General features: G+C 42.5%; 203 protein-coding genes, 4 tRNA genes, 7 pseudogenes, 2 riboswitches and 2 other annotated features (2 of these 218 running past the window's edge). Of the genes and pseudogenes, 170 read left to right on the top strand and 44 right to left on the bottom strand.

From position 1 onward, the window contains the following. On the bottom strand, positions 1-608 hold the 5' portion of the coding sequence (locus BN3282_RS14320) for a phosphate propanoyltransferase (protein ID WP_059070217.1). The gene continues 34 nt to the left of window position 1, outside the view; the window shows 608 of its 642 coding nt (coding positions 1-608); it begins with the start codon at positions 606-608; the stop codon falls past the left edge of the window. A gap of 247 nt (positions 609-855) precedes the next feature. On the opposite strand from BN3282_RS14320, the gene BN3282_RS14315 reads away from it, so the two are divergent. From BN3282_RS14315 to BN3282_RS14255, 13 genes are all read left to right on the top strand, one after another. Beyond that, positions 856-2,487 (top strand): Na/Pi cotransporter family protein, encoded by a 1,632-nt coding sequence (locus tag BN3282_RS14315; protein WP_059070215.1) that lies wholly within the window; start codon positions 856-858, stop codon positions 2,485-2,487. Between the two features lie 106 nt (positions 2,488-2,593). Next, positions 2,594-3,139 carry a stage V sporulation protein T gene (gene spoVT, locus BN3282_RS14310; protein WP_059070213.1) on the top strand — a complete coding sequence of 182 codons (546 nt, stop codon included), beginning with the start codon at positions 2,594-2,596 and terminating at the stop codon, positions 3,137-3,139. 82 nt (positions 3,140-3,221) lie between these two features. Beyond that, complete coding sequence (locus BN3282_RS14305; RefSeq protein ID WP_059070211.1) at positions 3,222-3,608, top strand: TIGR04086 family membrane protein; 387 nt, start codon at positions 3,222-3,224, stop codon at positions 3,606-3,608. Positions 3,609-3,700: 92 nt separating this feature from the next. Continuing rightward, entirely contained in the window at positions 3,701-3,844 is a 144-nt protein-coding gene (gene scfA / locus BN3282_RS14300) for a six-cysteine ranthipeptide SCIFF (protein ID WP_059070209.1), read from the top strand. Positions 3,845-4,003: 159 nt separating this feature from the next. Then, positions 4,004-5,428, top strand: coding sequence for a thioether cross-link-forming SCIFF peptide maturase (gene scfB / locus BN3282_RS14295; protein WP_059070207.1), 1,425 nt, complete (start codon positions 4,004-4,006; stop codon positions 5,426-5,428). Then, a complete protein-coding gene (locus tag BN3282_RS14290) occupies positions 5,415-7,682 on the top strand; it encodes a protein translocase subunit SecDF (RefSeq protein WP_059070553.1) in 2,268 nt (755 codons plus the stop codon). The genes scfB and BN3282_RS14290 overlap by 14 nt, the downstream gene beginning before the upstream one ends. 103 nt (positions 7,683-7,785) lie before the next feature. Beyond that, positions 7,786-9,498: a single-stranded-DNA-specific exonuclease RecJ gene (gene recJ, locus BN3282_RS14285; protein ID WP_059070206.1), complete on the top strand. Its 1,713-nt coding sequence runs from the start codon at positions 7,786-7,788 to the stop codon at positions 9,496-9,498. Between the two features lie 104 nt (positions 9,499-9,602). After that, a complete protein-coding gene (locus BN3282_RS14280; RefSeq protein WP_059070204.1) occupies positions 9,603-11,909 on the top strand; it encodes a RelA/SpoT family protein in 2,307 nt (768 codons plus the stop codon). Positions 11,910-11,923: 14 nt separating this feature from the next. Next, positions 11,924-12,547 (top strand): MBL fold metallo-hydrolase, encoded by a 624-nt coding sequence (locus BN3282_RS14275; protein WP_059070551.1) that lies wholly within the window; start codon positions 11,924-11,926, stop codon positions 12,545-12,547. Positions 12,548-12,567: 20 nt separating this feature from the next. Beyond that, the gene (gene hemZ, locus BN3282_RS14270; protein ID WP_059070202.1) at positions 12,568-13,962 is read left to right on the top strand and encodes a coproporphyrinogen dehydrogenase HemZ; all 1,395 of its coding nucleotides are present in this window, start codon (positions 12,568-12,570) and stop codon (positions 13,960-13,962) included. After that, positions 13,959-15,209, top strand: coding sequence for a histidine--tRNA ligase (gene hisS, locus BN3282_RS14265; RefSeq protein WP_059070200.1), 1,251 nt, complete (start codon positions 13,959-13,961; stop codon positions 15,207-15,209). The genes hemZ and hisS overlap by 4 nt, the downstream gene beginning before the upstream one ends. Positions 15,210-15,232: 23 nt before the next feature. Continuing rightward, positions 15,233-17,020 (top strand): aspartate--tRNA ligase, encoded by a 1,788-nt coding sequence (gene aspS / locus BN3282_RS14260; protein ID WP_059070198.1) that lies wholly within the window; start codon positions 15,233-15,235, stop codon positions 17,018-17,020. A 3-nt stretch (positions 17,021-17,023) separates the two neighbouring features. Further along, the gene (locus tag BN3282_RS14255) at positions 17,024-17,977 is read left to right on the top strand and encodes a DNA/RNA non-specific endonuclease (protein WP_059070196.1); all 954 of its coding nucleotides are present in this window, start codon (positions 17,024-17,026) and stop codon (positions 17,975-17,977) included. Between the two features lie 64 nt (positions 17,978-18,041). Here the strand turns inward: BN3282_RS14255 and BN3282_RS14250 are convergent. Beyond that, positions 18,042-18,114: transfer RNA gene (locus BN3282_RS14250), tRNA-Gly, on the bottom strand. A gap of 171 nt (positions 18,115-18,285) precedes the next feature. Between BN3282_RS14250 and BN3282_RS14245 the strand changes: the two genes are divergently transcribed. The 10 genes from BN3282_RS14245 to BN3282_RS14200 all read left to right on the top strand — a co-directional run bounded on the left by BN3282_RS14245 (position 18,286) and on the right by BN3282_RS14200 (position 27,775). Next, on the top strand, positions 18,286-19,572 hold the full coding sequence (locus tag BN3282_RS14245; RefSeq protein WP_059070194.1) for a homoserine dehydrogenase: 1,287 nt from the start codon (positions 18,286-18,288) through the stop codon (positions 19,570-19,572). 62 nt (positions 19,573-19,634) lie between these two features. Further along, positions 19,635-20,069 carry a MarR family winged helix-turn-helix transcriptional regulator gene (locus BN3282_RS14240; RefSeq protein ID WP_059070191.1) on the top strand — a complete coding sequence of 145 codons (435 nt, stop codon included), beginning with the start codon at positions 19,635-19,637 and terminating at the stop codon, positions 20,067-20,069. An 18-nt stretch (positions 20,070-20,087) separates the two neighbouring features. Then, positions 20,088-20,936, top strand: a complete 849-nt coding sequence (gene thyA / locus BN3282_RS14235) for a thymidylate synthase (protein ID WP_059070189.1) — start codon at positions 20,088-20,090, stop codon at positions 20,934-20,936. Positions 20,937-20,954: 18 nt separating this feature from the next. Beyond that, entirely contained in the window at positions 20,955-21,443 is a 489-nt protein-coding gene (locus tag BN3282_RS14230; protein WP_059070187.1) for a dihydrofolate reductase, read from the top strand. Continuing rightward, on the top strand, positions 21,427-22,464 hold the full coding sequence (locus BN3282_RS14225) for a metal ABC transporter substrate-binding protein (RefSeq protein WP_059070549.1): 1,038 nt from the start codon (positions 21,427-21,429) through the stop codon (positions 22,462-22,464). The genes BN3282_RS14230 and BN3282_RS14225 overlap by 17 nt, the downstream gene beginning before the upstream one ends. 18 nt (positions 22,465-22,482) lie before the next feature. After that, entirely contained in the window at positions 22,483-23,223 is a 741-nt protein-coding gene (locus BN3282_RS14220; protein WP_059070186.1) for a metal ABC transporter ATP-binding protein, read from the top strand. Then, positions 23,216-24,043: a metal ABC transporter permease gene (locus BN3282_RS14215; protein ID WP_059070183.1), complete on the top strand. Its 828-nt coding sequence runs from the start codon at positions 23,216-23,218 to the stop codon at positions 24,041-24,043. The genes BN3282_RS14220 and BN3282_RS14215 overlap by 8 nt, the downstream gene beginning before the upstream one ends. Before the next feature lie 344 nt (positions 24,044-24,387). Next, positions 24,388-26,106 carry a biosynthetic-type acetolactate synthase large subunit gene (ilvB, locus tag BN3282_RS14210; RefSeq protein ID WP_059070181.1) on the top strand — a complete coding sequence of 573 codons (1,719 nt, stop codon included), beginning with the start codon at positions 24,388-24,390 and terminating at the stop codon, positions 26,104-26,106. Between the two features lie 11 nt (positions 26,107-26,117). After that, positions 26,118-26,624 (top strand): acetolactate synthase small subunit, encoded by a 507-nt coding sequence (gene ilvN / locus BN3282_RS14205; protein ID WP_059070178.1) that lies wholly within the window; start codon positions 26,118-26,120, stop codon positions 26,622-26,624. 125 nt (positions 26,625-26,749) lie between these two features. Further along, a complete protein-coding gene (locus BN3282_RS14200; protein ID WP_059070176.1) occupies positions 26,750-27,775 on the top strand; it encodes a branched-chain amino acid aminotransferase in 1,026 nt (341 codons plus the stop codon). Positions 27,776-27,881: 106 nt separating this feature from the next. Here the strand turns inward: BN3282_RS14200 and mgtE are convergent, their stop codons facing one another. Continuing rightward, the gene (gene mgtE, locus BN3282_RS14195) at positions 27,882-29,213 is read right to left on the bottom strand and encodes a magnesium transporter (protein ID WP_059070174.1); all 1,332 of its coding nucleotides are present in this window, start codon (positions 29,211-29,213) and stop codon (positions 27,882-27,884) included. 160 nt (positions 29,214-29,373) lie between these two features. Next, positions 29,374-29,544, bottom strand: a riboswitch (M-box (ykoK) riboswitch). A 166-nt stretch (positions 29,545-29,710) separates the two neighbouring features. On the opposite strand from mgtE, the gene BN3282_RS14190 reads away from it, so the two are divergent. The 18 genes from BN3282_RS14190 (at position 29,711) to BN3282_RS14105 (ending at position 51,581) form a co-directional block, all read left to right on the top strand. Next, positions 29,711-30,484 carry a class I SAM-dependent DNA methyltransferase gene (locus BN3282_RS14190; protein ID WP_059070171.1) on the top strand — a complete coding sequence of 258 codons (774 nt, stop codon included), beginning with the start codon at positions 29,711-29,713 and terminating at the stop codon, positions 30,482-30,484. 4 nt (positions 30,485-30,488) lie between these two features. Then, complete coding sequence (hslO, locus tag BN3282_RS14185; RefSeq protein WP_059070547.1) at positions 30,489-31,364, top strand: Hsp33 family molecular chaperone HslO; 876 nt, start codon at positions 30,489-30,491, stop codon at positions 31,362-31,364. Positions 31,365-31,375: 11 nt separating this feature from the next. Beyond that, on the top strand, positions 31,376-33,298 hold the full coding sequence (locus BN3282_RS14180) for an NAD(+) synthase (protein WP_059070170.1): 1,923 nt from the start codon (positions 31,376-31,378) through the stop codon (positions 33,296-33,298). Between the two features lie 49 nt (positions 33,299-33,347). Continuing rightward, on the top strand, positions 33,348-34,370 hold the full coding sequence (locus tag BN3282_RS14175) for a molybdopterin-binding protein (protein ID WP_059070168.1): 1,023 nt from the start codon (positions 33,348-33,350) through the stop codon (positions 34,368-34,370). A gap of 6 nt (positions 34,371-34,376) precedes the next feature. After that, the gene (locus tag BN3282_RS14170; RefSeq protein WP_059070166.1) at positions 34,377-35,399 is read left to right on the top strand and encodes an XdhC family protein; all 1,023 of its coding nucleotides are present in this window, start codon (positions 34,377-34,379) and stop codon (positions 35,397-35,399) included. A gap of 4 nt (positions 35,400-35,403) precedes the next feature. Beyond that, positions 35,404-35,499: riboswitch (purine riboswitch) on the top strand. Positions 35,500-35,547: 48 nt separating this feature from the next. After that, complete coding sequence (locus BN3282_RS14165) at positions 35,548-36,825, top strand: amidohydrolase family protein (protein WP_059070164.1); 1,278 nt, start codon at positions 35,548-35,550, stop codon at positions 36,823-36,825. Positions 36,826-36,899: 74 nt separating this feature from the next. Further along, the gene (gene xdhA, locus BN3282_RS14160; RefSeq protein ID WP_059070162.1) at positions 36,900-39,197 is read left to right on the top strand and encodes a xanthine dehydrogenase subunit XdhA; all 2,298 of its coding nucleotides are present in this window, start codon (positions 36,900-36,902) and stop codon (positions 39,195-39,197) included. Between the two features lie 15 nt (positions 39,198-39,212). After that, positions 39,213-40,118: a xanthine dehydrogenase subunit XdhB gene (gene xdhB / locus BN3282_RS14155; protein WP_059070160.1), complete on the top strand. Its 906-nt coding sequence runs from the start codon at positions 39,213-39,215 to the stop codon at positions 40,116-40,118. Continuing rightward, positions 40,115-40,618 carry a xanthine dehydrogenase subunit XdhC gene (gene xdhC, locus BN3282_RS14150; RefSeq protein ID WP_059070157.1) on the top strand — a complete coding sequence of 168 codons (504 nt, stop codon included), beginning with the start codon at positions 40,115-40,117 and terminating at the stop codon, positions 40,616-40,618. The genes xdhB and xdhC overlap by 4 nt, the downstream gene beginning before the upstream one ends. A 560-nt stretch (positions 40,619-41,178) precedes the next feature. Then, positions 41,179-42,069 (top strand): MurR/RpiR family transcriptional regulator, encoded by an 891-nt coding sequence (locus BN3282_RS14145; protein ID WP_059070155.1) that lies wholly within the window; start codon positions 41,179-41,181, stop codon positions 42,067-42,069. Between the two features lie 22 nt (positions 42,070-42,091). Then, on the top strand, positions 42,092-42,979 hold the full coding sequence (locus BN3282_RS14140; protein ID WP_059070153.1) for a class II fructose-bisphosphate aldolase: 888 nt from the start codon (positions 42,092-42,094) through the stop codon (positions 42,977-42,979). A gap of 20 nt (positions 42,980-42,999) precedes the next feature. Beyond that, positions 43,000-44,010: a dihydroxyacetone kinase subunit DhaK gene (locus BN3282_RS15255; protein ID WP_059070152.1), complete on the top strand. Its 1,011-nt coding sequence runs from the start codon at positions 43,000-43,002 to the stop codon at positions 44,008-44,010. Then, entirely contained in the window at positions 44,007-44,639 is a 633-nt protein-coding gene (gene dhaL, locus BN3282_RS15250) for a dihydroxyacetone kinase subunit DhaL (protein WP_242866646.1), read from the top strand. Before BN3282_RS15255 ends, dhaL begins: the two co-directional genes overlap by 4 nt. Beyond that, positions 44,632-45,591, top strand: a complete 960-nt coding sequence (pfkB, locus tag BN3282_RS14125; RefSeq protein ID WP_059070543.1) for a 1-phosphofructokinase — start codon at positions 44,632-44,634, stop codon at positions 45,589-45,591. Before dhaL ends, pfkB begins: the two co-directional genes overlap by 8 nt. Beyond that, positions 45,592-46,554, top strand: a complete 963-nt coding sequence (locus BN3282_RS14120; protein ID WP_059070150.1) for a substrate-binding domain-containing protein — start codon at positions 45,592-45,594, stop codon at positions 46,552-46,554. A gap of 78 nt (positions 46,555-46,632) precedes the next feature. Further along, a complete protein-coding gene (locus tag BN3282_RS14115; RefSeq protein ID WP_118977236.1) occupies positions 46,633-48,132 on the top strand; it encodes a sugar ABC transporter ATP-binding protein in 1,500 nt (499 codons plus the stop codon). A 14-nt stretch (positions 48,133-48,146) separates the two neighbouring features. Then, positions 48,147-49,109 (top strand): ABC transporter permease, encoded by a 963-nt coding sequence (locus BN3282_RS14110; protein WP_059070148.1) that lies wholly within the window; start codon positions 48,147-48,149, stop codon positions 49,107-49,109. A 345-nt stretch (positions 49,110-49,454) separates the two neighbouring features. Continuing rightward, complete coding sequence (locus tag BN3282_RS14105; RefSeq protein WP_059070147.1) at positions 49,455-51,581, top strand: hypothetical protein; 2,127 nt, start codon at positions 49,455-49,457, stop codon at positions 51,579-51,581. Positions 51,582-52,087: 506 nt separating this feature from the next. Here BN3282_RS14105 and arcC read toward each other — a convergent pair. The 6 genes from arcC to BN3282_RS14075 all read right to left on the bottom strand — a co-directional run bounded on the left by arcC (position 52,088) and on the right by BN3282_RS14075 (position 58,066). After that, on the bottom strand, positions 52,088-53,032 hold the full coding sequence (arcC, locus tag BN3282_RS14100; RefSeq protein WP_059070144.1) for a carbamate kinase: 945 nt from the start codon (positions 53,030-53,032) through the stop codon (positions 52,088-52,090). A gap of 16 nt (positions 53,033-53,048) precedes the next feature. Then, a complete protein-coding gene (locus BN3282_RS14095) occupies positions 53,049-53,432 on the bottom strand; it encodes a RidA family protein (RefSeq protein WP_059070141.1) in 384 nt (127 codons plus the stop codon). 30 nt (positions 53,433-53,462) lie between these two features. Further along, the gene (ygeW, locus tag BN3282_RS14090; protein ID WP_059070539.1) at positions 53,463-54,656 is read right to left on the bottom strand and encodes a knotted carbamoyltransferase YgeW; all 1,194 of its coding nucleotides are present in this window, start codon (positions 54,654-54,656) and stop codon (positions 53,463-53,465) included. A gap of 135 nt (positions 54,657-54,791) precedes the next feature. Next, the gene (locus BN3282_RS14085) at positions 54,792-56,105 is read right to left on the bottom strand and encodes a YgeY family selenium metabolism-linked hydrolase (RefSeq protein WP_059070139.1); all 1,314 of its coding nucleotides are present in this window, start codon (positions 56,103-56,105) and stop codon (positions 54,792-54,794) included. Between the two features lie 38 nt (positions 56,106-56,143). After that, positions 56,144-57,349, bottom strand: a complete 1,206-nt coding sequence (dpaL, locus tag BN3282_RS14080; protein WP_059070137.1) for a diaminopropionate ammonia-lyase — start codon at positions 57,347-57,349, stop codon at positions 56,144-56,146. A 66-nt stretch (positions 57,350-57,415) separates the two neighbouring features. Next, on the bottom strand, positions 57,416-58,066 hold the full coding sequence (locus BN3282_RS14075; RefSeq protein WP_059070136.1) for a helix-turn-helix transcriptional regulator: 651 nt from the start codon (positions 58,064-58,066) through the stop codon (positions 57,416-57,418). A 252-nt stretch (positions 58,067-58,318) separates the two neighbouring features. Here BN3282_RS14075 and ssnA point away from each other — a divergent pair, with 252 nt between their 5' ends. The 10 genes from ssnA (at position 58,319) to BN3282_RS14025 (ending at position 72,302) form a co-directional block, all read left to right on the top strand. Further along, a complete protein-coding gene (gene ssnA / locus BN3282_RS14070; RefSeq protein WP_059070134.1) occupies positions 58,319-59,653 on the top strand; it encodes a putative aminohydrolase SsnA in 1,335 nt (444 codons plus the stop codon). A 49-nt stretch (positions 59,654-59,702) separates the two neighbouring features. Beyond that, positions 59,703-61,139, top strand: coding sequence for a uracil-xanthine permease family protein (locus BN3282_RS14065; protein WP_059070132.1), 1,437 nt, complete (start codon positions 59,703-59,705; stop codon positions 61,137-61,139). A gap of 36 nt (positions 61,140-61,175) precedes the next feature. Further along, the gene (ygfK, locus tag BN3282_RS14060) at positions 61,176-64,169 is read left to right on the top strand and encodes a putative selenate reductase subunit YgfK (protein ID WP_059070130.1); all 2,994 of its coding nucleotides are present in this window, start codon (positions 61,176-61,178) and stop codon (positions 64,167-64,169) included. A gap of 66 nt (positions 64,170-64,235) precedes the next feature. After that, on the top strand, positions 64,236-64,994 hold the full coding sequence (yqeC, locus tag BN3282_RS14055; RefSeq protein WP_205408552.1) for a selenium cofactor biosynthesis protein YqeC: 759 nt from the start codon (positions 64,236-64,238) through the stop codon (positions 64,992-64,994). After that, entirely contained in the window at positions 64,991-66,370 is a 1,380-nt protein-coding gene (gene yqeB / locus BN3282_RS14050) for a selenium-dependent molybdenum cofactor biosynthesis protein YqeB (protein WP_059070128.1), read from the top strand. The genes yqeC and yqeB overlap by 4 nt, the downstream gene beginning before the upstream one ends. Beyond that, on the top strand, positions 66,367-68,928 hold the full coding sequence (gene xdh, locus BN3282_RS14045) for a selenium-dependent xanthine dehydrogenase (protein WP_059070127.1): 2,562 nt from the start codon (positions 66,367-66,369) through the stop codon (positions 68,926-68,928). Before yqeB ends, xdh begins: the two co-directional genes overlap by 4 nt. Before the next feature lie 437 nt (positions 68,929-69,365). Continuing rightward, complete coding sequence (gene modA / locus BN3282_RS14040) at positions 69,366-70,205, top strand: molybdate ABC transporter substrate-binding protein (RefSeq protein ID WP_059070125.1); 840 nt, start codon at positions 69,366-69,368, stop codon at positions 70,203-70,205. A 32-nt stretch (positions 70,206-70,237) separates the two neighbouring features. After that, positions 70,238-70,912 (top strand): molybdate ABC transporter permease subunit, encoded by a 675-nt coding sequence (gene modB, locus BN3282_RS14035; RefSeq protein WP_059070123.1) that lies wholly within the window; start codon positions 70,238-70,240, stop codon positions 70,910-70,912. Between the two features lie 3 nt (positions 70,913-70,915). Next, entirely contained in the window at positions 70,916-71,956 is a 1,041-nt protein-coding gene (locus BN3282_RS14030) for a sulfate/molybdate ABC transporter ATP-binding protein (protein ID WP_118977235.1), read from the top strand. 4 nt (positions 71,957-71,960) lie between these two features. Then, a complete protein-coding gene (locus BN3282_RS14025) occupies positions 71,961-72,302 on the top strand; it encodes a winged helix-turn-helix domain-containing protein (protein WP_059070121.1) in 342 nt (113 codons plus the stop codon). Positions 72,303-72,471: 169 nt separating this feature from the next. Here BN3282_RS14025 and BN3282_RS14020 read toward each other — a convergent pair whose 3' ends face one another. Next, positions 72,472-72,774, bottom strand: coding sequence for a hypothetical protein (locus tag BN3282_RS14020; protein WP_059070119.1), 303 nt, complete (start codon positions 72,772-72,774; stop codon positions 72,472-72,474). Then, the gene (locus BN3282_RS14015) at positions 72,764-73,882 is read right to left on the bottom strand and encodes a CdaR family transcriptional regulator (protein WP_059070117.1); all 1,119 of its coding nucleotides are present in this window, start codon (positions 73,880-73,882) and stop codon (positions 72,764-72,766) included. Before BN3282_RS14015 ends, BN3282_RS14020 begins: the two co-directional genes overlap by 11 nt. A 133-nt stretch (positions 73,883-74,015) precedes the next feature. Between BN3282_RS14015 and BN3282_RS14010 the strand changes: the two genes are divergently transcribed. Both BN3282_RS14010 and BN3282_RS14000 read left to right on the top strand, forming a co-directional pair. Next, on the top strand, positions 74,016-74,420 hold the full coding sequence (locus BN3282_RS14010) for a NifB/NifX family molybdenum-iron cluster-binding protein (protein ID WP_059070115.1): 405 nt from the start codon (positions 74,016-74,018) through the stop codon (positions 74,418-74,420). Positions 74,421-74,651: 231 nt separating this feature from the next. Next, positions 74,652-75,134 (top strand): annotated as a pseudogene (locus BN3282_RS14000) (ABC transporter substrate-binding protein); the annotation flags it as partial. A 125-nt stretch (positions 75,135-75,259) separates the two neighbouring features. Here BN3282_RS14000 and BN3282_RS13995 read toward each other — a convergent pair. Together BN3282_RS13995 and BN3282_RS13990 are read right to left on the bottom strand one after the other, a co-directional pair. Next, positions 75,260-75,487 (bottom strand): type II toxin-antitoxin system MqsA family antitoxin, encoded by a 228-nt coding sequence (locus tag BN3282_RS13995; protein ID WP_059070111.1) that lies wholly within the window; start codon positions 75,485-75,487, stop codon positions 75,260-75,262. A gap of 64 nt (positions 75,488-75,551) precedes the next feature. Next, a complete protein-coding gene (locus BN3282_RS13990) occupies positions 75,552-76,445 on the bottom strand; it encodes a LysR family transcriptional regulator (protein WP_059070109.1) in 894 nt (297 codons plus the stop codon). Positions 76,446-76,606: 161 nt separating this feature from the next. Here BN3282_RS13990 and BN3282_RS13985 point away from each other — a divergent pair, with 161 nt between their 5' ends. From BN3282_RS13985 to BN3282_RS13925, 15 genes and pseudogenes are all read left to right on the top strand, one after another. After that, positions 76,607-76,879 carry a hypothetical protein gene (locus BN3282_RS13985; protein WP_059070108.1) on the top strand — a complete coding sequence of 91 codons (273 nt, stop codon included), beginning with the start codon at positions 76,607-76,609 and terminating at the stop codon, positions 76,877-76,879. An 18-nt stretch (positions 76,880-76,897) separates the two neighbouring features. Then, entirely contained in the window at positions 76,898-77,770 is an 873-nt protein-coding gene (locus tag BN3282_RS13980) for a DUF3737 family protein (RefSeq protein WP_059070106.1), read from the top strand. A gap of 23 nt (positions 77,771-77,793) precedes the next feature. After that, on the top strand, positions 77,794-78,381 hold the full coding sequence (locus BN3282_RS13975; RefSeq protein ID WP_330382231.1) for a flavodoxin family protein: 588 nt from the start codon (positions 77,794-77,796) through the stop codon (positions 78,379-78,381). A gap of 146 nt (positions 78,382-78,527) precedes the next feature. Further along, the gene (locus BN3282_RS13970; protein ID WP_059070532.1) at positions 78,528-78,881 is read left to right on the top strand and encodes a cyclophilin-like fold protein; all 354 of its coding nucleotides are present in this window, start codon (positions 78,528-78,530) and stop codon (positions 78,879-78,881) included. Positions 78,882-78,895: 14 nt separating this feature from the next. Then, entirely contained in the window at positions 78,896-79,417 is a 522-nt protein-coding gene (locus BN3282_RS13965; protein ID WP_059070104.1) for a flavodoxin family protein, read from the top strand. 14 nt (positions 79,418-79,431) lie between these two features. Further along, positions 79,432-80,190 carry a carboxymuconolactone decarboxylase family protein gene (locus BN3282_RS13960; protein WP_059070102.1) on the top strand — a complete coding sequence of 253 codons (759 nt, stop codon included), beginning with the start codon at positions 79,432-79,434 and terminating at the stop codon, positions 80,188-80,190. A gap of 18 nt (positions 80,191-80,208) precedes the next feature. Further along, positions 80,209-81,183, top strand: coding sequence for an alpha/beta hydrolase (locus BN3282_RS13955; RefSeq protein ID WP_059070100.1), 975 nt, complete (start codon positions 80,209-80,211; stop codon positions 81,181-81,183). A 482-nt stretch (positions 81,184-81,665) separates the two neighbouring features. Then, a pseudogene (locus BN3282_RS14805) lies at positions 81,666-81,803 on the top strand (ATP-binding protein); the annotation flags it as partial. Between the two features lie 140 nt (positions 81,804-81,943). Next, a complete protein-coding gene (locus BN3282_RS15245; RefSeq protein ID WP_059070097.1) occupies positions 81,944-82,141 on the top strand; it encodes a hypothetical protein in 198 nt (65 codons plus the stop codon). A gap of 79 nt (positions 82,142-82,220) precedes the next feature. After that, positions 82,221-84,170: a recombinase family protein gene (locus BN3282_RS13945; protein ID WP_059070095.1), complete on the top strand. Its 1,950-nt coding sequence runs from the start codon at positions 82,221-82,223 to the stop codon at positions 84,168-84,170. Then, positions 84,160-84,726: an ABC transporter substrate-binding protein gene (locus tag BN3282_RS13940; protein ID WP_242866645.1), complete on the top strand. Its 567-nt coding sequence runs from the start codon at positions 84,160-84,162 to the stop codon at positions 84,724-84,726. Before BN3282_RS13945 ends, BN3282_RS13940 begins: the two co-directional genes overlap by 11 nt. Before the next feature lie 407 nt (positions 84,727-85,133). After that, positions 85,134-85,742: a recombinase family protein gene (locus tag BN3282_RS13935; RefSeq protein ID WP_059070093.1), complete on the top strand. Its 609-nt coding sequence runs from the start codon at positions 85,134-85,136 to the stop codon at positions 85,740-85,742. Between the two features lie 208 nt (positions 85,743-85,950). Further along, positions 85,951-88,920: a leucine-rich repeat protein gene (locus tag BN3282_RS13930; RefSeq protein ID WP_059070090.1), complete on the top strand. Its 2,970-nt coding sequence runs from the start codon at positions 85,951-85,953 to the stop codon at positions 88,918-88,920. 168 nt (positions 88,921-89,088) lie between these two features. Then, a pseudogene (locus tag BN3282_RS14800) lies at positions 89,089-89,330 on the top strand (helix-turn-helix domain-containing protein); the annotation flags it as partial. Between the two features lie 250 nt (positions 89,331-89,580). Beyond that, positions 89,581-89,835: a hypothetical protein gene (locus tag BN3282_RS13925; protein WP_154821490.1), complete on the top strand. Its 255-nt coding sequence runs from the start codon at positions 89,581-89,583 to the stop codon at positions 89,833-89,835. A 52-nt stretch (positions 89,836-89,887) separates the two neighbouring features. Here the strand turns inward: BN3282_RS13925 and BN3282_RS13920 are convergent, their stop codons facing one another. Together BN3282_RS13920 and BN3282_RS14795 are read right to left on the bottom strand one after the other, a co-directional pair. Continuing rightward, entirely contained in the window at positions 89,888-91,051 is a 1,164-nt protein-coding gene (locus BN3282_RS13920; RefSeq protein ID WP_059070087.1) for a hypothetical protein, read from the bottom strand. Between the two features lie 227 nt (positions 91,052-91,278). After that, entirely contained in the window at positions 91,279-91,470 is a 192-nt protein-coding gene (locus BN3282_RS14795) for a hypothetical protein (RefSeq protein WP_082667553.1), read from the bottom strand. 130 nt (positions 91,471-91,600) lie between these two features. Here BN3282_RS14795 and BN3282_RS13910 point away from each other — a divergent pair, with 130 nt between their 5' ends. After that, positions 91,601-92,314, top strand: coding sequence for a phosphatase (locus tag BN3282_RS13910; protein WP_059070083.1), 714 nt, complete (start codon positions 91,601-91,603; stop codon positions 92,312-92,314). A gap of 104 nt (positions 92,315-92,418) precedes the next feature. Continuing rightward, positions 92,419-92,706, top strand: coding sequence for a YerC/YecD family TrpR-related protein (locus tag BN3282_RS13905; RefSeq protein WP_059070081.1), 288 nt, complete (start codon positions 92,419-92,421; stop codon positions 92,704-92,706). A gap of 82 nt (positions 92,707-92,788) precedes the next feature. On the opposite strand, the gene BN3282_RS13900 is transcribed toward BN3282_RS13905, so the two are convergent. Together BN3282_RS13900 and BN3282_RS13895 are read right to left on the bottom strand one after the other, a co-directional pair. Then, complete coding sequence (locus BN3282_RS13900) at positions 92,789-93,391, bottom strand: DUF1836 domain-containing protein (protein ID WP_059070079.1); 603 nt, start codon at positions 93,389-93,391, stop codon at positions 92,789-92,791. Between the two features lie 53 nt (positions 93,392-93,444). Continuing rightward, complete coding sequence (locus tag BN3282_RS13895) at positions 93,445-94,809, bottom strand: MATE family efflux transporter (RefSeq protein WP_059070077.1); 1,365 nt, start codon at positions 94,807-94,809, stop codon at positions 93,445-93,447. A gap of 133 nt (positions 94,810-94,942) precedes the next feature. On the opposite strand from BN3282_RS13895, the gene pcrA reads away from it, so the two are divergent. After that, a complete protein-coding gene (gene pcrA, locus BN3282_RS13890; RefSeq protein WP_059070075.1) occupies positions 94,943-97,201 on the top strand; it encodes a DNA helicase PcrA in 2,259 nt (752 codons plus the stop codon). Positions 97,202-97,365: 164 nt separating this feature from the next. Here the strand turns inward: pcrA and BN3282_RS13885 are convergent, their stop codons facing one another. Further along, positions 97,366-99,102, bottom strand: coding sequence for an IS1634 family transposase (locus BN3282_RS13885; protein ID WP_059067773.1), 1,737 nt, complete (start codon positions 99,100-99,102; stop codon positions 97,366-97,368). A 157-nt stretch (positions 99,103-99,259) separates the two neighbouring features. Here BN3282_RS13885 and BN3282_RS13880 point away from each other — a divergent pair. The 3 genes and pseudogenes from BN3282_RS13880 to rlmD all read left to right on the top strand — a co-directional run. Next, a pseudogene (locus BN3282_RS13880) lies at positions 99,260-99,646 on the top strand (ATP-dependent DNA helicase PcrA); the annotation flags it as partial. Positions 99,647-99,754: 108 nt separating this feature from the next. Then, a complete protein-coding gene (locus BN3282_RS13875; RefSeq protein ID WP_059070071.1) occupies positions 99,755-99,994 on the top strand; it encodes a hypothetical protein in 240 nt (79 codons plus the stop codon). Positions 99,995-100,129: 135 nt separating this feature from the next. Then, positions 100,130-101,497 carry a 23S rRNA (uracil(1939)-C(5))-methyltransferase RlmD gene (gene rlmD / locus BN3282_RS13870; RefSeq protein ID WP_059070069.1) on the top strand — a complete coding sequence of 456 codons (1,368 nt, stop codon included), beginning with the start codon at positions 100,130-100,132 and terminating at the stop codon, positions 101,495-101,497. A 227-nt stretch (positions 101,498-101,724) separates the two neighbouring features. On the opposite strand, the gene BN3282_RS13865 is transcribed toward rlmD, so the two are convergent. Both BN3282_RS13865 and BN3282_RS13860 read right to left on the bottom strand, forming a co-directional pair. Then, entirely contained in the window at positions 101,725-103,884 is a 2,160-nt protein-coding gene (locus BN3282_RS13865; protein ID WP_059070068.1) for a hypothetical protein, read from the bottom strand. Between the two features lie 267 nt (positions 103,885-104,151). After that, positions 104,152-106,005, bottom strand: a complete 1,854-nt coding sequence (locus BN3282_RS13860; protein WP_059070066.1) for a right-handed parallel beta-helix repeat-containing protein — start codon at positions 106,003-106,005, stop codon at positions 104,152-104,154. Positions 106,006-106,152: 147 nt separating this feature from the next. Between BN3282_RS13860 and BN3282_RS13855 the strand changes: the two genes are divergently transcribed. The 3 genes from BN3282_RS13855 to BN3282_RS13845 all read left to right on the top strand — a co-directional run bounded on the left by BN3282_RS13855 (position 106,153) and on the right by BN3282_RS13845 (position 108,505). After that, positions 106,153-106,683: a methylated-DNA--[protein]-cysteine S-methyltransferase gene (locus BN3282_RS13855; RefSeq protein ID WP_059070064.1), complete on the top strand. Its 531-nt coding sequence runs from the start codon at positions 106,153-106,155 to the stop codon at positions 106,681-106,683. Positions 106,684-106,708: 25 nt separating this feature from the next. Then, on the top strand, positions 106,709-107,293 hold the full coding sequence (locus tag BN3282_RS13850) for a DNA-3-methyladenine glycosylase I (protein WP_059070062.1): 585 nt from the start codon (positions 106,709-106,711) through the stop codon (positions 107,291-107,293). A gap of 81 nt (positions 107,294-107,374) precedes the next feature. Beyond that, positions 107,375-108,505 carry an aldo/keto reductase gene (locus tag BN3282_RS13845; RefSeq protein WP_059070531.1) on the top strand — a complete coding sequence of 377 codons (1,131 nt, stop codon included), beginning with the start codon at positions 107,375-107,377 and terminating at the stop codon, positions 108,503-108,505. 97 nt (positions 108,506-108,602) lie between these two features. Here BN3282_RS13845 and BN3282_RS13840 read toward each other — a convergent pair whose 3' ends face one another. Beyond that, positions 108,603-110,324, bottom strand: coding sequence for an ABC transporter ATP-binding protein (locus BN3282_RS13840; RefSeq protein ID WP_059070529.1), 1,722 nt, complete (start codon positions 110,322-110,324; stop codon positions 108,603-108,605). Positions 110,325-110,548: 224 nt separating this feature from the next. Between BN3282_RS13840 and BN3282_RS13835 the strand changes: the two genes are divergently transcribed. From BN3282_RS13835 to BN3282_RS13825, 3 genes are read left to right on the top strand one after another with little or no spacing between them, the layout of a single operon-like run. Next, complete coding sequence (locus BN3282_RS13835) at positions 110,549-111,928, top strand: MATE family efflux transporter (RefSeq protein ID WP_059070060.1); 1,380 nt, start codon at positions 110,549-110,551, stop codon at positions 111,926-111,928. A gap of 1 nt (position 111,929) precedes the next feature. Continuing rightward, entirely contained in the window at positions 111,930-112,871 is a 942-nt protein-coding gene (locus BN3282_RS13830; protein ID WP_059070527.1) for a tRNA dihydrouridine synthase, read from the top strand. Beyond that, positions 112,859-113,413 carry a phosphatase PAP2 family protein gene (locus BN3282_RS13825; protein ID WP_059070059.1) on the top strand — a complete coding sequence of 185 codons (555 nt, stop codon included), beginning with the start codon at positions 112,859-112,861 and terminating at the stop codon, positions 113,411-113,413. Before BN3282_RS13830 ends, BN3282_RS13825 begins: the two co-directional genes overlap by 13 nt. A 59-nt stretch (positions 113,414-113,472) precedes the next feature. Here BN3282_RS13825 and BN3282_RS13820 read toward each other — a convergent pair whose 3' ends face one another. After that, positions 113,473-114,951, bottom strand: a complete 1,479-nt coding sequence (locus BN3282_RS13820) for a DUF1846 domain-containing protein (RefSeq protein ID WP_059070525.1) — start codon at positions 114,949-114,951, stop codon at positions 113,473-113,475. A 183-nt stretch (positions 114,952-115,134) separates the two neighbouring features. On the opposite strand from BN3282_RS13820, the gene ftsH reads away from it, so the two are divergent. The 4 genes from ftsH (at position 115,135) to BN3282_RS13800 (ending at position 121,101) form a co-directional block, all read left to right on the top strand. Beyond that, on the top strand, positions 115,135-117,147 hold the full coding sequence (ftsH, locus tag BN3282_RS13815; protein ID WP_059070057.1) for an ATP-dependent zinc metalloprotease FtsH: 2,013 nt from the start codon (positions 115,135-115,137) through the stop codon (positions 117,145-117,147). Positions 117,148-117,302: 155 nt separating this feature from the next. After that, positions 117,303-119,156: an excinuclease ABC subunit UvrC gene (gene uvrC, locus BN3282_RS13810; RefSeq protein ID WP_059070523.1), complete on the top strand. Its 1,854-nt coding sequence runs from the start codon at positions 117,303-117,305 to the stop codon at positions 119,154-119,156. A 53-nt stretch (positions 119,157-119,209) separates the two neighbouring features. Next, positions 119,210-120,139, top strand: coding sequence for an HPr(Ser) kinase/phosphatase (gene hprK / locus BN3282_RS13805; protein WP_059070054.1), 930 nt, complete (start codon positions 119,210-119,212; stop codon positions 120,137-120,139). 20 nt (positions 120,140-120,159) lie between these two features. Next, complete coding sequence (locus tag BN3282_RS13800) at positions 120,160-121,101, top strand: ROK family glucokinase (RefSeq protein ID WP_059070052.1); 942 nt, start codon at positions 120,160-120,162, stop codon at positions 121,099-121,101. Between the two features lie 83 nt (positions 121,102-121,184). On the opposite strand, the gene BN3282_RS13795 is transcribed toward BN3282_RS13800, so the two are convergent. After that, positions 121,185-123,911, bottom strand: a complete 2,727-nt coding sequence (locus BN3282_RS13795) for a transglycosylase domain-containing protein (RefSeq protein ID WP_082667552.1) — start codon at positions 123,909-123,911, stop codon at positions 121,185-121,187. Between the two features lie 246 nt (positions 123,912-124,157). Between BN3282_RS13795 and BN3282_RS13790 the strand changes: the two genes are divergently transcribed. Next, on the top strand, positions 124,158-124,814 hold the full coding sequence (locus tag BN3282_RS13790; protein WP_059070050.1) for a YigZ family protein: 657 nt from the start codon (positions 124,158-124,160) through the stop codon (positions 124,812-124,814). 101 nt (positions 124,815-124,915) lie between these two features. Here BN3282_RS13790 and hpf read toward each other — a convergent pair whose 3' ends face one another. The 3 genes from hpf to typA form a co-directional block, all read right to left on the bottom strand. Further along, positions 124,916-125,473 (bottom strand): ribosome hibernation-promoting factor, HPF/YfiA family, encoded by a 558-nt coding sequence (hpf, locus tag BN3282_RS13785; protein ID WP_059070048.1) that lies wholly within the window; start codon positions 125,471-125,473, stop codon positions 124,916-124,918. Positions 125,474-125,558: 85 nt separating this feature from the next. Then, positions 125,559-126,170, bottom strand: coding sequence for a hypothetical protein (locus BN3282_RS13780; RefSeq protein WP_059070046.1), 612 nt, complete (start codon positions 126,168-126,170; stop codon positions 125,559-125,561). Between the two features lie 24 nt (positions 126,171-126,194). Beyond that, the gene (gene typA, locus BN3282_RS13775; protein ID WP_059070044.1) at positions 126,195-128,021 is read right to left on the bottom strand and encodes a translational GTPase TypA; all 1,827 of its coding nucleotides are present in this window, start codon (positions 128,019-128,021) and stop codon (positions 126,195-126,197) included. Positions 128,022-128,228: 207 nt separating this feature from the next. Between typA and BN3282_RS13770 the strand changes: the two genes are divergently transcribed. The 5 genes from BN3282_RS13770 to BN3282_RS13750 all read left to right on the top strand — a co-directional run bounded on the left by BN3282_RS13770 (position 128,229) and on the right by BN3282_RS13750 (position 132,982). Continuing rightward, on the top strand, positions 128,229-128,864 hold the full coding sequence (locus BN3282_RS13770) for a single-stranded DNA-binding protein (RefSeq protein ID WP_059070041.1): 636 nt from the start codon (positions 128,229-128,231) through the stop codon (positions 128,862-128,864). A 115-nt stretch (positions 128,865-128,979) separates the two neighbouring features. Beyond that, positions 128,980-129,738, top strand: coding sequence for a 4-hydroxy-tetrahydrodipicolinate reductase (dapB, locus tag BN3282_RS13765; protein ID WP_059070039.1), 759 nt, complete (start codon positions 128,980-128,982; stop codon positions 129,736-129,738). 30 nt (positions 129,739-129,768) lie between these two features. After that, entirely contained in the window at positions 129,769-131,721 is a 1,953-nt protein-coding gene (locus tag BN3282_RS13760) for a fructose-bisphosphatase class III (RefSeq protein ID WP_059070036.1), read from the top strand. Between the two features lie 14 nt (positions 131,722-131,735). Next, positions 131,736-132,584, top strand: a complete 849-nt coding sequence (locus BN3282_RS13755) for a sigma-70 family RNA polymerase sigma factor (protein ID WP_059070034.1) — start codon at positions 131,736-131,738, stop codon at positions 132,582-132,584. An 86-nt stretch (positions 132,585-132,670) separates the two neighbouring features. Then, complete coding sequence (locus BN3282_RS13750) at positions 132,671-132,982, top strand: hypothetical protein (RefSeq protein WP_059070032.1); 312 nt, start codon at positions 132,671-132,673, stop codon at positions 132,980-132,982. A gap of 238 nt (positions 132,983-133,220) precedes the next feature. Here the strand turns inward: BN3282_RS13750 and BN3282_RS13745 are convergent. Then, positions 133,221-134,595, bottom strand: a pseudogene (locus tag BN3282_RS13745) (transposase). Between the two features lie 248 nt (positions 134,596-134,843). Between BN3282_RS13745 and hisA the strand changes: the two are divergent. The 6 genes from hisA (at position 134,844) to BN3282_RS13715 (ending at position 142,010) form a co-directional block, all read left to right on the top strand. After that, positions 134,844-135,611: a phosphoribosylformimino-5-aminoimidazole carboxamide ribotide isomerase gene (gene hisA, locus BN3282_RS13740; protein ID WP_059070028.1), complete on the top strand. Its 768-nt coding sequence runs from the start codon at positions 134,844-134,846 to the stop codon at positions 135,609-135,611. Positions 135,612-135,708: 97 nt separating this feature from the next. Further along, positions 135,709-138,279: a preprotein translocase subunit SecA gene (gene secA / locus BN3282_RS13735; RefSeq protein WP_059070026.1), complete on the top strand. Its 2,571-nt coding sequence runs from the start codon at positions 135,709-135,711 to the stop codon at positions 138,277-138,279. Positions 138,280-138,296: 17 nt separating this feature from the next. Further along, positions 138,297-138,494, top strand: a complete 198-nt coding sequence (locus tag BN3282_RS15240) for a hypothetical protein (protein ID WP_205408565.1) — start codon at positions 138,297-138,299, stop codon at positions 138,492-138,494. Beyond that, positions 138,417-139,521, top strand: a protein-coding gene (gene prfB / locus BN3282_RS13725; RefSeq protein WP_117975574.1) for a peptide chain release factor 2 whose coding sequence is annotated in 2 segments (ribosomal slippage) — positions 138,417-138,491 and positions 138,493-139,521 — 1,104 coding nt in all. Because the reading frame shifts where the segments join, the coding sequence is not laid out codon by codon here. Before BN3282_RS15240 ends, prfB begins: the two co-directional genes overlap by 78 nt. A gap of 46 nt (positions 139,522-139,567) precedes the next feature. Beyond that, positions 139,568-140,785, top strand: coding sequence for a homoserine dehydrogenase (locus BN3282_RS13720; RefSeq protein ID WP_059070020.1), 1,218 nt, complete (start codon positions 139,568-139,570; stop codon positions 140,783-140,785). Positions 140,786-140,801: 16 nt separating this feature from the next. After that, positions 140,802-142,010: a cofactor-independent phosphoglycerate mutase gene (locus BN3282_RS13715; protein ID WP_059070018.1), complete on the top strand. Its 1,209-nt coding sequence runs from the start codon at positions 140,802-140,804 to the stop codon at positions 142,008-142,010. Positions 142,011-142,125: 115 nt separating this feature from the next. Here BN3282_RS13715 and BN3282_RS13710 read toward each other — a convergent pair whose 3' ends face one another. Continuing rightward, positions 142,126-142,638: a ferritin gene (locus tag BN3282_RS13710; protein ID WP_059070016.1), complete on the bottom strand. Its 513-nt coding sequence runs from the start codon at positions 142,636-142,638 to the stop codon at positions 142,126-142,128. 233 nt (positions 142,639-142,871) lie between these two features. Between BN3282_RS13710 and eno the strand changes: the two genes are divergently transcribed. The 15 genes and pseudogenes from eno to BN3282_RS15630 form a co-directional block, all read left to right on the top strand. Continuing rightward, entirely contained in the window at positions 142,872-144,173 is a 1,302-nt protein-coding gene (eno, locus tag BN3282_RS13705; protein ID WP_059070521.1) for a phosphopyruvate hydratase, read from the top strand. 179 nt (positions 144,174-144,352) lie between these two features. Beyond that, positions 144,353-144,661 carry a metal-sensing transcriptional repressor gene (locus BN3282_RS13700; RefSeq protein WP_059070013.1) on the top strand — a complete coding sequence of 103 codons (309 nt, stop codon included), beginning with the start codon at positions 144,353-144,355 and terminating at the stop codon, positions 144,659-144,661. Positions 144,662-144,675: 14 nt separating this feature from the next. After that, positions 144,676-147,210 (top strand): heavy metal translocating P-type ATPase, encoded by a 2,535-nt coding sequence (locus tag BN3282_RS13695; protein ID WP_059070011.1) that lies wholly within the window; start codon positions 144,676-144,678, stop codon positions 147,208-147,210. A 191-nt stretch (positions 147,211-147,401) separates the two neighbouring features. Beyond that, on the top strand, positions 147,402-148,070 hold the full coding sequence (sdaAB, locus tag BN3282_RS13690) for an L-serine ammonia-lyase, iron-sulfur-dependent subunit beta (protein WP_059070009.1): 669 nt from the start codon (positions 147,402-147,404) through the stop codon (positions 148,068-148,070). Between the two features lie 12 nt (positions 148,071-148,082). Next, positions 148,083-148,979: an L-serine ammonia-lyase, iron-sulfur-dependent, subunit alpha gene (gene sdaAA / locus BN3282_RS13685; RefSeq protein ID WP_059070007.1), complete on the top strand. Its 897-nt coding sequence runs from the start codon at positions 148,083-148,085 to the stop codon at positions 148,977-148,979. A 77-nt stretch (positions 148,980-149,056) separates the two neighbouring features. Continuing rightward, a complete protein-coding gene (locus tag BN3282_RS13680) occupies positions 149,057-150,040 on the top strand; it encodes a LacI family DNA-binding transcriptional regulator (RefSeq protein WP_059070006.1) in 984 nt (327 codons plus the stop codon). Positions 150,041-150,277: 237 nt separating this feature from the next. Then, positions 150,278-152,743 carry a GH116 family glycosyl-hydrolase gene (locus BN3282_RS13670; protein ID WP_059070002.1) on the top strand — a complete coding sequence of 822 codons (2,466 nt, stop codon included), beginning with the start codon at positions 150,278-150,280 and terminating at the stop codon, positions 152,741-152,743. A 12-nt stretch (positions 152,744-152,755) separates the two neighbouring features. Further along, complete coding sequence (locus BN3282_RS13665) at positions 152,756-154,066, top strand: ABC transporter substrate-binding protein (RefSeq protein WP_059070000.1); 1,311 nt, start codon at positions 152,756-152,758, stop codon at positions 154,064-154,066. A gap of 42 nt (positions 154,067-154,108) precedes the next feature. Further along, positions 154,109-154,990, top strand: a complete 882-nt coding sequence (locus BN3282_RS13660) for a carbohydrate ABC transporter permease (RefSeq protein WP_059069998.1) — start codon at positions 154,109-154,111, stop codon at positions 154,988-154,990. Beyond that, complete coding sequence (locus BN3282_RS13655; RefSeq protein ID WP_059069996.1) at positions 154,987-155,829, top strand: carbohydrate ABC transporter permease; 843 nt, start codon at positions 154,987-154,989, stop codon at positions 155,827-155,829. The genes BN3282_RS13660 and BN3282_RS13655 overlap by 4 nt, the downstream gene beginning before the upstream one ends. A 43-nt stretch (positions 155,830-155,872) precedes the next feature. After that, positions 155,873-157,354 (top strand): glycoside hydrolase family 32 protein, encoded by a 1,482-nt coding sequence (locus BN3282_RS13650; protein WP_059069995.1) that lies wholly within the window; start codon positions 155,873-155,875, stop codon positions 157,352-157,354. Positions 157,355-157,426: 72 nt separating this feature from the next. Beyond that, positions 157,427-158,212: an AIM24 family protein gene (locus BN3282_RS13645; protein ID WP_059069992.1), complete on the top strand. Its 786-nt coding sequence runs from the start codon at positions 157,427-157,429 to the stop codon at positions 158,210-158,212. A gap of 130 nt (positions 158,213-158,342) precedes the next feature. Further along, on the top strand, positions 158,343-158,813 hold the full coding sequence (locus tag BN3282_RS13640; RefSeq protein ID WP_059069991.1) for a hypothetical protein: 471 nt from the start codon (positions 158,343-158,345) through the stop codon (positions 158,811-158,813). Beyond that, entirely contained in the window at positions 158,789-161,602 is a 2,814-nt protein-coding gene (locus BN3282_RS15155) for an InlB B-repeat-containing protein (RefSeq protein ID WP_162858253.1), read from the top strand. The genes BN3282_RS13640 and BN3282_RS15155 overlap by 25 nt, the downstream gene beginning before the upstream one ends. 18 nt (positions 161,603-161,620) lie before the next feature. Then, positions 161,621-161,716 (top strand): annotated as a pseudogene (locus BN3282_RS15630) (reverse transcriptase); the annotation flags it as partial. A gap of 142 nt (positions 161,717-161,858) precedes the next feature. Here BN3282_RS15630 and BN3282_RS13630 read toward each other — a convergent pair. Next, entirely contained in the window at positions 161,859-162,386 is a 528-nt protein-coding gene (locus BN3282_RS13630) for a hypothetical protein (protein ID WP_059069987.1), read from the bottom strand. A gap of 330 nt (positions 162,387-162,716) precedes the next feature. On the opposite strand from BN3282_RS13630, the gene rhaD reads away from it, so the two are divergent. Both rhaD and BN3282_RS13620 read left to right on the top strand, forming a co-directional pair. Beyond that, positions 162,717-163,559: a rhamnulose-1-phosphate aldolase gene (gene rhaD / locus BN3282_RS13625; RefSeq protein WP_059069985.1), complete on the top strand. Its 843-nt coding sequence runs from the start codon at positions 162,717-162,719 to the stop codon at positions 163,557-163,559. A 247-nt stretch (positions 163,560-163,806) separates the two neighbouring features. Then, positions 163,807-164,748 carry an L-lactate dehydrogenase gene (locus BN3282_RS13620; protein ID WP_059069983.1) on the top strand — a complete coding sequence of 314 codons (942 nt, stop codon included), beginning with the start codon at positions 163,807-163,809 and terminating at the stop codon, positions 164,746-164,748. 41 nt (positions 164,749-164,789) lie between these two features. On the opposite strand, the gene BN3282_RS13615 is transcribed toward BN3282_RS13620, so the two are convergent. After that, entirely contained in the window at positions 164,790-165,164 is a 375-nt protein-coding gene (locus BN3282_RS13615; RefSeq protein WP_059070519.1) for a metal-dependent transcriptional regulator, read from the bottom strand. 294 nt (positions 165,165-165,458) lie between these two features. Between BN3282_RS13615 and BN3282_RS13610 the strand changes: the two genes are divergently transcribed. From BN3282_RS13610 to BN3282_RS13580, 8 genes are all read left to right on the top strand, one after another. Beyond that, the gene (locus BN3282_RS13610) at positions 165,459-165,668 is read left to right on the top strand and encodes a FeoA family protein (RefSeq protein WP_059069981.1); all 210 of its coding nucleotides are present in this window, start codon (positions 165,459-165,461) and stop codon (positions 165,666-165,668) included. Between the two features lie 60 nt (positions 165,669-165,728). Further along, on the top strand, positions 165,729-165,947 hold the full coding sequence (locus BN3282_RS13605) for a FeoA family protein (RefSeq protein WP_059069980.1): 219 nt from the start codon (positions 165,729-165,731) through the stop codon (positions 165,945-165,947). A gap of 46 nt (positions 165,948-165,993) precedes the next feature. Further along, entirely contained in the window at positions 165,994-168,177 is a 2,184-nt protein-coding gene (gene feoB, locus BN3282_RS13600; protein ID WP_059069978.1) for a ferrous iron transport protein B, read from the top strand. A gap of 71 nt (positions 168,178-168,248) precedes the next feature. Further along, positions 168,249-168,437 carry a FeoB-associated Cys-rich membrane protein gene (locus BN3282_RS13595; RefSeq protein ID WP_059069976.1) on the top strand — a complete coding sequence of 63 codons (189 nt, stop codon included), beginning with the start codon at positions 168,249-168,251 and terminating at the stop codon, positions 168,435-168,437. Position 168,438: 1 nt separating this feature from the next. Next, positions 168,439-168,576: a hypothetical protein gene (locus tag BN3282_RS15150; protein ID WP_162858252.1), complete on the top strand. Its 138-nt coding sequence runs from the start codon at positions 168,439-168,441 to the stop codon at positions 168,574-168,576. An 11-nt stretch (positions 168,577-168,587) separates the two neighbouring features. Next, positions 168,588-168,950, top strand: coding sequence for a heavy-metal-associated domain-containing protein (locus BN3282_RS13590; RefSeq protein WP_059069974.1), 363 nt, complete (start codon positions 168,588-168,590; stop codon positions 168,948-168,950). Between the two features lie 29 nt (positions 168,951-168,979). Continuing rightward, entirely contained in the window at positions 168,980-169,375 is a 396-nt protein-coding gene (locus BN3282_RS13585) for a Fur family transcriptional regulator (RefSeq protein WP_059069972.1), read from the top strand. A 139-nt stretch (positions 169,376-169,514) separates the two neighbouring features. Then, a complete protein-coding gene (locus tag BN3282_RS13580; protein ID WP_059069970.1) occupies positions 169,515-169,796 on the top strand; it encodes a DUF2325 domain-containing protein in 282 nt (93 codons plus the stop codon). 60 nt (positions 169,797-169,856) lie between these two features. Here the strand turns inward: BN3282_RS13580 and BN3282_RS13575 are convergent, their stop codons facing one another. Continuing rightward, positions 169,857-170,549 carry a S1 RNA-binding domain-containing protein gene (locus tag BN3282_RS13575; protein WP_059069968.1) on the bottom strand — a complete coding sequence of 231 codons (693 nt, stop codon included), beginning with the start codon at positions 170,547-170,549 and terminating at the stop codon, positions 169,857-169,859. A gap of 331 nt (positions 170,550-170,880) precedes the next feature. On the opposite strand from BN3282_RS13575, the gene BN3282_RS13570 reads away from it, so the two are divergent. Together BN3282_RS13570 and BN3282_RS13565 are read left to right on the top strand one after the other, a co-directional pair. Next, positions 170,881-172,533: a putative manganese-dependent inorganic diphosphatase gene (locus BN3282_RS13570; protein ID WP_059069966.1), complete on the top strand. Its 1,653-nt coding sequence runs from the start codon at positions 170,881-170,883 to the stop codon at positions 172,531-172,533. 17 nt (positions 172,534-172,550) lie between these two features. Then, positions 172,551-173,123 (top strand): flavin reductase family protein, encoded by a 573-nt coding sequence (locus tag BN3282_RS13565; RefSeq protein WP_059069964.1) that lies wholly within the window; start codon positions 172,551-172,553, stop codon positions 173,121-173,123. A 676-nt stretch (positions 173,124-173,799) separates the two neighbouring features. Here BN3282_RS13565 and BN3282_RS13560 read toward each other — a convergent pair. Beyond that, positions 173,800-175,170, bottom strand: coding sequence for an MATE family efflux transporter (locus BN3282_RS13560; protein ID WP_059069963.1), 1,371 nt, complete (start codon positions 175,168-175,170; stop codon positions 173,800-173,802). Positions 175,171-175,300: 130 nt separating this feature from the next. On the opposite strand from BN3282_RS13560, the gene BN3282_RS13555 reads away from it, so the two are divergent. The 3 genes from BN3282_RS13555 to BN3282_RS13545 are packed head-to-tail and all read left to right on the top strand — an operon-like array spanning position 175,301 to position 178,145. Continuing rightward, positions 175,301-176,071 (top strand): polysaccharide deacetylase family protein, encoded by a 771-nt coding sequence (locus BN3282_RS13555; protein WP_242866644.1) that lies wholly within the window; start codon positions 175,301-175,303, stop codon positions 176,069-176,071. A gap of 17 nt (positions 176,072-176,088) precedes the next feature. Next, entirely contained in the window at positions 176,089-176,826 is a 738-nt protein-coding gene (locus tag BN3282_RS13550; RefSeq protein ID WP_059069960.1) for a tRNA threonylcarbamoyladenosine dehydratase, read from the top strand. Positions 176,827-176,828: 2 nt separating this feature from the next. Continuing rightward, positions 176,829-178,145 (top strand): replication-associated recombination protein A, encoded by a 1,317-nt coding sequence (locus tag BN3282_RS13545; RefSeq protein WP_059069959.1) that lies wholly within the window; start codon positions 176,829-176,831, stop codon positions 178,143-178,145. Here BN3282_RS13545 and BN3282_RS13540 read toward each other — a convergent pair. Genes BN3282_RS13540 through BN3282_RS13530 form a run of 3 tightly spaced genes read right to left on the bottom strand, consistent with a single transcriptional unit; the run spans position 178,122 to position 180,701 of the window. Further along, positions 178,122-178,634 (bottom strand): DUF4364 family protein, encoded by a 513-nt coding sequence (locus BN3282_RS13540; protein WP_059069957.1) that lies wholly within the window; start codon positions 178,632-178,634, stop codon positions 178,122-178,124. The genes BN3282_RS13545 and BN3282_RS13540 overlap by 24 nt on opposite strands. Further along, the gene (locus BN3282_RS13535; RefSeq protein ID WP_059069955.1) at positions 178,627-179,553 is read right to left on the bottom strand and encodes a tRNA modification radical SAM protein MnmL/YtqA; all 927 of its coding nucleotides are present in this window, start codon (positions 179,551-179,553) and stop codon (positions 178,627-178,629) included. Before BN3282_RS13535 ends, BN3282_RS13540 begins: the two co-directional genes overlap by 8 nt. Then, the gene (locus BN3282_RS13530; protein WP_059069953.1) at positions 179,553-180,701 is read right to left on the bottom strand and encodes an NAD(P)-dependent malic enzyme; all 1,149 of its coding nucleotides are present in this window, start codon (positions 180,699-180,701) and stop codon (positions 179,553-179,555) included. The genes BN3282_RS13535 and BN3282_RS13530 overlap by 1 nt, the downstream gene beginning before the upstream one ends. A gap of 333 nt (positions 180,702-181,034) precedes the next feature. Between BN3282_RS13530 and rho the strand changes: the two genes are divergently transcribed. Further along, positions 181,035-182,384, top strand: a complete 1,350-nt coding sequence (gene rho / locus BN3282_RS13525; protein WP_059069951.1) for a transcription termination factor Rho — start codon at positions 181,035-181,037, stop codon at positions 182,382-182,384. 100 nt (positions 182,385-182,484) lie between these two features. Here rho and BN3282_RS13520 read toward each other — a convergent pair whose 3' ends face one another. Beyond that, positions 182,485-183,246, bottom strand: coding sequence for a TSUP family transporter (locus BN3282_RS13520; RefSeq protein ID WP_059069949.1), 762 nt, complete (start codon positions 183,244-183,246; stop codon positions 182,485-182,487). 191 nt (positions 183,247-183,437) lie between these two features. On the opposite strand from BN3282_RS13520, the gene cysK reads away from it, so the two are divergent. Then, positions 183,438-184,367: a cysteine synthase A gene (cysK, locus tag BN3282_RS13515; RefSeq protein WP_059069947.1), complete on the top strand. Its 930-nt coding sequence runs from the start codon at positions 183,438-183,440 to the stop codon at positions 184,365-184,367. Between the two features lie 54 nt (positions 184,368-184,421). Next, a complete protein-coding gene (locus BN3282_RS13510; RefSeq protein WP_059069945.1) occupies positions 184,422-184,865 on the top strand; it encodes an RrF2 family transcriptional regulator in 444 nt (147 codons plus the stop codon). A 12-nt stretch (positions 184,866-184,877) separates the two neighbouring features. Here BN3282_RS13510 and BN3282_RS13505 read toward each other — a convergent pair whose 3' ends face one another. Next, on the bottom strand, positions 184,878-185,306 hold the full coding sequence (locus BN3282_RS13505; RefSeq protein ID WP_059069943.1) for an RrF2 family transcriptional regulator: 429 nt from the start codon (positions 185,304-185,306) through the stop codon (positions 184,878-184,880). A 219-nt stretch (positions 185,307-185,525) separates the two neighbouring features. Between BN3282_RS13505 and rpmE the strand changes: the two genes are divergently transcribed. The 17 genes from rpmE (at position 185,526) to udp (ending at position 197,622) form a co-directional block, all read left to right on the top strand. Then, positions 185,526-185,726 carry a 50S ribosomal protein L31 gene (rpmE, locus tag BN3282_RS13500; RefSeq protein ID WP_059069942.1) on the top strand — a complete coding sequence of 67 codons (201 nt, stop codon included), beginning with the start codon at positions 185,526-185,528 and terminating at the stop codon, positions 185,724-185,726. Positions 185,727-185,926: 200 nt separating this feature from the next. Further along, positions 185,927-186,844, top strand: coding sequence for a DUF1385 domain-containing protein (locus BN3282_RS13495; protein WP_059069941.1), 918 nt, complete (start codon positions 185,927-185,929; stop codon positions 186,842-186,844). Beyond that, positions 186,841-187,743 (top strand): peptide chain release factor N(5)-glutamine methyltransferase, encoded by a 903-nt coding sequence (gene prmC / locus BN3282_RS13490; RefSeq protein WP_059070515.1) that lies wholly within the window; start codon positions 186,841-186,843, stop codon positions 187,741-187,743. Before BN3282_RS13495 ends, prmC begins: the two co-directional genes overlap by 4 nt. A gap of 30 nt (positions 187,744-187,773) precedes the next feature. Further along, complete coding sequence (gene prfA / locus BN3282_RS13485) at positions 187,774-188,847, top strand: peptide chain release factor 1 (protein WP_059069939.1); 1,074 nt, start codon at positions 187,774-187,776, stop codon at positions 188,845-188,847. A 154-nt stretch (positions 188,848-189,001) separates the two neighbouring features. Then, positions 189,002-189,074 (top strand) — tRNA-Val (locus BN3282_RS13480). Between the two features lie 16 nt (positions 189,075-189,090). Then, positions 189,091-189,164 (top strand) — tRNA-Met (locus tag BN3282_RS13475). A 140-nt stretch (positions 189,165-189,304) separates the two neighbouring features. Next, positions 189,305-189,733 carry a CvpA family protein gene (locus BN3282_RS13470; protein WP_059069937.1) on the top strand — a complete coding sequence of 143 codons (429 nt, stop codon included), beginning with the start codon at positions 189,305-189,307 and terminating at the stop codon, positions 189,731-189,733. A 3-nt stretch (positions 189,734-189,736) separates the two neighbouring features. After that, positions 189,737-190,288: a 2-C-methyl-D-erythritol 2,4-cyclodiphosphate synthase gene (gene ispF, locus BN3282_RS13465; RefSeq protein WP_059069935.1), complete on the top strand. Its 552-nt coding sequence runs from the start codon at positions 189,737-189,739 to the stop codon at positions 190,286-190,288. A gap of 10 nt (positions 190,289-190,298) precedes the next feature. Beyond that, complete coding sequence (locus BN3282_RS13460; RefSeq protein WP_317246561.1) at positions 190,299-191,429, top strand: GNAT family N-acetyltransferase; 1,131 nt, start codon at positions 190,299-190,301, stop codon at positions 191,427-191,429. Between the two features lie 128 nt (positions 191,430-191,557). Next, positions 191,558-191,783: a binding site (T-box leader), on the top strand. 105 nt (positions 191,784-191,888) lie between these two features. After that, positions 191,889-192,617 (top strand): serine O-acetyltransferase EpsC, encoded by a 729-nt coding sequence (gene epsC, locus BN3282_RS13450; protein ID WP_059069931.1) that lies wholly within the window; start codon positions 191,889-191,891, stop codon positions 192,615-192,617. A 1-nt stretch (position 192,618) separates the two neighbouring features. Then, a complete protein-coding gene (gene cysS / locus BN3282_RS13445) occupies positions 192,619-194,025 on the top strand; it encodes a cysteine--tRNA ligase (protein ID WP_059069928.1) in 1,407 nt (468 codons plus the stop codon). After that, positions 194,010-194,462, top strand: coding sequence for a Mini-ribonuclease 3 (locus tag BN3282_RS13440; protein ID WP_059069926.1), 453 nt, complete (start codon positions 194,010-194,012; stop codon positions 194,460-194,462). Before cysS ends, BN3282_RS13440 begins: the two co-directional genes overlap by 16 nt. A 1-nt stretch (position 194,463) precedes the next feature. Further along, positions 194,464-195,216 (top strand): 23S rRNA (guanosine(2251)-2'-O)-methyltransferase RlmB, encoded by a 753-nt coding sequence (gene rlmB, locus BN3282_RS13435; protein WP_059069924.1) that lies wholly within the window; start codon positions 194,464-194,466, stop codon positions 195,214-195,216. A gap of 21 nt (positions 195,217-195,237) precedes the next feature. Further along, positions 195,238-195,861, top strand: coding sequence for a sigma-70 family RNA polymerase sigma factor (locus BN3282_RS13430; RefSeq protein ID WP_059070512.1), 624 nt, complete (start codon positions 195,238-195,240; stop codon positions 195,859-195,861). Then, entirely contained in the window at positions 195,858-196,304 is a 447-nt protein-coding gene (gene dtd / locus BN3282_RS13425) for a D-aminoacyl-tRNA deacylase (protein ID WP_059069921.1), read from the top strand. The genes BN3282_RS13430 and dtd overlap by 4 nt, the downstream gene beginning before the upstream one ends. Positions 196,305-196,410: 106 nt before the next feature. Further along, positions 196,411-196,821 carry a cytidine deaminase gene (cdd, locus tag BN3282_RS13420; protein ID WP_059069918.1) on the top strand — a complete coding sequence of 137 codons (411 nt, stop codon included), beginning with the start codon at positions 196,411-196,413 and terminating at the stop codon, positions 196,819-196,821. Positions 196,822-196,842: 21 nt separating this feature from the next. Further along, positions 196,843-197,622 (top strand): uridine phosphorylase, encoded by a 780-nt coding sequence (udp, locus tag BN3282_RS13415; protein ID WP_059069917.1) that lies wholly within the window; start codon positions 196,843-196,845, stop codon positions 197,620-197,622. Between the two features lie 91 nt (positions 197,623-197,713). On the opposite strand, the gene BN3282_RS13410 is transcribed toward udp, so the two are convergent. After that, positions 197,714-197,786 (bottom strand) — tRNA-Thr (locus tag BN3282_RS13410). Between the two features lie 195 nt (positions 197,787-197,981). Between BN3282_RS13410 and BN3282_RS13405 the strand changes: the two genes are divergently transcribed. After that, a complete protein-coding gene (locus BN3282_RS13405; protein WP_059069915.1) occupies positions 197,982-198,311 on the top strand; it encodes a hypothetical protein in 330 nt (109 codons plus the stop codon). A 28-nt stretch (positions 198,312-198,339) separates the two neighbouring features. Further along, positions 198,340-199,038: an NUDIX domain-containing protein gene (locus BN3282_RS13400; RefSeq protein ID WP_059069913.1), complete on the top strand. Its 699-nt coding sequence runs from the start codon at positions 198,340-198,342 to the stop codon at positions 199,036-199,038. A 180-nt stretch (positions 199,039-199,218) separates the two neighbouring features. On the opposite strand, the gene BN3282_RS13395 is transcribed toward BN3282_RS13400, so the two are convergent. Next, on the bottom strand, positions 199,219-200,679 hold the full coding sequence (locus BN3282_RS13395; protein WP_059069912.1) for a sodium-dependent transporter: 1,461 nt from the start codon (positions 200,677-200,679) through the stop codon (positions 199,219-199,221). 175 nt (positions 200,680-200,854) lie between these two features. On the opposite strand from BN3282_RS13395, the gene BN3282_RS13390 reads away from it, so the two are divergent. Together BN3282_RS13390 and pdxR are read left to right on the top strand one after the other, a co-directional pair. Further along, positions 200,855-202,522, top strand: a complete 1,668-nt coding sequence (locus BN3282_RS13390) for a glutamine--tRNA ligase/YqeY domain fusion protein (protein ID WP_059070510.1) — start codon at positions 200,855-200,857, stop codon at positions 202,520-202,522. A 109-nt stretch (positions 202,523-202,631) separates the two neighbouring features. Beyond that, a complete protein-coding gene (gene pdxR, locus BN3282_RS13385) occupies positions 202,632-204,035 on the top strand; it encodes a MocR-like pyridoxine biosynthesis transcription factor PdxR (RefSeq protein ID WP_059069910.1) in 1,404 nt (467 codons plus the stop codon). 165 nt (positions 204,036-204,200) lie between these two features. Here pdxR and BN3282_RS13380 read toward each other — a convergent pair whose 3' ends face one another. Further along, complete coding sequence (locus BN3282_RS13380; protein WP_059069908.1) at positions 204,201-204,467, bottom strand: hypothetical protein; 267 nt, start codon at positions 204,465-204,467, stop codon at positions 204,201-204,203. A gap of 172 nt (positions 204,468-204,639) precedes the next feature. On the opposite strand from BN3282_RS13380, the gene cls reads away from it, so the two are divergent. Beyond that, the gene (cls, locus tag BN3282_RS13375; RefSeq protein ID WP_059069906.1) at positions 204,640-206,199 is read left to right on the top strand and encodes a cardiolipin synthase; all 1,560 of its coding nucleotides are present in this window, start codon (positions 204,640-204,642) and stop codon (positions 206,197-206,199) included. A 127-nt stretch (positions 206,200-206,326) separates the two neighbouring features. On the opposite strand, the gene BN3282_RS13370 is transcribed toward cls, so the two are convergent. After that, positions 206,327-207,319, bottom strand: coding sequence for a serine/threonine protein kinase (locus BN3282_RS13370; protein ID WP_059069904.1), 993 nt, complete (start codon positions 207,317-207,319; stop codon positions 206,327-206,329). 75 nt (positions 207,320-207,394) lie between these two features. Between BN3282_RS13370 and BN3282_RS13365 the strand changes: the two genes are divergently transcribed. From BN3282_RS13365 to BN3282_RS15145, 4 genes are all read left to right on the top strand, one after another. After that, entirely contained in the window at positions 207,395-207,841 is a 447-nt protein-coding gene (locus BN3282_RS13365; RefSeq protein WP_059069903.1) for a transcriptional regulator, read from the top strand. A gap of 122 nt (positions 207,842-207,963) precedes the next feature. Then, positions 207,964-209,244, top strand: coding sequence for an adenylosuccinate synthase (locus BN3282_RS13360; protein ID WP_059069901.1), 1,281 nt, complete (start codon positions 207,964-207,966; stop codon positions 209,242-209,244). A gap of 448 nt (positions 209,245-209,692) precedes the next feature. Then, entirely contained in the window at positions 209,693-211,105 is a 1,413-nt protein-coding gene (gene ltrA, locus BN3282_RS13355) for a group II intron reverse transcriptase/maturase (RefSeq protein ID WP_059066294.1), read from the top strand. 308 nt (positions 211,106-211,413) lie between these two features. Further along, a complete protein-coding gene (locus tag BN3282_RS15145; protein WP_162858251.1) occupies positions 211,414-211,581 on the top strand; it encodes a hypothetical protein in 168 nt (55 codons plus the stop codon). On the opposite strand, the gene BN3282_RS14780 is transcribed toward BN3282_RS15145, so the two are convergent. Continuing rightward, positions 211,567-211,809, bottom strand: coding sequence for a hypothetical protein (locus tag BN3282_RS14780; protein WP_082667548.1), 243 nt, complete (start codon positions 211,807-211,809; stop codon positions 211,567-211,569). The genes BN3282_RS15145 and BN3282_RS14780 overlap by 15 nt on opposite strands. Before the next feature lie 160 nt (positions 211,810-211,969). On the opposite strand from BN3282_RS14780, the gene BN3282_RS13345 reads away from it, so the two are divergent. The 10 genes from BN3282_RS13345 (at position 211,970) to feoB (BN3282_RS13300) (ending at position 224,223) form a co-directional block, all read left to right on the top strand. Continuing rightward, the gene (locus BN3282_RS13345; protein ID WP_059069897.1) at positions 211,970-212,485 is read left to right on the top strand and encodes an SEC-C metal-binding domain-containing protein; all 516 of its coding nucleotides are present in this window, start codon (positions 211,970-211,972) and stop codon (positions 212,483-212,485) included. Then, positions 212,486-213,211 carry a YdcF family protein gene (locus BN3282_RS13340; protein WP_059069895.1) on the top strand — a complete coding sequence of 242 codons (726 nt, stop codon included), beginning with the start codon at positions 212,486-212,488 and terminating at the stop codon, positions 213,209-213,211. Between the two features lie 41 nt (positions 213,212-213,252). After that, positions 213,253-213,460: a binding site (T-box leader), on the top strand. Positions 213,461-213,591: 131 nt separating this feature from the next. Beyond that, positions 213,592-214,458, top strand: a complete 867-nt coding sequence (locus tag BN3282_RS13335; protein ID WP_059070508.1) for an aldo/keto reductase — start codon at positions 213,592-213,594, stop codon at positions 214,456-214,458. 38 nt (positions 214,459-214,496) lie between these two features. Further along, complete coding sequence (thrS, locus tag BN3282_RS13330; protein ID WP_059069893.1) at positions 214,497-216,431, top strand: threonine--tRNA ligase; 1,935 nt, start codon at positions 214,497-214,499, stop codon at positions 216,429-216,431. A gap of 51 nt (positions 216,432-216,482) precedes the next feature. Next, positions 216,483-216,806 (top strand): DUF1540 domain-containing protein, encoded by a 324-nt coding sequence (locus tag BN3282_RS13325; protein ID WP_059069891.1) that lies wholly within the window; start codon positions 216,483-216,485, stop codon positions 216,804-216,806. A gap of 170 nt (positions 216,807-216,976) precedes the next feature. Then, entirely contained in the window at positions 216,977-218,356 is a 1,380-nt protein-coding gene (locus tag BN3282_RS13320) for an AI-2E family transporter (RefSeq protein WP_059069889.1), read from the top strand. Further along, positions 218,334-219,257 carry a homoserine O-acetyltransferase MetA gene (gene metA / locus BN3282_RS13315; protein WP_059069887.1) on the top strand — a complete coding sequence of 308 codons (924 nt, stop codon included), beginning with the start codon at positions 218,334-218,336 and terminating at the stop codon, positions 219,255-219,257. Before BN3282_RS13320 ends, metA begins: the two co-directional genes overlap by 23 nt. Before the next feature lie 333 nt (positions 219,258-219,590). After that, on the top strand, positions 219,591-219,809 hold the full coding sequence (locus tag BN3282_RS13310) for a cation transporter (RefSeq protein ID WP_059069885.1): 219 nt from the start codon (positions 219,591-219,593) through the stop codon (positions 219,807-219,809). 96 nt (positions 219,810-219,905) lie between these two features. Continuing rightward, positions 219,906-221,792 (top strand): heavy metal translocating P-type ATPase, encoded by a 1,887-nt coding sequence (locus tag BN3282_RS13305; RefSeq protein ID WP_059069883.1) that lies wholly within the window; start codon positions 219,906-219,908, stop codon positions 221,790-221,792. Between the two features lie 100 nt (positions 221,793-221,892). Beyond that, positions 221,893-224,223, top strand: coding sequence for a ferrous iron transport protein B (gene feoB, locus BN3282_RS13300; protein ID WP_059069880.1), 2,331 nt, complete (start codon positions 221,893-221,895; stop codon positions 224,221-224,223). 58 nt (positions 224,224-224,281) lie between these two features. Here feoB (BN3282_RS13300) and BN3282_RS13295 read toward each other — a convergent pair whose 3' ends face one another. Next, the gene (locus tag BN3282_RS13295; protein ID WP_059069879.1) at positions 224,282-224,650 is read right to left on the bottom strand and encodes an ArsR/SmtB family transcription factor; all 369 of its coding nucleotides are present in this window, start codon (positions 224,648-224,650) and stop codon (positions 224,282-224,284) included. Between the two features lie 235 nt (positions 224,651-224,885). Here BN3282_RS13295 and BN3282_RS13290 point away from each other — a divergent pair, with 235 nt between their 5' ends. From BN3282_RS13290 to BN3282_RS13280, 3 genes and pseudogenes are all read left to right on the top strand, one after another. Further along, positions 224,886-225,107 (top strand): transposase, encoded by a 222-nt coding sequence (locus BN3282_RS13290; RefSeq protein WP_059069878.1) that lies wholly within the window; start codon positions 224,886-224,888, stop codon positions 225,105-225,107. Positions 225,108-225,125: 18 nt separating this feature from the next. Then, a pseudogene (gene tnpB / locus BN3282_RS13285) lies at positions 225,126-226,229 on the top strand (IS200/IS605 family element RNA-guided endonuclease TnpB). 130 nt (positions 226,230-226,359) lie between these two features. Next, entirely contained in the window at positions 226,360-226,887 is a 528-nt protein-coding gene (locus tag BN3282_RS13280; RefSeq protein WP_059069876.1) for a cob(I)yrinic acid a,c-diamide adenosyltransferase, read from the top strand. A 61-nt stretch (positions 226,888-226,948) separates the two neighbouring features. Here the strand turns inward: BN3282_RS13280 and BN3282_RS13275 are convergent, their stop codons facing one another. Beyond that, positions 226,949-228,301: a dicarboxylate/amino acid:cation symporter gene (locus tag BN3282_RS13275; protein WP_059069874.1), complete on the bottom strand. Its 1,353-nt coding sequence runs from the start codon at positions 228,299-228,301 to the stop codon at positions 226,949-226,951. Between the two features lie 345 nt (positions 228,302-228,646). Here BN3282_RS13275 and BN3282_RS15365 point away from each other — a divergent pair, with 345 nt between their 5' ends. After that, entirely contained in the window at positions 228,647-230,161 is a 1,515-nt protein-coding gene (locus tag BN3282_RS15365) for a YjjG family noncanonical pyrimidine nucleotidase (protein WP_242866642.1), read from the top strand. 19 nt (positions 230,162-230,180) lie between these two features. Further along, a protein-coding gene (locus BN3282_RS13265; RefSeq protein WP_059069872.1) for a PucR family transcriptional regulator crosses the window boundary here: on the top strand, positions 230,181-230,686 show its start. 673 nt of this gene lie beyond the right edge of the window; only the first 506 of its 1,179 coding nucleotides appear in the window; the start codon lies at positions 230,181-230,183; the stop codon falls past the right edge of the window.

Here is a 230,686-nt window from a genome sequence, read left to right as displayed (position 1 = left end):
CAGGTCTGGAGACTATAAGTATGTCCGTTGAATAGTTTTAAAATAACCCCTGTAGGATGGTCCTCATTCGCGAATGCGTTTGCCTCGTCTGTATCTACATGCATGGCAAGGGAAAAAGAAGGATCGACCCGGACGACCACATCGGAAAAGATGAGGGAACGTTCATAGCTGGTCGTAATGACAAAGACAATATCATTATCTTTGACATGTGCGCGTATTGCATCTACAGGAGTCATATGGATATGTCGTTTTGCGACAATCACTCCTTTTTCAAGCTGTACTTTGCCGCTGGGTCCGATGAGGAGGCAGCCTGGCGTATCATCCAGGTCTCCAGACTGGCGTATGACGCTGGGAATGCCTAAACGCCGTGCGTCAGTAACCGAGATCTCCACCTGCGTATGAGAACGACAGGGACCAAGAACGATGACTTTTTCAAAACGTCCTTTCGGCCCGACGACAGTAAGACGTTCTTTGCAGGCATATTGCCCCGGCTGACTCAATTCCCTGAAAAAGGTAGGGCGGGAACCAGGACCGAATAAGATTTCAAAGTCCTGCTGTGACAGATGGATATGTCTTGCAGATGTCTCGATTGGAATTTTTAAGTTCATATTTCCTCCTGCTGGTAAAAAATCTTTACTATGCCGGTATGCGTTTGCATACTGGATAACTCTTTCAATTCTAGCAGAATCATACTATGTTTTCAAGTAAGAGAAGAATACGGGGTGACTTTTGTGCAAAAAATATGTTAAGATTTTGCTAAGAAAAGATAAAGTCAGATTGTCGGGGAGATTATGGCATGTTATTTTTGAGATACGTGTGTAAAAACACGAAAGGAAAGACAAAGGAGAAAATGAAATGGGAATAAAAGATATACTCTCCCTGTTGGGAGGTCTTGCTTTATTTCTGTATGGCATGCAGATGATGAGCAATGGGCTGGAGTCGGCGGCAGGAAATAAGATGAAATCAATCCTTGAAAGACTGACTTCCAACAGGATCAAAGGGGTACTTGTAGGTGCCGCTATCACGGCGGTGATCCAATCCTCCTCAGCCACGACAGTAATGGTCGTGGGCTTTGTGAATTCTGGTCTGATGACGCTGAATCAGGCTGTCTGGGTCATTATGGGAGCCAACATTGGTACTACGATCACAGGACAGCTTATTGCGCTGGATATAGGAGCGATTGCTCCGCTTTTCGCAATCGGCGGTGTAGCTTCTATTATGTTTATCAAAAGTGAAAAGGTGCATCATATCAGCGGCATTTTTGCAGGGCTGGGGATTTTATTCATGGGAATGGATATGATGGGAGCGGCTATGGAACCGCTTCAGAATTCGGAGACGTTCCTACAGTTTATGACGAATTTTAAGAATCCGCTGGTGGGCATTTTGATCGGGGCTGTGTTTACAGCGATCATTCAGTCTTCATCTGCCTCTGTGGGTATTTTGCAGGCACTTGCAGGTACGGGGATGATCCCTCTTTCCAGTGCGGTATATGTACTGTTCGGGCAGAATATAGGTACGTGTATCACAGCTGTGCTGGCTTCCATTGGTACGAAAGTCAATGCCAGAAGAACGACGGTCATCCATTTGATGTTTAATATTTTTGGGTCCGTTTTATTTACTGTCATCTGTCTGGCAACGCCTTTTGTCTCCTGGATGGAAGCCATGACTCCAGGGAATCCTGTGTCGCAGATCGCAAATGTACATACTGCATTCAATATTGTGACAACGCTGCTCCTTCTTCCGTTTGGGACATATATGGCAAAAATCGCAGTCAGAGTCCTCCCGGACAGCAAAAAGGAGGAAGATGAGGAGTACTGTTTAAAATATATCCGTCCGTTTGATTCCACTTATGCGATCGGTCAGGGAGCGGTAGCAATCTCACAGGTGCATGATGAGGTCAGCCGAATGAGAGATATGGTTGCAAAAAATATCAACGACGCTTACGATATACTTATCCGATACGATAACAAAGCACGGAAAAAGGTAACGGAAAGAGAAGAATATATTGATTATTTAAACAGAGGTATTTCAGAATATATTGTTTCTATGATGGGAAATGAAAAATCGTTTTCAGATTCAAAACAGATGAATGGTTTTTATGTGATCATCAGTAATCTGGAACGAATGGGAGATCATGCGGTGAACCTTGCTGAATATGCGGATGATCTGAAAAAGTGGGAACTGAAGTTTTCCGAGAATGTACTAGAAGAACTAGATGACATGAAAAAACAATGTCTTGCGGCATTAGATATCATAAAAGATGTCCGGCTAGAGCAAGCTGGCTATGTGCTGAATAAAGCGTCTGCGATCGAACAAAAAATCGATGATACAAGAGACAAATATTTTAAAAAGCAGATGCAGAGGCTTAAAAAAGGTAAATGTAAGCCGCAGACGGGGATTATCTTTACAGAGATTTTAACGGATTTTGAGAGACTGGGAGATCATGTGAAAAATATTGCCCAGCAGTACGATGAAATGGGAAGCTAAATGCGTATATTTTCCTCTGATTTACAGATACTACTTGTATCTGCAAAAGTTACCAGATGCGGTGTAGTCAGGATAAAATGTAAGAATGTAAAATGGAGGGAATTTTATGAAGGCAACAGGAATCGTAAGACGGATCGACGATCTGGGAAGGGTGGTCATTCCGAAAGAAATAAGAAGAACCTTAAGGATCAGAGAAGGAGATCCACTGGAGATTTTTACAGATAGGGAAGGCGAAATCATCCTAAAAAAATACTCTCCTATCGGAGAACTGGGGACATTAGCCAGGCTGTATTCAGAAAGTCTGGCGCAGACGATGGGCTGTACTGTCTGTATCACAGATATGGATCAGATCGTAGCTGTCTCAGGAAATGGGAAGAAAGAACTGAAAGAAGCCTATATTACCAAGGAATTGGAACACGTACTGCAGCAGCGTGTCCAGGTTACGGAAAAGGCGGGCAGTACAAAATTTGCGGCGATTGCGGCAGGAACACAAGAATATATAGAGGAGATCATCAGTCCGATCTTATGTGAGGGAGATGTGATAGGCTCCGTCGTATTTCTCAGAAAAGAAGAAAAGAAAAAATTCGGGGAAGTGGAATGTAAGGTGGCGCAGAGTGCGGCAGAATTCCTGGGGAGGCAGATGGAGCAATAGCATAAAACTCCTTGAACAGGCATAGGATGTAGAAACAGACAGAAGGTCTGGGCAAAACTATGCAGATTCTAGGAGGAAAGAGATGGAAAAGAATACAAAAAACAGCCGAAGCGTGGAGACAAAATTACTCTGGCTGCTGAAATCCCTTTTATGCGCGTATGTTGTAACAGGTATTTTACTGTTTATTCTGACGCTGCTTTTATACAAGCTGGATCTTGATGAGGGAAAAGTGACGGCAGGGATCGTGGGTATTTATATATTGTCCACTTTTGCAGGCGGTTTTATGATCGGGAAGCTTGCAGGTGTCCGCAAATTTATTTGGGGGATGCTTGCAGGTGTTTTCTATTTTGTGCTTTTGCTTTTGATCTCCCTTGGCGTTTACCACACATTGCAGTCAGAGTGGCAGAATATGCTGACAACCTGCCTTCTGTGTGCGGGAGGCGGCATGCTTGGCGGAATGCTTTCCTGAGAGAAAAAAGGGGTTTAAAAACTAAAAACAGTATGGTATAATAACGAAATAACAGGTGCAGACAGACACCATATGAACTAGGAGGAGAGAAAATGAAACACATTAAGACACTGAATACACAGACTTTGAATCATACAGTAAAAAAAGGCGGATGTGGTGAGTGCCAGACATCCTGTCAGTCAGCATGCAAGACATCCTGCACAGTAGGAAATCAGACATGTGAGCATAAGAAATAAGTATAACAGCAGCTTTTGCTTTTGGCTGAAGAAAAAGGGGAAAAAAGAGGCAGCGGCGTTTACCGCTGCCTTAGCGTTGTTATTAGGCGAGAGAGAGTTTTGCCTTTAGGCGCATAATAGGAAAATAATGAATTTAGAAATGAAAGAGAGATACATATCGTGATTCATCAGTATCAGAATAATGGATATTATATTGTATTAGATGTCAACAGCGGCTCTGTACATGTAGTAGATAAATCTGCTTATGAAGTGATCGAAATACTAAAAGAAGAAAATCCGGATCATACAGAACAGACATTAAAGCAGCCGCATACACTGTACAATTTAACAAAACATCTGGGGGGAAAGTACCCGGAAAGCGAGATAAAAGAGATTTTAGAGGCAGTGACAGAACTGACAAAAGAGGGAAAGCTCTTTACGCAGGATATTTATGAAGGATATATCGGGGAAGTGAAAAAAAGAAAGACTGTCGTGAAGGCACTTTGCCTGCATATAGCCCATGACTGCAACCTTGCCTGCAGATACTGTTTTGCAGAGGAAGGGGAATACCATGGAAGACGAGCCTTGATGTCCTATGAGGTGGGAAAGAAGGCGCTGGATTTTCTTGTGGAAAATTCAGGAAACCGACGGAATCTGGAGGTGGATTTCTTTGGCGGAGAACCTTTGATGAACTGGACAGTCGTGAAGCAGCTCGTGGCGTATGGGCGTGAACTGGAGAAAAACCATGATAAGCATTTTCGCTTTACATTGACGACAAATGGCGTACTTCTTAACGATGAAGTGCAGGAGTTTGTAAACCGCGAGATGGATAATGTAGTATTAAGTCTGGACGGAAGGAAAGAAGTCAATGACAAAATGCGCCCGTTTAGAAACGGCAAAGGCAGTTATGATCTGATCGTGCCGAAGTTCCAGAAGCTTGCTGCGAGCAGAAATCAGGAGAAATATTACATCCGCGGGACATTTACAAGGGAGAATCTGGATTTCTCTGAAGATGTTCTTCATTTTGCAGATCTTGGATTTGAGCAGATTTCGATCGAACCTGTGGTAGGAGAAGATACGGACGCATATGCGATACAAAAAGAAGATCTGCCCCGGATTTTTGCTGAGTATGATAAACTGGCAAAGATCATGGTGGACAGGGAACGCGAAGGAAGAGGTTTTACCTTTTTCCATTTTATGTTAGATCTAGAGGGCGGTCCCTGTGTGGCAAAACGTCTGTCCGGATGTGGTTCAGGTACGGAGTATCTGGCGGTGACGCCGTGGGGAGATCTGTATCCGTGCCATCAGTTTGTGGGAAATGAAGAGTTCTTGATGGGGAACGTAGAAGAGGGGATCACACATCCCGAGATCGCGGAAGAATTCCGGGGATGCAGCGTGTATTCGAAGGAAAAATGCCGGGACTGTTTTGCCAGATTTTATTGCAGCGGAGGATGCATGGCAAACTCTTATAAATTCCACCATACGATTCATGATACGTATGATGTGAGCTGCGAGATGGAGAGAAAACGTGTGGAATGTGCAATTATGATAAAGGCAGCGCTGGCTGACGAGGAAGAAAGGAATGGAAAGCATGAAGAAAAGTAAAGGCATCGGTACTCTGCTTATCATTGCGGCGTTTATGATTTTTTTGGGATATACGACCATATTTGGACTCGGAAAATTCGGCGGCGCGGCGAAGAACATCAATTTAGGTCTGGATCTGGAAGGCGGCGTGAGCATCACCTATCAGGTGAAGGGCGAGAAACCTTCTGAAGAAGACATGTCAGATACGATCTATAAATTACAAAGACGTGTGGAACAGTACAGCACAGAGGCACAAGTCTATCAAGAGGGAGACGACCGTATCAGCATTGAGATACCGGGAGTTACAGATGCAAATGCAATCTTGGATGAATTGGGGCAGCCGGGCTCCCTGTATTTTATCCGGGAGAAAGATACAGAAGGAACAGCAAACTACGCATTGGATTCTGCAGGCAACTACGTGCTGAATAAATCTATAGAAGAGATAGAAAAAGACGGTTCCATCCTGCTGACAGGATCGGATGTGAAGAGTGCTTCCGCCGGAACACAGCAGGACAATACGACGTCGGAGACGAAAAATGTTGTACAGCTTTCTTTTAATAAAGAAGGAACCAAAAAATTTGCCGATGCGACAAAGACGGCAAAAGAGGCCGGCGAGACGATCGCCATTTACTATGACGGGGAACTGATCAGTGTGCCCAGAGTTAATGCTGTCATTGAGGATGGGCAGGCGATCATTGAAGGAAAAATGACATATGAAGAAGCGGACAATCTGGCATCTACGATTCGTATTGGCGGACTCAATGTGGAACTGGAAGAACTGCGTTCGAAGGTAGTAGGCGCACAGTTGGGAGAAGAGGCGGTAAGCACCAGTCTAAAGGCGGGTGCTATCGGACTGGCAGTTGTATTTATCTTTATGATCATTGTATACCTCCTTCCAGGACTGGCATCCAGTCTGGCGCTTTTGATCTATACAGAACTGATTTTAGTTCTTTTAAATGCGTTTGACATTACGCTGACACTGCCGGGGATTGCAGGAATCATTCTGGGAATCGGAATGGCAGTGGATGCGAACGTGATCATCTTTGCACGTGTCAAAGAGGAACTGACGGCGGGAAAAGCGGTCAAATCTGCGCTTCACGCAGGTTTCCACAAGGCAATGTCTGCCATCCTGGATGGAAATATCACGACGCTTATCGCGGCGGCAGTACTGTGGTTAAAGGGCAGCGGTACAGTCAGGGGATTTGCGCAGACTCTGGCGCTTGGTGTGGTCGTATCTATGTTTACTGCGTTGGTGATCACAAGATTGATCATTTATTCACTGTATGCGGCCGGAATACGCAGCGCCAAAGCATACGGACGCCCAAGACCTGCCAGAAAGCCGATTGATTTTATCGGAAAACGCAAAGTATTTTTTATTATATCGATCATCCTGTGCCTGTCAGGCATCGTATTTATGGGAATACACGCAGGAAAAGGCGAGGGAGCCCTCAATTACAGTATGGAATTTAAAGGCGGTACTGCCACGACAGTGACTTTTGATAAAGAATATACGTTGGAGGAGATCGACAGCCAGATCGTTCCGAAGTTAGAAGACGTGACAGGCGATAAAAATGTGCAGGTACAGAAAGTGGAGGGCACGAACCAGGTGATTTTCAAGACCCAAACATTGTCTCTGGAAAAGCGAGAAGCATTTAATCAGGTAATGACAGAGGATTTTGGCGTCAATGAAGAAAAAGGGATCACATCCGAAAATATCAGTTCTACCGTAAGTTCGGAAATGCGGACAGACGCAGTCATTGCAGTGACTATCGCGACGATCTGTATGCTTTTATATATCTGGTTCCGGTTTAAAGATATCCGGTTTGCGACCAGCGCCGTGCTGGCTCTTCTGCATGATGTACTGGTAGTATTGGCTGTATATGCGATTGCGAGAGTTTCTGTGGGAAATACGTTTATCGCGTGTATGCTGACGATCGTAGGGTATTCGATCAATGCGACGATCGTTATTTTCGACCGTATCCGGGAAGAACTTAGGACAAAAGGAAAAGAAGATCTTGCCCTGCTCGTGAACAGATGTATTACGGCGACATTGACAAGAAGTATTTATACGACTTTTACAACTTTTATCATGGTAGCTATTCTGTATGTTATGGGAGTAAGTTCTATTAAGGAATTTGCGCTTCCGCTTATGGTGGGAATCGGCTGCGGCGCATATACGTCTGTGTGCCTGACAGGATCACTGTGGTATGTGATGAAGACGCGTATCGGAAAGAAAACACAGAATATACCGGCAAAAACAGGGAAAAAGAAATAATCCGGCAGGACTTAAAAAGACTGCAGAAGCGGGATAAAACAGGATGCCGGGGTATGAAGGAGTTTGTCTCCTTATACCCCGGCATTTGTTGAAGGAGGCACTTATGGAGAAATGGTTTATAGCCATGAAAAAGGCGGATTTTCAAAAGAATGCAGACAGGTATCATATCTCCCCGATCGTAGCAAGACTGATACGCAACAGGGAGGTGATCTCTGAACAGGACATCGATCTGTACTTAAATGGGACGATCGCGGATCTATACGACGGCATGCTGATGAAAGACATGGATAAAGCAGTGGAGATCCTTGCGGAGAAGATCAGGGAAAAGTCGGCGGTACGTATTATCGGCGATTATGATATTGACGGAGTCAACGCTACCTATATATTGAAAGAAGGACTGTCAGGCTTAGGAGCCGACGTAGATACCGATATTCCAGATCGGATAAAGGATGGATACGGTTTGAACCGTATGCTGATCGACCGGGCGTTGGAGGACGGGATTGATACGATTATTACATGTGATAATGGGATTGCGGCGAAAGAAGAAATTACCTATGGGAAAGAGAAGGGGCTTACGATACTCGTAACCGATCATCATGAGGTACCCTACGCAGAGCTTGGCGGAGAACGGGAATATATGCTTCCTCCTGCGGATGCGGTGGTGGATCCGCACAGAACGGACTGTCCGTATCCATTTAAAGGCTTGTGTGGGGCAGCAGTTGCGTATAAGTTGGTAGAGGCATTGTATAATGTGATGGGACGGGATGCAGAAGATATGGATTATCTGATGGAAAATGTTGCCGTCGCCACAGTCGGAGATGTGATGGATCTGATTGGAGAGAATCGTATCTTTGTAAAGCAGGGGCTGGAAATGTTAAAAAGAACAAAAAATGAAGGCTTAAAAGCGCTGATCGCTTGTACCGGTATTTCGGCGGAACGTTTAAACGCCTATCATATCGGCTTTGTACTTGGTCCCTGTATGAATGCCAGCGGCAGGTTGGATACGGCGAAGCGTGCGCTGGAACTGCTGGAAGCAAAGACGCACAGAGAGGCGGTCATGCTGGCAGAGGATTTGAAGGCTTTGAATGACAGCCGCAAAGAGATGACAGAAAAAGGAGTAGAACAGGCAATAGTAGAGATAGAGAGCAGCGATCTGAAAGATGATAAAGTGCTGGTGGTCTATCTGCCGGACTGCCATGAAAGTATTGCGGGGATCATTGCCGGACGTATCAAGGAGAAATATTATCGTCCTACATTTATTTTGACCAAGGCAGAAGAGGGGGTAAAAGGTTCTGGCCGTTCGATCGAAAGTTATCATATGTTTGAAGAGATGTGCAAATGCCGTTCCCTTTTTACAAAATTCGGCGGGCATAAGCTGGCGGCCGGTTTATCTTTGCATGAGGAAGATGTGGAGAAATTCAGACAGACGATCAATGCATTGGCAGATTTAAGTGAGGAAGACCTGCAGATGAAGGTGTCTATAGATATGCGGCTGCCTTTTACCTATGTGACAGAACAGCTCATAGAAGAGTTGGAATTATTGGAGCCTTTTGGAAAAGGCAACACGAGACCTCTTTTTGCAGAAAAGGGGCTAAAAGCGTTAAGACCTCGGATTTTTGGGAAAAATCAGAATGTACTCAAATGTATTTTAGAAGATAAAGAAGGGAATCGCTTAGATGCGGTGTATTTCGGAGATGTACAGGCATGTTTAAAGAAAATGCAGGAGAAACAGACTCTTTCTGTGACCTATTATCCTACGATCAATGAATTCAGGGGAGAGCGGACAAAGCAGATCACGATCGTCAATTACCAATAAAATGTTTGAAAATTGTGAGAATAATGCTATACTAAAAAATAACAATGCCCATACATAAGGGCACTGTACCTATCAGATAACTATCAGAGAAAGGGGGCATTGATATGGCAGGTACGCTGGAATATGAGCTGTTGAACAGAAATCTGGAGATTGTAGACGGACACGCGGTAAAAGCGCCTGAAGATTATCAAGACCCTGAACAATTATATCAGGCATTGATCGCAAGAGTACGAAAATACCATCCGTCGGCAGATATTACGATGATAGAAAAGGCATATGCTATCGGGAAAGCGGCGCATAAAGAGCAAGTGCGCAAGTCGGGAGAACCTTATATCATCCATCCATTGTGGGTTGGGATCATTCTTGCAGAATTGGAGATGGACAAAGAGACGATCGTGGCAGGAATGCTCCATGACGCCGTAGAAGATACGGACATGACGCTGGAGGAAGTTGTCGGGGAGTTTGGAGAAGAGGTGGCTCTGCTCGTGGACGGAGTTACGAAGTTGGGACAGTTATCCTATGCAAAAGATAAACTGGAAGTACAGGCAGAAAATCTGCGTAAGATGTTTTTGGCAATGGCAAAGGATATCCGTGTTATTATCATCAAACTGGCAGACCGTCTCCACAACATGCGTACACTGGAATTCATGATACCCGAGAAGCAGAAAGAAAAAGCGAGGGAGACGTTGGATATATATGCGCCGATCGCGCAGCGGCTCGGTATTTCTAAAATCAAGACAGAATTAGATGATTTATCCTTAAAATATTCACAGCCGGAAGTCTATTATAACTTGGTAAAAGAGTTAAACGAACGCAAGACAGAGCGGGAAGAGTTCGTACAGCAGATCGTGGAGGAAGTATCCAGCCATATGACGAATGCGCATATCCAGGCAAAAGTGTATGGCAGAGTCAAACATTTTTTCAGTATATATAAGAAAATGGTCAATCAGAATAAAACACTTGACCAGGTATATGATCTGTTTGCGGTGCGTATTATCGTAGATTCTGTGAAGGACTGTTATGCGGCTCTCGGAGTGATCCATGAGATGTACACGCCGATACCAGGACGGTTTAAAGATTACATTGCCATGCCTAAGGCGAATATGTACCAGTCCCTTCATACGACGCTGATGGGACCGTCGGGACAGCCGTTTGAAATCCAGATACGGACAGAGGAAATGCATAAGACGGCGGAGTATGGTATCGCGGCGCACTGGAAATATAAAGAGGGCGGCGACACAACAAAGAGTATGAAGGCGCAAGAAGAAGAAAAGTTAAGTTGGCTGCGCCAAATACTCGAATGGCAGAGAGATATGTCAGATAATCGGGAGTTTTTAAGTCTGCTTAAAGGCGATTTGGATCTGTTTGCAGAGGATGTCTACTGCTTTACGCCAAACGGTGATGTGAAGAATCTGCCAAACGGGTCTACGACGGTCGATTTTGCCTATTCTATCCACAGTGCGGTAGGAAACAAAATGGTCGGGGCGCGTGTCAACGGAAAACTGGTAAATATAGACTATAAGATACAAAACGGAGACAGGATAGAGATACTGACCTCACAGAATTCCAAAGGCCCAAGCAGAGATTGGTTAAATATCGTTAAGAGCACACAGGCGAAAAACAAGATCAATCAGTGGTTTAAAAGAGAGTTTAAAGAGGAAAATATCATCCGCGGCAAAGAGCAAATCGTCTCCTACTGCAAAGCAAAAGGTTTTAGCAGTGCAGATATCATCAAGCCGCAGTATCAGCAGATCGTACAGAAAAAATACGGTTTTAAAGACTGGGATTCTGTACTGGCAGCGATCGGGCATGGGGGCCTGAAGGAAGGGCAGGTTGTCAATCGTCTGCTGGAAGAATATGAAAAAGACCATAAAAAAGAGATCACAGATGAGACGATACTGGAAAAAATATCCGAGGCCAACAACCAGAAGGTGCATATTGCGAAATCAAAAAGCGGGATCGTCGTCAAAGGGATTGATGATATGGCAGTGCGTTTTTCAAAATGTTGTAATCCGGTGCCGGGTGATGAGATCGTTGGTTTTGTAACACGGGGAAGAGGCATGTCCATTCACCGCACAGACTGCATCAATATGCTCCATCTGACAGATAAAGAAAGGGAGCGCTTGATCGATGCTGAATGGGAAGAAAATGCGGCGGAGGAAAGCGGCGGGCAATATTTGGCGGAACTGAAGATGTACGCGGCTGACCGGCAGGGACTTCTGATGGATATATCCCGCATTTTTACGGAGGCAAAGATCGATGTTAAGTCTATGAATGTCCGTACCAGTAAGAAGGGCACGGCGACGCTGGATGTGGGATTTACTGTACACGGCCGAGAGGAGATGAACCGTGTAACAGAGAAATTGAGGCAGCTTGACGGTGTTATAGATATTGAGCGGACAGCGGGGTAGAAAGAATGAAACATATACAGATAAAGAATTTTGTAACAGGAATCGTAGGGACAAACTGCTATATTGTGAGCAACATTGCAACGAAAGAGGCGTTTGTCGTAGATATAGCAGGAAAATCTACGCCTATGGCAGAGTATATAAAAGAAGAAGGGCTGAGGATAAAAGCGCTTTTTTTGACACATGGTCATTTTGACCATATCATGGGGATTGACTGGTTCACGGCTTTGTTTCCGGTTCCAGTCTATGCCTTTGAGGAAGAGAGAAAACTGCTTGAAGATGCCGGGTTAAACGCGTCTTCTTCCTATGGAAGTGCTTATACATATAAGCAGGCGCAGTATATAAAAGATAACGAAGAACGTAGTGTTGCAGGCGTGAAGATACACGTTTTATATACACCGGGACATACCATTGGCGGATGCTGCTATTATCTTCCGGAGGAAGAAGTACTTTTTTCAGGAGATACGCTGTTTAAAGAATCCATCGGGAGGACAGATCTTCCCACCGGAAGTTCTGGAAAGCTTATCCGTTCCGTGAAAGAAAGGCTGTTTGTGCTGCCGGATGAGACGGCAGTATTCCCGGGACATATGGAAACCACAACGATCGGATATGAAAAAGCATACAATCCGTTTGTGAGATAGATGCGGCAGAGGAAGCACAGATGATTAAAATAAGCAGTCAGAAAAACAAATATACGTATAATGTGTATCATCTTGTAAAGGCATTTTTCCCGCAGGAAGAAATTGTGCAGCAGGTAGATGAGAACCAGGAGCCTCTTGTGAAATTCAGTGCAGATGGAGGCTCTTCTTTTTGTGTCCGCAGGGAAGAAAAAGAAGAGAATGTGATTCGTAGTGTTTACCGGCATTTGTCAGAAATGACAGGCAGAGAGCTTGCCTGGGGAATGCTTACGGGCGTGCGTCCGACGAAGTTGGCTATGCAGGCAATCGAAGCGGGAAATACGCAGGACGAGGCGGTGAGGTATTTGAAAGAGACGTATTTCATCAGTGAAAAAAAGGCTCGTCTGGGAGTGGCGATCGCAAAAAAAGAGAGAGGATTGCTAAGAAAACTAGATACGAAAAAGGGCTTCAGTCTTTATGTAGGGATTCCTTTTTGCCCAAGTATTTGTTCTTATTGTTCTTTTAGTTCTTCTCCTATCGATCAGTGGCGTGAAAGGACAGATGCCTATCTTGCGGCGCTGTGTAAAGAAATACGGGCGTTGGGAAGGATGGCGGCTGATAGAAAACTGGATACCGTCTATATCGGCGGCGGTACACCGACGACACTGTCTGCCTCTCAGCTTGACAGGCTTTTGTCTGTCGTTGCGGAGAGCTTTCCAATGGAAAGCTGCATGGAATATACGGTGGAGGCAGGACGCCCGGACAGTATCACAGAGAAAAAACTGCAGGTATTGCGAAATTATCCGGTGACGCGTATTTCCATCAATCCACAGACGATGCAGACAAAAACGCTTAAGCTGGTAGGAAGGAAGCATACCGCCGAAGACGTGACAGAAAGTTTTTATCTGGCACGTAAGGTGGGATTTGATAATATCAACATGGATCTGATCGCAGGGCTTCCGGGTGAAGATGCCGGCGATATGAAAGATACGCTGCGTCAGATCGAGCGGCTTTCGCCGGACAGCTTGACTGTACATGCACTTGCCATTAAAAGAGCGGCGAAATTTGGACAGGAAGGACGGATCCAGATGCAGGGCAGGGAAATAGAGATTATGGTGGAGGCGGCTGCAGAGGCTGCGAAACGGATGTCTATGGAGCCATATTATCTATATCGACAGAAAAATATCGCGGGGAATTTTGAAAATGTAGGGTACGCAAAGGTTGACAAAGCAGGAATATACAATATACTTATTATGGAAGAAAAACAGACGATCCTTGCGGCAGGCGCAGGAGCGACGACCAAGATCGTACTGCCGGAAAAGAGAAAATTGGAAAATGGGAAAGAAACAAATCTTATCCGTATCGCAAATGTGAAGAATATTACGGAATATATTGAACGTATTGATGAAATGATAGAACGAAAGGGAGAATGGCTATGACATTAAAAAAGAAACCAGTCACAGGTATGAAAGATATGCTGCCTGCAGAAATGGAGATCAGAGATTATGTGATCGGGCTGATTAAAGAAACCTATAAATCTTTTGGTTTTTCTTCTATTGAGACGCCTTGTGTGGAGCATTTGGAAAATCTGTTGAGCAAGCAGGGCGGAGACAACGAAAAGCTGATCTTTAAGATCTTAAAGCGTGGTGAGAAGCTGAAGATCGGGGAAGCGAAAGAAGAAGCCGATCTGGCAGACGGAGGACTTCGATATGATCTGACAGTGCCTCTTTCCAGATATTATGCAAATCATGCGAATGAATTGCCGGCTCCTTTTAAGGCCTTACAGATGGGAAATGTGTGGAGAGCAGATCGTCCACAGAGAGGAAGATTCCGTCAGTTTATGCAGTGCGATATTGATATTTTGGGAGAACCTGGCAGCCTGGCAGAGATAGAACTTATCCTGGCAACGACCTGTCTGCTGGGGAAATTGGAGTTTAAAAACTTTACCATCCGTATCAATGACCGGAGATTTTTAAAGGCAATGGCGGCATACAGCGGTTTTAAAGAGGAAGACTACGAGACGGTCTTTATTATTCTGGACAAAATGGACAAGATCGGGATCGACGGCGTGGCGGCAGAGTTAGAGGAATGTGGATATGCGAAAGAAGCGGTGGATAAGTATTTACAATTATTTAAAGAAATCCGGAACGATGTGGAAGGCGTTCGCTGGTGCAAGGAAAAATTACAGGGCTTTCTTGAGGATGAAGCGGCGGCTTCACTGGAAATGATCATCACAAGCGTAGAAAGTGCCAAAGAGGCGGATTTCAAGATTTGTTTTGATCCTACGCTGGTGCGCGGGATGTCCTACTATACAGGAACGATCTTTGAGATCGCAATGGACGAGTTCGGCGGTTCGGTCGGCGGCGGCGGACGTTATGATAAGATGATCGGAAAATTTACCGGTCAGGATACGCCGGCTGTCGGTTTCTCCATTGGTTTTGAGCGGATCATAATGCTTCTTATGGAACGCGGCTTTTCTATACCATCCGGAAAGGAGAAGAAAGTATTCTTATTGGAGAAAAATCTTTCAAAGGAAGCTACCCTGAAGGTTCTGGAAATGGCAAGAGAAGCGCGGATGAATGGAAAACAGGTCATGCTCGTAAATATGAAGAAAAATAAAAAATTCCAGAAAGAACAGCTGAAAGAACAAGGATACACGGATATTACAGAGATATACAAAGATTAAGCACAGAAAGGAAAAGAAAGATCATGGCAGAATCAATGCAGGGGCTGAAGAGAAGCCACCGCTGCGGGGAACTGTCCGCAGCAGATATAGAAAAGACAGTTACCATTATGGGATGGGTGCAGAAGAACAGAAATAAAGGAGGGCTGGTCTTTGTAGATGTCAGGGATCGTTCTGGCATCATACAGGTTGTATTCGAGGAAGGAAAAGCAGACAAGGCGCTGCTTGATAAGGCAGCAGGCTTACGCGCGGAATACGTGGTAGCGATCGTCGGAACAGTACAGAGACGTTCGGGCGCAGTCAATGAAAATCTCTCTACAGGGGAGATCGAGATCATCCCTCATGAACTACGCATCTTATCAGAGTCTGAGACACCGCCGTTCCCAATTGAAGAAAATGCAAAGACAAGGGAAGAAGTGCGCCTGAAATATCGATATCTGGATCTTAGAAGACCGGATCTGCAGAAGAATCTAATGCTCAGGAGCCAGGTAGCGAACTTAGTGCGTCAGTTTCTTTCTGAAGAAGGCTTTTTAGAGATTGAGACGCCGATGCTTGGAAAGAGTACGCCGGAAGGAGCGAGAGATTATCTGGTGCCGAGCCGTATTCATCCTGGCAGTTTTTATGGTCTGCCGCAGTCGCCGCAGATTTATAAGCAGCTGTTGATGTGTTCGGGGTATGACCGTTATTTCCAGATCGCGAAATGTTTCCGTGATGAGGATCTGCGCGCGGACAGGCAGCCGGAATTCACGCAGATCGATATGGAATTATCGTTTGTAGATGTGGAGGACGTGATCGATGTCAATGAACGTATGCTGGCAAAAGTATTTAAAGAAGTACTGGATGTAGATGTTCCCCTTCCGATCCCGCGGATGACCTGGCAGGAAGCGATGGATCGTTTTGGTTCTGACAAGCCGGACGTTCGTTTTGGAATGGAACTGACAGATGTCACGGATGTTGTGAAAAACTGTGGTTTCGGTGTCTTTACAGGCGCTGTCGAAAACGGCGGAAGCGTGCGCGGGATCAATGCGAAAGGGCAGGGCGCGATGCCAAGAAAGAAGATCGACAAGCTGACGGCCTTTGTGAAGGATTATGGCGCTAAGGGGCTGGCCTATGCAGCGATCCAGGAGGATGGAACTGTGAAATCCTCTTTTGCAAAATTCCTGACAGAGGAAGAAATGGAACAGCTTGTGCAGGCGATGGATGGACAGCCGGGAGATCTGCTTTTATTTGCGGCAGATAAGAATAAGGTCGTGTGGGACAGCCTGGGCGCCCTTCGTCTGGAACTTGCCAAACAGATGGAACTGCTTGACAAAAAGGAATATAAGTTTATCTGGATCACAGAATTCCCACTTTTAGAGTGGAGCGACGAACAGAACAGGTATACAGCAATGCATCATCCATTTACGATGCCGATGGAAGAAGACTTGGCGCTTCTGGATACAGACCCAGGGAAAGTACGCGCGAAAGCGTACGATATCGTACTCAACGGAAATGAGATCGGAGGCGGAAGCGTCCGTATTTTTCAGGATGACGTGCAGGAAAAAATGTTTGAAGTACTAGGGTTTACCAAGGAGCAGGCATACAGTCAGTTTGGATTTTTGCTGGATGCTTTCAAGTATGGTGTTCCGCCGCACGCAGGACTTGCCTATGGTCTGGACCGCCTCGTTATGCTGATGGCTAAAGAGGACAGCATCCGTGATGTGATCGCGTTTCCGAAAGTGAAGGACGCGTCCTGTCTGATGACGGAAGCTCCCAGTATTGTAGATGAAAAACAGCTGATCGAGCTGGGGCTTGAAAGAGTAAAGGCAGAATAAGAGATGAGGCGGATAAAAGAAAAGTGGCTGTTCGTATGCCTTGTCCTTTTTATTTCTGTTGCATTGCCATCTTGCGGACAACTGCCGCAAGATGGCAGGACAGCTTCTTCGCAGTCCCAGACAGGGCAAAAAGCGGCGGAAGAGACAGTAACGCTGGCGGATATCCCAGCCTATACAGATCAGCCTTACGTAGAGATAAATCAAGGAGAACCGGAGTTTACAAAAGAGGAACTTACCACAGAACCTTATGAAGACTATGGAGAACTGGACGATCTCGGACGCTGCCAGACAGTGCAGGCATGTGTAGGAAAAGAGACGATGCCTACAGAGGAACGCGGGGCGATCGGACAAGTAAAGCCGACAGGATGGCATACGGTGAAGTATGCAGGGATAGATGGAAATTATTTGTACAATAGGTGCCATTTGATCGGGTATCAGCTGACGGCGGAAAATGCCAATCCTGAAAACTTGATCACAGGGACGAGATATATGAATACAGAGGGGATGCTGCCCTTTGAAGAACAGGTTGCGGAGTATGTAAAAGAGACAGGCAATCATGTCCTGTATCGTGTGACTCCTGTGTTTGAGGAGGAGAATCTGGTCGCCTCAGGCGTACAAATGGAAGCAGAGTCGGTAGAGGATGAAGGCAAAGGCATCTGTTTCAATGTATATGTCTATAATGTGCAGCCGGATATTGACATAGATTATCAGACGGGAGAGAGCAAAAAAGCGGAAGCAGTCTCTGAAGAAGGGAACAAACAGCCGGATAAAGAAGCGAAGATGGATGGAGCTGACGCAGAAAAAACGTATGTCCTCAATCAGAATACATATAGATTTCACTTGCCGGACTGTGACAGTGTGTCTGCCATAAAAGAGAGGAACAAAAAAGAGTATACTGCGGACAGGGAAACATTGATAGAGCAGGGATATAAACCATGCGGAAGATGTAAACCTTAAGAAATAGAAAGTAATTTCCTATGAAATAAAAAAACTGCTGATTTATCAGCAGTTTTTTTATAAGAGCGACAGACGGGGTTCGAACCCGCGACCCCGACCTTGGCAAGGTCGTACTCTACCAACTGAGCCACTGTCGCATGTTTTGTTTGTTCTTTGTTGACCGGAACAATAAATACTATACTACAAGAAATTTAGAATGTCAACAACTTTTTTAAAATTTTTTCCTAAAAACCGAAGGGGTTCCGAGAATACTTTTTTTATGCTATAATATGACCCAATGAACGCTTGAGAAAGGACAAATACGCAAGATGAAAAGAAAAAAGATAAAAGCAGCGCTGCTTGGACTTGGGACAGTAGGCGGCGGTGTGTACAAATTGATACAGAGAAGAAGAGACGTGATGGAACAGACGATTGGAGCGCAGCTTGAGATCGTAAAAATCCTGGTGCATGATCTGCATAGAAAAAGAGAAGGAGTGGACGTCTCTCTTTTGACAGATAACTGGAAAGAAATTTTAGAAAATGAGGAAATTGAGATCGTCATAGAAGTGATCGGCGGGATAGAACCGGCGAAGACAATGATTTTGCAAGCTTTGCGCGCTGGTAAGCATGTAGTGACGGCAAATAAGGATCTGATCGCCGAGCAGGGCAGGGAACTTTTAAGTGCGGCAGAGGAAAACCATACCGATTTGTTGTTTGAGGCGTCTGTAGCAGGCGGGATCCCCATTATACGTCCTTTGAAACAGTGTTTGGCGGCAAATGAGATCACAGATGTGGTCGGCATTGTAAATGGCACGACGAATTATATTTTGACAAAAATGTTTGAAGAAAACATGAGTTTTGAGAGCGCCCTGGAAAAGGCAAAGGAATTGGGATATGCGGAAGCAGATCCGACAGCGGACATAGAAGGACTGGATGCAGGCAGAAAAGTGGCGATCATGGCATCCATCGCTTTTCATACTCGTGTCGTCTTTGGAAATGTGTATACAGAAGGGATCACAAAGATCACAGAAAAAGATATCGCCTATGCAAAAGAGCTGGACTGTGTGATCAAATTGCTGGGTGTGGCGCATAATACAGCAGACGGAATCGAAGTAGGCGTATATCCGATGCTGTTGAAAAAAGAACACCCGCTTGCATCTGTACGAGATTCATTTAATGCCGTATTTGTGCATGGAGACGCAGTGGACGACGCCATGTTCTATGGAAGAGGCGCAGGGGAATTTCCGACGGCCAGCGCGGTGGCAGGAGATGTTATTGATGTGGCAAGAGATATACAATATGGCTGCACTGGAAGGATCAGCTGTACCTGTTATAAAGAGACACTGATCAAGGAGTTTCAAGAGGTGGAAAATAAATTTTTCCTGCGTATGCAGGTGAAAAATCAGCCAGGCGTACTAGCGTGCATTACCCAGATATTCGGAAACCATAAGGTCAGTATCGTGCGGGTGGTACAGAAGTATGTAGAGGATACGAAGGCAGAGCTTGTCATTGTAACGGACAAAGTAAAGGAAGGTTATATAAAGAATGCTTTAAAAGAACTAGAAGAATTGGAAGATGTCTATGAAATAAGCAGCGTGATACGGGCATACTTATAGGAAGAGGGCTTCCAAAAGAGCATTTTCGTTTTACAGATGTCTGTATAGAGAAAGGAGCACAGATGGAGAGAAGAAATCAGCCTATCGGATTTATGGTAAAGCAGATCAATAATGTGTTTGAAAAAGACTTAAATGAGAAACTGCGCACGATCGGTATCACTTCTTCCCAGTGCGCGGTTTTGGACTACCTGTTCCATACAAGCAAAGACGAGGTGAACCAAAGAGATGTGGAGCGGCATCTGAGCCTGAAAAATCCTACTGTGACAGGAATATTGAAAAGACTGGATGAAAAGGGATTTATCCTCTGTGTGCCGAATGCCGTCGATAAGAGGAGAAAAAATATCTATCTGACAGAGAAGGCATATGATATCCAGAGGAGGATGGAGACAGACAGAAAAAAGATGGACAGAAACCTTACAAGGGGCATGAAAAAGAAAGAAATTGAAGCCCTCGTAAAAGGACTGGAAAAGATGTTGTATAATATTGCAGAACCGTAAAAAGGCAGGGAGGAAAATATGAGTTACGCAGATAAAGTTTTTATACAGATGTGCAGAGATATCATAGATAATGGGACAAGCACGGAAGGGGAGAAAGTAAGACCTGTATGGGAGGATGGAACGCCGGCATATACGGTGAAGAAATTCGGAGTCATCAATCGGTACGACCTTTCAAAAGAATTTCCGGCGCTCACTCTTAGAAGGACAGGAATCAAAAGCTGTACAGACGAGCTGCTCTGGATATGGCAGAAAAAATCGAATAATATCCACGATCTTAACAGCCATATATGGGACAGCTGGGCAGATACAGAAGGATCCATCGGGAAAGCATACGGTTATCAGATGGGCGTAAAGCACGCTTATAAAGAGGGAATGATGGATCAGGTGGACCGGGTCATTTATGATCTGAAGAACAATCCCTACAGCCGTCGTATCATGACAAATCTATATGTACATCAAGATCTTCATGAGATGAACCTCTATCCATGTGCATACAGTATGACATTTAATGTGACAAAGGAAAAAGGCAGTGAAAAACTGACTTTAAATGGAATATTAAACCAGCGTTCCCAGGATGTGCTGACGGCAAATAACTGGAACGTATGTCAGTATGCCGTGCTTTTGCATATGCTGGCGCAGGTGTGTGATATGAAGGTGGGAGAGTTTGTTCATGTCATTGCGGATGCGCATATTTATGACAGACATATTCCGATGATCGAAGAGCTGATCGCAAGAGAACCTCTGCCGGCGCCGGTGTTCTGGCTGAATCCGGAGATTCGAGATTTTTACGCGTTTACGCCGGATGACGTACGTCTGGAGGAGTATCAGACGCATCCCCAAATAAAAAACATACCGGTAGCAGTGTAGCAGGAAAGGAGAATATATATGCAGGCAATTGTAGCAGCAGACAGAAATTGGGGGATAGGAAACAAGAACAGACTTCTTGTAAGCATTCCTTCTGACATGAAGTTTTTCCGTGAAAAAACGACCGGAAAGGTGATCGTGATGGGACGAAAGACATTAGAAAGTTTCCCTGGAGGAAAACCTTTGAAAAACAGAGTGAACATCGTATTGACAGGAAACCGAGAGTATACGGTAAAAGATGCGGTGGTCGTACACACAGAAGAAGAATTAAAAGAAGAACTGAAAAAATATAAAGAAGATATCTTTGTCGTCGGGGGAGAAAGTGTTTACCGTATGCTGCTTCCGCTTTGCAGTACAGTGTATGTAACGAAGATAGACCGGGTGTTTGAGGCAGATACATTTTTCCCGAATCTGGATGAGAAAAAAGAGTGGAAGATGACGGAAGAAGGTGAGGAGCAAACCTGTTTTGATCTGGAATTCAGGTTTACGAAATATGAACAGCAAAAGTAGAAGGAAGAAAGCTACTCTTTCTTCCTGGATTATTTTTTTATGTGCCGCAGCGCTGTTGTGCCAGGGCTGTACTGCAGCTGTTAAACAGACAGACAGACAAACAGGCGCAGCAGAGAAAACGGATGAAAAGCTAAGTGTGGTGACAACGATCTTCCCCCAGTATGATTTTGTGCGGGAGATCGCGGGAGAAGAAGTAGAACTTAAGATGCTGCTGAAACCGGGGGAAGAAACACATTCTTATGAACCGACTCCGCAGGATATGATCGCTATTGAGAACAGTGATATTTTTATCTATGTGGGCGGAGAGAATGATGAATGGGTGGAGGATATGCTGACCTCCATGCCGGATGAAAACAGAGTGACGCTAAGGTTGGTGGACTGTGTAGACACTTATGAAGAAGAACATGTGGAAGGAATGAAAGAAGAAGGGGGACTTTTTCACGAAGAAGAAAACAATGTACAGTCCGATGCTGCAGAAGTACATTCCGTACATGAAATCGACGAACATGTCTGGACTTCTCCTAAGAATGCGGTACAGATTGTGGAGGCGATCAAAGAAATCCTCATAAGAAAGGATCCAAACAGGCGGGATGTATATGAAGAAAATGCGGCTGCCTATACAGATAAGCTTGCAGAGTTGGATATGCGGTTTAAAAAGATCACAGAAGAAACGGACAATCCTTTGCTGCTGTTTGGCGACAGATTCCCTTTCCGGTATTTTACAGAGGAATACGGGATTTCTTATTATGCCGCGTTCCCAGGGTGCGCCTCTGATACAGAGCCGAGTGCGGCGACGATGGCATTTTTGATCGATAAAGCAAAGCAAGAAAAGATACCTGTCATACTGAAAATGGAATTGAGTAATGCAGATATAGCGAATGCGATCGCGGAGGCGACAGGGGCCAAAGTTATGACATTTTACAGCTGCCATAATATTTCGGCGGAAGATTTTGAAAAGGGAGAAACATACTATACGATGATGGAGAAAAATGTAGAAACGCTGAAAGAGGCATTGGACTAAAGGAGGAATCGTTACAAGATGGCACTGATAAAATGCGAGAAGGTGTCAGTCGGCTATGAAGGACGGACTGTACTCAAAGATCTGGATTTTCAGATAGATTCCGGGGACTACCTATGTATCGTAGGAGAAAATGGTTCCGGTAAAAGTACGCTCGTAAAGAGCATTTTAGGGCTGAAGATGATAGAAAAGGGCAGGATCTTATTTGGTGATGGGCTAAAACAAAGGGAAATAGGATATCTGCCTCAGCAGACAGATGCACAGAAAGATTTTCCGGCAAGCGTATATGAAGTCGTACTGTCTGGGAGATTAAACAGCCGGGGGATGTGTCCGTTTTATACAGCCCAGGATAAAAAGCAGGCATATGAGAAGATGGAATTGCTCGGCATACGAGATCTTTCTCACAAGTGCTTTCGGGATCTTTCTGGTGGACAGAAACAGCGTGTCCTGCTCGCGAGGGCTTTGTGCGCGACAAAAAAATTGCTTCTTTTAGACGAACCGGTTACCGGATTAGATCCGATCGTCACAGGGGAGTTCTATAAACTGATCTATGAGATCAACACGAAGCAGAAAATCGCTGTTGTGATGGTCTCACATGATATAGAAAGTGCTGTCGAATATGCAAGCCATATTTTGCACCTGAGTGAAGATACACAGTTTTTCGGAACTGCTGCGGCATACCAGAGAAGCCGTGCCGGGAAGGCATTTCTAGGAGAAACGGCGCCGGATGGAAGAAATGCAGGAGGTGAGGAATATGTTTGAGACAGTCATACAGATGCTGTCCTATCCTTTTATGGTACGGGCATTTCTGGTAGGTTCTCTGGTGGCGCTTTGTTCGGCGCTTTTGGGTGTCAGTCTTGTCCTGAAACGCTATTCTATGATCGGAGACGGACTCTCCCATGTGGGATTTGGCGCTTTGGCGGCAGCCACCGCAATGAACGCAGCGCCTTTGTCCGTGGCGATCCCTGTTGTCATTCTTGCGGCGATTCTGCTTTTGCGCCTGAGTGCAAATACGAGGATCAAAGGAGACGCAGCGATCGCTATGATCTCTACCGGTTCTCTTGCAGTAGGGGTGATGTTGATCTCTGTAACAACGGGAATGAACACAGATGTCTATAACTACATGTTTGGCAGTATCCTCGCTATGAATGATGAGGACGTGAAGCTGGGATTGTTTTTATCTGCGATTGTATTGATGCTATATGTATTTTTTTATCAGAAAATATTCGCAGTAACGTTTGATGAGACATTTGCTCTTGCTACGGGAGTACGTGCAAATTTTTATAATACGATGATCGCGATCCTGACGGCAGTTACGATCGTGCTCGGCATGCGGATGATGGGGGCGCTTCTTGTTTCCAGTTTGATCATCTTTCCTGCGCTGACTTCTATGCGCTTGTGTAAGACATTTAAAAGCGTGATCATAAGCGCAGGGGTCCTTTCAGTCATCTGCCTTATATTAGGGCTTACTTTGTCTTATTTTTGCGCAATGCCTGCAGGAGCCAGCGTGGTACTGTTAAATATAGCTGCATTTTGTATCTACGCAGTGTTAGGCATGATTAAAAATGGCTGGAAAAGATAAAATATATCAATAATATTGTTAAAATGTATCAATAGATGAGCGTTGACAAAGGAAAAGATACAAATTATAATAAAAATACATTGTCGGTAAGATAAAATCGTCTAGGAAGACAGCAAATAGTATTGCCGGCAGAGTATGTATTTTTAAAAGCAGAGAAATGCAGGGATGAGGAGGGATCCTAAGTAGACTCCAACGTTATTCCCACGTTACAGGGAAACAGTATCGGACATTGTTCCTGTGCTGGCAGAGTGCAGAGATTTCTCTGAATTTAGGTGGTAACACGGATGACAGATTCGCCCTGAGCTTATGAAGCTTAGGGTGTTTTTTGTAATTAGGAGGAAGCGATGAGACAGATAACGGGAAATAAATTATTGGTAAAGGCGCTGAAAGAGGAAGGAGTCGATACGATCTTTGGGTATCCGGGCGCCTGTACGATCGACATCAGTGATGAATTGTATAAACAAAGTGATATACGTGTGATCCTGCCCCGACATGAGCAGGCGTTAGTGCATGAGGCAGACGCCTATGCGAGGACGACGGGAAAAGTCGGCGTTTGCCTAGTGACGAGCGGACCGGGAGCCACAAATCTGGTAACGGGACTTGCGACGGCTAATTACGACAGCGTGCCTCTTGTATGTTTTACAGGACAGGTGGCAAGACATCTGATTGGAAACGATGCTTTTCAGGAAGTAGATATTGTAGGGATCACGAGAAGCATTACCAAGTATGGAGTGACGGTACGCAACAGAGAAGATCTTGGAAGAATCATAAAGGAAGCTTTTTATATTGCTGGCACAGGACGTCCGGGACCGGTGCTGATCGATCTGCCCAAAGACCTGATGGCGGAACTGGGAAGCGCGGAGTATCCGTCGGAGGTCAATATCCGAGGATATAAGCCAAACACAAGTGTGCATGTGGGACAGTTAAAACGGGCGATCAAAATGCTGCACAAATCAAAGCGTCCTTTGTTTTTGGCAGGAGGCGGCGTCAATATTGCCCGCGCAAATAAGATCTTTGCGGAAGTGGCAGAGAAAACAAAAGTTCCGGTCGTGACTACGATCATGGGGCGGGGAGCTATTCCTACGGACCATCCTTTATTTGTGGGGAATCTGGGAATGCATGGCGCCTATGCGGCAAATATGGCAGTCAGTGAATGTGACCTTCTTTTTTCCATCGGAACCCGTTTTAATGACCGGATCACAGGAAAACTGCATGCATTTGCGCCTAAGGCACAAATCGTACATATTGATATCGACACGGCTTCTATCTCGCGGAATATCCATGTGGATGTGCCGATCGTGGCAGATGCCAGAGAGGCAGTTATAAAGATGCGGGAGTATGTAGATATGTGCCATACGGAAAGCTGGTTAAAGCAGATCATTGCCTGGAAGGAAGAACATCCGCTGAAGATGAAAAAGCGTGCTGTGATGGGACCGCAGGATATCATAGAAGAAATCAATCAGCAGTTTGATGAGGCGATCATCGTGACAGATGTAGGACAGCATCAGATGTTCGCAAGCCAATATGTAGAGATCACGAAGAAAAAGCAGCTGGTCATGTCCGGTGGGCTTGGAACGATGGGATATGGATTTCCGGGCGCCATAGGAGCGAAGATAGGGAATCCGGATATTCCGGTGATCGCGATCTCCGGAGACGGGGGCATGCAGATGAATATACAGGAATTTGCGACCGCGGTGCTGGAAGAACTGCCGTTGATCCTCTGTGTGTTTAATAATGAGTATCTGGGCATGGTCCGTCAGTGGCAGAAACTGTTTTACGGAAAGCGTTATGGGATGACTAATTTGCGCGCCGGTGCTCTTTATCGCAGAACACAAGGAGAAGAAATGCCAGGGTATACGCCAGATTTTATAAAGCTGGCGCAGAGCTATGGGGCAAAAGGGATCCGGGTGACAAAGAAGGAAGACATAAGAGAAGCGTTCAAGGAGGCTAAGAAAAATACAAAAGTGCCCACATTGATCGAATTTATCATTGACCCGGAGGAAATGGTATATCCGATGATACAGCCGGGCGGAACGCTGGAAGATATGATCATGGACTGTTAGGAGGAAGAACGATGGATGGAATGAAGAAAAGATGGATTTCCTTGTATGTGGAAAATCAGGTAGGTGTACTTTCGAAAATTTCCGGGTTATTTTCAGGCAAGTCTTACAATCTGGATAGTCTGACAGTAGGGACGACCGAGGATCCTACTGTGTCCAGGATGACCATCGCAACAGTCAGTGATGATGAGACGTTTGAACAGATAAAGAAGCAGCTAAACCGGATGATAGAGGTGATCAAAGTCATAGATTTCACAGATATTTTTGTGCGGATGAAGGAAATCCTCTATATAAAAGTGGAGAAATGTTCTCCCCAGGATAAAGTGGAAGTGTTCCAGATCGCAGAGACTTTTAAGGCAAAGGTGATCGACTATGGAAAAGACAGCCTGCTTGTAGAATTTGTCCAGACAGCAACCAAAAATGACGCCGTAGTGAAGTTAATGAAAGAGGAATTTAAAAGCATTGAAGTGGTGCGGGGAGGAAGCGTGGGAATCGAGTCTATCAGCATGATGGAAAGATAAAACAGAGCGCACTCTTGATTTTTAAGATGTAAAGTATTATAATCTAGGGAAAGCAAAGAGCAGATAAGAGCACTGGATGACAGGAGTTCCATATCCGTTCAGTGTAGAGGAATGGAGGAGTCTATATGGAGAAAAAAAAGATTGACTGGGAGAATTTAGGGTTTGGTTATATTCCTACAGAGAAGCGGTATGTTGCGAATTTTAAAGACGGCAAATGGGATGACGGAGCGCTGATAGAAGACGCCAATATTGTGATGAATGAGTGTGCGGGAGTATTACAGTATGCACAGACTGTATTCGAGGGGCTTAAAGCATATACGACAGAGGATGGCCATATTGTGACTTTCCGACCGGATCTGAATGCAAAACGACTGATAGATTCTGCAAAGAGACTGGAAATGCCGCCATTTCCGGCAGAACGGTTTGTAGATGCCGTGGAACAGGTAGTCAGAGCAAACGCGGCGTATGTACCTCCATACGGTTCCGGCGCAACATTATATATAAGGCCGTATATGTTTGGAATCAATCCAGTGATCGGTGTAAAACCGGCGGATGAATATCAATTCCGTGTTTTTACTACACCGGTCGGTCCTTATTTCAAGGGCGGTGTAAAACCGTTGACGATCTGTGTGTCTGATTTTGATCGTGCTGCGCCGCACGGGACGGGGCATATTAAGGCAGGTCTGAACTATGCTATGAGTCTGCATGCGATCGTCACAGCACATGCAAATGGATTTGATGAAAATATGTATCTGGATTCCGCAACTAGGACAAAGGTGGAAGAGACAGGGGGCGCAAACTTTATCTTTATCACAAAGGATCATAAAGTAGTTACCCCTCATTCGGATACGATCCTGCCTTCTATCACAAGACGCTCTCTTTTGTATGTAGCAGAACATTATCTGGGGTTAGAAGTAGAGGAAAGAGACGTATACTTCGAGGAAGTGAAAGAATTTGCAGAGTGCGGTCTGTGCGGAACGGCGGCAGTGATCTCTCCTGTAGGCAAGGTTGTAGACCATGGAAAAGAAATCTGCTTCCCAAGTGGAATGGAGAAAATGGGACCGACGATCCAGAAACTCTATGATACACTGACCGGGATCCAAATGGGACATATCGAGGCACCGGAAGGCTGGATCAAAGTGATCGAATAAGAAACAGGCGTATTAAGAAAAATAAAAACAGAAAATAGAATGAATTGCTCCCTTCTAGGCAGACAAGTGAAATAATAAAAAACTTGTTACTTAGAAGGGAGCATATTTATAGATTGAAAAAATGTGTAGCTATAGTAAAATAGATCAAGATCGAAAACGTATCTACCAATGTCGTGATCAAAGGCGAGGCCATGATCGCCGGATCCAGATGAACTTGCTTGGCGCATAGCGGCAGGAGACAGCCGATGAGTTTTGCTACAACGATTGTAGCAGCAAGTGAAAGTGCGATCACCAGTGCAAGGGTAACATTCTGATACATGATAAAGATTCGGATGCCGTTGGCCGCTGCCAGCACGAGCCCGACGATTAAAGAGATACGAAATTCTTTGAAAAGTACTTTGAACAGGTCGCGAAAATGAATCTCATCCAGTGCAATTCCCCGGATTACAAGGGTAGAACTCTGAGAACCACAGTTGCCTCCGGTATCCATCAGCATGGGAATAAAAGAGACTAAAAGAGGAACTGCGTCAAAGGCATTCTCATAGCGTGTGATAATGGTGCCGGTGACTGTGGCGGAGAACATCAGGACGAGAAGCCAGGGGATGCGATGTTTTGCATGAGCGAATACAGAAGTCGCAAAATAGGGCTTCTCACTGGGGCTCATGGCAGCCATTTTTGTAATATCTTCAGTGGTTTCTTCGACCATGACATCCATCGCGTCGTCAAATGTGACGATCCCTACCATATAGTTTTCCGCATCCAGTACCGGAAGCGCAAGCAGGTTATACTTTCGCAGAAGCTGCGCGACTTCTTCCTGGTCTGTATGTGTGTGGACAGAGATGATCTCTGTCTCCATTAATTCTTCGATCCGCATGTTGTCATCTTCCGTCATTAACTCTTTTGCCGACACGATGCCGATGAGCTGACGGCGTTCTGTGACATAGCAGGTATAGATGGTCTCCTTGTGTATACCTGTTTCTTTGATATGTGCCATAGCCTGCGCGACGGTCATTGTTTTGCGTATGTCTACATATTCTGTAGTCATGATACTTCCGGCGCTGTCATCTGGATAGTTTAACAATTCATTGATCATCAGCCTGTCGGATGGACTGACGGCGTCCAGTATACGGCTGACCAGATTCGCGGGAAGTTCTTCCAGTATGTCTACCGTATCATCCATATATAGATCGTCCAGCAGTTCTTTTAATTCCTTTTCCGTAAACATCTCCACCAGATAAGTCTGCATGGAGCTGCTCATATTGGCAAATACCTCTGCGGCCTTATCTTTCGGGATCAGGCGGAAAGCAAGTACAAGTTCTTTGTCATTGAGAACGGAGAGAAGGGAGGCTATGTCCACTTCGTTCATGACATCCAAAATACTTCTCACAGCCTTGAACTGGCGCTGTTCGAGAAGTTTTACAAAAATATCTTTGTTCATAGTTTATACCTCTTATTTCTGTATGTATTTTTATTGGGTTACACGAGTGATAACTGGCGCCAGAGTCCATAACCTCACCTCCTATCTATAATCGGTTCAGCGGGAGAGTATACAGAAAATAAAAAAGACCATACACTGCCTGAACAATGCAAAGTCTTTCTATGTTCTTCTTACCGTTCAAGCTTTAGTATCACAGGGCATAATAATTGCATTAGGTTATGCCTTCACGACATAGCCTGCTAACCAGCTCATTGTGTCTCCACAATCCTGCGGCAGCAATCTTAAGGAATCAACCCAATCCCTGTGGTAACCTCACCTACCGAAATATCTATTCAATTTCTACCTAATCATTGTAGTGCGAAAGAAGAAAGGTGTCAAGGAAAAAATGATTTTAATTCGTTGTACTGCCGGGAGAGTCTATGTTATAATAGCCAGAAGGCACAATATCCGGCAGAGGATATAAAGCTGGGGAAAGAAAAGATAAAAGAGGGATATAAGTGGAAACATATACAAGTTTTGCATCGGTTTATGATGCTTTTATGGATAACGTACCCTATGAAGAATGGGGCGTGTATCTGCGCGGGCTTTTATCAGAATATGGCGCTGCAGATGGTCTGGTGCTGGACTTAGGATGCGGCACGGGCACCATGACGGAGATCCTCGCCGGATACGGATACGATATGATCGGCGTGGACAACGCAGAGGAAATGTTGGAACTGGCTATGGAAAAGAAAGAAAAGTCCGGACAGGATATTCTTTATCTGCTGCAGGACATGAGAGAATTCGAACTTTATGGAACTGTGCGCGCGGTCGTCAGTATCTGCGATTCCATAAATTATATTACAGAAGCGGAGGATCTTAAACGGGTGTTTTCTCTGGTGAACAATTATTTGGATCCCGGAGGTGTTTTTATCTTTGATCTGAATACAGAGTATAAGTATAAAGAAATCCTAGGAGACAGGACAATTGCAGAGAACCGGGAAGAATGCAGTTTCATATGGGACAATTATTATTATGAGGAAGAGAAGATCAATGAGTATGATCTGAGTCTTTTCATCCGCTGTACAGAGGAAAAAGATTTGTACAGAAAATATAAGGAAATACACTACCAGAAGGCGTATACTTTAGAGGAAATAAAGCATTTCATAGAACGTGCAGGAATGGAGTTTGTGGCGGCGTATGACGCATTTACGAGGAAACCGCCTGCACAGGAGAGTGAACGTCTCTATGTCATTGCCAGAGAGCATGGAAAAGAAAAAGGAAGGATATAGACAGATGAAAGATTATATTGTAAGAGCAACAGCGGCACATACACAGATCCGTGCATTTGCCGCTTCAACCACAGAGATGGTGGAAGAAGCAAGGAGAAGACACGGGACGAGCCCTGTCGCCACAGCCGCTTTGGGCCGCCTGCTGACCGGCGGTGTGATGATGGGAAGTATGATGAAAAATGAGACAGATATGCTGACGCTGCAGATCAAGTGTTCCGGTCCGATCGGAGGAATGACAGTGACGGCGGACAGCCAGGGAAGAGCAAAGGGATATGTAGTCAACCCAGAAGTGCTGCTGCCGCCTAAAAATGGAAAGCTGGATGTGGGCGGAGCCCTTGGTGCAGGCTTCTTAAACGTGATAAAGGATATGGGTTTAAAAGAGCCTTATGCAGGACAGACAATTTTGCAGACCGGGGAGATCGCAGAAGACCTGACCTATTATTTTGCGACTTCCGAACAGGTGCCCTCTTCTGTGGGACTGGGTGTTTTGATGGAGAAGGACAATACGGTGCGGTGCGCAGGAGGATTTATCGTACAGGTCATGCCGTTTATCGAGGATAGCGTGTTGGATAAACTGGAACAGAATATCCAGAAAATTGACTCAGTGACGGCCATGCTTGACAATGGACATACACCGCAGGAAATGTTGGAGCAAGTATTAGACGGACTGGATGTAGAAGTGACAGATACCCTTCCGGCACAGTTTTACTGCAACTGTTCCAAACAGCGCATAGAGAAAGCAATCATCAGTATTGGGCGAAAAGAAATCCAGTCTATGATAGAGGAAGGAAAAGAAATCGAAGTAAAATGTCATTTCTGTAATACAGCATATGCATACACCGTAGAAGAATTGAAAGAGTTGTTAAAGAAAAGCAGATAGGTGGGAAAAAGATGAAAGACGGATTTGTAAAAGCAGCGGCGGCGACACCGGATATCAGAGTAGCAGATGTCGCATACAATACGAAAAAAATATGTGAGGCGATCGAGACAGCGGCGGCAGAACATGCCAAGATCATTGTGTTTCCGGAATTATGCGTAACAGGGTATACATGCGGAGATCTGTTTTCACAGGATATACTTTTAGAAAAGGCGAAGGAAGCCTTGCTTGAGATAGCGGAATTTACAAAAGACAAAGACGGTTTAATCTTTGTTGGTGTGCCGCTCTATGTAGAAGAAAAATTATACAATGTAGCGGCAGCGTTAAACAGAGGAAAGATCCTGGGACTGACGACGAAAACCTTTTTGCCAAATTATGGAGAGTTTTATGAAATGCGTCAGTTTACGCCAGGACCTGAAAGAGCAAGGGAGATTCTGTTTGAGGGACAGCAGATTCCTTTTGGGCCGCAGCTTCTGTTTCAGGCAGATACGGACGAACATCTGCTGGTTTCCGCGGAAATCTGTGAGGATGTCTGGTCTGCAATTCCGCCTAGCATACAGGCGGCGAGAGAAGGCGCTGTGATCCTGGTCAACTGTTCTGCCAGTGATGAGACTGTTGGAAAAGATATGTACAGAAGAGATTTGATCAAAGGACAGTCTGCCCGGCTGCTCGCAGGATATGTGTATGCGAATGCAGGGGAGGGTGAATCTACAACGGATGTGGTATTCGGCGGGCATAATATGATCGCGGAAAATGGTACGGTGCTTGCAGAGGCAAGGCGATTTAAAAATGAAATCATTTATACAGAGATAGACGTAAAAAGGCTGCTTTCAGAACGCAGAAAAAATACGACTTTTCAAGTGGCAGAAGAAAGGCGTCTTATGCGGATACCATTTCATGTAGAAATGGAACGGACCGAACTTACAAGAAAATTTCCTTCTAAGCCATTCGTGCCTTCTGATGAACAGACGCGTCGGATCCGCTGTGAAGAAATCTTGGAGATGCAGGCGTTAGGCCTGAAAAAGCGCCTTGCACATACGAAAGCGAAAGCAGCCGTCGTCGGGATCTCCGGCGGTTTGGATTCTACCCTTGCACTGCTGGTGACAGCCCGTGCGTTTGATATGCTGAACCGGGATAAAAAGGAGATCATTGCCGTGACCATGCCGTGTTTTGGAACGACGGATCGGACGTATCAGAATGCTTGCCATATGGCATGTAAAGTAGGAGCGACACTTCAGGAAGTGCCGATCGCAGAAGCGGTCAGAGTGCATTTTAGAGACATTGGGCAGAGCGAAAACGAGCACAGCGTTACGTACGAAAACGCGCAGGCACGGGAGCGGACTCAGGTGCTGATGGATATTGCCAATCGGATGGGAGGCATGGTCATTGGAACCGGAGATATGTCGGAACTGGCGTTGGGATGGGCAACTTACAACGGAGATCATATGTCTATGTACGGAGTCAATGCCTCTGTTCCGAAAACATTAGTGCGTTATCTTGTGCAGTATGCTGCGGATGAGACAGAAGACAAAGAATTAAAAGATGTGCTCTATGATGTGTTGGATACGCCGGTCAGCCCTGAACTTCTTCCTCCGAAGGAGGGAGACATCGCACAGCGGACAGAGGACTTGGTAGGGCCATATGAACTGCATGATTTCTTTTTGTATTATATGCTCCGTTTTGGCTATAATCCTGCGAAAATATTCCGTCTTGCAGTGTATACGTTTGAAGATATCTATGAGAAAGAAATTATCTTGAAATGGCTGGAGACCTTTGTAAGACGTTTCTTTTCGCAGCAGTTTAAGCGATCTTGCCTGCCGGACGGACCGAAGATCGGAACAGTGGCATTGTCTCCACGGGGAGATTTAAGGATGCCTAGTGATGCCAGTGCAGAAGTCTGGCTGCAGGAGATAAAAGAGCTGTATAAGGGGCTGTAAAGGGCAGATTCCAGACAGAAAGCGATCGTATAGAAAGGGGCGTTTGGAGATGAAATTAATAAAAACACAGAATGCTGTAGGCTGTGTGCTTTGCCATGATATTACGCAGATCATCCCAGGAGTGGTGAAGGAGGCAGTCTTTAGAAAGGGACATGTGGTAACGGAGGAGGATATTCCAGTCTTACTTTCCGTGGGAAAAGAGAATCTCTATGTGTGGGAAAAAGAGGAAGGTATGCTCCATGAAAACGAGGCGGCACAGATCTTATGCGAGATTTGTCAGGGAGAGCATATGCATGCCTCGGAAGTAAAAGAAGGAAAGATCGAATTGTATGCGCAGTGTGACGGACTTCTGAAAATAGACAGGAAGAAATTACAGGCGATCAATGCTATGGGGCAGATCGTCATTGCTTCAAGACACGGAGATTTTCCGGTCAAAAAGGGCGATAAGATAGCAGGCATGCGAGTCGTTCCCCTTGTGATCGAAGAGGAAAAGATGCGGCAGGCAGAGGCGATAGGCGGAGACAGACCGCTGTTTTGTCTGCTTCCTTTTCATAAAATGAAGGCAGGGATTGTTACCACGGGAAGTGAAGTCTACTATGGACGTATCCAAGATAAGTTTACCCCTGTAGTGAAACAAAAATTGGAAGAGATAGGGATGGAAGTCATGGGAGATACACTCTGCAATGACGATGCGCAGATGGTGACAGGGGCGATACGTTCCTTTATAGAACAAGGCGCCCAAATGGTTGTCTGTACAGGCGGCATGAGTGTAGATCCGGACGATAGGACACCGCTTTCTATCCGAAACGCGGCGGACGAGGTGATCACCTATGGCGCGCCTGTACTGCCGGGAGCAATGTTCATGCTTGCCTATGCGGGAGACATCCCGATCGTAGGGCTGCCTGGATGTGTCATGTACGCCAAACGGACGATCTTTGATCTGGTCCTGCCGAGGCTTGCGGCAGGTGAGCGGCTGTGTGCGGAAGATTTTTATAGGTTGGGAGAAGGCGGATTATGCTTAAACTGTCCGACGTGTACCTTTCCCAATTGTGGCTTTGGAAAAGGAGTATAGAGAAACGTGGCTGATTTTTATGGAAAATTGGATGAGATGCTGGCAGATTTTGCCGGTGACATCTGGGTGGAGACGGTATTGGAAGGGCCGGAAGCAGGGGCAAAGTATCTGCTGACAGCAGAAAAAGAATGTGGACAAAGAGCTCCTGCAAAAAGAGCAGAAAAGGTTTTTCAAGAGCGTGTAGGCCGTATGCCCAGGCTGGTCATCTGCGGCGGGGGACATGTATCTATCCCGGTCATACAGATAGGGAAAATGTTGGGATTTACGGTGACAGTTTTAGAAGACCGTCCCCGCTTTGCAGACAATGCAAGACAGGCAGGAGCAGATCAGGTATATTGTGAGGCTTTTGAAGACGGGCTTTCTAAAATTTCCGGCAATGGGGATACCTGGTTTGTGATCGTCACAAGGGGACATCGGTATGATACATTGTGTCTGGAGGCTGTTTTGCAGAAAAAAAGAGCTTATGTCGGGATGATGGGAAGCAAAAGAAGGACAGATATCGTAAAGAAGCAGTTGGAAGCAAAAGGATATAAGAGGAATGTGCTTCAGAACGTGCACACACCGATCGGTTTAGACATCGGCGCGGAGACACCGGAAGAGATCGCTGTCTCCATCTTTGCCGAGATCATCCAGATAAAAAATGAGAAGAAAAGCGGTATGGGTTATTCTAAGGAAATACTGGATAGCCTTTTGGGACGAGACAGACCGGGAAAGGAAATTCCGGGTGAGAAAGGAAAGGAACAGAAAAAAGTACTTGCGACGATCATCTCACGGAAAGGTTCAGCGCCCAGAAGTGTGGGAACAAAAATGCTCATTTATGAGGAGGGCTCGACCGTGGGAACAATCGGCGGAGGTTGTGCGGAGAGTAAGATCATACAGAAAGCACTTTGCATGATGCGCGCTGAAACGGCAGCATTTCAGATCTGCCAGGTGGACATGACGGCAGAAGAAGCAGAGGATGAAGGTATGGTCTGCGGCGGTGTGATCGAGGTGATGTTAGAATTGGTTGACGTCGGGATAAAAAAATGATAGGATAGTAAAAAGAATACGTGCTTATATAGGTTCATAATCGGTTGAACGTCTCTACCAGTTGCCATAACAACTGACTATAAGTAGAAGCAGGAACATTAGATTTGCTGTCTTCTTATAGAATGTATGGAAAAGGAGTGTTTTACAGATGAATGAATCTATTTTTATTTTACAGGGAAATGTGATCTATACAAAGGAGCCGGGAAAATTTGAGATCATAGAAAACGGGTATCTTGTCTGTGAGGATGGAAAAGTCAAAGATGTGTACCGGACGCTTCCGTTTTCGCTGGGAGCCGTTCCTGTTAAAGACTACAGAGGAAAACTTTTGATCCCGGGTCTTGTGGATCTGCACATACACGCGCCCCAGTATACTTTCCGGGGATTGGGGATGGACATGGAACTTTTAGAATGGCTGGAGGTCAATACATTTCCCGAAGAAGCAAAGTATAAAGATCTTACATATGCAGGAAAAGCATATGAGATATTCGTGGAGAATTTAAAAAAGAGTGCTACAACAAGAGCGTGCATTTTTGCTACGGTACATCGGGAAGCCACTCTTCTTTTGATGGATATGCTGGAGGAAGCAGGGCTGGATACGATGGTGGGAAAGGTCAACATGGACAGGAACTGCCCAGATTATCTGCGGGAAGACTCTGCGGATTCTGCCGCTGAGACAATAGAATGGATCAAGGATGCGGCACATAGAAAATATGAGCATACAAAGCCTATCCTGACGCCTAGATTTATCCCAAGCTGCACGGACGGACTGCTGGAAGATCTGAAAAAGATCCAGATGCGGTACGATCTCCCTGTACAGTCCCATTTGTCGGAAAATATAAGTGAAATAGACTGGGTGAAAGACTTGTGTCCGCAGGCAGAATTTTATGGGGATGCATATGACCGTTTCGGTCTGTTTGGAATGGATGCTCCTACAGTAATGGCACACTGTGTATACAGTGATGAAAAAGAGATACAAAGGATGAAGGAAAATGAGGTGTTTATTGCTCATTGTCCGGAATCTAATATGAATGTATCTTCCGGGATTGCCCCTGTGCGAAGATTTATAGAAGCAGGTCTGCACATAGGGCTTGGGAGCGATGTGGCAGGAGGCGCTACAGAAAATCTGTTTATGGCTATGGCGCATGCGATCCAGGCGTCAAAGTTAAGATGGAGGATACAGGATGAAAGGTTACAGCCATTGAAAGCAGAAGAAGTTTTTTATATGGCGACAAAGGGCGGCGGTGCGTTTTTTGGAAAGGTGGGCAGCTTTGAACCGGGATATGCATTTGACGTGGTCGTCTTAGATGACAGCCGGTTAAAACACCCTCAGTATCTGGATATACAAAAACGGCTGGAGCGCATGATCTATCTTGGCGATGATCGGGAGATCGCAGCCAAATATGTAGATGGCAGAAAGATTTTGTAAAGAAAAATATAGATTTATAGAAGGAAGCGATAGAAAAATATAGTATTTATAAAAAATTCTGCGGAGGTGATAAGATGGAGAACGGCGAACATGTAGTTGGGAAAAGTGTAAAAAGAGTAGATGCTTTTGAAAAGGTCACCGGACGTGCCAAGTATACAGACGATCTGTGCGGAAAAGAAGCATATGTGGCGAAAATTTTGCATTCTACAGTGGCGCATGGGATTGTAAAATCGATTGATACAAAAGAAGCGGAGAAAATACCAGGGGTAGTAAAGATCGTTACTTGCTTTGATGTGCCAAAATATTATTTTCCTACAGCGGGACACCCCTGGTCTACGGATCCGGCGCATCAGGATGTGGCGGACCGGCTGCTTTTGACAGAGCACGTACGATTCTATGGAGACGACATAGCAGCGGTGGTCGCGGAAAATGAAGTGGCGGCGGCGCAGGCGGTGCGGGCATTGAAAGTGGAATATGAAACGCTTCCGTTTGTTTTAGATGTGCAGGAAGCTATGAGAGAGGACGCCCCGCAGATACACAAAACATTTCCCCATAATATCCTAAAGCACACGACGATACGGAATGGAAATTATGAGGAGGCAAGCAGAGAGCCGGGGCTTACAAAAGTAGAAGGATGGTATCAGACACCGACTGTACAGCACTGTCATATTGAGAACTTTATCTGTTATGCTTACATGGAACAGGGCCGTGTCGTTGTTGTTTCATCCACCCAGATCCCACATATCTGCCGGCGTGTCGTAGGGCAGGCGCTTGGCATGCCATGGGGAAAGGTGCGGGTCATTAAACCTTATATCGGCGGGGGATTTGGCAATAAGCAGGATATCTTATACGAGCCTCTCTGTGCATATTTAAGTACTGTTGTGGGAGGAAGGCTGGTAAAGCTGGACGTATCCAGGGAGGAAACTTTTGTCTGCAACAGGGTAAGACATGCGATAAGAATACACATCATTTCCTGGGTGCGAAAGGATGGAACATTTGCTGCACGGAAGATTGAATGTTTTTCTGATCAGGGAGCCTATGCATCCCACGGACACAGTATCGGAGCAAAATGTATGAATTGTTTTCCGCAGCTGTATCCCTGCCCGCATATAGAAGGCGACTCGTACACGGTTTTTACGAATAAATCTGTAGCAGGGGCTATGCGGGGATATGGGATTCCGCAGGCTATGTTTGCCATGGAAAGTCACACAGAGGACGTAGCAAAAGCAATGGGCATCCCGTCTTATCAGCTTCGTTTTCAGAACGTTATGCCAAAAGGCTTTCAGGACGGTTTTTCAAAAAATGTAAATTACTATGATACTTTTCGGGAATGTATGGAAAGAGGCAGCAAGAGTTTTCAATATGAGGAAAAGGCAGCGAGATATAGAAATCAGATTGGCGATATACGGCGTGGAGTGGGCATGGCAGTGTTCTGGTATAATACAGGTGTGTGGCCTATCTCACTAGAAACATCTGCATGCAGGATGATCCTGAATCAGGATGGTTCTGTCCAGGTACAGGTTGGAGAGACGGAAATCGGGCAGGGAGCAGATACGGCGTTTGCGCAGATGACGGCAGAGACGCTCGGTGTTCCATTTGAAAATGTGCATGTGATGACAGTGCAGGATACGGACATCACGCCTTTTGGCCTTGGAGCTTATGCGTCCAGACAGACATATATGGCAGGATTTTCCATCCGGCAGACAGCAGAACTTCTGAAAGATAAAATTCTGGATGCAGCCTGTGAGATGACAAGGCAGATCAAAGGGAATATGAATATCGTAAACGGAAATATCATCCGTACGACAGATGGCAGGATGCTTATGACAATGGAAGAACTGGCAATGGAGAAGTTGTACAGTCTGACAAATAACGGACATCTGACGGCAGAAAGCAGCTGCCAGATCAAAAATAATGCGTACTCCTTTGGGTGCACATTTGCGGAAGTAGAGGTAGATATACCAGCCTGCCGAGCGGAGGTTGTGGATATTTTGAATGTACACGACTGTGGAAAATTGATCAACCCCTCTCTTGCAGAGGCACAGGTACATGGCGGGATGAGTATGGGAATCGGTTATGGATTGACAGAACGGCTTCTGTATGATGAGAAAACGGGCAGACCTTTGAATAATAATCTGCTGGATTATAAATTATCTACATTTATGGATCATCCTGATCTGCGGGCAGAATTTATAGAAAATTATGAGCCGACGAGTGCGTATGGAACGAAAGCGCTGGGGGAACCGCCTACCTGTTCTATCGCGCCGGCAATCCGCAACGCAGTGCTCAATGCCACAGGCGTTGCAGTAAATGAGATTCCACTGACACCGCATATTTTGTTTAAGCGGTTTAAAGAGGAAGGACTGATTTAAAGGAGGGGATGTTATATGTATGATATAAAAGCGTTATATGAGGCGGAAAATGTATCCCATGCGATCCAATTGCTTGCAGAACATCCTCAGGCACAGATCATCGCCGGAGGAAGCGACGTACTTGTACAGATCAGAGAAGGAAAAAGGGCAGGCGCAGAACTTGTCAGTATATATGGATTGGATGACTTAAGAGGAATCTGTCTGGAGGAGGACGGCATGCTCCGGATCGGTTCTCTGACCAGTTTTTCTCATATTACAAAAGATCCGCTGATTCAGAAGTACATGCCTGTATTAGGTGAGGCTGTGGACATGGTGGGCGGACCGCAGATACGTAATATTGGAACGATCGGCGGAAATACATGTAATGGAGTGACATCGGCGGATTCGGCTTCTACACTCTTTGCCTGGGATGCGGTGATAGAATTGACCGGCTTAGAAGGTATCCGCAGGATCCCAATTCAGGAATTTTATATCCGGGCGGGCAAAGTAGATCTGCGTCCTGCGGAGATACAGACGGGAATTTTGCTCCGAAGAGAATCCTATGAAGGATATGCAGGGAAATATATCAAATATGCTATGAGAAATGCGATGGATATTGCTACATTAGGATGTTCTGTAAATGTAAAGTTGACAGATGATAAAGAAAGACTCGAGGATGTCCGTATTGCCTATGGAGTGGCAGGCCCTATCCCTCTGCGGGCGCATCATGCGGAGCAGATCGGCAGGGGAAAAGAAGTTACAAAGAAAACGATAGACCGGACCATAGAAACCATATCTGAGGCAGTTCTGGAAGATGTGACTCCGCGGGACAGCTGGAGGGCAAGTAAAGCGTTCCGTGAACATATTTCCAAAGTGCTCTGTAAACGTGCCTTGAAAGAAGCAATCGTGAGGGCAGGCGGTGTCGGAGGTGAGCAGGTATGAGCAAAGAACAAAATATACAATATAAACTGGTCCGCTGTAAGATCAATGGCGTGATGAAGGAGACGATGGTGGATGTACGCGCGTCACTTACAGATATGCTGCGCGGAGAGTATCAGCTAAACAGTGTGAAGAAGGGCTGTGAGGTTGGAGAATGTGGAGCATGCAATGTATTGATCGACGGAGAATGTTATAATTCCTGCATTTATCTTGCCGTCTGGGCAGATGGAAAAGAAATCCGGACAGTGGAAGGACTCATGGGAGAAAACGGAGAACTCTCCGATATACAGCAGGCATTTATCGATGAGGCAGCCGTACAGTGTGGATTTTGTACACCAGGTATTATCATGAGTGCGGTAGAAATCCTCGAATCGGGCAAAGAATACACAAGAGAAGAATTAAGGAAACTTCTTTCTGGCCATCTGTGCAGGTGTACCGGGTATGAGAATATACTCAATGCAGTAGAAAAAACGATGCAGAAAAGGTTAAAGAAAGAATTATAAATTTATTGTAACAAAAATTATCAGAAGACAGATTCCACAATTAAATTTCAGAAAAAGACGACTTCACGCTGCTGCGTATTTCCGACGGAAGGCAAAACTCCTTTCTGTTTGGAAGTTTGTAACAGCGTGAAGTCAATTTTTTTAATCTGAAAGTATGCCCTTTATGGATTCCCCCTTTACGGCTCTATTCTATTCCATGATCTTCTCTACCCGAGCCTGCATATATTTTACTTGATCTTTTAAATTTTTACTTCAGCGATATACATTTTCCTGTATTTGCTGTGGCATGATGCTAAAAATTTCCGACACAGGTATGTGATTTTGTTTCTTTGTACTAATTTACAGTTTTTTATGATAATATAGCAAAAATTGTGGAAAAATACTGAAAAATAATTTGAAAATATAAGTATTGCAGTGATAAATTGTGAGATATACATAAAAAATAAAAATATAATCAGATTATATTGACAAAAATTAATAAAAATATATAATGAAATTAAATTACAGAAAAAAATTAACTGTAAAAATAAATTTCATAAAGTTATTTTTAGGAGAGAGATATGTCACTTGAAATCATCAAAATAAGAAATCAATATCCACAAATGAACACAGCCATGAAACGAATTGCCGATTATATCATCGGTGATCCTCATGAGGCAGTAAAAAAGAGCTCTCATGAATTGGCAGAATTGAGCGGTGTCAGCGATGCGTCAGTTACGCGTTTTGTCCGCTACATGGGATATGAAAATTTTAAGGCATTTCAATTGTCATTAGCCACATCTCTATCGCAGGGAGATGCGATAGAACACAGGGAGCCTATTACAAATAGATTCCAGTACAGCGGAGAGATTGCAAGAAATAATAATGAAACCGTCTGCAGAACGATTTTTCAAAGGAGTATTCAGATGCTGGAAGATACATGGAAAAATCTGGATATGATAACAATAGAGAAAACGGTTGATATGATAAGAACATCTCGTCGGATACTTTTGCTTAGTGTGGGAAGGTCAAAGGTTACTACAGAAGCCCTGTTTTCAAGACTTTACAGGTTGGGATATAACGTACAGGCATACAGCGATCCACATGAGCAGATTATAGTGACATCCATGGCAGAAAAAGAAGATTTTGTCATTGCTGTTAGTAATTTTGGAAAAACGAAATCCGTAGTAGAAGGGGTTATAAGAGCAAGGAAAAAAGGCGCACGTACATTGGGAATCACGAGTGTCATGCAATCGCCTCTTGCAAGAGAAGCAGAATATACGATTTTTAGCGCCTATGACTATGAGGCGGGGGAAATGGGAAAATACTATGAGCCGTCTTGCGAAAATGTGTCACAGGTTACAATTGCAGACTGTATCTATATGCTGTTGGCTATGCAGGAAGAGGATCGTATTTTGCACACATATGAAGCTATTTCAGAAGAACTGGAAAGCGAGCATATAAAAAGTTAACTAAAAAATAAGGAGGTAGGATATGTTAGTATCATTAAAAGAAATTACGGAATATACCCGTAAAAATGGTAATGCAGTGGGTGCATTCAATTGTTGCAATTATGAATCTGTAGCAGCAGTCGTAGGTGCGGCAGAAGAACTGAACTTACCAGTAATCATTAGTTATGCAGAGGTGCATAAAGACATTATATCAATCAAAGATATGGCGCCTGTTATGCTGCACTTTGCAAAAAAATCTTGTGTTCCGGTGTGTGTGCATTTTGATCATGGCGTTTCTTTAGAAAGTTGTGTGGAAGCAATGAAAGAAGGGTTTACATCTGTTATGATCGACGCTTCTGCAAAAAGTTACGAAGAAAATATAGAAGTTACCCGTCAGGTCGTAAAAATTGCCCATAAAATGGGGATTACGGTAGAAGCAGAATTAGGACATATCTTTACTTCAGATATGGGAGTGGGAAAGAAAAAAACATACGATGAAATCGAAGGGATAGATAATTTCCAGAATGTCGATGATGTGTATACAGATCCAGATATTGCAAAAGATTTTGTGGAAAAGACAGAAGTAGATGTATTGGCGATTGCATTTGGAACAAGCCATGGTGTTTATATAAAGAAACCGGTGTTAGATTTAGGAAGGATAATAAAAATAAAGGAAAAAATCGATATTCCGTTTGTAATGCACGGAGGATCGGGTTTATCTGAAGAGGAATACAGGCAGGCAATCAAAAATGGTGTCAAAAAAATCAATTATTATACATATATGGCACTGTCTGGGGGAAAAGCAGTGAAAGAAGCAATGGATAAAAAGGAGAAAAACGAAAATATATTTTTCCATGAAATCCCATTATTGGCAATAAAAGAAATGAAAGAAAATGTAAAAGCAGCAATGAAAATTTTCGCATTACAATAATCAAAAAGCAGGTGTAGTGAATGAAAAGGCTGATAAATAAAGCAGAAACAATCGTTGAGGACATGATAAATGGATATGTAAAGATAAATCGCGGCTTTATAAAAAAAGTACCAGGAGTAAATGCTGTTGTGAAAGCTTATCCGAAGGAGAAAGTTACTGTAATCGTAGGGGGCGGAAGCGGACTTGATCCATGGCCCATAGGATATGTGGGAAAAGGTTTGGCAGATGGAGCAGCAGTGGGAAATATTTTTACAGCGCCTCCGGCAAAAGCTATTCTTGAGGCGACCAGAGACCTTCCTCATGATCAAGGTGTGATTTATATTGTGACGAATCATGCTGGAGATGTTTTGAATTTTGAACTTGTAAGCGAACTGGCCGGACTGGAAGGTATAAAGACACGGCAGATATATATTGCAGATGACATAACTTCTGCACCAGCTGAGGAGAAGAAAGAACGCCGGGGCATTGGAGGAGTAGCTGTGCTTACAAAACTAGCGGGAGCAGTTACTGAAGACGTACATTCTTTGGAGGAAGTAGAACGGATATTAATAAAAGCAAATCAGAATATAGGAACATACAGTGTTACAACTGCGCCCTCTTATTCGCCAGTTACCGGAGAACAATGCTTTGAACTGGAAGAAGGAAAAATGGAATTTGGAATGGGGTTCAACGGTGAAACTGGGATTAGAAAAGAAAAGATCAAAGAGGCAGATGAAATCGCAGAAAAATTGATGGATGGCTTGATGGAAGATTTGAATATAAAGCCGCGTGATAAGGTCGTTGTCTGGATAAATGGATATAGTATGACCAGCCAGATAGAACTCAGTATCATAGCAGGAAAATGTTGCGATATCCTTCAGAAGAAAGAAGTCGAGTTGTATGACATGTTAATAGAACGTCTGTATGTGACACCGGGAGCTGGAGGATTATCTGTGACGATGATGAAGATGGACGAGGAATTAATGAAGTACTATGATAGATCTGCCGAGTCACCATTTTTTAAAGTGGGGGAAAGGAGTGGCAGTCAGTGAAAACAGAAGAATTAAAAATGATGTTCCTTGCAGTGGCGGATCAAATCATCCAGAGTGAAGATATGCTGACAAAAATTGATATGCAGATTGGTGATGGGGATCATGGAACGGGGATGGCACTTGGCTTTAGAAATGTCAGAAGAGAATTGGAAAACGCAGAGCCAGATTCAGTGGAAGAAGTATTTAAATTAGTAGGCATGACCTTGTTAGATACTATGGGAGGGGCGTCAGGTGTTTTATTTGGCACCGTCTTCATAAGTGGGATTACACATAGGGAACCTCATACAGAAATCGGATTGCAGGATCTGGCAGAAATTTTTCGTCAGTCTTTAAATGCATTGAAAAAGAGAGGCAAAGCAAAATGTGGCGATAAAACAATGGTAGATGCTTTTGAACCAGCGGTAATAGCTCTTGAAGAAAGCGTGAAAACGGGACACAGCCTTAAAGAAGGAACTGAAAATGCGGCAAAGGCAGCAAAAGAAGGTATGGAGAATACAAAAAAATACAGAGCCAAATTTGGACGGGCAAAATACTTTGGAGACAATGCGATAGGCCTTCAGGATGCAGGAGCTACTTCTATATGGCTGATTTTTCAGGAAATTGCGGATTGGGTGAATGTACATGAATAAAAAAATTGTGACAGTTACATTGAATCCCTGTGTGGATCTGACTTTAACAGTAGATAAATTTTTATACGGGGGAACGAATAATGTAGTAGGAACGAGAAAAGACATTTCAGGGAAAGGGATCAATACCAGTGTCGTACTGAAAAATCTGGGAATAGAAAATATAGCGACAGGTCTCATGTTTTTAGAGGATAAGGATATACTGAGAGACTTTTTGGAAAAAAATAAAATTCCGAATAAGTTCATTTTAGCACCGGGAAATATGAGAACGAATATAAAAATATTTGATAATTCGCAAAAGAGTATGAGTGAATTTAATGGAAAAGGTTGTTATGTGGATACAGAAACCCAAAATGCTTTTCTTGCGATGATGGAAGAAGTTCTGGCAGAAACAAAAATACTTATTGTATCAGGAAGTGTTCCACCCGGTATTTCTATAGAAATATATAAGTGGCTGACAGCTATGGCAGTGGAGAAAGGAATACGGGTAATTGCCGATGCATCTGGCCAAATACTAGAGGAAACAGTGGAAAGTAAGCCATTTCTGATTAAACCGAATACAGATGAACTGGAAAAGACATTCCACATGCCTTCTTCAACAGAAGAAGAAATTGTTCAGGCAGCAAATAAAATTATTAAGAAAGGAGTGAAATATGTTTGTGTTTCCAGAGGCGAAAAGGGAGCAGTTTTAGTAACTGAAAAAAAGATATATACAGCAGACGGTGTAGCGGTAAAAGTAAAAGGTATACAAGGAGCGGGGGATTCTATGATAGCAGGCTTCTGCTATGCTATGGAACATGCTATGGAGGAAAAGGACTATTTAAAGTATGCGGTAGCAGCCGCTACAGGCTCTCTTCTTCACGAAGGAACAAAATTATGCGAGAAAGAAGATATATTGGAAGTGGCAGATCTGGTGCAGGTGAATGAAAAATCGAATGAAGGAGGAATTAAGTAGATGAAAAAGTATAGTAGAAAAATTATGGGAATTATGTTGACAGTTGTTATGGTATTGACATTGGCTGTTGGCTGTGGTTCGTCGCAGGGAACGGAGTCTAAGACAGAGGGAACGGAAAAAGCAGAGAGCGATAAGAAGGTAATTGGCGTTAGTCTTTTGAATTGTACACATGTTTTCTATAATAATATCCAAAAAGGTCTGGAGAATAAGGCAGAAGAATTAGGATGGGAATTGATTATCCAGGATGCGGCAGCAGATGCAAATAAGCAGCTCAGCCAAGTACAGGATTTTATTACCCAGGACGTAGATGCGATCATTATCTGCCCTACAAATTCAGCGGGGAGCAAGTCTATGGTAGAACTTGCGGATGAGGCAGATATTCCAGTATTTACTATGGATATCGAATCAGATGGAGAAGTAGTAAGCCATGTAGCGACAGATAACTATAAAGGCGGGCAGATTGCAGCCGAATATATGCTTGAAAAAATCCTGACTGACAAAAAAGGTGATGCAGCAGTGATCACCTATTCAGAAATAGAAGCATGTATCCAGAGAGAAAAAGGTTTTACAGATTATCTTGCGGAAAATGCTCCAGATGTTAATGTCGTAGATATTCAGAATTATTCAGGAGATCAGCAGAAGGCAGCAGATGTAATGCAGAATATGCTTTTAAAACATGAAAATATTGATGTTGTATTTGCAGTAGGAGATCCGGCAGCAATTGGAGCACAGTCTTCTATCGATGCTGCAGGAAAAGATACACTGATCATAGGATACGATGGAAATCCAGAAGGGATTGAAGCAATTAAGGCAGGAGGAAACTGGGTGGCAGATGTTGCACAGGATCCAACAGCAATCGCAGAGAAAACTTTGGAAGCAGTGAAAACAAAATTAGAGGGCGGTACTCCGGATAAAGAGATTAAAATTGAACCATACATCATCGATAAAGAGAATGCGGAATAATATATTTCAGACAAGTGTGATTTCCAGATGGGGATGGGTATATTCCATCCCCATTCATTAAAAGGAGGAACCCGCATAATGGAAAAAAAACCTTTGGTAGAGTTAAGACATATATATAAGGAATTTCCGGGTGTTAAAGTTCTGCAGGATATTTCGATTTCATTTTATCCAGGAAAAGTACATGTGTTATTAGGCGAAAATGGAGCCGGTAAATCTACGATCATTAAAATTATATCTGGAGTATACCAGGCTGATAAAGGCGAAGTGTTTGTGAAAGGGAAAAAAGTAAAATTTTCAAATATAAAGCAGTCGCAGCAAAATGGAATCAGTGTTATACATCAGGAACTGAGTGTAATAGAAGATTTAATGGTTTATGAGAATATATTTCTGGGAAGAGAAGTTAAGAAAAATGGAAAAATTTTGAATAAAGCACAGATGATAGAACAGACACAAAAGTTAATGAATACGATAGGGATCCATATTAATCCCAAGTCATATATCAGGGATTTGAATAACGGAGAAAAACAGATGGTAGAAATCGTAAGAGCCGTTTCACAGAACAGTGAGATGGTTATTATGGATGAACCCACATCATCTTTGTCAGAACATGAAGTACAGGCATTATTTGAAGTGATTGAAAGGTTAAGAAAAGAGAATGTGGCAATCATTTATATCTCTCATCGTTTAAAAGAAATTATGGAAATAGGAGATACGTTGTCTGTCCTGAGAGATGGAATTTTGGTAAAGACGCTCCCTGTTGCGGAAGTAACAGAAAATCAAATGGTAACGATGATGGTCGGCAGGGAAATGAAGCAGTACTATTACAAGCCACAAGCATATAAAAATAAGGAAGTAGTATTACAAGTTTCACATTTGACAAGAAAAGGAGAATTCGAGGACGTATCTTTTCAATTATATAAAGGAGAAATATTGGGAGTTGCAGGCTTGATAGGAGCAGGGCGAACAGAAGTTATGCGGACAGTGTTTGGGGCAGAAAAACCGGATAGTGGAGAATGTCAGCTATTTGGACAAGTATATCATGCAAGGACGCCAAAAGATGTTATTCGCAGAGGTGTAGGGCTCATTCCGGAAGATAGGAGACAACAGGGACTTCTATTAGAGAAAAATGTGAAGGAAAATGCCTCATTGGCATCGGTTCTTAAAAGAGCCAGAAAAGGGTTTATTGATTTTCAGTGGGAAAAAAATGCTGCTTGGGAATACATAAAGAAAATGAGTATAAAGACACCTTCAGAAAGAGAGTTGGTAAAAAATCTTTCTGGAGGGAATCAGCAGAAAGTTGTTATTGCAAAGTGGCTTCTGGCAGAAGCAAAGATTCTTATCATGGATGAACCAACCAGAGGAATTGATGTAAACGCAAAATCAGAAATATATGCTTTGATGAAAGAATTTGTAGAAAATGGTGGAAGCATTATTATGATTTCATCAGAATTGCCGGAGATTTTAGGTGTTGCCAATAGAATTATGGTAATGCGGGAAGGAAAAGTCTCTGGATTTGTAGACGAAAAGGAAGCAGCAGAGGAAATTATAATGTCTTTGGCAAGTGTAGGCAGTGAATAAGGTGGTGTAAAGATATGAATGATAAGAAAATGATGGTGCAAAGTAGAAATTTTATAAAAAATAATACAATGTTATTTTTCTTAATTATTTTGTTTGTAATCTCTATGATATTTGTGCCAAGATTTGCGACAACAGGAAATATTCTGAATGTTTTGATTCAAATTTCAATTAATGCATTAATAGCATGTGGAATGACGTTTGTAATTTTATCTGATGGAATTGACTTATCTGTAGGCTCAGTAGCTGCATTGGCAGGTGTAGTAGGTGCTTCTGTGATCAAGCTGCTGCCGGATGCAAGCATAGCAGTTTCTCTAGGATTAATCCTATTGACTTCATTAGTCATAGGAGGACTATGTGGATGCATGAATGGATTTTGCATCGCAAAACTGAATGTCCCTCCATTTATCGCTACATTAGCTATGATGAATGTGGCCAGAGGTCTTGCTTATGTAGCTACAGATGCGAAACCAGTTTTTGGACTTCCAGAAAGCTTTGGTTTTGTAGGTCTGCGTAAAATAGGGCCTATTCCAGTGTCAATTATATTGATGATTATTGTTTTAGTAATAGCTTATATTATTTTATCCAAGACGGCATATGGAAGACACATTTATGCTGTGGGCAGTAATCAGGAAGTATCCAAACTTACAGGAATCAATGTAATGAAAATACGATTCAGTGTGTATATTATATCTGGTTTTCTGTCTGCGCTAGGAGGGCTGGTTTTGGCATCTAAACTGCAGAATGGACAGGCTACGGCGGCTCAGGGATATGAACTGAATGCAATTGCCGCGGTTGCAATGGGCGGGACTAGTATGGCCGGCGGCAGAGGAGGGATCATACAGACGATATTTGGTCTCTTTGTAATCGGGATTATCAATAATACACTAAGTCTTTTGGGGGTTTCTTCTTATTGGCAGACAGTTGCAATGGGAATTATAATACTTATAGCCGTTATTATAGATCAATACAGGAAATGAGAGGACACAAGAAGAATAGACGATGATAGAAATTTAGATGAACCAAAGTATATATGAATATATATTCTATGGAAGCTTTATTCTTAGCTGTTATGATTTCATCCAAGAGAAAAAAAGCAGAATCATAAATAGGAAGTTTACGGAACCAATATCAATAAATTAAGATAGTTCTAAAGAGGGGGTACAGTAAATTTGTGTACTCGCTCTTTTATTGTCTGAACTACTATGGAACAGCAAGTCCGGCAAGTTTATGAAATTTCTTGAAAAAGAGCGATTTGCTGTGGTATTATAATGACTGAAGAGTATCCATACCACAAATAAAAGTACATTTAGAGGGGGAAAATTATGAAAGCAAAGCGAAAAATTTTGAGTATATTGCTGGGGGTCTGTCTGGCATTTATGCTTGTGCCTACGACAGCTTTTGCGGCAGGGGAAGCCGCATTTGAAGTGATTGATACAGAAGGAAATACTACCCAATACGCGACTGTGCAGGAAGCACGCAAGGCGATGAAAGATGGTTATACATTAAAACTTTTAAAGGACTATGTGTCAACACCGGATTATAATTTTGGGATATCTATAGATGGCAAGATACGAGGTATTACAATAGATCTAAATGGGTGCAATGTGACATCCAATCAAAACAATGGATATGCGCTGAAGTTGGAGCAGAACTATGGAGGCGCACGCGATAATACCGTAACAATTAAAAACAGCGGGAATAAGCAGTCTGTCTTAGCAAGCAGTGGCTATCAGATTACAACTCGCAGCGGAGACTCTCAGTATACGCAGATCGTTAACTTAGAGGGAGATATTGCTTTTCAGAATGTAGCGGAAGGTGTAGAACCACTTGGGATCAAGTTGGGGACGGGCGCTAAATTATTGGATACAGAGAGCGCTCGTGCATTGATATCAAAGGGTGGATTTTCCGTAAAAGAAGCAGACGGAAACGCTTATATTTATGGATCTTGTGCAAATGCAGCAGGCAAGTCGGCAGACGGTAATATCACATTGCTGCATGACTATGAAGGAAATGAGAACATATCTTCTGGCTCGAAAGATGCGGTTCTTAATTTAGACGGGCATACCTACACTTATACCGGTAATGAGGCTGCAATTGCTGTGAACTATCCGAATGTAACATTTACGGTTAAAGGCGGTAAAGTTTCTGCTGTTGGTGAAGCAACCGACGGTGCGCATTTGATCGGCGCGCCGAATGCAAGCAACATGAACAACCGAGGGCTTATACTTGAAGGCGTGGAACTGACGGTAGCAGGCGATGCATATGGGATCATCACAAACGGTACAGAAACAGGCAATAGGGTAACGCTTAAAGATTCTACGCTCAATGTAGTAAATGGAGTTGGCATTTATTTCCCGTCAGATGGAGAAGTAAGGATTGAAAATTCTGTTATCAATGCGAAACATACAGGTGTACAGCTTTGTGCAGGAAATCTTACGATTACAGGCGAGACTGCAATTACGGTAACAGGACAGCCACAGGAAAAAACTGATGGCGACGGCGCTATTACAGACGGCGCGGCTGTATCGATCGTTAATCGTGATGGATATAAGAAGTTGGGAACTGTAAATATCGAAAACGGTGTTTTCAATTCTGCGGCAGATGTAGAAGCAGTCAAGGCGTATTCGTTTAACAATACAGACAAGATTGAAGGAGAATGGCCGGAGGCAGGCACTGTTGTTGAAGTAACCGGCGGAAGTTTTTCTTCTGACATTGCAGAAGATATCATAAACAGCGATATGCAGGCAACTATAACTTCCAAAGGTGAAACAAGATTTGTCATCGGAAAAACAGTCATAGAACAGGCCGTTAAAGCATTAGAAGAGGGAGACAAAATAACATTTACAAAAGCAGCAGATGATACGAAGATCACGCTTCCTGAAGGCGTAGAAATAACAAACAGCACAGGAAAAGACATGACGGTCAACGGAGATACGATCGAGGGCGGCGAAACTGCGACTGTCCATGTATGGGATACGAAATATACAATCGATAAGGAAGCTACATGTACAGAGAATGGAAGCAAGTCCATACACTGCACAGACCCTAACTGTACAGAAAAGAAAGATGTGCAGATTATCCCGGCAGCGCACAAATTAGAAAACGTTGCGGCGCAGGAAGCTACTTGCAAGACAGAAGGCATAAAGGCACATCAGCATTGTACTGCGTGTGGTAAGAATTTCCTCAATGGTGAGGAAGTGACGGCGGACGAGCTGAAGATCGCTAAGCTCGCTCATGCCTATACAGATGGTAAGTGTACGGTCTGCGGTGCGGCTGATCCGAATTACGATCCAGAATCGTCAACTCCTTCCAAACTTAATGATAACAAGAACATCCCGCAAACTGGAGATAACAGCAAGACTGCTCTTTGGCTTGCAGTTATGTTGGCTTCCGGTGCAGCCTTGATCTGTGCAGCTTTTTACAGTCGAAAGAAAAAATATAATCAATAGACAAAAATAGGACTGTTGTAAATGAGGAAATATAAATTTAACTGACAAAAGAATGGTCACACGATAACTGCATATTACAACGCTCGTCAGGGCTTTGCCGAAATTCCTCGCTTTTGCAACATACAGTTATCGCGCTTACGTTCTTCCGCATTCAAGTTTATATTCAAAACGGAAAAAACTATAGAAGATACACAAAGAAACACTGTGTCAGAACATAGGGCAGAGCCCACTTATCTGACACAGTGTTTCTTTGCTGTCTCTTTCAATTAGAAGTTTCATTCCACTATCAGAAGGAAATAAATACTTCTGTTTGAAAGTCCGCAGCAACGTGAAGTCAATTTTTTTAAACAGAAACATGAACTTAAGCGGCGAAAGTGTATGCATGAAATGTATGTTTTGCGTGAGCGAGGAATTTCGGCAAAGCCCTGACGAGCGATGCAAAATACACATTTCATGCGCCCTTTTGCCATTTGACTTCATATTTCTTTTGTCAGTTAAATTTATATTTACAAGTGGATCCTTGTACCTGTTTTTCCCAGTATCCCATCTTTTGCTTTTTCCAGCAGTGTGATGAGGGCCTGACGTCCAGGTTTGGATTCTGCAAATTCTACGGCAGCCTGTACTTTTGGGAGCATGGAACCAGGAGCAAAGTGTCCTTCCGCCATGTATTTACGGGCTTCGTTAGGAGTCAGCTCATCAAGCCATTTTTGTTCGGGTTTGCCAAAGTTGATAGCTACTTTTTCGACGGCAGTCAAAATGATGAGAAAATCTGCATCTAATTCTTTGGCGAGCAGACAACTGGCAAAATCTTTATCGATCACGGCGCTGGCACCTTTTAGATGATTCCCTTGACGTGTGACCGGGATGCCGCCGCCGCCGCAGGCGATAACAAGATCGCCGGAATCCACCATGGTACGGATAGTACCAATCTCTACAATCTCCTGCGGTTTAGGAGAAGCGACGACGCGCCGGTAGCCGCGGCCGGCGTCCTCCTTCATGATATACTCATATTTTTCTTCCATTTGGCGGGCTTGTTCTTCTGTGAGGAACCGCCCGATCGGTTTGGAGGGGGATAAAAATGCCGGGTCATCTGCGTCTACACGGACTTGTGTGATCATAGTGGCAACAGGTATATCCGTGATATGCCGGTTTAAAAGCTCTTCCCTCAATGCATTTTGAAGATCATATCCGATATATGCCTGGCTCATGGCGACACAGACAGACAGCGGTGTGTTTGGCTGTTGAGGATCTTCATGGGTAAGAGCGAGCATGGCGTTGTTTACCATACCGACCTGCGGGCCATTGCCGTGTGCGACAACGACTTCACAGCCTTCTTCTATTAGATCAACGATCGCGCGGGAGGTGATTTTTACGGCTTTCATCTGCTCGGGGAGAGTGTTGCCAAGAGCATTCCCTCCCAGGGCGATGACGATACGCTTTTTCTTTTCCATAGAGGACCTCCCAGAATTAAGCTTCTTTTACAGCGGCTATGGTCTCTACTTCGCAGAGTACCCCTTTTGGCAGTTCCTTTACTGCAACGCAGGAACGCGCCGGTTTTCCGGTGAAATATTTTGCATAGACTTCGTTAAACGCGGCAAAATCTTTCATATCTGCGAGGAAGCAGGTCGTTTTTACCACATCGGTAAATGCGGCGCCCTGACTTTCCAACAAAGCCTGAATATTTTTCATAACCTGTTCTGTCTGTTCCTCTATTGTAGTACCTACGACTTCTCCGGTCTGCGGGCTTAAAGGTATCTGACCTGAAAAAAAGGCGATGCCATTTAACACGATTCCCTGTGAATAAGGTCCGATTGCTGCAGGTGCGTTTTTTGTATCAACATATCTTAACATATGATTTCTCTCCTTTACTGATTTGAATTATTACTCAAAAACTCTTGGTGTTTTTCTGTCTTCCAGTTTTTTCAGAATATCTGCCGGATCTGCGAATTTTGCAAGGAAGATCATAGCGGCGATGATATATGGTTTATAACTTGCTTCTTTATAAAGAGGATCTCTGTAACGATCAAATACGCTGGCGTCAACTTCTCCGGTTTCACAGCTTACGCCTGTAATGTCTGCCGGCAGACAGTGCAGATAGAGAGCCTTGCCGTCTTTTGTTGTTTTCATCAGTTCTTCTGTACAAGCCCAGTCTTTATGTTCTGCATTCTGCGCGAGCAGTTCTTTCTCTAACTTATCGATTCCATCAAAATCACCGTTCCCATACAGTTCTGTACGTTTTTCCATGGCAGCAAAAGGAGCCCAGCTCTTTGGATATACAATATCAGCGTCTTTGAATGCTTCTTCCATACTGTTTGTCTTTGTGAAAGTACCGCCGGATTTCTTTGCGTTTTCAGCAGCTACAGCCTCTACTTCCGGGAATACTTCATATCCTTCTGGATGTGCAAGAACAACATCCATTCCAAAACGTGTCATAAGTCCGATCACACCCTGTGGAACAGATAGAGGCTTTCCGTAGGAAGGCGAGTAAGCCCATGTCATGGCAAGCTTTTTCCCTTTTAGATTTTCTACGCCGCCAAATTCATGGATGATGTGGAGCATATCTGCCATGGCCTGCGTAGGGTGATCGATGTCGCACTGCAAGTTTACAAGCGTTGGTTTCTGTTCCAGGATACCGTCTTTATTTCCCTGTGTCACGGCGTCTACTACTTCATGCATGTAAGCATTTCCTTTGCCAATGTACATATCATCACGAATTCCGATGACATCAGCCATGAAAGAGATCATGTTGGCTGTTTCTCGAACAGTTTCTCCATGTGCTACCTGGGATTTTCCTTCATCTAGATCCTGGACTTCCAGACCAAGTAAGTTACATGCAGAAGCAAAAGAGAAGCGGGTACGTGTGGAGTTGTCACGGAAGAGAGAGATTCCCAGACCGCTTTCAAATACTTTTGTAGAAATATTATTTTCACGCATAAAACGCAGTGCGTCAGCAAGAGTAAAGACTGCTTCCAGTTCTTCGTCGGTCTTTTCCCATGTAAGGAAAAAGTCTCCATTGTACATATCCTTAAAGTTCAAAGAATTGAGCTTATCAATATAATCCTGTAAAGTTTTCATTTCTGCCATTTTTGTTTTCCTCCTTAGATAAAAGTATAATCTGGTTTTAAGATTTTATATACCCGTTCGGGTACCTCGTAGCACATGTCTTGCGGGCGGGAGTCGCCCGATAAGACATGCATTTTTGTTTTTGGTCTATTCTTCGCAGTAAACAGTCGGGAGTGCGGCATATACGGCTGCGCATACTACGAGGTCAGCTTTCCATGTCTTTTCGTTCGGCGCATGTGCCTGTGCTTCTGCTCCAGGACCAAAACCGATACATGGGATACCGTTTCTTCCCATGATGGATACGCCGTTTGTAGAGAATGTCCATTTGTCTGTCAGCGGACGGCTTTGGCGCATTTCAATCGTTTCCTCTGTACCAATTCGTTTTTCCCCGTAAAGAGAAGTATAGGCTTTTTCAAGAGCTTTTGTTACTTTGTGATCTTTTGGTATCGCCCATGTCGGGAAATAACATTCGATTTCGTAAACACATCCTGTGTAAGACGGACGATCATAATTATACATAGATACTTTTACATCGTCTCCGTATTTCTTTACACTTGGGAGAGCACGGATCTCATCCAGGCAGCTTTCCCATGTTTCGCCAAATGTCATACGGCGGTCAAGAGATACTGCGCAGGAATCTGCCACTGCACAGCGGCTGGGTGATGTATAGAAAATCTGCGATACAGTGACTGTTCCACGGCCAAGGAAGCGAGCTTCTTCCCAGTCGGGATTGTATTTCGGGTTCAGCATTTTTACCAGCCCTTTGATCTCTGTCTCATCGGCATCATCGTTTTCGTTCAGAGCACGTACATCCTGGAGGATGTCAGCCATTTTATAGATGGCGTTATCGCCTCGTTCCGGAGCAGATCCATGGCAGGATACCCCTTTGACATCTACCCGAATCTCCATACGTCCACGCTGTCCACGATAGATTCCACCGTCTGTAGGTTCTGTAGAGACAACAAATTCCGGGCGGACTTTATCTTCGTTGATGATATACTGCCAGCATAGTCCGTCACAGTCTTCTTCCTGAACAGTACCGGTTACGAGTACAGTATATTTGTCATTTAAAAGTCCCAGATCTTTCATGATACGTGCGCCGTATACAGCGGATACGATACCGCCGCACTGATCGGACACACCGCGTCCTCCGATTTCTGTATCAGATTCGAAGCCTTCATAAGGATCAAAATCCCAGTTGTCTATATTTCCGATTCCTACTGTATCAATATGTGCGTCAAAACCGATCAGCGTTTTTCCTGTTCCCATGTATCCGAGAACATTTCCTTGGGGATCAATCTCGACTTTGTCGAATTCCAGTTTTCTCATCTCTTCGGCAATGCGGTCGATATGTGCTTTTTCGCCGCAGCTTTCACCGGGATTTTTAACGATTTCCCGCAGAAATTTTGTCATATCTGCTTCGTAATTTTTGGCTGCTTCTTTGATTTTGTTGAAATCCATAATTTTCTCTCCTTATTAAAATAATGATGGTTTACATGTTATTTGTCATTTCCATCCCATACGATGGATCTATATCTTCCAGGATCTGTATCTCCTTCGGTAGAGAAGAGCAGTACCCGGGAATTTTCATCCAGGCCAAGATGGTCTCTTAAAGGTTTATATTCTTCCATAGTCATGATGCAGGACAAAACTCCGAACGGAGCTGCGCCGGATTCTCCGGAAGTGACAGGAGTATCCCCTTTAATCGGAGCGGCAAGCATACGCATGCCCTTTGCAGCAGCCCAATCAGGAGCGGCCACAAATGTATCCACATGATTTTTCAGGATATCCCAGGAGATCGTGTTAGGTTCTCCACAGGCAAGACCTGCCATGATCGTTACCATATCGCCGTCTACGATACGCAGCTCTCCGTCACCTGCACAGGCTCCTTTATACAGACATGCAGCGGCTTCTGCCTCCACGACAACAACTTTTGGCGGATTATCTGGATAGCGGTTAGCAAAATATCCCTGCACCGCTCCGGCAAGAGAGCCGACACCTGCCTGGATAAATACGTGGGTAGGACGATCACATCCGGCTGTATGGAGCTGTTCATCCGCTTCCATTGCCATCGTACCGTATCCCTGCATGATCCAGGCAGGAATTTCCTCATATCCATCCCATGCGGTATCCTGTACCATGATCCCATTCTCTGTTTTTTCTGCCATTGCGTTTGCCATGCGGACACATTCATCATAGTTGTATTCTTCGATCGTCGCCTGCGCGCCTTCTGCGAGAATATTATCCAGACGTGTCTGTGTCGTGCCCTTTGGCATGAGGACAACAGATTTTTGTCCGAGTTTGTTAGCAGCCCATGCAACACCGCGTCCGTGATTTCCGTCAGTAGCGGTGAAAAAAGTTGCCTGCCCGAACTCTTTTTTTAATTCTTCTGATGTCAGCACCTGATAGGGAAGCGCAGATACATCTCTGCCTGTCTGTTTTGCAATGTATCTTGCCATGGCAAAAGAACCGCCGAGAACTTTGAAAGCATTGAGTCCGAACCGATAAGATTCATCCTTGACATACACAGCGTCAAGACCTAGATAGGATGCCATATGTTTTAAATCTGCAAGTGGTGTCACGCTGTACTGCGGAAAGCTTTTGTGGAAGTTCCTTGCTTTTTCGACCTCTTCAAGCGCCATGACCTTCAGTTGAGAATCTTCTGTTTTAGGCATATTGTTTAGTGCCCATTTGATTGTTTCCATTGTTTGAAACCTCCTTATTATGATTTGAAAGTGTAGTATTCTTTCTGTGATCTTTAAGTGCAGAAGTTATTTCCCGGCATCCATATAGCTGTAGAGCGTGAATTTGGAAATGCCAAGAAAAGAAGATACCTTATCGCCGGACTTTGTGATCAGAAAAGCACCGGCATCATTTAAATATTGCACAACCTTGATCTTGTCGTCTTTATTCATCAGAGCCACAGGCTTTCCGACCAAAGCAGTTGCCTGTTCAATGAGCTGATCTAACAACTCTGTAACATTATGTGTGATGGTGGCAGGTGTATCCTCATCTTTACCGTCTGCGCGTTTTTCTGCTTCTGTCTGTATAAGCGGCTGAACAGCCGCCTGTGCCGCAATCAAAGGCGTTATATCGTAATTTAGAGAGAAGATATAAGAAATTGTATTGTCCTCTCCGCGGATATACATCGTACTGGATTTCAAGATTCTTCCGTCCTCTGTTTTCGTAAGATAAGACAACTTATCTTGTATTTTATCAGGATCAGCTTTCAGTGCCTCCAGTACGATGCCGGAAGGTCCGTCACCTTCTTGGCGGTTGGATACATGGCCGTTTTCAATATAGACGATAGAACGGCTTAGATCTTCCTGATTTAAATCGTGGATGACAATTTCGCAGGAAGTGCCAAATTGTACAGCGAGACCATGGGCAAGCTGCTTTAGCAAAGTGAGTCTATTTGCCATGTCGATCCTCCTTTCTTCAGGGGAAATTTAAGTGACCGCGATATATGCAGCTCACCGCTTTTGCAGCAAACAGGAGCTGCGCCTTTAAACTCATCATATCATAAAAAAAACGAAAATCAATACTTTTTCTAAAAAAAATTTAGGTAACTAAAAATAATTTAGAATTTGTATTGCAATTGTAAAAAATTGATGTTATTCTATATACAACAAAAGCTGTCTGAAAAAATTTGTATGAAAAAGGAGACGGAAAATATGTTGATTTTAGGAAACGGAAGGGTGATCACAAGAGACAAAAGCAGCCCCTTTATAGAAAATGGCGCAGTAGCTCTTGAGGGAAATTCGATTCAAAAAGTGGGCAGTCTGGAAGAGATAAAAGGTATGTATCCGGACGCAGAGTTCATTGATGCAAAAGGTGGATTGATCATGCCGGCATTCATCAATGCCCATGAACATATTTACAGTTCATTTGCAAGAGGTTTGGCTATCAATGGATATGATCCGAAAGGGTTTTTGGATATTTTAGACGGTATGTGGTGGACGATAGACCGGAATCTGACGCTTCAGGACACCTATTTAAGTGCTATGGCCACGTATATTGAGTGTATTAAAAACGGGGTGACGACGATTTTCGACCATCATGCCAGCTTTGGTTCTATAAGAGGGTCTTTATTTGAGATAGAAAGAGCTGCAAAAGAAACAGGCGTGCGTTCTTGCTTGTGTTATGAGATCTCCGACAGAGATGGGAAGGACAAGGCAAAAGAAGGCGTACTGGAAAATGCAGAGTTTATCCGCCATGCTTTACAGGACGATACGGGAATGATCGCCGGTATGATGGGAATGCATGCGCAGTTTACAATCTCCGATGAGACAATGGCGCTTGCGGCTGAACATAAGCCGGATGGAGTCGGATATCATATCCATGTGGCGGAAGGGATCGAAGACCTGCATCACTGTCTGAAGACATATGGAAAGCGGATCGTAGATCGTTTGATGGATCATGGGATCCTCGGTGAGAAAACACTGTTGGGACATTGTATTTATATCAATCCGCACGAGATGGAACTGATCAAGGAGACAGATACAATGGTTGTACATAATCCGGAGTCGAATATGGGAAATGCCTGTGGGTGTCCGCCTACCATGGAACTCGTTCACAGAGGGATACTGACCGGCTTGGGGACAGATGGATATACACATGATATGATGGAATCTTTCAAAGTGGCAAACGTACTGCATAAACACCATCTGTGTGATCCGAATACTGCCTGGGCAGAAGTTCCGCAGATGTTGTTTGAAAATAACGCAAAAATCGCGGGGCGGTATTTCAAGCAGGAGTTAGGCGTCTTAAAAGAAGGGGCGGCAGCGGATGTGATCATTGTCAACTATGATCCTCTTACACCTATGCATGCTGGAAATGTTAACGGACATCTTGTGTTTGGTGTAACCGGACATGATGTGGTGACGACGGTAGCAAATGGAAAAGTCCTTATGAAAGACCGAAGACTGACGGAGATCGATGAGGCAAAAGTGATGGCAGACTGCCGGCAGGCAGCAGCGAAACTGGCAAGCAGGATCAACAGTAAGTAAAAGGTAAAAATTATAGAAAGGGTGCACAAAGCATAAAAGGAAGCAACAGGTGAATACAGAAAAAACAATAGATAGAAAAGATAATACAGAATTATTTAAATGGGATGGGAATCCTACCTTAGGGCAGATACTGCCTCTTGCGGCACAGCATGTGCTGGCTGCTGTAGTTGGCTGTGTGACGCCGGCGATTTTGGTGGCAAACGCAGCAAATAATGCCGGCGGGAATGTAAATATGGGACTTTTGATACAAATGTCTCTTGTTTTTGCTGCGTTGTCAACTTTCTTACAGTTATATGGGAACAGGATACATTTAGGTTCCGGCCTTCCGGTCATCATTGGCGTCAGCTTTGCCTATGTGCCTACGATGACGGCGATCGCGGCACAGGCAAAAAGTGTGGATACGATACTGGGAGCGATGGTGGTCGGAGGTATAGTGGCCATTCTTGTGGGTCTGTTTATCAAGCAGATACGAAAGGTGTTTCCTCCGCTTGTGATCGGAACCGTCATCTTTGCGATCGGTCTGTCGCTCTATACGACGGCTGTCAATTACATGGCTGGAAATCCATCTAATACATATGAAGTGATCGTAGAAGAACAGGGGAAGACGGCGGCGCTGGTATTTGGTTCCTGGCAGAACTGGCTGGTGGCGTTTATCACACTGGGGATCGTAGTAGCCTTGAACCATTACGGAAAAGGTCTGTTTAAACTCGCCTCTATCTTGATCGGTCTTGTCTGTGGTTATATCGTAGCACTTTGTTTTGGAATGGTAGATTTTTCCGCGTTGTCAAGCGCAGGATGGTTTCAGCTTCCGAAGCCGTTGGAGTTTGGCATGAGTTTTGAAATTTCGGCGATCCTTCCATTGGCGATCCTTTTCCTCGTCAATTCTATCCAAGCAATGGGAGACTTTTCTGCGACGACCAGCGGCGGCATGGACAGGCTGCCTACGGATAAGGAATTAAACGGCGGGATCATCGGATATGGAATCAGTAATATTGTAAGTGCTTGTTTTGGCTGTCCTCCGACTGCGACGTTCAGTCAGAATGTAGGGATCGTTGGTTCTACAAAAGTAGTGGCGAGAAAGGTATTTTCGATGTCGGCGGCTATTTTACTTATAGCAGGTTTGATCCCGAAATTTTCCGCATTGCTCCGTACGATCCCGCAGTGTGTGCTGGGCGGAGCCGTAGCTTCTGTATTTGCTTCTATCGCGATGACAGGGATCAAACTGCTTGTTACAGAAAAATTGACGTTCCGTAACACGACCGTAGCAGGTTTATCTATTGCGATCGGAATGGGCGTATCATTAAGTAAAGGATGTTTAGATCAGATGACGCAGAGTATCCACAGCGCGCTGAATATGGGAATGAGTCTGGAGAACTTCCAGTCTATCATCAATAATACTTTTGCCTCTTCCCCGGTCGTACTGGCAACGATTTTCGCAGTGCTTTTGAATTTATTGCTGCCAAAGGATAAACCCGAGACGGAGTAGATAAATTGGATAAAAAAGTATATTGGAGGAAAGAATATGAGTGATATAATGAGACCGATGGCTTTTGACCAGTTATTAAACTGGATCCTGACGGAAAAGAAACAGTCAGGCACAGTATTTGGAGAACACCATCCCTATCATGCGGATGCAAAATATAACAGGACACTTTTTGGGCGTCCTCTTGAGACGCCTGTCGGACCGGCAGCAGGTCCGCATACACAGCTGACCCAGAATATTGTGGCTGCATACTATACGGGAAGCCGTTTCTTTGAACTGAAGACCGTACAAGTGATGGATGGAGCAGAATTATCTGCTTGTGTCAATAAACCGTGTATCAAGGCAGATGACGAATGTTATAACTGTGAGTGGTCAACAGAACTTTATGTGTCTGAGGCAATGGAAGAATATATCAAGGCATGGTTTCTTCTGAAAGTGCTGTCTAAAGAATTTGCCTTGGGCAGTATGGATGGCTTCCAGTTCAATATCAGTGTAGGATATGACTTGGAAGGGATTAAGTCAGAGAAGATCGACCGCTTTTTGAACACTATGCAGCATGCACAGGGATCCGCGATTTTTAAAGAGTGCAAGTCTTACCTGTTAGAGCATGTGGATCTGTTTGCTCATGTGACAAAAGAAGATATTGAAGGGATTTCTGGTGATATATGTAATTCTGTTACGATCTCCACACTGCACGGATGTCCTCCGCAGGAGATTGAGAAGATCGCAATGTATCTGATCACGGAAAAGGGCTTTCACACGTTTATCAAGTGCAATCCGACTCTTCTGGGATATGAGTATGCCAGAAAGACAATGGATGAAATGGGATATGATTACGTTGCCTTCGGTGATTTTCATTTTCTGGATGATCTGCAGTATGAAGACGCAGTCCCGATGCTTACAAGGCTTATGAAAGTGTGCGAGGAACGAAATCTGGAATTTGGCGTAAAGATCACAAATACATTTCCGGTAGATGTAAAACAGAAGGAACTGCCCAGTGAGGAAATGTACATGTCAGGGAAATCGTTGTATCCGTTGTCTATCTCCCTGGCAGCAAAATTGGCAGAAGAATTTGACGGAAAGCTTCGTATCTCTTATTCCGGCGGAGCAGACTATCACAATATCAAAGGAATCGTAGAGGCAGGTATCTGGCCGGTAACAGTGGCAACGACGCTGCTAAAACCAGGTGGATATGATAGAATGACGCAGATCGCGTCACTGCTGCAAAAAGAAGGGGACATATTTGAAAAAGTCAATGCAGAAGCCACAAGCAGACTTGCAGAAGAAGCTAAGACAAGTCCCTATCATGTAAAAGCGGTTAAACCGCTTCCTTCCAGAAAGATGAAAAAGCAGGTGCCGTTGTTAGATTGTTTCGTCGCGCCATGTAAGGAAGGCTGTCCGATACATCAGGATATTCCGGCATATCTTCAGCTTGTAAAAGAGGAAAAATATGAAGAGGCCATGGAGGTGATCACAGAAAAAAATCCACTTCCATTTATCACAGGCACGATCTGTGCGCATCCTTGTATGGGGAAATGTACCCGTAACTTCTACGAGGATCCAGTACATATCCGTACTATGAAATTGGCAGCAGCTAAGAACGGATACGATGCGTTGTTTGAAAAAATACAGACACCGGCTATTACAAAGGAAGGCAAAGCAGCGGTCGTCGGAGGCGGTCCGGCTGGTATGGCGGCAGCGTACTTCTTAAGAAGAGCGGGCATGTCCGTTACTTTATTTGAAAAGACAGGCTCCCTTGGCGGTGTAGTACGCCATGTAATTCCGGAATTTCGTATTCCTGCAGAGGCGATCGACAAAGATCATGCCCTGCTTGAAAAAATGGGTGTAGATATCTGCCTGCATACGGAAATAGACAGTGTGGAAACACTGAAAAAACAAGGCTATACATCGGTGCTCCTGGCAGTAGGCGCATATGAACCCGGTGTGTTAAAACTGGAAGCAGGCGAGACGGTAAATGCGTTGGAATTTCTGGCCAGATTTAAAGAAACAGAAGGGAATATAGATATCGGGAAAAATGTTGTTGTTATCGGCGGCGGCAACACGGCGATGGATACCGCAAGAGCAGCGAAACGAGCAAAGGGCGTGGAACACGCATATCTTGTATACAGAAGGACAAAACGGTATATGCCGGCAGATGAAGAAGAACTGCTCCTGGCAGTAGAAGATGGAGTGGAATTTATGGAACTTCTTTCTCCTGTAAAACTGGAGGATAAAAGGCTGTTCTGTGATATAATGAAATTAGGAGATTTTGACAGTTCCGGACGAAGAAGCGTTATTCCGACAGGGGAGCAGAAAGTAATCCCTGCAGATACGGTGATCGCGGCGGTAGGAGAAAAGGTTCCGTCTGCTTTTTATGAGGCGAATGGTATCCGTGTCAATGAACGGGGCAGAGCATTTGTCAATGAAGAAACATTGGAGACAAGTATTTCTGGCGTCTATGTGATAGGCGATGGGCTTTACGGACCGGCAACAGTAGTAGAGGGGATCCGTGACGGGCGAAAAGCGGCAGAAGCGATCATCGGCGCAGCATTGTGCAAAGAAACAGACATAAAGATAGCGGAGACGGTCGTTTATGAGAGAAAAGGAAATCTGTCCGATCTGCATTCCGACAAAGAAGAAAGCGGCAGGTGCCTAAGTTGTTCTACTATATGTGAGAACTGTGTGGAAGTCTGTCCGAATAGGGCAAATCTGTCCATCCGTGTTCCTGGAATGGAAAAACATCAGATCATCCATGTAGACTATATGTGCAACGAATGTGGAAACTGCAGAAGTTTCTGTCCCTATGACAGTGCGCCTTATCTGGATAAGTTTACACTTTTTGCAGATGAGAAAGATATGGCGGACAGCAAGAACCAGGGATTTGCCGTATTGGACAGAGAAAAGATCAAATGTGCGGTCAGATTTATGGGAGAGACTCTCATCTGGACAAAGGGAGAAAAGACGCATATTCCAGAGGCATTATTAAAGCTGATGGAAGCAGTCTGCACAGATTACGCCTATCTTCTCAGATAAGAAGTATTTTATAAAACAGTATGACCCGGCTGCGATTTTGCAAGGGAAAGAAGCGGGATGAAGCGAATGGATATACGATATAAAAAGGGAAAAGAGTGGCACAGAGCAGGGTCACTGCTTGAGATTACGGGGGCGGCATATATGGACGCCCCGGTCATCTCTGTAGTCGGAGCAGGCGGAAAGACGACAACGATCTGGCGTATGGCAGAAGAATTTGTGATGCGGAACAAACCGGTGATCGTCACGACGACGACGCATATGAAAAAAGAAACATTTCCATGGTTTTTATGGGAGCCTTCTATATGTAAAATGGAAAGAATTTTGGAAGCGTATAAAAAAGTGTGCGTAGGTGTTCCGGCCGAAAATGGGAAAATACAAAGTGTACCTAAGGAGTTCCTGGGAGAAATCTTGAAGCTGGGACGCCCGGTTTTGATCGAAGCAGACGGAGCAAAGCATATGCCTGTAAAAGTCCCGGCGGAGCATGAGCCTGTGATCTTGCCGCAGAGTACGCATGTATTTGCTGTTTATGGAATGGACGCAGTGGGAAGTACGATAGAAGAGGCATGCTTTCGCAGGAAAAGGGCAGAAATACTTTTGCGGAAATCCGGCAAAGAAAAGATTACTGCACAGGATATTGCGATGTTGGCTTCATCAGAATATGGAGGCAGAAAAAATTGTCCGCCGGACACAGGATACTGGGTCATTTTGAATAAAGCGGAAGGCGCATCCCGCCTTGCGGCAGCAGAAGAAATCTGTTGGATACTGCAAAGAGAAGGAATAAAAAATGTACTTGTGACGGGTGAAGGAGTGCAAAGCAGAACATGAAAATATTGATAAAGGGTGCGGGAGATCTGGCAACGGGGATCGCATCCAGGCTGTATGGATGCGGACATCAGATCGTGATGACAGAATTGGAAGTTCCCCTGACAGTGAGAAGAAGCGTGGCGTTGTCCAGAGCAGTCTATGAAAAATGTGCACAGGTAGAAAATATGACGGGGATCTGCGCAGGTTCACGCAAAGAGATAGAAGATATTTTGGAAAAAGGAGACATCCCAGTCGTTGTAGACGAGAAAGCAGAGACACGCTTTTGGTTTCGCCCAGATGTAGTGATAGATGCAATCTTGGCAAAAAGAAATTTAGGAACTTCCATTACGGATGCGCCCCTCGTCATCGGAGTAGGACCGGGCTTTACGGCAGGAGAGGACTGTCACTGCGTGGTGGAGACAAAACGGGGGCATACGTTGGGAAGCCTGATCTGGCAGGGAAGCGCTATTGCGAATACAGGAGTACCCGGAGAGGTGGGAGGCTATACGACGGAAAGACTGATACGCGCAGCAGCGGACGGGCTCATGGAACCAAAGGTGCAGATCGGGCAAAAGGTAGAAAAGGGACAGATCGTGGCGGTGACAGGCGAGCACCCGGTCTGCGCGCAGATGTCTGGGATCGTAAGGGGCATGCTGCAAAGCGGCGTTCGAGTAAAACGAGGATTAAAGATTGGAGATATCGATGCGCGAAGCGACGTATCTCATTGCATGTCTGTTTCTGATAAGGCACGCGCGATAGGAGGCGGTGTCTTGGAGGCAGTCAGCAGGTTTGAACATATGAAAGGGAGTTTTGCGATCGTTGTTTTAGCGGCAGGAAAAGGAGAGCGATTCGGCAGCAATAAGCTTAAAATTCCATTTTTTGACAGTGCACTTTATGAGATCATGTTTCAAAAAGCGGCTGCTTTTTCCGGGTATCCTGTTATTGTGGTGACGGGATATGAGGAGATAGAAAAAGCAGCAGAGAAAAACGGTTTTGCAGTGGCAAGAAATCAAGAGCCGGAACAAGGGATTTCCCGTTCTGTAAAGTTAGGTCTGGAAAAGGTGTTGGAGATAGACAGTACGATACAGGGAGTTCTTTTTACAGTATGCGATCAACCCAATTTGAAGATTTCGACGATACAGCGGATCTTCAATGAGGCGTTCTGCCATCCCGGACAGATCATCTGTGCCGGAGAGGATGGAGAAACGAGGAATCCGGTTTTGTGGGATAAAAGAGATTTTCCTGCACTTTTAACTCTGACTGGAGATAGCGGGGGAAGGCAAATATTAAAACACCACTTGGATAGAGTGCGGATCATAGAAACAGAAAAGGGAGAACTTTTGGATATTGATCGTCCAAAAGACCTGGAATGTTTAAGAAAGGAAGTGGGTGTATGATCACAGTTCTTGTAAATGGGAAGAAATATGAAGTAGAGAAGGACAAAAAATTGATGCGATTTCTGCGGGATGATCTGCATCTTACGTCTGTAAAAGACGGATGCAGCCAGGGCGCATGCGGGACATGTACAGTTCTTGTAGACGGAAAAACCACAAGAGCTTGTATACCAATGCTTTCTAAAGTAGAAGGAAAAGAGATCCTGACGGTGGAAGGGCTAAGTGACAGGGAAAAAGAGGTGTATACGTATGCCTTTGCCACTGCGGGGGCAGTACAGTGCGGTTTCTGTATTCCAGGGATGGTGATGTGTGCCAAGGGTCTGCTTGATAAGACGTCTGATCCTTCCCGGTTAGAGGTGATCGCGGCGATACGAAATAATATCTGCCGCTGCACTGGGTATAAAAAGATTATCGAAGGAATCCTTTTAAGCGCAAAGATTTTCAGAGAAAACTTGGATGTTCACGAAGAAAGTGGAAAAGTGACGGTAGGACAGGCAATGCAGCGGATTGATGCCAAAGAAAAAGTGACAGGTACCGGAGAATATCCGGATGATATTTATCTAGAAGGGATGATCTACGCAAGCGCAGTACGCTCCGAATATCCGCGGGCGAAAGTGCTTGCGATCCATGCAGAGGAAGCACTTGCCATGGACGGAGTGATCGGGGTCTATACGGCGCAGGATGTGCCGGGAAATGTCAAGGTAGGACACTTAAAACAGGACTGGGATACGATGATTCCTGTGGGTGGTATCACGCATTATCTGGGCGATGCGATATGCCTTGTGGCGGCGGAAAATCAGGAAATACTGGAAAATGCTAAAACGAAGATCAAGATTGATTACGAGGTGCTTACGCCGGTTTTGGATCCTTTTGAGGCAATGCAGGAAGACGCTCCTCTTGTGCACAGTACGGGAAATGTGCTGGCACATGAACATCTGGTGAGAGGAAATGCGGATGAGGTGATCGCAGCGTCGAAATATAAGGTTACAAGACATTATGAGACGCCTTGGACAGAGCATGCATTTTTGGAACCGGAATGTGCGGTGGCAATGCCTTTTGATGATGACGGTGTATTCATTTATTCTAGTGATCAGGGAACCTATGATACACAACATGAATGTTCTATCATGCTGGGGCTTCCACCGGAAAAAGTGATCGTGGAAAATAAGCTGGTAGGCGGTGGTTTTGGAGGTAAAGAGGACGTCAGTGTGCAGCATCATGCGGCTTTGGTTGCCTACTTAACGAAGCGGATCGTGAAGGTAAAACTTTCCAGACAAGAAAGTATCGTAGTACATCCTAAGCGTCATCCTATGTGGATGGATGTTACGACAGCTTGTGATGAAAATGGATATCTGACGGCCATGAAGGCAGTCGTTGTCTCTGATACAGGCGCATATGCTTCTCTTGGAGGACCAGTTTTACAGCGTGCCTGTACACATGCGGCAGGGCCGTATAATTTCCAGGTGATCGATATTGATGGGAAAGCAATCTACACGAACAATCCACCTGCAGGAGCATTCAGAGGATTTGGCGTGACGCAGACTTGCTTTGCTTCTGAAAGGAATTTAGATCTTTTGGCGGAACTGGTGGGGATATCACCGTGGGAGATACGGTACCGGAATGCGATACGTCCAGGGCAGGTTCTGCCAAACGGACAGATCGCAGATGCGTCTACCGGTGTGGCAGAAACACTGGAGGCAGTTAAGGAAGTCTATGAAAGTGAGCCTTATGCAGGTATCGCATGCGCTATGAAAAACGCAGGGGTCGGAGTAGGGCTTCCCGACTGGGGACGCTGCCGGCTGCTTGTAAAAGGAGGTAAGGTGCAGATCCATGCAGGTGCTTCTTGTATTGGTCAGGGACTGGGGACCGTATTGACACAGGTCATTTCCGAGACAGCAGGTCTGACATTGGAAGAAATAGAATACTGCAGACCAAATACGGCAAATTCACCGGATTCAGGAACAACTTCAGGTTCCCGGCAGACGCTGATCACCGGAGAAGCGGCAAAACGTGCCTGTCAGGAATTGAAGCAAGATTTAGAGAAATACGCACTTTCAGAGTTGGAGGGGAAAGAATATTACGGAGAATATCTTGCCAAGACGGATAAAATGGGCAGTGATGTGCCGAATCCGGTTTCCCATGTGGCTTATGGCTATGCCACACAAGTGTGCGTATTGAATGAAGACGGAACGGTGAAAAAGATTGTTGCCGCTCATGATGTGGGGAAAGCAGTAAATCCTGTCAGTGTAGAAGGGCAGATCGAGGGCGGAGTAGTTATGAGCCTGGGGTACGCGCTGACAGAAAAATACGAACTGAAAGACGGGTATCCGGTATCCAGATACGGAACTCTAGGACTTTTTAAGGCAGATAAGGTGCCGGAAGTGGAGCCGATCATTGTAGAAAAACCAGGAGTGGAGGTCGGATACGGTGCTATCGGTATCGGAGAGATCACATCCATCCCGACAGCGCCGGCTGTTGCAGGAGCATACTACAAATGGAATCACGATTTCCAGACAAAACTGCCTCTGACCGGGACACCTTATGAAAAGAAGAAAAAGTAGGGAGCAGATAACGTTTTAATTTTACTCATCCGATTTCACAGGAAATAGGAGAATCTTCAAGGAACAGGAAGCGGAGGTTGTCATCTAGAAGACAGCCTTCCTTTCTGTTTTTTGTGTTATAGACACCTAATGCCACCGGCAGCAAAAGGGTGATTTCTTATAATGCATATGTTATTTAACTGCCGGTGGTATTATATTGGGACAAAAGTTAAATCTTTTGCTAGACAATAGGATGTAGGTAATATTTCAAGTTGTTTTTAAAAACAACTTGATGTATAATTAAAATATACCTTATCGGGCGAAGCCCGCCTGCCTGCAAGGCATGTATTACGGGATGCCCGGATGGGTATACCTTATCGGGCGAAGCCCGCCTGCCTGTAAGGCATGTGTTAGGGGATGCCCGGATGGGCAGAGAATATACATACAGGAGGAAACGTATGAAAAAGAAAAAGATGACGGCAATTTTATTGACTGTGGTTCTGGCAGGGATGTTGGCTGCAGGCTGTGGTTCTGCTCAGGACGGAAAGAAAGAGGTTTCTGCGGATACACAGAAGACGCAGGAGAAAAGTAAAGAAGAACCAACGGAACTTTTGATCGCAGCTGCGGCAAGCCTGGAATATTCTTATGAGGATGAATTGATCCCGATGTTTGAAAAGGCAAATCCGGATATCACGGTGAAAGGAACCTATGACAGTTCGGGGAAATTACAGACACAGATCGAAGAGGGAATCGAGGCTGATATTTTTATGTCTGCCGCGGCAAAGCAGATGAATGCGCTAGCAGAGGAGAACTTAGTGGATAAAGACTCGATTGTAAATCTGCTGGAAAATAAGATTGTACTCATTACTCCTGCAGATACAGAACTTGAACTGAAGGAATTCACCGATATTACAAAAGCGGAGACGATCGGCATTGGCGATCCCGCGAGTGTGCCGGTGGGACAGTATGCCCAGGAATCTTTGACAAATCTGGGATTATGGGAGGCAGTATCTGAGAAGGCAAGTCTCGGCACAAATGTGACAGAAGTGCTGAACTGGGTAGCAGAGGGAAGCGCAGATGCAGGTATCGTATATGCGACAGACGCAGCTACGACAGACAGAGTCAAAGTAGTGGCGGAGGCGCCGGCAGACAGCCTGGCAGAACCGGCCATTTATCCGGTAGGCATAGTCACTGCCTCAAAAAACAAAGAAGCGGCACAGAAGTTTGTAGAATTTCTGCAGAGTGAAGAGGCTGTCAAAGTATTTGAAGAATACGGTTTTATCGAATATAATAAATAGAGAAAAATAAGAAGTACAAAGGGGAAGGATCAATGGAACTGTCACCAATTCTGATCTCGCTGAGAACGGCAACAGTATCTATCTTTATTACATTTTTTCTGGGGATGGCTGCTGCCTACGGAGTCGTGCGTATGCGTCATGAAAAATGGAAAATGCTGTGTGATGGGCTTTTGACCCTTCCCCTTGTGCTGCCTCCGACAGTGGCCGGATTTTTCTTACTGTATATATTTGGCATAAAGCGTCCGCTGGGACAGTTTTTTTTAGAGTTTTTCGGTGTGAAGATTGCCTTTTCCTGGGGCGCTACGGTACTTGCTGCAGTTGTGCTCTCTTTTCCGCTGATGTACAGGTCTGCCAGAGGGGCATTTGAGCAGGTGGATGTCGACCTGCTCTATGCAGGCCGGACGTTGGGAATGTCTGAGTGGAAGATCTTTTGGAAAGTGCTGCTTCCCAATGCTATGTCGGGAATCCTGTCAGGCGGTATTCTGGCATTTGCCAGAGGTCTGGGAGAGTTTGGCGCTACAGTGATGATAGCGGGGAATATTGCAGGGAAAACGAGGACTCTTCCGTTGGCAGTCTATTCCAATGTTGCTGCGGGAGATATGCAAGGAGCATACAAATATGTGCTCATACTTGTTTTAATCTCCTTTTTTGTGGTAACTGGTATGAATTATGTAACGTATATATTCCAGAAGCATGACCGGAGGTAAGCAGTGCGTGAATTAGAAGCAGACATACAAAAAAAACTGAAGAATTTTTCTCTTGACATGCAGTTTGCCATGAGGGAAGAAATATTGGGGATACTCGGTGCTTCCGGCTGTGGAAAAAGTATGACATTAAAGGCTATAGCAGGGATCATAACGCTGGACAGCGGGAGGATTAAAACAGAGAGAACCGTATTTTATGACAGCAGATCCAAAACGAATATGACACCGCAGAAAAGAAAGGTTGGATATTTATTTCAGAATTATGCGCTCTTTCCGAATATGACTGTAAAAGAGAATATAGCAATGGGAATTCAGGGAAAAAGAGAAGAAAAACAAAAGAAAGTAGAAAAGCTCTTAGAACAATTTCAGATCAAGGGTCTGGAAAAACAATATCCCTATAAATTATCCGGTGGTCAGCAACAAAGAACAGCGCTTGCAAGGATACTTGCGTCAGAGCCGGATATTTTACTTCTGGATGAACCATTTTCTGCTATGGACAGTTATTTAAAGGAAGAACTCCAGCTGGAATTAAGAGAACATCTAAAGAATTTTACAGGATGCACGATCATTGTAAGTCATGATCGGGATGAAATATACCGGCTCTGTGATAAAACGATGGTTATGGGGGAGGGCGTGAATCTGATCTGTGGAGACACAAAGGGACTTTTTGCGCGTCCAAGGAAAATGTTGGCAGCTAGACTGACAGGATGTAAGAATATATCTAAAGCGAAACAGATAAAGGAAAATACTGTATATGCTATAGACTGGGGGGTGGAACTGAAGGTAAGGGGAAGCATACCGCAGAAGCTGGCATATGTAGGGATCCGGGCGCATGATTTTTTGCCTGTTGGTTCTTCTGAGACATGTGAAAACCGGATCCGAATACGATCGGGAGAAAGATCAGAAGCTCCCTTTGAGTGGATCTTACTCTTTCAAAACGCGGAGGATCCAAAGAAAGCGATGTGGATGAAGAGGGAACGCGGCGACAGGCAGATACCGGAATTTGTGACAGTGGATCCGGGGAAAATATTACTGTTGGAGGAATGATAAGTTGTATCCATTGGTAAAAGTTAAAGTTTATAATGAAGATTTGGTGTTTGGTCCAGGACTTACCATGCTTCTTGCCAGGATCCAAGAGACAGAATCCATGAAAGAAGCGTGCAGTGTGATGGGGATGTCCTACAGCAAAGGATGGAAGATCGTTAACCGGGCAGAAAAAGAACTGGGATATGAACTGATCAGTCGTCAGCATGGCGGCAGCAGGGGCGGAAAGTGCAAAATTACAGAAAAAGGACTCTCGCTTATGAAGCGGTATGAGAAAATGGAAGCAGAAGTGCAGGAATATACAAAAAAAATATTCCAGGACTATTTTCCGGAATATCGTTTGAACTGATCGATACTTTAGGCGAAGGCCAATGACTGCATCGCAGACTGCAGACACAGCCATTGCCTTCTGTTTTCATATATTCAGAATACTAGGAAAATATGAATCTGTTGTGACAAGAATTAGAAGAAATTCTAAACATTATTAAAAAGAAATAAAGTAAAAAATAAAAAGAAAATCATTTTGCCAGAACGGTGTGCATTGCTTCTTTTGCAGCGGAGACCCACCGTTCTTTTTGTGCCTCAAATTGCTCATGCAGCCAGGCAATCGCATTGTCCATGCCTTCTTCGGTTAATGGAAAAGAAGCGTTTTCTTTTTCCGCGTCCGGGGTCTTTTCAAAGGACCAGGGCTCTGGATAAATATAGACAGTAAAAGATTCCTTGCTTTCATCACATTGAAAAAAATACCGCATGCCGCTGTGGCTGCCTGAGAAAGGTTCTTTTTTTAACCCGCCTACGGGAATTAGTGTTTTATCGATCATTTTGTGTCTCCTTTTTTGTGTAGTCTGTGCGTATTTTCACTGCCAGATAGAGCAGGACCGCATCACGGAATTTGCGGGGATTCAGACCACATTTTTTATAAATATGATCCAGTTTATACTGCAGTGTGTTTTTGTGGAGGAAAAGCTGCTGTGCAGTCTGTAAAAGAGACATATCATTCTCAAAATAGACGGAGAGCAATGACAGTTCTGCCTCTGTCAGTGGAAAGATCGTCCGGTTTAAATAGGCATTCCTGTTTTCAGGCGTCAAGGAAGATAAAAAGAGTTCCAATGTGAGATGATCGAAAACAGCAAAATGCAGTTTGGTATCGGATAGACTATTTAAAGCGGTTATAGCACTGGAATAAGACTCTGATAGAGAAATACCCCGGACGGCTTTTCCAACTGCCAGACACAAACAGTCAGCGTATTTGTCAGCAAATGCTTGCAGATCGTCTGTATACTGGATAAAAGAGTCCTCTTCCATTAAGGCCAGATATTCGTTGGGATAATGATACGTATACAGTACAGTCCGCGTGCGGGAAAACAGATCCAAGATCTGCTGTTCCATTACAGGAAGGCTGTCTGGACGGTAAGCGGTACTGAGCCGGATGATAAGGATCCGTTTTTCGCTTTCCTTTCCTATATGCATTTCTTCTAAACAATGTAAGATATAGTCATAGTTCTCAAGTTTTCCACCGATGAGGGCATGGAGGATATAATGACGTTTTTCTGCCTGTGTTCTGGAAAATGCGTTGACTTCCTGCTCACGGATAAGAAGTCGGGTGATCCGTTCTGCAAGATAGGCAAATTTGCGGACTTCTTCCGGCTCTCCGCTGATACCGATCACGGCAATGATGACGTCCTTGTAGTGGACAGGGAGGTTCACTCCCTTGTACGTGCCGGAAAATTCTGTATTTGTGTCAACTTCCAGCATATTTCCTATTTGGGCCGCTTTTCGGCCGATTTCATGGAATGTACCAATACGCTGTATATCGGTACTTGCGAAAATGATCCCGGAGCAGTCGATAAAATTGACGTCATGTCCACAGACATCTTTTACAGTGTTTACAATCTGCTGTGCCAGGTCATGATCAATACTGGAAAGCATAATATTCCTCCTTTTCTAGAAACCTCTATAAAAGAGTATAAAGAAAAAAGAGAATAAATACCATAGAAAATTGCAAAAATATTTTACAGTGCTATAATAAAATAGAAGACAAATAAGAACGGAGGAGATTTTAATGAAAATAGCAGTAACCTATGAAGACGGACAGATCTTTCAGCATTTCGGACATTGTGAGGAATTCAAGGTATACGAGACAGAGGAAGGTAAAGTGCAGGCGGCACAGGTGATAAATGCAAATGGAAGTGGGCATGGTGCTCTTGCAGGATTTTTGCAGGAAAATGGAGTAGACGTACTTATCTGCGGAGGAATCGGAGGAGGCGCACGCACAGCACTCCAAGAAGCCGGAATTCAATTGTATCCGGGCGCATCCGGAGACGCAGATGAGAACATCAGAGCGTTTCTGGACGGCAAGTTAAATTTTGATCCAGATACGACTTGCAGTCATCATCACCATGCAGAGGGAGAAGCCTGCGGCAGTCACCACTGCGGTGAAGATAAACATGGCTGTACAGGCAAATAAAGCTGTTAGTACAATGCAAAACCCGGTATAGGAACAAAAAAGAGTACCCTTTATGCTCACACGTGCATATCGCAATACAGGCCTTGTAGGCGGGCGTGCTGCGCATGCTAAGGGATTGTTCCATACCGGGATATTTTATGTCATGAAGGGAGCGGAAGCAGGCGGTGAGGAGAAGAACACTTTTGCTTTTCCGTCATATAGTATTAAGAATTGCTTTATCAGGAGGAGTTTATGAAAAAGCGTATATTTACCGCTTTAATGACTGTATCTCTTACGATGACACTCTTGTGCGCATGCGCCTCTGGAAAAGAGGAGGATGTCAAAGAAACTTCCGGCGAGATTGGCAGCCGAGAAAAAGAAAAAATGATCGATGTTACATTAAACGAGGTGGCTCATTCTATTTTCTACGCCCCGATGTATATTGCCATTGAAGAAGGGTACTTTGAAAAAGAAGGGATCGATCTGGAACTTGTTTGTGGATTTGGAGCAGACAAAACAATGACAGCGGTTATTTCCGGTGAAGCGGATATTGGCTTTATGGGATCAGAGTCTTCTATCTACACATATAATGAGGGCGCGAATGACTATGTTGTGAACTTTGCCCAGTTAACACAGCGGGCAGGCAATTTTCTCGTGGCAAGAGAAGAAATTTTGGATTTTACTTGGAAAGATGTCAAAGGAACAACTGTACTTGGAGGTCGAAAAGGCGGCATTCATATATCAATGTAAATTTAGAGAGTATTGTGATTTTGTGTAACTGGGTGGATAGAATGAATAGTGTGAAGAGTATATAAAAAGAAGTGGCGGAAATACCAGCAATGATATTTCCGCCAAAATTATTAAGCCACCTGTGGATAATCGATAACTGCAATTTCCTGCATTAATTTTTTCGCCATATCAACAATCAATTCAAGGCGTTCAGCAACTTCATCTGTATAATATTTTTCTCCACACTGATCACATTCAAGGCATGGAACATTTTTAATTACAATAATACAATTTTTATAATTTACGACGTGTGTTGTTGTGCTATTGACAGTGGTACTATTCTTACAATACATACACATATCCATCACCTCTTTCTTCGAGTCTTTAAATCATCTTCAAATTTCTTTGTATCGGGGTAATCTTCTATAATTTCAGCAGTTGCAATTTTAATTTTTCTAAAAATTTTTCAGACGCTTTAGAAAACACTTGATATTTTTTCCAAATGATATGCATACCTGCTTCGGTTTGCGGAGAAAGAGGTCGAAAACATAATTTACTATTTTCGCCAGTATGGATGATTCTATCCAATCCGATGGCGTAACCCAATCCCTCTTCCACCATCAGGGAGGCGTTAAACAGCAAATTGTAAGTTGCTATAATTTCTAATTCAGAGAGTTCTTTATTAATCCAGGCGGTTAAAATAGCTTTGCTGTCATCTTGATTTGAAATAATCAATGGCTTATCCCATAAATCTTCCGGTTGAATCGTTTTTTTTGCAGCCAATGAGGAATCTCTTCTCATCAAAACACCCCATGTATCTTTGAATGGAAATTCTATTGAATTATACTTTGTGGGATCGACATTTCCAAATACAATCCCAAAATCAATCAATCCCTTATCCAGTTGCTCATTTACAAAACATGCGTTGCCGCTGGAGATATGGTAGCGGATTCCAGGATAGGATTCATAGAGTTCTTTCGCAGCTCTTGCTATAAAACGGACAGCATCGGTTTCGCCGGCTCCGATATAAACATCCCCCAAAATCATTTGATCAGAGGCAGAAATTTCCCGTTCTGTTTTTTGTACAAGGCTCAGTATTTCTTCTGCCCGTTTACGGAGTATCATCCCTTCTTCGGTAAGTGTCACTTTTCTTGTTCCCTTTGATCCACGAATCAGTAATTGTTTTCCCAGTTCCTCCTCTAACGCTCTAATCTGAGTGGAAAGGGTGGGCTGTGAAAGATGTAGCGATTTCGCAGCTTTGATAATACTTTGTTCTCTTGCAACGGCAAGAAAATAAGTGAGTACACGCAGTTCCATAACCGAGCCCCTCCTTTTTAATATGGTGATTATAGTATATCTTATTTTTTAATAGGTATCAACTATAGAAAGCTATAATATATAAGTATTTGCTATTTCTATTTTTGCTTTTTATAATGAGATTAGAAAGAGAAAAATGCAGATTGGTGGTGGTTATCCATATGGGTTACAAAGATATAAAACTGGAAGAGTTGATTGCATATGGTTCAAAAGAAGCAATCATAGAAAATCTAAAAGATGCCGGATGTAATCAGGAAACGATTGATTGCTGCCTTGCCTGTTTAGATTCAGGGCAAAAAAAGGAGCTGCTAAAACGATTGGAAAATCATCGAAAAGGACTTCTCGATCAAGTACACAAGGGGCAAAAACAGATTGATTGTCTTGATTATCTGGTGTTTCAAATCGGGCGCTGTTCTTTTCGACCAAATCAATGATAAGGAGGAAATCATAGTATGAAAATAATTGAAAACCAAACTTTTGATGAAGAGCGTACTCTTTATGGAAGCAATCAGCTTTTGGTCAGAAGCTGCGCATTTGATGGTCCGGCAGACGGAGAAAGTGCATTTAAGGAATGTAGCAAAATAGAAGTGGAGGATTGTTTTTTCAATCTACGCTACCCTTTCTGGCATGATCACGGACTTACCATCCGTCATTCGGAACTGACCGAAGGTTGTCGGGCAGCATTGTGGTATTCCGAACATGTGGCAGTAACAGATAGTAAGTTTCATGGTATCAAAGCATTCCGGGAATGCGCTGATATAACAATTCAAAACTGCGATATTATCTCTCCGGAATTTGGCTGGTCGGTACAAGGAATTAAAATGGAGAACTGCACCGCTGAAAGCGAATATTTTATGATGCGTTCTGACCATTTGACTTTTCGTGATGTTCGTATGAAAGGGAAATATTCTTTTCAGTATATCGCCGATTCTGTTTTTGAAAACTGTGTGTTTGACACAAAAGATGCATTTTGGCATGCAAAAAATATCACAGTGCGAAACAGCACCATAAAGGGAGAATATTTGGCATGGTATTCCGATGGTCTAACACTGATTAACTGTAAAATTATCGGTACACAGCCCCTTTGCTACTGCAAAAATCTGAAACTGATTAACTGCGAAATGCTGGAGACGGATTTAGCATTTGAGAACTCACAGGTAGAGGCGACGATTGCAACGAAGGTTGACAGCATTAAAAATCCGCTGTCCGGACGGATTATGGTGCCTGATTTGGGAGAAATCATTTTGGATGATGCGAAGGCAAAGGGAGAGATTGTGATTGCCAGTCAAAACAAAACTGGAGAATCCATGAACAAAACAGCTTAATATTTGGAAGGAGCAGTAGATATATGAGTGAGAATATTTTAGTGATTTCAACAAGTCCCAGAAGGGGCGGAAATTCTGAAACACTTGCAGATGCATTTATCCGTGGAGCAAAGGAAGCTGGACATCAAACAGAAAAGATATGTCTGTATGACAAGACCATTGGATTTTGCAAAGGCTGCCTTGCCTGCTTACAGTCTCATTGCTGTGTTATTCACGATGATGCAGATGTCATTGCACAAAAAATGCGTAAAGCCGATGTTCTTGTATTTGCAACGCCGATTTATTACTATGAGATGTGCGGACAGATGAAAACGATGTTGGATCGGGCAAACCCGTTGTATGACTCCGACTATCAATTCCGTGATATTTACCTTCTTGCATCAGCGGCAGAAACAGAAGAAAGTGCTATGGATGGAGCAATTAAAGGAATTTCCGGTTGGATCGATTGTTTTCCAAACTCCAGGCTTAGTGGGACAGTATTGGCGGGGGTGCAGAAGCCATTGGCACAATACAGGGAAATCCGGCATTACAAAAGGCTTATGAAATGGGGAAAACAGTTTAAGGGAGGTATATGCAGAAGTGTAGATTCATCACCATACTTCTTCTACTGATGCTTACGATGACTGCTTGCAGCAGCATCGCTACTCCAAAACATGAACCAGCAGACAGCACTCATACAGACCTTAACTCTTTTGACAACAAAGAATCGGGGGAACCCGGCACAGAGAAAGAAGAAACGCAGAAGGAGGAAAACACAATGAAAATGAAGCTTGAAATTGGAGACCATATTTTTTCAGTTGTTCTGGAAGAAAATTCTTCTGTAGATGCACTAAAAGAGCTGCTTGCAGACGGATCGCTGACACTTCATATGACGGACTATGCAGGAATGGAAAAAGGCGCTGATCTTGGGACAGTGCTGCCGCAAAACAATGAACAGATGCACACACAGGCAGGCGATATCATTCTGTATCAGGGAAAAACCTTGGTGATCTATTACGATACCAATTCGTGGAATCTGACACAGATTGGAAAAATTGAGAATGTAGATGCGGAAGAATTACGCCAGTTACTTGGTAAGGGCGATGTTACGGTAACGGTATCCATCGAATAAAAGGAGTGTATATCATGGAAATATTAGTATTAAACGGCAGTCCCAGACCTCATGGGAATACTTCGGCTATGGTAGAAGCATTTACAGATGGTGCACAGCAAAGCGGGCACAAGGTAAGCGTTGTGAATGTCTGTCAGAAGAAAATCGCAGGCTGCCTTGCCTGTGAATACTGTCACACCAAAGGGAACGGAGTTTGCATTCAGAAGGACGATATGCAGGAGGTTTATCCCCTTCTTGAGAAAGCGGAAATGATCGTGCTTGCTTCCCCTGTCTATTATTTCAGCTTTACAGGACAGCTGCAATGTGCGATTAACCGTATTTACGCTTTGGATAAACCAAAAAACCTGAAAAAAGCCGCATTGTTCCTCAGTTCCGAAAGCAATCATGTATACTGCGGCGCTATCTATGAATACCAAAACGCTTTTCTGAACTATTTGAAGCTGGAGGATATGGGGATTTTTTCCGCATACGGAAAAGAAAATAAGGCAGAAGAAAAATTAAATGATCTTCGTGAATTTGGAAAAAAGCTGAAATGATTGGAGGATAAGAAATGGCAATCAAGCAAATCGCAGGAAGAGAAGCATTGGGAGATTTCGCTCCCAAATTCGCACAGTTAAATGATGATATTTTATTTGGTGAAGTCTGGAACAGAACAAACCAGCTTTCTTTGAGGGACAGATCACTGGTCACGGTAACTGCATTGCTGGCGCAGGGATTAACGGATTCTTCTTTCCGTTATCATTTGGAAAGTGCGAAAAATAACGGCATCACCAAAACAGAGATCTCAGAAATTCTGACTCATGCAGCTTTTTATGTTGGATGGTCAAAAGCGTGGGCGGCATTCCGCATGGCGAAAGAGGTCTGGGCGGAATCCCCTGCTAAAGCCGGTGGAAAGGAGGCTCATGCGGCATCCATGATTTTCCCCATCGGGCAGCCAAATGAAGCATATTCCCAGTATTTTAGCGGGCGGAGTTATCTCGCTCCGCTTTCCACGGAACAGGTAGGTGTTTATAATGTAACCTTTGAACCAGAATGCCGAAACAACTGGCATATCCATCATGCTAAAACGGGCGGCGGTCAAATTTTAATCTGTGTCAGCGGCAGGGGCTTTTATCAGGAATGGGGAAAAAGAGCGCAGGAACTGTTTCCCGGAGATGTGATAAACATTCCTGCCGGAGTGAAACATTGGCATGGAGCGACTCCTTACAGTTGGTTTTCTCATCTTGCCATAGAAGTTCCAGGAGAAGAAACTGCAAACGAATGGCTGGAGCCCGTAGACGAAACTGATTATACAAACGCTATTTGCTAAAAACAGGAGGAAAATGAAATGACAGGAACTGTACTACATCTTACAACTGAATGGGATAAAACATTTCCCAAAAGTGAAAACGTAAATCACCGGAAAGTTACTTTTGTGAATCGCTATGGAATTACACTGGCGGCAGATTTATATGAACCAAAGGATAAGAAGGGAAAATTTCCCGCTATTGCAGTAAGCGGACCCTTTGGAGCAGTAAAAGAACAATCCTCAGGACTGTATGCTCAGGCTATGGCAGAAAGAGGATTTCTTACCATCGCCTTTGATCCGTCTTATACTGGAGAAAGCGGCGGCGAGCCACGATACATGGCTTCCCCTGATATCAATACAGAAGATTTTATGGCGGCAGTGGATTTCTTATCCGTACAGGAAAATGTGGATTCGGAAAAGATTGGTATCATTGGCATCTGCGGTTGGGGCGGCATGGCATTGAATGCTGCCGCACTGGATACCCGCATTAAAGTAACTGTTACTTCTACTATGTATGATATGAGCCGCGTAAACGCAAAAGGTTACTTTGATTCCGAGAACACCCCTGATGCACGCTACGAAAAGAAAAAAATACTGAATGCACAGAGAATTACAGATTATAAAAACGGAAGCTATGAGTTGGGCGGCGGTGTGATCGATCCTCTGCCGGAAGATGCTCCTTTCTTTGTAAAGGATTATCATGACTATTATAAAACATCCCGTGGATACCACTCCCGTTCTTTGAACTCCAATGGCGGTTGGAATAAAACCGGGTGTATGTCCTTTTTGAACCAGCCGATCCTTGCTTACGCCGATGAAATTCGCAGTGCCGTGCTGATGATTCATGGCGAGAAAGCACACTCCTGCTATTTCAGCCGGGATGCCTTTACAAAACTTCAAGGTGGAAATAAGGAACTCGTTATTATTCCGGATACTGTCCATACAGATTTGTATGATCGGATGGATGTAATTCCTTTTGAAAAGATGAAAGAATTCTTTGAAGAAAATCTTTAATCAAAAAACTGAAAAATAAACAATACAAGCAAAAGGTCTCTCTTTCCACAATGATAGAGAGACCTTCATTTATTCTAAATATGTGTCATCAAATCGAGAAAACAAGATCCACCCCGTATTACCATATCGCCATTCTTCCATATAAGTAATATTTCGGAGTTTTATCTTGCTGGGGAACGGTCGCCTCCCCACACCCACTTTTTTATTAGCTACACCGGAGGTGCACGCAGCAAAAAATCATAATTAACATAATTCTATTTTGAGGCATTCAATAAGTAATTGGATGTCTTTTTCTATTAGAAAATACACATGGTAATGCGAACAAATTCTTTTGTAAGCCAATGATATAAGCAAGGGTATGGGGAATTGTCACTCCCCATCAAGAGAAAACCCATAAGGTGAACGGAAGCGGAAAAGCGATAACGTTAAACATGGGTGGATCTTACTCTTATAAAATTTTTTCTTTCTGCACCCTGTAAAATGAGCTTTTAATTTTGGATGATCTTGGCACAGAACGAAATTCTGAGTATGCTCTTGGAATTGTATTCAGCGTAATTGACCGAAGATATCGATCTGGCAGACCATTGATCGTAACGACCAATCTTCCGATAAAACAATTATTGCCCATGAAAAAATGGGGAAAATGAAAACCTTTTTTGCTACTGCCGAATCAAGGCAGACTGAAAATATTATAGAGCAGACAGGCACAAAAACAATCTGATGTTTATATCTTAGTATAGACATCAGAAATAGAAAGAGTGTGATAGCTCTGCAGAAACCTACATATTACCTGTGGCAAACAGATTATACATCTTCAGAAGACTTTGAGGCAGATAAGGAGAAATATACGAAAATAGGTTTTCGGGTTGTCACGTTTGCGGATGGGCAGCCGGATAAAAATATACATAATGGAATAAAAGCGTTGATTCGAAACCATATAAAAGAAATCAATCAGTAATTTCTCTGGGCGGGAGACATTCTCTCGCCCTTATTATATTACATTATTCTATAAATAATATTTCAGAAAGGATGAGGACATGAATGCTGGATATGTGCGTCTTTCAAGAGATGACGATAAGCGAAATTATGTTTCCATAGAAAATCAGAAGTTAATTATCAATCAGTATGCAGCCGACCATGGAATGGTTATTGACCGATGGTATGAAGATGACGGAGTGTCAGGTTATATTTTTGACAGACCTGGATTTCAACAGATGATGGCTGATTTAGATAAAGATATTGATACCGTATATGTGAAAGATTTCTCTCGTCTTGGCAGACATAATGCGAAGGTTCTTTTGCTTTTGGATGAATTTCAGGAACGGGGAAAACATCTCATTGTCATTGATGATAATTACGATTCTTTCGATTCCAGCGACGACACCATTGGAATTAAAACATGGTTCAATGAGCGTTATGTAAAAGATACCAGTAAGAAAATCAAAAGAGCGATTGGAGCTAGACAAAAAGAAGGTACGCTTATGACAAAACCACCTTTTGGATATTGTCGGGATACGAAAGACAAAAGTATCATCAAAATTGTTCCCAAAGAGGCAGAATTTATTAAAATGGTTTACGATCTTTATATCTCAGGATCCGGGTATCGCAAAATAGCAAATTATTTGACCGACCAGGGTATCCCAACGCCTTCTATGGTACAGCGAGAACGAGAAATTGAAGAAGGTCGCATAAGCAAAAAGAAAGTTGCAACCGTTTGGTCTGACAGCATGGTAAAGGAATTATTAGATAATGATTTTTACATTGGAACTTTTCGTTTGAGAAAACGTGCCAGAAATACAGTACATGGAAAGGATAAACGTGTTCCAAAAGAAGAACAGTGTATTTTTGAAGATCATCATCCGGCAATTATTGATAAAGCCACCTTTACTCTTGTACAGGAATTAAAGGAAAAGCGTAATCGCACGAATTATCGTGGAAGCAGGGGGAAATGGATCGGTTCAGAAATCCCCAATCCTTTTGGAAGCTGTTTGTTTTGTAAAGATTGTGGAAGTCGTTTGACACCGATTAAGCGTCAAACATCCAGCAGAGAACGAAAATATTATATTTGTACTACCTATAATACGAAAGGTAGGCGGTATTGTGAGAAAGCGCATCTGATTGAGGAAAATGATTTGATGGAAGATGTGCTGAATTATATTAAACTGTGCAGAGAAGCGCTTTGTGAAGTAATTTCCACATATGATATGAGGGACTTTGAGGCAGAAAAGAAAACGCTGGCAGAAAAACGACAGGACATTCAGGAAGAAATTCAAAACCGAAAAAATCAACTGAAGGTACTTTTAACACAAAAAATAAAAGATTTATCCATAGCATCTGGAAATAAGGATTTGATCCATGAAACTTATGACTCTTTACAAAAAGATTTATTGGCTCAGATTCATGGTTTGGAGATGCAGGAAAAAGAACTGAACGAAACTACTATAGAAACACCGGATGTAAAAGACAAATTGAGAAACGCATTGGATGTAGTTGATAAAATCATTGCAGGTGGAACTCTTGACCGAAGAGATATTGAACTGTTGATTGAGAGAATTGACGTAGATAAAGAGGGAATGCCGGAAATCACTTTAAAATATGGTTTGTCTGATCTAATCAATTACAGTCCTGCTGATGAGATGAATCGCCGGGAAAATACTGTAATCGCTCTTGTAATGAAGTTGATTATAGAAGATGAATGTGGATATACCTCTGCAAAATACTTGTCAGAACATATGACAGCATTGGGATTTAAGAAAACGAAACAAAGTATCTTGCCTTATATCCATCTGATGAAAGAATTAGGGATTCTGGAAGATACGGATAATCCGCTGAAACCTTACAATATTGTGAAAACAAAAAAAGAGATTACGGTATTGATGCATCAATATCTGCCGGATTTACCGGCTCAAATGACTTCTGAACAATTATCGGACAATTATTTACATTGTAATTGTGGCGACAGGCGGCATGCCACAGATGGTATTTGAGTATATTTTAAAAGAGAACGGTATTGATCCAGAGAGTGATCTGGAGATTAATCAGAATATTGATTTTGGCTCTACTGCCGCCGCCTTTTCGGAAGGTCAGGGAGATTTCACAGTAGAGTTTGAACCCGGGGCTACCACATTGGAATCAGAAGGAAAAGGGTATGTAGTAGCGTCCTTAGGAGAAGACAGTGGTTATGTGCCTTATACAGCTTTTAGTGCAAAGAAAAGCTATATAGAAGAAAATCCGGACGTTATACAGGGAGTTACCAATGCCCTACAAAAAGGAATGGACTATGTGCAGTCTCATACACCGGAAGAAATCGCTGCAGCCATAGAACCTCAGTTCCCGGAGACTGATCTGGAAACGATCACGACGATTGTTACCCGGTATTATGAACAGGACACATGGAAAGATAATCTGATCTTTGAAGAAAGTAGTTTTGACTTATTGCAGGATATTCTGGAAAGTGCCGGAGAATTAAGCAAAAGAGCTCCTTATAAAGAACTTGTCACTACGGAGTTTGCCGAGAAAGCAAACAATACTACTGCAAAATAGACCCTGTAGTTCTATATAGCGCATGACAAAAAGGGCTACCGCATAAAATCGTGCGGCGGCTCTTTACTGTATATATGCCTGGCGGTATACATTTCTAGCAGGAAGATAAATTCTCTTTATTATAAAAAGAGATAGTAAATCGAGAAAAGCCATATAAATACAGTATCTATCAGTAAAATAAACAAAAGAAAATAAGGAAAATCATAACAAATGAAAGAGCCGCTTGTAACGCAATGCGTCAGCACTCTTTACAAGTTGTGGGATAAGTCGTATCTTCTCGATGGCAGAAATGGAACACAAATAAGACAGCAGAATATTTTTCAAACGAAGCATGTTACTTTTACAGTAAGATGCTTTTTTGTTTATGATATTTTACTATGTCCATGACAAAGGAGGAGTGATAAAGAATGGCAGAGATTTATGGATATGTACGAGTTTCAAGTATAGACCAGAATGAAGAGCGACAGATTGTCGAACTATCAAAAAGGAATGTGATTTCTAAGAATATATACATAGACAAGCAGTCGGGAAAAAGTTTTGAACGTCCGCAATATAAAAAACTCGTGAAAAAGCTAAAACAGGGTGATTTACTCTATATTTTAAGTATTGACCGCTTAGGCAGAAACTATCTTGAAATACAGGAACAATGGCGAATACTGACAAAAGAAAAAGGGATTGATATATGCGTCATAGACATGCCCTTACTAGATACTAGAAACGGTAAAGATTTAATGGGGACGTTCATTGCCGACCTCGTATTACAGATACTTTCCTTTGTGGCACAAAATGAGTGTGAGAACATCAGAAAAAGACAGGCACAAGGAATAGCAGTGGCAAAAGCAAGAGGCGTAAAATTCGGCAGACCAGCAATCACGCTTCCAGAAAACTTCGGGAAACTTATTCATGAATGGGAAAAGAAAAGACTTCCTCTGTCAGAAGTCTTAGACGTATGCAAAATGAGCGAAGCTACATTCTATCGGAAATTAAGGGAATATCGCCTATTACAGGAAAGGTAATCTGTTCTGAACTATCAAAAAGTACACCTTTTGATAGTCAGCTATATCATTTACAGTATAGCTGAAAACGCTTATTTTTTCAATGATTTTGTCGTTTGAAACGGTTTTAAAGCCGTTATTTTTTAATTTTGAATGATAACTCTATCTAGTCTATGTCTTTTGCAAAAGGTGTACCTTTTGAGAATAATTATGAAAGGAGCAGAAAAAAATGAAACAAAGAAGCTTAAAAAAAGTTTGTTTATTTCTACTGGCGGGAGCTATGATATTAACCGTCTTTCCGTGTAGTGGTAATGTAGTTTATGCACAGACACCAGAACATATGAATGATAATTCTGAAACGAATGTTTCAACAGAGGAAATCGAACATCAAGAAACCCCAAAAGCATTAACACAGAGTTTATCAGATAATAATACTCAAGAAATTTCTAATTCCATCATTGATACAAATGGAATTATAGAAGTCCCAACAGAGGGAATGATTATTACAGGGGGAGTATACTATGGAATTTCTAAAGATTGGTATGCTCAGAATAATCCAGATGGAAAGGTTTTAAGTCTGGCTTTAACTATACCAAATAATGTAACCACAATTTATAATGATGGCTTTAGGGATAGCTGGTCATCTCAAAAACAAAGTCAAAAGTGTATCACCAACTATAATTATGATGGTGATAAGACATATACGGATAAATACACTGTTGTGGATATTGACTTTTCAAATGCTGCGAACCTTACAACAATAAATAGTCAGGCGGCTATGTCTTGTACGTCTTTAACAGGTGTATTAGATTTATCCTATACCAAACTTGAAACCTTAGGTAAAAGCGCTTTTAATGGCTGTACGGGATTATCAGGTGTTATTTTTCCAGAAACATTAAAAAATATTGGTAGTACAGATAGTGGAAGTGTATTCAACGGGTGTATGGGCTTACAGTTTGTTCGTACCACTAACGGAAATTCGGGTACGATATTTGAATTGCCAAAAAATTTAGAAGTTATTGGGCGACAGAGTTTCAAAGGGTGTACTGGTTTTCCTGCTAATACAACAGTATCTATTCCAGCTTCAGTAACATTTGTTGGCAGTGAAGCATTTTATAATTCTCCTAATATTACGACGATATTTGTTCAAACAGGTAATGCGAATACATATGATGGAGGAGCATTTAAGGGAGATGATTATGGATTGGGGAAACGATTAACGGTTTTTAGCAATTTTTCTGCAAAAAAATCTTTTAAACCTAGCGGAAGCAACGCTTATTCTAATTCATTAACTTATGAATTTATGCTTTATTATGATACTGTAAAGACAGAAAAGAAACTTTGGGGACAGGCAGTCAATGTTTGCAAAGGGCAAGACGGAAACTGGTATACAGATGAAAATTATGTTATACCAGAAACAGATGGAAATGTTCTTGTTGGATATACAGGCGGCTGGATTTATGATGATACTGTTTTGACGGATAAAACAATTCTAAAACCATCTGGAGATGAATTAACCCTTTCCGCTTCTTATGTTTTGCAAGAACCGACTATTCAATTCATAGTAGATGGAAAAGTAATCGAAACAGAAGATACCTATCCAAAATTAAACTTATCAAATGCTAAGGAACATACGATAGGTGTTGATGTTTCACACCCGATAGAATCAGTAGAAAATGCTGATGTCAAAGTTAAATTTGAATATGAATGGACTGACGTATGGAACGGCGGTAAATTAGGACCTCGTATGGAAGAAGAGGGGTTTGGAAGATATAACCTTTGGGATAATCCGGAGGTTACAAATACAATCACAGTCAATGGAGCCGAACATGAACGAACAAATACTGGAAATTACTCAAAAGAAAATTATGGCGATGGATATTATCTACTTGAAATTTATGGATATAGTTGCCCGAAATCTGGCGGTCAATGGGAATTATTTTATAAATCAGCACACACAAAAATTGGAGTTGCCGATCCAGATCGTACTACAGATACGGCGTATTTATTTGATGTCGTAACTTCCGAACCTGTTCAAAAACCAAGCGTAACATTCACAGGAAACAATGTTGAATATGGATACAATAAAGCTGAAATCGTTGCTTCTGTGAGTGAGATAGATGGACAGACAAATACATATCAATGGTATAAAGCCAACAAAGAAAATTTATCTTCAAAGGGAAAAAAGATTGATGGAGCAACTTCAACATCATTACAAATAGAAAAAGGGAAAGACGCCGGAGAATATTATTATTATCTCGAAGTAACTTCAAAGAAAGAACTAAACGGAGATGTTGTCAAGACAAATTTTCCTGTACCTTTTACGGTTAATAAAATACAAAGTAATATTGAAATCACAACAAAGAACATGGATAAAACATACGATGGAAAAGTAGTATCCAAGCCAGCAGTTGAAAAGACAGGGAGTGGCAATGCTGTAGTATTCACATGGTATGTAAAAGACGGAGAAAATTGGAACAAACTTGATACCGCTCCTATCAATGCAGGAAGCTATAAAGTGGTAGCCAGCGTTGCGGAAGATACCAACTATAACGGCGCAGAAGCAGAAAAGATCTTTGAGATTACAAAAGCCGTACCCCAAATACCTGTACTAGAAACGTTCATCATCAAGCAAGGCGAAGCATTATCTTCTATCGAACTTCCATCATGCTTTGCATGGACAGATGATACACAGAAAGCTGATGAGTTAGGAAAACAGACATTTAAAGCAATCTATACGCCAGAAGATACAGCAAACTATCAGAGTGTAGAGGTAAAAATCGCTGTGAATGTCGTTCCAGCGTTCATACCAGTCAATCAGATACCGATGATAACAGCAGAGGATAAGAAGCTGACCGTTGGAGACAGCTTTGATGTTATGGCAGGTGTAACAGCTTTGGATAAAGAGGACGGAGATATTACAAAAGATATTGAAGTCATCAAAAACGAAGTCAAGACCGATACAGCAGGCGCTTATGAAGTAACCTACAAGGTAACGGATAAAGACGGAGCTTCCACGACAAAGACGATTACTGTTACAGTTAAAGACAAAGAGGAACAGTCGACCACTCCGACAAAGCCAGATACGGCAGTCAAGACAGGCGACAGCACGAATGTCTTATTGTGGAGTATAGTGGCAGTCATTTTCCTTGCAGGAGTGATAACGGTACTGTTATTCAAACGTAGAAAGAGCAGATAAGCCCCCGTTATCTAACAAGGGGGCACCAAAAACAAGAGACATTACTAAGCGGAAAACACTGTATTTACAAGGCAAAACCGCTTTTAACAGGGTGTTAACTGAAAGGCACTCATTTAACACTTGAAAATTGAATAAGACATAGGAGCGACAGTTGATTTCAAATAAGAAATAGAAGAATTAAGACAAAATCGTGAAGAATACGGAGTAACACAAAGAAGACTTGCTATTGCTTGTGGTATCAGTTGTACTCATTTAAATCAGATAGAGAATGGCATTACTGTTCCCTCTGCTAAATTAAAGCAAACGATAGAAAAACAGATTGAGCGTTTCAATCCGCAAGAACCGCTATTCTTATTGATTACTTTCGTGTCCGCTTTCCTACTACGGACGCATTAAAGAGTATTCGTAATGAAAAAAGCCGATAAACCTTGAAAAACAAGGATATATCGGCAATTCAAGAACTTATAAGAAGATATGGAAAAAGTTGATATTTTTTAAGCCTCAAAGAAAGGTTTTTGTCTTACTATAGAGAGTTGCTTATGATTAAAGGGATATAGTATACTTAGTATATAAAAATGAAAGAGGAACAGAATGAGCGGCAAAACATTGTTAAAGGTAAAGTTTTTAAGTAAAGTCACAAGAGATAGGGGGGGTAAGAGTATGATAACGATTTTTAATCGCAGATTCTTAATCGCTACTATGGATATGAAACGACAGTCAGATATTAGGGATAAATTGAGCGGAGCCGGTATTGCCTACACAGTAGGGACAAAAAATCTTCAGAGTTCAGAATGGCTGGGCGGAGGCAATAGAGGAAGGTATGGAAGTATGGGAATCCAGCAAAAGTATTCTTATGAATATAAAATCTATGTACACAAAGATGATTATGAAAGAGCATTGAAAGAAATACAATAGACGAAAAAACTTCCCGCAGATTGTAGTCTGTGGGAAGTTTTTTTGACTTGGTCTAATAATTATCATAATCATCTTCAAAAGGGTCGTCATAGTCTTCCTCGTCATAGCTATCTCCGGAACCAAGAGAAGCAATAGTAAGGATAATGAATATAACAGCAAATACAGCACATCCCACCGCGCAGTAAAGAAGCATGGAGTCAGTGTTTCTTTTCAAAAATGCAAACACAGCACCTCCAATACAAAATACTGCCGGAAACAGAAAGGCACAGAATGTATTCTTTTTCTGAAGAATGAATAATAAGATGCCGGATAAAAGCAGACAAAGAGCAAGTATAATATATATTGTTCCGGCACTGCTTTCATTTCCGGCGGTGACGTCGGTCAATCCGGTTGTAAAAGCTTTATATGTAAAGAAAGCAAATCCGATCAAAGAAAGAACGCCAAATATAATTTTTACACTTCTGAATCTTGGGGTTTCCTCCTCATACATATCTTCTTCCACAACAGGAGGTTCCGGTTTCCTGCGTGCGGCCGGTGCAGATTTTGCCGAGTTTTTATAGGTGGTATTTTCTGACGGAGCAGTCCGTCTTTTCTTTACAGGACGCCGTCCGGGATCTGTAGCGAGCATGTCTTCGTATCCTTTTTTAACAGCGGTTTCTCTTTTGGTACGAATTCTCTCGGGCGGAATATTCGCATATTTTTGTTCTTCAGCAGGAGCAGTACTTCTTGTATGTTTTGCCGGTTGTCCCTGACCTGTACGTTTTACAGGTTTGTCTGCAGGTGCCTGTTTAGGCGATCGTGTTTTGACTTGTGTACCTGCAGCTGTGGGTCTGCCGGTCTTCTTTGCTTGGGCTCTTTCAGCGGAAACTTTTTTGAGTTCTGTTGTTTTCTCAGGAGAAACAGCAGTATTTGCACTTGAGTTTCCGTTTTTCTTTGCGGTGCTTTTTTGTGTATTCAGATTCGCAGGTTTGTGATCTGCGGTCTGTTTTTGCCTTTCTACATTAGCAGTTTGATTTTGAACGCCTGGTTTTAGCGGCTGTTCCTTTGTACCCGCGGCCTTTTTAGCAGCCTTTTTGGCACGCTGCTTGTCTAGATTCCACTGTTTTTTGCAATTACGGCATATGGCATATTCGTTAAAGATGGGGTCATTATTTTCATTGACGCCAACTTGTTTTTTCTGTATTTCTACTTCTTTTTGGCATATTGGACATTTCATAGTTAAATTGTACTCCTCTCTTCGTAGACAATCCAAAGGATTAATTTACAACGCTTCTATTATAACATTTTGCATTAGTAAGAACAATGGAAAAATGCAACATATCCTCGAATTCTGCCGAAAAATGTAAAATATAAGAAAAAAGGAGACGCCGCGTGGGTTTCTTTTACAGAAATCACTGCGGCGCTCCAAATGAAGGAGAGGAATGGAGGAAGGAGGCGGTAGTATTAGGGCAGGGAGTCTTTGTTTTTTTGTGGTATAACGGGCGGAGTGAACTGGTATACGTCATTGTAGGATTCCAGTTCATCTTCCGATTTTGCAAGAGAGGGGATCAGTCCCGTACAATCCATAGAAGAGGCTGCGTTGGAAAGATAATCATAGTCATCGATTATCTTTTCGTTTTGTTTTTTATTTAGCATGATCATCACCTCATAGATATTGTGCCCGATCTATAAAATTGTATTCTGGAAAAAATATGATATAATAGCGATAAAAGCGGGATAAATATTGGAAATAAAAAAATTTTATGTATTAAACAGGAGGAGAATAATGAATATACTTGCGGACACACACGCTCATTCGTTGATGAGTGGACATGCTTACAGTACCATCCGGGAGATGGCGGCAGCTGCTGCAAAAAAGGAACTTAAGGTAATGGCCTTGACGGAACACGCACCGGAAATGCCGGGGACTTGCGGAAAATTTTATTTTGATAATCTGGATTGCGTGCCAAGGACAATGGAAGGCGTGCAGATGCTCTTTGGAGCGGAATTAAATATTATGGATACAGAAGGTAGGGTAGATCTGCCTGAAGAGACTCTGCGTGACCTGGACATTGTTATTGCCAGTATTCATCCGCCTTGTTACGGAAAGAGCCGTACGGAGAGAGAAAATACAAAAGCATATATAAAAGCAATGGAAAATCCATATATCCATATCATCGGTCATCCGGATGATGGTAGATTTCCGGTGAATTATGAGGAACTTGTAAAGGCAGCAAAAAGAACGGGAACTTTGCTGGAATTAAATAATTCCTCGTTAAGGCCACAGAGTTTCAGACAAAATGCCAGAGAAAATATGCTGACTATGCTGGAATTGTGTAAGCAGTATGAGGTATTTGTGACAGCAGGAAGTGATGCTCATGTAGATGCAGATGCCGGAAACTTTACCTATGTAAAAGAAGTACTTGCTTACTGTGATTTTCCGATGGAATTGGTTGCTACAACAGATTTGGAATTGTTGAAAAAGTTTTTGAGTTTTTAAATCTTTTACAAATCTTTATAAAACAGTATAAAAAGGTAGACTTTAAAAGTTTAGTGTGCTAAAATGTAAGGTAGTCATTGGACTATTAAAGGAGAGCATGTATTATGAGTAAGAAGATAAGAACAGAAGCGGTAGATTATCTGTTTCAGGCGATTTTAAGTTTGGAAAATAAAGAAGAATGTTATACTTTTTTTGAAGATATTTGTACGATCAATGAATTGCTTTCACTTTCGCAGCGGTTTGAAGTGGCGAAAATGTTAAGAGAGCAGAAAACTTATTTGGAGATAGCGGAAAAGACAGGCGCCTCTACCGCCACTATCAGCAGGGTAAACCGTTCTTTGAACTATGGAAATGACGGGTATGATATGGTCTTCGAGAGAATTAATAAATAAAAAGATAAAAAGACACTGTTGTCCTAAACGGAGAAACAGTGTCTTTTTTAATAATACATAAAATAGGGGCAGGGCATATGTGTTACCTCTCCTGCTGTGTGTTGTTTAGTCCATCAATCAATTTTTCGATAAGCTGTTTTTTTACATATACGTCAAAGCTGAGATTGCAGATAAATGTGAAGAGTTGGAGATATTCCCGGTCTTCTTCTGGTATATCTGTAAATGCTGTCTGTGCCTGTTCATGGGCAGCTTTGACTGTTTCCTGCAAAGAATCGATCCGGTTTTTTTCCATTTGACAGATTTCTTCATACAACGAAGTCATGTCCGTACTTCCATTCCCGTTAAAATATTTTTCTGTGAGGGGTTTTAGAAGTGCTTCGATATCTTTTATAGACAGTATATTCTTAAAATAATAGATATAGATCAAAATAAGCACATGCTCTTTGGAATATTTCTTTTTCACGGGAGGAGGAAGAAGATTATTTTTGGCATAATTGTTGATCATTGTTTTTGTAAGAATCTTATCATCTTCATAGCGTTTTGTAGAAGCAAGCTGGCTGTCCATAAAAGTAGTCACTTGATCCATGTACAGGTCAATATTCGGAATGTCTCCCGGATGAATATAGTCAATGCGGGAAAGACTTTCTAAAATGCTGTTGAGCATATCATTCGTATTTATTGTCATATAATCACCTCGATATATTCATTATATAGTAATCGAAACCAGATGACAAGTTTTTATTTATTAAGATTATGAGGGTTAAGAGTAGGAGATAAGAGTCGTTTTCTGGCGCTTAAATAGCAAGGAATTTCATAGAGGAGCATGAAAGTCCAGCCAACTGCGCAGGCAAAGGGGATTCCGTGTATCCCGGAGCGGGGGACGAACAGAAAGGTGAAAATAACGCGCAGTGAAGTCTGGATGAAGGTAGAAATCAGTGTGATTCTCATGTTTCCGATTCCGCGGAAGAACCCTTGGATACCGTTTGTGAAGGAAGGAAGCAGGTAGAAAAAGGCCATGACAGACAGATATTGGCTGCCAAGGTGAACGATATTTTGTGGCTGTACTTTATCTGTAAACAGACGCAGAAGAGGTTCGTGCAAGAGTAGTGTACACGCACAGATGAGTATCCAGTAAAAGAATTCCAGTTTTAGCCCGCTGCAAAAGCCGCGGATGATCCTGTCCGGCTTCTTTGCTCCCTGATTTTGCGCAGTGAACGTCGTAATCCCTTGGGCAATGCTTTGCTGAGGTGTAAAGGCAAAATCATCAATTCTTGTGACTGCATTGTAGGCAGCTATAACGTCTATTCCTAATGTATTGACACAGCCCTGGATGAGAAGCTTTCCTATGGGCTGGCAGGCTTGCTGCAGGGCGGTGACGGAGCCATATCTCAAGGTTGTTTTTAACAAAGACTTATGGAGTCTTAAATCAGAAAATTTTAATTGGAGAAGAGGAATCTTCCGGTAAATATATTGTGCGCACAGAAGGGCGGATAAAATCTGCGCAGCCACTGTTGTGACGGCAGAACATGTAATCCCGTAACCGAGCAGGCCAATAAAAAGAAGATCTAGGACAATATTCAATAGGGAAGAAAAAAGAAGAAATTTTAAAGGTGTCTTTGCATCTCCTATACTTTTTAAAGCGGCAGAGAGTGTATTGTAAAAATATGTAAAAGGTGCCCCCAAAAAGATGATGCGCAGATAGAGCGCAGTAGAAGAAAGGAGTGTGTCCGGAACACGGAGCACCTTAAGCAGTGGGAAGATAAAGACAGAGCCGGCAAAGGCAATGACAACGGTACTGATACATCCAAATAAAAGAGCGGTTGCCAATTCATCCTTCAATTCCCGGATACGTCCGGCTCCAAAGTATGAACTCATAATGACACCGGCGCCGATACACAGACCGGAGATGCCAAGGATCAGTATATTCATGACAGGACTTGCCGTTCCTGTCGCCGCGAGCGCTTCTTTTCCGATAAATCGGCCGGCAATGACGGCATCAGCGGCATTATAAGCAAGCTGAAAGAAATTCCCTAGTATAAGAGGAACTGCATAAAAAAAGAGTTGTTTGACGGGGGTGCCGTTTGTCATATTCACTGCTGCCATATCAAGGTCTCCTTTCTCATACAGTATTTTATCTCAACTATACTAGGTTTTCAATTTAAACATTTTATCATAATATGTGGTTGACAATCGGGAATGTGTGTTCGATAATGATAATACTTGAAAGGAGAGAAGTATGAGTATATATGATAGTTTAAATACCCCTCAGAGAGAGGCGGTCTTCCATACAGAAGGACCACTTCTGATATTGGCAGGGGCAGGTTCTGGCAAGACGCGGGTATTGACGCACAGGATTGCGTATCTGATCGAAGAAAAAGGAATAAATCCATGGAACATCCTGGCGATCACTTTTACAAACAAGGCTGCGGGAGAGATGAGAGAACGTGTGGACCAGTTGGTCGGTTTCGGTTCTGAGAGCATATGGGTCAGCACTTTTCATTCCATGTGTGTCAGGATTTTACGGCGTTACATCGACCGTCTCGGTTATGATACAAAGTTTACGATATATGATACAGATGATCAGAAGACATTGATGAAGGAAGTTTGTAAACTGGCAGATATAGATACTAAAGTGTACAAGGAAAGAGCGCTTTTGGGAACGGTTTCTTCTGCAAAAAATGAATTGATCTCTCCGGAAGAATTTGAACTGAACGCAGGGGGAGACTTTGGACGGCAGAAGATCGCGAAGGTTTATCGGGAGTATGAGAAACAGCTCAGAGCTAACAATGCGCTGGATTTTGACGATCTGCTTGTAAAGACAGTGCAGCTTTTTCAGACACAGCCGGATGTGTTGGCGTATTATCAGGAACGGTTCCGTTACATAATGGTAGATGAATACCAGGATACAAATACAGTACAGTTTAAATTGGTGAGTCTTCTGGCGCAGAAATACAAGAATTTGTGCGTAGTAGGCGACGACGATCAGTCGATTTATAAATTCAGAGGTGCCAACATCAAAAACATTCTGAACTTTGAACAGGAATTCCCGGATACGAAGGTGATCAAACTGGAGCAGAATTATCGTTCTACAGGGAATATCTTAAATGCGGCGAACGCGGTCATTAAAAACAACTGCGGCAGAAAAGAAAAGACTTTGTGGACTGAAAATGGCGACGGCGCCAAAATTGCACTGCGTCAGTTTGATACGGCGTATGACGAGGCGGATTTTATCGCAGAGGATATTGAGAAGAATATCCGGGAAGGGGGCGCCTATAATGATCATGCGATCCTATACAGGACAAATGCACAGTCTCGTCTTTTTGAAGAACGTTTTGTAGCGGCAAATATCCCGTATAAGATTGTAGGCGGTATCAATTTCTATGCCCGCCGGGAAATTAAAGATCTGCTTGCCTATTTAAAAACGATTGATAATGGGCAGGACGATCTGGCAGTACGGCGTATCATCAATGTGCCGAAAAGAGGGATCGGATTGACGACGATCAATCGGGTCCAGGAATCTGCTGCAGAGAGAGGAATCGGATTTTATGAAGCTTTACAGGGCCTAGATCTGATACCGAATATTGCCAGAGGGGCGGCAAAATTGGATTCTTTTGTGGCGCTTATCGAATACTTCAAGGGGCGGGCACAGACGGAGAGCATATCCGATCTGATACAGGAGGTTTTAGAAAAAACAGGCTATATGGAGAGTTTGGAAGCAGAGGCCAAGAGTGAAGATGAGGCGCATGACAGGAAAGAAAATATTGAGGAACTCTTAAGTAAGGTTGCTGCTTATGAAGAAAGCTGTGAAGATATAGAGGAGAAGGCATCCCTGAGTGGTTTTCTGGAGGAGGTCGCTTTGGTGGCGGATATTGACAGTTTGGATGAAGACCAGGAGTACGTAGTATTGATGACCTTGCATAGCGCAAAAGGTCTGGAATTTCCGAATGTCTATATGGCAGGCATGGAGGATGGATTGTTCCCCGGATATATGACGATTAGTTCTGGAGAGCCGGAAGAATTGGAAGAAGAACGGAGACTGTGTTATGTAGGGATGACACGGGCGGAACAAAAGCTGACTGTAAGCTGTGCCAGAATGAGAATGGTACACGGAGAGACGCAGTATAACAGAATGTCCCGTTTTTTAAAAGAAATACCGCTGGAACTTCTGGACAGCGGGGAAGTATTTACCAAAAAAACGGCAGGAAAAGAAGAAATAAAACAAGATTTTACTGCGTCCAATCCCTATTTTCATGCCAAAAAAAACTTTAAGGCACAGCCGTTTTCTGTCATGAAGGGAGCCCAACAATTTGCAGTCTCGAAGGAAAAAGGTCTGGACTATAAGATTGGCGATCGTGTGCAGCATATCAAGTTTGGCGCCGGTGTTGTGGAGGATATTACAGAAGGCGGACGGGATTATGAAGTGACAGTAGAATTCGATACTGCAGGAAGAAAGAAGATGTTTGCTTCTTTTGCAAAACTGGTAAAAATAGAATAAAATATAATTGAGATTTTGGCATAAATTAGTAGTAATCTGAAAATGATAGTGTTATAATCCCATCTTTGACAGTTAAAAAATGAAAAAGCGGCTACAAACCCAGTAAACATGTGGGTGTAGCCGTTTCCTTGTTTGCATCGATATGTGCTATTTTTCTGTTTATACTATTTTTTCGCTTTTGTTTCTTTTATAATTGTCCTCATTGTAGATTTACGCATGAATTCGTAATCCGTACGGAATCCAAAAGAGTTATGTAGATTGTCTGTTAACTTTGTCCGTTTATAAGATGGAATGTAACCACTGTCTTTGGATAAAAGTGTAACATTCATATTTCTTAATGTCTCTAAAATCTGATTACAGGTAAACTGTTCGCCAAGTTTCTTTTCTAATAATCGATAAACCAATAAGCTGATGAAACAAGTCAGGAAATGTGCTTTGATACGATCCTCACGTCTGACAAACACAGGCCTTGCCTCGAACTCTGACTTCATGATTCTGAAGTTTTCTTCTATTTCCCATCGTTGTTTGTTGATATGAATGATTTCCCTGACATCTCCCTCGAGATTTGTAATAACTGCATAAAAACCATCATACATAGATTCTTCTAGGATCTTAGATTCATCTAATTGATAAATATTTTTTTGAGCTATTTCGCCATCGTCTGTAATCGCTGTTTTTTGGATGAAACGAGTCGGATCATTTGGCCCCTTTCCTTTTCTGTTTTTATCAGAAGACAGTATCCTTTTTTTTGCTCGATCGATCTGAGCATTACGAATCTTACTTTGATAAGCTTTATATTTAGGAGAATAGGTAATAATGACTGTTTCATCCATATCGCCTGTTACAAGGGGATATTCTTTATAATAAATAGTGTTGTATACCTCTGGATCTGATTCATCAAGCGTCCGCAGGTCGATTAGTTTGTTGGAACCCGGAACCTTAAATTGAGTTGGCAGGAGTGCGAAATCACGTTCTTCTTTTTTCATTTTTTTCAAAGAATAAGTGATTACATAAGAACGGTTACCAAAACTGTTCAGAAAACGATTCTTTTTTCCGGCTAAACCAGCATCTGAACAAAAGATAAATTCACTGCAATTAAAATCTTTGATTACTTTCTGTTCGATTGGTTTTAGTGTAAGCTGCTCGTTTTGATTTCCAGGAAATATATCAAATGCCAAAGGAATACCATCTGCATCCATAAAAAGCCCCATGGTTACGATTGGATTTGGACGATGCTCTTTACTTTTTCCGTATTTTTTCATGCCATCTTCCGCTTCAATTTCGAAATAATAGTTCGTGCAATCATAATATAAAATCTTAGAATTACGTGGATGGACAAAGTTAGAATTCTTGTACAATTCCTCCTGAATAAAGTCAGACTCCTCAGCAAGAACGGATAAAGCACGATAAAGATCCTGGAGGGAATACTTTGGAGGTTCTAATAAAGAATGACAGTACTTATAACTGCTGAGTTTACTGGAAGGAGCCAGTATTCTTGCATAAATCAAATCTGTGAGGATTGCGTGGAAATCATAGGCAAACTTATGGTGATTACGTATGTTTCTGCAAATGTTATGCATTCTTAGTTCGCTGCATATCTTCTGTAAAAATAAATATCCGATATTAAATACGCGTTCTTCATCGAGAGGAATGCGAGCAAGTGGCGATAAGGATAGAGAGACTTTTTCTTTTTGTTGATTATAAGCAAGAGTTTCTTTTTCGGCTTCCTTTTTTGCCCAGTCCATTAAATCTTGTTCATTGCCTGAAAAGTGTTCTAAAAGAGCATTATATTTTCCCAGTTTTTTATAAATACGAGAAGAGGTTTTTCCGTTATCTTTTCGATAAGATTGTTTGATATAAACATCTTGATTTCCTTTATTTCCGGTAATAGAAACGTACATCTGATAATTCCTCCAACCCTTTTTCTTTATTATACCACAAATAGTACAAAATAGCACGTATAAAATCATAAAATTTGACAAAAAAATAAGCCTTAAATGGCTTAAATAAAGGGTTTCTAAGGAAAGTTATAAAAATGATGTGTCAAACTCCCGACACGGAGAGACGCAGTATAACAGAATGTCCCGTTTTTTAAAAGAAATACCGCTGGAACTTCTGGACAGCGGGGAAGTATTTACCAAAAAAACGGCAGGAAAAGAAGAAATAAAACAAGATTTTACTGCGTCCAATCCCTATTTTCATGCCAAAAAAAACTTTAAGGCACAGCCGTTTTCTGTCATGAAGGGAGCCCAACAATTTGCAGTCTCGAAGGAAAAAGGTCTGGACTATAAGATTGGCGATCGTGTGCAGCATATCAAGTTTGGCGCCGGTGTTGTGGAGGATATTACAGAAGGCGGACGGGATTATGAAGTGACAGTAGAATTCGATACTGCAGGAAGAAAGAAGATGTTTGCTTCTTTTGCAAAACTGGTAAAAATAGAATAAAATATAATTGAGATTTTGGCATAAATTAGTAGTAATCTGAAAATGATAGTGTTATAATAACAGAAAGTAAACCATTGTCGGCAAGACAGGGGAAAGGACGTGGACAGTATGAGCAAGGTAGAAGAATTGTTAGCAGAGACAAAATTAAGCGATTTATTGCATAAGAATGAATCAGAGAAACATAAGAATACGGTGATCTGGGTACTCGCGATCATTGGAGCAGTGGCAGCGGTAGCGGCGATCGCTTTTGCAGTATATCGTTTCTTTACACCGGATTATCTGGAAGATTTTGAAGATGATTTCGATGATGATTTTGACGACTATTTCAGTGAGGAAGATCAGGTATAATTGCTTACGATATAAGCACAAAGAAAAGATAGGCAGGATGTGGTCAAGCGCTGCACCCTGCCTGTTTTACGCTCAGAGGCTGTCGGATGACAAATGTAACAGATAAAAAAAGACAAAAAAGGAAATGGCAGGAACATGAAAAAAGGGCAGATATTAGAAGGAATAATTGAAAAAGTAGAATTCCCAAACAAGGGGATCGTCTCCGCTTTGGGAGAAGAAAAAAAAGTGATCGTAAAAAATGGAATACCGGGGCAGAAAATTAAATTTTGTATCAATAAATTCAAAAAAGGAAATCCGGAAGGACGGCTTTTGGAAGTGCTCCAGAAGTCAGAGTTGGAGACGAGAAAACCGGTTTGCAGTATTTTCCCGGACTGTGGAGGCTGCATGTACCAGACAATGTCTTATGACGGGCAGTTGAAAATGAAAGCAGAACAGGTAAAAGAGATTCTGGACGAAGCTGTAAAAGGAGACTGCCATTTTGAAGGGATAAAGCCGTCTCCTAAAGAATTTGCTTATCGTAATAAGATGGAATTTTCTTTTGGAGATGAATATAAGGATGGACCGCTTTCTTTGGGGCTGCATAAAAAGGGAAGCACATATGATGTATTGACTGCCGCAGACTGTAAATTAGTGCATGACGATATGACAAAGATCCTGACATGTGTTCTGCAATATTTTCAGGAAAAGAAGACGAGCTATTATAAAAAAATGCAGCATATAGGCTATTTGCGACATCTTCTTTTACGAAGGGGAGAGTACACGCAGGAGATTCTGGTAAATCTGGTAACAACATCCCAGGAAGAACCAGATCTGCAGCCTCTTGCTGAAAGGCTTTTGCAATTAAAGCTTAAGGGAAGGATCGTAGGGATCCTGCATATTATAAATGATTCTCTGTCAGATGTTGTGCAAAGTGATGAGACAAGGATCCTTTATGGACAGGATTACTTTTACGAAAAACTGCTGGATCTGGAATTTAAAGTGACGCCGTTCTCCTTCTTTCAGCCTAATTCACGGGGCGCAGAAGTCCTATACAGTACGGTGCGGGAATATATAGGGGATATTCAGAATATGACCGTGTTCGATCTGTTCAGTGGGACGGGAACGATCGCACAGCTTCTGGCGCCTGTGGCAAAGCAGGTCATAGGGGTGGAGATCGTAGAGGAAGCGGTAAAAGCGGCACGGGAAAACGCGGCACATAACGGACTTTCTAACTGTCGATTCATAGCAGGTGATGTGTTTAAGGTGCTGGATGAAATCGAAGAAAAACCGGACGTCATTGTATTAGATCCGCCAAGAGATGGGATCCATCCTAAGGCATTGCCTAAAATATTAGAGTACGGTGTGGATAAAATCGTATATATCTCCTGTAAGGTGACCAGTCTGGCAAGGGATCTGGAGCTGATACAGGCAAAAGGATATGAGGTGGTGAAGTGTGCGGCAGTAGATCAATTCTGTCAAACCGTGCATGTGGAAAGTATTGCACTCCTTCAGAAGAAAAAATAGCAGCAATTTGTTGCTTTTAAGTAATTTGCGTGATATATGGGTTTCACGCACACAGGTAAACAGAGCATACGATGTGCGTTTTAGAATATTTATTTTCTTATTGTATCCTTCGGTTGACTCATGGTTCTATGTGGAGATCCATTTACAAGTTTTGGCGCATAAAAATACCCTCCTTACTGTCCGGTAAAGAGGGTATATATCTAAAATTTTTAAGGATTTTAAATGAATTATCTGCTGTGTTTTTTCTTCCATATGAAAACAGCTGTACCAATCAGCACTGCACAGGCAGCCAGTATAGCCGCAATCCAAAGTGTAATATTGCTGTTGTCCCCAGTCTGAGGAGAACTGCCTTTAGATGGATCAGTATTGTCCTGACCTCCCTGAACATTGGAATCTCCTGGCTGTACATCTTTCGAATCGGAATATGCTAATGCATAAGTAGAGAATCTATCTGTTTCAAATGACAGAGTTCCATCATTGTTCCATACTGTATTAAGTCTCTCTGCGACTTCATCGTGGACACGGACAATGAAATAGTTTCTTCCTTCTTTGATCAAATCAGCTGGTATAGACACATGGAATGTCATAGACTTTGAAAGCTTTGTAAGAGTACCAAGTTCTTCATCATTTGCTTTTAATAATATGGAAAGATCAAAATATGTTCCAATTGTTTCATCTTTCTTTAGTATATTGTTTGTAAGGTCTTTTATATTTTCTGTTACAGAAATGGTGTTATCAAAGTTTACTTCAATGTGAACTACAGTTCCGTTTTCTATAGCTTTTTTTACTTTTTCTGCTGTCTTCTTGCTTACAGCAGCAGTCGGGATATCATTGATAATAGCATCCGCTACAGACGCAACCTCCTGTTCAAGTTTTTCAGTATTTGTTTTATCAACGCCTACTTGAATAGATTCGTAAGGTTTTGAAGTATCAATTGACGGTATATCTTCAACTTCGGCTGTAAGAGTACCGCATACGGTGCATTTTCCGTTTTCAAAAGTATGGCTGGCAACATTTCCGCTTGTAAATGTCTTTGTTCCTGCAGCCCCGCAATCACAGGAATAATAATATTCTGCAGGCTGCGTACAAGTAGCCTCTTGCGCAAGATACTTTGCATTGGTATTTTTTAGCACAAAATCATGGATGTGAGCAGTTTGGTTATTTTTAATAACCTGCTCTCCATTTACAGTAATATCATTTCCTGCTGCATTCTTTACATGTATGCCCTTAGGTACTGTGATTTCATTACCTTTAAGTACGGTTATATCTTTGATGCTATTTTCTGAAACAAAAACATTTATCTCTGCAGCATTTCCAATAAAGTAGTTATTTCCCAACGGGTCATTAAATTGAATCAGAGGATTTTGAGTATATTGCGATACGCTTTGTTCGCTGAACTGCCCTTTAGATATTTCCAAGTCAAAGAGATTTTCTCTATTCCAGCCATTATCTAATATCGTTCCGGTTACTACTGAATTACCCGAAATGGCAGCTTTCACCAATTGTTCCTGGCGTTTAGCATAACTATTTAATTGAAATATTACTTGTTTCGCAGTGTTTTGCTCTTGCCCATTGAGGTTGCAATCAGTCAAATTAATTGTTATACCATCATCCTCAATTGCAAATATTCCGAAATCATTACTGCCTTCGGCACTATGTACGTTAGGACAATAATAAGTAGTTCTACAAATATTAGCTACGCTTCCTCTTGAACCTGCAGAGGAAGATTCTCCTTTAAAATAGATTCCGCAATAGCCGCTTAAGTTTCCTCCGTTCATTGTAAGGTCAATAGGATTGAAAGTAAGCATTGGATATCCTGCTGGACCTGCCGCAATACTTGTATCAGTAACGGTTAACTTAGCTGCCGTCGATTGACTGCCACCTATAGTTATAGCCTGGTTATTCCCATTACCTGTCGCGTTTATCTTACATCTATCTAAGGCAAAACTATTTATGTGACCTCTTGTTTCAATAGGTCTGCCCAAATCAGAACTATTATTAATGGTAAGATCTTTCAGTGTAACATCTATATCAGTTGCGCTTCCGTTGTTTATGGCCAAGCTTGTGTTATTGCTGCCTCTTTTGCCATATCCGTTAATAGCGTGACCTGCTCCATCTAATGTACATGAAACAGTAATGTTAAGAAGATCGGTTCCAAGTGTAGGATAATCATAATCTTTTAACATTACAATAGTGTCGCCTGACACTGCAGCGGAAATTGCTTCTTCTAAAGTGTCGTAGTGAGTATTGCCTATTTTGGCTCCATGGTTACAGTTAACACCGCCATCACAAGATGTTGAACTGCTGGCGAAAGCTGTTATTGGAATAAATGTAAACGCTATGCAAATCGCCAATAGAATATGTAAAAATTTTTTCTTTGTTTTCATTGACTCTTTTCCCTTCTAAAAAAGTTTATTTAATCCCAAAAGTTACATCACGCCTACAATATGATGAACAAAGTACATTTTCTGCTTTTATGTAATTTTTGTTTTTTTGGAATGTAATAATGCAAGTATATCTTAGCGTAAAGTTGACGCGTTTTCAATAAATTTTTATTTTGAAATCTATAGAAACAGAACTGCTAGGCTGGACCGATCAAACTTGTCCTGCCTGGCAGTTCTGCTTATATTCCCATATACTTTCAAGAAAGTATTTTACTGTATTTTTTTATAGGCAGCTATACCAAAGAAAGAGAACGCCGCTGCAAGCAGCAGGACCAGCATAAGTTCCCCATTTATGTTGTCACCTGTCTGTGGTATGCCGGAATCAGCAGCTGCAGGATCCTTTTTATTGTCTGTCAGAGATGAATCAGGATTGGCAGGCTTATAATTTAAATCCTTTTTTCCACATACTGTGCACTTTCCATTTTTATATGTATGTCCAAGCGCTTTTTGTATGGTGCCTTCTTTTGTGCATTCTTGTGTGAGAGCTGCGTCTGTATAGTATTTATTACAAACTGCACAGTACCAGTATTCGATATTTCCGTCTTTGTCACATGTAGGTGCAGTGGCAGAGACATGTTTGACAGTATGCAGTTTTTCAACAGTACCTGAACCTGTGATAGTACCGTTTCCTGTCATACTGTCTGGAATCGTCAGTTCTCCGCTGTTAGAAAATTCACCGTTATTTTCTAATTTGGTATCAGGAGTGACTTCTAATGCTGCATCCGGACTGATCGTGACTTTTCCCTGGTCATTTATTTTAAGCTTTCCATTTCCCTCAACTGTAACACTGCCTTTAATATCCCAATTTCCTGTAACTTCCAGTATGGCGTCTTCTGCTATTTGAAAGATAATATTTTTCCCTTTTTCAATGACGATCTGATCCAGCGTCAGATCTTTATCAATGAGAACGGTATCCTGATCATCTACCTGTATATTTCCGCTTCCTGCCTGCCCGAAGAATTGTGCCAGCGCCACAGAAGACTGGGGCATGAAGGTGATCGTCTCATCTTCGTTGTACATATATGTATAGTCGTTGTAATCAGCAGGTTTTATGTCTTCAGGAGTATCCATCCATACCCAGCCGTTTACGGCAACCTGGCCGGCAGGGAGTATGACAGGAGCCGCTGCGACATCATAAATAAGCAGATGGTTGCTGCCTAATTCAAAGGTGTTGCTTTTGAAGTCTACAGGTTCTCCGATACGGCCTCCCGCCTGGATATAGTGCTCAAATACATCATTTTTAATCGTATTGCCGGTGAAGTCGGCTTGGGTCTGCAAGTAAATAGAGCCTGCATTATCAAAGTAATTGCTGCGGACTTGGATCTGGTTATTTGCGGAAGCAGAAGTTGTAATAGAGGTGGACGTAGCTCCGGCACCGCCTGTAGGTCCGTTTAATACAGTATAAACACTGTTTGTAAATGTACAATTTTCAATAATGAAATTGCCGCTTACATTTGGAAGCATTGTTCTGAATGCACCGCTGAATTCACTGTTTGTAAACAGAATACTTCCGCTGTCATCCTGTCCGTTGATATACAGACCATAGGACCATTCAAGCGCATTCTCTACGGCACCCTGATTGTTCGGGGTGTTGATAAAATGACATTGATCGATCTTGATGGCTGCCTTGTTTCCGCTTACAGTCATAGCGCTGCCTGTGTCCCGTTTTGTTACAGAATAGTGGACGGTGATATTTTCTAAGGCAATAGAAGTATTTGCGCCGGCGTTGCCTAGTGTCAGCAGTCTGCCCTTTGCGTCTGTATCGTTTGGCTTGAGTGTAAGATTTTGCAGCGTGCCCGCGCTTACAGAAGACAGACCTGCGACTGTATACTTGCCGGCTCCGTCCACAGTGATGTTTTTATTAAAATTTACATTTTCTGTGACATCCGAAAGAAGTGTGACAGTACTGCCCTCCGGTGCTGCCTCTATCGCCTTCTGCAGTGTTTCATATCCGATTCCTTCAACTTCCGCGACATTCTGCGGTGCTGCAAAAGATGTAACAGGAAAAAGGCTTATCGCGGCTAAGACAGTCAGGGCCGCGGCCCATACTCGTTTTTTTGTCATAATGATCCCCCTTACTTTTTAAGTTATACGCTTTTATAATAGCATAAATAAAAAATCCTATCTACTAAAAAAGTCATCATCTGCTGAAATATTCGTCTATGAATTTTTATGGGATTTTGATAAACTATAGAAAAGGAGTGTCAGGTTATGGAGTTTTTTACAACGCATCCTTCACCGGTCGGCAGGCTTACCTTAGGAAGTGACGGGCAATATCTGATCGGACTGTGGATAGAGGGACAAAAGTATTTTGGCAGTACACTGGGAGGAGCCGTATCTGAAAAAGGAGATCTGCCCGTATTTATGGCAGCAAAAGAATGGCTGGAGCGATATTTTGCCGGGGAAAGACCGAGGCCGGACACACTTCCTCTGTGTCTGAAGGGAAGTATATTTCAGCAGAGAGTGTGGAAACTTTTATGTGAGATACCTTATGGTGAGGTGACGACATATGGAATGCTTGCGTCAAAAGTAGCAGAACAGATGAAAAGACATTCGATGTCTGGGCAGGCAGTCGGAGGCGCAGTAGGGCGTAATCCCTTGTCTATCATTATCCCCTGTCACCGCGTCGTAGGAAGCGATGGGAGTCTGACAGGATATGCAGGCGGCATAAACACAAAAGTCAGCCTGTTAAAACTGGAAGGCGCAGATCTGACAAATCTGTATGTGCCAAAGAAAAAATAATATGTCCAAAAGGAGACTATGTACAATGGACTGGAAAGATGGAAAGAACAGATGTCAGTGGGCAAATCCGAAGAATGAAAAATATATACAATATCATGATGAAGAATGGGGCATTCCGGTATATGATGACCAAAGATTGTTTGAAATGTTGGTATTGGAATCTTTTCAGGCGGGGCTTTCCTGGGAATGTGTGCTAAATAAAAGAGAAGCATTCCGCAAGGCATTTGACGATTTTGATCTGGCGGCGGTCTGTTCCTATGGTGAAGAAAAAATAACCGCCTTAAAAGAAAATCCTGCGATCATCCGAAATCGGCTGAAAATACAGGCTGCCGTACAGAATGCAAAGATTTTCCGGCAGATACAGAAAGAATGTGGAAGCTTTTCTGACTATATATGGCATTGGACGGATGGAAACATTATCTACGAGATAGGGAAAACAAAATCACCACTGTCTGATATAGTATCTGCGGATCTAAAACGGCGGGGAATGAAGTTTGTGGGCAGTACGATCATTTATGCATATATGCAGGCGATAGGCATCATATATTCTCATGAAAAAGGCTGTTTTTTGGAGTGCGGAAAAGAGAGAGGGCGCAATAAAAACGGCTGAGAAAATACAATAAAAAAGATTGACAAGGTGTTTGCGCAGATGTTTATAATGAAAGAAGAAAAGAGAGAAGGAGTGGAATATATGGAACAGTATCTTGGAGAAAAAATTCCGAAATTGGGATTTGGGCTTATGCGGCTTCCTGTGAAAGAAAATGCGATCGATGTCGAGCAGACGAAAGCCATGGTGGACAGGTTTTTAGAGGAAGGGTTTGTGTATTTTGATACCGCTTATGGGTATCAGGACGGAGAATCCGAACGCGTAATCAAAAAAGCACTGGTAGATCGGTATCCAAGGGAAAGATTCATGCTTGCGACAAAACTTCCTGCGTGGGCAGGGGCAAAAAATAGGGAAGAAGCAGAGCAGATGTTCTATACATCTTTAGAACGTACAGGAGCAGGATATTTTGATTTTTATTTGTTACATAATTTAGGAGAACAAAGAACACATTTCTTTGATGACTATGATATCTGGACATTTTTGGCAGAGAAGAAAAAAGAAGGGCTGATTCGGCATCTTGGTTTTTCTATGCACGACAAAGCAGATGTTTTGGATGAAATACTTACGGCACATCCAGAAATGGAATTTGTACAGCTGCAGATCAACTATGCAGACTGGGAAGATCCGACGATCGAGTCCCGCAAGTGTTATGAGGTAGCAAGAAAACATAACAAGCCAATCATCATTATGGAACCGGTGAAGGGAGGAACCCTTGCCAATCCTCCGAAAGAAGTCAAAGAAGTCTTGTACCAGGCGGATCCGGACGCATCTCCTTCTTCGTGGGCGATTCGGTTTGCGGCTTCATTAGATGGCGTGATCACGGTATTGTCCGGCATGTCTGATATGGAACAGATGGAAGATAACGTGTCTTATATGAAGGAATTTAAACCACTGACCGCAGAAGAACAAAAGACAGTAGAGAAGGCGAGAGAAACTTTTAACGCATTTCCAAAAGTGCCTTGTACAGCATGCGCATACTGCATGAAAGGCTGCCCGCAGCATATTGCTATCTACGGTTCATTCCAGGCATATAATATCTACAGTATGTACGGAGATCTGACCGGCGCACGAAATAAATATCAGTGGAACACGGATGGTCACGGCTGGGCAAAAGCGTCTGCCTGTATAGAGTGTGGAAAATGTGAGAAGGTCTGTCCGCAGCACATTGCTATCCGGGAGGAACTAAAAAAGGCAGCATCTGTCCTGGAAGGATAAAAAACATAGACAGGGCTTTCCATTGGAAAACCCTGTCTATTTAGATACTGTACCCGTCGGGTACATATTTTTCTTTATGCTAACATGAAAAGTAATCTTACATATTATAGTAATGTGCGTAAATGCCATCTTTTTTTAAGAGTGTTTCATGTGTGCCTCTCTCTGCGATCCCTTCTTCTGTGATGACAATGATTTCATCTGCATGTTTAATAGTGGAAAGCCGATGCGCGATCGTGATGGTCGTTCTGTTTTTGGAAAGGTCTTCCAAACTTTGTTGGATAAAACGTTCACTTTCATTGTCAAGGGCGCTTGTAGCTTCATCTAAAATAAGGATCGGAGGATTCTTTAAGAAAACCCGAGCAATAGATATGCGCTGTTTTTGTCCACCGGACAGACGAGTACCGCGTTCTCCTACAAAGGTATCATATCCATCCGGCAGCTCTTCGATAAAATCGTGAATATTGGCTTTCTTGGAAGCTTCGATGATCTCTTCCATAGACGCATCTGGTTTTCCATAAGCAATATTTTCTTTAATCGTTCCACAGAATAAATACACGTCTTGCTGTACAATCCCAATCTGATCGCGCAGACTCTTTAGCGTCAATGTGCGCACATCTTTGCCGTCGATCGTGATGCGTCCGCCGGATACATCGTAAAAACGGGGCAGCAGAGAACAGATAGTCGTTTTGCCACTTCCTGAAGGTCCGACAAGGGCGATCGATCTTCCCGCCGGAATCTGGAAGGAAACATGGGACAATACAGGTGTATCATCATCACTGTAGTGGAAAGAGACATCCTCATAGGAAACTCTGCCCAGTACGTTATCAAGGGGCTGTGCATCCTCTGCATCCTGGATATCGGGTTCAGTTTCCATGACATCCAGAAAGCGGCGAAAGCCGGATAAGCCCTTTTGCATCATTTCTGTCAGTTCTACAAGGATTTGGATCGGATTGATGAAGATACCGATGTATAAAGCATACATAGCCAAGTCGGCTGCCTGCATCTGCCCTTTTGCGATCAAGTATCCTCCGAATACAAGAGTGATAAGATACATCATACCCTGGAAGAACAGATTCCAACCCATAAAACTTCCCATACAATTATAGTTCGCACGTTTAGAGACAAGAAAACCGTGGTTGCTTTTTCGGAATTTTTTTCGCTCGATTTCTTCATTGGCAAAAGACTGTACGACACGGATCCCAGCCAGCGTATCCTGCAGACTGGCGTTTACATCTCCTATCTTGCGGCGATTTTCCATAAAAGTCTCCTGCATACGTTTATTTTGGCTATAGGAAAATACAAACATACACAGAACTAAAAGCAGAAGTGGAATCGCCAGTTTCCAATTAATAAGAAACAAAAAGACAAAAGAACCTACGATTTTTATGAGAGAAATAAATAAATTTTCTGGACCATGATGTGCAAATTCGGAGATATCGAATAAATCAGATACAAGCTTGCTCATCATCTGTCCGGAATTATGCTGGTCGTAATAAGAAAAGGATAGTTTTTCATAGTGGTCGAAAAGCTGCTGCCGCATATCTCTTTCCATATGAGCGCCCATCATGTGCCCCTGGTAGCTTACATAATATTTACAGAGACTCTGGATGATGTACATGATAAGAAGACCAAGAGCAATGGGGAAAAGCGCTTTAAGTATCACATTCCTTTCTTCTGTAAATATTGTATTTGTCAGTGTACGGAGAATCTGCGGGTATGCCAGATCCACAAAACTTATGATGGCGGCGCAGAGCAGATCGACAAAAAAGACAATTTTATAAGGGCTGTAATATTTGATAAAATGTTTTAAAGTATGCAAGATCATTCTCCTCTCTTAAAGTCAGAAACTAGACATCTTATTTGAAAATAAGAAACCAAAACAATCTTAGCATAATCAGACAAGAGTGTCAAAAAGAGAGCGGCATGAAAGAAACAGACAATAGGACAAAGTCTTGACAGGCAAAAGAAGGCTATGCTATTCTACCAAATGTTTTGTGTAAAAGATAAAATCAGGCTGCAGGTATAGCCAAAGGAGAAAGAAATATGTCAAGGGAAAATATAAAAGAAAAGAAATACAATAAAATGGAGGCAAAAGAGATATTCCCACTTTTGATGAGTATGTCTCTTCCGATGATGTTGTCTATGCTGGTACAGTCCCTTTACAACATTGTAGACAGTATTTATGTTTCCAGGTTGGGAACCCGCGCCTTGACGGCAGTTTCTCTTGCATATCCGCTGCAGAATATTGTGATATCTGTTGCAGTGGGAATAGGTGTGGGGATCAGTTCTGTTCTTTCCATCAGTCTGGGCGAGAAAAATCAGGAAAGAGCAAATCAAGCGGCTGCGACGGGGCTGGTCCTGACGGTGTTTCACTGCATTTTATTTGTGCTTGCAGGCATAGTAGTGACAAAGCCGTTTCTATGTCTGTTTACACAAGATAAAGAAGTGCTTGCACAGGCGTGCGAGTATACCTATACTGTGCTGTGTGTTTCTTTCGGTGCGCTTTTGCAGGTGGCGATGGAGAAAATATATCAGGGTATAGGTGATATGAAGACTACGATGTATCTGCTGGGGACAGGGTGCATCATCAATATTATTTTGGATCCGATTCTGATCTTCGGTATGTTTGGCTTTCCAAAGATGGGGGTGAAAGGAGCGGCAACTGCTACAGTGATTGGTCAGATCAGCGCCTTTGTTTTATATATCGTCGTTTATTTGAAGAAGAACCCCGGTGTGACGCTCCATCCTAGATATATCCGGTTTGATAAAAAACTGATCCGGCAGATATATGCAGTAGGGATCCCGTCCTCACTCATGATGATGATGCCGTCTGTCCTCGTGGGAGGATTAAATGGGATACTATCCGGTATGTCGGAAGTCTATGTGGCAGTGCTGGGAATTTATTTTAAACTTCAGACATTTATTTATATGCCGGCAAATGGGATCGTTCAGGGAATGCGTCCGATCATTGGTTATAATTATGGGGCAGGGAACATAAAAAGAGTGAAAGCGGCGATCCGCTACAGCCTTTTGGCAGCTGCGGTGCTTATGTTGGCCGGTACGATCTTATCTTTGGGATTTCCAGCTGCAATCCTAGGTATGTTCCAGGCTGACACAGCGCTTTTGAACGCCGGAACGCAGGCACTGCGGCTTATATCGCTGGGATTTTTGGTTTCTTCTGTGGGAATCATCTCATGTGGAGTCTTTGAGGCAATGGGAAAGGGAATGCAGTCGCTGCTTATTTCTCTGCTTCGTCAGCTTATTATCATTCTTCCGCTTGGTTTTGTGTTGTCTAGATTTATGGGAGCTGCCGGAATCTGGGTGAGCTTTCCGGCGGCAGAATTACTGGCTGCGCTGGCAGCATGTGTTCTTATGAAGAAGCTGGATAATGGTAAATACTTCCCATTTGGGAAAGGAGATTGATATGCGGTTTTATTTGGCCCCTCTGGAGGGGATAACAGGGTATATTTATAGAAATGCAGTACATGATTTTTTTGGAGGGATCGATAAATATTTCCTTCCTTTTATCAGTCCTAACCAAAAAGGACATTTTAGCTCCAAGGAGAAGCAGGATCTCATGCCGGCGCATAATCAAGGAATGTATGCGGTACCGCAGATACTGACGAATTCAGCAGAGGACTTCCTGCGCACAGCAAAAAAACTAGAAGAATATGGATATGAAGAGATCAACTTGAATCTGGGCTGTCCATCTCGTACAGTAGTGACAAAAGGCCGTGGAGCAGGCTTTCTTGCCGAACCAGAGAAATTAAATAGATTTTTGGAGCATATTTTTACGGCATCCAGTCTGAAGATTTCTGTGAAGACAAGGTTAGGGATGGAAGAAGCAAAGGAATTTGAGAAGATCATGGATATATATGAGCAGTATCCTATAGAGGAATTGATCATACATCCGCGAGTACAAAAAGAGTTTTATAAAAATAAGCCGGATATCGAAGCATTTAAAAAGGCGTGGACGAGAAATAAGAATAAAATCGTATATAATGGGGATGTTTTTACGGCAGAAGATGTGGTAAAATTAAAAGAAATGTTCCCAGAATTAACATGCATCATGTGTGGACGGGGCGTTCTTATGGATCCGGCGCTGCTGCGCAAGGCAAAAGGGGGAAAGCCGTTAGAGAAAGGAGAATTAAGACGGTTCCATGACCAGATTTATCAAAACTACCAATCGGTATTATCTGGAGAGAGAACGGTTCTTTTCAAAATGAAAGAACTGTGGACGTATCTGGCGTTTTCTTTTACGGATCCTAAAAAATATGCGAAAAGAATTAAAAAGGCTGTACATTTTACAGAGTACGAGAGTGCAGTGGATGCACTGTTTGCGGAGCGGGAATTATGGAGATATTGATACAAATAGATGAGAATATCCTTTTGTTTATACAGGAGCACCTCAGACAGGACTGGATGAATGACTTTTGGAGTGCGGTGACGCATCTGGGGGACAGCGGCTGGATATGGATTTGCACAGGTGTTTTACTTTTGTTGTTCAAAAGGACAAGGAAGGCCGGAGCAGCTGAGTTATCTGCATTGGTGATAGGCGCGCTTATAACCAATGTCGTTCTTAAAAATGCCATAGCCAGAATACGTCCCTATGAGGTTGTGGAGGGACTGCACATATTGATTGAGAAGCAGCGGGATTTTTCCTTTCCGTCGGGACATGCTTGCGCCTCTTTTGCGGCGGCAATGGCACTATATAAAGCGCTTCCCAGAAAATATGGAATCTGCGCGCTGCTCTTGGCAGGAATGATCGCGCTGTCCAGGCTGTATGTAGGCGTACACTACCCTACAGATGTATTGGCAGGGATGCTGATCGGAATATTGGCGGGATGGACAGCTTGGAAACTGACAGAGAAAAGCAGAGAAACAATAGATAAGAGAAAAATAAAATAGAACGAATAAGAAAACCCCGGAATCTGATAAATACAATTTACAGATTCCGGGTATTCTTTTTAATGATATATCTGATCTGTTTCGTAAATGGCTTCACAAGTAAGCTGTACACCCAGCTTTTTGAAAATTTTGATGTCTACATCAGAGATCATGACAGAAGTATGCGCCTGACATCCGTTTAATTTTGGCAGTTGTCTGAGCGCCAGTCTGGCATCCTCGTTTAAAGCAGCACTGGTGGACAGAGCGATCAGAACTTCATCTGTATGGAGTCTTGGATTTTTGCTTTTTAGATAGTCTACCTTTAGCTTTTGAATAGGCTCGATGGATTCCGGCGAAATAATATGGAGCTCATGATCCAAGCCGGCAAGTTCTTTTAATACATTGAGCAATAGTGCCGCGGAGGCGCCCAGGAGATTAGTCGTCTTGCCGGTAATGATCCTGCCGTCATCTAATTCCATTGCAGCGGCAGGACCGGCAGTTTCTTTTGCGCGGTTCAAAGCAGCGCCTACCACTTTGCGGTCCTGTGTGCCGGTACCGGCTTGATTCATCAAAAGTTCAATTTTCTGTGCTTCTTCTTCCGTACTGTTTCCTTTCAGTAAGGAGTTAAGGGAGGCATAGTAACGGCGGATGATCTCCTGGCAGGAGGCTTCCCGGCAGACAGCGTCGTCGCAGATGCAGTTTCCTGCCATGTTGACGCCCATATCAGTCGGTGATTTATAAGGACTTTTTCCATAAATTTTTTCAAACATGGTATTTAATACCGGAAAGATCTCTACATCTCGGTTATAATTAACGGTTGTCTCTCCGTAAGCTTCCAGATGGAACGGATCGATCATGTTGACGTCATTCAAATCTGCAGTTGCCGCCTCATAGGCCAGATTTACCGGATGCTTAAGTGGAAGGTTCCATACAGGAAAAGTCTCAAATTTGGCATAACCGGCATGAATCCCCCGTTTGTGTTCATGATAGAGCTGAGAAAGGCAAGTGGCCATTTTACCGCTTCCGGGTCCGGGAGCAGTTACAATGACGAGCGGACGAGTCGTCTGGATATAGTCATTTTTTCCATACCCGTCCTCGCTGACGATGAGCGGTATATTGGACGGATACCCGCTTATATTATAATGAAGGTAAACATGGATTCCAAGATTTTCCAGATGGTTTTTAAAGAGGACGGCGCCGTCCTGTCCGGAAAACTGTGTGATGACCACACTGCTCACATACAGTCCTTGTTCTTTGTAAGAGTCCATCAGGCGCAAAACATCGGAATCGTAGGTAATCCCAAGATCTCCGCGCATTTTGTTTTTATCGATGTCTTTTGCGCTGATCACGATGATGATCTCTGCCTGATCGCTTAATTGCTTTAAAAGGCGCAGTTTGCTGTCCGGCGCAAAACCAGGAAGCACACGGGCAGCGTGATAATCATCAAAAAGCTTTCCACCGAATTCCAGATATAGTTTGTTGTCAAACTGGTCGATCCGCTGACGGATATGTTCAGACTGCATCTGCAGGTATTTTTCATTATCAAAACCAATTTTCATTTTTTTATTCCCCAATCCATGACATATTTCCTAACCAGTATACTATAAAATGATGTGGTTTTACAATATTTTCATAATCTTTTTGTTGATTTATAGGCAGCCTGTCTTTATAATGATAATAGTGCTGCAGTGCAGGAACAGAGGCTGTTCCTTCCTGCACGATTTGTAATTAGGAGGCATACGATGGATAATCAGAATAATCATAAAGATCCCAAGAATAACCGGCAGGGTTGGGGCGTTATTCTCGTCACGACACTGCTGGTCACTTTTATAGTAATGGGTCTGTATTCGCTGATGAAGGATAACAATCCAGAAGAGATCAGTTACGATAAATTTTTGGAACTGGTAGATGACAAAAAAGTAGAGGAAGTTATGATTGATACTTCCAAAATCTATATTACGCTGAAAGAAGACGCAAAAACAGAGAGCAGACAAAGCGGCAATACGGCAGAGGATCTGGTTGGTCAGTTGGAAGAAAGTGTAAAGGGAAATGGGACAAAACAGAAAGAACCAGATTATTATACAGGAACGGTAAATGATGAGAGCCTGACAGAACGTCTGGAGAAAGCTGGAGTAAAATTCAGCGCCAAGATTCCGGACACACTTTCCTCCATGCTGTTTGAACTTTTTATTACTTTAGTGCTGCCGATCTTGATGGTAGTTGTTCTTTTTAACTTTGTGATGCGCCGCGTATCCAAAGGCGGCGGCATGATGGGCATTGGCAAGAGCAACGCCAAAGTATACGTGGAGAAAGAGACCGGCGTGACGTTCCAGGATGTGGCTGGACAGGATGAGGCAAAGGAATCTCTGCAGGAAGTCGTAGATTTCCTGCATAATCCAGGAAAATATACCGGCATAGGGGCTAAACTTCCAAAAGGGGCATTGTTGGTAGGACCTCCCGGAACAGGTAAGACACTGTTGGCAAAGGCAGTGGCAGGAGAGGCAAAAGTACCGTTCTTTTCTTTGTCAGGTTCTGCATTTGTGGAAATGTACGTGGGTGTAGGAGCTTCCCGTGTGCGTGATCTGTTTAAACAGGCACAGCAGATGGCACCATGCATTGTATTTATAGACGAGATCGACGCGATCGGAAAAACAAGAGATACCATGATGGGCGGAAACGACGAAAGAGAACAGACGTTGAACCAGCTTTTGGCAGAGATGGATGGCTTTGATACCAACAAGGGACTGCTTCTTTTGGCTGCGACAAATCGTCCGGAAGTTCTAGATCCGGCGCTTTTGCGTCCGGGACGTTTTGACAGACGTATCATCGTGGATAAACCAGATCTGAAGGGCCGGATTGACGTATTGAAGGTACACGCAAAGGATGTAAAGATGGATGAGACAGTGGATTTGGAAGCAATCGCTCTTGCTACATCCGGCGCTGTTGGTTCTGATCTGGCAAATATGATCAATGAAGCGGCGATCAATGCGGTGAAGAACGGCAGACAGGTAGTAAGCCAGAAGGATCTTTTTGAAGCAGTAGAAGTCGTTCTGGTCGGAAAAGAAAAGAAAGACCGTATTATGAGCAAGGAAGAACGGCGTATCGTTTCTTATCATGAGGTCGGACACGCACTTGTGACGGCATTGCAGAAGAATACAGAACCGGTGCAGAAAATTACGATCGTACCAAGGACAATGGGAGCGCTTGGCTATGTAATGCAGACGCCGGAGGAAGAAAAGTTCCTTAATACGAAGAAAGAACTGGAAGCCATGTTGGTTGTGGCTCTGGGCGGACGCGCTGCGGAAGAAATCGTATTCGATACGGTGACGACAGGGGCGTCCAATGATATTGAGAAAGCGACTAAGATTGCCCGGGCAATGATCACCCAGTATGGTATGTCGGAAAAGTTTGGGCTGATTGGTCTGGAATCTATCCAGAACCGTTACCTAGATGGCAGACCGGTTTTAAACTGCGGAGATGCTACTGCAGCGGAGATAGATGCAGAAGTTATGAAGATATTGAAAGCTGCATATGAGGAAGCAAAACGTCTGTTGAGAGACAATAGGGAGGCACTGGATAAAATCTCGGATTTCTTGATAGAAAAAGAGACTATCACCGGAAAAGAATTTATGGAGATCTTCCGTCAAGTGCAGGGAATCGACGAATCGGAAGAGAAGCAGGAAGAGACAGAAGAACAAAAAGAGGGAGAGCAGGAAGGCAGGATCACTATGAAGCCTGCGGAGGCCGAGGAATAGAAAGCAATCAAGATCGGCACGACGGAAATATTTATGTTAAAATACCCTTAGCTGTGGAAACGCGGCTGGGGGTATTTTTTACCCGAAGGATTAGGATTGTACGCAAGAGATATACGCGATATAATAAAACAGTATGAAGGAGCATGGTAGGAAATATGGAAAATATAAATTTTAACATTGAAGAAGAATTAAAAAAACTGCCGGGAAAACCAGGCGTCTATATCATGCATGATGAAAAGGACGAGATTATCTATGTGGGGAAGGCAATCAGTCTGAAGAACCGTGTCCGTCAATACTTTCAGAGCAGTCGAAATAAGGGTGTGAAGATCGAACAGATGGTGACACATATCAGCAGATTTGAATATATAGTGACAGATTCTGAGCTGGAGGCTCTTGTATTAGAATGCAATCTGATCAAAGAACACCGTCCGAAGTATAATACGATGCTGATGGATGATAAGGCGTACCCTTTTATCAAGGTAACGGTAAATGAGGCATATCCTCGTGTCATGCTGGCAAGAAGGATGCAGAAGGATAAAGCTCGGTACTTTGGACCGTATACAAGCGCGCAGGCGGTAAGAGATACGCTGGATTTGCTCCACAGGCTGTATCATGTGCGGAGCTGTAATCGAAATCTGCCAAGGGACACAGGAAAGGAGCGTCCTTGTCTCAATTATCATATCAAACAGTGCGACGCACCTTGCCAGGGATATATTTCCCAGGAAAAATACGGGGAAGCTATCAGTGAAGTCATTCATTTTTTAAATGGAAATTATGAGAGTGTGTTAAAAGAATTGGAAGAAAAAATGAACACGGCATCAGAAGAATTGGAGTTTGAAAAAGCGATCGAGTACAGAGAATTGATAAATAGTATAAAGAAAGTTTCCCAGAAACAAAAAATCACGGACAGCAGCGGGGAGGACAGAGATATTCTTGCTGTGGCTACAGAAGAAGGAGACGCAGTGGTACAGGTGTTTTTTGTCCGAGGCGGGCGGCTGATCGGAAGAGAGCACTTTTATCTGCGTATTTCAAAGGGAGAGGAACACAGAAGTATATTGGACAGCTTTATCAAACAGTATTATGCAGGGACGCCATTTATCCCAGGGGAACTGATGCTGCCGGAAGAAATAGAGGATAAGGAACTGATAGAAGAGTGGCTAAGTAAAAAGAGAGGACAAAAGCTGGTTATCCGTGTTCCAAAGAAGGGGTCAAAAGAAAAGCTGGTGGAATTGGCGGCAAACAATGCAAGACTTGTTTTGGATAAAGATAAGGAAAGATTAAAGCGTGAAGAAGGAAGAACGATTGGCGCTGTAAAAGAAATCGCGGCATGGCTGGGGCTGGATAAAATACGCCGGATGGAGGCATTTGATATATCAAATACGAATGGATTTGAGTCGGTGGGGTCCATGATCGTCTACGAAAGGGGAAAACCCAAGCGTAATGACTATAGGAAGTTCAAGATCAAAGGGATACAGGGAGCAGATGATTATGGAAGCATGCGTGAGGTATTGACCCGCAGATTTATGCATGGACTGCAAGAAAAAAAAGAGGACATAGAGCTAGGAAAATTTACCGTATTTCCAGATCTGATATTGATGGATGGAGGTAAAGGACAAGTCAATATCGCGCTGGAAGTTCTGGAAAAACTGAATCTTACGATTCCTGTCTGCGGAATGGTAAAAGATGATCACCACAGAACGCGCGGGCTGTATTATCAGAATAAAGAAATTCCGATAGATAGATCTTCCGAAGGTTTTAAATTGATCACCAGGATCCAGGACGAAGCGCATCGGTTCGCAATTGAGTATCATCGGCAGTTAAGAGGAAAAGGGCAGGTACACTCTATATTGGATGATATTGAAGGAATCGGACCGGCAAGGAGGAAGGCTCTCATCCGTCATTATATGAGTCTGGATGCCATCCGGGCGGCCGAAAAAGAAGAACTTGCCTCTGTTCCGTCCATGAATGAAAAAGCCGCTGAATCCGTATACAATTTTTTTCACAAATGATATAATAAAAACATAATGGCGCATAAAATTGGAACAGCAGAAAGGAGAGAGTTATGGGACAAGGAATTAAGTTAAGTGAGATAGCCGAAAAAATGGATCTGAAAAATCTGACACCAGATGTGAGCTTGGCAGATAAAGAGGTACATGTACCGGATATTAACAGACCGGCTCTGCAGCTTGCAGGGTATTTTGATCATTTTGATTCGGATCGTGTGCAGATAATCGGATATGTGGAATATACATATTTACAGACATTGACACAAGAAGAAAAAAACAAGATCTATGATGAACTGCTTTCTCATCAGATCCCCTGTATTGTATTCAGCAGGAATCTTGAGCCGGACGGGGAGCTTTTGAAAAAAGCGGAAAAAGCAGATACACCGATCCTGACAACATCTAAGCAGACATCAGATTTTATGGCGGAGATCATCCGCTGGATGAATGTAAAACTTGCGCCGTGCATTTCCATACATGGTGTTCTGGTCGATGTATATGGCGTAGGTGTTTTGATCATGGGAGAAAGTGGGATCGGAAAGAGTGAGGCTGCTCTAGAACTGATCAAGAGAGGACATCGTCTTGTCACAGATGACGTGGTGGAAATACGTAAGGTGAGCGATGATACATTAGTTGGCTCTGCGCCAGATATCACAAGACACTTTATTGAACTGCGCGGGATCGGGATCGTAGATGTAAAATCTATGTTTGGTGTACAAAGTGTCCGCGAAACACAGAATATCGATCTAGTCATTACGCTTGAAGACTGGAGCAGGGAGAAGGAGTATGACCGCCTAGGATTAGAAGAAAATTATACAGAATTTCTTGGGAATCGGGTTGTATGTCATAGTATCCCGATACGTCCGGGGCGTAATCTCGCGATTATCGTAGAATCTGCCGCGGTCAATCATAGACAGAAACAGATGGGATATAATGCGGCACAGGAATTATATAAGCGTGTGCAGGAAAATCTGGCAAAGAAAAGATAGGATAAGGATAGGAGACAGACATGAAGTATTGTTTTGGAGTTGATATTGGAGGAACAACAGTAAAACTAGGACTTTTGGGAACAGAAGGGGATATCATCGACAAGTGGGAGATCATATCCCATACGGACAATGAAGGAGCAGCTGTACTGCCGGATATAGCGGATGCAATCGAAAAGAAACTTGCAGAGCATCACATAGAAAAAGAGAATGTGATCGGGATCGGTGTAGGAGTGCCTGCTCCGGTGACGGAAGACGGTATTGTAAATGGAAGTGTAAATCTAGGATGGAAGTACAAAGAAGTCAGAAAAGAACTGGAAGCATTGACGGGATTGAAAGTAAAAGTAGGAAATGACGCAAATGTAGCTGCGCTGGGCGAGATGTGGAAAGGCGGCGGCAGCGGAGAAAAAAATATGGTGATGGTGACGCTTGGAACCGGCGTGGGCGGCGGTGTGATCATCAATGGGAAAGTCCTCACCGGTGCACACGGGGCAGGAGGGGAGATTGGTCATATCTGTGTGAATTACAGTGAGACAGAAACCTGCGGATGCGGAAAAAGAGGATGTCTGGAACAGTATGCTTCTGCAACGGGCATCGTGCGTCTGGCAAAACAAAAGTTAAAGAGCACGGATAAACAAACTCTATTGAAAGAGGAAAAAGTGACTGCCAAAGATGTATTTGACGCCGTCAAAGAAGGGGATGAAGTGGCAAAGGAAATCGCAATCGCGTTTGGTGAATATTTAGGATGTGGTCTGGCGAATCTGGCAGCAGTTACAGATCCTTCTGTTATCGTATTGGGCGGAGGAGTATCAAAAGCGGGAGATGTACTGCTTTCTTTTATAGAAAAGCCTTATAAGGAACATGCTTTTTTTGCTAATAAAGAGGTGCGGTTTGTTTTGGCGACGCTAGGAAATGACGCAGGCATCTGCGGCGCGGCAAAACTGATCATAGACGAGGTGTGCTGATAGAAACAGAAAAATACTATAGCAGCAAGAAGTCCCTCACGGTTCATGTATATTACCGGGAGGGACTTATTTTGTTCTGTGTCTTATAGCAGGAAATTATTGACCGGTATTGCCGCCGCCAGTGCCGCCGCCGGTTTCGCCACCGCCGGGCCGCCAGTGCCGCCGCCGGTTTCGCCACCGCCGGTGCCGCCGCCGGTACCACCACCAGTACCGCCATCGCCGCCGCCAGTACCGCCAGTACCGCCGCCATCGCCGCCGCCAGTACCGCCATTACCGCCGCCATCGCCGCCGCCAGTACCGCCATTACCGCCGCCATCGCCGCCGCCAGTACCACCGCCATCGCCGCCGCCATCGGTATCGCCACCGTCGGTACCGCCATTATTGGTATTTTCATTGTCAGTATCATCCGTGTCGGAGGTATCTTTGTCCTTATCTTTATCCTTGTCTTTATCTTTATCTTCTTCATCTTTATGCCCGGAACAACTCTGCGTTGGAACAGTGCCGACAGCAAAATATTCTGTCAGGGCTGGGCATCCATCTACTGCCAAAAGTCCGGTTTTTGTACAGATCGTTTTCTGCTCTACAGAGGACGGCATTGTAAAATCTTTGTACTCCAGTCCTTCATGAACACGATCCATGATGTTTTTCCATAGAGTCTCATGCCAAACCTGACTGATGCCATCCATTGGTTTATTTTCGTCATATCCGCCCCATACAGAACAAGTGTAGTATGGAGTGAAAGCAGAAAGCCAGAGGTCAGTACTGTTCTCTGTTGTACCTGTCTTGCCGGCTGCCGGCATGCTGTTCAGCCTTGCCGCTGTACCGGTGCCCTTTTCAATAACATCCCGCATTGCGCTGGTTAAAAGTGCTGCGGTGGAGTCTTTGAGTACCTGGTGTGTGTCAGGTGTTGTATTGTCTAATAAAACATTCCCGTCATGATCAAGTACCTGCGTATACAGGATTGGTTTTGTATATACACCGCCATTTGCGATCGAAGCGTATGCAGCAGTCATTTCGATATTATATACACCTCTTGTGATACCACCCAGAGCAGTTGCCTGCGCAACGTCTGTCATACCAGGGAAATTTTCATTATTTCCATCTACCAGAGTCGTAAAGCCAAAGTCCAGCAGTTTATCATAACCGGTTTGTTCACCGATCGCAGTCAACGTCTCTACAGCACAGACATTGATGGAATGTTCGATAGAGTAGCGGACTGTGGACTGACCAGGATATTGATTGTCCCAGTTGTTGGCTTTGTTGCCGTCTTTATAGGTAAAAGGTCCCTTATTGTCGATCATGGTTGCAAGAGTATAACCTGCGCTGTCGATCGCGGGAGCATAGGTGGAAAGCACCTTGAAACAGGAACCAGGCTGTCTGGGCGAATCAGTGGCACGGTTGAGAGAAAGACTGGCTGTTTTTTCTCCGCGGCCGCCAACGATCGCTTTTACTTCTCCGGTATATTGATCCATCAAAACGACAGAAGCCTGCGGCTGCGGGGAAATATCGATCCGTTCGTCCACGGTATCCTCCTCCGTGATATTCAAAGTGCCTTTATATTCCGCGATTGCGCTGTGTACTTCCTCTTCAGAATAAAAGACAAGCGGATATTCACGTCCCCAGGCAGAGGCGATATAGTCTCCCAGCATTTCTTTACTGTAATTCTCCACTGTACCATCCGCCCGGTTGATCGTCAGAGCATAATCAAGACCATATTCCCATACACCGAGATAGTCGCCTACATTTGCAACCTCCTCATCACAGATTTGTTGTATAGTAGGATCTTGCGTCGCCGTGATCGTCAGTCCTCCGCTGTATAATGCGTTGTGTGCCTGTGTCTCGGTAAAGCCTTTGCGTTCCATCAGATCCTGGATGACCTGTTCTGCCAGAGAGTCAGAAAAATAGGAATAGGGAGTGGCGTCGGAAGCAGGAGCAGTCTGCAAAACCCGATCATATACCGGATCTGCAAGGGCTTCATCATATTCGGCCTGTGTGATATATTTTTGCTTCAGCATTTTATTTAGAACTTCTTCCCGGCGTTTTGCATTATTTTCTGGATTTATAACTGGATCATAGTAGGTTGGATTCTGTGTGATACCGGCGATCATAGCGGATTCAGAGAGTGTCAATTCAGAAGCATCTTTGTTAAAGTAGCGTTTGGATGCAGCCTGGACACCTAGACAACTCTGACCTAGATTGATCGTGTTCATATAAGATTCCAGTATTTCATCTTTACTCATTTGTTTTTCGATTTCGACCGCAAGATACTGTTCCTGCAGTTTTCTTTCCAGACGGTCATAAAATGTCTTTTCATCCGTGAAATTAGGGAAAACATTATTTTTAATAAGCTGTTGTGTCAGCGTACTTGCCCCCTGTGAAAAATCACCGCCGGAAGTGACGCCGATAACGGCAGCTCTTAAAATACCTTGTAGATCTATCCCATTATGTTCATAAAAACGCTCGTCCTCGATAGCGACAAAGGCGTTTGCCAGATATTCCGGAACCTCGTCGATCGTTTTATAGACACGGTTAGAACCGGATTCTTTAAATTGTTCCAGCTCAGTGCCGTCTTTGGCATATACAAAGGTAGTATATCCCTGCGGCTTGATATTCGCAGGTGTAACCTTTGGCGCATTGTCTATGATCTTCTTTGCAAAGAAAGCAGTTCCGGCTACTCCGATCATACCGATCAGAAGCAGGCAGATGACGACAGCTTTAAATACCCGGACGCCGACCCGTTTCTTTTTCATTTTCTTCTTAGAAGAGATATTTTTCTTTCTCTTGGAAAGATTCTCTTTTCCGTAATTCATGAATCAAATCCTCCTTATATCTGCTCGAAAGCGATAAAACACAGACAGAGGTATCTGTCTGCGCCGATTTAGCCGCCGAAAATGATCCGGCACAAAAGAATCACTCTTATGATTATAGCAAATTTACATATCTAAATAAAGAAAAAAATAAATTCTTCACATTTCTAAGGAAATCTTAAGAAATTCTTGTAGTTTTTCAGGAGTCTGGTATAGTGTTAGTAGCAGGAAAGAAAAGAGGGCAATAGTTTGGAAAAGTATCAGACAGTATATCAAGGAGCTTCTGCGGAAATTGTCGAGAAAAAGTCCCGTTTTATCGCAGAGGTATTTCCGGTATCCTCGGAGGAAGAGGCGGCAGAGATCCTGGAAGAGGTAAAAAAGCAGTACTGGGATGCGAGACATCACTGCTGGGCATATGTAATTGGAGATACACAGACAGCAGAGCGCTGCAGCGATGATGGAGAACCGAGCGGCACTGCCGGGAAGCCGATCCTGGAAGTCATCAGAGGACAAAAACTTTCCAATGTTCTGGTCGTGGTGACAAGGTATTTTGGGGGCACACTGCTTGGAACAGGCGGTTTGGTGCGTGCATATTCTTCTGCGTGTAAAGAGGCGCTTGCTTCTAGTACGATTATTACCAAAATAGAAGGGTTTAAACTGAAAATAAAGACAGATTATACAGGGCTTGGCAAGATCCAGTATATTTTGGGACAAAGAGGCATACCTGTCATAGAAACGGTGTATGCTGAACAGGTAGAATTATATGCACTGACAGCAAAAGAGGAAGAAAGGGTTGTATGCGCGGGGCTAATAGAAGGAACGAACGGAAAAGTACAGATCGAAAGAGTAGGTATATGTTGGTTTGCGAAGATAGAAGGAGAAATAAAGATACTTAAGGAATATTGAAAGAGAACGGGGGCGCTGCGCTATAGGTGAATGTTCATCTATGGAGCAGCGCCCCTCTATTTGGAACATATCACTTCTGATATGCTCTTTTTCTGTGTTGTTTATGCAAATTCAGGTTCGATCAGTCCAAAGGAACCGTCCTTACGTTTATATACAACATTGACTTCATCTGTCTCGGCATTGGAGAATACAAAGAAACTATGCCCCAATAACTCCATCTGTATACATGCATCTTCCGGATACATTGGCTTGATACCAAAACGTTTTGTTCTTACGATGCGTATCTCGTCGTCCTCCACGGAATCTTCTTCCGATTCAAAGAACTCCTTTTTAAAGTTGTTTCCTGCAGAAGAAGCGGTAGGATGTCCTTGACTTTTAGCAACCAGTTTGTTTTTGTATTTGCGCAGCTGGCGTTCAATAATTTCCTCTACAAGATCAATAGATACATACATATCATTGCTTGTCTGTTCAGAACGGATGATATTTCCTTTTACCGGAATCGTGACTTCAATCTTCTGCCGTTCTTTTTCTACACTGAGAGTTACAATGATTTCTGTTTCAGGAGTGAAATACCTTTCAAGTTTTCCTAATTTTTGTTCGATGACTTCCTTGAGTCCGGGAGTCACTTCAATGTTTTTACCACTGATAATAAAATTCATGCTGCTCAACTCCTTTTGTTCATATTATACAAGCAGAAAGAAAAAAACTGTTTGTATTATGTAGATATTATAGCATGAAACCTGACTAATGTATAGAACGAATCACTTCGATCCGCGTGATTTTTCCATCTGTCATTTTGGCGACACGGAGACCGAAATCAGAGAAATAGGTACATGCACCAATTCCTAATTCAGTCTCATCCTCTTTTAATTTTTTTGTGATAACATCCAAAAGCGTCTCGTCATTTTCATATGGGATATTGACATGGATCAGACGATTAATATGACGGACTTTCTGGGCGGCGCGAAATATAGTCTTTTCTGATTCATCAAAAACTACAAAGAGGAATTTTCTCGTTGCAAATAAAATAGCGATGGCGATCACCCCGAGCAAACTGTTGACAGGAGAAGAATGGTCGATGATGATCTGGCGGGCGATAGCAAAAAGCAGGACTTCAAAAACAGTCATGGGAGTATGCAGATACAGCATACGTATCATTTCTACTCCGATGATCAGATTAAAGCATACCGTAAGAAGATCCTCATAATTGGGATATGTGCTGAAATCGGTCAGATGATTAAAAGAGGCAAGAACCTGAAAAATCATGATGATAATGCCGCCCGCCAGCAATGCCGCGATGATATATTCCAAGGCAGTAGTCAGATGTTTAAGAAATGCTTTGGCGTATTTTTTCATAAGAACCTCCTTTGCAGTTCTGTTTTATTTCAAATTGCTGCGCTTACGCAGTCTGGAATCTAATATTTTCTTGCGGATCCGCAAAGATTCCGGAGTGACTTCCAACAATTCGTCTGTATCGATAAAATCCAGCGCTTGTTCAAGACTTAGGATTTTCGGCGGAGTCAGGCGCAAGGCTTCATCGGCACTGGAAGATCGAGTGTTTGTCAGGTGTTTGGTCTTGCAGACATTGAGCTCGATATCCTCAGCTTTGCCATTTTGTCCGATGACCATGCCGGCATATACTTTTTCTCCGGGACCTATAAATAATGTACCACGTTCCTGAGCACTGTACAATCCATAAGTGACAGATTCTCCTGCTTCAAAAGCAATGAGGGATCCTTGTTTGCGATACTGGATGTCGCCTTTGTAGGGGGCATATCCATCATAGACAGTGTTTAAGATACCATTTCCCTTTGTATCGGTCATGAATTCTCCACGATATCCGATGAGACCACGTGCAGGGATGGAGAATTCTAGACGGGTATAGCCGCCGTTTGAGGTTCCCATATTCCGGAGTTCTCCCTTGCGTTGGCTTAATTTGTCTATGATAGTGCCGGTGAATTCCTCCGGGACATCTACATAAGCAAGTTCCATGGGTTCCAGTTTTTTTCCGTTTTTATCGGTTTTATATAGTACTTCCGCTTTGCTGACTGCGAATTCGTAGCCTTCTCGACGCATATTTTCGATCAGGACAGAAAGATGCAGTTCTCCGCGTCCGGATACCTTGAAACTATCTGCGTTTTCTGTCTCTTCTACACGGAGGCTTACATCCGTGTTAAGCTCGCGGAACAGGCGGTCACGTATATGGCGGGAGGTGACATATTTTCCCTCTTGTCCGGCGAATGGACTGTCATTGACAATAAACTGCATAGAGATCGTAGGTTCCGATATTTTTTGGAAAGGAATTGCTTGGGGATTCTCAGGTGAACAAAGAGTATCTCCTATAGCAATGTCAGAAATACCGGATATGGCGACAATGGAACCGACGGATGCCTCTTTTACTTCTATTTTATTTAGCCCGTCGAATTCATATAGTTTGCTGATCTTCACTTTTTCTTGCTTATCTGGATCATGGTGGTTGACAAGAAGCAGTTCTTGATTGACAGCAATGGTGCCGTTATCTACTTTGCCTACACCGATACGGCCCACATATTCATTATAGTCGATGGTACTGATCAATGCCTGAGTAGGCGCGTCTGGATCTCCTTCAGGAGCCGGGATATAATCGAGGATCGTTTCGAATAGAGGCTTCATGTCCTTCTCATCATCTGTTAAGTCAAGTACAGCGACACCGGATTTGGCTGAAGCGTAGACAAAAGGACAGTCTAACTGTTCATCGGAAGCATCCAGATCCATGAATAGTTCCAGGACTTCATCGATCACTTCGTCCGGACGGGCTTCTGGGCGGTCGATCTTGTTGATACAGACGATGACCGGAAGATCCAATTCGAGCGCTTTGCGCAGCACGAATTTTGTCTGCGGCATTGCTCCTTCAAATGCGTCGACGACCAGAACGACACCGTTTACCATTTTTAAGACACGTTCCACTTCACCGCCAAAATCGGCATGTCCGGGTGTATCGATGATGTTGATCTTTACGCCGTTGTAAAATACAGCGGTATTTTTGGACAGGATTGTGATCCCGCGTTCCCGTTCGATATCGTTGGAATCCATAACGCGTTCTGCCACTTCCTGGTTTTCACGAAAAACTCCGCTTTGTTTAAGTAATTCGTCGACCAGCGTTGTCTTGCCATGATCTACATGGGCGATGATTGCAATATTTCTAATATCTTCACGTTTTGTTTTCATACTTAACACTCTTTCTTTTCAAGGAATTATGGTTTATTTTTATAACTGTTTTATTCTATCATAAAATAAAAAATTTACAAGGGGATAAAAAGAGAGGCTTTTTTTGTCGAAGGGTTTTTAACAGTATCGGTTCTAAACGGGAAATTTGATTCATAGACTTAGTATTGACTCAAAAATACCAAACAGAGGAAGGGAGAACTACAAATTATGTCAGATAAGATTATTGAGAACAATCAGGTGACGATCATAGGTGAGGTGGCTTCTACATTTACATACAGCCACGAAGTTTTTGGAGAAGGATTTTATATGGTGGATGTTTTAGTCAGGAGATTGAGTAATTCCGATGACCGTATTCCACTTATGGTCTCGGAACGACTGATCGATGTGACCCAGGATTACAGAGGTTCTTTTATCATGGTTTCCGGACAGTTCCGCTCCTATAATCGTCATGAGGAACAGAAAAACCGTCTGGTATTATCTGTATTCGTAAGAGAGATCGAATTTATTGAAGAGGAACCCGATGGCGCAAAGACAAATTATATTCTTTTGGAAGGGTATATCTGCAAGAAACCGGTTTATAGGAAAACGCCGCTTGGAAGAGAAATCGCAGATCTGCTGCTTGCAGTGAACCGACCATATGGAAAATCAGATTATATACCTTGTATCTGCTGGGGAAGGAATGCGAGATATGCATCGAATTTTGAAGTGGGAGAACATGTGCAGGTACTCGGAAGGATACAGAGCAGGGAGTATGTAAAAAAATTATCCGAAACAGAGACAGAAGTAAGGACGGCATATGAGGTGTCTGTTAGCAAGCTGGAATGTTTGAACGAAGAAGGATAGAGTATAGAGCTATTTGTGAAAAGGATATCAATGTTGAGGAACGGACTCAAATGTGGTATCCTTTTTTTGATAGTACGGATGAATGCAACTAGTGGAACACGAGGAGGAATATAATATGGTTAAAATCATTATGCATGGCTGTAACGGAAAAATGGGACGGATGATCACGGAAATTATAAAAAATGATGAGTGTGCAGCAATCGTAGCAGGAGTAGATACATATACAGAGACGGCAAATGAATACCCTGTATTTGATGATATCCGATCCTGTAATATAGAGGCGGATGTAGTCATAGATTTTTCTAACGCAAAGGCGGTGGACGCTTTGCTAGATTACTGTGTGGAGAAAAATATGCCGGTGGTATTATGTACGACCGGACTTTCAGAAGAACAGTCAGAAAAGGTGAAGAGAATATCTGAAAAAATTGCAGTTTTAAAATCTGCGAATATGTCTATGGGGATCAATCTTTTATTAAAGCTTTTAAAAGAGGCAGCACAGGTACTTTCTCCAGCAGGATATGATATAGAATTGGTGGAAAAGCATCATAATCAAAAACTGGATGCTCCCAGCGGCACTGCTTTGGCGATGGCGGACGCGATAAATGAAGCACTTGACAACACGTGTACGTATGTCTATGACAGAAGCCAGGTACGCAAAAAACGAGAGAAGAAAGAAATCGGGATCTCTGCTGTGAGAGCAGGGACGATCGTAGGAGAGCATGAAGTACTCTTTGCCGGAACCGACGAAGTGATCGAGTTTAAACATACGGCATATTCACGGAGTGTGTTTGCGAAAGGTGCTGTGGAGGCCGCGAAGTATTTAAAAGGAAAAGACAGAGGCATGTATGATATGGGAGATGTGATCGCATTTTAGCGAACTTTGGAAGATGAGGAGGAAGAACTCATGAAAGAACTGGAGATGAAATATCTGGAGCGGCTGTCAGATCTGTATCCTACGATCGCGGCAGCATCCACGGAAATCATCAATCTGCAGGCGATTTTAAACCTGCCGAAAGGAACAGAGCATTTTTTGACAGACATCCATGGAGAATATGAAGCATTTGCGCATGTGTTAAAAAACGGTTCAGGCTCTGTCAGGAGAAAAATCGATGACGTATTTGGAAATACATTGAGTTCGAGAGATAAGCAGTCGCTTGCCACACTGATCTATTATCCGAAAGCTAAGATGGAACTGGTGAAAAAGACAGAGAGCAACATGGAAGACTGGTATAAGATCAATTTATATCGCCTGATCGAAGTGAGCAAACGCGCGGCAAGCAAATATACGCGTTCTAAAGTGCGAAAGGCTCTGCCGAAAGATTTTGCTTATGTAATCGAAGAACTGATCACGGAGAAGGTAGAGTTTAATGATAAAGAGTCTTATTATAATTCGATCATTACGACCATCATCCGTATTGGCAGAGCGGAAGAATTTATAGAAGCTATTTCCAGTCTGATCCAGCGACTGGTCGTGGATCATTTGCATATAGTAGGCGATATATATGACAGAGGACCGGGACCGCATATTATCATGGACAAGCTGGTCGCCTATCATTCGCTTGATATCCAATGGGGGAATCACGATGTACTGTGGATGGGAGCAGCGGCGGGGCAAAGAGGATGCATTGCCAACGTAATACGTATCTGCGCCCGTTATGGAAATCTGGACATTTTGGAGGATGGATATGGGATCAATCTTCTGCCGCTCGCTACGTTTGCGCTGCGGACGTATCATGACGATCCGTGTACTTGTTTCCGGTTAAAAGGTCCGGAAAAACCAAATAAGGCGGAGATGGAGATGGATCTGCGCATGCATAAGGCAATCTCCATTATCCAGTTCAAGGTAGAAGGACAGATTATCGCGCAGCAGAAAGCGTTTCATTTGGAAAAACGTGCGCTTTTGGATAAGATAGATTACGAAAAAGGGACGATTGTATTGGAAGGAAAAGAATATGCCTTGTTGGATACGAATTTTCCTACGATAGACCCCAAAGATCCTTATGCTTTAAGCGCAGAAGAGGAGGAAATCATGGAGCGGCTGGAGCAGGCTTTTACAGGCTGCGAAAAGCTGCAGGATCATATGCGCTTTCTTCTTACAAAAGGAGGACTATATAAAGTATATAATAATAATCTGCTGTATCATGGCTGTGTGCCTCTGAATGAGGATGGCAGTATGAAGGAAGTGGAATTGTTCGGAAAGAAATATAAAGGGAAAAAGCTTTATGATGTCCTAGACAGTTATATACGGAAAGGTTTTTTTGCTCTGGACGAAAAAGAACGGCAAAATGGCAGAGATGTTATGTGGTATATTTGGCTGCATCCGGATTCTCCTTTGTTCGGCAAAAATAAGATGGCGACATTTGAAAGGTATTTTCTGGAAGAAAAAGAAACACATGTAGAAAAAAAGAATCCCTATTATTTTCTTTTGGAAAATGAACAGGTCGTAGATGGGATCATGGAAGAGTTTGGGTTGGATCCTAAGACAGCGCATATCGTCAACGGACATGTTCCGGTAAAGAGAAAGGACGGAGAAAGTCCGATCAAATGCAATGGAAAGGTGATGGTCATTGACGGAGGATTTTCTAAGGCATACCAGAAAGAAACAGGAATCGCGGGCTACACTCTGATCTATAACTCTTATGGATTGCTGCTCGTGGCCCATGAACCGTTTGAGTCTACGGAGGCGGCAATCGAGAAAGAGAGCGATATCCATTCGGAAATGATGGTTGTCAAAAGAGTGTTGGAACGCCGTCTTGTAGGCGATACAGATATTGGAAAAGAATTAAAAGAACAGGTAAAGGATCTAGAATTGCTTCTGGCTGCGTATAGAAGCGGTAAAATTGTAGAAAAAATATAATGGGGATATAATGTATGAGTGAGAAAGCAGGACAGGAAATTACGATACCGGAAAATGTGGAGGCAACAGAACCTCTGAAAATCTATTTGAAAGAGATTGGACAGATTCCGCTTTTGTCAGAGGAAGAAGAACGGCTTCTGGGGCAGCGGTGTGCCCAGGGAGATGAAGATGCGAAAAGAAAATTGGAGGAAGGTAATCTGCGCCTGGTCGTTTCTATTGCAAAGCATTACACGGGGAGGGGACTTTCCTTTCTGGATTTGATCCAGGAAGGAAATATAGGGCTCATGCGTGCTGTGGAAAAATATGATTCTACAAAAGAAAATAGATTTTCTACGTATGCTTCCTGGTGGATAAAAGAAGCAATCATGCGCGCGTTGGATGAACAGTCCCGGGAGATCCGCGTGCCCGTTCATGTGGCTGAAAATATGAAGAAGGTACAGAAGGTGAGAAAAGAACTTCAGCAGGAACTTGGACGTGAGCCTAGTGCGGCAGAGATCGCAGAAAAGCTGGGGGATAAGACAGAAGAATATGTAAAAGAGCTTCTGACATATCTGCAGGCTCCGGTTTCGCTGGAAACACCGGTGGGAGAAGAGGGAGATACGAACTTATCTGACTTGGTGGAAGATACGGCAGAGCATACGCCTGAGGAAGCAATGGATCTTTTGGTACAGAAGGAAGAAGTAGAAGAACTTTTGAGCCTGTTGAGCGAAAGAGAGCAAAAGGTCATAAAAATGCGTTTTGGACTGGAAGGCGGAAAAATTTATACTTTAGAAGAAGTAGGACAAGAACTTTGTGTGACCAGAGAGCGTGCACGGCAGATTGAGGCACATGCTATGGAAAAGCTTCGCAAAGGCGCAAAATAAAAAATTTCTCTCTCTATGTATAAACAAAGGATATTGTGCGGATATTAAAAAGGGACACAATATTTTATGGAAAGGGAGAGATTCTTATGAAAAGAATGAAGAAATTTCTGCTTCTGGCTCTCTGCGCGGGAGTGCTGAGTACAGCTACGGCATGCGGCAGTGAGAAAGACGCAGATAATGGCGCGGATCAGACAGAAGATACTGTGAATGATGCAACAACAGGAAAAGACAAAGAGGATAAATCTGACAAAGGAAACGGTATTGTCAATGATGCAGTAGATGATGTGACAGACGGTGTGGATGACGTGACAGAGGATATCACAGATGATGTAGACAAAGCCGCTGATGACATGACAGAAAACAATGGGGCAGATAAAAAAGCGGAAGAAAACAGATAGAAGGGGCATTCCCCTTCTATTTTTTAGGTAATTGCGAAACAAGTCCGCAATCCTGATTAAAAACAGGCAAAGGATCCTGTCATGCAGGATTCTTGAGATAGGAAGTGAAAATCGTTCATTTCTTGGCACAACAAATAAACCTCATGGGCTTATGAAGTTGGTAAGTCCTATGCTATGAGTGGTTTTAAACTTCGTATATATTGATGCTGGTGAATTTTATCAGCAACCATGACAGTTATTAACTGAGAAATTCCTGCAAGCAACAAATCTGCATGTAGTGTTTTCTCATTTTGGGTTTTACGACCGGCAATACAGAAACTGTCTTTAAAATGGTTGATTGATTTTTCAACGTTTACACGGATTTTGTAGGTCTCATCCCATTCTACGGAACCACGTTCCACACCGGGATAGGCACGCAGATTCTTTTCGGGGTAAATGTAAATCATTCTTCCACAGGAAGATGTGGTACAGGGGTTCTCACAGTGGCAGACACGGCGTTTCGTTTTGGTTTCACGGTTGTATTCCCATTTCATTTTAGGGCATACAAACTTCATGCTGGGAAGTTTGCTTCTCAGATGAGATTTACTCCCTTCCCGTTTCATTGGAAGTGTGGAATCATGCGGACAGCAAGGAACACCATTTTCGTTGAAGGTGTAGCCATGTTCTTCCATTGATAGTTTTGTCCGGAGTGGAATCAATGCTTTTTCAAAGCCAAGATCATCCAAAAGGGCTTTGTAGATTTCAATGGTATCAAAAGCGGCATCGCCTAGAAAAGTTTTAGGGTTAATCAAAGGATGCTTCTGAAAGAAATCAATCAAAACAGGGAGCAGCGCCTTAGAGTCCGCAAGTGATTTATCTTCATCTGGCGAATCGGATTTCTTTTCAACAATGATATCAGGATGAGCATTTAGGAAATCTTTATTGTAGAAGGTAATATCGCGAACAATACCAAGACCATTCGTGACAATACCAAACTTATAGGCATAGCAGAAATGTCCGTTGATATACATCTGTTGGATAGCCGGGTTAGCAGCAGCGTGTGTGGGCATTGAGCCGTAAGCAGCTTTGTAAGGATCAAAGTTGTGAGCCTTTGCAAAGGCCTTTAACTGTTTTATGATACGGTTCGCGTATTTCGGATTATTTTCTGTCACCCATGCCTCAATTCCAGAAGTATCAAAGATGCTCATGGAAGCAAGGTTAGAATCAATACGTTGGCAGATCGGTTCAGTGATATCAACTAAGTGATCAAACATCGATTGTAAGTCCATAAGAAAGTCCTGTTTAAAACGAGTGAATTTTGAGGCATCAGGAACAACACGGAAGCCACAAAAATCCCGTAGTTCCTGAGAATATTTTAAAAATATGATCAGAAGAGTATCGGTCGGGATTGAGAAAATGCGCTGAATAAGGAGAGCCTTGATTATAGGATAAAGCTGATGCTTGCGAGGTCTTCCTGTAGAAGCGTGAAAATGAGTAACAAAAGAAACAGGAACAATTTCATCAAGATTAATGGTTTGGTCAAGTAGAGAAAGAAACTGATATTTGTCATTATCGAATTTATTTTGGCAATCTTCAAAAACTTCTGCCAAAGTGAGCTGCTTATATGTTATCATATAGGTACATCTCCTTTCGGGTGGTTGGTTTATAGTTTCTAGGCAACTCTATTTTACCACAATCCGTTGAGGAGATGTTTTGTTTTATAAAAGTTAAAATGCCGTATTTATGCGGCTTGTGGCGTTTCGCAAACGCCTACTATTCTATTTTTGTATGAAGGGAGTATAACCATACAGGAAAAAAGCAATGACGGTATGTAAGGACCATGCTATAATGTATACAAAACAAATGTGAAAGGAAGAAAGACATGAAGTTTAGACCATGTATTGATATACATAATGGAAAAGTAAAACAGATCGTGGGAGGCAGTTTAAGAGATGAAGGAAATCAGGCGGTAACGAATTTTTCAACAGAACAAAGTGCCGCATGGTATGCAAAGTTATATAAGAAAGATAACCTGAAAGGAGGACATATCATTCTGTTAAACTCCAGAGATTCTGCATATTTTGAGGCTACAAGGCAGCAGGCGCTGTCGGCACTTTCTGTTTATCCGGGCGGCATGCAGATCGGAGGAGGGATCACAGAAGAAAATGCGGCCGATTATATAGAAGCAGGGGCGAGTCATGTGATCGTGACTTCCTATGTATTTTCAGGGGGAGAGTTCCATCAGGAGAATCTGGAAAAGCTGGTAAAAAGAATAGGGAAAGATCGTCTTGTATTAGACCTTAGCTGCAGGAAAAAAGGAGAAGAGTATTATATTGTGACAGATCGATGGCAAAAATTTACAGATGTAAAATTGTCAGAGAAAGTTTTGACAGATCTTTCCGGATTTTGTGATGAATTCTTGATCCATGCAGTAGATGTGGAAGGAAAAGCAGCCGGGTTTGACAGGAATCTGGTCAGAATCCTGAAAGAGAAAGTGCCCTGTCCGGTCACCTATGCCGGAGGGATCGGCAGGCTGGAGGAATTGAAAGAATTCGAGCGGGAAAGCGATGGGAAATTAGACTTTACGATCGGAAGCGCTCTGGATCTGTTCGGTGGGGACATCCCATATCGTACTATTGCAAACCTGTAAAGGAATTATGAACAAGTTATGAATTGGTTGAATTAGGTAATCGATAGTGATAAAATGGAGAATAGAGTAAATTTAGACAAGGAGTAAATTTCAGATTATGGGTTTAGTAGAGAAGATTTTCGGGACGCACAGTGAAAATGAATTAAAACGTATTTATCCTATCGTGGACCGGATTGAGGCACTTGAGCCGGATATGAAAACATTGTCCGATGCAGAACTGAGAGAAAAAACAAGAGAGTTTAAGCAGAGGCTGAAAAACGGAGAGTCATTGGATGATATTCTGCCGGAAGCATATGCTGTTGTGCGGGAGGCAGCGGGCAGAGTATTAGGAATGCGGCATTACAGAGTACAGCTGATCGGTGGAATCATCCTGCATCAAGGGCGCATTGCAGAGATGAAGACCGGAGAAGGTAAGACTCTTGTATCTACCCTGCCGGCATATTTAAATGCACTGGAAGAAAAAGGCGTGCATATCGTTACGGTCAATGATTATCTGGCAAACCGTGATGCACAGTGGATGGGAAAAGTACATGAATTCCTGGGACTGACTGTCGGTGTTGTCTTAAATGGCATGGATAATGACGAGCGTCGTCAGGCATATAACTGCGACATCACCTATGTGACGAACAATGAGCTTGGCTTTGACTATTTGCGAGACAATATGGTGATCTATAAAGAGCAGCTTGTACAGAGAAGTCTTCATTTTGCTATCATAGATGAGGTGGATTCTGTTTTGATCGATGAGGCGAGAACTCCTTTGATCATTTCAGGACAGAGCAGCAAGTCAACGAAATTATATGAGGCTTGTGATATCCTGGCACGTCAGTTGGAGAGAGGTGAAGCAAGCGGGGAATTCTCCAAGATGAACGCGATCATGGGGGAAGAGATCGAGGAAACCGGAGACTATATTGTAAATGAGAAGGAAAAAGCAATCAACCTGACAGAAGACGGCGTAAAAAAGGTAGAGAAGTTTTTCCATATTGAGAATCTTGCAGATCCGGAAAACCTGGAGATCCAGCATAACATCATCCTTGCTTTGCGTGCGCATAATCTGATGTTCAAAGATCAGGATTATGTTGTGACAGGGGAAGGCGAGGTCATGATCGTAGATGAGTTTACAGGTCGTATTATGCCGGGAAGACGGTATTCGGACGGATTGCATCAGGCGATAGAGGCAAAGGAACATGTCAAGGTAAGACGGGAAAGCAAGACACTGGCGACAATTACATTCCAGAATTTATTCAATAAATTTGACAAGAAAAGTGGTATGACAGGTACTGCGCTGACAGAGGAAAAGGAGTTCCGGGATATTTATGGTATGGATGTTATCGAAATCCCTACGAACATGCCTGTCCAGAGAAAGGACCTGGACGATGCTGTATTTAAGACGAAAGTGGAAAAATACAAGGCGGTTGTAGAAGCGGTCAAAGAAGCACATGCACTTGGACAGCCGGTACTGGTCGGTACGATCACGATAGAAGTCTCTGAACTTTTAAGCAAAATGCTGAAAAAAGAAGGTATCAAACATAATGTGCTGAATGCTAAATATCATGAGTTGGAAGCCCAGATCGTAGCAGACGCAGGAATACATGGAGCTGTCACCATTGCGACTAACATGGCAGGGCGTGGTACAGATATCAAACTAGACGATGCGGCAAGAGAGGCAGGCGGACTGAAGATCATCGGTACAGAGAGGCATGAATCTAGGCGTATTGACAATCAGTTAAGAGGACGTTCTGGTCGTCAGGGCGATCCGGGAGAATCCCGTTTTTATATATCACTGGAAGATGATCTGCTCAGATTGTTCGGTTCAGAGAAACTGATGGGTGTATTTAATGCATTAGGTGTAGCAGATGGGGAGCAGATTGAGCATAAAATGCTTTCTGGAGCGATTGAAAAGGCACAGAAGAAAATAGAGAGCAACAATTTTGGAATCCGTAAGAATCTGTTGGAATATGATCAGGTCATGAATGAACAAAGAGAGATCATTTACGGGGAGAGGCGCCGTGTGCTTGATGGAGAGAGCATGCGAGATACGATTTATAATATGATCACGGAGTATGCAGAAAATACAGCGGACCGGTTTGCTTCTTCTGAGGCAGATCCGGAAGACTGGGATCTGAAAGGACTGGAAATCGCTGTTCATGACATCATTCCACAGCTTGTGCTGCCTCCGGCAAAAGAACTTACGGCTATGCAGCAGAAGGAACTCAAACATCTTCTGAAAGAAAAAGCAGTGAAGGCGTACGAGGCAAAAGAGGCAGAATTCCCGGAAGCAGAGCAGATACGAGAGATAGAACGGGTCGTACTTTTAAAAGTGATCGATGCAAGATGGATGGCGCATATTGATGACATGGATCAGCTGCGTCAAGGAATAGGACTTCAGGCATATGGACAGAGAGATCCTCTTGTAGAATATAAGATGATGGGATATAATATGTTTGGCGAGATGACAGGCGCGATCGCAGAGACAACGATCCGCACGCTGTTCCATATCCGCGTTGAACAAAAGGTTGAGAGGGAGGAAGTTGCGAAAGTAACAGGCACGAATAAAGATGAAAGTTCTGTGCGGGCTCCTAAAAGAAGGGAAGAAAAGAAAATCTATCCGAATGATCCATGTCCATGCGGAAGCGGCAAAAAATATAAACAGTGCTGCGGCAGGAAGTAGAAAAACTTCTGGTAAAAGTGCAAGAAAAAGTGTGGCATTTTAACCGATGCCGCACTTTTTCAGATAATTGCGAGGAATTGTGCGGACGAGGCTGTGAAAGCAGGATGCTCGCAGAAAAAAAGAAAGAGGTGAAAAAGGTGGTTTTGTTAGAGGAGTTAAAAAACAGATTATCTGCATATGAAGAACCGCTGAAAGATTTGAGGGATTCACTTTGACTTAGCGTCAAAGAATGAGCAGATTGAAGAATTACAAAGGAAGATTGAGGAACCCGGTTTCTGGGATAAACCGGAAGAGTCACAGCAGACGATGAAACAATTAAAAGATCTGCAGGCATTTGTCGAGCAGATCGAGAAATTGTGTTCTGATTATGAGGACTTAAAGGTCTTGATCGAACTAAGTGCAGAGGAAGCGGATGAGAGTGCAGCAGAGGAAATAGAGGCAGAGTTGGAGCTGTTCGAAAGCAAGTTTGAAGAAATACGGATACGGACATTGCTGACAGGACCTTATGATAAAGACAATGCGATCGTGACTTTGCATGCCGGAGCGGGAGGAACAGAATCCTGTGATTGGGCAGGCATGCTGTACCGTATGTATGTAAGATGGGCAGAAAAAAAAGGGTTTGCCGTAGAGGTGCTGGATTATCTGGAAGGTGATGTGGCAGGCATCAAAGGTGTTACTTTTGAAGTGAAAGGTACTAATGCATACGGATATCTGCGTTCGGAAAAAGGGGTTCATCGGTTAGTGCGTATTTCTCCCTTTAATGCGGCGGGCAAAAGGCAGACGTCATTTGCCTCCTGTGATGTGATCCCGGATATTGAAGAGGACATTGACATTGAGATCAATGAAGATGATCTGAAAATAGATACGTACCGTTCCAGCGGGGCGGGAGGACAGCATATCAATAAGACATCTTCCGCGGTTCGTATCACGCATCTGCCTACCGGCATAGTGGTACAATGCCAGAATGAACGGTCACAGCATATGAATAAAGACAAGGCGATGCAGATGCTGAAAGCAAAGTTGTTTTTAATGAAGCAGCAGGAACAGGCGGAAAAAATGTCAGATATTCGTGGAGAAATCAAAGAAATCGGTTTTGGAAGTCAGATACGTTCTTATGTTATGCAGCCATATACTATGGTGAAAGATCATCGGACAAATACGGAGATCAGCAATGTAAATGCAGTCATGGACGGAAGCCTGGATGCATTTATCAATGCATATCTGAGTATGAAGGATGAATAGTCTCGTGAAAGGATGAGACAAAAAGGAGAGAAGAAGGGAGAAAAAGATGGTAAATATAGCAGTATTAGGGTATGGAACAGTAGGCTCCGGCGTAATAGAAGTGATCGATACAAACGGAAAACGGATCAATCAGAGAGTCGGAGATGAAATTTATATTAAATATGTGCTGGATATCCGTGATTTCCCAGGAGATCCTATACAGGAAAAACTGGTACATGACTTTGAGGTGATCGTAAATGATCCGGAAATACAGATTGTAGTCGAAGTAATGGGTGGAATCGAGCCGGCATATACGTTTGTTAAACGTTGTCTGCTGGCAGGGAAAAGCGTGGCAACTTCCAATAAGGCATTGGTGGCAAAGCACGGCGCAGAGCTTTTGTCGATCGCCAAAGAGAAAAATATCAACTTCTTGTTTGAAGCGAGCGTAGGAGGCGGGATTCCGATCATCCGTGCGCTGAATTCGTCTATCACAGCGGATGAGATAGAAGAGATTACGGGGATTTTGAATGGAACGACGAACTATATGCTCACGAAAATGTTCTATGAGGGAGCAGACTATGAGGAAGTATTAAAAGAAGCGCAGGCGAATGGATATGCGGAGCGTAATCCGGAGGCGGATGTAGAAGGGTATGATGCATGCCGTAAGATCGCCATTCTGTCCAGCCTGATCTCGGGACATCAGGTAGACTTTGAAGATATTTATACAGAAGGGATCACAAAGATCACAAAGCAGGATATGATGTATGCAAAAGAGATGGGAATGACGATCAAACTTCTTGCTTCCAGCAGAAGAGAGAACGAACATTTACATGCGATTGTGGCGCCGTATCTTCTTCCGGCAGAGCATCCTCTGTATAGTGTAAACGGTGTATTCAACGCTGTTTTTGTACATGGAAATGTGTTGGGAGACGCGATGTTTTATGGAAGCGGCGCAGGGAAACTGCCGACTGCAAGCGCGGTAGTTGCAGATGTGGTAGACGCGGCAAAACATCTGAACAGGAATATCATGACAATGTGGGAGAGTGAGAAAGTAGAACTTTTCCCGATAGCGGAGACTGTAAAAAGATATTTTGTGCGGATCGCAGGAGATGCAGAAGCTATGAAGTCTCACCTAGAAAGCAAATTTGGTCTTATAAGACTGGTAAAAGTAAAGGAGCTGGAGGACGAATTTGGTTTTGTGACAGAGGCGATGACGGAAGGCGAGTACAGCAAGAATGCGGCAGAATTTCCAGGAATTCTCCATATGATTCGAATTGAAGAGTAAGAGGGTATATAGATATATGAAATACATAATTGTATTGTGTGATGGGATGGCAGATGAACCGATCGAGGAATTAGAAGGCAGGACGCCGCTTGAGACAGCAAAAACAGAAAATCTGGACAGACTGGCTCCGATGTCGGAACTTGGGATGGTACGTACGGTGCCCTTAGGGATGGCGCCGGGAAGCGACACGGCCAATCTATCTGTGATTGGATATGATCCAAAGGCATTTTATACGGGACGTTCCCCTTTGGAAGCTTTAAGTATCGGCGTGGATATGGCTCCGCAGGATGTTTCCTTCCGCTGTAATCTTGTCACGCTGTCTGAAGAAGAAAACAAGTATGAAGACCGCAAGATCCTCGATCATAGTGCCGGCGAGATTACGACAAAGGAGGCCTCCCTGCTGTTAGAAGCACTTAGGGAAGGCTTGAAAGAAGACGGCTATGCATTCTATGTGGGGACGAGTTATCGTCATCTGCTGATCCAGAAGAAGGGAGAAGTAAAAGAACTGACGGCTCCGCATGATATCTTGACAAAGCGTATTGGCGAGTATCTTCCGGCAGATAAGACGCTGCGGAAAATGATGGAAAAAAGTTATGACATACTAAAAAATCATCCGGTTAATCAGGCACGCCGGGAAAAAGGTCTGAATCCGGCGAATTCTGCATGGTTTTGGGGAGCTGGTACGAGACCGGCACTGGTCTCTTTTGAAAAAAAGAATCATGTCAAAGGCGCAATGATCTCAGCAGTGGATCTACTCAAAGGAATTGCTGTGGGGGCAGGGATGCACAATGTCGTGGTGGAAGGTGCCAATGGAGGACTTCATACGAACTATGCCGGTAAAGCAGAGGCGGCAGTGAAAGTACTGACAGAGGATGGATATGATTTTGTCTATATCCATGTGGAAGCGCCGGATGAGATGGGACATCAGGGAAGTGTAAAAGATAAGATTAAAGCGATCGAGTATATTGACGCACAGATTATCGGACCTGTGTCCGAACGGATCAAAGAGACAGGAGAGGAGTTCCGTATGCTGGTATTGCCGGATCATCCAACACCGATCCGTCTGCGTACACATACTGGAGATCCTGTTCCGTATTTGTTATATGACAGCACATGTCAAGTGAAAGGAAAGGAAACCTACTGCGAGAAAACAGCAGGGCAGACCGGAATCTTTCAGGAGAACGGACATGAATTGTTGGATCGTCTGTTGAAAAAGAACGCTTGAAGAGTCATGGCGGGAAAGCGCTCAGAAAAAGCAGATAAAAGATAGAAAAAAGAAGAAAACACGGCTATGATCACGGCTGGGTTTTCTTCTTTTTTTCCTTTTCTATTGCAGAGCCTTACAGTACAAGTGATGGCGCGCTATAGGTACGGGTCGCCATTTCCTGATCCAGCAGGTATAGACTCTTTGGATCTGAACCAAAAAGTTCCATTTTTTTGACCAGATCTGCGGCATTTGTTTCTTCTTCCCCTTGTTCTTTTACAAACCAGTCTAAAAACTGCATAGTACGAAAATCTTTTTTATCGCTGGCTGCTCCGTAGATATTGTGGATCAGTCCAGTTACATAACGTTCATGGTTCAGAGCCGCTTTAAGTACATCGAGGTGTTCATTTGCTTGGAATACGGGTTTGTCGATCGCCTCATAAGCAACAGAAAGATCATTATTTTGCATATATTGTACAAACAACATAGCGTGATCACGTTCTTCCTGAGCTTGTATCAGATACCAGTTGGAAAAGCCATCTAAACCGACTTCTGAGAAATAATTGGAAAATGCCAGGTACAGATAAGCAGAATAAAACTCTTTGTTTACCTGTGTATTCAATAATTCTGCAATTTGTTCATTTACCATTGTAAAAAACGCCTTCTTTCTCTATTTGATTTGTTCATCCTATATATCTATGTTAAAAATATAGCATAGCCATATGGAAAAATCAATCATAGCTTATTACAGCAGAAGAAAGGTATATTTTTATACAGACAAGGGAATATATTAAAAGAGAAAAGTGCTGTTAAATTTCTTCACAGCCCGTATTACATATGTCGGGTCAGCGAAGGAATGTTGTGGGAAAGGATGGAGTGTATATGGAGTATTTGCAGATTGAAAAAGTAATAGGGCGTGAGATTATTGATTCCAGAGGAAATCCGACTGTTGAGGCAGAAGTTTGGCTGATGGACGGAACTGTGGGCAGAGGCATGGCTCCAAGCGGCGCTTCTACAGGTGAGTTCGAAGCATTAGAACTAAGAGACGGAGACAAGAAACGTTTCGGGGGAAAAGGGGTCTCCAAAGCGGTAGAGAATATCAATACAGTAATATGTAAAACATTGAAAGGAATGGACGCATCAGATATATATGCGGCAGACAGGGCCATGATAGAGGCAGATGGGACAAGAGACAAGTCAAAGTTGGGCGCCAATGCGATCCTTGCGGTATCCATCGCATGCGCAAGAGCGGCGGCTCTGTCTTTGGATATTCCTTTGTACCGTTTTTTGGGCGGAGTGAATGGAAATGATCTGCCGGTTCCTATGATGAACATACTAAATGGAGGAGCCCATGCGGCGAATACGGTGGATGTACAGGAATTTATGATCATGCCTGTGGGCGCTGTTTCATTTCGGGAGGGGCTGCGGTGGTGTACAGAAGTATTTCATGCTCTGGCAGCGCTCTTGAAAGAAAAAGGACTGGCGACTTCTGTAGGAGATGAAGGAGGATTTGCCCCGGATCTTGCAAGTGATGAGGAAGCAATCCAATTGATATTAGAAGCGATAAAAACAGCGGGGTATGAACCGGGAAAAGATTTTGTTCTTGCGATGGATGCCGCTTCCAGTGAGTGGAAAGGCAAAAAAAAGGGGGAGTATGTACTTCCGAAATGCAAAAAAAAATTTACTTCGGCAGAATTGGTAGAACATTGGAAAACACTGTGTGATAAATATCCGATTTATTCCATTGAAGATGGATTGGATGAAGAAGATTGGGAAGGCTGGAAACTTCTTACAAAACAATTGGGAGATAAGGTGCAGCTTGTCGGGGATGATCTGTTTGTGACAAATACAGAGAGACTGCGTAAAGGAATCTCGCAAGGATGCGCAAATTCTATTCTGATCAAATTAAACCAGATAGGAACGGTATCTGAGACATTAGAGGCAATCAAAATGGCACATAGGGCAGGTTATACAGCCATTGCTTCTCATCGTTCAGGAGAGACAGAGGATACGACGATCGCGGATCTGGCGGCGGCACTGAATATGCGTCAGATCAAGACCGGAGCTCCAAGCAGAAGTGAGAGAGTGGCAAAGTATAACCAGCTGCTGCGGATCGAGGAAGAATTAAGAGGCAGTGCGAAATATCCGGGAATGGAAGCATTTCATATCAAAAGATCTCTATAGAGCAGGAGGAGAATCGACAGGACAGGGGGGCTGCCGGTTCTTTTTTGAACGTAAACCAGAGAGAGAAAAGAGTACATATTTTAGTTTTTACTTGCAATATACCCACAAGGGGTATATAATGTAAAAAAGAATAGATGAAAGGAAGTGAAAGTCGAGACAAAGTCTACTCGACGATGCAAATGGAAGAAACAAAAGAATGTTGTTGTACGCATAAAACAAAAGAGCGTTCAGAGAAGGAATATAAAGATTTAGTCAATCGTTTAAACCGGATCGAAGGGCAGGTACGAGGTATCAAAAAGATGGTAGAGAATGATGTATACTGTACAGATATACTGATCCAGGTTTCCGCAGTAAACGCAGCTTTAAATAGTTTTAATAAAGTCCTTCTGGCAAATCATATCCGTACATGTGTGGCAGAAGATATAAGAGAAGGAAAAGAGGAGACGATCGACGAATTGGTAGTAACATTACAGAAATTGATGAGATAGACAGGAGGAAGTATATGAAGCAATATACGGTGACAGGGATGAGTTGTGCCGCATGCAGCGCGAGGGTAGAAAAAGCAGTTGCAAAAGTACCGGGGGTCTCTTCCTGCTCTGTCAGCCTTTTGACAAATTCCATGGGAGTGGAAGGAGAGGCAAAGGCTTCAGATGTGATCGCCGCTGTAGAAGCAGCAGGGTATGGAGCGGCTGAAAAAGGTCTGGAGACAAAGACTGTGCAGAAGGCAGGCACGGCTTCACAGGAGGAGTTTTTAAAAGATAAAGAGACGCCAAAATTAAAAAAGCGATTGATCTTCTCTCTGTGTTTTTTGCTCCCGCTTATGTATATTTCTATGGGACATATGATGTGGAACTGGCCGGTTCCTGCGTTTGTAGAGGGTAACCATGTGGCGATGGGATTGATACAGCTCCTTTTTACAACGAGTATCATGGTGATCAACCAGAAATTTTTTATCAGCGGTTTTAAAAGTCTGTGGCATAAAGTTCCGAATATGGATACATTGGTAGCGCTGGGGGCGAGCGCTTCTTACGTATATAGCCTGTATGCGTTGTTTGCCATGACAGACGCACAGATGCATGCAGATATGGGGAAAGTCATGTCTTACATGCATGAATTTTATTTTGAGTCAGCGGCAATGATCCTCACTCTGATCACTGTCGGAAAGATGCTGGAAGCACGGTCCAAAGGCCGGACTACAGACGCATTGAAAAGTCTGATGAAACTGGCGCCAAAGACGGCGGTGGTGCTGCGTGATGGAAAAGAAACAAAAGTATCTATAGAAGAAGTGACAAAAGGGGATGTTTTTGTAGTACGCCCCGGAGAGAATATACCTGTAGATGGTATCATATTAGAGGGCAGCAGCGCCATAAATGAATCTGCGCTGACAGGAGAGAGTATTCCGGTTGATAAAGAGCCAGGTGATGCTGTTTCAGCGGCTACGCTAAATACATCCGGTTTTATCCGCTGTGAGGCGGTACGGGTAGGCGAGGATACAACATTGTCCCAGATCATACAAATGGTCAGTGATGCAGCGGCGACAAAAGCGCCGATCGCGAAAGTGGCAGATAAGGTGTCAGGGATATTTGTACCGGCAGTGATCCTTATTGCGGCAGTGACAATGCTGATCTGGCTGTTAGCAGGACAGACGATCGGATTTGCCCTTGCAAGAGGTATTTCTGTGCTGGTTATCAGCTGCCCTTGCGCATTAGGTCTTGCGACGCCGGTTGCGATCATGGTAGGAAACGGTATGGGCGCCAAGCATGGGATCATGTTTAAGACAGCGGTATCTCTGGAAGAAACCGGGAAAATACAGATTGTTGCGTTAGATAAGACCGGAACGATCACAAGCGGGGAACCACGTGTCACGGATGTGCTTGCAGAAGAGGGCGTGACAGAAGAAGAGTTGTTATCCTTTGCTTACGCACTGGAGAAAAAAAGCGAACATCCTCTTGCCCGCGCGATCTTAACAGAGGCAGAAGAGAAAAATATACAGGCGGCAGGCGAGGTGACGGAGTTCTCTGCCGTACCGGGAAATGGACTTACCGGAAGAGTTAACGCAGAACTTCTCCACGGCGGAAATTTAAAGTTTATCATGGGAAAGGCAGGAGTCCCTGAAACTATACAAAAACAGGCAGAACGTTTGTCTAAGGAAGGAAAAACCCCTCTGTTCTTTAGCAGAGACGGAAAACTACTGGGGGTCATCGCAGTAGCCGATGTGATCAAAGAGGACAGCCCACAGGCGATAAAAGAATTAAAAGATATGGGAATACACGTTGTGATGCTGACCGGTGATAATGAGCAGACTGCTAGGGCGATCGGAGGGCAGGCTGGTGTTGATGAGGTGATCGCAGGTGTGCTGCCGGATGGAAAAGAAAGTGTGATCCGTGCTCTAAAGGAAAAAGGAAAAGTAGCGATGGTCGGAGATGGCATCAATGATGCGCCGGCGCTGACCAGAGCGGATATGGGAATTGCCATAGGGGCGGGAACGGATATAGCGATCGATGCGGCCGACGTCGTATTGATGAAGAGCAGACTGCGTGATGTGCCTGCGGCAATTCGATTAAGCCGCGCGACACTGCGCAATATCCACGAAAATCTTTTCTGGGCATTTATTTATAATGTCATCGGTATACCATTGGCAGCGGGGATCTGGATCCCAATCTTTGGATGGCAGTTAAACCCTATGTTTGGAGCAGCAGCAATGAGCCTTTCCAGTTTCTGCGTAGTGACCAATGCACTGCGGCTGAATTGGTTTAAAATGTATGACGGATCAAAGGATAGAAAAAGAAAACAAAAAAAATCATATAAAAAACAGGAGGAAGAAAAGATGAAAAAAACAATGCATATTGAAGGCATGATGTGTGGACACTGTGAGGCGAGAGTAAAGAAGTGTTTAGAGGCACTTCCACAGGTGGAAGAAGCAATCGTAAACCACACAGAAGGAACCGCAGTTCTTACTTTAAATGAAGAAGTAGAGGAGGCTGTATTGAAAAAGGCAGTAGAAGAGCAGGATTATACAGTTACAGAAATCGCCTGATCTAGAAAGAGTTTGCTGTCAATTTTGAAAAAGACTGAAAAATGACCTGTTTTTATCTGGCTGTATTTTCCAATATGGGGTACTATATAGATAAAGACAGGTTTTTTATTATGTAGGAAACCGAGTTTTTATGGAATAAAATCGGATATGTATGATCGTATGAACATCCTATCCAGATGGAGGATAAGAAAATGGAGTTTTTGAGTATATTTGATGTGTTGGGGCCGAATATGATCGGTCCTTCCAGTTCCCATACGGCAGGCGCCGCGTCAATAGGACGGATGGCGCAAAGGATGTTTCCGGAGCGGATCGTAAGCGTAAAGTTTATTTTATACGGTTCTTTTGCCAGAACGTACCAGGGGCATGGAACAGATAAAGCGCTTTTGGGCGGAATCCTCGGTTTTGAAACGGATGATCCACGTATACGCGAATCTTTCCACTGGGCACAGGAGCAGGGACTTTCCTATTCTTATACAACGGATGAAGAGACTGTGCCAGAACATCCGAATACAGTGGATATAGAAATCAGAGGCTGCACAGGCAGGGAAATGTGTGTGCGGGGCGAATCGACCGGGGGAGGAAAGATAAAAATCACTCGCATTAACGGTATTCATGTTGAATTTACGGGAGAATACAGCACTTTGATCGTAAAACAGGCAGATAAGCCCGGAGTAGCGGCACATATCAGCCAATGTCTGGCAGCACGGAACGTGAACATAGCATTTATGCGGCTGTTTCGCGAGAAGAAAGGAGACATTGCGTATACGGTAGTGGAATCGGATGAGAAAATCCCGGAAAGTATACTGACAGAGATGAAACAAAATCCAGCTGTATTGGAAATTTTACTGATTCAATTGTAGGAGGTAGCGACAATGCCAGATTTTCATTCGGGAAAAGATTTGTTAAAACTGTGCAGATCGAAAAACAAAAAGATTTCCGACGTAATGAGAGAAAGAGAAATAGAAAATGGAGCGTGGACAGAGAAGGAAATAAAGATAAAAATGGATAAAGTTTTATCCATTATGAAAAATTCTGCTAAAACGCCGCTGTTAAAACCAGAAAAATCTATTAGTGGACTGACTGGCGGGGAAGCAAAGAAGATTGCAGAATTTGGGAAAACGAAAGACAGCATATGCAATCCATTTATGAACCGCGTGATTGCTTATAGCATGGCCGTACTGGAAGTTAATGCCTCTATGGGACTGATCGTGGCGGCGCCTACAGCAGGGTCTTCCGGGGTGATTCCAGGGGCGCTTCTTGCATTACAGGAGGAAAAAGGCCTGGCAGATGAAGAGATAGAAAGAGGACTTTACTGTGCGTCGGCGATCGGGTATCTGCTGATGAGAAATGCATCTGTATCAGGAGCAGAGGCAGGCTGCCAGGCAGAAATAGGTTCTGCTTCAGCTATGGCTGCGGCAGCGGTGACAGAGTTGATGGGAGGGACACCTGCTATGTGCTTAAATGCGGCTGGTATGGCGTTAGCCAATATGCTTGGACTTGTCTGCGATCCTGTGGCAGGTTTAGTAGAAATACCATGTCAGAATAGAAATGCTCTCGGCGCATTAAATGCAGTCACCTGCGCACAGATTGTTTTAAGCGGCGTAGAATTTCCAATTCCATTTGATGAAATGGCGGCTGCCATGTATAGAGTGGGAAAAAATATGCCGGTGGAATTAAAAGAAACAGCTTTGGGAGGATGTGCAGCTACTCCTACCGGTTGTTCTCTAAAATGCAGCGCCTGTGAACAGGAAAATACAGAGGGAAAATAGACCTTTAAAATAGTGTTTGACTTTCATTTTAAAATACTATAAGGTAAAAATAGGTTATAAAAAGGAGGAGGATATATGTGGCGAGCATTAAAGATGTGGCAAAGAAAGCTCATGTAGGAGTGGGGACCGTATCTAGATTATTAAATGGGAGCGGCTATGTGTCTGTTGAAACCAGAAATAAGATTGAACGGGTCATGAAGGAATTGAATTATACCCCAAATGAACTTGCAAGAAATCTTTATCATAAAAAGACAGGGATTATAGCAGTGTTAGTACCGAATGTTTTAAATCCATTTTTTGCAGAATTTGTAGATTATGTGGAAAGTGAATTGTATCATGCCGGTTTTAAGATGATGTTGTGCAATACGGCGAAGGAAGTAAATGCTGAAATGGAATATTTAGATATGTTGAATCGGCATATTGTGGACGGTGTGATTACGGGAGTTCATTCTTTAGATGTGGAAGAATATAAGAAGATACAAAAACCTATTGTAGCGCTAGACAGATACTTAGGGGAGCATATTCCCGTGGTAGCAGTGAATCATAGAAACGGAGGACGTTTGGCGGCACAGACTTTGATAAAAAATGGATGTACGAAGATTTTACATTTTAAAGGAGCAACAGAAGTGGAGTCGCCTTATCACGAGAGGCATTTTGAATTTGAGCGTATAGCACAGGAGAATCAGATACAGATATATCCCTATGAATTGGAATGGAATCGATTTGATTCCGAATATTATGTGGAGGTCGTGCAGGATGTTTTTTCAAAAAATATAGAATTTGATGGAGTATTTGCAGTAGACAGACTGGCGATCGAGTGTATGAACGAGGTGATCAGAAGAAATAGGAAGGTACCTCAGGAAGTTAAATTTGTAGCATATGACGGAACCTATATTACAGAAATGGTAGAGCCGAAAATGACAGCAGTGGTTCAGCCGATAGAAAAACTGGCAAAGGAATCTGTAAATTTGATCTGTGACTTGATCAGTGGGACGTCCTATGTAAATAAACAGATTATGTTAGAGGTAGAAATGAGAAAAGGGAAAACAACAATTGTATGAGATATACGTTGAAATACACAAAAAGTATAAGAAAAAATCTAACATATTATACAATGTGAGCTTGAAATGGAAAATTAGTATTGACATATGTGGTAAAGAGGATATAATTAAATTGTCAAGAGAGGAAACTCTCTACTTTCTTTTCCGATATATGGAACGGGTTCCACATATCGGAAAAGAGGCTTTTTATTTTTAAAATATATGGAACCCGTTCCATATTAAACAGGAGGAAGAAAAATGGATAAAATATTCTCAAAAAAAGAGCTATATGACAGAACTCCACGGATTTACAAACGAGATGCATCTGAAGTACGTTTTCTTCTGGGAGGAATCGGAACAGGCAATTTTTCTGTAAATACAAGAGGAAAATTTCTGGACTGGGAAATTTTTAACTGGCCTGCTAAAAATACGAAATTTCCATTATCATTTTTTGCTATCCGGACAGAAAATGAAAACATGGAAAAACCAATATCTAAAATACTAGAAGCAAGGCTTTTGCCTCCTTATACAAGCTCGCATGGTTATTTGCAGGCAGAACTTGTAAATCTTCCAAGAATGGAAGATTCGGAAATGACATGCGAGTATCCGTTTGCCAATGTAAAGTTCTTCGATTCAGAATTGCCGGTGCAGGTGAGTATGGAAGCTTTTACGCCGTTTATACCGCTGAATGTAAATGATTCCAGTATTCCCGGAGCTATTATCAGATACCATGTTAAAAATACATCGAATCATCCTACAGAAGTAAGCTTGGTTGGAACCCTTCCCAATGCTTCCGGTTTTGAAGGATACGATGTTATCGAAAATTTGAAGCTGGCAGACAGTGTGAAAAATGTCTATCGTGAAACAGGAAATATCAAAGGGCTTTACTATGAACCGGAACATTTGGAAGAGAGCCATCTTAGATATGGAAACATGGCGATTATGACCACAGGGGAGAATGTGACTTATAAAACACAGTGGTTTGATGGAGAGTGGGTGGATGGGATCCAGGATTTTTGGGATGATTTTACGGAAGATGGACGATTGGAAAAAGAAACGATCTCGGACAGTGTTGGATGTGAATTTGCTCAATTCCATAATTTCAGTTTTTTAAAAAGAAGAGAAAAAATCGGCTCCATCGGTTCCTATTGTACGCTGGCTCCGCAAGAAGAGAAAACATTTGAATTTGTCATCACCTGGTATTTTCCGAATAGGGTAAAGGCATGGATTGAATTTGATGAAGATTATGAAAATTTTCAAGATGGAAAATATGGAGTTACAAGAAATTATTATGCAACGCAGTTTTCCAATGCATGGGATGCGGGAGAGTATATTTATGCGGAAATGTCCAGATTGGAAAAAGGAAGCAGAGATTTTGCTGATGCTATGTTTCATCAGACAACACTGCCCTACTATGTGATCGATGCCTTAACAGCGAATATTACAAATTTAAGAAGTAATCTTTGCTTTCGGCTGGAGGATGGGACTTTTGGAGGATTTGAAGGGATCCGGGATGATATAGGATGTGGTTACGGCAGCGTTCCCCATGTATGGAATTATGAACAGACAGTGGCTTTTCTGTTTCCAGAACTGGAACAAACAATGCGTAATGTGGAATTTTTGCGGGAAACAGATGAAAATGGCTGTATGTCTACACGGATGTTTTCTGTATTTGGGCAGAAGCGATATGAGATGGTGCCGGCATGTGACGGTCAGTTGGGCAGTATTGTGCGCATTTACCGCGATTTTAAAAATTCCGGGGACATGAATTTTTTAAAAACGATCTGGAAAAAAGCAGTGCAGGCGATGGATTACGCGATAAAACAGTGGGATACAGATGGAGATGGTGTGTTGGATGGACAGCAGAATACCACGTATGACATTGAGTTTTACGGTTTAAATCCAATGACGGACAGTATATTTCTCGCAGCTTTAAAGTGCTGTGAAGAGATGGCGGCCATCTTAGGTGATCAAGAACATGAAAAGATCTACGGGCAGCTGTATAAGAAAGGAGCACAGCTGGCAGATAAGCTTTTGTTTAATGGCGAATATTATGAACAGGTTCTGGAGGATGTGGACAGATATAAATATCAGTTTGGAAAAGGATGTCTGTCAGATCAACTGTTGGGACAGTTTCTGGCCTATATGTCAGGAATAGGAGAAGTACTGTCGAAAGACCATATGAAAACAGCTATGGAATCGGTATTTAAGTACAACTATCAAACAGACTTTTACCATACGGACAGTGTACATCGTGCGTATGCGATCAATGACGAAAAAGGTATGGTAATTGCAACATGGCCGAAAGGAGGTAGACCGAAATTTCCCTTATCATATGCAGGAGAGGTATGGACAGGTGTAGAATATTCTGTGGCAGCAAATCTGATTTATCTGGGGTGTGTAGAAGAAGGCCTGACGATCGTAAAATCTATACGCGACAGATACGACGGATACAAGCGAAATCCGTTTAGTGAAATCGAATCCGGCCATCATTATTGCAGAGCGATGGCGAGCTGGGGGATCCTGCAGGCATTGCTGGGACAAAAGAGTGATATGTATAAGAAAACACTTTCTATACATCCGGTAATAGAAGAAGACATGTCCAGTTTCTTTATCTGCGGAAATGCATGGGGAGTATACAGACAAGAAAAGAAAAATGGAAAATGGGTGAAAAAGTACGATATATTATATGGTACTTTAGATGGAATTCAATTAGATGATTAAAGGAGAAGTATTATGAAGAAAAAAACATGGGAAAAAGTAACGGCAGTTGCAGCGGCAGTACTCTTAACGGTTTCAATGGCAGGATGCGGTGCAAATGAGAAAAAAGAACAATCTGGAAATGGGGATACGATTACGATTGAATTTGCAGAACATGTAGCAAATATTGAAGAGCAAGAACCTCATATGATGAAAATTATTGAAGCATTTGAAAAAGAACATCCAAATATCAAAATTGATATAACAGGAAAGGAAGTATCTGAGCATAACAAACAAATGACATTATTAGCAGATGAAAATAAATTACCGGATATTTTTTGGCTTGAACAGGCTCCGGCAAAGGAATTTGCACAAAACGGGTATTTATATGATATGACGGAAGCGTTGGATGAATATGGAATCAATGAAAATCTTTTACCTGGATTGGTAAATTCCTGTATAGTTGACGAAAAAGATTTTGGCCTTCCCAGTGAAGTGATGATGGCAGGTTTTTTCTATAATAAGGCATTGTTTGAAGAAGCAGGGATTGAAGAAGCTCCTGAGACTTATGAAGAATTTACAGAGGCTGTCAACAAATTAAAGGACGCAGGCATCGTACCACTTACAGTAGGAGCACAGGATAATTACAGTATCTGGGCATTTGAGACGATGCTGGCACGTTATGGTTTCTTCGATAAACTGGAAGGATTGAACGATGGAAGCGTTTCCTGGAATAATGAAGATTTTATACATTATTTTGAAAAAGTAGAAGAAATGCGGGACAACAAGACTTTCACAGAGAATATCGCGAATATGGGATATTTTGAAGCAAAAGAGCAATTTCTTGGCGGACAGGCAGCCATGTTTAATTCTGGCGCATGGGACATTGGTGATTTTGAGGCCAGTGATATAGCCCAGAACATCGGTTTTTTCTGGGGTCCGACTTTCTCAGACAGCGAGTATCCGCAGCAAATCGGAATAAAGGCTTCCGGCGGAGTATATGTAGTTTCTGCAAAAGCGGCAGAGGATAAAGAACTTTTGGATGCAATCATGCAGTTCTGGCAATTTTATTATGGAGAAGAAGGAACAAAAATTATCGCTGAAGATACAGCGGCGCTGCCTTGTTCCCAGTATGAAGGTGAAGTAAATGTAGAAGAACATCCGGTACTGGCAACGATGATACAGGCTTTAAATGATGATTGGGAAGCGGTTCGTGAACCCTTTAATTCTTTATCTTCTACTGTAGCCTATGGATATTTCGATGCGACATTTGGTGTTATGACAGGAGTATATACACCTGAGGAGGCGGCAGATTATGTAGAAGATCTGCACAGTGCGGAGCGATAAAAGAAAACAGATATTAGATTTATACAAAATTTGGAGGATATTATGCATTGGGTAAGTACAAAAAAAGCAAAAGCAGTTATGCTGATTCCAACATTACTTGTATATATGGTGTTTATTATTATTCCCGTATTTGTCGCAGTGTATTATAGTTTTACAGACTACAGCGGCATGGGCAAAGCAGAATTTAGAGGTTTTGATAACTATATACGGATGTTTGGAGACGAATTGTTTTTAATTGCTTTAAGAAATACATGTATTGTTCTGGTGTGCAGTCTATTGTTTCTTCTTGTGGGTTCATTTTTAACCGCTATGTTGATGAACAGAGCTTTTAGGGGAAATGCATTTTTTAAAATGGTTGTATTTGCACCTTATATAATAGCACCCATTATTATCGGTATTATATGGGGATATATTATGAATCCGCAGTATGGGCTGCTCAATAATATCCTCCGTAGCATAGGTTTGGATGTGCTGGCCATTGAATGGATCGGGGGGACAAAATGGTCTCCTCTGGCGCTTGCCATCGTATTTACCTGGCAGGTTATGGGCTTTCATGCAACCATCTTCCTCTCCGGGATAAAAACGATTCCGGCAGATATATATGAAGCCTGTGCGATGGATGGTGCAAATGCACTGCAAAGATTGTTTTATGTAACAATACCTATGTTGAAAGAGACATTTATTATCAATATTGTTTTGATTATAACCGGAGTTTTCAAAATATACGAATTGGTATATCAGATGACAGGAGGAGGACCGGCTCATCAGTCGGAACTTCTTACATCTTATATGTATTTTACTGTGTTTAGTTCGAGAAAGTATGGATATGGCATGGCCATCGCTGTTGCGATACTTGTACTTTCGATCGCAGGTTCATTTGCCTATATCAGGATCACAACGAAAAAGAAAAGGAGAGAATTATGACAGGAAAAAGAAAATCCATAAAACAAATTGCTTTTTATGTGTTTGTCGCAGCTCTGGTCCTTATCTTGCTGATTCCAATTATATGGGCAATTTTGCTTTCTTTTAAGACCAATAACGAAATCGTGAATACACCGCTATCATTTCCTACATCATGGAATTTTGAAAATTATGTAAGAGCATTAGAGACGATCGACTTTGGAGGCATGTATTTTAATACGCTGATTTTGGTACTTGTTAGTACATTTTTCAGTATTGTGATCACTTTTATGAGTTCCTTTGCTATTGCCAGACTTACTTTTAGAAAAAAGCAGACAGCGGAATATATCTATCTCTTTTTTCTGGCAGGCATAGCGATCCCGATATACGTACTGATCTTCCCCATTTACCGCATTGATTCGGCAATGGGGATACTGGGAACGAGGTTAGGGTTGATCATACCGTATGTTGCTGTCAATATTTCTTTTAATACACTATTGTTTACTGGTTTCTTAAGAGAAATTCCCGGAGAATTAGAAGAGGCTGCATTAATTGATGGATGTAATCTTTTTAAGATATGTACCAGAGTAGTCATTCCCGTTATGAAACCGACATTTGTAACGATTGTTATTTTTAACGCAGTGTATATATACAATGAATTTCCATTCGCTTCTACTTTTATACAGGATAGCAGGCTGAATACGGTCTCCTTGATGACATCTATGTTTAAAGGGCAGTATTCTATGGATTACAGTGCGATCATAGCAGCGAGTCTGCTTATTATGCTGCCAGAGTTGATCTTCTATATATTCCTGCAAAAATATATTATCAGTGGGATGACATCAGGTGCTGTAAAGGGATGACACTTTGGAATATAAAAGGCAGAAAGCACGTGTGGAGGAACGTATGTCAAGAGAATTAATGTTGGAAAATATCAGAAAGGCGCAAAAAGAAATAGAGGAGAAGAAAGAACAGGTGAAAAGGGGAGCGATGCGTCAACACTATCATTTTATGCCGCAGACAGGATGGCTCAATGATCCCAATGGTCTTATATATTTTCGGGGAAAATATCATCTTTTTTATCAATATAATCCATATTATGGCTTTTGGGATTATATTCATTGGGGGCATGCCGTCAGTGAGGACATGGTTCATTGGGAATTTCTTCCATTGGCTTTGGCTCCCAGCGAATCGTATGATGATTATGTAAGAGGAGGGTGCTTTTCAGGAAGCGCTATCGAACATGAAGGAAAGCTGTTTTTAATCTATACAGGAGCTGCCAATCATGGGAATGGAAATGAGCAGACACAATGCATTGCATACAGCGAGGATGGAATCCATTTTGAAAAATATGAGGGGAATCCTGTGCTGAAAGCTCCAAAAGGCGTACCAAGTTCTCAGTTCAGAGACCCTAAAGTGTGGAAGCATGAAGATACTTATTATATGGTATGTGGAGCCAGTAGGGAGAACAAGGCACAGGTATTGCTGTATCGTTCCAAAGATATGTTTCACTGGGAGTATGTCAATGTACTGGCAGAAAGCAGAGGAGAATGGGGCTTTATGTGGGAATGTCCGGATTTTTACCAACTGGGCGATAAATATGTATTGACAGTTTCCCCGATGGGAGCAGGCGAACATACAGCGATATATTTTGTAGGGGATTTCGAATATCATACAGGGAAATTTATTTACCATACCGTAGGAGAGATTGATTGGGGACTAGACTATTATGCGCCTCAGTCTTTTCTTACAGCAGATGGAAGAAGAGTTATGATCGGCTGGGCTAATGAATGGGAATGGATGTCTTCTTGGAAGGACTGGGGACCTACGTATAAAGAAGGCTGGTGCGGCTTCTATAGTATTCCAAGAGAAGTGCGTCTTATGGAAGATTATACTCTGCAGTTTATACCGATCGAGGAATTGCGTATGCTTAGGACAGGCGGAGAGAAAAAAGAGGAGATGGTCATCTCTCCGGACGGCAGAGAATTATCTGCCGGAGACGGGATTGCTTTTGAAATGAAAATGAAGGTGCTTCTTGAACAGACAGATGCAGAAAGCTTGGAATTGTGTCTGCGCTGTGGAAACGGAAAACAGCTGCTATGTATGTTTGATTTTAAACATGCAGAAATCATAATAGACAGAAATCAGGCAGATGGGTGGAGCAAAGGAAGTTCAAGAAGTGCATTTAAAATAAGTGGAAAAAAAGAATTAGATATTCATATTTTTTCAGACAAAAGTTCAGTGGAAATATTCACAGATCAGTATCAGAATAATCATTCTAATAATATTTTTGCGCAAGATATGCAAAATCATATCCACATCTGTACCCATGGAGGGAATGCATTGATCAAAGAGTTTGAAGCATATGGAATAAAGAAGATTATGTAAGAAAAATCGAATATATTTTTCAATTCTTTTATGATAAAATAGACTATATTAGAGTTGGAAAGGGGAAGGCGTATGTATCATATTTCAAATCTATTTAATAATGACGATGTAAAGGTATTAGATTCAAAAGGCTGTTTTTCGATTATCGAATACCAAAGAGATTTAAGTGTGACGCCACAGTCCGCGATAGTAGCCTATTATTGTAATGAGATGAATATCAGAAAAAGGCAGGTTGTATGTGTATTGAACCAGTCGGCTGTTACACTGCAGGCAGGAGCCATGCAATGGATGGCAGGAGAAATCAATGTAACAACCGGCGTAAAAGGAGTAGGGGACTTCCTAGGAAAAGCTGTCCGGGGAAAAGCGACGGGAGAGTCTGCCATCAAACCGGAGTATGCAGGTACTGGCACTTTAGTATTAGAACCTACATATAAGCACATCATTTTGTTGGATGTAGGAGAGTGGAATGGGTCTGTAGTCCTGGATGACGGCATATTCCTTGCCTGTGATGCAGGTTTAAAACATAAAGCGGTTATGCGTTCGAATATGTCATCCGCAATAGCAGGCGGAGAGGGCTTGTTTAATCTAGGTATTATGGGAAATGGTATCGTATGCCTGGAAATTCCCTGCCCGAAAGAAGAATTGATAGAAGTTACGTTGAATAATGACACATTGAAAATAGATGGGAATATGGCGATCGCATGGAGCGGAAGTCTAAATTTCACGGTAGAACGTTCTGGAAAGACATTGATAGGGTCTGCAGCGTCCGGCGAAGGGCTGGTGAATGTTTATCGCGGAACAGGAAAAGTTTTGATGACACCGGTTCTTGATAATGTTGTTGAGAAAATCGGAGTATAGAAAGAAATAGACATTTTTTGACAGCAGTGATATAGTTATGTATTAAGATAATTAGGAGATGTTCCGCTTTTTTATCATTTCTTTTATCTGTTAGCATAGATTTGCGTCAAAAAGGAGGAAATAAGTAAGAATGAAATGGGCTAAGCGAGCAGCTGTATGGTTTCTTACGTTGGTTATGACATTGAACATATTGCCGCAGACGGTATTTGCTGAAGAAAAAAATGCCTTATCCATTCAATATGAAGTTACACAGCAAATGAATGAGGATAAGACGGAAGCAACTATTTCTTTAGTGTTTGCAGAGATGGAAACGGTACAGTTAGAAAAACTAAGATTACCTGACGGTACGGAAATAACGGAAGATCTGACGGTTGTTCAATATAATGTTTCCGATAACGGGGTATATGATTTTCTTGTAACGTATACTGCTGATGGTATCAGACAAGAAGAAACGATAGAAGTTGAAGCGGCTGGATTTGAAGAAAAGGGTGGGGATGAGAACAACGAAGAAACTATTCCTGTATTCCTGCAGGCGAGGAATCCGCTGTTTCATCTGGGGAGTCACATTCCAAAGGAGTGGATAGAGAGAAAAACGGAGTGACAGCAGAGGCAAAAGCTTTTGTCAGAACAGGAAATTCGTGGGAAGTATCTGATAAAGTTTCCTTCGATCAGGCTGTAACAGAGATCGAGCAGGCACGAGATGGAGAAGGACTGACAGAAGCGACGATTGTCTTTACACAAGATATCAACTTGGAAGGCGCAGATCATAGCGACTACACGACGCAGAATAATTTCGGCGGGATCGCGGGAGTGACGGTAACCTTAACCAGTAAGGAGCAGCCGGTCAAAGTCGACAATCTGGGGAAATATCTGTACAACACGCCCAAGGTGAATGCTGGAGTAGAGTCAGAGACAAAGGCTTACCTGCTGGTGGGGGACTTAATTCTGGATAAGATCCAGCTGGATACGTCGTCAAACCATACACTATTTGCGCAGGGAAATCATCTGACCTTTACAGAAAATTTTACTGCCACGGATGAGCTTTATTTATATGGCGGCGGGATTGGCAAATATACGATTCTGGAAGATGGATCTATTGATTATAATGGCGGAAATTTTGCCGAGACAAATCTGGTAATCCGAGGTGGAAAGTTTGGAATTGTTTACGGCGGATCTCTTCATGGCAACATTGCAGGCAATACGAATATTACAGTTGCGGCATCTCCTGACAATTCCAAAATAGATTCCCTATATGGCGGCGGAGATGGACAGAAGACAAATGCGTCTAATGCCATGTATGGAGCTGTCGGCGGAGATACGAACGTAACGCTGTCTTCAGGGACTTTCGGCTATGTTTATGGCGGCGGCTATGCCAGTGGTAGTAATACGATCAGTACACGATATGCGGCAGTGAAGGGCGATACCCATGTCACAGTTGGCGGCAAAAGCGGACAGAAGGCGATATTCAGTCATATTTACGGTGGAGGGGTCCGGTCGTCTGTGAAGAATACGAATGTGATCATCGAATCTACGGCGGAGGGAAATGATTCCGACCCTTATGCAAGCATTCATATTATCGGTGGCGGAAGCAGTGATATCGTCCAGGGAACTATTCATGTGACGGTAAATGGCGGGAATAAACTGGGAACTATTTTTGCAGGCAGCGGAAATGAGAATTATAATCTTCTGCAAACGGTGGAAAATCAGGAACAGGAGGAATTTGCTTCCCTTGTTGAGATCAACGGCGGAACCATGGAAAAGGTATATGGCTGTCATTTTTCAGATTTTTCACAGAATCCCTCTTTGTTTGCGGGCAGTGTAAAAATTGTGATGAATGGCGGTACTGTAAACGGCGTCATACTGGCTGAGAAAAAATCGACGATCCAGGGCGACAGTATCTGTGATGTAAAAAGTGGAACATTTAGGAGTACGCCTTCTATCAAAGGATACGAGCAGGGGAATGCTACGACCACGACCGGAGAGACGAGAGTCAATTTTATAAACGACAAGTATGTAAAGACCTGGCAGATCGCATATGTGGATACCATTTATGTGGACAACAGCAAAGACGCTGTCATACGCGATTATGCTGGTGCTCCGGCGGTTTCAAATGTGAAAAACATTCAGATTGAACAGGGTACTTTAGGCATTACAGGAACGAATGAGATTTCAGGAAACCTGACAGTCAACGGGACCCTTGCATTGACAAGAACGGATCATCCGGACAATAAAGACGAAAAAGGAACAGTAGGAACCTTAAGCGTAGGGGGAGCCTTTACAGGTACAGGAAAATTAAGACCGATTAAGACAAAGGTTTCTAATTTTCTGATCAATTCCAATCCGGTGGAAGGGGAGGAATATGTATATGCGAAAGATAAAGCAAATTCTATGGCAGAGCTGACGTTAGAGCCGGAGCGTTTCGGATTATACGTGGCGCATGATACAACCGAAAGCGCAAAAGATATTTGGAAGATCGCAAAAGATCCAAATGCCGTAAACGTAACGGTAATCTTTAAGAAAAATGGCGGAGATACAGAGGCGGATCCGGCTTCTCTTGAATGTAAAAAGGGAGAGGCTTTGGGAAAATTACCGAAGGCTCCTGTCAGAGAAGGATATCAATTTGCCGGATGGAATACGCAGCAGGACGGAAAAGGGACAGCTTTTGATGAAAATGTGGTTGTGAGTGGTGATATGACTGTCTATGCGCAGTGGACACCGTTGGAGTACGAAGTGGATTACGAATTTGTGCCGTTAGATTCCGCAGAAACACTTCCGAAAAAGGTAATGCAGCAGCTCCCAAGTAAAGAAAAAGTGAAATATAAAGAGACGGCACTTCCATCAAAAACACAATTTGACGAAGTGAAAGTGGATACCGGAAAATGGGTATTCAAGGGATGGACACCGGAAAAGATAGAAACTGTGACAAGTAATGTGAAGTTTACCGGTACGTGGGAATTTGTTTCTGCAGTAAGTGGATTGAACGAAGTTCCAACGATCAATGCAAGTGATAAGACATTAACAGTAGGAGATACATTTGATCCATTGAAAGATGTAACAGCAGCGGACAAAGAAGACGGTGATTTGACAGGGAAAATTGAGATTGTAAAGAATGAAGTCGATACAAGCAAAGAAGGAGTTTATCAAATTACATATAAAGTGACAGATAAACAGGGGGCTTCTGCGAGTAAGACGATTAAGGTCACTGTGAAAGGAAAAGAGACGCTGGGAGTTTCAAATGGGACAGGACATCCAACAGATAAGAATAATTCTGGAAACGCAGGAAGTGTAAAAACAGGAGATCAAACAAACCTAATACTTTGGAGAATATTGCTTATTGTGTCAGGGATTGGCGCATGTGGGGTATGTAGGAGAAAAAGAAAAATAGATTGATTATAATTTTAGAAAGAAATATATAGTGCACAGCCTAGACTCTTGGAAATGATACTGTATAAGGATAACCTAAACAGAGCGCGCAAGAGAGTGAAGGCGAACAAGGGAGCATCAGAATGGAGGAGATGACCATTCATGATGCTCTTTTGTATTTCAAGGAACATCAGTAAGAGTTTAGCGACTGTATCTATTAAAACCGCCATGTACTGCACGGCATACAGGGAGAGAGGAAGGCGGCTAGTCACCGCTTTCTGCTCTATTCATCCTCTGTTGTATCCTTCGTCCTTCCTTTTACATGCAGTCCTAATTTATCAGGAGACCGCCATATAAATAAGGCGCCCAGCCCTGCGATGATATAGAGCAAGGTTACTAAGATGGCAGAGTTTTCCTGCAGAGCCCATACAACCAGTACGATAGATGCAAGGACTGCAATAAGCTCCAGCGTGGAGAAAAAGCGTTTCTCACGGCGTTCTTTATACTGTAAGATTCGTTCTTCATGACTGTTTTCCAGATAAGATGTAATATGCTCTTCCGTGATCCGGCATGCTATTTGATCTGCAGGGGTAAAAGCATGCAGATTTTCCAGAATTTCTTTGTACACAGTCTCATAGATGCTTGTCTCTATTTCTGAATTTTTTGTTTCTTTGTCAATTTTATCTGAAGCTGCGGCATCAGAGGAAGCAGAAGAGGCAATGCCTTTTTGCGTATCTGCATATTCTATTGTCTTTGGTGCAGATTCAGATTGTGAAGCTGCAGCTTCATGTGTTGTGTTTTCTTGTTCCATCTTTTGTACCTCCCAGATATTCTTGTGAAATCTTGTCTTAAACTTATCATAACAGTTATTTGCATAAGAAGAAAGAAAAAAGTTCAAATTTAAAAATTCTTTATAATATTCAGAGAAAATGTATAGAGAAAAGAGTAAAAGAAATAAAAGAAAAGATGTATAAAATATGTAGGATCAAGACTTGCATTTTATGAGAAATGTGATATAATTAAAACCACTAAAAACCACATAAAATAAAACAATAAACCACTAAAAACCACAAAATAATATACGATATTTGATGGAAAACAACGTTGTGGCGAAATTTAAAGAGACTATAGGAGGTAAATGATGAAAATTTTAGAATGTAAATTTCTTCAGGATTTTGTTAAAATGGCAGAAGATGGGTATCAGCAAGGCTGGCATGAGAGAAATGGGGGGAATTTGTCCTACCGCTTGAAAAAGGGAGAAGTAGATGCAATCCGCCAGCGTCTTTCAGACAATGCCTCCTGGCAGTCGATCGGTACTTCTGTCCCAGGACTTGCAGGGGAACACTTTCTTGTGACGGGGAGTGGAAAATATTTCCGCAATATTGTCGTAGATCCGGAAGCGTGTCTGGCCATTATCGAAATAGATGAGAGCGGTAATCAGTATCGTATCCGCTGGGGACTTGCAGAAGGAGGAAAACCTACGAGTGAATTACCGACACATTTGATGAACCATGAGATCAAAAAGAGACTTACAGGGGGAAAGCATCGGGTGATTTATCATGCTCATACAACGAATACGATCGCGCTGACGTTTGTTCTTCCGCTTAATGATGAAGTATTCACAAGAGAATTGTGGGAAATGGCGACAGAATGTCCGGTAGTCTTTCCAGAAGGAGTAGGCGTTGTAGGCTGGATGGTACCGGGAGGACGAGATATTGCTGTAGCCACAAGCAAGCTGATGGAAAAATATAATGCTGTTATATGGGCACATCATGGTATGTTCTGTTCAGGAGAGGATTTTGATCTGACGTTTGGTTTGATGCATACAATTGAAAAATCAGCAGAAATACTGATTAAAGTAATGTCTATGGTTCCACAGAAGAGACAGACGATCGAGCCGGAGGATTTTAGAGATCTGGCTAAAGGTTTCAATGTAGAACTTTCCGAAAGATTTCTATATGATAAGAGAAGTCTTTCTATCTAAGACATAGATAAAAATTTGTCGTTAAAAGAAAAAAGAGATGCCGACTGCATAAAGTGTGTCAGCCTCTCTTTTTTTATGTATGTAATATATCATAATACACACGGTATTTTATATTATATAGCATAAAATAAGCAAGCTTTCCCTCAAGCGCGCATAAAGGATTGTAATTTGTGAAAAATACTATATAATGAAGTTAAAATATTTCCCACTAAAATGATAGGGAATTGATAGAGAGGAGAAAATGCGAATGATCAATATACAAAAAGCTGCAATTATAGGGTGCGGGTTTGTAGGCGCGTCTATTGCATATGCACTTATGCAGAAAGGGACGTTTTCGGAAATCGTTTTATTGGATGCGAATGAGAAAAAGGCAGAGGGAGAGGCAATGGATATTAGTCATGGACTGCCTTTTGCTCATGCCATGGATATTTACGCAGGAAAGTATGAGGATATACGAGACGCTTCCGTGATCATTATCACAGCAGGAGCAAATCAGAGGCCGGGAGAGACAAGATTAGACTTGGTACAAAAAAATGCAGGGATCATGAAATCTATCATCAGAGAAATCAAAAGGGTCAAATGTGAAGGAATACTGCTTATCGTCTCAAATCCTGTAGATATTTTGACGTATGTAGCCTTGAAAGAATCAGGCTTTCCTTCGTCAAGAGTGATCGGATCGGGAACGGTCCTAGATACTGCACGGCTAAAATATATTTTAAGTGAAAAGCTAAAAGTGGACAGCCGAAATGTACATGCTTTTATCATAGGAGAGCATGGAGACAGTGAACTTCCTGTTTGGAGTTGTGCAAATATTTATGGGATCGGACTGGGAGATTTTGCAAAAATGAAAGGCTATAAAAACTTTACATCAGAAATGGAAGAAATTTATCATGCGGTACGGGACAGTGCTTATGAGATCATCGAGAGAAAAGGAGCCACTTATTATGGGATAGGAATGGCTGCGGCGAGGATAGCAGAGGCGATTGTACGTGATAGTCATGCAGTTGTTCCTGTATCAGTTCTGTTGAATGGCGAGTACGGACTTTCGGATCTGTGCTTGAGTATTCCGGCAATCGTGGGAAGTGAAGGGGCTGAACAGGTGCTGGAGATTGCTTTTAATGAAGATGAAAATAAAAAGCTGAAAAAATCTGCGGAAGAATTAAAGGCAGTTTTGCATACCATTCAATAAAAAGTTTTAAGAACAAAAAAGCCGGATTACCCGGCTTTTTTCTATTCCATAGTTTTGTTTTTAATATGTCGTTTGATAGCTTCAAAGCTTTCGGCGCTTATCACGTGTTCGATACGGCAGGCGTCATTTGCGGCTGTATCTGTGGTTACGCCAAGCTGTTCAAGCCAGGAAGAAAGCAGCGTATGACGTTCATAGATCCGTTCGGCAATCTCTTTTCCGGCTTCGGTTAATGTGATATAACCTTCCGGAGATACAACGATATATTTGTTTTCCCGGAGTTTTTTCATGGCTACACTGACGCTGGATTTTTTAAAACCAAGCTCTGCTGCAATATCAACAGAGCGGACAACAGGATGAGCGTTGTTTAGTATTAGGATTGTTTCTAAATAATTTTCAACAGATTCATTTATATGCATTACCATTTATATACCTCGATTTCCCATGATTTTGTACAATTTTCTAAGATGGCAGTCCTGAATCTTCTGTACAGTACAATACTTTACATAATAGACAGTATAGCATATCTACTTTATAACATCAAATATAACGAAACGAAAAAGGATAAAATTGTCGACGGGGTTCTTGACAACTAATCTTAGTTAGAGTATACTAACCAATGAACGGAGCAGATATTGAAAAAACATATCATTTGTATATAATTTCAAGTTACACAAGCGTACTATGATTTTAGAGAAAGAAGAGGATGGAAGATGCCCTTGACAATGGCTGAGATTGGGAAAGTAAATACGATACGTAAAGTAAAAGGAAATGAAGAGACAAAGCGTTTCCTGGGAAATCTGGGGTTTATAGCTGGCGCGAAGGTGACGGTGCTGTCTGTGATCAGCGGAAATGTGATAGTGAATATTAAAGATTCCAGAATTGCAGTCAATGCTGATATGGCGCGGCATATCATGATCTAAACAGACCGCTTTGCCGTACATATAAAAGAATATTTACATTTAGGAAAGGAGATAAAGAGGATGACATTAGGAGAGGCAGAAGTAGGAAGCAGTGTTGTTGTTACCAAAATTGAAGGCGACAGCGCTTATAAGCGTCGCATAATGGACATGGGCATTACAAAGGGAAGTGAACTTTATATCAGAAAGGTGGCGCCTCTTGGGGACCCAGTAGAGATCACTGTGAGGGGATATGAGCTTTCTGTTAGGAAAAAGGATGCTCAATGTGTGCAGGTAAAATAATGTTTTATAGTATAATTCAAAAACAAACTTTAAGGAGGTAAAAGGAATGACAGTCAAGATCGCTCTTGCAGGAAATCCAAACTGTGGTAAAACTACAATGTTTAATGCACTGACTGGCGCGAATCAATATGTGGGAAACTGGCCAGGGGTTACAGTTGAAAAAAAAGAGGGAAAGGTAAAAAGCAAGAAAACAAAAGGCGAGGATATTATTGTTACAGACCTTCCGGGGATCTATTCACTTTCTCCATATACACTAGAAGAAGTCGTGAGCCGAGATTATGTGCTGAATGAAAATCCGGATGTTATTATCGATCTTGTGGATGCTACTAATATAGAACGTAATTTGTATTTGACAACGCAGCTTATAGAAACGGGAGTTCCCGTTGTGATTGCACTGAATATGGCAGATCTGCTTGAAAAGAGGGGAATTAAGATTGATACAAAACGTCTTTCCATGCTGCTTGGATGTACGATCATAGAAACATCTGCTTTGAAACAGACAGGACTCAAGGAGCTGATCGGCGAAGCTGTAAAAGTTGCAAAGAAAAATGAAGCAAAGCTTCCAAGTGAAATGTTTTCTGAAGAAATGGAGAGCGCAATTGAAGAGGTGAAAAGACTTCTTGCAGATTCTATAGCAGAGGATAAGAAGAGGTGGTATGCGGTAAAGCTTCTGGAAAATGACAGTAAAGTTGTCAGAACCGTGAAAATATCTGATGAAGCGAAGACAGTTGTTTCGAATTTGAGAAGTAAGATAGAGAAAAAGCATGATGATGATATGGAAAGTATCGTGACAGATGAGAGGTATAAATACATACAGAAGATGGTTGCGGCAACTGTGAAAAAAGGAAAAGAGAAGATTACAACATCTGATAAGATTGATCGGATCGTGACAAACCGTATCCTTGGTATTCCGATTTTTATTCTTGTTATGTGGGCCGTGTATTATGTATCTGTTACAACTGTAGGTACATTGGTTACAGACTGGACAAATGATGTTTTTGTCGTAGCAGTCCAAAATGCTGTAGGAGGCTTTCTGGAGAGCGTGGGAACAGGCGCTGTCGTGTATGGTCTGGTTGTTGATGGGATCATAGGTGGGATTGGCGCAGTACTTGGTTTTGTACCTCAGATGGCAATTTTGTTCTTGTTTCTTTCTATACTTGAAGACTGTGGCTATATGGTCCGTATTGCCTTTGTTATGGATCGAGTGTTTCGGCATTTCGGTTTGTCAGGGAAAAGTTTTATTCCACTGCTGATCTCTTCTGGATGTGGGATTCCAGGTATTATGGCTTCTAAAACGATCGAGCAGGATAACGATAGACGCCTTACTATTATGACAGCGACGTTCATACCGTGTGGAGCGAAACTTCCGGTTATTGCCTTAATGGGCGGAGTTATCGCAGGAGAGGCAGCCGGATATGCAGAGAGTTCTTTTATTGCTCCGCTTATGTATTTTATCGGGATTGCGGCGGTGCTTATATCGGCAATCATCCTGAAGAAGACAAAACTGTTTTCTGGCAAACCAGCGCCTTTTGTTATGGAGCTTCCTCAATATCATGTTCCTCAGGCAAGAACAGTTCTTCTTCATGTGTGGGAAAGATTAAAGGGCTTTATTATCAAAGCGGGAACGATTTTATTCCTGGCATGTGTTGCTATGTGGTTTTTGAGCAGTTATGGATTTGCGCAAGGTGGCTTTGGATTGGTTGAGGATAGTGCAGATAGTATTCTGGCTATGATCGGCGGAGTGATCGCTCCAATTTTTGCACCGCTTGGTTTTGGCTCTTGGGAACCGGTTGCCGCTTCTTTGTCCGGATTTACAGCAAAAGAGGCAATCGTATCTACGATGGGAACGCTGGCAAGTGTACAGGGAGATGTAGAAGATGCGGCGAATGTGGCAGCAGGTGTAGGAGCTTGGTTTCCGACAACGATGGCAGCGTTTTCGTTCCTTTTGTTCAATCTGCTGGACTCTCCATGCTTGGCAGCCATTGCTACGATGGCGCAGCAGATGCAGTCAAGAAAATGGTTTTGGTTTGCTATTATATTCCAGAATGTATTTGCATATGTCATTGCGCTTTGCGTATATCAGCTCGGCTCATTTGCTGTAGGAGGAACGTTTACGGTTGGTACGGCAGTAGGTATCTTATTAACGCTCTTGATTTTGAGCCTGCTGTTCAGGCCAGATCCATATAAAAATCAGAAAGTTTATACAAAACGTTCTGTACAGAATGTGTAAAAGAAAATCAAGTCAAGAAAAGCTGGATACGGGAAGGTGTTCGGCTTTTCCTGTAAAGGAGGGTGTGTTGTATGATAGCAAATGTTGTGATTTTGGTACTTATAGCAGTATATTGTATTTTTCTGTTATACAGGGGGTATAAGAATAGAAAAGCGGGCAGGCACATAGGGTGTACGGGCTGCAGCGGCAGCTGTGGACAGTGTTTAGGATGCGGCAGCAGTTCAGAAGCAGCGGCGAAAACAAAAGAAGGGCAGATGTGATATGGGAAACGCAACAGGTTCTACGCTCTATGCCTTTGGAGCATTTTTGCTCCTCTATCTTGTAGGAGCATTTGTATATCAAGGCTATCTATGGATCAAGAGGCATCGCAGTCATAGAAGAAATGATGGAGAAAAGTAAGAGGGATTGTTATGGCAGATATAATAATAGTAATAGTTGTAGTTCTTTTGATCGGGGCAGCATTAAAAAGTTCGGTCAAACATTTTAAGGGGGAAGGATCTTGCTGCGGCGGTGGATCGAGTTTAGCGGAAACAAGAGAGGAGAAAACTCTGGATGGTCCTGTGATAGGCAAAAAGACGATTAAAATATCTGGTATGCATTGTGAAAATTGCGTGAATAGCGTAACAAGAGCTATCAATAAGATCGAGGGGGTTCGTGCACAAGTGAGTTTAAGCAGCAGCAGCGCAGTTGTGTCTTATGATCGTGAAGTGAGTGAGAAGGAGTTAAAGCAAGCCATAGAAGAAGCAGGATTTGGGGTGACTAATATATCATAGTGACTGGTACAGATAAAATGGAGGCCATTATGAGCAGAAAAGAGCGGCTTTTAGAGCAGCTAAAGGAAAATGGATGCAGAATCACAAAACAACGTCTCATGTTGATCGACATTATTTTGGAAAATGAATGCTCCAGCTGTAAAGAGATATATTATAAGGCATTAAAAATGGATGAACATATAGGTGCTGCAACTGTTTATCGAATGATAAATGCGTTGGAAGAGATTGGAGTGATCAGCAGAAAGAACATGTATAAAGTAAATTGCTCTGAGAGTTGTCATTTTGAATATACTTGTAAGATCGTATTAGATGATGAAACGAACCTTCAGTTATCTTCAGACAATTTGAATAAAGTGCTTCAGGAGGGACTGCGGCGGTGCGGTTATGTAAAAGACCAGAAAATAACGAAAATAAAAGTTCAGTAAATTTATATTGTACATAATGAAAAATACTATCATGAAATTGTATTGATATTATTTTTCAATTCATGTATTATATAGATATGAGTTAGTTAAAACTAACTCATATAGGCACTGCTATATCTGCAAAATGAAGGAGGTTATTATGAGTGTAGTAATTATTGGTGGTCATGATAGGATGATCTGTCAGTATAAAAAAATCTGTAAACAGTATAACTGTAAGGCGAAAGTTTTTACGCAGATGTCAGCGAGTTTAAGTAAGCAGATTGGACAACCGGATTTAATTGTTCTTTTCACCAATACGGTGTCACATAAAATGGTGCGTTGTGCAGTGGAAGAAGCAGGAAGATGTAATGCAGATATAGTGAGATGTCACACAAGCAGTAAAAATGCTCTGGAAGAGATTTTGGAGAATGCGTGTGAATAAATAAAAATTCCTGACAGCAGGATGACTAAAATCATCCCGCTGCCAGGAATTTTTATATGCTTATTTGAGATTTAAATTTTTAAACAAATCGCCGAGATTTGTGCCGATATTCTCGCTCTTTGGAATATCCACTTTTTCTACTTTTTCTTCAGGGACTTCTTCCAGGGCTTTCATACTGAGACTAATTTTTCCATCTTTTACACCGATGATTTTTACAGTTACGTTATCTCCTGTATGCAGGACGTCGGAAGGGGCTTTTACCCTTTTCTGTGAAATCTGTGAGACATGAACAAGGCCGGAAAGTCCGTTTTCCAGTTTAACAAATGCCCCATAGTTCTGGAGTGTCTCAACAGTACCTTCCATGACAGTACCGATCTTGATATTTGCGATTTTCTCTTTCTGTGCCTGTTTTTCTTTTTCTTTGAGAATCTCACGCGCAGAGAGAACCAAGCGATTGTTAGCTTGATCTACATCAATGACGCGGACTTCAATATCTTTTAAAAGATATGTCTCCAAGTCTTCAATATAAGACAGAGAAAGTTTGGAAGCAGGAACAAAACCTCTGAGTCCTTCTACCATAGCAATTACGCCGCCGTTTACGACACCTTCTACTTTTACAGGAAGGATTGTCTTGTTTTCCATATATTCTGCAACCCGGTTCCAAGGATTGGCATCATCAAAATGTTCCTCGTAATCTGCCATTGTTTCTGCTTGTTCGTTTGTCTGTAATTCTTCTTTTAATTCTTCGCTCATTGTAGCACCTCAATCTAATTTTTTTCCATAAAACCAGTATAGCATATGTATAGATAAAAAGACAGGAAATCTTAAAAAATCAGTGCAATCTTAAAAAAATGATGCAATTAGTGTGACAGAGTTAGCGGCAGATCCTCATTATGTGGCAAAGCGACAGCATGCAAGGAGGGAAAAGGGTTGACGAATGAAATAAAAAATGGCAATCTATAGGTACATCTATCTTGTATACATAAGTTATAAAGAATAGATAAGCAAAGAAAATGTCGTGTTGTCAAAATGTCCTGGCGGACAAGGAAAAAGTGTACGGCAGGGATGACGGAGAAGAGGAAATATGAAAAAGGAAGAAAACAGTAAAAAAGTATATGTCGTAGGACATAAAAATCCAGATACAGATTCCATTTGTTCAGCAATTGCTTACGCAAGTTTGAAAACCAAGCTTACAGGTGTTGAGCATACACCGCGCAGAGCAGGTCAGCTCAATGAAGAAACACAATATGTCCTGGAACGGTTCGGTGTGAAAACACCGGCGCTTTTATCCGATCTGCGTGTGCAGATCAAAGATGTAGAATTGAGACATGTGGATGGTATACAAGGAAGCGTCTCAATAAAAACAGCTTGGGCTGAAATGAAAGATTTAAATATTAAAACACTTCCCGTTACTAGAAATGGAAAATTGGAAGGGGTAATTACAATAGGCGATATTGCTACATCTTATATGGATGTATATGACAGTACGATACTTTCTACGGCGAGAACACAGTACAGAAATATCGCCAGTGCGGTGGGCGGAAAAGTCATCACAGGGAATGCGCATAGTTATTTACAGAAAGGGAAAGTTGCAATTGCTTCTTCCAGTAAGATTTTGATGTCGGAATTTATTAAAGAAAATGATCTTTTGATCACGGGAGACCGCCCGGATGCACAGCAATATGGAATTGATGCAAATGTCGGATGTATCGTGGCATGTCATAATGCGCCTATAGAGGATAAAATCATCCGGCAGGCAGAAGAGAAGCAAATCGTCATTATCCAGACACCATATGATACATTTACAGTAGCAAGACAGATCAATCAGAGCATACCGGTCAGACATTTCATGAGTAAAGACGGACTGGTTACTTTTCAGATGAGAGACTATGTTGATGATGTAAAGGAAGTGATGGCACGAAAAAAGTTTCGTGATTTCCCGGTATTGGACGGCAAGGGAAAATTTCTGGGATTTATTTCCCGCAGGCGTCTGCTTAACTGCCGAAAAAAACAAGTTATCTTAGTGGATCATAATGAGAAAAATCAGGCGGTAGACGGGGTGGAAGAAGCAGAAGTTCTAGAGATCATCGATCATCACAGACTCAGCAGTATAGAGACAATGGGACCTGTATTTTTTAGAAATCAGCCGGTCGGATGTACGGCGACGATCATTTATCAGATGTATCAGGAAGAAGATATACTGGTGGATGCGCAGAACGCAGCTCTTTTATGCTCTGCGATCATTTCAGATACGTTGATGTTCCGTTCTCCTACCTGTACGCCATTGGATGAACAAAGCGCGAGAACTCTTGCCAAGATAGCAGGAATCGAGATTGAAGAACTGGCGCAGGAGATGTTCCATGCAGGAAGCAACTTGAAAGGGAAGACAGCAGAAGAAATCTGCTTTTTGGATTTTAAACAGTTTACTGTAAATGACACTGTTTTTGGCGTGGGACAGGTGAATTCCATGAGTGCGGAGGAACTAAAAGAGATTAAGGAGATCGTGCTTCCGCATTTGGAAAAGGCACGGAAAAATCATCGGTTGGATATGATATTTTTTATGCTGACTGACATTATTGCAGAATCATCTGAATTGTTGTGCTGTGGTATGGAGGCAAGGGAAAAAATTATTAATGCATATGATTTGAGAGCAGATACGGCAGATTTGATCTTAAAAGGAGTCGTTTCACGTAAGAAACAGCTTGTACCTACTTTGGTGGGAGCGCTTCAGCAATAGATAAAAGGAGATAAAAAATGGCAAAACAGATATGGAAAGCAGGGAATATGCTGTATCCACTTCCGGCAGTATTGGTCAGTACAGCGGATGGAAAAGGAAATACAAATATTTTGACAGTTGCCTGGACGGGAACTGTGTGTACAAATCCGGCAATGGTATATATTTCTGTAAGACCGGAAAGATACTCTTACCATATGCTCCAAAAGACCGGTGAATTTGTAATCAATCTTACGACAGAGAAACTGGTCAGGGCAACAGATTATTGCGGAGTGCGTTCTGGCAGGGATGTAGATAAATGGAAAGAATGTTCTTTGACGCCAGAAACACCGTCCAGCTTGAAATGGGCGCCGGTGATCAAAGAAAGTCCGGTCAATATTGAGTGTAAGGTTACAGAAATAAAAGAATTAGGAAGCCATCATATGTTTTTGGCAAATGTACAGGCAGTGCAGGTGGATGAAGAATTTTTAAATAAACAGAATAAATTTGAATTAAATAAAACTGGACTTATTGCATACTCCCATGGAGAATATTTAAATTTGGGGAAAAAGATCGGAACATTTGGGTATAGCGTAAGGAAAAAGAAAAAATAGAAATATAAATTTAACTGACGAACTGCCTTATAGAGAAAGAGTAAAATTTATTATAGAAGGTACGCAAAGAAACACTATGTCAGAACACAGGACAGGACCCGCTTTACCTCATCCGTTCGAGTGATTCTAAGCACAGAACATCGACGTGTCCATTGGAACACGCAGATGTTCTGCGCTAAGAACCAGGCGAACTGTATTCGGAACGCTCCTGTCAATGCCCTGCTTATCTGACATAGTGGTTCTTCGCTGTCTCTTCCAATCAGAAGTTTCACTCCACTATCAGAAGGTAGATTCCTCAATTAAATTTCAGAAAAAAAGACGACTTCACGTTGTTGTACATCTCCAATCGGAAGAGAATAGATACTTCTGCTTGGAAGTTTGTAGCAGCGTGAAGTCGATTTTTTAAAACAGGAACATGAACTTAAGCGGCGAAAGTGTATGCATGAAATGTGCACTCATTCGAGCATACCGCAAAACATACATTTTATGCGCCCTTTTGCCATTTGACTGCATATTTCTTTTGGATACTTCCGCAGTGTTAGCTCAATTCCGCCTCCGCTTCATTTCGCTATCGGCTATCGCCGAATGAAAAGGAACAGTTCACACCCTGTTTACATGCAAGCATGACACAGGGCATGAACTGTTCCTTTTCGCACTGCTTGTTGCTACGTTAAATTTATATATTATTTTTTAGTGGTTTAAGTTTCAATTGATTGATCCGTTTGAAAAGTAATGTGGATAATACTACGGAGACAACTTCTGCGATAGGGATCGCAAGCCAGACTGCGTTTAATCCCCATATCCTGGAAAATATATAGGCGACCGGAAGTATAACGAGAAGCTGTCTTGCAACGGAGATGATCAAACTGTATACACCGTTGCCGAGCGCCTGGAAAACAGAGCCCATGATGATACAATATCCGGCAAAGAGAAAGCTTAAGCTGATGAGGCGAAGAGCCGGGATTCCAATCTCTATCATATGCTGTGATGCATCGAACAATTTTAATAGGCTGCCTGGAAGTAGTTGGAATATGAGTAGTCCGACCAACATGATACTGACAGCGATATAGATGCTCAAGCGCATCGTAGAGAGGATACGTTTTCGGTTCCTGGCGCCATAATTATAAGCGATGATCGGGATCATTCCGTTATTCAGACCGAATACAGGCATGAAAATAAAGCTTTGTAATTTGAAATAGACGCCGAATACAGCTGTAGCAGTGGAAGAAAACGGCATCAATATTTTGTTCATGCCAAATACCATGATCGAACTGATAGACTGCATGATAATGGAAGGAACGCCTACTTTATAGATTGTAGATATGATTCGTTTGTCAGGACGGAATATTCGCATATTCAAGTTTAACTCTGTGTTTTTGCGGCAGTTAAACAGTAAGGCTAGGAACATAGCTACGATCTGTCCGAAAACTGTAGCAAGGGCAGCGCCAGCAACTTCCAGTCTTGGAAAACCAAAGAGACCGAAGATCAAAATAGGGTCCAGAATGATATTAATGACAGCTCCAGTCCCCTGCGTGATCATGGTATAGAAAGTTTTGCCGGTAGCCTGCAGGAGACGTTCAAAAGTAATTTCCAAGAAGATGCCAAACGACATAATCGTGATGACCAGCATGTACTGGGTACCGTAATTTACGATGACAGCATTATCTGTCTGTGCAGCAAAGAAGAAACGGGAACCAACAGTCCCGAATACAGCGATACAGATGAAACTGATAAAACCGAGGAAAATTCCGTTTCGTGCGGCTAAATTTGCCTCTTCAAAACGTTTTTCTCCTAGATTTCTGGACAACAAAGCATTGATTCCGACTCCGGTTCCGGTCGCGATGGCGATCATAAGATTCTGTACGGGAAATGCAAGTGATACGGCAGTCAAGGCATCTTCGCTCAATTGTGCAACAAACATGCTGTCAATAATGTTATATAAGGCTTGTACAAGCATAGAAATGATCATAGGGAGAGACATACTGATCAGAAGTTTGGGAACAGGCATGACTCCCATTTTGTTTTCTTTAGACTGGATAGTGTCCATGGTAATTCTCCTTTGTATATAATAGATTAACTAAACTATTATAACATCAATAAATAAGAATCACAATGCATATATTTTGAGGAGAAATAAAAAGGTATTTTGAATCAAAATAAAAAGGGCAGTGAAGGATTTGAAAAAAGACAGAATTGAAAAAGGACAGTTAAAGCGGATGGTACAGGCGGTGGGAATGGTATATGTATTTTTATTGCTGCCCGTTTGTATTCCTTTTACTGTTCAAACAAAGGAAGGAGAAAATAGGCAGCGTATAGAGAAAGCAGTAAGGACCGAATCGAAAAATATAGAGACAGAAGATGAGGCAGACACGGAAGATAAGAGGATAAAACCCAAAGTAGCGCTTACTTTTGATGACGGTCCTAGTATGGAATATACACCTATGCTGCTGGAAGGGCTAAAGGAGAGAGGAGTCAAAGCTAGTTTTTTTCTGATAGGCTGCAATATCGAGAAAGAAGGGAACAAAGAGATTGTAAAGCAGATGTATGCGGATGGACATTTAATCGGAAATCATACTTTTCACCATGTAGAATTGACCAGCCTAAGCAGAGAACAGGCGCTTATTGAACTTAAGGAAACGAGTGATCTGATCGAAGAAATCACCGGTGAAACAGTGGAGTATGTAAGGCCTCCATTTGGTTCTTGGAGAGAGGAACTAAATGAAGAAATTGAAGCAATCCCGGTTATGTGGAGCGTGGATCCGCTCGATTGGACAACGGAAAATGTAGAGGAAATTGTCCGTAAAGTAGTGACGGATACAGAAGAAAATGATATGATTTTGTTGCATGACTGTTATAAAAGTTCTGTGGAGGCAGCGCTGCAGATCGTGGATATACTGAAAGAGCGAGGGTTTGAATTTGTGACTGTAGATGAGCTGCTTTTAGATTAGAAAAAGAGGTAGATATAATGACGCATGAATATTCCAGGACAGAACGTATACTGGGAAAAGAGGGAATGGAGAGACTTTACGGAGCGTCTGTGATCGTATTTGGTGTAGGGGGCGTCGGTTCTCACTGCATAGAGGCGCTGGCAAGAAGTGGCATAGGAAAACTGACTTTAGTAGACAGTGATAAAGTGAATCTGACCAATATCAACCGACAGGCAGTTGCGTTTCACAGTACGATCGGGAGATTTAAGACAGAAGTAATGAAAGAGATGATACAGGATATTTGTCCGTCTATTAAAGTGCAGACATACGAAACTTTTGTATTACCGGACAATATAGCACAGTTTTTTGAAGAAAGGTATGATTATATTGTTGATGCGATCGACACAGTGACAGCAAAATTGGCGCTCGTACAGGCGGCACGCCAATATGGAATTCCGATCATCAGCAGTATGGGGACGGGGAATAAGCTGCATCCAGAATTATTTGAGATTACGGATCTGTCTAAGACGAGTATGTGTCCTCTTTGTAAAGTGATGAGAAAGGAATTAAAAAGCAGAGGGATTTTTCATTTGAAAGTTCTCTATTCTCCGGAAAAACCGATCCCTATTTATGATGGGAATGACAAGGAAAAGGAGAAAGCAGATCCGACGGAGAGAAAAAGAAGTGTTCCAGGGAGTGTATCGTTCGTACCTCCTGCGGCAGGTCTTTTGATTGCCGGAGAAGTAGTAAGAAATTTAAGCCAAGTAGGAGAATGAGTATGGATTTATTTGAATACATGAGAGAAAAAAACCAAGAGAAGGAATCGCCGCTTGCATCCAGGATGCGTCCGTCTACTTTGGAAGAAGTAGTCGGACAGCAGCACATTATAGGGAAGGATAAACTTTTGTATAGGGCGATCAAGGCAGACAAACTGCGGTCTATTATTTTTTACGGACCACCGGGCACCGGAAAGACGACACTTGCCAAAGTGATTGCTAATACGACGCAGTCTAAATTCACACAGATCAATGCGACAGTAGCAGGAAAAAAAGACATGGAAGAAGTCGTAAAAGAGGCGAAAGATCTGTATGGAATGTATCGGCAGAAGACGATTTTGTTTATTGATGAGATCCACAGATTTAATAAGGGGCAGCAGGATTATCTGCTTCCTTTTGTGGAAGATGGGACGCTTACATTGATCGGAGCGACGACAGAGAATCCGTATTTTGAAGTGAACAGCGCGTTGCTTTCACGTTCCAGTGTATTTGAATTAAAGGCGCTGGAAAAAGAAGATATAAAAAGTCTTCTAAAAAGAGCTGTATATGATGAAGAAAAAGGAATGGGGAGTTTCCATGCAGTGATCGAAGAAGAGGCATTGGAATTCCTGTCAGATATAGCGGGAGGAGATGCAAGAAATGCTTTAAATGCTATTGAGTTGGGTGTGCTTACAACAGAGCGCAGTGAAGATGGACGGATACATATTACGCTTGACGTAGCCTCGGAGTGTATACAAAAAAGGGTGGTCCGCTATGACAAAACAGGGGATAATCATTATGATACGATTTCGGCATTTATCAAGAGTATGCGGGGCTCTGATCCAGACGCAGCGGTATATTATTTGGCAAAAATGCTTTATGCGGGGGAAGATATTCGCTTTATTGCGCGCAGGATCATCATTGCTGCGTCGGAGGATGTGGGAAATGCAGATCCGATGGCGCTTACTGTAGCTGTATCGGCAGCACAGGCAGTAGAAAGAATAGGAATGCCGGAGGCAAGGATTATTTTGTCACAGGCCGTACTCTATGTGGCTTCAGCTCCGAAAAGTAATTCGGCGGTGACGGCAATCAGCGCGGCAGGTGAAAATGTAAGTAGGTACAAGACGACAGTGCCGGCACACCTTCAGGACGCACATTATAAAGGGGCACAGAAATTGGGGCATGGGGTCGGTTATAAATATGCGCATGATTACCCAGGACATTATGTCCGCCAGCAATACCTGCCAGATGAGATAAAAGATGCCAGATTCTATGAACCTGGCGATTTGGGATACGAGAGAAAAATAAAAGAACGATTAGAGGAGCTTCGAAAGAAGTAAGGCGTAAACCTCCTGGCTCTGCGCTGTCCAGCGGCTGGCTATGGTTTCGGCCTCTTTTTCTGTAGGAACCGTTAATTTCAGATCGATCAAGTTGAAGCCATTCTCCATGATCTGACAGCGCACCTCGTATTCGTGGTTTGTGTTTAGATAATAATCCGATTTTACAGCAGATTCTTCTTTTAGATCATATTGCTTTTCTTTGAGAAACTCGTCAATATCTTTTTGGATCGCAGCGGAAAGTTTGCTGTAGAAAAAGTGAATAGTTTCTTTTCCATTTTCAGTCAGATGATACAATGTCCGATTATGCGTCGTTTCTGCGTAGAGAAGATGGGAGGTTACCATTTCAGAAAGCGTTTCCTGGAGTTTGAAATAAGAAGTATATCCTTTATCCAGTATAAATTCAGATATTTGTGAAGTCGTCAGAGGAAAATCCACTTTATCCAGCATGTATAAGACGATCAGTTTATATAAAGTATATGTTTCAGCCATGATACTCCTTTCCCTGCCATATATCGTTTTCTTTCAGACAGTGTTCTAGCGCATTTAAGACAGTACGTTTTCTGCTCGTCCACAAAGGGGCAATCAGAAGATCTTTTGGTCCGTCTCCGGTCAGACGGTGAATGACGAAATCAGGATTTAAATGTCCGATACATTCTCCCAGCATTTCGATATATTCTTCCATGCTAGGTATATGGAAAGGGGAAGTCCGGTAAACAGACGCAAGATCTGTTCCCTGTAAAACATGCAGAAGCTGCAGCTTGATGCCCTGTATATCCATACGATTTAAATAAGAAATGGTCTGAAGCATTTGTTCTTTTGTCTCTCCGGGGAGAAAAAGAATGGTATGGACAATGACAGGAATATGATTTTCCCTCAGATCCGCTACCGCTTTGTCAAAGACAGAAAGTGGATACCCTCTTCTGATATACGCGGCAGAAGCGGGATGGATCGTCTGTAGCCCTAATTCTATCCAGACAGGTTTTATTTTATTGATCCTGGACAAAAGTGAAAGTATATCCTTGCTTAAACAGTCAGGTCTTGTGGCAATAGAAAGAATTTTTACATCAGGATCCTGGACAGCCTCCATATAGAGGGATTCCAGCCTGTCTAAGGGGGCGTATGTATTTGTGAATGCTTGAAAATAGGCAATATAAGAATGAACAGGACGTTTGTCTCTTAATACAGCCTTCCCTTTTTGGAGTTGTTCTGTGACAGACTCTGTAGGACATCCGGCAAAATCTCCCGAACCCTGGTCGCTGCAAAAGATACAGCCGCCTGTCCCAACCGTTCCGTCACGGTTGGGACAGGTAAGGCCTGCATTAAGTGAGATCTTATAAATTTTTTCTCCATAAGTCTGTTTTAGATAATAGTCCAGAGAGTAATAGCGCTTTTCGCCCCACTGTTTCATTAAATTAATTCCTTTACAGCTTTACTTACAGCATCAGCAACGCGAGGATCAAATGCCTCAGGCAGAATATTTTCTTCATTTAGTTCTGCGTCTGGAACAAGTGAAGCTATTGCTTCTGCAGTTGCAAGCTTCATTTCCTCTGTGATCTGTGAAGCTCTGCCTTCCAGCGCGCCTTTGAAGATACCAGGGAAAGCGACTACATTATTTACCTGATTCGGGAAATCGGAGCGTCCGGTTCCTATAACTTTAGCACCGGCTTCCTTGGCAAGATTCGGCATGATCTCTGGAACAGGATTTGCCATGGCAAAGAGAATGGCGTCTTTATTCATGGAGGCAACCATTTCTTTGGTTACGATATTAGGTGCAGATACACCTACAAAAATATCAGCATTCTTTAAAGCGTCAGCAAGAGTTCCTGTTTTGTTTTCTAGATTGGTTACATTAGTCATTTCTTTCTGCATCCAGTTTAAATTTGGAGAAGCTTTACTGATGATTCCGTTAATATCGCACATTGTAACATGTACAAAACCATAGGTGAGTAAAAGCTTGGCAATGGCCACCCCAGCACTTCCTGCGCCGTTGACAACGACATGACATTGTTCTTTTGTCTTTTTTGTGACTTTTAATGCATTGATGATACCGGCAAGGACGACGATGGCAGTTCCATGCTGATCGTCATGAAATACAGGAATATCCAGGAGTTCTTTTAAGCGTTGTTCTATTTCGAAACAACGCGGAGCAGATATATCCTCTAAATTGATACCGCCAAAAGCGGGCGCAATATTTACGATCGTACGTATGATCTCTTCTGTATCCTGTGTGTCCAGACAGATAGGAACAGCGTTGACTCCGCCGAATTCTTTGAAAAGAACCGCTTTTCCTTCCATGACCGGCATAGCCGCGCGGGCGCCGATATTTCCAAGACCGAGAACAGCGCTTCCGTCGGAGATAACGGCGATAGTATTTGATTTGATTGTGTACTTGTAAGCAGCTTCTGGATCTTTGGCAATGACCTTACAAGGTTCTGCGACACCGGGCGTATAAGCAATAGCCAGATCTTCACGAGTATTGACATGTGATTTGGCGGTAATTTCCAGTTTCCCATGCCACTGCTCATGCATTTGTAAAGCTTTTTCATTGTTTGTCATGATGATTCCACCTCACTGATTCTGAAATATTTTCTCTGCTGATTATCATAACACTGTTGAAGGATGTACGCAACCAGTAAGGCGACATATAGAGAAAAAAGGCTTTCCTTTTTATAATATATACGGTATAATAAAACAGTGTTGAAATTACACAGAGAACTCTTGGTATGATATTTTCAATTTCAGTCAATTCAGACTACTGTTTCTTAAAAAAGAAATAGTAAAAATCCCGAAAGTATATGAAAGAATCAGATAATAAAGCAATACAGAGATACATATTGTATTTAAAAATTTTTATAAAAAGAGGAAAATTGTGAAAGGAAAGGTATTTTTATGACGCGGGAAAAGTATGAGTCACTGCCGCTTGCGACTTTGAAAGAACTGGCAAAAGCGAGAAAAATGAAGGGGATTTCTGCTATGAAGAAGGCGGAACTCGTCGAAGCAATGCTTGCACAGGATGAGAAGGAGAAGCAGGATGAAGCAAGAGAAGAAGCAAAAGAAGGAATAAAAGAGGAATTAAAAGAGAAAAAAGATGGAACAGATATAGAACAGCTGGACAGTGGGAAGACGGCAAATGGAATATTAGAAGTACTTCCGGATGGGTATGGTTTTATTCGGTGTGAAAATTATCTTCCGGGAGAAAATGATGTCTACGTATCTCCATCTCAGATCCGCCGGTTTAATTTAAAAACTGGGGACATTATTATGGGTAATACGAGAGTAAAGACACAGTCTGAAAAATTCAGCGCACTTTTATATGTATCTACAGTAAACGGGGTGCGTCCGTCAGAGGCATCCAAAAGACCCAATTTTGAAGATCTGACTCCTATCTTTCCGGATCAGCGATTAAAATTAGAGACACCGGGCAGCTCTACAGCTATGCGGATCGTGGATCTGCTCTCTCCGATAGGAAAAGGACAGAGAGGTATGATCGTATCTCCGCCAAAGGCTGGAAAGACGACGCTTTTAAAGGAAGTTGCGCTTGCTGTACAGAAACGAGAACCGAACATGCATCTTCTGATCTTATTGATCGATGAGCGCCCGGAGGAAGTGACAGATATAAAAGAGGCTATTGCGGGCAAGAATGTAGAGGTGATCTATTCTACATTTGATGAACTGCCGGAACATCATAAGCGCGTGTCTGAGATGGTGATCGAACGTGCAAAACGTCTGGTAGAGCATGGGAAAGATGTGATGATATTGCTGGACAGTATCACACGTCTGGCACGCGCATATAACCTGACTGTGCCACCGTCAGGGCGTACGTTGTCAGGCGGATTAGATCCAGCGGCTCTGCATATGCCGAAACGGTTTTTCGGGGCGGCAAGAAATATGCGGGAAGGAGGAAGCCTGACGATACTTGCTACAGCATTGGTGGAGACAGGAAGCAAAATGGATGATGTAGTGTATGAAGAATTTAAAGGAACCGGAAATATGGAATTAGTGCTGGACAGAAAGTTACAGGAAAAGAGAGTATTTCCGGCAATCGATATTCCGAAATCGGGGACAAGAAGAGAAGATCTTTTATTGAACAAAGAAGAGCAGGAGGCGGTTTACATCATACGTAGGGCCATGAATGGGATGAAAGCAGAGGAAGCAGTGGACAACTTGCTGAATATGTTTTCACGTACAAAGACCAATACGGAGCTGGTACAGATGGTAAACCGGCAGAAATTTATATAGAGATTTAGCAAAAGGGGGCGCCGAGAAAGGCGTCCCTTTATTCTTTTATACCAAGGAATTGGCTTATTTGGGTGTTCTGTTCTATCAGCTGTAAGTATTTTTAATAGACTCCTAAGATTTTCAAAAAGAGCAGAAACAGGACAAAAAGAATACTGGGTTTTACGATCTTTGCACCATTTTTCATGACTAATCCGGCGCCCAGATAACCGCCTGCCATATTACAGAGTGCAGCTGCGATTCCTAGAGGAAGAAGTATCTGACCGTTTATAAGAAAGACAGCCAGAGCGGTGATGTTTGTTGTAAGGTTGATGATCTTTGCCTGGGCGTTTGCTGTAGGAATACTTAGATGAGCGCATACTGTAAAGGCTATTATGAGAAAGGTACCGGTTCCGGGACCATAGAAACCATCATAACCTCCGATAAAAAAAGCAGAAAGAATGGCCGTTAGGTAAGTTTTCTTGTCCAATATGACGATTTCGCTGCCTTTGTCATGGAATATTTTTTTATTTAGTACTAAAAAAGCGGAGAGTGGAAGAATAAAAACAAGTACATAGAGCATGATTTTTTCAGGTACAAGCATGGAAATTTTTGCGCCCAGTGAAGAACCTAAGATTGCCGCAAAAATAGAAGGAACTGCGAGTCTGAAGTTGATCAGATGGTTTCTTATAAAACGCAAAGTTGCCAGAAGAGTACCGCAGGTGGAAGAAAGTTTATTTGTAGCGACTGCCATGTGAGGCGGAAGACCTGCGATCAGATATGCAGGAATAGAAATCAGACCACCACCCCCGCCGATCGCGTCGACCAGACCGGCAAGAAAGAGAAGCGGACATACGATAAGAAAAGAAACAGGTGTCAGTTCCATGATGAACTCCTTTCTGAATTGAGCTGCAGTCGTATGAAGAGTATCTATATACTGATTTTATGTTATCACATGAATGAGAAAAAAGGAAGAAAATAGAAAACATATAAAACATACTTGACAAATAGGTATTCCAGAAATATAATGTAGAAAAATAAACATACTAATTTGATAGGAAAAAGGAGGAACGGCATATGGCAGGAATTTATAGAGGAACTTTGGATTTGATTGGGAATACACCGTTGGTCGAAGTGGTGAATTTGGAAAAAGAGCTGGAACTAAAAGCGAGAATACTGGTCAAATTGGAGTATCTGAATCCGGCGGGAAGTGTAAAAGATCGTGTGGCAAAAGCGATGATCGAAGATGCAGAGGCAAAAGGAATACTGAAAGAAAATTCGGTACTGATCGAACCGACATCAGGGAATACCGGGATTGGACTCGCAGCGATCGCAGCGGTGAAAGGCTATCGTATGATCCTTACTATGCCGGAAACGATGAGCGTGGAGAGAAGAAATATATTGAAGGCATATGGAGCAGAGATCGTATTGACAGATGGGACAAAAGGGATGAAAGGCGCAATAGAAAAAGCAGAGGAATTGGCAAAAGAGATACCAGACAGCTTTATCCCCGGACAGTTTACAAATCCTTCTAATCCGGAAATGCATCGAAAGACAACAGGGCCGGAGATCTGGAGAGATACAGACGGGAATGTAGATGTCTTTATAGCAGGGATAGGTACAGGCGGGACATTGACTGGTGTTGGAGAGTACTTAAAGGAACAAAACCCGGATATCAAAATTGTGGCATTAGAACCGTCCACTTCTCCGGTCCTTTCAGAAGGAAAAAGCGGACCGCATAAGATACAAGGTATCGGTGCTGGTTTTGTGCCTGATGTTCTGAATACAACAATATATGATGAGATCATACAGGCAGATGCAGATGATGCTTTTAAGATAGGAAGAATGCTTGCTAAAACAGAAGGTATTCTGACGGGTATCTCTTCAGGAGCAGCACTTTGGGGAGCCATAGAGCTTGCGAGACGCCCTGAAAATGAAGGGAAGACGATTGTCGCATTGCTTCCTGACAGTGGAGATCGGTACTATTCTACACCTTTGTTTGTATAAATTGCGTGAAAAGGAGGCGGCGTGTAGAAGAGAAGATAAAATGGAGGGGAAGGCATGAAATTATCAAAGAAAACACGATATGGGATCCGTGCGTTGATGGATCTTGCAGCCAGTACAAAAACAGAACAGGTGGCATTAAATAGTATTGCGCAAAGAAATGCGATTTCTGTTCAATTTTTAGAACAGGTATTTTCTGCTTTGAAAAGGGCTCGTCTTGTTAGAAGTGTAAAAGGTCCGCAGGGCGGGTATCTTCTGGAGAAAAATGCGGCAGACATCACCGTGGCAGAGATAGTAGAAGCTTTGGAAGGAAGCTACTTTTTTGAAAACGAGACAGAAGAACATATAGAAGCTTCTGGGAGTTCTCGTGTGATACAGGAACTCATTGTTGACAGAGTAAATGAAAGCCTGAGAGAGATTTTAGAAAATGTTACGCTTAAGGATCTGACAGAGCATTTTCTGGAATATCGTGATTATTCCCAGAATATGTATTATATTTAAGAAAAAAGAGATTTAGAAGTCCTTTCCCTTGTCAATATCGGCTGTCATGAGATCGAAAAGTGTGACACTGTCCAGATAATGGGTGATCATGGAATTTAGTTTCTTCCAAAGTGGGTGTGTAGGACAGACAGACTGCCGGGGACATTCGGGGGTGCATTCTTCCACGCAGGATACAGGAGCAAGGGTTCCTTCTGTAAGACGGAGAATGCTGCCAACAGTGTATTCGTCAGGTTGCTTTGTTAAACGGTATCCGCCCTTTTTGCCTCTAAGTCCTGTCAAAAATTGTTGCTTGACCAAAGTTTTTATGATATTTTCCAGATATTTTTCGGAAATGTTTTGTCTGGCGGCAATCTCATTTAATGGGGTATAAGTATCTGGTGACTGGCGGGCCAGGTCAATCATCACGCGGAGCGCATAGCGGCCTCTTGTTGAAATTTTCATAAAAAATCCCTCCTTTGACTTTACTTTATTGTACTATATCCGGCTTGTCAAGAGAGAGAAACGTATATCGTGTTTGATAAAGGCAGTTGAAAATGTGTATAGAAATATATTTTGAAAGATTTTGGGAGAAAAATACTTGCCAAAGAAATAATCTTATGATACAATGACATAGCTGTTTAGAGATTATAATAAGTATTTTAAAATAGAGAGGTGAAAATCATGCGCGAAGGAATCCATCCAGAATACCATCAGGCAACTGTGACCTGCAACTGTGGAAATACATTTGTGACAGGTTCTACAAAAGAAAATATCCACGTGGAAATTTGTTCTAAATGTCATCCGTTCTATACAGGCCAGCAGAAAGCAAGCCAGGCACGTGGTCGTGTTGATAAGTTCAACAAGAAATATGGTATTAAATAAGATTGAAGAAACACAGGCTGAGGTAGAAATCTCAGCCTGTTATATTATACCTTGTCGGGCGAAGCGGCCGCCTGTAAGGCAATAGTGTACGGTGTCCGGGATATACCCTGAGGGGCGTATATGGGGATATTTCATAACGGTGTCTTTTGGACAAGGAAGGGTGCTTTGATAGGGTATGCCTGATATGGATAGGAGGAAATATGAAATCATCAAATATAGGCGGCCAGGCAGTGCTGGAAGGAATCATGATGAGAAACGGCGGGAAATATGCTGTGGCAGTGAGAAAACCTGATAAAGAAATCGCGGTGGATGTGAAAGATTACAAAAGTTGTATTCCCTGGAAGACCCCACTTAAGATTCCGTTTATAAGAGGAATTTTTAATTTTATAGATTCCCTTGTTATTGGTATGCGGACGCTTACCTATTCTGCTGACTTTTTTGAAGAGGAAGAAGAAACCCGTCAGATGACGGAGGAGGAAGCAAAAAAACAAGAAAAGAAAGAAAAGGTTTTGATGAATCTAACGATAGCTCTTTCTGTAATTCTTGCGTTGGCGATCTTCATGGTCCTGCCCTATTTCTTAAGCAATTTTTTGAAGAAATTTACAGAGTCGCGTATGGTCATGGTAATTTTTGAGGGAATCATCAGAGTCCTGCTCTTTCTTGGATACATCCTTTTAGTGTCCCGTATGGAAGATATACAGCGGACATTTATGTACCACGGTGCAGAACATAAGTGTATAAATTGCATTGAGAGTGGTCTTACATTGAATGTGGAGAATGTAAGAAAAAGTTCCAAGCAGCATAAGCGGTGTGGGACTAGCTTTCTGTTTTTTGTTATGCTCGTGAGTATTCTGTTTTGCTTTTTTATTACAGCAGAATCCCAGGTCGTGAGGATGCTTTTAAGAATCGCGCTGTTTCCTTTGATAGCAGGAGTTTCTTATGAAATCATCAAATTAGCAGGGAACAGTAACAATGTATTTGTGGAACTTTTGAGCAAGCCGGGGATGTGGATACAGAATCTTACGACAAAGGAACCGGATGACAGCATGATCGAGGTGGCAATCTGCGCGGTGGAGGCTGTGTTCGATTGGGAAGCCTGGCAGAAGGAGAATTTATGAAATCGGGAGAAGAAAGCCTGCAAGACGCATACAGCTGGGGCAGAGGAGAGTTAGAAAGTGCGAAGATCCAAGAGTATGAACTGGATGCATGGTATCTTTTGGAATATGTGACAGGGATTGACAAGGCCCGATATTATGTAGAACCGGCACAAAAGATAAGTGAAGAACAAAAGCAGACATACTGTTCTTTGATAAACAGAAGAAAAAAAAGAGTGCCCTTACAGCATTTGACAGGGGAACAGGCATTTATGGGACTGAAATTCAAAGTGAATGAGCAAGTTTTGATCCCCCGGCAGGATACAGAAATTGCAGTCGAGACGGCTCTGGAACTTCTGAAAAATGGAAAAGTTCCATCTGATGAGGAAGAAATCAAGATTCTGGATATGTGCACAGGCTCTGGATGCATATTGTTAAGTGTTTTATATTGGGCAAAAGAGCATGCAAGAAAAGATAAAAAGGGAAGGAAAATAGCGGGGATAGGGGCAGATATTTCCGAGAGAGCGCTCGAGGTGGCCAGAGAAAATGCAGAGAATCTGAATATCCTCGCAGAGTTTATTTCCGGAGATCTTTTTGAAAATATAAAGGGAAAGTTTGGAATGATCATCTCAAATCCGCCCTATATCCGTACTTCGGAGATTGAAAAGCTGGAGCCGGAAGTAAAAGAGCACGATCCGATCGAGGCGTTAGACGGAAAAACAGACGGTCTTTATTTTTATAGAGAGATCGTCCGTATATCCGGAGATTTTCTTGAAAAAAAGGGTGTTCTGCTCTTTGAGATCGGCTGCGATCAGGGAAAAGAAGTTGCTATGCTCCTGCAAGAGAATGGTTTCCTGGATGTGACGGTAAAAAAGGATCTGGCAGGACTTGACCGTGTAGTGTACGGCGTGTATGATAGGTAAAGTGAGTAATGGTAGAAAGGATAGAAAAAGATGTTTGACAAATTGGAGGATTTGGTAATCCGTTATGAGGAAATTATGGGAGAACTGCAGGAACCTGGAGTGGCAGATGATCCGGAACGTTTCCGCAGACTGATGAAAGAACAAAGCGATCTGGCTCCGATTGTAGAGGCATATAGAGAATACAAACAATGTAAGCAGAATATCGAAGACAGTCTGTTTATGCTGGAGGAAGAAGCAGATGAGGAACTGCGGGAACTTGCGAAAGAAGAATTGAATGAATCTAAGACGAGAGTAGAGGAATTAGAAAAAGAATTAAAGATCCTTCTGCTTCCCAAAGATCCGAATGATGAGAAAAATGTTATCGTAGAGATACGTGCAGGTGCAGGCGGCGATGAGGCGGCTCTTTTCGCAGCGGAAATCTATCGTATGTATGTACATTATGCAGAGGACCGCAGATGGAGAACAGAATTGATCTCTCTGAATGAAAATGGGATCGGCGGGTTCAAAGAATGTGTATTTATGATCACAGGACAAGGAGCGTATTCACGACTAAAATATGAAAGCGGGGTACATCGTGTGCAGCGTGTGCCGGAGACAGAAAGCGGCGGGAGAATCCATACTTCTACAGTAACGGTGGCGATCATGCCGGAAGCAGAGGAAGTAGATGTCGTTATTGACGAGAAAGATATCCGGATCGATGTTATGAGGGCTTCCGGAAATGGAGGGCAGTGTGTCAATACGACAGATTCTGCAGTGCGTCTGACGCATTATCCTACTGGGATTGTAATCTATAGTCAGACAGAGAAGTCGCAGCTTCAAAATAAAGAGAAAGCATTCAGATTGCTGCGCTCTAAACTGTATGATCTGGAAATGGAGAAGCAGCAGGCATCCGAGGCAGAGGCACGCCGCAGCCAGATTGGGACAGGAGACCGTTCTGAAAAGATTCGTACTTATAATTTCCCACAGGGACGCGTCACGGATCATAGGATAAAACTGACACTGCACAAGTTGGACACGATTTTAAACGGTGATCTGGACGAGATCATAGATAGTCTGATCGCGGCAGACCAAGCGGCTAAACTGGCAAATATGAATGAAGAGTAAGTTTTATCTTGGTGAAAAAGTGAATTGATAAAATTGTTTGAAAAATTTTAAAAATTTATTTAAAAAAAGTGTTGACATCCAGGGGAATTTGATAGTATAATAGCAAAGCAGGTTGCGGGTGGAAAAAGCATCCAAGCCTACGATACAAGGATATGGGGTCTTAGCTCAGCTGGGAGAGCATCTGCCTTACAAGCAGAGGGTCATAGGTTCGAGCCCTATAGGCCCCATATATTAATTAAATATGGCGGAATAGCTCAGTTGGCTAGAGCACACGGTTCATACCCGTGGTGTCGCTGGTTCAAATCCAGTTTCCGCTACTAGAAGGAAAGCTGTTGTACCGATTTGGTACAGCAGCTTTTTCTAGATAGTCAAGTAAGGCAGGGTAGTATTTATGCCCAGAGTATGGTAAAATCTAAAACTAAGAGATAAAAATCTTTGACTATGGAGGATAAAAGAGATGAGAAACAATCGGGCAGGAAATATATTTCGGATCATAGCAGGCGCATATCTGGCATATCTTGGTGTGCAGCTTGTGTCGGAGACGATCCAGAATAAGCCGACCAATGAACTTTTTAATATCGTGATGGGCGTGCTGTTTATTGCTGTAGGAGTATGGTTTGCTATAGGTGCGCTAAGAGAGATACTAAAAGAACAAAAGGCAGAAAGGGAAAGCGAGCAGCAGCCGGAGGTTTATGAGACTGCAGAAACAAAGGAAAAAACTTTGAGAGATCACTTGGTACAGACAGAGGAAAAAGAAGAGGAAAAAGAAGAGGAAAAGAAAAAAGAGACAGAAGCGAAAGAAGAAAAGGACGAGAAAGAAATAAAAGAGAAAGTCAGAGAACCGGAGCAGTCGGAAGACTTAGAAGCAGATTACGAGGAGAAATAGAATATGAGAGTTGGAATGGGATATGATGTCCATAAATTGACGGAAGGCAGAAAATTGATCTTGGGCGGCGTGGAAATTCCATATGAGAAAGGGCTGTTGGGACATTCTGACGCAGACGTGCTTGTCCATGCGGTGATGGACGCTTTATTGGGAGCAGCGGCATTGGGAGATATCGGGAAACATTTTCCGGATACGGATGCACACTACAAAGGAATCTCCAGTATGATACTTTTGCGGTATGTGGGGGAAATGTTGGATGAGAAGGGGTATCTGATAGAGAATATTGATGCGACGATCATTGCTCAGAAGCCTAAAATGCGTCCTTTTATCGAGCAGATGCGGAAAAATATGTCGGATGCGCTAAAAATAGAAACAGAGCAGATCAATGTGAAAGCAACAACGGAAGAAGGCCTTGGCTTTACCGGAAGTGGAGAAGGAATTTCTGCCCAGGCTGTATGCGCGCTGGAAAAGTATAGGAACTATGCGAGTTATGATGTGACAGAAATAGAAAAGTGTGCAGGGTGCAGTGGCTGTATGCGGGAAAAATCTGTTTAGGAGTCTGGAGATGGATATAGTTTTAAGAAAGCTGGAACAAAAAGAACATAAACGGACGAGAGGACTGTGGGAAAAGGTTTTTGCAGAAGATACGAAAGCATTTTTGGACTATTATTATTTTATAAAAGCCAGAGAAAATGAAATCTATGTGATAGAAGAGAAAGAATATATCCGCTCCATGATACACTTGAATCCATATACCGTGCAGGTTGAGGACAGAGAATTTTTGTGCCATTATATTGTTGCGGTGTCTACGGAGAAGGCATATAGAGGCAAAGGGTATATGAGAAAGCTTCTGTACAGAACAATGGAAGATATGTATCGGAGAAAAGAGCCATTTACATTTTTGATGCCGGCGGCGGAGGCAATTTATACCCCCTATGATTTTCGCTTTATCTATAAGCAGAATATTGGAGAGACAAACGGGACAGAGGGAAATCTTCAGGCGGAAGTCACGGAGGCATCTATAGCAGATGCAGAAGACATGGCAGCGTTTTTTGCAGCGTATTTTAAGGCGGAACATCAGGTATGCGCCGTGCGGGATGCGGCGTATTATCAGACAATGATCCTAGAACAGCAAAGTGAAAATGGCGGTGTCTGCCTTATGAAGGATGCCGGAAGGATCTGCGGGATGTTTGCCTATGCAAGAGAGGAAAAACTGGAGATCAGAGAACCGCTTTACCTGCCGGGCTGGGAAATGGAATTTTTAAAAGCGGCCGCACAGCTTCGCAAAGATGGAGAACCAAAGGCAGTCCTTTATGCATGCGCGGAAACGTTGGCTGTAAGGCAGAAGCCTGTCATTATGGCACGTATCCTTCATCTGGAAAGTCTGCTTGGCGTATTGAAAGTGAAAAAAAACGAGCGTGTGTCGTGTTCTTTTGCCGTGATCGACCCAATCCTTGTAAAAAACAGCCGCGTATGGAAAATACACAGCCGGGAAGGAGAGGATATGCTGACAGTCACGGAGACAGAGGATTCAGAAGGTGTACTGCCGATTGCCTCCCTTACTTCCTTTTTGTTCGGATACCGTACGCTGGAAGAAATAAAGCAAGAAGAGGGAGTGATACTCAGTGCACATCTGGAGGAGGAACTTGGAAAATTGTGTATACTGCGCAGGATATATTTAAATGAGATCGTATAGGAAACCAGAGAGATGAATACAGAAAAGTACAGGCAGATCCTGCGGTAGGTATGGGTGCGGCAAAGAGGAAAATCAGGTTGACAAATTGTCGGATTTTGCATAATATATATCTATATTCGAAAAATCGGAAAAAGGCTGAGAACGAAAAGAGTAGCATACCTGAAGCTGTCAGAGAGAGATTGTCGCCGGCTGAAAGCAGTCTTAAGGGGAGGGCGTGCGAAGTGCATTCGGGAGCTGATTCTGCGAAGGGGGTTCCTGGTAGCGGGGTACGTAACAGACATACGTTACATGTCAGAAAGTGAAAGAAGAGATTCTTTTAATAGAGTGGAACCGCGGAAAGACTTCGTCTCTAGATGAGACGGGGTCTTTTTATATCGCAGGAAGTTTTTTGAAACATTCTGCGATATAGATGCGCTGGATAGATGTATACATAAAATAGAAATATAAGGAGGCTTTCAGGTGGGAATTATATCTTATATCAGGGAAGAAATTCAGGTCATAAGAGAACGTGACCCTGCGATCAAATCAAATATGGAGGTATTGCTGTATCCGAGTTTTAAAGTGATCCTCAGATACCGTGTGGCACATAAATTATATCTGAAAAAGCATTATTTTTTGGCGAGATGGATCTCGCAGCGGGCAGCAAGAAAAACCGGGATCGAGATACACCCCGGAGCGACGATTGGGAAAGGACTGTTTATCGATCATGGGAGCGGCGTCATCATTGGTGAGACGACGATCATAGGCGATAATGTGACACTCTATCAGGGAGTGACGCTTGGAGGAACCGGAAAAGAACAGGGAAAACGGCATCCTACGCTTGAGGATAATGTGATGGTCAGCGCCGGAGCCAAGATCTTAGGGTCTTTTACTATTGGAGAGAATTCGAAGATTGGGGCTGGATCGGTCGTATTGGAAGAAGTGCCGCCGAACTGTACTGTTGTGGGAGTACCGGGACGCGTTGTGCGGATGGGGAATAAGAAAGTCCCGCGAAGCGATATGGATCAGATCCATCTGCCGGATCCAGTTTTAAACGATATTCATTCGCTGCAGGCAGATAACGAAAAAATGCACAGCCAGCTTATCGAAATGTTGAAAAAGATGAAATGTATGGAAGAGGATGGCTATGAGTGCGGACAGGAAAAAACGACAAAGATAAAAATAGAAGAAAAAAGAGAGGAGATATAAGATGAAGCTGTATAATACGATGTCAAAACAAAAAGAAGAATTTGTTCCCTTGGAGGAGGGAAAGGTAAAGATGTATGTATGCGGACCGACAGTCTACAATTTTATCCATATCGGGAATGCAAGACCGATGATCGTCTTTGATACAGTACGCAGATATTTTGAATATAAAGGATATGATGTGAATTTTGTGTCAAATTTTACAGATGTAGATGACAAGATCATTAAAAAGGCAATAGAAGAAGGTGTAACGGCAGAAGAAATCTCGAAGCGTTATATTGCGGAGTGTAAAAAAGACATGGATGGGATGAATATTAAACCGGCGACGAAAAATCCACTGGCAACAGAAGAAATCGGCGGGATGATCGATATGATCCAGACGCTCATTGAGAAGGGATATGCATATGAGAAGAATGGAACAGTTTATTATCGGACACGCAAGTTTAAGGAGTATGGGAAATTGTCACATAAAAATCTGGATGATCTTCAGTCGGGCGGACGTTCTCTTCTCGTGACCGGAGAAGATGAGAAGGAAGATTCTCTTGATTTTGTGCTGTGGAAACCGAAAAAAGAAGGAGAACCTGCCTGGGAATCACCATGGGGAGAAGGACGTCCGGGATGGCATATCGAGTGTTCTGAGATGTCAAAGAAATACTTAGGGGAACAGATCGATATACATGCAGGTGGTGAGGATCTTGTATTTCCACACCATGAAAATGAGATCGCGCAGAGTGAGGCGGCAAATGGAAAAGAATTTGCGAAATATTGGCTGCACAATGCTTTTTTGAATATCGATAACCGTAAAATGTCTAAATCTCTCGGAAATTTCTTTACCGTAAGAGAAATCAGTGAACAATATGATCTGCAGATCCTGCGGTTTTTTATGCTGAGCGCGCATTACAGAAGTCCTTTGAACTTCAGCGCGGATCTGATGGAAGCCGCTAAAAGCGGTCTGGACAGAATCGTGACGGCAGCGGAGAATTTGCGTTTTTTAAAGAAAAATGCAAAAGTAGAAAGTATGTCTGCGGCAGAAGAAGAAGCGTTTTCTGAAAGCGGACAGTATGCAGAAAGCTTTGAGAAGGCGATGGATGATGATTTTAATACGGCGGATGCGATCGCATCGGTATTCGAATTGGTGAAATACGCGAATACGACTGCGAATGTGGAGAGTTCAGCCGAATATTTGGAAGCCCTTCTTGGCAGACTGACAGCTCTCACAGACGTGCTTGGAATCGTGGTTGAGAAGAAGGAAGAAGTACTGGACACAGAGATAGAGGCTTTGATCGCGGAGAGACAGGCTGCAAGAAAAGAGCGAAACTTTGCACGTGCAGATGAAATCAGAGATACACTGCTTGCAAAAGGAATTATTTTAGAAGATACAAGAGAAGGAGTAAAATGGAAAAGAGCGTAGAAAAAGGCCTGGATTACTATATAGAGAAGATGTTTAATATAGAAGAGATGGAGGCAGAAACCTACTCTCCTCTTGTACTTGCTTATATTGGCGATTGTATATACGATCTGATCATCAAGAGTTGGATCGTGAGCGCAGGAAACAGGCAGGTGCATAAAATGCACGAAGATACGAGCGCATACGTGCAGGCGTCCACGCAGTCTCTAATGATGCGTAAAATGCAGGAACACTTGACGCAGGAGGAACATACGGTGTATCGTCGGGGGAGAAATGCAAAATCCGTATCTCCCGCGAAAAATCAGTCTATTACAGATTATAGAAGGGCGACGGGATTTGAGGCGCTTTTGGGGTATCTGTATTTAAAAAAAGAATACCAACGACTGACAGAACTCGTAAAAATAGGTCTGGACAGCTTGGCGGAAAGGGGAGAAGACTAAAGTGGAAGAAAGGAAAAAAGAGCATACACTTTTACTGGAAGGACGCAATGCAGTATTAGAGGCATTTCGTTCCGGGAAACCAATCGACAAGGTGTTTATTTTGGACGGCTGTCAGGACGGACCAGTGAGAACGATCGTGCGGGAAGCCAAAAAGCGAGATACTATCCTTCAGTTTGTCAGCAAAGAGCGACTTGCACAGTTATCGGAGACAGGACAGCATCAGGGAGTGGTTGCCTATGCGGCAGCATATGAATACGCGCAAATAGAGGACATGTTTGCATTAGCGCAAGAGCGGGAAGAAGATCCGTTTCTTATTCTTTTGGATAATATAGAAGACCCTCATAATCTAGGTGCGATCATCCGTACCGCAAATTTGGCTGGAGCACATGGCGTTATCATACCGAAAAGAAGGGCGGTAGGTCTTACCGCTACAGTGGCAAAAACATCCGCGGGAGCCTTGAATTATACACCAGTGGCAAAGGTGACAAACCTTGTAAAGACAATGGAGGAGTTGAAAAAGAGAGGACTCTGGTTTGTGTGTGCGGATATGGACGGCGAATCCATGTATCGTCTGAATCTAAAAGGACCGATCGGACTGGTTATTGGAAATGAAGGGGACGGGGTAGGACGTCTTGTGAAGGAAACCTGTGATTTTACAGCAAGCATTCCAATGAAAGGGGAGATTGATTCTCTGAATGCTTCTGTTGCGGCAGGGGTGCTCGCCTATGAGATAGTCAGACAGAGAATGTCCTGATTGGGAACAGAGGAAAAAAGAATGGGAAAATATGAAAAAATCTCAGATGAGCAGCTGATCAAAAAACTGCGCGCAGGAGAAGATGACATCATGGATTTTATCATGATGAAATATAAATCTATGGTGAGAAAAAAAGCACGAGCAATGTATCTGCTGGGGGGAGAGAATGAGGATCTGATCCAGGAAGGCATGATCGGGCTGATCAAAGCAGTAAGAGATTTTGACGAATCTCAGGGCGCTTCATTTTTTAGTTTTGCCGAATTATGCGTTTCACGGCAGATGTATACAGCAATAGAGGCATCAAAGAGGAAAAAGCATCTGCCTTTAAATTCCTATGTTTCCTTGTACGAAGAGAGTGAAACAGAAGGGGAAGGAAAAAAACTTGCTCTAATAGATACAATCGAACCGGAAAAGGAGAATAATCCAGAGGCATTGTATTTTGGGAAAGAGTATACAGAGGCATTGATCGAGAATTTGAAAGAGAATTTAAGCACATTGGAAAATCATGTTTTATATCTGCATTTGATGGGAACAGATTATCGGACGATCGCAGAATTGTTAGATAAAAGTCCGAAAGCGATAGACAATGCGCTTCAAAGGATCAAAAATAAAGCGGAAAAAATGTTTGGAGGGAAAATACGGTGAGATTTGTTATACAGAGGGTGACGGAGGCGTCTGTTTCAGTGGAAAATAAGAAGATTGGCGAGATCAAGCAAGGCTTTCTTACCTTGATTGGCGTATCAGAAGAAGATACACTAGAGACAGCAGATAAGCTTGTAAAAAAACTGATCGGACTTCGGATCTTTGAAGATGAAAACGGCAAGACGAATTTATCTTTAAAGGATGTAGGAGGCAGTCTTTTGCTAGTCTCTCAGTTTACACTGTATGCAAATTGCAAAAAGGGAAACAGACCAAGCTTTATAGAGGCAGGAAACCCTGAGAAAGCAGAGCGGATTTATGAATATATCATTGACAAATGCAAAAGAGAGATTTCCTGCGTACAGACAGGGCAGTTTGGGGCAGAGATGAAAGTCAGTCTGGTCAATGACGGTCCATTTACGATTTTGCTGGATTCAGAGAAACTGTAATAGACTGGGTAGCAGTACAAAGGGAAACAAGGACAGAGATGGGAAAATAGAGTATATAGCAGGCTTCAGATTTTTGAGTAAAAAGAAAGGTTTGGAGGCGGAATGTATGTTAGAAGAACAGACAGTGAAGAAGCTGATCAAATGTGCGTTAGAGCAGAGAAAATTTTCTTATGCACCGTATTCCAATTTTTGCGTAGGTGCGGCGCTGCTTGCAGAAAATGGAACAGTATATACAGGATGTAATATTGAAAATGGGGCATATAGTCCGAGTAACTGCGCAGAGAGAACTGCATTTTTTAAAGCTGTCAGTGAAGGGGTAAAAGAATTTCGGGCGATCTGCATCGTAGGGGCGCCAAAAGACGAAACTCCCAATGAGTTTTGCCCTCCCTGCGGAGTCTGCAGACAGGTTATGCTGGAATTTTGCGGCTCGGATTTTCTGATCGTTCTGGCAGCGGATCAAGAGAAATATCAGATATTTACATTAGAAGAACTGGTGCCAATGGGATTTCATTTATAAAAGCAAAGGGGGCAAGGTAAGATGGTAGACTACACAGAAGGAGCCGGCATTCAGTATCATGTTGGATTGAAAGAGGGCGATGTGGGAAAGTATGTGATTCTTCCTGGAGATCCAAAACGATGTCAGAAGATCGCGCAATATTTTGAGAATCCTGTGCTTATTGCGGACAGCAGAGAGTTTGTTACCTATACGGGCACACTGGATGGAAGAAAGGTAAGTGTGACAAGTACCGGGATTGGCGGTCCATCTGCTTCTATCGCTCTAGAAGAATTGTGTAATTGCGGTGCAGATACCTTTATTAGAGTAGGCACCTGCGGCGGGATGCAGACAGAGGTGTGCGGAGGTGATCTGGTAATCGCCACGGGTGCTGTTCGTATGGAAGGAACGAGTAAAGAATATGCGCCGGTTGAGTATCCAGCGGTTCCAAATCTGGAGGTGACAAACGCTCTGGTTGAGGCGGCAAAAAAGGAGAACGTTTCTTATCATACAGGAATTGTTCAATGTAAGGATTCTTTTTATGGACAGCATCAGCCGGAAAAGCATCCGGTGAGTTACGAGCTGACCGAAAAATGGAATGCATGGCTGCGTATGGGGTGTATGGCGTCAGAGATGGAATCAGCAGCATTATTCATCGTAGGAGCATACAGAAGAGTGAGAGTGGGATCTGTTTTTTTGGTCGTGGCAAATCAGGAAAGAGAAAGACAAGGACTTCCAAATAAGCAGGCGCATGAAACAGATTGTGCGATCAAAGTTGCGGTGCAGGCAATACGGGATATGATCCAAAAAGAAAAGTTAAAATAAAAGCAGATCTTTGTATATAAAAATGACAGTTATAAAAAATGCGTATTCTGAAATGAGTCCACACTTTTTATAACTGTCCTCTTTGTTAAAAAGCTGCCTAGCGGACTTGAACCGCCGACCTCCGCCTTACCAAGGCGACGCTCTACCTACTGAGCCAAGGCAGCCTGCATTACAGTTGACTGTCACTGTACACAACGATATAAATATACAACATAATATAGAGTGTTGTCAAGAATTTTATAGGTTATATTTTGAAGAAAAATGCCACGATTTTTTACAAAATGTTAAAATGTCCGGGACATATGATATACTTAGAATAGAGTTTAAGGTGTGAAATCGGTACGGTTAAGAGAAGAAATATGAGAGTACCTAAAAGAGAAGAGTTACTGCCTCTTTGTGCCGCATTGAAAGAAATGACGGTTTTTCTTGAAAAAGATGCCAAGAACAGGAAACCTTATTTTTATCGCTTTCTGAACGCAATGGAAAACAACATCCGGATAGGCATGTATTTTAGTGCAGAGGATACAGAACAGCTTGGGAAAATATTAGTAAGAGACTGGAGTGCTGCAAATGACAAAATAGTTGGAATACCGGAGTATTTTTCTTTTTTGAAAGCAGAAGGCAGGTCCACGGAGGATATACTGCTGTTTATAAGTCTTATAGAAAAGATCGGGGTATTTTTTAGATGAATATCAGATAAAGAAGGGAGCGTTTAGTATGCCGGCATTTTTAAAAGATGTTTCTTTATTTCAAGGAACCGGAGAGAGAGATGAGAAAGGACAGACACTGGAGGAATTCTTGGAAAAATATGATCCGTATAAATATAAGACGCCTTGCTGCACAACAGATGCCGTTGTATTTTCCTATAATACGGATCTGATCAAAAGTGTAGATGAATTAAGTATTCTGCTTGTTAAACGCAGAAATCATCCCAGCATCGGTTTCTGGGGGCTGCCGGGAGGTTTTATTGATTTGGAAGAAAATCTGGATGAAACAGCCAGAAGGGAATTGGAGGAAGAAACCGGTGTATATGGAATCACAATGGAGCAGCTTGGAACCTGGGGGAATTATGACAGAGATCCGCGGGCGCGCGTGATAACGACGGCATATATGGCATTAGTAAAAGAGGCGGAAGTAAAGGTACAAGCAGGGGATGATGCCGCAGATGCACTCTGGTGGAAAGTTTGTTTGAAAGAACTAGACACTATAAAGAAAGGGGAGTGGCTCTGTACAGAATATCTTCTTCAGCTGGAAAATAAAGAAAAGAAGTTAAGAACAGAAGCGGTTATAGAAAAAGAAAAAAAAGCGGGAATAATCTGTGAACAGAAATTTTATGTCAGAAAACAGGGGCAGATAGCGGCAGATCATGCGGCGATCATAGTACAGGCTCTGTTAAAATTAAAGAAAAGATTGTAATATACAGCTATCGCGCAATTATTTTTCGAGCGCTTCCGCAGTGTTAGCTCAATTCCGCTTACGTTCCATTTCGCTATCGGCGATCGCCGAATAAAAAGAAACAGATCATACCCTGTTTACATGCAGGCATGACACATGGTATGATCTGTTCTTTTTGCATTGTTTGTTGCTTCGTTAAATTTATAGTTTGCTTTTTTTGCGGCTGACGGCTAATATCATGAACAGGAAGGAGAATGCGATCAGCATCCATATTACGAATACAGAGGTGCTTTGTTTGCTGAACATATCGTAATATCCTTTCAGGTAAATGATGACAACGATCCACGGCAGTACATATGTCATATATCCACGGATGAATTGCGGGAATTTTAATCCTTCTCCAGAGTTAGCCTCCTGAATAAAATTCTTCCATCCCCATCCATTTTTATGGGTACAGAAAAGCAGATATACAACGGAGCCCAGAGGGAGGATATTGTTGGAGACCAGGAAATCTTCCAGATCCATAATATTTGTACCTGCTCCAAGAGGCTGTATTTCAGATAATATATTAAATCCGAGAATACAGGGAATATTTAACAAAGTGATCAGTACGATGTTGATCCCAACAGACTTTGTACGGGAAAAATGGAACAGATCTATACCGAAGGAAACTATATTTTCAAATACGCCGACAATGGTGGACAATGCGGCAAAGAACAAAAATAGGAAGAACAAAGCTCCCCACAGACGCCCGCCCGGCATTTGAGAGAAAATGTTGGGCAAGGTGACAAAAACAAGACCTGGACCTACATCAGGTTCTACGTTGAATGCAAAACAGGCAGGGATCACGATGAGTCCGGCGGTGAGGGCTACGAAGGTATCAAGCAGTACAATACTTAAGGATTCTCCTGTTAAAGAACGGGATTTGTCCAGGTAACTTCCAAAAATGGCCATACCGCCCATTCCGATACTCAGGGTAAAAAAGGCCTGGCTCATAGCGCCAAAAATGACATTTCCTATGCCGCTTGCCTTCATTCTCTCAAAATCTGGTATGAGGTAAAATTTTAATCCTTCAGCAGAACCAGATAAAGTGACGGAACGAACAGCAAGAATAATCATGATAGCCAGAAGGCAGAGCATGGTGATCTTCATGATCTTTTCTACACCTTTTTGCAGGCCGATACTGCAGATCCCAAAGGCAATCAAAATGACAATGACAGTCCAGAAAAGAAGGCGGTATGGAGATTGGAGCATGGCATCGTATTTCTGCGCTACCTGTGCGGATGTAACATGTACAAATTCACCTTTTGCCATACGGAAACAATAGTAAAGCATCCATCCGCCGACACAAGAGTAGAACATGACCAATATATAATTTCCTGCGATCGCAAACCAGCGGGTATAATGCCAGCGTGAATGCGGCGGCTCAAGAGCATTGTAAGAAGTGGCGATACTTTTTTGACTGGCACGTCCTACACTGAATTCACAGACGATGATCGGCATACCGAGAATGATCAAAAACAAAAGATAGATCAATATAAATGCGGCGCCTCCGTATCTTCCTGTCATATATGGGAATTTCCAGACATTTCCCAGACCGATGGCACATCCTGCGGAAACCAAGATAAAACCAAGACGGGAACCAAATTTTTCTCTTTTCATATAAATAGTCCTTTCAAAATTAAAAATACTTTTCTAAGTATAGCATAGATGTGCATAAAGGGAAATAGGAAAACGATGAAGAACCGGTAAGAGAAAACAGCAAGACAGACCTTGTGGAGGCTGTCTTTTTATGGTAAGATTAGTGGCAGAAAAGTTTGAGATTGAGGAGGAACTTATGGAAAACGAAATCATTTCAAAGAACTTTATAGAGCAGGAAATAGACAAAGATCTCTCGGAAGGCGTTTATGATCATGTCTGTACACGTTTTCCCCCGGAACCAAACGGTTATCTTCATATAGGACATGCGAAATCTATTCTTTTAAATTATGGGCTTGCACAGAAATATAACGGTGAATTCCATATGCGTTTTGATGATACAAATCCTACGAAAGAAAAGGTAGAGTTTGTAGATTCCATCAAAGAGGACATCCAATGGTTGGGCGCAGATTGGAAAGAACACCTGTATTTTGCTTCCAGTTATTTTGATAAAATGTATGAATGTGCAGTGAAGTTGATACAAAAAGGGAAAGCATATGTGTGTGATCTTTCTCCAGACGAAATCAGAGAGTATCGCGGAACATTGACGGAACCGGGGAAGGAAAGTCCATACAGGAATCGTAGCATAGAAGAGAATCTGGAATTATTTACCGCTATGAAGGAAGGAAAATTCCAGGATGGAGAAAGAGTACTGCGGGCGAAGATAGATATGGCTTCACCTAATATTAACATGCGGGATCCGATCCTTTATCGTGTGGCGCATATGAGTCATCATAATACAGGAGATGAATGGTGTATCTATCCGATGTATGATTTTGCGCATCCGATCGAGGATGCGATCGAGGGGATCACACATTCTATCTGTACATTAGAGTTTGAAGATCACAGACCACTGTATGACTGGGTAGTAAAGGAATGTGAATTTGAAGCTCCGCCGCGCCAGATCGAATTTGCTAAATTATATTTGACAAATGTAGTGACTGGAAAAAGATATATTAAGAAATTGGTAGAAGACGGCATTGTTGATGGTTGGGATGATCCGCGCCTTGTTTCCATTGCAGCACTTAGAAGAAGGGGATTTACACCGGAGTCTATCAAGATGTTTATCGACATGTGCGGTATATCGAAAAGTCAGAGTTCTGTGGATTATGCGATGTTGGAATATTGTATCAGAGAGGATCTGAAGATGAAAAAGCCAAGAATGATGGCAGTATTAGATCCGATTAAATTGGTGATCGATAACTATCCGGAAGGGCAGACAGAGTATCTGGATGTAGCAAATAATCTGGAAAATGAGGAACTGGGAAGCCGAAAAGTGCCATTCTGCAGGGAATTATATATAGAAAGAGAAGATTTTATGGAAGAACCTCCTAAGAAGTATTTTCGTCTGTTTCCTGGAAATGAAGTGCGTCTGATGCATGCGTATTTTGTGAAATGTGTAAGTTTTGTAAAAGATGAAAGCGGTAAAGTGACAGAAGTGCACTGTACTTATGACCCAGAGACAAAGGCGGGCAGTGGTTTTACGGGAAGAAAGGTGAAAGGGACAATTCATTGGGTACCGGCTCCTTATGCTCAGAAAGCAGAAGTGCGTTTATATGAAAACTTGATCGATGAGGAAAAGGGCGTATATAATAAGGAAGATGGTTCCCTTAATTTAAATCCGAATTCTTTGAAAATCGTGAAAGATGCATATGTGGAACCGAGTTTTGAAGGTGCAAAAGCATATGACAGTTATCAGTTTGTAAGAAACGGATATTATTGCATAGATTCGAAAGATTCCAAACAGGATGCATTAGTGTTCAATCGGATCGTTTCTTTGAAAAGTTCCTTTAAACTTCCGAAATAATAGAAACTGCAAAACATAGATGGCAAGATGGTAAGGGCAGGTATCCTAAAAGATAGGACCTGCCTTACTTTTTGAAGAAAGTGGACTGGTTGAGAAAGAGGGAATTTACATGAACGAACTAACCATTCATTTGCAGCCAGATACGGGTATTCCCCTGTATGAGCAGATTTATGCTTATATTAAACAAGATATACAGGGAGGCAGACTGAAAAGCGGAGAAAGGCTGCCTTCTACAAGGCAGCTTTGTCAGTATCTGGAGATCAGCAGGAGTACGGTGGAATTGGCTTACGAACAGCTTCTGTCAGAAGGCTATGTAGAAGCTAGGCCATGTAAGGGATACTTTGTGTCAGAAATAGAAGGACTTTACAGTTTGAAACGTCCGGTAAAAGCGATAGAAGAAGAGGTAAAACATAAAGAAAAAAAATACCGGTATGATTTTACACCCAATGGAGTGGATCTAAAAAGTTTCCCCCATAATGTATGGAGAAAACTTTCCAGAGAAAGTCTGGGGGATGACCAGGCGGAGATGTTCCGTCTTGGGGATCCGCAGGGAGAATATGGACTTAGAAATGCGATCAGCAGCTATCTGCATCAGGCGAGAGGGGTGAATTGCCAGCCGGAACAGATCATCGTCGGGGCGGGAAATGATTATCTTTTAATGCTGCTGACGACGATCATAGGAACAGATCATAAAGTGGCGTTGGAGAATCCGACCTATAGGCAGGCATATCGGTTGTTTGAGAATCTTACTTATGAAGTATGTACTGTTGGTATGGATGAAAAAGGTATGTGTATTCCAGAATTGGAGAAATCAGGAGCAGATGTTGCCTTCGTGATGCCATCTCACCAGTACCCTTTAGGGATTGTGATGCCGATCCAAAGAAGGATCGAACTTTTGAAATGGGCAAATGCAGCAAAAGGGCGGTATATAATCGAAGATGATTACGACAGTGAATTTCGATATAAGGGGAAGCCTATTCCTGCCCTGCAGGGTTTTGATGCGCAGGAAAAAGTCATCTATACAGGGACGTTTTCCAAGTCGATCGCTCCTGCTATCCGAGTGGGATATATCGTATTGCCAAAACCGCTTTTAACGGTGTATATGAAGAAATGCCGATTTTTAAATTCTACGGTTTCTAAAGTAGATCAGTTGATCCTGCAGAAATTTATTGAAAATGGATACTATGAAAGACATCTGAATAAGACACGCGCACTATATAAGAACAGGCACGATGTACTTCTTGGCTGCCTGAAAGAGGGAAAGATCAAGTGTAAGATTTCTGGTGAGAATGCAGGCGTACATCTGCTGCTTCATTTCTCAGGTGAAAATGAAGAGACACTGATAGAAAGGGCTGCTCAAAAAGAAGTAAAGGTATATGGGCTTTCGGAATATTATGTGGAAGAAAAAAAAGGAAGACAGGCAAAAGAAGCGATTATACTTTTAGGTTATGCCAATATGGGGGAAGAACAAATAAGGCAGGCTGTAAAACTGCTTTCAGAAGCGTGGAAATGATGTAAATAATAAAAGACACTGTAGGAAATGGATGTGTTTTCCAAAAGTTAAACTTTTATTGCGTAGTAGAATTTTTATCTGCTACGCATTTTTTAGACATAAAAATACCGACCTCTAATCGTGATCTAACTTTTGGGGGTCGGTACATCGCGGTGTTTTTTATTATCATTTACTTTCTTTTTGGACATCAGATTCCTTTTTCGTAAGTTCTTTTTCTGTATCTTCTTTGTCATTTTTCTGAAGTGAAACGTATTCTCTGTCAGAAACTGGCTTTAAATCTACATCTAGATCTTCATCTTCCGTTAAATCAGGAGCGTCTTCGGTACACGCGTTCTCCTGAAGGCAGCTTCCCTTGCAGAAATAGGAAATAATAAGTCCGATGGCTGTTCCTGCGGCTGCCAGAATCAAAAACCATTTAAAAAATTTTTTCAATTTGACGTTCTCCTTTCTGTCAGATGACTGCCGATATTTAAAGAAACAGGCAGATAATCCACTTTTATTGTAATACTTTTTTTACAAAAACACAATACTCTAGATTTATTGCAGCTGCAAATAAATTGTGATACACTAAATATGCTATCAGCAGAAAAGGAGCAAAAGAGAAATGGAAAACAAAGCCGTAAAAAAAGCAAAAAAAGGAATTTTAAGTGTGGTATTCAGCCGTACAGCTTTGCTATTATCGTTGGTGCTCATACAATTGCTTTTTATGTTCACAGTTGCAACGATCCTGCATGAATATGCCGTTTATGTATATGGGATCGCTTCACTGATCGGAGCAGGTGTGATCGTGTATATTATCAATGAACGGGGAAATCCGGCTTTTAATATGACGTGGGTTCTTTTGATTTTGATTTTTCCGGCGTTTGGATGTTTATTTTATCTTTATGTGAAGTCGCAGATTGGAACACGGTATATAGGGAAACGTCTGAGCAGACTGCGGATGGAGACGGCTCCGTATATGGAACAGAGCGAGGAAATTATAGAAAATTTAAGACAATATAAGCCGGCAGATGCGAATCTTGCTTATTATATGAAGCATCAACTGGATTTTCCTACCTACCAGAATACGCAGATGGAATATTTTCCGAGTGGAGAAGCGTGGTTTTCTGTATTGATGGAAGAACTGAAAAGAGCAGAAAAATTCATCTTTATGGAATATTTTATTGTGGCGGAAGGAAAGATGTGGGGCGCTATTCTGGAACTTCTCAAAGAAAAGGTGAAAGAAGGAGTAGAAGTCCGTTTTATGTATGATGGTATGTGCAGTATTTCACTGCTTCCATACGGTTATCCTAAAGAAATCAGAAAATATGGAATTGCATGCAAGATGTTCAGTCCTATACGTCCGGTGCTTTCTACGACACAGAATAATAGGGATCACAGAAAGATCTGTGTCATAGATGGAAAGGTAGGATTTACAGGGGGATTGAATCTCGCAGATGAATATATCAATGAAAAAGAGAGGTTTGGTTATTGGAAAGATACAGCAGTTATGCTAAAAGGGGATGCAGTACAGAGCATGACAATGCTGTTTTTACAGATGTGGAATGTGACGGAGACACAGCCAGAGGATTATAAGGCATATCTGACGAAAATGAAGTCGAAGGTGTTAAAAGACAGCGGCTTTGTCATTCCCTATGGAGACAGTCCTTATGATCATGAAAATGTAGGAGAAGAAGTATATTTTCATATTTTAAACCACGCGAAAAAATACGTACATATTATGACACCGTATCTGATCTTGGACAATGAAATGCTGGATACATTGACGCATGTGGCTAAAACAGGGATTGATGTGAGCATTATCATGCCGCATATTCCGGATAAATGGTATGCATTTGCAGTAGCTAAGACATTCTACCGAGATCTGATACAATCTGGAGTAAAAGTGTATGAATTTACACCGGGGTTTGTTCATGCAAAAAGTTTTGTATCTGATGATGATACGGCGGCGGTAGGTTCTATAAACTTAGATTATCGCAGTTTATATCTGCATTATGAATGTGGGATCTTTATTTATGATAATCCGGTAGTTACATCAATAGAACAGGATTTTCAGGAGACACTGAAGAAATGTCATCTGGTGACATTGGAAGATGTGAAGCGAGTAAGTCTGTTTATGAAACTGTGCGGACGTATATTAAGGCTGATAGCGCCTTTGATGTAAAAAAATTTACGGAGCATGAATGTATAAAACGTTTCATGCTCCGCAAAGATCGCACTGCGGCAAAAAGGCGTCATGCTGCTGAAGCAACCCGCCGCAGGCGGAGAATTCTGCACTGCAGAATTCTTTTTTATTGCAGTTCAATTGTTTTTGTTCCAAGCTCTTCGCCCATAAAGCTGGCCACTGCAGTTAAAGTAACAGGTTTGTCCGCATAGTTGGCATTATAGGCAATGCAGGCAGTAACTGTACCGCCTGGTTTGACCTGGGCTATACTTGCATTTACAAGCTCATCATAAGGAGAACCGGTTGGAGTCATACCAGCGTTTAAAGTTTCTACTGTCGCGTCTGTTTCCTGAGTTGGCGTCATATAAAGCGGCCATACGGCAGCCGCAGAAGCCGCAGGTATGCGGCGCAAAAGAACAGAGTGAAGTTCCTCCACATTGGAAAAACGGTTTGCGGGATCGATCTGCGTACATTTTACGATTATATCCGACAAAAATATATCTGAGGAAAGTTTCTGTGCAGGGAGTTTTCCTGTAAGCATATAATTGATGAGAACACCCGTAGAATAAATATCACTTCTTTCGTCAGTCTGACCAAATCCAAACTGCTCAGGTGAAGCAAATCCAGCTGTTCCAAGAAGCTGTGTGTCTCTTGTTTGCCCGTCTTTTTTGATTCGCGCAATTCCAAAATCGATTAATTTTACGACATGGTCTGTGGAAATGATAATATTTCCAGGAGTAATATCACGATGTATGATTCCTCTTTTATGCAGAAAGAATAAAACATCACAAAGCTGCAAAATATATGTGCGCACTTCTTCTCTGGAAAATGTGCGTCCCTGCTCTACGGTCTGAAAAATGGTTGCTCCGCTGATGTATTCAGTCAATGCATAATAGCAGCCATTGCATGTATAAAGCGCATATATTTTAGATAAATTCGGATGTGTATACTCTTTAAGAACTTGGTATAGTTCATATTGCTCAAAAGTCAGCTGCTTTTTGACGGCGAGACTGCCTGTAGAGTTTTCCTTTACAAGAAAGGCAGAACAATTTTCTGTATCTTGCAGAGGTGAAAGAATTTCATATGCATTTTCCAGATAATTACCTTTTAGATCGGACATGGGATACCGCCTTTCTTGATTTTTTCTATAAAGTATTTTATCATAAGTCATATATTTGTAAACTAGATTTCCAAAATGCGTAAGGAAGAAGGGAAAAGCGTGGGAGAAAAAAGTACGGACGAATTATTGAAAATATTAAGAAGTAAGCAGAATTTTGATGAATATTTAAGAGAAGAACCTGCATTCTACACAGGAAAAATGGAAGATGAATTAGCGGAACTGCTTACAAAAAAGAACTTGAAGAAAGCCGAGATCATCAAGCGTTCCGGGCTGGATAGGACGTATGGCTATCAGATTTTTTCGGGTATACGTAAGCCGACGAGGGATAAACTACTTGCTCTGGGTTTTGGCATGGGACTCACAGTGGAGGAAATGCAGAGACTTCTGAAGGTTTCAGAATATCCTGCTTTGTATGTGAAGAACAAGCGGGACAGTATCATTTTGTTCTGTCTGGATAAAGAGGTATCGTTGATCGAGACAAATGAACTTCTTTATGAAATGGAAGAAGCTGCAATAGAATAAGAGAAGAATAGGAAAATAACATTTTACATAATGGGAAAAGTATAGTATAATTCATACGGCGGTTCTATTATGTCAGAAACGCTGTGAATGATGAAAAAGCAAAATACGCAGGAGGGTTTAAAATGGTAAAAGCAGTAGTTGGTGCAAACTGGGGCGATGAAGGAAAAGGCAAGATCACAGATATGCTCGGTAAAGAAGCTGATATCATTGTCCGGTTTCAAGGCGGAGCAAATGCAGGCCATACGATTGTAAATGATTATGGGAAATTTGCGCTGCATACACTGCCTTCAGGAGTGTTTTACAGCCATACGACCAGTATTATCGGAAACGGAGTGGCGTTGGACGTTCCGGTATTATTCAAAGAAATGCAGACGATCGTAGAACAAGGGGTGCCAAAGCCAAAGCTTCTTGTATCTGACAGAGCACAGATGGTCATGTCTTATCATAAGAATTTAGATGCCTATGAGGAAGAACGACTGGCAGGAAAGTCATTTGGTTCAACAAAGTCAGGAATCGCGCCATTTTATTCTGATAAATATGCCAAGATCGGTTTCCAGGTCAGTGAACTGTTTGACGATGCTTTGCTAAGAGAAAAGGTTGTCCGTGTGGCAGAACAGAAAAATATTCTGTTGGAACATTTGTACCATAAACCATTGATAGATCCTGAAGAACTATATAAAGAACTTATGGAGTATAAAGAAATGGTAGCGCCATATGTGTGCGATGTTTCTTTATTCCTACACAAGGCTATAAAAGAAGGGAAAAATATCCTTTTGGAAGGGCAGCTTGGCTCCCTGAAAGACCCGGATCACGGTATTTATCCGATGGTAACATCTTCTTCGACTCTGGCAGCTTACGGCGCGATCGGCGCTGGTATTCCGCCTTATGAGATCAAACAGATCATTACAGTATGTAAGGCATATTCCAGCGCGGTAGGAGCAGGTGCCTTTGTCAGTGAAATATTCGGTGAGGAAGCAGAAGAATTAAGAAGAAGAGGCGGAGATGGTGGAGAATATGGCGCAACAACAGGTCGCCCAAGACGGGTAGGCTGGTTTGACTGCGTGGCATCTAAATATGGATGCAGAATGCAGGGGACGACAGACGTTGCGTTTACTGTTCTGGATGTTTTGGGATATTTAGAGGAAATTCCTGTCTGTGTAGGATATGAAGTGGACGGGGAAGTAATCACAGATTTCCCGGTTACTCATCTGCTTGAGAAAGCGAAACCCGTATGGAAGAAGCTGCCAGGATGGAAGAAAGATATCCGCGGCATAAAGACCTATGAAGAATTACCGGAAAACTGCCGGAAATATATTGAATTCGTAGAGGAACAGATTGGTTATCCGATCACGATGATCAGCAATGGCCCAGGCAGAAATGACATTATCTACAGAGAGAAATAAAAGATGAGAAAGAAAAGTACTGTATCGAGAATGATGCAGTACTTTTTTGTGTGCGCCTTGCGGCGCACGTCGCTAATGGGTGAAAGTCCCTAATCCGCCCTAGTAGTGGGAAGGATACAGCCAAGACCAAGGGTGTCGTGGGTGACTGCGAATCTGAAGGAAGGTGGAGGCAAATCTCTGGTCTGACGAACAGAAATCACATGAGGCTATAGTTAAGGATAAGGTTGCACAACAAACTAAAGTCCAATAACTACTCGGAATTAACTATAGTATATGTGGCAGATATATGGAGAGAAAGTGACGTGTGGTACCAAGGGAGATCTTGTCAGCAAGTGGAAACAGAGTAAGAAACTTGTAGTAACAATGAATGGCGAGAAGTCAGCAGAAGCCATAGTAAACCGATGGTTGCAAACATCGGCGAAGGGCTGAACTTTAGGAGGCACAAGCAATGAATGTAACTGAAAGTAGATTTAAGAACAGACAACTTCATATAGAGGACTATCTGCAAATGGTATCTGCGGAACAGAGAGAGTATGCAGAAGTGTTCGACTACTCTAAGATTACTGAAAAGAGCGGTGTCATCACAGACTATTGGACGAACAATCTTTTGGAATTGATTTTGCGGAAAGATAATCTTAACAATGCCTATAAGCAAGTCAAAAGAAACAGAGGCAAAGGCGGAATCGATGGTATGCAGGTGGATGAACTTCTGCCCTTCCTTAGAGAAAACCAAGAAACCTTAATCCAAGAGATAAAGGGAGGGAAATATAAACCCAACCCAGTGCGAAGGGTAGAAATACCCAAAGAGACAAAAGGCGAGTACAGAAAGCTGGGAGTACCTACGGTTGTCGATAGAGTGATTCAACAGGCAATCGCTCAGGAACTGTCTCCAATCTTTGAGGAGCAGTTCTCAGAGAACAGTTTTGGTTTCAGACCGAAAAGAGGGGCACACGATGCCCTAAGACAATGCCAAAAGAATGTAAATGATGGCTACGTATATGTAGTGGATATGGACTTGGAAAAGTTCTTTGATACCGTATGCCAGAGTAAGCTAATCGAGGTGTTGTCACGAACCATCAAAGACGGCAGAGTGATTTCATTGATACACAAATACCTGAATGCGGGAGTGATAGCAAACGGGAAGTTTGAGCGTACAGAAGTAGGAATGCCACAAGGTGGACCATTGAGTCCGTTGCTCAGTAACATAATGCTAAACGAATTGGACAAGGAACTGGAACGCAGAGAGGACAGATTTGTCCGCTATGCAGATGACTGTATGATTTTCTGTAAGAGCAGGAAGAGTGCAGAAAGAACCCTGAAGAACATCATTCCGTTTATTGAAGGAAAGCTTTTCCTAAAGGTGAACCGGAAGAAAACAGAAGTGGCTCATATCAGCAAAGTTAAGTATCTCGGTTATACCTTTTATAGATACAAAGGCAAATGCAGATTCAGAGTACATCAAAAGTCAGTAGTCAAGATGAGAAATAAAATCAGAGAGCTTACTGATAGGAACAAAGGCATTAGCAATGCAGAACGGGAAAGGAAATACCAGGAGTATGTGCGAGGATGGGTAGAATACTTTAGACTTGCAGATATGAAAGGACTTCTCAAAATAACGGACGAATGGGCAAGGCGTAGAATCCGGGCGGTCTATTGGAAACAATGGAAGAAAATCAAAACAAAGTATCGAATGCTGAAAGCATTGGGAATGGAACATTGGAAAGCAAAGGAACTCGCTTGTAGCAGAAAAGGTTACTGGAGAATGGCGAAAGTCTTGAACCAAATCTTTTCAAAGAAAATAATAGCCAAGCTAGGATATACATCCATGCTTGACTATTATCTGGTAGTTTGTGAAAACTAAGGAACCGCCTAGTACTGAACGGTATGCTAGGTGGTGTGAGAGGTCGGCTAATCAATTAATGATTAGCCTCCTACTCGATATAGTATGACGGTTTCCGTATAGCGGGAAAAGTGCTGATAGTATTAGAAGATCCAAAATAAGAATTTCTTAAGAATCAGATAATCAAAACTTTAGATATTTTCCATAAGGAGGACACAATTGACAAGTATAATAAAACTATGTTAAGGATAGAAAAATATTTTTAGCATATTTTGAAATAGGGGAGAATATAATATAAAGCTGAGGTTTAATTAAAAGGAGGTATTTTTATGCGTCAGAGCAACATGGGAAGAAGCCAGGAGATAATATCGCTGGAAGAATACCTGCAGAAAAGACTAGCGATAAGGGAAAAAGAGTCTTTGGAAAATTCACATAAGAAAAAAAGAGCAGAAGAAAACACAACTGCTCTGGAATTAGCCGAATTACTGTATGTCTGACTGATCGTCGGTATGTATGTCTGATCCTATCTCTTGTCTGTTGGCCAGGCGGTAGACGAGAATGCAGGCATATAAAAGAACAGGGAGCAAGATGGTCAATGCGACAGAAGCCGCCAATAATTTAAGAGAAAATGCTGTATCAATAAAGGCAAAGACGAGTGTGCTGCCATACATACAGACAAGCAGTACGACCGTTATAAAGGCGAGAATACGTTTAGATTTTTTCATAGGGACTCCTTTCTATAATGCTTCTATCCAGTATTTATGAGAAACAGATGTGTCGAAAAACCGATGCAGAATCATTATATACCAAATAGTAGTTTACGGCAAAGAAAATTTGGTATATAATAAGTTCGCGGTTGAATTTTAGATAAAGGAGCAATATACAATGAGTGAAAAGAGTTTATTAGAACAGTGGAGAGCAGCTGCTTATAACAGAGAACTGTCCAAGGATCAGTTGGAAAAATTCTGGGGAGATTACTTTCAGATAGAAAAAGAAATATATGAAAAACTTTTGGCGGAGCCGGATGTGGAAGTGAAAGGAACCGTAAAGGAACTGGCGGAAAAATATGGGCAGAACGTTATGACTATGGTAGGTTTCCTGGATGGGATCAACGATAGTCTGAAAGCAGAGAATCCAATCGAGACGATGGAAGAGGATACAGTCGTAAGTCTGGGATTTGATAAAGAAAAGCTGTACAAAAATATGGTGGATGCAAAGGCAGATTGGCTGTATGAATTGCCGCAGTGGGACGCCATTTTTGATGAAGAGACAAGGAAACGTCTCTATCGTGAGCAGAAGCAGTCAGGAACGATCCGTAAGGAAAAGAAGATCGGCAGAAATGATCCTTGTCCATGCGGAAGCGGAAAGAAATACAAAAAGTGCTGCGGAAGAAATGTATAGATGAAAATATATTTTTTGTGTGCGGGTATTTTAGGGATCTTGTATTATCTGATACTTGCGTTTTATTCAAAAAGGTGGAATTCCACATTTACGGGATTCTGGCTGGCGGCAGGCGGTGCACATATATTTCTCGGATGTGTACCGCTTTCTTTTGATATAAAAAAAGTTCTTTTTGTTTTATTGGTGTTTGGCTGGGGGACTTTTTTGATTGTTGAGAGTTGTATTTTACGGGCTATGCGAAATTCCGGTAAGGGACATGCGGCGTATCTGATCGTGCTTGGGGCGCAGGTACGAGGAAGAAAAATAACGGATTCTCTCCTTAGAAGGTTGGATGCTGCAATACCATATCTGCTTCAATACGTGGAGACAACAGTGATCGTATCAGGAGGACAAGGGCCAGGAGAAGATATAACAGAAGCAGAGGCAATGGCAGAGTATTTAGAGAAACAAGGGATTTCCAGAGAGCGGATCATAAAAGAAGAAAAATCTACATCTACAAGGGAAAATCTGCGTTACAGCCGGCAGTTTCTAAAATCGCCGGAAGAATCTGTCTGTATCGTCACAAATGATTTTCATCTGTATCGGGCGCTTATAACGGGCAGGCAGGAAGGGTATAGGAATGTATCCGGGATTGCGGCAGCATCCAACCCGATATTCCAGTTAAATTATCTGGTGCGGGAGTTTTTTGCTGTTCTTGCCCTTTGGACTTTTGGAAAATGCAGTTGACAAAAAGAAGAAGGATGTTATAATGAGGCTATATGAAAAAAGACAATACGTTGATGAGAAGAGTAGGATGAGGAAAGGACACAGAGAGGGAAGTCAAAAGGCTGGAAGCTTCCTGTTGCGGAACCATCTGAAAACTACCTCGGAGTGACTGCAAAACAGTCCGGTGATACCGTTATCATTATAAATGAAGTGGTTCTGGCTTCTGCCAGCTCAAATAGGGTGGAACCGCGGGAATATCCCGTCCCTTTCTGTATTTAGCAGAAAGGGACTTTTTATGTGTGAAAGTACGAAGCTGTTTTTACATAGAGGCAAAAAAGTCCAGGGATACCGGCATGGACAAGAGACCTTTTTTGAGTGAAGAGGAGAAAGGAGCAGGAAAAATGAAGAGCATATATGATTGTTATACATTAAGTAATGGATACAAAATTCCCTGTATGGGATATGGTACGTATAAAGCGGCTGAAAAAAAGAATGCAGAGATCATAAAGAGCGCTATAGATGCGGGATACCGATATTTTGATACCGCTTCTTTTTACGGCACAGAGGAATATCTGGCAGAAGCGATCGCAATGAGTGGACTTCCAAGGGAAGCGTTTTTTATTACGACAAAGCTCTGGAAAGATGAGATGGGTTATGAGAATGCCAAAGAAGCGTTGGAGAAAAGTTTGAAAAGGCTGAAAACAGACTATGTGGATATGTATCTGATACACTGGCCTCTTCCAAAACCTGGATACAAGGAGTGGAAACAACTTGACAAAGAGACGTGGAGAGCCTTGGAAGATCTATATGAAGCAGGAAAGGCAAGAGCGATAGGCTTAAGTAACTTTCTCCCTCATCATATAGAAAACATATTGGAGGACTGCCGTATAGCACCGATGGCAGATCAGCTGGAATTTCATCCTGGCTATAGTCAGGAGGCGGCGGTGCAGTATTGTCAGCAGAGAAATATTCTGGTGCAGGCATGGAGCCCGATAGGAAGAACACGGGTCTTAGAGGAAACTCTTATAAAAGAACTGGCGGAAAAGTATCATGTATCTGCCGCACAGATCTGCCTGCGGTACGCAGTGCAAAGAGGTGTGGCGCCGCTTCCGAAGTCGTCTTCTTTGGAACGGATGAAGCAGAATCGGGATGTATTTTCTTTTACGTTAAGCACAGAGGATATGTATCGGTTAGAGACAATGCCCCAGTGCGGTTGGTCAGGAGAACATCCGGACCGTGAAAGAGTACCTGCACAGCAGGTGGGATAAGAAGAAAGAAAAAGTGTTGAGAAAGGATGAATGAGCAAATGAAAATTACGTTAAAAGATGGTTCTTGTATGGAATATAAGGAAGGAAAATCTGTGATCGAGATCGCGGCGGACATCAGTGAAGGGCTTGCCAGAGTTGCGACAGCAGGAGAAGTGGATGGAGAGATCGTGGATCTGCGTACGGTACTTGATAAGGATTGTGAATTGAATATTCTTACTTTCAATGATGAAAAAGGAAAAGGGGCATTTCGTCACACAGCTTCTCATATTATGGCACAGGCAGTTAAGAGGCTTTACCCGGAGACAAAACTGGCGATCGGCCCTTCTATTGCAGACGGTTTTTACTATGATGTGGACAGAGATACACCATTTACAACAGAAGATTTAGAAAAAATTGAAGCAGAGATGAAGAAGATCGTTAAAGAAAATCTTGCCATTGAGCAGTATACAATGCCAAGAGAAGAGGCACTTGTATATTTCCAGGAAAAGAATGAACCGTATAAAGTAGAGTTGATCGAGGATCTTCCAGAAGGAGAAACAATCAGCTTTTATTCCCAGGGTGAATTTACAGACTTATGTGCCGGACCGCATCTGATGACAACAAAGCCGGTAAAAGCGTTCAAATTGACTTCTCTTGCGGGTGCGTACTGGAGAGGCAGTGAGAAAAACAAAATGCTGCAGAGAATTTACGGGACAGCTTTCCCAAAGAAAGCAGAGTTAGAAGAATATCTGCATATGATGGAAGAAGCCAAAAAAAGAGATCACAGAAAATTAGGAAAAGAGTTAGGGCTTTTTATGATGAAAGAAGAAGGACCGGGCTTCCCGTTCTTTCTGCCAAAAGGGATGGATCTGAAAAATACTTTGTTGGAGTATTGGCGTGAAATCCATCGTAAAAACGGATATGTGGAAATTTCTACTCCGGTGATATTAAGCCGTCATCTTTGGGAAACATCGGGACACTGGGATCATTATAAAGATAATATGTATACGACAGTCATTGATGAAGAAGACTTTGCAATAAAACCGATGAACTGTCCCGGCGGAATATTGGTGTATGAATCGGAGCCGCGCTCTTACAGAGATCTGCCGCTTAGGATGGGAGAACTGGGGCTGGTACACCGGCATGAGAAATCAGGGCAGCTTCACGGTCTGATGAGAGTACGGTGCTTTACGCAGGATGATGCGCATATTTTTATGACACCGGAACAGATCCGCGGAGAGATCAAGAATGTAGCAAAGCTTATAGATGAAGTATATAGCTTATTTGGCTTTAAGTATCATGTGGAACTTTCTACACGTCCGGAAGACAGCATGGGCAGTGACGAGGACTGGGAGATGGCGACAGACGCTCTTAGAGGAGCACTGGATGATCTGCAGCTTCCTTATGTAGTAAATGAAGGGGACGGCGCATTCTATGGACCAAAGATAGATTTCCATCTGGAAGATTCAATCGGCAGGACATGGCAGTGTGGTACGATCCAGCTTGATTTTCAGCTGCCCCTTCGATTTGAACTGGAATATACAGGAGACGATGGAGAAAAGCACAGACCGATTATGATACACAGAGTAGTATTTGGGTCCATTGAGCGTTTTATCGGAATACTGATCGAGCATTTTGCAGGCGCTTTCCCAACCTGGCTGGCACCGGTACAGGTAAAAGTGCTTCCTATTTCAGATAAGCATATGGAATACGGGCAGAAAGTATTAAAAGAGCTGGAAGACGCTGGAATCCGTGCTGAGATCGACAGCCGCGCGGAAAAGATTGGTTATAAGATCAGAGAGGCACAGATGCAGAAGATCCCATATATGCTCGTTGTAGGAGCGAAAGAGGAAGAAGAAGGGCTTGTTTCTGTCAGAAGTCGTTTTGAGGGAGACGAAGGACAGAAAAAAACAGGAGAATTTATCTGCAGTCTGAAAAAAGAAATTGCAGAAAAAGCAGTGCGTGAAGTGAAAAAACAAGATTCGAATAAATAAAAAAATACAGGGCATAATGATATTGAATCTGTAAAAAAGGAGGATAACATTATGCCAGAATTAAAATGTACTGTACAGACATGTGTACACAATAAGCAGTTTTTATGTGACCTGGACAAAATACAGGTCGGAGGAAACAGCGCGAAAACCGCCGGGGAGACTTGCTGCGACAGTTTCCAGGAGAGAAAAGAAGGAGGAGGCAGTTATACAAACAGTATGAAAGCCCCTTCTGACTGTGCCTGCGTAGATTGTAACGCGACAGAATGTATGTATAATGAAAGCTGCCAGTGCCATGCAGGTAAGATCAGCGTAGAAGGCAGCAATGCCTGTCAATGCGAAGGGACAGAATGTGCGACATTTTCCTGCCGTGGCTGAGAAGGGTAAAATGTGTCCGGTTCGGACCGCATAGATATGAAAAAGCATTTGTAAAAAGAGATAGTGAAAAGGGGATTTTCTGTTGGAGGAAGATCCCTTTTTCTTATATTGACGCATCCTTATATAAGGCGTTATAATAATACGTACATATTAGGAAAGGTGGGCAATAAATGATAGAAGAGACACAAAAGGATGCCCAAAAAGAAGAGGCTCTCAACAGTGGATATTACATAAAACAGCCGGTATTGAAGAAGAAAGGATCTTCTAAGCTCAGGCAACAGTTTGGAAAGGGAATGACGTTTTTTATTGTGATCGCTACATGCATCCTTTTTTATTTTGCGCTTCTCCGCCTTACAGTTATTTCTGATATACTTGCGAAGGTTATCCATGTGCTGAAACCGATCATTTATGGTCTGGCGATTGCGTATCTTTTGAATCCAATCGTAAATATCGTGGACAGACATTTACTGCCTGTAATAAAAAAACGATTTCCTCGTTTTAAGAGAAAAGAATCGTTCGTAAGAGCAATCGGGATCATGACAGGGCTGCTTCTGCTCATCGCAATAGTAGTAACTTTGTTTAATATGATGATACCGGAATTATACCGAAGTATACGGGATATGGTGCTTACAGTTCCGAGCCAGATGAATCACTTCCTGGAATCTTTTGCCCAGATGAATTCGGAAAATTCGACGATAGGAAAGTTCGCGGCGGAAGTGCTGGAGGAAGCAGCGAAGTTTTTACAGAACTGGATGCGCACAGATCTATTAGAACAGGTGAATGTAGTCATGTCCGGTTTGACGGTAGGCGTTATCAACATTATAAGCGAGATACTCAACATTGTGATCGGAATGATCGTTTCTGTATATGTGCTGTTCAGCAAAGAAAAATTTTCCAGACAGTGTAAAAAAATCATATATGCACTGTTTAAACCTGCAAATGCGAATATGATCCTTCACCTGACAATTAAAAGCAATCAGATTTTCGGCGGATTTATCATAGGGAAAATTATAGATTCCGCTATCATCGGCGTGCTTTGTTTCTTAGGCTTATCTGTTTTGGATATGCCCTATACGATGCTGGTCAGCGTTATTGTAGGAGTGACAAATGTAATTCCGTTTTTCGGTCCCTATATTGGGGCGATTCCAAGCGCACTGTTGATCTTATTGTCGGACCCTAAGATGGGAATCTATTTTATTATCTTTATACTGTGTCTACAACAATTGGATGGAAATATTATCGGACCAAAGATACTTGGGGATTCAACGGGACTGTCCGCTTTTTGGGTTGTATTTTCCATACTGCTGGGAGGAGGCATGTTTGGTTTCCTGGGAATGATACTGGGAGTTCCGACATTTGCCGTGATTTATTACATTGTTAAAATGATTATCAACAACAGGCTGGAACGCAAGAAATTTCCTACAGATACGGACTGCTATGATAAGTTTAGCTATATAGATTCTGATGGTACATATGTACATGCTGATGAAAATGAGATGAAAAACGAGGAAAGAGGAGAAGATAGACATGCCGATTCGAGTACAAAATGATTTGCCGGTAAAAGAGATACTGGAGCAGGAAAATATATTTGTGATGGACGAATACCGTGCCGCACATCAGGATATCCGTCCGATCAGCATAGGGCTTCTGAATCTCATGCCGTTAAAAGAAGATACAGAACTACAAATCTTGCGTTCTCTTTCGAATACTCCGCTGCAGGTGGATGTGACATTTGTGCGGGTATCGAGCCATGTATCGAAAAATACATCTACCAGCCATATTTATAAATTTTATGAATCTTTTGAAGAGATTAAACGGCAGAAATTCGATGGTTTTATTATTACAGGCGCACCGGTGGAACTGCTGCCCTTTGAGGAGGTAGATTACTGGGAAGAACTAAAAGAAATCATGGAGTGGACGACAACAAATGTGACTTCCACGCTGCATTTGTGCTGGGGAGCACAGGCGGGAGTGTATTACCATTATGGGATTGACAAAGTAAAGCTTCCGCAGAAAAAGTTCGGCGTATTTAAGCACCATGTAAGAAACAGAAAGATTCCGCTTGTCAGAGGATTTGATGATGTATTCTATGCGCCCCATTCCAGACACACGACGGTTCCGGAAGAACTTTTGGAGAAAGATGAAAGAATTACGATCCTGGCTGATTCAAAGGAGGCAGGTGTGTTCTTATGTATGGCAGAGGACGGGCGAAAAATCTTTGTTATGGGGCACCCGGAATATGACCGGATGACGTTGGATGGAGAGTATAAAAGAGATAAGGCAAAGGGGATGGATATCCAAATTCCTGTTAATTATTATCCGGATGGAGATCCAGAACAAAAGCCGCTTCTTACATGGAGAGCATGCGCAAATAATCTATATACAAACTGGCTCAATTATTATGTATATCAGGTAACACCGTATGACTTGTACGGAACGCCGAGTTTTTAACAAATGGGGAAAGGGAATGAATTGTCCTAAATGTAATTCTCCAAATCAGGAAGAGTTTTGTGAAAATTGCAAAAAATGAAATAGGAGAGAGGGTATCGCACAATCATTTGATGATTTTGCGGCACCCTCTTTCCATATACATGTTTTACATATTGTATTGGTAATTCTCTCGTTATAAGACTTGACTAAAAAGATAGTATCCAAAATATCCAAAATATTTTCATATTAAGATTGACATTTTAAAAAGTCGGGAGTATTATATAAGTATAAAGATTAAACATATATTTAATTGTTCAATAAAAACATATCTTCAAGAGGAAAGGAGTATTGATCATGAAAAAGACATACAAGATTGAGGTAGACTGTGCAAACTGTGCGAATCTGATGGAGGATGCGGCAAAGAAAACGGCAGGCGTTGCAGACGCGACGGTTAACTTTATGACACAGAAAATGATCGTAGAGTTCGAGGAGGGGCAGGAGCCAAAGACAGTTATGAAAACGGTTTTGAAAGCCTGCAAAAAGGTAGAACCGGATTGTGAAATCGAATTTTAAAATTTTTGCACCCTTGCGCATTACGGTCAGGGTGCAAATTTATGAAGTAGATATGAAAAATTAAACAAATGTATAATCCAATAGGAGGATATGATCATGAACAGGAAACAGAAGAAAATGCTGATCCGGATTATCATTTCAGCTGTTATGGTTATTATATTGAATTTTATACCGGTAACAGGAATTGCAGAATTAGCTCTTTATCTGTTGGTATATTTGATCATAGGGTATGATATTTTAAAAAAGGCCGGAAAAGGCATTTGGAATCGCAGGGTTTTTGATGAGAATTTTTTGATGGCAGTAGCGACTGTGGGGGCATTTGCTTTGGCAATCTATGCGCGAAGCGGAGACTATAATGAAGCGATCGCTGTTATGCTGTTTTATCAGATAGGCGAGTTGTTCCAGAGTTATGCAGTTGGAAAAAGCCGCAGAAATATCAGTGCATTGATGGATATACGTCCGGATTATGCCAATGTAGAACGAGAAGGAAAGCTGGAAAAAGTGGATCCGGATGAAGTGGGTATTGATAGTATGATCGTAGTGCAGCCGGGAGAAAAAGTACCGTTGGACGGGATTGTTATAGAAGGAAGCTCCAGTTTGAATACAAGCGCTCTGACAGGAGAAAGTATACCCCGGGATGTACGGCAAGGAGATGAGATCATCAGTGGATGCATCAATATGACAGGTGTATTAAAAATCCAGACGATAAAGGCGTTTGAAGAATCTACGGTATCTAAAATATTAGAACTTGTGGAAAATTCCAGTTCCAGAAAATCAAAATCAGAGAATTTTATTTCGAAATTTGCAAAAGTGTATACTCCGGCAGTATGTTATGGCGCATTAGCACTGGCAGTTCTGCCGCCTCTTATACAGATCTTATTTTTAGGGCAGGCGGCACAGTGGGGCATATGGATATATCGGGCGCTTACATTTCTGGTCATTAGCTGTCCATGCGCGTTGGTCATCAGTATTCCACTTAGTTTCTTTGCAGGAATAGGAGGAGCGAGCAAGGAAGGGATTTTGATTAAAGGTTCTAACTATATGGAAACATTATCACGGGCAAAATGTGTAGTGTTTGATAAAACAGGTACTTTGACACAGGGAGTGTTTGAAGTAAGCGCTGTACACCACAATGAGATGGAAGAAAAAAAACTGTTGGAATATGCGGCACTTGCTGAGTGTGCATCTTCACATCCAATCAGTAAGAGTCTTCAGAAAGCATATGGAAAGGAAATTGACCGAAGCAGAGTCTCAGACATACAGGAGATCAGCGGATATGGGATACTTGCCACAGTAGATGGACAGGAGGTCGCTGCCGGCAACAGCAGGCTGATGGAAAGGCTGCATGTGAAGTATCGTGAATGTCATAAAGTGGGCACGATCATCCACATGGCGGTCAACGGAGAATATGCAGGACATATTGTGATTTCTGATATCATAAAAGAACACGCCAAAGAGGCGGTAGCGGCTTTGCGAAAAGCCGGTATCAAAAAAACAGTCATGCTTACCGGAGATACAAAGCGTGTAGCGGAACAAGTAGCAGAGACTTTGGGGATAGACAAAGTATATAGTGAATTGCTTCCGGGAGATAAAGTGGAAAAAGTAGAAGAATTGCTCCTGGAGAATGCCGGAAAAGATACATTGGCTTTTGTGGGAGACGGTATCAATGACGCACCTGTTTTGACTCGTGCGGATATCGGGATCGCTATGGGTGCTATGGGGTCGGACGCGGCAATCGAAGCAGCAGATGTCGTCTTGATGGATGATGATCCGCTGAAAATTTCTAAAGCGATCAAAATCTCTAGAAAATGTTTGCGGATCGTATATCAGAATATTATATTTGCATTGGTTGTGAAATTTGCCTGTCTAGGACTTGGGGCAGTTGGCCTTGCAAATATGTGGCTTGCAATTTTTGCCGACGTAGGCGTTATGGTCATTGCGATCTTAAATGCGATCAGGACGCTTAGGGTCCATCATTTATAAATAGGATAAAAATTATTATAAAGCAGCGGTATTTTCACCGCTGCTTTACTTTTGGGCAAAGATTAGGTAAACTATTAGAGGGAAAGAGAAGGAGGACAAAATGAAGTTAAGTGAATTAGCTATTGGAAAGACTGCGACCATACAGACTGTCGGTGGTTCGGGAGCTCTGCGCCAGCACTTTTTGGATATGGGGCTCATACAGGGGACAGAGGTGACAGTCGTAAAATATGCTCCTATGGGAGATCCTGTGGAACTTAGAATACATGGATATGAATTAACGATCCGTTTAGAGGATGCGAAAAATATTGAAATAGGTGAACCACACAAACCTAGAATGATAAAAAAGAAAACAGTGGGACGAGAAAAGCATCATCCAGGATATGGAGAAGGTGGAAAATTCCATAATAGAAAAGGTGAAAACCCTCTGCCGGATGACGAGACGCTTACATTTGCCCTGGTAGGAAATCAGAACTGCGGAAAGACAACTCTTTTTAACCAACTGACTGGTTCCAAACAGCATGTGGGAAATTTTCCCGGTGTTACGGTCGACCGTAAAGACGGTGTGATAAAAGGACATGAAAATACTTTGATCACAGATTTGCCGGGAATTTATTCTATGTCTCCGTACAGCAGTGAAGAAATCGTAACAAGAGAATTTGTAATCCGAGAAAAGCCTAAAGGAATCATCAATATCGTGGATGCGACTAATATAGAACGGAATCTCTATCTGACCATGCAGCTTTTGGAATTGGGTTTCCCGATGGTCGTGGCGCTGAATATGATGGATGAATTGCGGGAAAATGATGGTTCGGTCCTTGTAAATGAGATGGAGGCAGCGTTAGGCGTGCCGGTGGTTCCTATTTCAGCGGCAAAAGGAGAGGGAATCGAGGAATTGGTCCGCCATGCAATCCATGTGGCAAAATATCAGGAATGTCCTCTGGATACGGATTTCTGCAAAAGAGAAGAAGGGATCCACAGAGGGATCCATGCAGTGATGCATTTGATCGAGGATCATGCTGAAAAATCAGAAATACCTGTACGTTTTGCAGCAAGCAAGGTCATGGAAGGGGACAAAAAAATTCTGGACCAACTGAGAATGACAGCTCAGGAGAACCATATTTTAGAAGAAATCGCCAGTCAGACAGAAGCAGAAACAGGCTTGGATCGTGCAGCAGCTGTAGCACAGATGCGCTTTGATTACATAGAAGAAATATGCAGTGAAGCGGTTATAAAGCCAAAAGAAAGCAAGGAACGGGCCAGAAGCCTGAAGGTGGATCGGATTTTGACCGGGAAATATACAGGAATTCCTGCGTTTATCGGTATTATGGGTATGGTATTTTGGCTGACATTTAATGTGATCGGCGCTTTTCTGCAGGGGATTTTAGAAGCTGGGATCGCAGTACTTACCGAAATGGCAGATGGAGCCATGCAGGCGGCACATGTAAATGCAGTGGTACGTTCTCTTGTGGTGGATGGAATTTTTAATGGAGTCGGCGGAGTACTCAGTTTTCTTCCGATCATTGTAACGTTGTTTTTGTTCTTGTCTTTGTTAGAAGACAGCGGATACATGGCACGTGTCGCATTTATCATGGATAAATTACTTAGAAAATTAGGACTTTCGGGACGCAGTATTGTTCCGATGCTGATTGGATTTGGATGTACGGTTCCGGGAGTTATGGCAAGCCGTACGCTTCCATCAGAACGGGATAGAAAGATGACGATCCTGTTGACACCATTTATGAGCTGTACTGCGAAATTGCCGATCTACGCATTTTTTACAGCAGCATTTTTCCCAGAGCATGGAGCACTTGTCATGATCAGTCTTTATATATTTGGCATTATGATGGGAATCCTCATGGCATTGATCTTCAAGAAGACTGCTTTTAAGGGCGAAGCAGTTCCCTTTGTTATGGAGCTTCCGAATTATCGTATGCCTGGAGTGAAAAATGTACTGCATTTATTATGGGAGAAAGCTAAAGATTTTTTACAGAGAGCGTTTACAGTTATTTTCATTGCAACAATCGTCATCTGGTTCCTGCAAAATTTCGATACCGGTCTGAATATGGTGTCGGATTCTCAAAATAGTATTCTTGCAATGGCGGCAGGAGTACTTGCGCCAATTTTTATTCCGGTTGGTTTTGGGGACTGGCGGATCGCGACAGCGCTGATCTCCGGTTTCATGGCTAAAGAAAGTGTTGTATCGTCTTTGACGGTATTATTTGGAAGTACTGCACTTTTGCAGAGCAGTCTTACTTTGGCAGGAGCAGGTTCGCTTCTTGTGTTCTGTCTGCTGTATACTCCTTGTGTGGCGGCAATCGCTTCTGTAAAGAGAGAATTGGGCGGGAAATGGGCTGCTGCCATGGTCATAGGACAGTGCGTGATCGCATGGCTTGCAGCGTTTGTGGTATACCATGTTGGCATGATGTTTTAGAGAAAAGGAGCAGGTGAGCACCCTGCTCCTTTTCCGTTTATAGTATAGAGATGCCACTTTAGGCCTCTCCTTTAATACAGGAGATCTCCATCATTTGTTCGATCATATGGTGGAGGGTCTGTGCCTTTTTTGAGTTGCTTGCTCGATAATATGTTTCTTTCCCATCTCGATGGGATTCAAGAAGCCCGCTGGAACGCAGGAGGCGAAGGTGATGAGCGACAGCCGGACTGCTCATATGCATCATGGCAGAAATATTGATTACACATTCTTCACAATGACATAGGATCCAAAAAATACGGAGCCGTGTAGGATCGCTTAACTGTTTGAAAATATCGGCAATGATCTGAAAGTATTCCGCCTCCGGCATGTGTTTTAGGAGCTGCTCTCTGGATTGTCCGTGCTGGTGAGGTAAAGTATATTGTTCCATAAAAATTCCTCCTTTATATATAGTTTAACATACAATACTTTTTTTAGAAATAAATATGCAATATTCTATGAAGGATCCAGACTCCCTGGATATTCTCCTTTTATTTTTCGGTTAGGAATGGTATGTTTATTATATAGGTGGATATGTATTTTGAAAATACGGCTACCGCAATCCCACTGGCTTTAGACGGTGGGTTAAGGTAGGCAAAAGTAGTGGCTTGTGTTATACTTACGCCATGGGAACATGGAAATCAAAAAACAGACACAAATATTTACTCCAATATCATAATATTTTTGTGTGCAAGTATAGAAAGAAATTACTGACATCAAAGCAAATATCAGATGATATAAAACATTTTTGGAAAGAACATACCTTTTGGACAGATGGATGCTTTGCCTGTAGTGTAGGAAATATTTCCGAAGAAATGTTAAAGAAGTATATAGAAAATCAAGGATAGAAGGGCAGGCGGCAGCAAATGTTAAAAGCATATAAATACAGGGTATATCCAAACAATGAGTAGAAAATGCAGATAGCTAAAACATTTGGCTGTTGCCGTTTTGTATATAACCAGACGCTTGCATATCGAAAAGAAGCTTACGAGAAAGAGAAAAAAACCATCAGTAAAACAGGCTGCAACAATTACTGTAACAGAGAATTAAAGAAGACATATGAATGGTTAAAAGAAGTGGATAAGTTTGCCCTGACGAATGCAATCTATAATATGGATTCAGCTTATCAGAAGTTTTTCAAAGAACATACGGGCTATCCAAAGTTTAAGAGTAAACACGATAACCATAAATCCTATACAACGAATTTTACGAATGGAAATATAGCTGTAGATTTAGAGAATGGAAAAATAAAGCTGCCAAAGTTAAAAGAAGTAAAGGCAAAACTGCACAGAGAATTCCATGGCAAAATAAAATCAGCCACGGTCAGTCAGGTTCCAAGTGGGAAATGCTATGTGTCAATACTGGTAGAAACAGAGCATGAAAAATTGCCACACAGAAATCAAAATATAGGATTGGATTTAGGAATTAAGGATTTATGTATCACATCGGATGGGATAAGGTACGAAAATCCAAAGATAATAAAAAAGAATGAGAGGAAGCTGTCGAGACTGCAAAGGCAACTGGCACACAAGGAAAAAGGCAGCAGAAATTACGAGAAGAAGAAAAAAGAAATCGCAATATGCCATGAGAAGATAACAAATACCAGAAAAGATTATCTACATAAGATTTCACACGAAATTGTCAGCGAAAACCAAGTAATAGTTTCGGAAAATCTGCAGATAAAAAACATGGTAAAAAATCATCATTTAGCAAAATCAATCAGTGATGTGTCATGGTATGAGCTTACAAGGCAACTGGAATATAAGTCAAAATGGAATGGCAGGGAATATGTCAAAATAGACACATTTTATGCCAGTAGCCAGTTGTGTTTTGCCTGTGGATATCAAAATACAGATACAAAAGATTTATCGGTAAGGGAATGGATATGTCCGAATTGTGGAACAAAACAAGATAGAGATATCAATGCCGCAAAAAATATACTGGCAGAAGGATTAAGGCAAATAGCATAAAAGAAGCATATATAGGGCAGAAACTGCCCGAATTAACGCCTGTGGAGATAGTAGGTTACGAGGTCGATGAAGCAGGAAGTCCATTGGCTTTAGACAATGGGTAGTTCACGAAAGGACAGGCTTATAAAATATGGAGAAGGACAAAGGGTTGATTCACGTATATTTTGGAAATGGAAAAGGAAAGACAACAGCGGCTATGGGATTATGTGCCCGGGCTGCCGGATATGGATATAGAGTATTGATCTACCAGTTTATGAAGGATAACAAAACCAGTGAAAGAAATATATTAAAGCTGTCTGAGAATATAACGCTCCTGCCTGGATTAGAGAAGGAAAAATTCAGTGCTTATCTGACAGAAGAAGAGAGAAGAGAGAGAAAGATATTTTACGCCGATCAATTTGAAAGGATGACAAAGCAGGCGGAGGGATACGACGTATTGTTTATGGATGAGATCATCTATGCAATACAGGCAGAACTTCTGGAGGAAGATAAGATCATAGAGTATCTGAAAAGGAAACCAAAGCATCTGGAAATCATACTGACAGGAAACCGCCCAAGCATGGAACTGCTGGATATGGCAGATTATGCTACAGAAATGAAAAAGATAAAACATCCCTTTGATAAGGGGATAAAGGCAAGAATGGGAATTGAACGATAGGTATTTTTGTATAAAAGCATCCGAAAAATGTAGAGAAATTTCGGATGCTTTTTAATAGATTTTATTTTACTTTACTGTTATAGATGTCTTTGTTCAAGAGTCCTTCTGTTTTGGCGACATAGATACAGGTACAGGAATCGCCTACTGTGTTTAAAGAAGTCACGAGCATTTCGATAGGACGATTGATCGCCAGTATCAGGCTATATGCCAAAAGCGCCGCGTCGTTTGTAAAGCCAACACCAGACAGAATAGTAAAAAGAACGATTGCTCCGGCTCCAGGCGCAGCCGGTGTTCCGGCTGAACATAACATTGCCATTACTGAAATCATGATCAGTATAGGAACTGTAACATGCGACCCGGAACATCCGGCAATAAACAATGTCGCTATCACCTGCATGATGGCAGTACCGTTCATGTTGATCGTCATACCAAGAGGGAGGACAAAGGAAGCAATTTTTTCATCTACTCCCAACTCTGTGGTCGTTGTTTTTAAATTAAGAGGAAGAGTAGCGGCGCTTGAAGAAGTAGAAAAACCGAACATTGCGACCTTGGAAATTTTTTTGATAAAAGGGATCGGATTTAATTGAGTCCCAAAACGTATGAGCAGGGAATAACCGGCAAAAAGGTATGTAAGAAGCAGGATAACGGTCGTCACTACATAGATCAATGCCGGACGCAGATAGTGGATCCCATATGTGGCAAATGTTCTCGAAAAAAGTGCGAAAATAGCAAACGGTCCCATTTTTGTTACTACGAAATTTAAGAAAACAACCACTATATCATTTATTTCTTGAAATAACTTGCTTAAGGTATTTGTTTTTTCTTTTCCCAGTACATTCATGCACAGTCCTACTGCGACAGCTAGAAATACAACAGCGAGTACAGCTGTGTTGTCACTGAATACAGCTGTGATATTAAGGGGAACAGCGTTTAAAATAACAAGCAGAGGGTTGGAACCGACAGAACCTTTGGAAACAGAAAGTCCGGTAATATTGGCGCTGAAAAGACCGCTGCGATAAAGAAACATACCGACTGTGCCTGCTAGGAGCAGCGCAAAGAAATAGCATAGCAAGAACCAGGCGATTGTTTTAAAAGAGATGCGGCCCAGTGTTCGCGTATCTGAGATTGTGCCGATAGCAAGAGCAATAGAAGTAAAGATCATGGGGATGATAACAAGCTGCAAGGCGCGGATGAACATCTGTCCGATTATATAGAACAGACCAATAGCATTAGAGGCTCCTTCAGCAGATATATCTTGGAAGAAGATACTATTGATCATATTCCAGATATTTGCATTGCCGGTAGCATTTAATGTTTCTCTTAGCCATATAAAGAAAAAGCCCGCGATAATACCAAGCACGAGAGCAATGACAATTCTTCGTGCCAGAGAATGTATCGATTTTTGATTTTGCATAGTTTCAATCCTCCTTCTGAAATGGAATACATTGTCAGAAAAAGCGCCTTTTCTTAAGGGGTCTATTGTGCACCAAGATATATATGGTCATCTTATCGAATAAAACTTACGTTTACAATTGTCAGGAAGACAAAAAAACGATAGAAATTTTGTCGTTTTTAACAAAGATAGTATTCTTCTTATATATTATATTTTTAATATATAAGAAGAATTGAAAGAAAATAAAGAAAATAAAGAAAATGATTGACAAGATCAAAATGATAGTGTAAAATATGTTTTTCATCTAAAAAAGAGAGAAAAATATATAGAATAAAATAAAATAGTCTGTCAATTGGAGGTAATGAGATGTACAGCAGTATGGAGACAATAGGATTTTCAACGTATTTTAATGATGTGGTAAATTATTTCTATGAAGATGAAAAGCTCGTAGCACATCTGGGGAAAAAGCTGGGATTTGATGTTAGCCGGGATATGTTTTTGGGAGTGGTGTTTCTCTATCCTTCTACAGAACAAGGAACATTTGAAGAAAAAGAAAAATTAAAAGAGCATTTGACAGGGATGTGTGCACTGCCGGCTGTCAATAGAGCCGCCGCTGCGAATCAGATGTTTTATGTGGACAATGGGGTAGCGACTTTTTTAGTAGGACATACAAAGGACGAACTGTCCGAAATTCTTCCGGCGTTTAAAAAAGAAGCAGCAGCTCGTTTAGAGACATTGGGAGTCGATAAAAAAGTACGAGTAGGGATAGGGCTTCCTGAAAAAGGGATATCTGGGATCAAACGTACATATACGTATGCCATGAAGGCGGTCAAGGCAGGCGAGATCTTCAAAAAAGAGAGGGTTTTCTTAGACTATATGGGAATGGAAATTTATAGTTCTATCAATGCAATGGTGACTAGTTATGGCAAGCAGATTACAGATATTGTCTTTAGCCAACTGGGAGACATAGAGATCCGTGTACTTGCGAAGTACTATAAGTGCAAAGAAGATATAGATATGACGGCGAAGGTGCTGGATATTCCCTCTGATCTGGTGAGAGAATATCTTGCGAATGTAAAAAAATCGACGGGGTTGGATGTACATGATACAGAAGACAGTTTTAAACTTCATTTGCTGATGATCGCGAAGAAAGTGTTGGATACAAATAAAAAAATAGATAAGATGAAAGCATCGAATCGGTATACTTGCCTCCTGTTGGATGTTGATGACACACTTCTGGATTTTCAGGCAAATGAAAAAGAAGCCTTTGCGCATGTATTAAAGAGTTATGGGTATGAAGATGCACTCTCTTATCTTCCGGTATATAAAAAGATCAACGATAGGCTGTGGAAGGAATACGAGCAGGGAAAGATAGAAAAGGAAGAGATTCTAAATACGAGATTTGCGAAGACAATGCAGGAATTTGGACAAGAGATCGATGGAAAGGAGTGGGAGACAAAATACCGTTCCTGTTTAAATGAAGGTACGCAGATGATCGAAGATGCAGAAGAAATCTGCCAGTGGCTGCAGGGAAGGTACCGCTTATTTATCATCAGTAACGGAGTGGCAAAGACGCAGAAGAAACGTCTGAAAGCTGCGGGGCTTGACAAGTATTTTGAGCAGATCTTTGTTTCAGAGGAAGTGGGGGCGCAGAAACCGTCTAAAGAATTTTTTACATATGTGGAAAAACATATTCCGGAATTTGATAAGGACAAGGCATTGATCATCGGAGATTCATACAGCTCTGATATAAAAGGCGGGCTGGAATATGGGATCGATACATGCTGGTTTATTAAAGAAGGGGAAAAAGAACAGGTGCAGGGAGAAAAAAGTACGTACAGGATCAGCAGATTAAAGCAGTTAAAAGATATATTAGAGTAAACACAGGGGTTGAAAGAAGATGGCAAAACTTAGAGAATTATTAGAGTTTAAGTCACTTAGAAACCTGGAGCTTGTTACAAACACGGAATGTCTGGATGTCAATGTGGGAACCGTGACTGTAATGGAGGTACCGGACGTGATCCAATGGCTGAAAGGCGATGACTTTTTAATAACCAGCCTCTATTCTATCGGGGATGATGAGGAAAAGCAGTGTCGGCTGCTCTATGATCTGTTGGAAACACGCAGCGCATGTCTGGCAATTAAAACCGGAAAATATGCACGCCGCATTTCAGATAAAATGATCGCAATCGCAGATAAAAATCATTTTCCACTGCTTCAGATCCCTTATGAAATGACATATATCGACATTATCATGGATGTTATGAATGTAATCATGACAGAAAACAATAGAAGGAAGATGCTGGGAAAATATTTGGCAGACATTATTTTTCATCCTGCGGAAAATGTGGATATATTTGAGGAAGAAGGACGGCTTCTGAATGTAGATGTTGAAAAGGATTGTTT

The organism is Mediterraneibacter massiliensis (genome assembly GCF_001487105.1).
In the GTDB taxonomy this organism is placed as follows: Bacteria; Bacillota; Clostridia; order Lachnospirales; family Lachnospiraceae; genus Mediterraneibacter; species Mediterraneibacter massiliensis.
Note: the sequence above shows the minus strand (reverse complement) of the source record. Positions and strands in the feature narration are given on the sequence as shown.

Bases quoted from the DNA above. Each gene is read 5' to 3' on its own strand.
- BN3282_RS14315 (WP_059070215.1), top strand. From the start codon at position 856: ATGGGAATAAAAGATATACTCTCCCTGTTGGGAGGTCTTGCTTTATTT.
- spoVT (WP_059070213.1), top strand. From the start codon at position 2,594: ATGAAGGCAACAGGAATCGTAAGACGGATCGACGATCTGGGAAGGGTG.
- BN3282_RS14305 (WP_059070211.1), top strand. From the start codon at position 3,222: ATGGAAAAGAATACAAAAAACAGCCGAAGCGTGGAGACAAAATTACTC.
- scfA (WP_059070209.1), top strand. From the start codon at position 3,701: ATGAAACACATTAAGACACTGAATACACAGACTTTGAATCATACAGTA.
- BN3282_RS14290 (WP_059070553.1), top strand. From the start codon at position 5,415: ATGAAGAAAAGTAAAGGCATCGGTACTCTGCTTATCATTGCGGCGTTT.
- recJ (WP_059070206.1), top strand. From the start codon at position 7,786: ATGGAGAAATGGTTTATAGCCATGAAAAAGGCGGATTTTCAAAAGAAT.
- BN3282_RS14280 (WP_059070204.1), top strand. From the start codon at position 9,603: ATGGCAGGTACGCTGGAATATGAGCTGTTGAACAGAAATCTGGAGATT.
- hemZ (WP_059070202.1), top strand. From the start codon at position 12,568: ATGATTAAAATAAGCAGTCAGAAAAACAAATATACGTATAATGTGTAT.
- hisS (WP_059070200.1), top strand. From the start codon at position 13,959: ATGACATTAAAAAAGAAACCAGTCACAGGTATGAAAGATATGCTGCCT.
- aspS (WP_059070198.1), top strand. From the start codon at position 15,233: ATGGCAGAATCAATGCAGGGGCTGAAGAGAAGCCACCGCTGCGGGGAA.
- BN3282_RS14255 (WP_059070196.1), top strand. From the start codon at position 17,024: ATGAGGCGGATAAAAGAAAAGTGGCTGTTCGTATGCCTTGTCCTTTTT.
- BN3282_RS14245 (WP_059070194.1), top strand. From the start codon at position 18,286: ATGAAAAGAAAAAAGATAAAAGCAGCGCTGCTTGGACTTGGGACAGTA.
- BN3282_RS14240 (WP_059070191.1), top strand. From the start codon at position 19,635: ATGGAGAGAAGAAATCAGCCTATCGGATTTATGGTAAAGCAGATCAAT.
- thyA (WP_059070189.1), top strand. From the start codon at position 20,088: ATGAGTTACGCAGATAAAGTTTTTATACAGATGTGCAGAGATATCATA.
- BN3282_RS14230 (WP_059070187.1), top strand. From the start codon at position 20,955: ATGCAGGCAATTGTAGCAGCAGACAGAAATTGGGGGATAGGAAACAAG.
- BN3282_RS14225 (WP_059070549.1), top strand. From the start codon at position 21,427: ATGAACAGCAAAAGTAGAAGGAAGAAAGCTACTCTTTCTTCCTGGATT.
- BN3282_RS14220 (WP_059070186.1), top strand. From the start codon at position 22,483: ATGGCACTGATAAAATGCGAGAAGGTGTCAGTCGGCTATGAAGGACGG.
- BN3282_RS14215 (WP_059070183.1), top strand. From the start codon at position 23,216: ATGTTTGAGACAGTCATACAGATGCTGTCCTATCCTTTTATGGTACGG.
- ilvB (WP_059070181.1), top strand. From the start codon at position 24,388: ATGAGACAGATAACGGGAAATAAATTATTGGTAAAGGCGCTGAAAGAG.
- ilvN (WP_059070178.1), top strand. From the start codon at position 26,118: ATGGATGGAATGAAGAAAAGATGGATTTCCTTGTATGTGGAAAATCAG.
- BN3282_RS14200 (WP_059070176.1), top strand. From the start codon at position 26,750: ATGGAGAAAAAAAAGATTGACTGGGAGAATTTAGGGTTTGGTTATATT.
- mgtE (WP_059070174.1), bottom strand. From the start codon at position 29,213: ATGAACAAAGATATTTTTGTAAAACTTCTCGAACAGCGCCAGTTCAAG.
- hslO (WP_059070547.1), top strand. From the start codon at position 30,489: ATGAAAGATTATATTGTAAGAGCAACAGCGGCACATACACAGATCCGT.
- BN3282_RS14180 (WP_059070170.1), top strand. From the start codon at position 31,376: ATGAAAGACGGATTTGTAAAAGCAGCGGCGGCGACACCGGATATCAGA.
- BN3282_RS14175 (WP_059070168.1), top strand. From the start codon at position 33,348: ATGAAATTAATAAAAACACAGAATGCTGTAGGCTGTGTGCTTTGCCAT.
- BN3282_RS14165 (WP_059070164.1), top strand. From the start codon at position 35,548: ATGAATGAATCTATTTTTATTTTACAGGGAAATGTGATCTATACAAAG.
- xdhA (WP_059070162.1), top strand. From the start codon at position 36,900: ATGGAGAACGGCGAACATGTAGTTGGGAAAAGTGTAAAAAGAGTAGAT.
- xdhB (WP_059070160.1), top strand. From the start codon at position 39,213: ATGTATGATATAAAAGCGTTATATGAGGCGGAAAATGTATCCCATGCG.
- xdhC (WP_059070157.1), top strand. From the start codon at position 40,115: ATGAGCAAAGAACAAAATATACAATATAAACTGGTCCGCTGTAAGATC.
- BN3282_RS14145 (WP_059070155.1), top strand. From the start codon at position 41,179: ATGTCACTTGAAATCATCAAAATAAGAAATCAATATCCACAAATGAAC.
- BN3282_RS14140 (WP_059070153.1), top strand. From the start codon at position 42,092: ATGTTAGTATCATTAAAAGAAATTACGGAATATACCCGTAAAAATGGT.
- BN3282_RS15255 (WP_059070152.1), top strand. From the start codon at position 43,000: ATGAAAAGGCTGATAAATAAAGCAGAAACAATCGTTGAGGACATGATA.
- pfkB (WP_059070543.1), top strand. From the start codon at position 44,632: ATGAATAAAAAAATTGTGACAGTTACATTGAATCCCTGTGTGGATCTG.
- BN3282_RS14120 (WP_059070150.1), top strand. From the start codon at position 45,592: ATGAAAAAGTATAGTAGAAAAATTATGGGAATTATGTTGACAGTTGTT.
- BN3282_RS14115 (WP_118977236.1), top strand. From the start codon at position 46,633: ATGGAAAAAAAACCTTTGGTAGAGTTAAGACATATATATAAGGAATTT.
- BN3282_RS14110 (WP_059070148.1), top strand. From the start codon at position 48,147: ATGAATGATAAGAAAATGATGGTGCAAAGTAGAAATTTTATAAAAAAT.
- BN3282_RS14105 (WP_059070147.1), top strand. From the start codon at position 49,455: ATGAAAGCAAAGCGAAAAATTTTGAGTATATTGCTGGGGGTCTGTCTG.
- arcC (WP_059070144.1), bottom strand. From the start codon at position 53,032: ATGGAAAAGAAAAAGCGTATCGTCATCGCCCTGGGAGGGAATGCTCTT.
- BN3282_RS14095 (WP_059070141.1), bottom strand. From the start codon at position 53,432: ATGTTAAGATATGTTGATACAAAAAACGCACCTGCAGCAATCGGACCT.
- ygeW (WP_059070539.1), bottom strand. From the start codon at position 54,656: ATGAAAACTTTACAGGATTATATTGATAAGCTCAATTCTTTGAACTTT.
- BN3282_RS14085 (WP_059070139.1), bottom strand. From the start codon at position 56,105: ATGGATTTCAACAAAATCAAAGAAGCAGCCAAAAATTACGAAGCAGAT.
- dpaL (WP_059070137.1), bottom strand. From the start codon at position 57,349: ATGGAAACAATCAAATGGGCACTAAACAATATGCCTAAAACAGAAGAT.
- BN3282_RS14075 (WP_059070136.1), bottom strand. From the start codon at position 58,066: ATGGCAAATAGACTCACTTTGCTAAAGCAGCTTGCCCATGGTCTCGCT.
- ssnA (WP_059070134.1), top strand. From the start codon at position 58,319: ATGTTGATTTTAGGAAACGGAAGGGTGATCACAAGAGACAAAAGCAGC.
- ygfK (WP_059070130.1), top strand. From the start codon at position 61,176: ATGAGTGATATAATGAGACCGATGGCTTTTGACCAGTTATTAAACTGG.
- yqeC (WP_205408552.1), top strand. From the start codon at position 64,236: ATGGATATACGATATAAAAAGGGAAAAGAGTGGCACAGAGCAGGGTCA.
- yqeB (WP_059070128.1), top strand. From the start codon at position 64,991: ATGAAAATATTGATAAAGGGTGCGGGAGATCTGGCAACGGGGATCGCA.
- xdh (WP_059070127.1), top strand. From the start codon at position 66,367: ATGATCACAGTTCTTGTAAATGGGAAGAAATATGAAGTAGAGAAGGAC.
- modA (WP_059070125.1), top strand. From the start codon at position 69,366: ATGAAAAAGAAAAAGATGACGGCAATTTTATTGACTGTGGTTCTGGCA.
- modB (WP_059070123.1), top strand. From the start codon at position 70,238: ATGGAACTGTCACCAATTCTGATCTCGCTGAGAACGGCAACAGTATCT.
- BN3282_RS14020 (WP_059070119.1), bottom strand. From the start codon at position 72,774: ATGATCGATAAAACACTAATTCCCGTAGGCGGGTTAAAAAAAGAACCT.
- BN3282_RS14015 (WP_059070117.1), bottom strand. From the start codon at position 73,882: ATGCTTTCCAGTATTGATCATGACCTGGCACAGCAGATTGTAAACACT.
- BN3282_RS14010 (WP_059070115.1), top strand. From the start codon at position 74,016: ATGAAAATAGCAGTAACCTATGAAGACGGACAGATCTTTCAGCATTTC.
- BN3282_RS13995 (WP_059070111.1), bottom strand. From the start codon at position 75,487: ATGTGTATGTATTGTAAGAATAGTACCACTGTCAATAGCACAACAACA.
- BN3282_RS13990 (WP_059070109.1), bottom strand. From the start codon at position 76,445: ATGGAACTGCGTGTACTCACTTATTTTCTTGCCGTTGCAAGAGAACAA.
- BN3282_RS13985 (WP_059070108.1), top strand. From the start codon at position 76,607: ATGGGTTACAAAGATATAAAACTGGAAGAGTTGATTGCATATGGTTCA.
- BN3282_RS13980 (WP_059070106.1), top strand. From the start codon at position 76,898: ATGAAAATAATTGAAAACCAAACTTTTGATGAAGAGCGTACTCTTTAT.
- BN3282_RS13975 (WP_330382231.1), top strand. From the start codon at position 77,794: ATGAGTGAGAATATTTTAGTGATTTCAACAAGTCCCAGAAGGGGCGGA.
- BN3282_RS13970 (WP_059070532.1), top strand. From the start codon at position 78,528: ATGAAAATGAAGCTTGAAATTGGAGACCATATTTTTTCAGTTGTTCTG.
- BN3282_RS13965 (WP_059070104.1), top strand. From the start codon at position 78,896: ATGGAAATATTAGTATTAAACGGCAGTCCCAGACCTCATGGGAATACT.
- BN3282_RS13960 (WP_059070102.1), top strand. From the start codon at position 79,432: ATGGCAATCAAGCAAATCGCAGGAAGAGAAGCATTGGGAGATTTCGCT.
- BN3282_RS13955 (WP_059070100.1), top strand. From the start codon at position 80,209: ATGACAGGAACTGTACTACATCTTACAACTGAATGGGATAAAACATTT.
- BN3282_RS13945 (WP_059070095.1), top strand. From the start codon at position 82,221: ATGAATGCTGGATATGTGCGTCTTTCAAGAGATGACGATAAGCGAAAT.
- BN3282_RS13940 (WP_242866645.1), top strand. From the start codon at position 84,160: ATGGTATTTGAGTATATTTTAAAAGAGAACGGTATTGATCCAGAGAGT.
- BN3282_RS13935 (WP_059070093.1), top strand. From the start codon at position 85,134: ATGGCAGAGATTTATGGATATGTACGAGTTTCAAGTATAGACCAGAAT.
- BN3282_RS13930 (WP_059070090.1), top strand. From the start codon at position 85,951: ATGAAACAAAGAAGCTTAAAAAAAGTTTGTTTATTTCTACTGGCGGGA.
- BN3282_RS13925 (WP_154821490.1), top strand. From the start codon at position 89,581: ATGATAACGATTTTTAATCGCAGATTCTTAATCGCTACTATGGATATG.
- BN3282_RS13920 (WP_059070087.1), bottom strand. From the start codon at position 91,051: ATGAAATGTCCAATATGCCAAAAAGAAGTAGAAATACAGAAAAAACAA.
- BN3282_RS14795 (WP_082667553.1), bottom strand. From the start codon at position 91,470: ATGCTAAATAAAAAACAAAACGAAAAGATAATCGATGACTATGATTAT.
- BN3282_RS13910 (WP_059070083.1), top strand. From the start codon at position 91,601: ATGAATATACTTGCGGACACACACGCTCATTCGTTGATGAGTGGACAT.
- BN3282_RS13905 (WP_059070081.1), top strand. From the start codon at position 92,419: ATGAGTAAGAAGATAAGAACAGAAGCGGTAGATTATCTGTTTCAGGCG.
- BN3282_RS13900 (WP_059070079.1), bottom strand. From the start codon at position 93,391: ATGACAATAAATACGAATGATATGCTCAACAGCATTTTAGAAAGTCTT.
- BN3282_RS13895 (WP_059070077.1), bottom strand. From the start codon at position 94,809: ATGGCAGCAGTGAATATGACAAACGGCACCCCCGTCAAACAACTCTTT.
- pcrA (WP_059070075.1), top strand. From the start codon at position 94,943: ATGAGTATATATGATAGTTTAAATACCCCTCAGAGAGAGGCGGTCTTC.
- BN3282_RS13885 (WP_059067773.1), bottom strand. From the start codon at position 99,102: ATGTACGTTTCTATTACCGGAAATAAAGGAAATCAAGATGTTTATATC.
- BN3282_RS13875 (WP_059070071.1), top strand. From the start codon at position 99,755: ATGAGCAAGGTAGAAGAATTGTTAGCAGAGACAAAATTAAGCGATTTA.
- rlmD (WP_059070069.1), top strand. From the start codon at position 100,130: ATGAAAAAAGGGCAGATATTAGAAGGAATAATTGAAAAAGTAGAATTC.
- BN3282_RS13865 (WP_059070068.1), bottom strand. From the start codon at position 103,884: ATGAAAACAAAGAAAAAATTTTTACATATTCTATTGGCGATTTGCATA.
- BN3282_RS13860 (WP_059070066.1), bottom strand. From the start codon at position 106,005: ATGACAAAAAAACGAGTATGGGCCGCGGCCCTGACTGTCTTAGCCGCG.
- BN3282_RS13855 (WP_059070064.1), top strand. From the start codon at position 106,153: ATGGAGTTTTTTACAACGCATCCTTCACCGGTCGGCAGGCTTACCTTA.
- BN3282_RS13850 (WP_059070062.1), top strand. From the start codon at position 106,709: ATGGACTGGAAAGATGGAAAGAACAGATGTCAGTGGGCAAATCCGAAG.
- BN3282_RS13845 (WP_059070531.1), top strand. From the start codon at position 107,375: ATGGAACAGTATCTTGGAGAAAAAATTCCGAAATTGGGATTTGGGCTT.
- BN3282_RS13835 (WP_059070060.1), top strand. From the start codon at position 110,549: ATGTCAAGGGAAAATATAAAAGAAAAGAAATACAATAAAATGGAGGCA.
- BN3282_RS13830 (WP_059070527.1), top strand. From the start codon at position 111,930: ATGCGGTTTTATTTGGCCCCTCTGGAGGGGATAACAGGGTATATTTAT.
- BN3282_RS13825 (WP_059070059.1), top strand. From the start codon at position 112,859: ATGGAGATATTGATACAAATAGATGAGAATATCCTTTTGTTTATACAG.
- BN3282_RS13820 (WP_059070525.1), bottom strand. From the start codon at position 114,951: ATGAAAATTGGTTTTGATAATGAAAAATACCTGCAGATGCAGTCTGAA.
- ftsH (WP_059070057.1), top strand. From the start codon at position 115,135: ATGGATAATCAGAATAATCATAAAGATCCCAAGAATAACCGGCAGGGT.
- uvrC (WP_059070523.1), top strand. From the start codon at position 117,303: ATGGAAAATATAAATTTTAACATTGAAGAAGAATTAAAAAAACTGCCG.
- hprK (WP_059070054.1), top strand. From the start codon at position 119,210: ATGGGACAAGGAATTAAGTTAAGTGAGATAGCCGAAAAAATGGATCTG.
- BN3282_RS13800 (WP_059070052.1), top strand. From the start codon at position 120,160: ATGAAGTATTGTTTTGGAGTTGATATTGGAGGAACAACAGTAAAACTA.
- BN3282_RS13795 (WP_082667552.1), bottom strand. From the start codon at position 123,911: ATGAATTACGGAAAAGAGAATCTTTCCAAGAGAAAGAAAAATATCTCT.
- hpf (WP_059070048.1), bottom strand. From the start codon at position 125,473: ATGAATTTTATTATCAGTGGTAAAAACATTGAAGTGACTCCCGGACTC.
- BN3282_RS13780 (WP_059070046.1), bottom strand. From the start codon at position 126,170: ATGAAAAAATACGCCAAAGCATTTCTTAAACATCTGACTACTGCCTTG.
- typA (WP_059070044.1), bottom strand. From the start codon at position 128,021: ATGAAAACAAAACGTGAAGATATTAGAAATATTGCAATCATCGCCCAT.
- BN3282_RS13770 (WP_059070041.1), top strand. From the start codon at position 128,229: ATGTCAGATAAGATTATTGAGAACAATCAGGTGACGATCATAGGTGAG.
- dapB (WP_059070039.1), top strand. From the start codon at position 128,980: ATGGTTAAAATCATTATGCATGGCTGTAACGGAAAAATGGGACGGATG.
- BN3282_RS13760 (WP_059070036.1), top strand. From the start codon at position 129,769: ATGAAAGAACTGGAGATGAAATATCTGGAGCGGCTGTCAGATCTGTAT.
- BN3282_RS13755 (WP_059070034.1), top strand. From the start codon at position 131,736: ATGAGTGAGAAAGCAGGACAGGAAATTACGATACCGGAAAATGTGGAG.
- BN3282_RS13750 (WP_059070032.1), top strand. From the start codon at position 132,671: ATGAAAAGAATGAAGAAATTTCTGCTTCTGGCTCTCTGCGCGGGAGTG.
- hisA (WP_059070028.1), top strand. From the start codon at position 134,844: ATGAAGTTTAGACCATGTATTGATATACATAATGGAAAAGTAAAACAG.
- secA (WP_059070026.1), top strand. From the start codon at position 135,709: ATGGGTTTAGTAGAGAAGATTTTCGGGACGCACAGTGAAAATGAATTA.
- BN3282_RS13720 (WP_059070020.1), top strand. From the start codon at position 139,568: ATGGTAAATATAGCAGTATTAGGGTATGGAACAGTAGGCTCCGGCGTA.
- BN3282_RS13715 (WP_059070018.1), top strand. From the start codon at position 140,802: ATGAAATACATAATTGTATTGTGTGATGGGATGGCAGATGAACCGATC.
- BN3282_RS13710 (WP_059070016.1), bottom strand. From the start codon at position 142,638: ATGGTAAATGAACAAATTGCAGAATTATTGAATACACAGGTAAACAAA.
- eno (WP_059070521.1), top strand. From the start codon at position 142,872: ATGGAGTATTTGCAGATTGAAAAAGTAATAGGGCGTGAGATTATTGAT.
- BN3282_RS13700 (WP_059070013.1), top strand. From the start codon at position 144,353: ATGGAAGAAACAAAAGAATGTTGTTGTACGCATAAAACAAAAGAGCGT.
- BN3282_RS13695 (WP_059070011.1), top strand. From the start codon at position 144,676: ATGAAGCAATATACGGTGACAGGGATGAGTTGTGCCGCATGCAGCGCG.
- sdaAB (WP_059070009.1), top strand. From the start codon at position 147,402: ATGGAGTTTTTGAGTATATTTGATGTGTTGGGGCCGAATATGATCGGT.
- sdaAA (WP_059070007.1), top strand. From the start codon at position 148,083: ATGCCAGATTTTCATTCGGGAAAAGATTTGTTAAAACTGTGCAGATCG.
- BN3282_RS13670 (WP_059070002.1), top strand. From the start codon at position 150,278: ATGGATAAAATATTCTCAAAAAAAGAGCTATATGACAGAACTCCACGG.
- BN3282_RS13665 (WP_059070000.1), top strand. From the start codon at position 152,756: ATGAAGAAAAAAACATGGGAAAAAGTAACGGCAGTTGCAGCGGCAGTA.
- BN3282_RS13660 (WP_059069998.1), top strand. From the start codon at position 154,109: ATGCATTGGGTAAGTACAAAAAAAGCAAAAGCAGTTATGCTGATTCCA.
- BN3282_RS13655 (WP_059069996.1), top strand. From the start codon at position 154,987: ATGACAGGAAAAAGAAAATCCATAAAACAAATTGCTTTTTATGTGTTT.
- BN3282_RS13650 (WP_059069995.1), top strand. From the start codon at position 155,873: ATGTCAAGAGAATTAATGTTGGAAAATATCAGAAAGGCGCAAAAAGAA.
- BN3282_RS13645 (WP_059069992.1), top strand. From the start codon at position 157,427: ATGTATCATATTTCAAATCTATTTAATAATGACGATGTAAAGGTATTA.
- BN3282_RS13640 (WP_059069991.1), top strand. From the start codon at position 158,343: ATGAAATGGGCTAAGCGAGCAGCTGTATGGTTTCTTACGTTGGTTATG.
- BN3282_RS13630 (WP_059069987.1), bottom strand. From the start codon at position 162,386: ATGGAACAAGAAAACACAACACATGAAGCTGCAGCTTCACAATCTGAA.
- rhaD (WP_059069985.1), top strand. From the start codon at position 162,717: ATGAAAATTTTAGAATGTAAATTTCTTCAGGATTTTGTTAAAATGGCA.
- BN3282_RS13620 (WP_059069983.1), top strand. From the start codon at position 163,807: ATGATCAATATACAAAAAGCTGCAATTATAGGGTGCGGGTTTGTAGGC.
- BN3282_RS13615 (WP_059070519.1), bottom strand. From the start codon at position 165,164: ATGCATATAAATGAATCTGTTGAAAATTATTTAGAAACAATCCTAATA.
- BN3282_RS13610 (WP_059069981.1), top strand. From the start codon at position 165,459: ATGCCCTTGACAATGGCTGAGATTGGGAAAGTAAATACGATACGTAAA.
- BN3282_RS13605 (WP_059069980.1), top strand. From the start codon at position 165,729: ATGACATTAGGAGAGGCAGAAGTAGGAAGCAGTGTTGTTGTTACCAAA.
- feoB (WP_059069978.1), top strand. From the start codon at position 165,994: ATGACAGTCAAGATCGCTCTTGCAGGAAATCCAAACTGTGGTAAAACT.
- BN3282_RS13595 (WP_059069976.1), top strand. From the start codon at position 168,249: ATGATAGCAAATGTTGTGATTTTGGTACTTATAGCAGTATATTGTATT.
- BN3282_RS15150 (WP_162858252.1), top strand. From the start codon at position 168,439: ATGGGAAACGCAACAGGTTCTACGCTCTATGCCTTTGGAGCATTTTTG.
- BN3282_RS13590 (WP_059069974.1), top strand. From the start codon at position 168,588: ATGGCAGATATAATAATAGTAATAGTTGTAGTTCTTTTGATCGGGGCA.
- BN3282_RS13585 (WP_059069972.1), top strand. From the start codon at position 168,980: ATGAGCAGAAAAGAGCGGCTTTTAGAGCAGCTAAAGGAAAATGGATGC.
- BN3282_RS13580 (WP_059069970.1), top strand. From the start codon at position 169,515: ATGAGTGTAGTAATTATTGGTGGTCATGATAGGATGATCTGTCAGTAT.
- BN3282_RS13575 (WP_059069968.1), bottom strand. From the start codon at position 170,549: ATGAGCGAAGAATTAAAAGAAGAATTACAGACAAACGAACAAGCAGAA.
- BN3282_RS13570 (WP_059069966.1), top strand. From the start codon at position 170,881: ATGAAAAAGGAAGAAAACAGTAAAAAAGTATATGTCGTAGGACATAAA.
- BN3282_RS13565 (WP_059069964.1), top strand. From the start codon at position 172,551: ATGGCAAAACAGATATGGAAAGCAGGGAATATGCTGTATCCACTTCCG.
- BN3282_RS13560 (WP_059069963.1), bottom strand. From the start codon at position 175,170: ATGGACACTATCCAGTCTAAAGAAAACAAAATGGGAGTCATGCCTGTT.
- BN3282_RS13550 (WP_059069960.1), top strand. From the start codon at position 176,089: ATGACGCATGAATATTCCAGGACAGAACGTATACTGGGAAAAGAGGGA.
- BN3282_RS13545 (WP_059069959.1), top strand. From the start codon at position 176,829: ATGGATTTATTTGAATACATGAGAGAAAAAAACCAAGAGAAGGAATCG.
- BN3282_RS13540 (WP_059069957.1), bottom strand. From the start codon at position 178,634: ATGGCTGAAACATATACTTTATATAAACTGATCGTCTTATACATGCTG.
- BN3282_RS13535 (WP_059069955.1), bottom strand. From the start codon at position 179,553: ATGAAACAGTGGGGCGAAAAGCGCTATTACTCTCTGGACTATTATCTA.
- BN3282_RS13530 (WP_059069953.1), bottom strand. From the start codon at position 180,701: ATGACAAACAATGAAAAAGCTTTACAAATGCATGAGCAGTGGCATGGG.
- rho (WP_059069951.1), top strand. From the start codon at position 181,035: ATGACGCGGGAAAAGTATGAGTCACTGCCGCTTGCGACTTTGAAAGAA.
- BN3282_RS13520 (WP_059069949.1), bottom strand. From the start codon at position 183,246: ATGGAACTGACACCTGTTTCTTTTCTTATCGTATGTCCGCTTCTCTTT.
- cysK (WP_059069947.1), top strand. From the start codon at position 183,438: ATGGCAGGAATTTATAGAGGAACTTTGGATTTGATTGGGAATACACCG.
- BN3282_RS13510 (WP_059069945.1), top strand. From the start codon at position 184,422: ATGAAATTATCAAAGAAAACACGATATGGGATCCGTGCGTTGATGGAT.
- BN3282_RS13505 (WP_059069943.1), bottom strand. From the start codon at position 185,306: ATGAAAATTTCAACAAGAGGCCGCTATGCGCTCCGCGTGATGATTGAC.
- rpmE (WP_059069942.1), top strand. From the start codon at position 185,526: ATGCGCGAAGGAATCCATCCAGAATACCATCAGGCAACTGTGACCTGC.
- BN3282_RS13495 (WP_059069941.1), top strand. From the start codon at position 185,927: ATGAAATCATCAAATATAGGCGGCCAGGCAGTGCTGGAAGGAATCATG.
- prmC (WP_059070515.1), top strand. From the start codon at position 186,841: ATGAAATCGGGAGAAGAAAGCCTGCAAGACGCATACAGCTGGGGCAGA.
- prfA (WP_059069939.1), top strand. From the start codon at position 187,774: ATGTTTGACAAATTGGAGGATTTGGTAATCCGTTATGAGGAAATTATG.
- BN3282_RS13470 (WP_059069937.1), top strand. From the start codon at position 189,305: ATGAGAAACAATCGGGCAGGAAATATATTTCGGATCATAGCAGGCGCA.
- ispF (WP_059069935.1), top strand. From the start codon at position 189,737: ATGAGAGTTGGAATGGGATATGATGTCCATAAATTGACGGAAGGCAGA.
- BN3282_RS13460 (WP_317246561.1), top strand. From the start codon at position 190,299: ATGGATATAGTTTTAAGAAAGCTGGAACAAAAAGAACATAAACGGACG.
- cysS (WP_059069928.1), top strand. From the start codon at position 192,619: ATGAAGCTGTATAATACGATGTCAAAACAAAAAGAAGAATTTGTTCCC.
- BN3282_RS13440 (WP_059069926.1), top strand. From the start codon at position 194,010: ATGGAAAAGAGCGTAGAAAAAGGCCTGGATTACTATATAGAGAAGATG.
- BN3282_RS13430 (WP_059070512.1), top strand. From the start codon at position 195,238: ATGGGAAAATATGAAAAAATCTCAGATGAGCAGCTGATCAAAAAACTG.
- cdd (WP_059069918.1), top strand. From the start codon at position 196,411: ATGTTAGAAGAACAGACAGTGAAGAAGCTGATCAAATGTGCGTTAGAG.
- udp (WP_059069917.1), top strand. From the start codon at position 196,843: ATGGTAGACTACACAGAAGGAGCCGGCATTCAGTATCATGTTGGATTG.
- BN3282_RS13405 (WP_059069915.1), top strand. From the start codon at position 197,982: ATGAGAGTACCTAAAAGAGAAGAGTTACTGCCTCTTTGTGCCGCATTG.
- BN3282_RS13400 (WP_059069913.1), top strand. From the start codon at position 198,340: ATGCCGGCATTTTTAAAAGATGTTTCTTTATTTCAAGGAACCGGAGAG.
- BN3282_RS13395 (WP_059069912.1), bottom strand. From the start codon at position 200,679: ATGAAAAGAGAAAAATTTGGTTCCCGTCTTGGTTTTATCTTGGTTTCC.
- BN3282_RS13390 (WP_059070510.1), top strand. From the start codon at position 200,855: ATGGAAAACGAAATCATTTCAAAGAACTTTATAGAGCAGGAAATAGAC.
- pdxR (WP_059069910.1), top strand. From the start codon at position 202,632: ATGAACGAACTAACCATTCATTTGCAGCCAGATACGGGTATTCCCCTG.
- cls (WP_059069906.1), top strand. From the start codon at position 204,640: ATGGAAAACAAAGCCGTAAAAAAAGCAAAAAAAGGAATTTTAAGTGTG.
- BN3282_RS13370 (WP_059069904.1), bottom strand. From the start codon at position 207,319: ATGTCCGATCTAAAAGGTAATTATCTGGAAAATGCATATGAAATTCTT.
- BN3282_RS13365 (WP_059069903.1), top strand. From the start codon at position 207,395: ATGCGTAAGGAAGAAGGGAAAAGCGTGGGAGAAAAAAGTACGGACGAA.
- BN3282_RS13360 (WP_059069901.1), top strand. From the start codon at position 207,964: ATGGTAAAAGCAGTAGTTGGTGCAAACTGGGGCGATGAAGGAAAAGGC.
- ltrA (WP_059066294.1), top strand. From the start codon at position 209,693: ATGAATGTAACTGAAAGTAGATTTAAGAACAGACAACTTCATATAGAG.
- BN3282_RS15145 (WP_162858251.1), top strand. From the start codon at position 211,414: ATGCGTCAGAGCAACATGGGAAGAAGCCAGGAGATAATATCGCTGGAA.
- BN3282_RS14780 (WP_082667548.1), bottom strand. From the start codon at position 211,809: ATGAAAAAATCTAAACGTATTCTCGCCTTTATAACGGTCGTACTGCTT.
- BN3282_RS13345 (WP_059069897.1), top strand. From the start codon at position 211,970: ATGAGTGAAAAGAGTTTATTAGAACAGTGGAGAGCAGCTGCTTATAAC.
- BN3282_RS13340 (WP_059069895.1), top strand. From the start codon at position 212,486: ATGAAAATATATTTTTTGTGTGCGGGTATTTTAGGGATCTTGTATTAT.
- BN3282_RS13335 (WP_059070508.1), top strand. From the start codon at position 213,592: ATGAAGAGCATATATGATTGTTATACATTAAGTAATGGATACAAAATT.
- thrS (WP_059069893.1), top strand. From the start codon at position 214,497: ATGAAAATTACGTTAAAAGATGGTTCTTGTATGGAATATAAGGAAGGA.
- BN3282_RS13325 (WP_059069891.1), top strand. From the start codon at position 216,483: ATGCCAGAATTAAAATGTACTGTACAGACATGTGTACACAATAAGCAG.
- BN3282_RS13320 (WP_059069889.1), top strand. From the start codon at position 216,977: ATGATAGAAGAGACACAAAAGGATGCCCAAAAAGAAGAGGCTCTCAAC.
- metA (WP_059069887.1), top strand. From the start codon at position 218,334: ATGCCGATTCGAGTACAAAATGATTTGCCGGTAAAAGAGATACTGGAG.
- BN3282_RS13310 (WP_059069885.1), top strand. From the start codon at position 219,591: ATGAAAAAGACATACAAGATTGAGGTAGACTGTGCAAACTGTGCGAAT.
- BN3282_RS13305 (WP_059069883.1), top strand. From the start codon at position 219,906: ATGAACAGGAAACAGAAGAAAATGCTGATCCGGATTATCATTTCAGCT.
- feoB (WP_059069880.1), top strand. From the start codon at position 221,893: ATGAAGTTAAGTGAATTAGCTATTGGAAAGACTGCGACCATACAGACT.
- BN3282_RS13295 (WP_059069879.1), bottom strand. From the start codon at position 224,650: ATGGAACAATATACTTTACCTCACCAGCACGGACAATCCAGAGAGCAG.
- BN3282_RS13290 (WP_059069878.1), top strand. From the start codon at position 224,886: ATGGGAACATGGAAATCAAAAAACAGACACAAATATTTACTCCAATAT.
- BN3282_RS13280 (WP_059069876.1), top strand. From the start codon at position 226,360: ATGGAGAAGGACAAAGGGTTGATTCACGTATATTTTGGAAATGGAAAA.
- BN3282_RS13275 (WP_059069874.1), bottom strand. From the start codon at position 228,301: ATGCAAAATCAAAAATCGATACATTCTCTGGCACGAAGAATTGTCATT.
- BN3282_RS15365 (WP_242866642.1), top strand. From the start codon at position 228,647: ATGTACAGCAGTATGGAGACAATAGGATTTTCAACGTATTTTAATGAT.